This is a genomic window from Aromatoleum toluvorans (genome assembly GCF_012910905.1).
In the GTDB taxonomy this organism is placed as follows: Bacteria; Pseudomonadota; Gammaproteobacteria; order Burkholderiales; family Rhodocyclaceae; genus Aromatoleum; species Aromatoleum toluvorans.
Genome location: NZ_WTVN01000002.1, coordinates 56,424 through 287,109 on the forward strand (window position 1 = coordinate 56,424; position 230,686 = coordinate 287,109).

191 protein-coding genes, 2 tRNA genes and 4 pseudogenes (2 of these 197 only partly in view) are annotated in these 230,686 nt (G+C 66.9%); 95 read left to right on the forward strand and 102 right to left on the reverse strand.

Going from position 1 to position 230,686, the window contains the following annotated elements:
* A protein-coding gene (locus GPA22_RS01980) for a DEAD/DEAH box helicase (RefSeq protein WP_169254425.1) crosses the window boundary here: on the forward strand, window positions 1-2,339 show its 3' portion. The gene continues 796 nt to the left of window position 1, outside the view; 2,339 of the gene's 3,135 nt are visible here — the last part of the coding sequence; its start codon lies off the left edge, out of view; the stop codon is at window positions 2,337-2,339.
* A gap of 97 nt (window positions 2,340-2,436) precedes the next feature.
* On the opposite strand, the gene GPA22_RS01985 is transcribed toward GPA22_RS01980, so the two are convergent.
* The 3 genes from GPA22_RS01985 to GPA22_RS01995 form a co-directional block, all read right to left on the reverse strand.
* On the reverse strand, window positions 2,437-3,192 hold the full coding sequence (locus GPA22_RS01985; protein WP_169254426.1) for a hypothetical protein: 756 nt from the start codon (window positions 3,190-3,192) through the stop codon (window positions 2,437-2,439).
* A complete protein-coding gene (locus GPA22_RS01990; RefSeq protein WP_169254427.1) occupies window positions 3,189-3,896 on the reverse strand; it encodes a nucleotidyl transferase AbiEii/AbiGii toxin family protein in 708 nt (235 codons plus the stop codon). The genes GPA22_RS01985 and GPA22_RS01990 overlap by 4 nt, the downstream gene beginning before the upstream one ends.
* An 864-nt stretch (window positions 3,897-4,760) precedes the next feature.
* Window positions 4,761-9,926, reverse strand: coding sequence for a RecQ family ATP-dependent DNA helicase (locus GPA22_RS01995; protein WP_169254428.1), 5,166 nt, complete (start codon window positions 9,924-9,926; stop codon window positions 4,761-4,763).
* A gap of 303 nt (window positions 9,927-10,229) precedes the next feature.
* Between GPA22_RS01995 and GPA22_RS02000 the strand changes: the two genes are divergently transcribed.
* Entirely contained in the window at window positions 10,230-11,330 is a 1,101-nt protein-coding gene (locus GPA22_RS02000) for an NADH:flavin oxidoreductase/NADH oxidase (RefSeq protein ID WP_169254429.1), read from the forward strand.
* A 196-nt stretch (window positions 11,331-11,526) separates the two neighbouring features.
* Here the strand turns inward: GPA22_RS02000 and GPA22_RS02005 are convergent, their stop codons facing one another.
* The 4 genes from GPA22_RS02005 to GPA22_RS02020 all read right to left on the reverse strand — a co-directional run bounded on the left by GPA22_RS02005 (window position 11,527) and on the right by GPA22_RS02020 (window position 18,876).
* Window positions 11,527-12,891: a Fic family protein gene (locus GPA22_RS02005; RefSeq protein ID WP_169254430.1), complete on the reverse strand. Its 1,365-nt coding sequence runs from the start codon at window positions 12,889-12,891 to the stop codon at window positions 11,527-11,529.
* A 242-nt stretch (window positions 12,892-13,133) separates the two neighbouring features.
* Window positions 13,134-13,210 (reverse strand) — tRNA-Arg (locus GPA22_RS02010).
* Window positions 13,211-13,322: 112 nt separating this feature from the next.
* A complete protein-coding gene (locus GPA22_RS02015; protein WP_169254431.1) occupies window positions 13,323-17,744 on the reverse strand; it encodes a response regulator in 4,422 nt (1,473 codons plus the stop codon).
* Window positions 17,745-17,778: 34 nt separating this feature from the next.
* A complete protein-coding gene (locus GPA22_RS02020; protein WP_169254432.1) occupies window positions 17,779-18,876 on the reverse strand; it encodes a response regulator in 1,098 nt (365 codons plus the stop codon).
* 246 nt (window positions 18,877-19,122) lie between these two features.
* On the opposite strand from GPA22_RS02020, the gene GPA22_RS02025 reads away from it, so the two are divergent.
* A complete protein-coding gene (locus tag GPA22_RS02025; protein ID WP_169254433.1) occupies window positions 19,123-19,608 on the forward strand; it encodes an OmpA family protein in 486 nt (161 codons plus the stop codon).
* A gap of 28 nt (window positions 19,609-19,636) precedes the next feature.
* On the opposite strand, the gene GPA22_RS02030 is transcribed toward GPA22_RS02025, so the two are convergent.
* On the reverse strand, window positions 19,637-20,578 hold the full coding sequence (locus GPA22_RS02030) for a LysR family transcriptional regulator (RefSeq protein ID WP_169254434.1): 942 nt from the start codon (window positions 20,576-20,578) through the stop codon (window positions 19,637-19,639).
* A gap of 158 nt (window positions 20,579-20,736) precedes the next feature.
* Between GPA22_RS02030 and GPA22_RS02035 the strand changes: the two genes are divergently transcribed.
* The 9 genes from GPA22_RS02035 to GPA22_RS02075 all read left to right on the forward strand — a co-directional run bounded on the left by GPA22_RS02035 (window position 20,737) and on the right by GPA22_RS02075 (window position 30,493).
* Window positions 20,737-21,579: an HTD2 family dehydratase gene (locus GPA22_RS02035; RefSeq protein ID WP_169254435.1), complete on the forward strand. Its 843-nt coding sequence runs from the start codon at window positions 20,737-20,739 to the stop codon at window positions 21,577-21,579.
* A gap of 100 nt (window positions 21,580-21,679) precedes the next feature.
* On the forward strand, window positions 21,680-22,846 hold the full coding sequence (locus tag GPA22_RS02040; protein WP_211168882.1) for an acyl-CoA dehydrogenase family protein: 1,167 nt from the start codon (window positions 21,680-21,682) through the stop codon (window positions 22,844-22,846).
* A 17-nt stretch (window positions 22,847-22,863) separates the two neighbouring features.
* The gene (locus GPA22_RS02045; RefSeq protein ID WP_169254436.1) at window positions 22,864-24,225 is read left to right on the forward strand and encodes an MmgE/PrpD family protein; all 1,362 of its coding nucleotides are present in this window, start codon (window positions 22,864-22,866) and stop codon (window positions 24,223-24,225) included.
* A gap of 20 nt (window positions 24,226-24,245) precedes the next feature.
* Window positions 24,246-25,439 (forward strand): CaiB/BaiF CoA transferase family protein, encoded by a 1,194-nt coding sequence (locus GPA22_RS02050; protein ID WP_169254437.1) that lies wholly within the window; start codon window positions 24,246-24,248, stop codon window positions 25,437-25,439.
* A complete protein-coding gene (locus GPA22_RS02055) occupies window positions 25,439-26,299 on the forward strand; it encodes an HpcH/HpaI aldolase/citrate lyase family protein (RefSeq protein WP_169254438.1) in 861 nt (286 codons plus the stop codon). The genes GPA22_RS02050 and GPA22_RS02055 overlap by 1 nt, the downstream gene beginning before the upstream one ends.
* 57 nt (window positions 26,300-26,356) lie before the next feature.
* Window positions 26,357-27,379 carry a TRAP transporter substrate-binding protein gene (locus GPA22_RS02060; protein WP_169254439.1) on the forward strand — a complete coding sequence of 341 codons (1,023 nt, stop codon included), beginning with the start codon at window positions 26,357-26,359 and terminating at the stop codon, window positions 27,377-27,379.
* Between the two features lie 102 nt (window positions 27,380-27,481).
* Window positions 27,482-27,943, forward strand: coding sequence for a c-type cytochrome (locus tag GPA22_RS02065; protein WP_169254440.1), 462 nt, complete (start codon window positions 27,482-27,484; stop codon window positions 27,941-27,943).
* 89 nt (window positions 27,944-28,032) lie between these two features.
* Window positions 28,033-29,877, forward strand: coding sequence for a sensor histidine kinase (locus GPA22_RS02070; RefSeq protein ID WP_169254441.1), 1,845 nt, complete (start codon window positions 28,033-28,035; stop codon window positions 29,875-29,877).
* Window positions 29,861-30,493 carry a response regulator transcription factor gene (locus tag GPA22_RS02075; RefSeq protein WP_169254442.1) on the forward strand — a complete coding sequence of 211 codons (633 nt, stop codon included), beginning with the start codon at window positions 29,861-29,863 and terminating at the stop codon, window positions 30,491-30,493. Before GPA22_RS02070 ends, GPA22_RS02075 begins: the two co-directional genes overlap by 17 nt.
* On the opposite strand, the gene GPA22_RS02080 is transcribed toward GPA22_RS02075, so the two are convergent.
* From GPA22_RS02080 to GPA22_RS02100, 5 genes are all read right to left on the reverse strand, one after another.
* The gene (locus GPA22_RS02080; RefSeq protein ID WP_169254443.1) at window positions 30,494-33,577 is read right to left on the reverse strand and encodes a molybdopterin dinucleotide binding domain-containing protein; all 3,084 of its coding nucleotides are present in this window, start codon (window positions 33,575-33,577) and stop codon (window positions 30,494-30,496) included.
* A 22-nt stretch (window positions 33,578-33,599) separates the two neighbouring features.
* Window positions 33,600-34,697 carry an NrfD/PsrC family molybdoenzyme membrane anchor subunit gene (gene nrfD / locus GPA22_RS02085; RefSeq protein ID WP_169254444.1) on the reverse strand — a complete coding sequence of 366 codons (1,098 nt, stop codon included), beginning with the start codon at window positions 34,695-34,697 and terminating at the stop codon, window positions 33,600-33,602.
* Window positions 34,698-34,716: 19 nt separating this feature from the next.
* A complete protein-coding gene (gene dsrO / locus GPA22_RS02090) occupies window positions 34,717-35,457 on the reverse strand; it encodes a sulfate reduction electron transfer complex DsrMKJOP subunit DsrO (RefSeq protein WP_169254445.1) in 741 nt (246 codons plus the stop codon).
* Window positions 35,458-35,586: 129 nt separating this feature from the next.
* Window positions 35,587-37,569 (reverse strand): UvrD-helicase domain-containing protein, encoded by a 1,983-nt coding sequence (locus GPA22_RS02095; RefSeq protein ID WP_169254446.1) that lies wholly within the window; start codon window positions 37,567-37,569, stop codon window positions 35,587-35,589.
* Between the two features lie 150 nt (window positions 37,570-37,719).
* A complete protein-coding gene (locus tag GPA22_RS02100) occupies window positions 37,720-38,403 on the reverse strand; it encodes a DUF4197 domain-containing protein (protein ID WP_169254447.1) in 684 nt (227 codons plus the stop codon).
* Between the two features lie 144 nt (window positions 38,404-38,547).
* On the opposite strand from GPA22_RS02100, the gene dksA reads away from it, so the two are divergent.
* Window positions 38,548-38,979, forward strand: coding sequence for an RNA polymerase-binding protein DksA (gene dksA, locus GPA22_RS02105; RefSeq protein WP_169254448.1), 432 nt, complete (start codon window positions 38,548-38,550; stop codon window positions 38,977-38,979).
* 65 nt (window positions 38,980-39,044) lie between these two features.
* Here the strand turns inward: dksA and lipA are convergent, their stop codons facing one another.
* The 11 genes from lipA to GPA22_RS02160 form a co-directional block, all read right to left on the reverse strand.
* Window positions 39,045-39,992 carry a lipoyl synthase gene (gene lipA / locus GPA22_RS02110; RefSeq protein WP_169254449.1) on the reverse strand — a complete coding sequence of 316 codons (948 nt, stop codon included), beginning with the start codon at window positions 39,990-39,992 and terminating at the stop codon, window positions 39,045-39,047.
* A gap of 50 nt (window positions 39,993-40,042) precedes the next feature.
* The gene (gene lipB / locus GPA22_RS02115) at window positions 40,043-40,690 is read right to left on the reverse strand and encodes a lipoyl(octanoyl) transferase LipB (protein ID WP_169254450.1); all 648 of its coding nucleotides are present in this window, start codon (window positions 40,688-40,690) and stop codon (window positions 40,043-40,045) included.
* Window positions 40,690-40,962: a DUF493 family protein gene (locus GPA22_RS02120; protein ID WP_169254451.1), complete on the reverse strand. Its 273-nt coding sequence runs from the start codon at window positions 40,960-40,962 to the stop codon at window positions 40,690-40,692. Before GPA22_RS02120 ends, lipB begins: the two co-directional genes overlap by 1 nt.
* The gene (locus tag GPA22_RS02125; protein WP_169254452.1) at window positions 40,955-41,812 is read right to left on the reverse strand and encodes a D-amino acid aminotransferase; all 858 of its coding nucleotides are present in this window, start codon (window positions 41,810-41,812) and stop codon (window positions 40,955-40,957) included. Before GPA22_RS02125 ends, GPA22_RS02120 begins: the two co-directional genes overlap by 8 nt.
* A 19-nt stretch (window positions 41,813-41,831) precedes the next feature.
* Window positions 41,832-42,959 (reverse strand): D-alanyl-D-alanine carboxypeptidase family protein, encoded by a 1,128-nt coding sequence (locus GPA22_RS02130; protein ID WP_169254453.1) that lies wholly within the window; start codon window positions 42,957-42,959, stop codon window positions 41,832-41,834.
* 139 nt (window positions 42,960-43,098) lie between these two features.
* Entirely contained in the window at window positions 43,099-44,112 is a 1,014-nt protein-coding gene (locus GPA22_RS02135) for a septal ring lytic transglycosylase RlpA family protein (RefSeq protein ID WP_169254454.1), read from the reverse strand.
* 15 nt (window positions 44,113-44,127) lie between these two features.
* Window positions 44,128-45,270: a rod shape-determining protein RodA gene (gene rodA / locus GPA22_RS02140; protein ID WP_169254455.1), complete on the reverse strand. Its 1,143-nt coding sequence runs from the start codon at window positions 45,268-45,270 to the stop codon at window positions 44,128-44,130.
* Window positions 45,267-47,255 (reverse strand): penicillin-binding protein 2, encoded by a 1,989-nt coding sequence (mrdA, locus tag GPA22_RS02145; RefSeq protein ID WP_246264001.1) that lies wholly within the window; start codon window positions 47,253-47,255, stop codon window positions 45,267-45,269. The genes rodA and mrdA overlap by 4 nt, the downstream gene beginning before the upstream one ends.
* A 4-nt stretch (window positions 47,256-47,259) precedes the next feature.
* The gene (mreD, locus tag GPA22_RS02150; RefSeq protein ID WP_169254456.1) at window positions 47,260-47,781 is read right to left on the reverse strand and encodes a rod shape-determining protein MreD; all 522 of its coding nucleotides are present in this window, start codon (window positions 47,779-47,781) and stop codon (window positions 47,260-47,262) included.
* 4 nt (window positions 47,782-47,785) lie between these two features.
* Entirely contained in the window at window positions 47,786-48,685 is a 900-nt protein-coding gene (gene mreC / locus GPA22_RS02155) for a rod shape-determining protein MreC (RefSeq protein ID WP_169254457.1), read from the reverse strand.
* A 57-nt stretch (window positions 48,686-48,742) separates the two neighbouring features.
* Window positions 48,743-49,786: a rod shape-determining protein gene (locus tag GPA22_RS02160; RefSeq protein WP_076602349.1), complete on the reverse strand. Its 1,044-nt coding sequence runs from the start codon at window positions 49,784-49,786 to the stop codon at window positions 48,743-48,745.
* Window positions 49,787-49,899: 113 nt separating this feature from the next.
* Between GPA22_RS02160 and gatC the strand changes: the two genes are divergently transcribed.
* From gatC to GPA22_RS02195, 7 genes are all read left to right on the forward strand, one after another.
* On the forward strand, window positions 49,900-50,187 hold the full coding sequence (gene gatC, locus GPA22_RS02165) for an Asp-tRNA(Asn)/Glu-tRNA(Gln) amidotransferase subunit GatC (protein WP_169254458.1): 288 nt from the start codon (window positions 49,900-49,902) through the stop codon (window positions 50,185-50,187).
* A gap of 3 nt (window positions 50,188-50,190) precedes the next feature.
* On the forward strand, window positions 50,191-51,654 hold the full coding sequence (gene gatA, locus GPA22_RS02170; RefSeq protein WP_169254459.1) for an Asp-tRNA(Asn)/Glu-tRNA(Gln) amidotransferase subunit GatA: 1,464 nt from the start codon (window positions 50,191-50,193) through the stop codon (window positions 51,652-51,654).
* A 5-nt stretch (window positions 51,655-51,659) separates the two neighbouring features.
* The gene (locus tag GPA22_RS02175) at window positions 51,660-52,190 is read left to right on the forward strand and encodes a hypothetical protein (protein WP_169254460.1); all 531 of its coding nucleotides are present in this window, start codon (window positions 51,660-51,662) and stop codon (window positions 52,188-52,190) included.
* Between the two features lie 33 nt (window positions 52,191-52,223).
* Window positions 52,224-53,681, forward strand: a complete 1,458-nt coding sequence (gatB, locus tag GPA22_RS02180) for an Asp-tRNA(Asn)/Glu-tRNA(Gln) amidotransferase subunit GatB (protein ID WP_169254461.1) — start codon at window positions 52,224-52,226, stop codon at window positions 53,679-53,681.
* Between the two features lie 38 nt (window positions 53,682-53,719).
* Window positions 53,720-54,541, forward strand: coding sequence for a class II glutamine amidotransferase (locus tag GPA22_RS02185; protein WP_169254462.1), 822 nt, complete (start codon window positions 53,720-53,722; stop codon window positions 54,539-54,541).
* A 70-nt stretch (window positions 54,542-54,611) separates the two neighbouring features.
* Window positions 54,612-55,034: an HIT domain-containing protein gene (locus GPA22_RS02190; RefSeq protein WP_169254463.1), complete on the forward strand. Its 423-nt coding sequence runs from the start codon at window positions 54,612-54,614 to the stop codon at window positions 55,032-55,034.
* Between the two features lie 44 nt (window positions 55,035-55,078).
* Complete coding sequence (locus GPA22_RS02195; RefSeq protein ID WP_169254464.1) at window positions 55,079-56,716, forward strand: hypothetical protein; 1,638 nt, start codon at window positions 55,079-55,081, stop codon at window positions 56,714-56,716.
* Here GPA22_RS02195 and phoR read toward each other — a convergent pair.
* Both phoR and phoB read right to left on the reverse strand, forming a co-directional pair.
* Complete coding sequence (gene phoR / locus GPA22_RS02200) at window positions 56,658-57,977, reverse strand: phosphate regulon sensor histidine kinase PhoR (RefSeq protein ID WP_169254465.1); 1,320 nt, start codon at window positions 57,975-57,977, stop codon at window positions 56,658-56,660. The genes GPA22_RS02195 and phoR overlap by 59 nt on opposite strands.
* 58 nt (window positions 57,978-58,035) lie before the next feature.
* Window positions 58,036-58,740, reverse strand: coding sequence for a phosphate regulon transcriptional regulator PhoB (gene phoB, locus GPA22_RS02205; protein ID WP_169254466.1), 705 nt, complete (start codon window positions 58,738-58,740; stop codon window positions 58,036-58,038).
* 163 nt (window positions 58,741-58,903) lie between these two features.
* On the opposite strand from phoB, the gene GPA22_RS02210 reads away from it, so the two are divergent.
* The 4 genes from GPA22_RS02210 to GPA22_RS02225 all read left to right on the forward strand — a co-directional run bounded on the left by GPA22_RS02210 (window position 58,904) and on the right by GPA22_RS02225 (window position 61,619).
* Window positions 58,904-59,326: a gamma-butyrobetaine hydroxylase family protein gene (locus GPA22_RS02210; RefSeq protein ID WP_169254467.1), complete on the forward strand. Its 423-nt coding sequence runs from the start codon at window positions 58,904-58,906 to the stop codon at window positions 59,324-59,326.
* 2 nt (window positions 59,327-59,328) lie between these two features.
* The gene (ubiE, locus tag GPA22_RS02215) at window positions 59,329-60,066 is read left to right on the forward strand and encodes a bifunctional demethylmenaquinone methyltransferase/2-methoxy-6-polyprenyl-1,4-benzoquinol methylase UbiE (protein ID WP_169254468.1); all 738 of its coding nucleotides are present in this window, start codon (window positions 59,329-59,331) and stop codon (window positions 60,064-60,066) included.
* A 79-nt stretch (window positions 60,067-60,145) separates the two neighbouring features.
* Entirely contained in the window at window positions 60,146-60,994 is an 849-nt protein-coding gene (locus tag GPA22_RS02220) for a Tim44 domain-containing protein (protein ID WP_169254469.1), read from the forward strand.
* 22 nt (window positions 60,995-61,016) lie between these two features.
* Window positions 61,017-61,619, forward strand: coding sequence for a ubiquinone biosynthesis accessory factor UbiJ (locus GPA22_RS02225; protein ID WP_169254470.1), 603 nt, complete (start codon window positions 61,017-61,019; stop codon window positions 61,617-61,619).
* 291 nt (window positions 61,620-61,910) lie between these two features.
* Here GPA22_RS02225 and GPA22_RS02230 read toward each other — a convergent pair whose 3' ends face one another.
* The 13 genes from GPA22_RS02230 to mnmG form a co-directional block, all read right to left on the reverse strand.
* Entirely contained in the window at window positions 61,911-62,336 is a 426-nt protein-coding gene (locus GPA22_RS02230) for a F0F1 ATP synthase subunit epsilon (protein WP_121426829.1), read from the reverse strand.
* Window positions 62,337-62,391: 55 nt separating this feature from the next.
* The gene (gene atpD / locus GPA22_RS02235) at window positions 62,392-63,792 is read right to left on the reverse strand and encodes a F0F1 ATP synthase subunit beta (protein ID WP_169254471.1); all 1,401 of its coding nucleotides are present in this window, start codon (window positions 63,790-63,792) and stop codon (window positions 62,392-62,394) included.
* A gap of 26 nt (window positions 63,793-63,818) precedes the next feature.
* Entirely contained in the window at window positions 63,819-64,688 is an 870-nt protein-coding gene (gene atpG, locus GPA22_RS02240) for a F0F1 ATP synthase subunit gamma (protein WP_169254472.1), read from the reverse strand.
* 21 nt (window positions 64,689-64,709) lie between these two features.
* Window positions 64,710-66,248: a F0F1 ATP synthase subunit alpha gene (gene atpA / locus GPA22_RS02245; protein WP_169254473.1), complete on the reverse strand. Its 1,539-nt coding sequence runs from the start codon at window positions 66,246-66,248 to the stop codon at window positions 64,710-64,712.
* Between the two features lie 12 nt (window positions 66,249-66,260).
* The gene (locus GPA22_RS02250; RefSeq protein WP_169254474.1) at window positions 66,261-66,797 is read right to left on the reverse strand and encodes a F0F1 ATP synthase subunit delta; all 537 of its coding nucleotides are present in this window, start codon (window positions 66,795-66,797) and stop codon (window positions 66,261-66,263) included.
* 3 nt (window positions 66,798-66,800) lie between these two features.
* A complete protein-coding gene (locus tag GPA22_RS02255) occupies window positions 66,801-67,274 on the reverse strand; it encodes a F0F1 ATP synthase subunit B (RefSeq protein WP_169254475.1) in 474 nt (157 codons plus the stop codon).
* Window positions 67,275-67,332: 58 nt separating this feature from the next.
* On the reverse strand, window positions 67,333-67,578 hold the full coding sequence (gene atpE, locus GPA22_RS02260; RefSeq protein WP_002925444.1) for a F0F1 ATP synthase subunit C: 246 nt from the start codon (window positions 67,576-67,578) through the stop codon (window positions 67,333-67,335).
* A gap of 58 nt (window positions 67,579-67,636) precedes the next feature.
* On the reverse strand, window positions 67,637-68,467 hold the full coding sequence (gene atpB / locus GPA22_RS02265) for a F0F1 ATP synthase subunit A (protein WP_169254476.1): 831 nt from the start codon (window positions 68,465-68,467) through the stop codon (window positions 67,637-67,639).
* A gap of 2 nt (window positions 68,468-68,469) precedes the next feature.
* The gene (locus tag GPA22_RS02270; RefSeq protein WP_169254477.1) at window positions 68,470-68,811 is read right to left on the reverse strand and encodes an ATP synthase subunit I; all 342 of its coding nucleotides are present in this window, start codon (window positions 68,809-68,811) and stop codon (window positions 68,470-68,472) included.
* A gap of 199 nt (window positions 68,812-69,010) precedes the next feature.
* Window positions 69,011-69,871, reverse strand: a complete 861-nt coding sequence (locus GPA22_RS02275; protein ID WP_169254478.1) for a ParB/RepB/Spo0J family partition protein — start codon at window positions 69,869-69,871, stop codon at window positions 69,011-69,013.
* A 25-nt stretch (window positions 69,872-69,896) separates the two neighbouring features.
* Entirely contained in the window at window positions 69,897-70,667 is a 771-nt protein-coding gene (locus GPA22_RS02280; protein WP_169254479.1) for a ParA family protein, read from the reverse strand.
* Window positions 70,668-71,303: a 16S rRNA (guanine(527)-N(7))-methyltransferase RsmG gene (gene rsmG / locus GPA22_RS02285; RefSeq protein ID WP_169254480.1), complete on the reverse strand. Its 636-nt coding sequence runs from the start codon at window positions 71,301-71,303 to the stop codon at window positions 70,668-70,670.
* Entirely contained in the window at window positions 71,300-73,231 is a 1,932-nt protein-coding gene (mnmG, locus tag GPA22_RS02290) for a tRNA uridine-5-carboxymethylaminomethyl(34) synthesis enzyme MnmG (RefSeq protein ID WP_169254481.1), read from the reverse strand. The genes rsmG and mnmG overlap by 4 nt, the downstream gene beginning before the upstream one ends.
* Before the next feature lie 254 nt (window positions 73,232-73,485).
* Here mnmG and GPA22_RS02295 point away from each other — a divergent pair, with 254 nt between their 5' ends.
* Complete coding sequence (locus GPA22_RS02295; RefSeq protein WP_169254482.1) at window positions 73,486-73,854, forward strand: EthD family reductase; 369 nt, start codon at window positions 73,486-73,488, stop codon at window positions 73,852-73,854.
* Between the two features lie 12 nt (window positions 73,855-73,866).
* Here the strand turns inward: GPA22_RS02295 and GPA22_RS02300 are convergent, their stop codons facing one another.
* Window positions 73,867-74,085 (reverse strand): KTSC domain-containing protein, encoded by a 219-nt coding sequence (locus tag GPA22_RS02300; protein ID WP_169254483.1) that lies wholly within the window; start codon window positions 74,083-74,085, stop codon window positions 73,867-73,869.
* 145 nt (window positions 74,086-74,230) lie between these two features.
* Here GPA22_RS02300 and GPA22_RS02305 point away from each other — a divergent pair, with 145 nt between their 5' ends.
* Entirely contained in the window at window positions 74,231-74,572 is a 342-nt protein-coding gene (locus GPA22_RS02305) for a zinc ribbon domain-containing protein YjdM (RefSeq protein ID WP_169254484.1), read from the forward strand.
* Window positions 74,573-74,603: 31 nt separating this feature from the next.
* On the opposite strand, the gene GPA22_RS02310 is transcribed toward GPA22_RS02305, so the two are convergent.
* From GPA22_RS02310 to GPA22_RS02325, 4 genes are all read right to left on the reverse strand, one after another.
* Window positions 74,604-75,332 carry an amino acid ABC transporter ATP-binding protein gene (locus GPA22_RS02310; RefSeq protein ID WP_169254485.1) on the reverse strand — a complete coding sequence of 243 codons (729 nt, stop codon included), beginning with the start codon at window positions 75,330-75,332 and terminating at the stop codon, window positions 74,604-74,606.
* 19 nt (window positions 75,333-75,351) lie between these two features.
* Window positions 75,352-76,032, reverse strand: coding sequence for an amino acid ABC transporter permease (locus GPA22_RS02315; RefSeq protein ID WP_169254486.1), 681 nt, complete (start codon window positions 76,030-76,032; stop codon window positions 75,352-75,354).
* Between the two features lie 13 nt (window positions 76,033-76,045).
* A complete protein-coding gene (locus GPA22_RS02320; protein ID WP_169254487.1) occupies window positions 76,046-76,783 on the reverse strand; it encodes an amino acid ABC transporter permease in 738 nt (245 codons plus the stop codon).
* A gap of 88 nt (window positions 76,784-76,871) precedes the next feature.
* Window positions 76,872-77,768, reverse strand: coding sequence for a transporter substrate-binding domain-containing protein (locus tag GPA22_RS02325; RefSeq protein WP_169254488.1), 897 nt, complete (start codon window positions 77,766-77,768; stop codon window positions 76,872-76,874).
* Between the two features lie 476 nt (window positions 77,769-78,244).
* On the opposite strand from GPA22_RS02325, the gene GPA22_RS02330 reads away from it, so the two are divergent.
* Complete coding sequence (locus GPA22_RS02330) at window positions 78,245-81,625, forward strand: nSTAND1 domain-containing NTPase (RefSeq protein WP_169254489.1); 3,381 nt, start codon at window positions 78,245-78,247, stop codon at window positions 81,623-81,625.
* Between the two features lie 61 nt (window positions 81,626-81,686).
* Window positions 81,687-82,820 carry an aminotransferase class V-fold PLP-dependent enzyme gene (locus tag GPA22_RS02335; protein ID WP_169254490.1) on the forward strand — a complete coding sequence of 378 codons (1,134 nt, stop codon included), beginning with the start codon at window positions 81,687-81,689 and terminating at the stop codon, window positions 82,818-82,820.
* On the opposite strand, the gene GPA22_RS02340 is transcribed toward GPA22_RS02335, so the two are convergent.
* The 11 genes from GPA22_RS02340 to GPA22_RS02390 all read right to left on the reverse strand — a co-directional run bounded on the left by GPA22_RS02340 (window position 82,821) and on the right by GPA22_RS02390 (window position 93,873).
* Complete coding sequence (locus GPA22_RS02340; RefSeq protein ID WP_169254491.1) at window positions 82,821-84,071, reverse strand: cyclic di-GMP phosphodiesterase; 1,251 nt, start codon at window positions 84,069-84,071, stop codon at window positions 82,821-82,823. It lies immediately after the preceding gene.
* A gap of 129 nt (window positions 84,072-84,200) precedes the next feature.
* Entirely contained in the window at window positions 84,201-84,701 is a 501-nt protein-coding gene (gene tpx, locus GPA22_RS02345) for a thiol peroxidase (RefSeq protein ID WP_169254492.1), read from the reverse strand.
* 176 nt (window positions 84,702-84,877) lie between these two features.
* The gene (locus GPA22_RS02350) at window positions 84,878-85,882 is read right to left on the reverse strand and encodes a formate dehydrogenase subunit gamma (protein WP_169254493.1); all 1,005 of its coding nucleotides are present in this window, start codon (window positions 85,880-85,882) and stop codon (window positions 84,878-84,880) included.
* A gap of 10 nt (window positions 85,883-85,892) precedes the next feature.
* Window positions 85,893-86,117 (reverse strand): hypothetical protein, encoded by a 225-nt coding sequence (locus tag GPA22_RS02355; RefSeq protein WP_169254494.1) that lies wholly within the window; start codon window positions 86,115-86,117, stop codon window positions 85,893-85,895.
* Window positions 86,114-86,716 carry a formate dehydrogenase FDH3 subunit beta gene (gene fdh3B, locus GPA22_RS02360; protein ID WP_169254495.1) on the reverse strand — a complete coding sequence of 201 codons (603 nt, stop codon included), beginning with the start codon at window positions 86,714-86,716 and terminating at the stop codon, window positions 86,114-86,116. The genes GPA22_RS02355 and fdh3B overlap by 4 nt, the downstream gene beginning before the upstream one ends.
* 97 nt (window positions 86,717-86,813) lie before the next feature.
* Window positions 86,814-89,720, reverse strand: a complete 2,907-nt coding sequence (locus GPA22_RS02365) for a molybdopterin-dependent oxidoreductase (RefSeq protein WP_169254496.1) — start codon at window positions 89,718-89,720, stop codon at window positions 86,814-86,816.
* A gap of 14 nt (window positions 89,721-89,734) precedes the next feature.
* A complete protein-coding gene (locus tag GPA22_RS02370; RefSeq protein WP_169254497.1) occupies window positions 89,735-89,941 on the reverse strand; it encodes a hypothetical protein in 207 nt (68 codons plus the stop codon).
* A 37-nt stretch (window positions 89,942-89,978) separates the two neighbouring features.
* Window positions 89,979-90,641: a TorD/DmsD family molecular chaperone gene (locus GPA22_RS02375; RefSeq protein WP_169254498.1), complete on the reverse strand. Its 663-nt coding sequence runs from the start codon at window positions 90,639-90,641 to the stop codon at window positions 89,979-89,981.
* Window positions 90,638-92,752, reverse strand: a complete 2,115-nt coding sequence (locus tag GPA22_RS02380) for a 4Fe-4S binding protein (protein ID WP_169254499.1) — start codon at window positions 92,750-92,752, stop codon at window positions 90,638-90,640. Before GPA22_RS02380 ends, GPA22_RS02375 begins: the two co-directional genes overlap by 4 nt.
* Before the next feature lie 108 nt (window positions 92,753-92,860).
* Window positions 92,861-93,409: a DUF3306 domain-containing protein gene (locus tag GPA22_RS02385; RefSeq protein WP_169254500.1), complete on the reverse strand. Its 549-nt coding sequence runs from the start codon at window positions 93,407-93,409 to the stop codon at window positions 92,861-92,863.
* Window positions 93,406-93,873 (reverse strand): DUF3305 domain-containing protein, encoded by a 468-nt coding sequence (locus tag GPA22_RS02390; RefSeq protein ID WP_169254501.1) that lies wholly within the window; start codon window positions 93,871-93,873, stop codon window positions 93,406-93,408. The genes GPA22_RS02385 and GPA22_RS02390 overlap by 4 nt, the downstream gene beginning before the upstream one ends.
* Window positions 93,874-94,007: 134 nt before the next feature.
* Between GPA22_RS02390 and GPA22_RS02395 the strand changes: the two genes are divergently transcribed.
* Genes GPA22_RS02395 through GPA22_RS02405 form a run of 3 tightly spaced genes read left to right on the forward strand, consistent with a single transcriptional unit; the run spans window position 94,008 to window position 96,345 of the window.
* Window positions 94,008-94,844 (forward strand): formate dehydrogenase accessory sulfurtransferase FdhD, encoded by an 837-nt coding sequence (locus tag GPA22_RS02395; RefSeq protein WP_169254502.1) that lies wholly within the window; start codon window positions 94,008-94,010, stop codon window positions 94,842-94,844.
* The gene (gene mobA, locus GPA22_RS02400; protein ID WP_169254503.1) at window positions 94,841-95,425 is read left to right on the forward strand and encodes a molybdenum cofactor guanylyltransferase MobA; all 585 of its coding nucleotides are present in this window, start codon (window positions 94,841-94,843) and stop codon (window positions 95,423-95,425) included. Before GPA22_RS02395 ends, mobA begins: the two co-directional genes overlap by 4 nt.
* Window positions 95,422-96,345, forward strand: a complete 924-nt coding sequence (locus GPA22_RS02405; protein ID WP_169254504.1) for a helix-turn-helix transcriptional regulator — start codon at window positions 95,422-95,424, stop codon at window positions 96,343-96,345. The genes mobA and GPA22_RS02405 overlap by 4 nt, the downstream gene beginning before the upstream one ends.
* Window positions 96,346-96,381: 36 nt before the next feature.
* Here GPA22_RS02405 and GPA22_RS02410 read toward each other — a convergent pair whose 3' ends face one another.
* The 8 genes from GPA22_RS02410 to def form a co-directional block, all read right to left on the reverse strand.
* The gene (locus tag GPA22_RS02410; protein ID WP_169254505.1) at window positions 96,382-96,720 is read right to left on the reverse strand and encodes a BrnA antitoxin family protein; all 339 of its coding nucleotides are present in this window, start codon (window positions 96,718-96,720) and stop codon (window positions 96,382-96,384) included.
* Window positions 96,644-97,018 (reverse strand): BrnT family toxin, encoded by a 375-nt coding sequence (locus GPA22_RS02415; RefSeq protein ID WP_246264002.1) that lies wholly within the window; start codon window positions 97,016-97,018, stop codon window positions 96,644-96,646. Before GPA22_RS02415 ends, GPA22_RS02410 begins: the two co-directional genes overlap by 77 nt.
* A gap of 214 nt (window positions 97,019-97,232) precedes the next feature.
* Window positions 97,233-97,742, reverse strand: coding sequence for a molybdopterin-guanine dinucleotide biosynthesis protein B (gene mobB, locus GPA22_RS02420; RefSeq protein ID WP_169254506.1), 510 nt, complete (start codon window positions 97,740-97,742; stop codon window positions 97,233-97,235).
* 34 nt (window positions 97,743-97,776) lie between these two features.
* Complete coding sequence (locus tag GPA22_RS02425) at window positions 97,777-99,162, reverse strand: sigma-54-dependent transcriptional regulator (protein WP_169254507.1); 1,386 nt, start codon at window positions 99,160-99,162, stop codon at window positions 97,777-97,779.
* Window positions 99,163-99,264: 102 nt separating this feature from the next.
* Complete coding sequence (locus tag GPA22_RS02430; RefSeq protein WP_425483938.1) at window positions 99,265-101,367, reverse strand: sensor histidine kinase; 2,103 nt, start codon at window positions 101,365-101,367, stop codon at window positions 99,265-99,267.
* Window positions 101,368-101,376: 9 nt separating this feature from the next.
* Window positions 101,377-102,225: a zinc metalloprotease HtpX gene (htpX, locus tag GPA22_RS02435; RefSeq protein ID WP_169254508.1), complete on the reverse strand. Its 849-nt coding sequence runs from the start codon at window positions 102,223-102,225 to the stop codon at window positions 101,377-101,379.
* Window positions 102,226-102,323: 98 nt separating this feature from the next.
* Window positions 102,324-103,286, reverse strand: a complete 963-nt coding sequence (fmt, locus tag GPA22_RS02440) for a methionyl-tRNA formyltransferase (RefSeq protein WP_169254509.1) — start codon at window positions 103,284-103,286, stop codon at window positions 102,324-102,326.
* A complete protein-coding gene (def, locus tag GPA22_RS02445) occupies window positions 103,283-103,786 on the reverse strand; it encodes a peptide deformylase (RefSeq protein WP_169254510.1) in 504 nt (167 codons plus the stop codon). The genes fmt and def overlap by 4 nt, the downstream gene beginning before the upstream one ends.
* A 161-nt stretch (window positions 103,787-103,947) precedes the next feature.
* On the opposite strand from def, the gene GPA22_RS02450 reads away from it, so the two are divergent.
* The 4 genes from GPA22_RS02450 (at window position 103,948) to GPA22_RS02465 (ending at window position 109,339) form a co-directional block, all read left to right on the forward strand.
* Window positions 103,948-104,973: a LysM peptidoglycan-binding domain-containing protein gene (locus GPA22_RS02450; RefSeq protein ID WP_169254511.1), complete on the forward strand. Its 1,026-nt coding sequence runs from the start codon at window positions 103,948-103,950 to the stop codon at window positions 104,971-104,973.
* Window positions 104,974-104,984: 11 nt separating this feature from the next.
* Entirely contained in the window at window positions 104,985-106,154 is a 1,170-nt protein-coding gene (gene dprA / locus GPA22_RS02455; protein ID WP_169254512.1) for a DNA-processing protein DprA, read from the forward strand.
* Window positions 106,155-106,171: 17 nt separating this feature from the next.
* Window positions 106,172-106,639, forward strand: coding sequence for a Smg family protein (locus GPA22_RS02460; protein WP_169254513.1), 468 nt, complete (start codon window positions 106,172-106,174; stop codon window positions 106,637-106,639).
* Window positions 106,640-106,744: 105 nt separating this feature from the next.
* Window positions 106,745-109,339 carry a DNA topoisomerase III gene (locus GPA22_RS02465; RefSeq protein WP_169254514.1) on the forward strand — a complete coding sequence of 865 codons (2,595 nt, stop codon included), beginning with the start codon at window positions 106,745-106,747 and terminating at the stop codon, window positions 109,337-109,339.
* A gap of 37 nt (window positions 109,340-109,376) precedes the next feature.
* On the opposite strand, the gene GPA22_RS02470 is transcribed toward GPA22_RS02465, so the two are convergent.
* Both GPA22_RS02470 and GPA22_RS02475 read right to left on the reverse strand, forming a co-directional pair.
* Window positions 109,377-110,525, reverse strand: coding sequence for an FAD-dependent oxidoreductase (locus tag GPA22_RS02470; protein WP_169254515.1), 1,149 nt, complete (start codon window positions 110,523-110,525; stop codon window positions 109,377-109,379).
* Window positions 110,526-110,619: 94 nt separating this feature from the next.
* Complete coding sequence (locus tag GPA22_RS02475) at window positions 110,620-111,564, reverse strand: hydrogen peroxide-inducible genes activator (protein WP_169254516.1); 945 nt, start codon at window positions 111,562-111,564, stop codon at window positions 110,620-110,622.
* A gap of 230 nt (window positions 111,565-111,794) precedes the next feature.
* Between GPA22_RS02475 and GPA22_RS02480 the strand changes: the two genes are divergently transcribed.
* Both GPA22_RS02480 and GPA22_RS02485 read left to right on the forward strand, forming a co-directional pair.
* Complete coding sequence (locus GPA22_RS02480) at window positions 111,795-113,774, forward strand: TonB-dependent receptor plug domain-containing protein (protein ID WP_246264003.1); 1,980 nt, start codon at window positions 111,795-111,797, stop codon at window positions 113,772-113,774.
* A 141-nt stretch (window positions 113,775-113,915) separates the two neighbouring features.
* Complete coding sequence (locus tag GPA22_RS02485) at window positions 113,916-115,406, forward strand: DegQ family serine endoprotease (protein ID WP_169254518.1); 1,491 nt, start codon at window positions 113,916-113,918, stop codon at window positions 115,404-115,406.
* A 108-nt stretch (window positions 115,407-115,514) separates the two neighbouring features.
* Here the strand turns inward: GPA22_RS02485 and GPA22_RS02490 are convergent, their stop codons facing one another.
* Together GPA22_RS02490 and GPA22_RS02495 are read right to left on the reverse strand one after the other, a co-directional pair.
* On the reverse strand, window positions 115,515-116,735 hold the full coding sequence (locus GPA22_RS02490) for an MFS transporter (RefSeq protein WP_169254519.1): 1,221 nt from the start codon (window positions 116,733-116,735) through the stop codon (window positions 115,515-115,517).
* Window positions 116,736-116,789: 54 nt separating this feature from the next.
* Window positions 116,790-117,587, reverse strand: coding sequence for a thioesterase family protein (locus tag GPA22_RS02495; protein ID WP_169254520.1), 798 nt, complete (start codon window positions 117,585-117,587; stop codon window positions 116,790-116,792).
* A gap of 110 nt (window positions 117,588-117,697) precedes the next feature.
* Here GPA22_RS02495 and GPA22_RS02500 point away from each other — a divergent pair, with 110 nt between their 5' ends.
* Entirely contained in the window at window positions 117,698-118,618 is a 921-nt protein-coding gene (locus GPA22_RS02500) for a LysR family transcriptional regulator (protein WP_169254521.1), read from the forward strand.
* 28 nt (window positions 118,619-118,646) lie between these two features.
* Here the strand turns inward: GPA22_RS02500 and GPA22_RS02505 are convergent, their stop codons facing one another.
* The 6 genes from GPA22_RS02505 to GPA22_RS02530 all read right to left on the reverse strand — a co-directional run bounded on the left by GPA22_RS02505 (window position 118,647) and on the right by GPA22_RS02530 (window position 128,929).
* Entirely contained in the window at window positions 118,647-119,165 is a 519-nt protein-coding gene (locus GPA22_RS02505) for a thioredoxin domain-containing protein (protein ID WP_169254522.1), read from the reverse strand.
* A 165-nt stretch (window positions 119,166-119,330) separates the two neighbouring features.
* On the reverse strand, window positions 119,331-125,069 hold the full coding sequence (locus GPA22_RS02510; RefSeq protein WP_169254523.1) for an excinuclease ABC subunit UvrA: 5,739 nt from the start codon (window positions 125,067-125,069) through the stop codon (window positions 119,331-119,333).
* Between the two features lie 3 nt (window positions 125,070-125,072).
* A complete protein-coding gene (locus GPA22_RS02515; RefSeq protein WP_169254524.1) occupies window positions 125,073-125,471 on the reverse strand; it encodes a hypothetical protein in 399 nt (132 codons plus the stop codon).
* A 145-nt stretch (window positions 125,472-125,616) separates the two neighbouring features.
* The gene (gene efp, locus GPA22_RS02520; protein ID WP_169254525.1) at window positions 125,617-126,174 is read right to left on the reverse strand and encodes an elongation factor P; all 558 of its coding nucleotides are present in this window, start codon (window positions 126,172-126,174) and stop codon (window positions 125,617-125,619) included.
* 58 nt (window positions 126,175-126,232) lie between these two features.
* Window positions 126,233-127,396, reverse strand: coding sequence for an elongation factor P maturation arginine rhamnosyltransferase EarP (gene earP / locus GPA22_RS02525; RefSeq protein WP_169254526.1), 1,164 nt, complete (start codon window positions 127,394-127,396; stop codon window positions 126,233-126,235).
* 816 nt (window positions 127,397-128,212) lie between these two features.
* Window positions 128,213-128,929 (reverse strand): pseudouridine synthase, encoded by a 717-nt coding sequence (locus GPA22_RS02530; protein ID WP_211168884.1) that lies wholly within the window; start codon window positions 128,927-128,929, stop codon window positions 128,213-128,215.
* 87 nt (window positions 128,930-129,016) lie between these two features.
* Between GPA22_RS02530 and GPA22_RS02535 the strand changes: the two genes are divergently transcribed.
* A complete protein-coding gene (locus tag GPA22_RS02535; protein WP_169254527.1) occupies window positions 129,017-129,487 on the forward strand; it encodes an SRPBCC family protein in 471 nt (156 codons plus the stop codon).
* A gap of 94 nt (window positions 129,488-129,581) precedes the next feature.
* Window positions 129,582-130,565: a recombination-associated protein RdgC gene (locus GPA22_RS02540; RefSeq protein WP_169254528.1), complete on the forward strand. Its 984-nt coding sequence runs from the start codon at window positions 129,582-129,584 to the stop codon at window positions 130,563-130,565.
* Window position 130,566: 1 nt separating this feature from the next.
* Here GPA22_RS02540 and GPA22_RS02545 read toward each other — a convergent pair whose 3' ends face one another.
* From GPA22_RS02545 to GPA22_RS02555, 3 genes are all read right to left on the reverse strand, one after another.
* Entirely contained in the window at window positions 130,567-133,545 is a 2,979-nt protein-coding gene (locus GPA22_RS02545) for an EAL domain-containing protein (protein WP_343035932.1), read from the reverse strand.
* A 153-nt stretch (window positions 133,546-133,698) separates the two neighbouring features.
* Complete coding sequence (locus GPA22_RS02550) at window positions 133,699-134,922, reverse strand: CaiB/BaiF CoA transferase family protein (protein ID WP_169254529.1); 1,224 nt, start codon at window positions 134,920-134,922, stop codon at window positions 133,699-133,701.
* Window positions 134,923-134,930: 8 nt separating this feature from the next.
* The gene (locus GPA22_RS02555) at window positions 134,931-136,118 is read right to left on the reverse strand and encodes an acyl-CoA dehydrogenase (RefSeq protein WP_121426766.1); all 1,188 of its coding nucleotides are present in this window, start codon (window positions 136,116-136,118) and stop codon (window positions 134,931-134,933) included.
* Between the two features lie 254 nt (window positions 136,119-136,372).
* On the opposite strand from GPA22_RS02555, the gene GPA22_RS02560 reads away from it, so the two are divergent.
* On the forward strand, window positions 136,373-137,284 hold the full coding sequence (locus GPA22_RS02560) for a LysR family transcriptional regulator (protein WP_169254530.1): 912 nt from the start codon (window positions 136,373-136,375) through the stop codon (window positions 137,282-137,284).
* A gap of 12 nt (window positions 137,285-137,296) precedes the next feature.
* Here GPA22_RS02560 and GPA22_RS02565 read toward each other — a convergent pair whose 3' ends face one another.
* The 3 genes from GPA22_RS02565 to GPA22_RS02575 form a co-directional block, all read right to left on the reverse strand.
* Window positions 137,297-139,375, reverse strand: coding sequence for a diguanylate cyclase (locus GPA22_RS02565; protein ID WP_169254531.1), 2,079 nt, complete (start codon window positions 139,373-139,375; stop codon window positions 137,297-137,299).
* A 123-nt stretch (window positions 139,376-139,498) separates the two neighbouring features.
* A complete protein-coding gene (locus GPA22_RS02570) occupies window positions 139,499-139,909 on the reverse strand; it encodes a bacteriohemerythrin (RefSeq protein ID WP_169254532.1) in 411 nt (136 codons plus the stop codon).
* An 11-nt stretch (window positions 139,910-139,920) separates the two neighbouring features.
* On the reverse strand, window positions 139,921-141,078 hold the full coding sequence (locus GPA22_RS02575) for an HD-GYP domain-containing protein (RefSeq protein ID WP_169254533.1): 1,158 nt from the start codon (window positions 141,076-141,078) through the stop codon (window positions 139,921-139,923).
* Between the two features lie 263 nt (window positions 141,079-141,341).
* Here GPA22_RS02575 and ald point away from each other — a divergent pair, with 263 nt between their 5' ends.
* Complete coding sequence (gene ald / locus GPA22_RS02580; RefSeq protein WP_169254534.1) at window positions 141,342-142,430, forward strand: alanine dehydrogenase; 1,089 nt, start codon at window positions 141,342-141,344, stop codon at window positions 142,428-142,430.
* Between the two features lie 162 nt (window positions 142,431-142,592).
* Here the strand turns inward: ald and GPA22_RS02585 are convergent.
* Window positions 142,593-142,677, reverse strand: a tRNA-Leu gene (locus tag GPA22_RS02585).
* Window positions 142,678-142,920: 243 nt separating this feature from the next.
* Between GPA22_RS02585 and GPA22_RS02590 the strand changes: the two genes are divergently transcribed.
* Window positions 142,921-145,812: a bifunctional diguanylate cyclase/phosphodiesterase gene (locus tag GPA22_RS02590; RefSeq protein ID WP_169254535.1), complete on the forward strand. Its 2,892-nt coding sequence runs from the start codon at window positions 142,921-142,923 to the stop codon at window positions 145,810-145,812.
* Between the two features lie 114 nt (window positions 145,813-145,926).
* Window positions 145,927-146,334, forward strand: a complete 408-nt coding sequence (locus tag GPA22_RS02595; RefSeq protein ID WP_169254536.1) for a hypothetical protein — start codon at window positions 145,927-145,929, stop codon at window positions 146,332-146,334.
* Between the two features lie 129 nt (window positions 146,335-146,463).
* On the opposite strand, the gene GPA22_RS02600 is transcribed toward GPA22_RS02595, so the two are convergent.
* A complete protein-coding gene (locus GPA22_RS02600) occupies window positions 146,464-146,955 on the reverse strand; it encodes a flavodoxin family protein (RefSeq protein ID WP_169254537.1) in 492 nt (163 codons plus the stop codon).
* 379 nt (window positions 146,956-147,334) lie between these two features.
* Here GPA22_RS02600 and GPA22_RS02605 point away from each other — a divergent pair, with 379 nt between their 5' ends.
* The gene (locus GPA22_RS02605; RefSeq protein WP_169254538.1) at window positions 147,335-147,976 is read left to right on the forward strand and encodes a 2OG-Fe(II) oxygenase family protein; all 642 of its coding nucleotides are present in this window, start codon (window positions 147,335-147,337) and stop codon (window positions 147,974-147,976) included.
* 98 nt (window positions 147,977-148,074) lie between these two features.
* Here the strand turns inward: GPA22_RS02605 and GPA22_RS02610 are convergent, their stop codons facing one another.
* Window positions 148,075-148,623 (reverse strand): cysteine hydrolase family protein, encoded by a 549-nt coding sequence (locus tag GPA22_RS02610; protein ID WP_169254612.1) that lies wholly within the window; start codon window positions 148,621-148,623, stop codon window positions 148,075-148,077.
* Window positions 148,624-148,728: 105 nt separating this feature from the next.
* On the opposite strand from GPA22_RS02610, the gene GPA22_RS02615 reads away from it, so the two are divergent.
* The 8 genes from GPA22_RS02615 (at window position 148,729) to GPA22_RS02650 (ending at window position 154,989) form a co-directional block, all read left to right on the forward strand.
* The gene (locus GPA22_RS02615; RefSeq protein WP_169254539.1) at window positions 148,729-149,703 is read left to right on the forward strand and encodes a GlxA family transcriptional regulator; all 975 of its coding nucleotides are present in this window, start codon (window positions 148,729-148,731) and stop codon (window positions 149,701-149,703) included.
* A gap of 102 nt (window positions 149,704-149,805) precedes the next feature.
* Entirely contained in the window at window positions 149,806-150,171 is a 366-nt protein-coding gene (locus GPA22_RS02620) for a helix-turn-helix domain-containing protein (protein WP_169254540.1), read from the forward strand.
* Window positions 150,171-151,391 carry a type II toxin-antitoxin system HipA family toxin gene (locus GPA22_RS02625; protein ID WP_169254541.1) on the forward strand — a complete coding sequence of 407 codons (1,221 nt, stop codon included), beginning with the start codon at window positions 150,171-150,173 and terminating at the stop codon, window positions 151,389-151,391. The genes GPA22_RS02620 and GPA22_RS02625 overlap by 1 nt, the downstream gene beginning before the upstream one ends.
* Before the next feature lie 364 nt (window positions 151,392-151,755).
* The gene (locus GPA22_RS02630; RefSeq protein ID WP_169254542.1) at window positions 151,756-151,905 is read left to right on the forward strand and encodes a hypothetical protein; all 150 of its coding nucleotides are present in this window, start codon (window positions 151,756-151,758) and stop codon (window positions 151,903-151,905) included.
* Between the two features lie 139 nt (window positions 151,906-152,044).
* Window positions 152,045-152,767: a DNA (cytosine-5-)-methyltransferase gene (dcm, locus tag GPA22_RS02635; protein WP_343035935.1), complete on the forward strand. Its 723-nt coding sequence runs from the start codon at window positions 152,045-152,047 to the stop codon at window positions 152,765-152,767.
* Window positions 152,768-153,043: 276 nt separating this feature from the next.
* Entirely contained in the window at window positions 153,044-153,835 is a 792-nt protein-coding gene (locus GPA22_RS02640; RefSeq protein ID WP_169254543.1) for an HNH endonuclease, read from the forward strand.
* Window positions 153,836-153,838: 3 nt separating this feature from the next.
* On the forward strand, window positions 153,839-154,213 hold the full coding sequence (locus GPA22_RS02645; protein WP_169254544.1) for a hypothetical protein: 375 nt from the start codon (window positions 153,839-153,841) through the stop codon (window positions 154,211-154,213).
* A gap of 86 nt (window positions 154,214-154,299) precedes the next feature.
* Window positions 154,300-154,989, forward strand: coding sequence for a type II restriction endonuclease (locus GPA22_RS02650; protein ID WP_211168885.1), 690 nt, complete (start codon window positions 154,300-154,302; stop codon window positions 154,987-154,989).
* A gap of 427 nt (window positions 154,990-155,416) precedes the next feature.
* On the opposite strand, the gene GPA22_RS02655 is transcribed toward GPA22_RS02650, so the two are convergent.
* A complete protein-coding gene (locus GPA22_RS02655) occupies window positions 155,417-155,962 on the reverse strand; it encodes a Mov34/MPN/PAD-1 family protein (RefSeq protein ID WP_169254545.1) in 546 nt (181 codons plus the stop codon).
* Window positions 155,959-157,707: a ThiF family adenylyltransferase gene (locus GPA22_RS02660; protein WP_169254546.1), complete on the reverse strand. Its 1,749-nt coding sequence runs from the start codon at window positions 157,705-157,707 to the stop codon at window positions 155,959-155,961. The genes GPA22_RS02655 and GPA22_RS02660 overlap by 4 nt, the downstream gene beginning before the upstream one ends.
* 344 nt (window positions 157,708-158,051) lie before the next feature.
* On the opposite strand from GPA22_RS02660, the gene GPA22_RS02665 reads away from it, so the two are divergent.
* The 4 genes and pseudogenes from GPA22_RS02665 to GPA22_RS02685 all read left to right on the forward strand — a co-directional run bounded on the left by GPA22_RS02665 (window position 158,052) and on the right by GPA22_RS02685 (window position 160,792).
* Window positions 158,052-158,909: a WYL domain-containing protein gene (locus GPA22_RS02665; protein ID WP_246264012.1), complete on the forward strand. Its 858-nt coding sequence runs from the start codon at window positions 158,052-158,054 to the stop codon at window positions 158,907-158,909.
* 211 nt (window positions 158,910-159,120) lie between these two features.
* The gene (locus tag GPA22_RS02670; RefSeq protein WP_169254548.1) at window positions 159,121-159,543 is read left to right on the forward strand and encodes a hypothetical protein; all 423 of its coding nucleotides are present in this window, start codon (window positions 159,121-159,123) and stop codon (window positions 159,541-159,543) included.
* Window positions 159,544-160,296: 753 nt separating this feature from the next.
* Window positions 160,297-160,444: pseudogene (locus GPA22_RS02680) on the forward strand (transposase domain-containing protein); the annotation flags it as partial.
* 93 nt (window positions 160,445-160,537) lie between these two features.
* Window positions 160,538-160,792, forward strand: coding sequence for a type II toxin-antitoxin system prevent-host-death family antitoxin (locus GPA22_RS02685; RefSeq protein ID WP_169254549.1), 255 nt, complete (start codon window positions 160,538-160,540; stop codon window positions 160,790-160,792).
* A 183-nt stretch (window positions 160,793-160,975) separates the two neighbouring features.
* On the opposite strand, the gene GPA22_RS23010 is transcribed toward GPA22_RS02685, so the two are convergent.
* The 11 genes and pseudogenes from GPA22_RS23010 to GPA22_RS23065 form a co-directional block, all read right to left on the reverse strand.
* Complete coding sequence (locus tag GPA22_RS23010; protein WP_343035933.1) at window positions 160,976-162,385, reverse strand: helix-turn-helix domain-containing protein; 1,410 nt, start codon at window positions 162,383-162,385, stop codon at window positions 160,976-160,978.
* A gap of 108 nt (window positions 162,386-162,493) precedes the next feature.
* A pseudogene (locus tag GPA22_RS23060) lies at window positions 162,494-162,823 on the reverse strand (TniQ family protein); the annotation flags it as partial.
* The gene (locus GPA22_RS02695; RefSeq protein ID WP_169254551.1) at window positions 162,820-163,827 is read right to left on the reverse strand and encodes a TniB family NTP-binding protein; all 1,008 of its coding nucleotides are present in this window, start codon (window positions 163,825-163,827) and stop codon (window positions 162,820-162,822) included. The gene GPA22_RS02695 and the pseudogene GPA22_RS23060, both read right to left, overlap by 4 nt.
* Window positions 163,824-165,785 carry a Mu transposase C-terminal domain-containing protein gene (locus GPA22_RS02700; protein ID WP_169254552.1) on the reverse strand — a complete coding sequence of 654 codons (1,962 nt, stop codon included), beginning with the start codon at window positions 165,783-165,785 and terminating at the stop codon, window positions 163,824-163,826. Before GPA22_RS02700 ends, GPA22_RS02695 begins: the two co-directional genes overlap by 4 nt.
* On the reverse strand, window positions 165,766-166,326 hold the full coding sequence (locus tag GPA22_RS02705; RefSeq protein ID WP_169254553.1) for a TnsA endonuclease N-terminal domain-containing protein: 561 nt from the start codon (window positions 166,324-166,326) through the stop codon (window positions 165,766-165,768). The genes GPA22_RS02700 and GPA22_RS02705 overlap by 20 nt, the downstream gene beginning before the upstream one ends.
* Window positions 166,327-166,657: 331 nt before the next feature.
* Window positions 166,658-167,080 carry a helix-turn-helix domain-containing protein gene (locus GPA22_RS02710; protein ID WP_169254554.1) on the reverse strand — a complete coding sequence of 141 codons (423 nt, stop codon included), beginning with the start codon at window positions 167,078-167,080 and terminating at the stop codon, window positions 166,658-166,660.
* Window positions 167,081-167,207: 127 nt separating this feature from the next.
* Window positions 167,208-167,750, reverse strand: a complete 543-nt coding sequence (locus GPA22_RS02715; protein ID WP_169254555.1) for a metallophosphoesterase family protein — start codon at window positions 167,748-167,750, stop codon at window positions 167,208-167,210.
* Window positions 167,747-168,097 carry a metallophosphoesterase family protein gene (locus tag GPA22_RS02720; RefSeq protein ID WP_169254556.1) on the reverse strand — a complete coding sequence of 117 codons (351 nt, stop codon included), beginning with the start codon at window positions 168,095-168,097 and terminating at the stop codon, window positions 167,747-167,749. The genes GPA22_RS02715 and GPA22_RS02720 overlap by 4 nt, the downstream gene beginning before the upstream one ends.
* Before the next feature lie 109 nt (window positions 168,098-168,206).
* Window positions 168,207-171,425, reverse strand: a complete 3,219-nt coding sequence (locus GPA22_RS02725; RefSeq protein ID WP_169254557.1) for an Eco57I restriction-modification methylase domain-containing protein — start codon at window positions 171,423-171,425, stop codon at window positions 168,207-168,209.
* 106 nt (window positions 171,426-171,531) lie between these two features.
* Complete coding sequence (locus tag GPA22_RS02730; protein WP_211168886.1) at window positions 171,532-171,849, reverse strand: XRE family transcriptional regulator; 318 nt, start codon at window positions 171,847-171,849, stop codon at window positions 171,532-171,534.
* Between the two features lie 169 nt (window positions 171,850-172,018).
* Window positions 172,019-172,408 (reverse strand): annotated as a pseudogene (locus GPA22_RS23065) (HAD domain-containing protein); the annotation flags it as partial.
* A gap of 178 nt (window positions 172,409-172,586) precedes the next feature.
* On the opposite strand from GPA22_RS23065, the gene GPA22_RS02740 reads away from it, so the two are divergent.
* The 3 genes from GPA22_RS02740 to GPA22_RS02750 are packed head-to-tail and all read left to right on the forward strand — an operon-like array spanning window position 172,587 to window position 180,018.
* A complete protein-coding gene (locus tag GPA22_RS02740; protein WP_169254559.1) occupies window positions 172,587-173,888 on the forward strand; it encodes a restriction endonuclease-related protein in 1,302 nt (433 codons plus the stop codon).
* Window positions 173,885-177,382 carry a pPIWI_RE_Z domain-containing protein gene (locus tag GPA22_RS02745; protein ID WP_169254560.1) on the forward strand — a complete coding sequence of 1,166 codons (3,498 nt, stop codon included), beginning with the start codon at window positions 173,885-173,887 and terminating at the stop codon, window positions 177,380-177,382. Before GPA22_RS02740 ends, GPA22_RS02745 begins: the two co-directional genes overlap by 4 nt.
* Window positions 177,379-180,018 carry an RNaseH domain-containing protein gene (locus GPA22_RS02750; protein ID WP_169254561.1) on the forward strand — a complete coding sequence of 880 codons (2,640 nt, stop codon included), beginning with the start codon at window positions 177,379-177,381 and terminating at the stop codon, window positions 180,016-180,018. The genes GPA22_RS02745 and GPA22_RS02750 overlap by 4 nt, the downstream gene beginning before the upstream one ends.
* A gap of 459 nt (window positions 180,019-180,477) precedes the next feature.
* Here the strand turns inward: GPA22_RS02750 and GPA22_RS02755 are convergent, their stop codons facing one another.
* The 6 genes and pseudogenes from GPA22_RS02755 to dnaA form a co-directional block, all read right to left on the reverse strand.
* On the reverse strand, window positions 180,478-180,759 hold the full coding sequence (locus GPA22_RS02755) for a plasmid mobilization protein (RefSeq protein ID WP_169254562.1): 282 nt from the start codon (window positions 180,757-180,759) through the stop codon (window positions 180,478-180,480).
* A 1,382-nt stretch (window positions 180,760-182,141) separates the two neighbouring features.
* Window positions 182,142-182,921, reverse strand: a pseudogene (locus GPA22_RS23070) (UvrD-helicase domain-containing protein); the annotation flags it as partial.
* Complete coding sequence (locus tag GPA22_RS02765; RefSeq protein WP_169254564.1) at window positions 182,921-185,218, reverse strand: AAA family ATPase; 2,298 nt, start codon at window positions 185,216-185,218, stop codon at window positions 182,921-182,923. The gene GPA22_RS02765 and the pseudogene GPA22_RS23070, both read right to left, overlap by 1 nt.
* Before the next feature lie 439 nt (window positions 185,219-185,657).
* Window positions 185,658-188,165 (reverse strand): DNA topoisomerase (ATP-hydrolyzing) subunit B, encoded by a 2,508-nt coding sequence (gene gyrB / locus GPA22_RS02770; protein ID WP_169254565.1) that lies wholly within the window; start codon window positions 188,163-188,165, stop codon window positions 185,658-185,660.
* Between the two features lie 85 nt (window positions 188,166-188,250).
* On the reverse strand, window positions 188,251-189,357 hold the full coding sequence (gene dnaN, locus GPA22_RS02775; RefSeq protein ID WP_169254566.1) for a DNA polymerase III subunit beta: 1,107 nt from the start codon (window positions 189,355-189,357) through the stop codon (window positions 188,251-188,253).
* 83 nt (window positions 189,358-189,440) lie between these two features.
* On the reverse strand, window positions 189,441-190,883 hold the full coding sequence (gene dnaA / locus GPA22_RS02780) for a chromosomal replication initiator protein DnaA (RefSeq protein ID WP_169254617.1): 1,443 nt from the start codon (window positions 190,881-190,883) through the stop codon (window positions 189,441-189,443).
* A gap of 285 nt (window positions 190,884-191,168) precedes the next feature.
* On the opposite strand from dnaA, the gene rpmH reads away from it, so the two are divergent.
* The 35 genes from rpmH to GPA22_RS02955 all read left to right on the forward strand — a co-directional run bounded on the left by rpmH (window position 191,169) and on the right by GPA22_RS02955 (window position 229,034).
* Window positions 191,169-191,303 carry a 50S ribosomal protein L34 gene (rpmH, locus tag GPA22_RS02785; protein WP_002926183.1) on the forward strand — a complete coding sequence of 45 codons (135 nt, stop codon included), beginning with the start codon at window positions 191,169-191,171 and terminating at the stop codon, window positions 191,301-191,303.
* 1 nt (window position 191,304) lies between these two features.
* Window positions 191,305-191,664 (forward strand): ribonuclease P protein component, encoded by a 360-nt coding sequence (rnpA, locus tag GPA22_RS02790; protein ID WP_169254567.1) that lies wholly within the window; start codon window positions 191,305-191,307, stop codon window positions 191,662-191,664.
* Entirely contained in the window at window positions 191,664-191,873 is a 210-nt protein-coding gene (yidD, locus tag GPA22_RS02795; protein WP_169254568.1) for a membrane protein insertion efficiency factor YidD, read from the forward strand. The genes rnpA and yidD overlap by 1 nt, the downstream gene beginning before the upstream one ends.
* A 26-nt stretch (window positions 191,874-191,899) precedes the next feature.
* Window positions 191,900-193,561, forward strand: a complete 1,662-nt coding sequence (gene yidC, locus GPA22_RS02800; RefSeq protein WP_169254569.1) for a membrane protein insertase YidC — start codon at window positions 191,900-191,902, stop codon at window positions 193,559-193,561.
* Complete coding sequence (gene mnmE, locus GPA22_RS02805) at window positions 193,533-194,888, forward strand: tRNA uridine-5-carboxymethylaminomethyl(34) synthesis GTPase MnmE (protein ID WP_169254570.1); 1,356 nt, start codon at window positions 193,533-193,535, stop codon at window positions 194,886-194,888. The genes yidC and mnmE overlap by 29 nt, the downstream gene beginning before the upstream one ends.
* A gap of 395 nt (window positions 194,889-195,283) precedes the next feature.
* Complete coding sequence (gene speE, locus GPA22_RS02810) at window positions 195,284-196,180, forward strand: polyamine aminopropyltransferase (RefSeq protein WP_169254571.1); 897 nt, start codon at window positions 195,284-195,286, stop codon at window positions 196,178-196,180.
* Window positions 196,181-196,260: 80 nt separating this feature from the next.
* A complete protein-coding gene (gene rsmB / locus GPA22_RS02815) occupies window positions 196,261-197,538 on the forward strand; it encodes a 16S rRNA (cytosine(967)-C(5))-methyltransferase RsmB (RefSeq protein WP_246264005.1) in 1,278 nt (425 codons plus the stop codon).
* On the forward strand, window positions 197,498-198,094 hold the full coding sequence (locus GPA22_RS02820; protein ID WP_211168887.1) for a DUF4390 domain-containing protein: 597 nt from the start codon (window positions 197,498-197,500) through the stop codon (window positions 198,092-198,094). The genes rsmB and GPA22_RS02820 overlap by 41 nt, the downstream gene beginning before the upstream one ends.
* Window positions 198,091-200,205, forward strand: a complete 2,115-nt coding sequence (locus GPA22_RS02825; RefSeq protein ID WP_169254573.1) for a sensor histidine kinase — start codon at window positions 198,091-198,093, stop codon at window positions 200,203-200,205. The genes GPA22_RS02820 and GPA22_RS02825 overlap by 4 nt, the downstream gene beginning before the upstream one ends.
* A gap of 10 nt (window positions 200,206-200,215) precedes the next feature.
* Window positions 200,216-201,460 carry a sigma-54-dependent transcriptional regulator gene (locus tag GPA22_RS02830; RefSeq protein WP_169254574.1) on the forward strand — a complete coding sequence of 415 codons (1,245 nt, stop codon included), beginning with the start codon at window positions 200,216-200,218 and terminating at the stop codon, window positions 201,458-201,460.
* 104 nt (window positions 201,461-201,564) lie between these two features.
* Window positions 201,565-202,971: a Trk system potassium transporter TrkA gene (trkA, locus tag GPA22_RS02835; RefSeq protein WP_169254575.1), complete on the forward strand. Its 1,407-nt coding sequence runs from the start codon at window positions 201,565-201,567 to the stop codon at window positions 202,969-202,971.
* Window positions 202,968-204,431, forward strand: a complete 1,464-nt coding sequence (locus GPA22_RS02840) for a TrkH family potassium uptake protein (RefSeq protein ID WP_169254576.1) — start codon at window positions 202,968-202,970, stop codon at window positions 204,429-204,431. Before trkA ends, GPA22_RS02840 begins: the two co-directional genes overlap by 4 nt.
* A gap of 300 nt (window positions 204,432-204,731) precedes the next feature.
* Entirely contained in the window at window positions 204,732-205,985 is a 1,254-nt protein-coding gene (gene urtA, locus GPA22_RS02845) for an urea ABC transporter substrate-binding protein (RefSeq protein ID WP_169254577.1), read from the forward strand.
* 269 nt (window positions 205,986-206,254) lie between these two features.
* On the forward strand, window positions 206,255-207,868 hold the full coding sequence (gene urtB, locus GPA22_RS02850) for an urea ABC transporter permease subunit UrtB (RefSeq protein WP_169254578.1): 1,614 nt from the start codon (window positions 206,255-206,257) through the stop codon (window positions 207,866-207,868).
* A 315-nt stretch (window positions 207,869-208,183) separates the two neighbouring features.
* Entirely contained in the window at window positions 208,184-209,392 is a 1,209-nt protein-coding gene (urtC, locus tag GPA22_RS02855) for an urea ABC transporter permease subunit UrtC (protein WP_169254579.1), read from the forward strand.
* Window positions 209,389-210,240: an urea ABC transporter ATP-binding protein UrtD gene (gene urtD, locus GPA22_RS02860; protein WP_169254580.1), complete on the forward strand. Its 852-nt coding sequence runs from the start codon at window positions 209,389-209,391 to the stop codon at window positions 210,238-210,240. The genes urtC and urtD overlap by 4 nt, the downstream gene beginning before the upstream one ends.
* 381 nt (window positions 210,241-210,621) lie before the next feature.
* Complete coding sequence (gene urtE / locus GPA22_RS02865) at window positions 210,622-211,314, forward strand: urea ABC transporter ATP-binding subunit UrtE (RefSeq protein ID WP_169254581.1); 693 nt, start codon at window positions 210,622-210,624, stop codon at window positions 211,312-211,314.
* A 125-nt stretch (window positions 211,315-211,439) separates the two neighbouring features.
* Entirely contained in the window at window positions 211,440-212,303 is an 864-nt protein-coding gene (locus GPA22_RS02870; protein ID WP_169254582.1) for an urease accessory protein UreD, read from the forward strand.
* Window positions 212,304-212,340: 37 nt separating this feature from the next.
* Window positions 212,341-212,643 carry an urease subunit gamma gene (gene ureA, locus GPA22_RS02875; protein WP_169254583.1) on the forward strand — a complete coding sequence of 101 codons (303 nt, stop codon included), beginning with the start codon at window positions 212,341-212,343 and terminating at the stop codon, window positions 212,641-212,643.
* A gap of 184 nt (window positions 212,644-212,827) precedes the next feature.
* Window positions 212,828-213,133, forward strand: a complete 306-nt coding sequence (locus tag GPA22_RS02880) for an urease subunit beta (protein WP_169254584.1) — start codon at window positions 212,828-212,830, stop codon at window positions 213,131-213,133.
* Window positions 213,133-214,836, forward strand: a complete 1,704-nt coding sequence (ureC, locus tag GPA22_RS02885) for an urease subunit alpha (protein WP_169254585.1) — start codon at window positions 213,133-213,135, stop codon at window positions 214,834-214,836. Before GPA22_RS02880 ends, ureC begins: the two co-directional genes overlap by 1 nt.
* A gap of 45 nt (window positions 214,837-214,881) precedes the next feature.
* Window positions 214,882-215,373, forward strand: a complete 492-nt coding sequence (gene ureE, locus GPA22_RS02890; RefSeq protein ID WP_211168900.1) for an urease accessory protein UreE — start codon at window positions 214,882-214,884, stop codon at window positions 215,371-215,373.
* Complete coding sequence (locus tag GPA22_RS02895; RefSeq protein WP_169254587.1) at window positions 215,373-216,053, forward strand: urease accessory protein UreF; 681 nt, start codon at window positions 215,373-215,375, stop codon at window positions 216,051-216,053. The genes ureE and GPA22_RS02895 overlap by 1 nt, the downstream gene beginning before the upstream one ends.
* The gene (ureG, locus tag GPA22_RS02900) at window positions 216,050-216,688 is read left to right on the forward strand and encodes an urease accessory protein UreG (protein ID WP_169254588.1); all 639 of its coding nucleotides are present in this window, start codon (window positions 216,050-216,052) and stop codon (window positions 216,686-216,688) included. The genes GPA22_RS02895 and ureG overlap by 4 nt, the downstream gene beginning before the upstream one ends.
* Before the next feature lie 58 nt (window positions 216,689-216,746).
* Window positions 216,747-216,989: a hypothetical protein gene (locus GPA22_RS02905; protein WP_169254589.1), complete on the forward strand. Its 243-nt coding sequence runs from the start codon at window positions 216,747-216,749 to the stop codon at window positions 216,987-216,989.
* Between the two features lie 87 nt (window positions 216,990-217,076).
* Window positions 217,077-218,147 carry a uroporphyrinogen decarboxylase gene (gene hemE / locus GPA22_RS02910; RefSeq protein WP_169254590.1) on the forward strand — a complete coding sequence of 357 codons (1,071 nt, stop codon included), beginning with the start codon at window positions 217,077-217,079 and terminating at the stop codon, window positions 218,145-218,147.
* A gap of 503 nt (window positions 218,148-218,650) precedes the next feature.
* On the forward strand, window positions 218,651-220,822 hold the full coding sequence (locus GPA22_RS02915; protein ID WP_169254591.1) for a primosomal protein N': 2,172 nt from the start codon (window positions 218,651-218,653) through the stop codon (window positions 220,820-220,822).
* A 270-nt stretch (window positions 220,823-221,092) separates the two neighbouring features.
* On the forward strand, window positions 221,093-222,214 hold the full coding sequence (locus GPA22_RS02920) for a nickel-dependent hydrogenase large subunit (protein WP_169254592.1): 1,122 nt from the start codon (window positions 221,093-221,095) through the stop codon (window positions 222,212-222,214).
* Window positions 222,207-222,548, forward strand: a complete 342-nt coding sequence (gene hypA / locus GPA22_RS02925; RefSeq protein ID WP_169254593.1) for a hydrogenase maturation nickel metallochaperone HypA — start codon at window positions 222,207-222,209, stop codon at window positions 222,546-222,548. Before GPA22_RS02920 ends, hypA begins: the two co-directional genes overlap by 8 nt.
* A gap of 47 nt (window positions 222,549-222,595) precedes the next feature.
* Window positions 222,596-223,501: a hydrogenase nickel incorporation protein HypB gene (gene hypB / locus GPA22_RS02930; RefSeq protein ID WP_169254594.1), complete on the forward strand. Its 906-nt coding sequence runs from the start codon at window positions 222,596-222,598 to the stop codon at window positions 223,499-223,501.
* Window positions 223,498-224,637: a carbamoyltransferase HypF gene (locus tag GPA22_RS02935; protein ID WP_169254595.1), complete on the forward strand. Its 1,140-nt coding sequence runs from the start codon at window positions 223,498-223,500 to the stop codon at window positions 224,635-224,637. The genes hypB and GPA22_RS02935 overlap by 4 nt, the downstream gene beginning before the upstream one ends.
* A gap of 3 nt (window positions 224,638-224,640) precedes the next feature.
* Entirely contained in the window at window positions 224,641-224,898 is a 258-nt protein-coding gene (locus GPA22_RS02940) for a HypC/HybG/HupF family hydrogenase formation chaperone (RefSeq protein WP_169254596.1), read from the forward strand.
* Window positions 224,895-226,046 carry a hydrogenase formation protein HypD gene (gene hypD, locus GPA22_RS02945; RefSeq protein WP_169254597.1) on the forward strand — a complete coding sequence of 384 codons (1,152 nt, stop codon included), beginning with the start codon at window positions 224,895-224,897 and terminating at the stop codon, window positions 226,044-226,046. Before GPA22_RS02940 ends, hypD begins: the two co-directional genes overlap by 4 nt.
* Window positions 226,043-227,107 (forward strand): hydrogenase expression/formation protein HypE, encoded by a 1,065-nt coding sequence (gene hypE, locus GPA22_RS02950; protein WP_169254598.1) that lies wholly within the window; start codon window positions 226,043-226,045, stop codon window positions 227,105-227,107. Before hypD ends, hypE begins: the two co-directional genes overlap by 4 nt.
* Window positions 227,108-227,114: 7 nt before the next feature.
* Window positions 227,115-229,034 carry a hydrogenase maturation protein gene (locus tag GPA22_RS02955; protein ID WP_169254599.1) on the forward strand — a complete coding sequence of 640 codons (1,920 nt, stop codon included), beginning with the start codon at window positions 227,115-227,117 and terminating at the stop codon, window positions 229,032-229,034.
* A gap of 99 nt (window positions 229,035-229,133) precedes the next feature.
* On the opposite strand, the gene GPA22_RS02960 is transcribed toward GPA22_RS02955, so the two are convergent.
* Window positions 229,134-230,686 carry the 3' portion of a T6SS phospholipase effector Tle1-like catalytic domain-containing protein gene (locus tag GPA22_RS02960; protein WP_169254600.1) on the reverse strand. It continues 628 nt past the right edge of the window, so 1,553 of the gene's 2,181 nt are visible here — the last part of the coding sequence; its start codon lies off the right edge, out of view; the stop codon is at window positions 229,134-229,136.

Below are 230,686 nucleotides of genomic sequence, written 5' to 3' on the forward strand. Positions count from 1 at the left end.
TCGCCGCTGCCGAGGCGCATTTCGAGACGCTGTGGAACGATCCGGAATTCCAGCGCTTCGACCCGCAGGACGACACGCATCGCCTGGAACTGCGCCGCGCGCTGCAGCAGGCCAAGGGCACGAACACCGAACCCATTGCCACTCCCACGTGGTTCGATCTGCAGCCGAAGACCTATCAGCAGGCGATGCTCGACCGCCTTGCTGCCGAACGCCGTCACGGTCGAACGCGGAATCTGGTCGTCGCGGCGACCGGCACCGGCAAAACCGTCGTCGCAGCATTCGACTACAAGCGCCTGTGCGAGCAGCAGGGCGGCAAGCCGCGTCTGCTGTTTGTCGCCCATCGCGTCGAGCTCTTGCGGCAGGCCATCGAAACTTACCGGCAGGTGCTGCGCGCCCCGGCCTTCGGCGAGCTCCTGGCCGACGGCAACCAGCCCGACAGCAGCGAGCACCTCTTCGCGACCATCATGTCGGTCGCCGCCCGCGATCTGCTTGCAAGCCACGGCGTTGACTACTGGAACACCGTCGTCATCGACGAATGCCACCACCTGCCGGCGAGCCAGTTCGACGCCTTCGCGAGCACGATCCGCCCGCGCTTTCTGCTCGGTCTCACCGCGACGCCCGAGCGTGCCGACGGACGCTCCGTGCTGCAATACTTCGACGCACGCCCCGACGGCAGTCCTGCGATCGAACTGCGCCTGTGGGACGCGCTCGACCAGCAACTCCTCGCGCCCTTCGAGTATTACGCGAGCACCGACAGCACCGACCTCAGCCGCATCCGCTGGAATCAGCCCGGCGAACTCGCCCAGCTCGCAAACGTCATCAGCGGCAACGACGCACGCGCCCGTCTGGTGATCCACGCCATCGAGCAATACGTCGCCGACCACGCCGCCATGCGCGCGATCGCGTTCTGCGTCGATATCGCCCACGCGAATTTCATGGCCGAGCGGCTCACGGCGGCGGGCCTTCCGGCGCTCGCGATCACCAGCCAGACACCACGCGACGTCCGCGAACGCGCCCCGCAAGACCTCGCCGCCGGCACGCTGAAAGTGGTTTGCACCGTCGATCTCTACAACGAGGGCGTCGACATCCCGGAAGCCAACACGCTGCTGCTCCTGCGACCGACTCAAAGCCCAGTCGTGTTCCAGCAACAACTCGGGCGCGGCCTACGCCTCGCCGACGGCAAGGAGAGTTGCCTCGTCCTCGATTTCGTCGGGCGGCTGCAAGACGATTTCCGCTTCGACCTGCTGTATCGCTCGATTACCGGCCTCAACCGCCAGCAGCTCATTGAAGCCGTTGAACAGGGCTTCACGACGCTGCCCCCCGGCTGCCACATCCAGTTCGATCGCGTCGCGCGCGATGCCGTCCTGCGGGGCCTGCGCCAGATCAGCAACCAGAACTGGCGTCGCCTCACCGCGGAACTGCGCTATTACGCCACCACCCGCCGCGGCGCGCCCCTGACGCTCGCCGACTTCGTCCGCGACCAGTGCCTGGACCTCGAAGACCTCTACGACGGCAAGCCCGGCTGGACTGCGCTGCGCCGCGCCGCTGGCCTCGAACACTCCCCGCCCGACCCCGACGAAATCTACCTAGGCAAACACTTCGCGGCACTCCTGCATATCGACGATCCGGAGCACCTCCGGATCCTGCGCCGCGTCGCAGAAAACCCTGGCGACCTCGCCGGCCAGCTCACGCCCACCGCGCGCGGCCGTCTGCAAATGCTCGCCTACCAGCTTTTCAGCGACCGCAGCGCGCTGATGGACGTCCCCGCCTTCCTCGCCCGCATGGCCGACAACCCCGCCATGTGCCGTGAACTCGGGGAACTCGCCATGTGCCTCGACGAGCGCGCCGACCTCGACCCGGAGCCTCTCCCCGGCGCCCCCGCCGACTGGCCGCTCACGCTGCATGCCGCCTACCAAATCCGCGAAGTCCTGACCGCCGTCGGCTGGCTCACGCCGGAACGCCGCGCGCCCTTCCAGGCTGGTGTGTTGGCGTTGCCCGAACACAAGACCGAACTCCTGTTCGTGACCCTCGACAAGCGCGACGGCTTCAATGAACGCATCGCCTATCACGACTACGCAATCAGCCCCGAGCTCTTCCACTGGCAATCACAAAACTCCGCCGGGCCGGACACCCCCGCCGGGCGCCGCTATTGCGAATCGCCGGGCAATGGATGGAAGTTCCAGCTTTTCGTGCGGGACGCCCGTGGGCAGGCGTATCGAGCCTTGGGGCCGGTGACGCTGGAGCGCTGGGAGGGCGACCGGCCGCTGTCGATTACGTGGCGGCTGGAGCGGGCGTTGCCGGTGGGTTTGTTTAGGCGGTATAGCGTCTTGAGGACTTGAGGCAGTCCGCGGTGGTGCCGTCCGGTTCTCGGAGGAACCGATTGTTACCACCATCGCCCTTTCATTGCACTTCTTTCGACGGTCCAAGGAGGCATAGCTACGATCGAACAAGCACAGCGCACTGGTCAGCGGAGAAATTCAAGTTGTCGCTGATCGTGCCTGCGAACGAGCCTTCTAAAATCAGGTTTGGTGTATCGCTGCTTTCGTAACGCTTGAGCATCGAGCCAAGCAGCAAGTAACTACTGTCATCCTCTGGTGGCGTCCGAGGACATTTACAGTCTGACCAGAAACCATCCGTCGCCAGCACCCACGAGCTGCCCTCCGGTGCCATCAATTCAAGAATGTCCGGGTCCTCATGACGTCTTGCGTTTAATGTCCGGGTAACAATATTTGGATTGGGTATAACCAGTGAAGAGCCATTACGCTGACAGATGTCACCAAGCCTGTGCGTCTCCGTTAACCATATGATTTCTCCGCTCTGTGACTCGAAGCCAATTCGGCAGTCGCCGCATGTAAAAGCCAAACCGGTATTTGGAAACGCGTGAGGCAATAGCAGTGCAGCAAAGCATGCCCGTTCCTGAAAGAGCCCCTCAGAACGTAGCTTCCGCTGCGCGTTGCGCATCGCTGTTACCACTTGCTCTTGTGACGCCCAATCAGTGGGTAGCCCATTCAAGAGAGCGTTGATCCATAACTCATTAAAACGAACGCCATTCTTTCCCTTTGAGGACGCGTCGATAATTACCGCGAAGGTGTATGCCTTCCCGCCGAAAAGGCCGCATGCATCGCGATTTTCGCCCCGCTCAGCTCCACGCCGACTAGTCCACTGCCACTCGATTCGAGTTTCGATGTTCATGCCAAGTCACGGAAACCAATCACAAGCTTGATACGATCGACGAGCAACTCTTCGCGGCCACTATCGCTGTTCGCGGCCGCCTGTACGGCGTAATCGAAATCACGTGTTCGCAGCAATGCTGAGAACTGCTCACTTATGTAAACCCGCATCGCTTTTGGAGCCGCCAGTATTTCGGCCGGAAGCTCAGGTCGCCCATCCAGCAAATTCAAAATATCCTCGATGTCCCGACTTTCAAGTGGGTCGTCATTTCCGCGATTGCGATAGGCCTCTAGTTTTGTCGCAATAAAGTACTCCGGCCGCACCAACCGAATTGTCAGCTTTTCACTGAGGCGATATTCCTCTGCCTTCTGGAGAGCATCCCTATACCAGATATTCGAAAAACTGAGAATAGAGGCATCATCTGGCATGAAATCTACACGAAGACCATTCAGGTACATGGCGCAGATAGGGCCGTCTTCCTGCATGTCCTCTTTGAAACCCTTAGACCGAAGCTTATCGAGTAACTCGTGCCAACCCCGCGTGCTGATTACGTGAACGATTAAATCGACATCGTCGGTGTGCCGTACCAGCTCCCGCGTATAAGGATCGGTGAGGAGGAGGCCGGTTGTACAGCCGCCAACAAAGGCAACTTCCTTGCATAAGTCCGGCCCGATAGCCTCCGCGACACACGCAATCATCGCGACATGATCATCGTAAATTGACATTATTAATCCCGAAGGACATCCTCTAATTTCTTGATTGCCAGATTTCGCTCTCGCGGCAAACCGAGGCGAATTGAGTCCACTAGAGCCAGTAATATGTATAGGTTTCGGTCCTTTCGTACTGCCATCGTTACAGTCTTGAAGAGAGGCTCTACCGCCAAACCTGATGTGTTACCTCTAGGATCAGGCCAAACGGGAATTTGTTGTCCGGCAGACCTGAGCTCGCCACCAAACACGGGTGCCATTAGGCCGGTTGCGATCCCTCTTGTCATTTCTTGCATCTTAGCGGGAAACACATAGCGAATCCCATAAATGATAAAATCGCGTAAAGCCCTTGTATTTACTGTCGGAACGGCACCATCACGGGAAATCTTCGCGAGCCCTGACTGGTAACATCGATTAAGTGCGTTGCTAATTTCCGACTTGCTAATCCCTGTAAGCATGGACAGGGACCGGACACTATAGAGGTCAGAATCAGGTCCCTTTCCATACGATGGAAAACCGAGATCAAACTGCTCGTGCGATTCATCCTCGTCGCTCCAATCTCGCCAAGCTTCAAGTGGCGTAAGCTTGTTACCGAAGGGGGCGTCTCGCTCTTGTTGCTCCTGCTTCGAGAGTGAAACCAACTTCAGCAACAAATATACGTCTTGACTTTTCACAATCTGTCCTCAGCACATGTCCACAGTCCATGGACAATGGACACATACTCTTTCGACCTCTCCCTTCTGTCAAGCGCAATCGCGCTCATGGAATGCTGAATCTGTTGGCGGTTTGACCGTCCTTCCATATCTCTGGCTTGCGTCTTCCTTCGCAGACCTGATCCAGAGACGAAAATCACATTTCGACCATGGGCTGTCCCCATGCGGGTTATCTCCCCACGTACTCGATTTCAGGCAGCACCAGCTCCCAGGACTGACGCCGCAATTTTTCCTGCTCGCCCTCCCTCGCATGGCGCACAAGCACCGCGGCCACCCGCACGGTAGCGATCTCGCCCTGCGGCGGCTGAAACTTCGACGACATCCGTCCAACCATGACACCCGACGCGTCGGCAATCTCCCAGCCTGCAGCACCGTCGCTCCGGGGCCGCAAAGCAAGCGGATCGCCGACATCGAGCGCGGCAAGCGCTCGATGAATGGGTGCCGACGGCGCGAAGCGCCCCGGCCACGAAAGGACAATCTTCTCCAGGTCGGCACACCAGATCCAATGCGCAACGCCCGGCTCCGGCGGCAGCGCATTCGGCCGCGACCGCAACACCACCCCATCCAGATCGCGCACGAAGGGATGCTGCCCGCCGACCACCTCGCACACCGTCAGCGACTTCCGCGCCCGCGTCATCGCGACATAGAAGAGCCGCCGCTCGTCGTCCCCGCGCCCCTGCCAGCCGCTGCCGTCGAGGATCAGCACGTAGTCGAACTCCAGGCCCTTCGCGCGGTGAGCGGTCATCAGCACCAGCGGGGCGTTGGGGCGGGCGTCGGCGGCGGGTTTGCCGATCGCACCGAAGTCGTAGAGCGATTCGATGAGGTCGTCGAGGACGAGTTCGCGGCCGGGGGCGGTCGAGTCGACGTCATTGATGAACTGCGCGAGCGCGGCGCGCTGGGGGTGCTCGATGAAGCCGTCCGGCGCGATGTGGAAGCGGCAGCGGAACCAGCGAGACAGGACGCCGGAGCGGATCAGCACGCGCCGGCGTTGGACGCTGCGGCGCTGGCCGCGCAGCAAGGTCGCGAGGGCGTCGCCTTCGCGCGTCTGGTGCAGGCTGACACCGGCGCCGTCGCGCAGCAGCCGCACGGGGATCCCGCGCAGGCGGCACAGCGCGGCCATCGGTTCGAGGTCTTCCCAACGGCGGGCGATGATCGCAAAGCGGCCCCATTGACCGGCCTCGCCGTCCTGCGCGATCAGGCCATGCACACGCTGCAGTTCGTCGAGCCCGACTTGCACTTCTTGATACGGGTTGCGTGGCACTTCGAGGACCCGCACGCGGCCTTCCGTGAGCGGATCGAGCGCGGCGTGCTCGCCACCGTCGAGCTGCTCGCGCCGGGCGTGGTTCACGCGGATCGCCTGCCCGGCCTTCATGCGGTCGCGGGCGCGTTCGATGACACGGTTGGCGCAATGGATGATGTACTTGGTCGAGCGGTAGTTCTCGATCAGCGCGTAGCGGCGCGCGGCGTAGTCGGTTTCGAACTGGCGGATGTAGCGCACGCTCGCGCCGTCGAAGGCGTAGATGTTCTGGTCGTCGTCGCCGACCACCATCAGCGAGACGCGGTCTTCCTCAGTCTGCAGGGTACGGCCGGCAACCGCACTGATGAGCTCGTAGTGGTCGCCGTTGATGTCCTGGTATTCATCGACGAGCAGGAAGCGCAGGCCAGACAGCAGGCGGTCGCGCAGAATGGAGGGGCCGACGCCATCACCGGATCCTTCGCTTGCCCCCTGTTCGGCAGCGCGCAGGCGCCGGGTGGCTTGGCGAATGACTTCACCGAAGTCCACCGCCTCGCCGCGCTCGATAGCGACCGCGTAGCTGGTGCCGGTGATCCGCATCGCGAGCCCGTGCAGCGTTTGCACCGCGACGCCGGCCGCATCCGTCCCGACCAGCGCCCACAGGCGGCGGCGGATCTCGTTGGCGGCGGAGCGGTTGTAGGCGAGCACCATGATCGCTTCCGGCAGCACCATGCATTCGCGCAGCAGCCACGCGACGCGATGCACGATGACTCGGGTCTTGCCGGCTCCGGGACCGGCGAGCACGAGGTGGTTGCCTTCGAGGGGCGCGGCGACGATGGCCTGCTGCTCGGGGTTGGCGAGATCGGTGAGGATGCGGCGGTGCGCGGCCTCGGTGGTCGCCATCTCCAGCACGTCCTTGCGGCCGGCAAAGTAGCGCCGCACGAACTCGGCACGGTCGAGGCTGAAGTAATCGACGATGAAGGCCATCGCCGCCTGGATCTTGCGGACCGCGAGCTTGGCGTATTCGGCCATCACGTGCACCTGGACGATCTTGTCCTTGTAGTGCAGCGCGAGCTCGGCGTAGTCGGACTTCTTGAACTGGCGACGACGCGCCTCGGCGTTGAGTTCGATGCTCATCGCCGAGCGGAACACGGCCTTGCCGCGCGCGAGATGCAGCACCTCGTTGGCGTCGAGGTAGAGCAAGGCCGCAGACAGTGCGACGTCCCACTTTTCGACGCCGATATCGACGAGCGTGGTGTCGGCCTGCAGCGCTGCTTCGAGTTCGCCCTGCTTGCAGGTGACGAGCAGCGTGTTGCCCTGGCGGCGGCGCTGGAATTCCTGCAGCAGCGCGCGGGCGAGGCGCATGCGACGTTCGCGAATGGTCTCGATGTCCTTCCAGGGGCGCAGGAGTTTCAGGTAGCGGCTGTCCGCGGTCTGCGGGCGCAGCGCGAACAAGCCGCGCTGAGCAACACCATCGCCGAAGGGCTCGGCGAAGGATTTCAGCAGGCGAGTGAGCTTGTCCGGGTCGAAGTCGACCTGCGCGTCGCGCCGCAGCGTGTCGCACAGGCGCCGCACATTCAAGACCTGCCAGCCTTCCTGGTCGGCGTCGGGCGCCTCTTCGCGCAGGTTCTTGAGCAGGGCATCTTCGATGCGCGCGAGCTCATCGAGGCGCTGCGCGGTGTCGGGATCGCGGTAGAAGGTGACGCCGATCTCGGTGTCGTTCGACAGCAGCTTCCAACGATCGAGTTCGCGCAGCATGTGCTGCAGCGTGCGCGAGTCCTTGCCGGTGGCGAGCATCAGCTCGTCGGTCGATAGGCCTTCATCATCGTCAGCCTGAATCAGGATCGACAAGATACGGACGTAGGGCTCGATGTCGGCCTCCGACCCGAGCTTTTTGCGCAGGATCGCGCGCGCCTCTTCCTCGGTCGCGACGAGCAGGCTCCCTGGAAAGACGCGGGTGTGGTTCTCGTGGCGTTCGAGCAGGCGCGCTTCCTCGAGCCAGGCGACGGCGATGCGCACCTTGGTGTCGGCGTCGCTCGCATCGGGGTCGATGCGGTGTGCATCGGGGATTTCGAGCAGGATCTCGCCGCTCGTCACGACGACCTGGCCTTCGCTGCGGTCCTTGCGTTCGATCGCCCGCAGCGCCTTGAGGATCGCGCCGATGTCATGTTGCGTGAGGCGGGAGTTCTTCAGCAGGCGAAACTGAACGTCGAGGTCGGCGTCGTCATAAAGCAGGACACAACGCGCCGGTGCCTGATCGCGCCCGGCGCGGCCGGCCTCCTGTAAATAATTCTCCAGCGAACCTGGCGTATCGAGGTGAATCACGAGGCGCACGTCGGGCTTGTCGACCCCCATGCCGAAAGCGTTGGTCGCGGCGATCACGCGCAGAGTGCCGGCAAGGAAGGCTTCCTGCACCGCGCGCTTGTCGGCCGGCAACATGCCGCCGTGGAAGAAACCGCAGTCGAGGCCGGCATCCTTCAGGAATTGCGCGAGGTCCTCGACCCCCTTCTGCCGCGCGCAGAACACGATCGCGCCGCCCTCCTCGCGCAGCGTTTCCTGCAGCAGGCGCAGCACCGCGGCGTATTTGGCTTGCACCGAAACCGGGTACACCTCGTAGCTGAGGTTGTCGCGGCTCACGCCGCCTTCGAGCCGATCGAGCACCACGCCGAGGCGCTTCTCGAAGTGAGCGCAGATGTCGTCGACGACATCCGGCTTCGCCGTCGCGGTGAAGCCGAACACCGGCGAAGGCTTGTCCTTCTGGCGCGCCTTGATGAAGCGCGACACGTAGAGGTAGTCGGGGCGGAAGTCGTGCCCCCACTTCGACAGGCAGTGCGCCTCGTCGAACACCCAGGCGCCGATCTCGCGGTGCATCAGCGCGTTGGCGAAGGCCGTGCTGCGGAACTGCTCGGGCGCGACGAAGATCAGTCCGAGGTCGCCCAGGCGCAGCTTGTCGAGCATCACCCGCCGCTCCATCGGATTGAGCAGGCTGTTGAGGTAGCCCGCGCAAGTGATGCCGCGCGCTTCAAGGTTGTCGACCTGGTCCTTCATCAGCGACTGCAGCGGCGAGATCACGACCGTCAGACTGCCGTTACGGTAGTAGCGCGCGAGCGCCGGCAGCTGGAAGCACAGCGACTTGCCGCCACCGGTGGGCAGGATCGCGAGCGTCGGGCGGCCGGCGAAGCCGTTCTCGACGATCGCCTGCTGCAGCGAGCGGCCATCGGCCGTGGTCGGCGTGCTGCGGAAGCGCGTGATGCCGGGGAAGTAGCGTGGCAGCAGGGTTTCGAGGTCGTGCTGCTCGCGGCACCATGCGCAGGCGGGATCCGGGCAGGGCACGTCGCGCAGGGCGGCGATCGCTTCGCGCGCCTTGGGGAAACTCAGGCTCACCCAAGGCGGCAGCACCGAATTGCCGCCCGCCACACGCAGCCACGCCAGCGCGTACGCCAAGGGCTTGTGCCAGGCGGGATCGGGCAGGCAGTGCTCGATGACCCAGCGCTGCCCGGTGAGGCACACCTTGCCCGCGGTCGCGCGCTGCCACGCGGCAGCAGCTTCTACGAGCGAGGGTTTCAGGGCGCGACGCAGGGTCGCGAAGAAGTTCGCCACCCCCTTGCCGTTCTCCGGCGCGAGCAGGAAATGCAGGCACAGCGCTTCGTCCGGATGCTCCGCCACACGCTGCTGCAGCGCCTCGCTCTGGTCGACGAAGAGCTCGTAGGCGAGCTCCGCATCGCGCACCGGGTCGTTGCGCGTGGTCGTGCACAGCTTGTAGTCCTTCACCAGCCGGTGATACGGGTTTTGCGGGAAGGCGACGGGCGAAAGTTCGAGCGTGTCGATCAGCGGCAAACGGTGCAGCGCGAGTTCGGGATGCAGCGCCGCCAGCGCAGGCTGGTCGAAGGCGACGACGTTATGGCCGAGCACGAAGGCGGCACCTTCGGTCAGCGCATCCAACCGGGGAGCGAGCTTGGAATCCTTGCCGGAAAGCCTCAGCCGCTCATCGAGATCCGGGCGAAACACGCCCAACTCGCGCAGGACCATGCGGTCCTGGCGAGCGGTTTCGATGTCGAGACACAGGCACCGCGCGCGCGGCGCGGCGGGCGGAGCGGCCATGAGCAAATGGTTTGGCGGAAATCGATCGGAACAATTTTATCCGGATGTAAGCATATCGACGTCCGCATATGACATGACCGCTCGAAGCCCGGGCAAAAGGCAACGCGGTGGGGCACAGAACGAGCGGCGAACCGATCCCCTGGTCAAGGTCCATCGGGCATGGATTCGCGTCCCGTCCGGAGCGGGAGCGGAATCATGCAGTTCCAACATCACCGATTAATGATTTAGGATCCCGTCCAGCCCGCATCCGACACCGGCACGCGTCGACGTTGCATACGGTCCGCCCTTTCCGGAGATCACACCTTGTCCGCCCTGTTCAGCAGCTTCAAACTGAAAGATGTCACCCTGCGCAATCGCATCGCCATTCCTCCCATGTGCCAGTACAGCGCCGTCGACGGCGTCGGCAACGACTGGCACTGGGGCCATTACAGCAGCCTCGGGCGCGGCGGCGCCGGCCTCGTGATCGTCGAGGCGACCGCGGTGGCGCCGGAAGGCCGCATCACCCCGGCGTGCCTCGGTCTCTGGAACGGCGAACAGGCGCAAAGCCTCGCCCGCATCGCGGCCGCGATCAAGGCGGGCGGCGCCGTTCCCGGCATCCAGATCGGCCACGCGGGCCGCAAGGCGAGCGCGAACCGCCCGTGGGAAGGTGACGACCACATCCCCGATGGCGACGCCCGCGCATGGACGCCGCTGGCCCCCTCGGCCCTCGCATTCGGCGCCCACCTGCCGAAGGTGCCGCGCGCGATGAGCGTTGACGATATCGCCCGCGTCCAAAGCGATTTCGTCGCTGCGGCACGCCGCGCGCGGGATGCCGGCTTCGAATGGCTCGAACTGCACTTTGCCCACGGTTACCTGGCGCAAAGCTTCTTCTCCGTCCACGCCAACCAGCGGACCGATCGATACGGCGGCGACTTCGCCGGACGCAGCCGTTTCCTGCTCGAAACGCTGGACGCAGTCCGCAAGGTGTGGCCGGAACGCCTGCCCCTCACGGCCCGCTTCGGCGTCATCGAATACGACGGCCGCGACGAGGAGACGGTAGCGGAGTCGATCGAACTCACTCGCGCCTTCCGCCGCGGCGGCCTTGACCTGCTCAACGTCAGCGTCGGCTTCTCCACGCCGGACGCGCAGGTCCCGTGGGGCCCGGCCTTCCTCGCGCCGATTGCCGAACGCGTCCGCCGCGAGGCCGAACTGCCCGTCGCCGCGTCCTGGGGCATCGACGCGCCGGCCACGGCCAACCGGGTCGTTGCCGACCGGCAGATGGATCTCGTGATGATCGGCCGCGCGCATCTCGCCAATCCGCACTGGAGCTACCAGGCGGCCCTGCAGCTGAAGGAAGAGAAGCCGTCCTGGGTGCTGCCCGCGCCGTATGCGCACTGGCTGGCGAACTACCGCCCGAGCAACTGACTGATCGACACACAGTAAGTAAGAGGATTCGTCCGGCCCGAAGATATGAAAAAGCCCAGATTTCGTGAGGAAATCAGGGCTTTTCGGTATCTGGCGCGCCCGGGAAGACGGTCATGGGCACTGGATCGAGGTGGCGGAGTTGCCTGCCCACTTGCCTTACCAACCAAGCCATAAGTGTCGGCTCATACCCTGACACTCAGATCGGCTTGCCGCGTTCAATCCACGCCTGCACTTCCCGAATAGTCAATCGGTATCGCGCACAGTTGTGCACCGTCAGCATTTTGAGCTCCGCTCTCAGCGTCTCGCCGAACTGCTCCGCGTCCTCGGCAGCCAGGCCCACACCCGCCACGGCCTGCTCTAGAGTCTTGCCGTTTCTCACTAGCTGCTGCGCTGCTTCGCTCAGGTGTTCGCGGTGACGCACCCTGAAAGGATCGGGCGATCCCATCGCCTCCAGGATGACTTTGTATTTTCGGATCGATCGCCGGTACGTCCACGCGAAAAGCTCAACTGCCAACGTGGCATCAAGCAGTTCGTAGACGCCCATCATGGCTTTCGCGTAGTCGTGCGGATCGACATCGAGAAAGGCAAGCGGAGCGCAGTTATAGAGCATCAAGGGGATGTTGGCGGCAAGCCTGCTGGTGCGCTTGTTGCCATCCTCGAAGGGCTGCAGGTAGGCGAGGTTCACCCACAGGAAGAACGCCGCCTCCGCAGGATTCTTGACGAGCTGGGCCTTGCCCACGATCTGCGAGAGCATTTCCTCCAGCAGCTGCGGCACCTGCGTTGGGACATACGTGGTGCCCGAGATATTGACCACCTTGCTTCGGATGGACCCCAAACCGGCGGCGTCGGCCAGCAAGTCCTGCATCAGCAGCGCGTGCAGGTTGCGGATGACGATGTCGCTGAGACCATAGGTGGGCACCGCGTCGACAAGAAATTCGATGGCGCGCTTGTGATTGAGCAGCATGACGCCTTCCCAATCCGTCGGCGGATCGCCGCTCTTGAACAGCTCTTCCGTCGCCAGCAGACTGTACGTGTTGCCCTCCAGCCGCGACGACGACCAGGACAGATCGATCAAGAGCTGTTCAAGGACCTTCCTCGCATACGTCCCGGCGGGTTGCTGCCCCTGCATCCGGCCTTCCTGTGACAGGACTTCAGCCAGTTCAAGGGGCAGCAAGGCGGACTCATTGGGAACGTACTCATCCAGAAACCGGCGCTGATAGGTCACCGGCGTCCGTGCGCCAAGCGGGCGGTTGAGAACCTCCAGCAACGATCCCGCCTTGTCGGACCAGACCGGTGACACTGTCGCCGTCCCAAGGTCCGTGACTTGCAGCGTTTCCATTGCGTCGACTTCGGCCGGAGGCAGGAAATAACGGGTGGCCCGTGCTTTTCCGGTCCGGACTAGAGCTTGAGTTTGAACGAGTTTGTCCAGAAGCCGCCCGACGGTAGCGTAACTACCGCCAACGCGCGCATGGATTTCGGATGACGAAACCCCTTGAAGACCTTCGGCCGCAAGCACTTTGACCGCTTCCAGAATGGCGTCCGGCTGTAGTTTCTGTGACATTGAGGAGATCCTCTTGATCTCCTCAGAAGTGAGGAGATCATGAAAATCTACTCATCTTTCACCAGAAAAGGAACGAAATTGAGGAGATTTTCTTCTCCCACGTCGCTCGGATGCCGGACTTTTACCAGTCTGGGCCATGCCCTGGGTCAGAGCGGCTGCGAGTGCCCCGTGCCCAGAGTCGTCGGGCCGATCAAAATGAAAAAGGCGCTGATTTTCCAATGAAATCAGCGCCTTTCGATATCTGGCGCGCCCGAGACGATTCGAACGTCCGACCCCTGCCTTCGGAGGGCAGTACTCTATCCAGCTGAGCTACGGGCGCCATGCGCCACTGGCGTGGCGACAGAACGCGGGATTATACCTTAACTGCGGCGCATGACGACTTCTGCCTTCGGAGGGCAGGCGTCGTATCGATGCCGCGCCGACGTGCCGGCTCACCCGCCCGCCGGTGCCAGGGCCGCGAGGCTTTCCAGCGCCTTGTCGAAATCGTAGGCGGCGACGCTGGCGGCGATCTGTTTCAGGGCGGGCGCGAGCGGGGTGCCGGTGGCGCGTTCGGTGAGGGTGGCGACGGCTTCGGCGGCGTCGGGGTCGCTGTCTTCGAGCAGGGCTTTCAGGCGCGCGAGGTCCTGCTGCAGGTTCGCGGCGCCGATCGTCGCAGCGATCTCCTCGGGGGCCGGAGGTGCGGCTTCGGCCGGGCCGAGCCGTTGCAGGCCGTCGATGACGGGGGCGAGTTCGGCGAGCGTCCATTCGAGGAGCGGGGCGAGCTGCGCGGGGGGGAGTTTGTCGCGGCAGGCGTGTTCGAGGGCGTCGGCGGCGGTCTGGACGCCGTGGGCGCCGATGTTGCCGGCGTTGCCCTTGAGGGTGTGGGCGGCGCGCATGGGGGCGTCCGGATCGGGGCCGGCCTGGGCGGCGGCGAACTGTTCGGCGAAGCGGCCCTGGGTGTCGCGGAAGCGCGTGAGCATGCGCAGGTAGAGCTTGTGGTTGTCCATCGTGGTGGCGAGGCCGGCGGCGACATCGATGCCCGGCAGCGGGGGCAGGGCGGCAGCGGCGCCTTTGTCGGATGCGGGCGCCGACGCGCGGGCGAGGACGCGGGCGGGCCGCACCCACTTCGCCAGGGTGACGAACATTTCGCCGACGTCGAGCGGTTTGGCGATGTGGTCGTTCATGCCGGCGGCAATGGCCTTGTCGCGGTCGCCCGCCATGGTGTTGGCGGTCATCGCGAGGATCGGCAGGTGCGCCCACGCAGGGTTGCTGCGGATTTCGCGCGCGGCGGTGTAGCCGTCCATGATGGGCATCTGGCAGTCCATGAGCACGCCGTCGAAGCGGGCGTCGCGGGCGAGGAGGTCGAGCGCTTCGCGGCCGTTGCCGGCGATCGCGACGTCGATGCGGGCCTGTTGCAGCAGGTCGGCAGCGAGTTCCTGGTTCATTTCGTTGTCTTCGACGAGCAGGAGGCGGGCGCCGGCGAGGGCCGCCATCGCGGCGCTGGAGCCGTCGATGCTTTCGGGGACGCGGGTTTCGACCAGCCCGCGCTTGTCGAGGGCTTCGCCGATCGCTTCGAACATGCGCGAGGCGGTGACCGGCTTGGTCAGCGCGGACTTGACCGCGACGCCGCGCTGTTCGGCCGATCCGAGCGCTTCTTCGCGGCCGTAGGCGGTGACCATGATCACCGCGGGCAGCTTCGCGGGCGGATGCGCCTGCAGACGCCGCACGGCTTCGACGCCGTCGACGACGGGCATCTTCCAGTCCATCAGCACGAGGTCATAGGGCGCGCCGCGCGTGTCGGCGGCGGCGATCATGTCGAGCGCCTGGCTGCCGTCCCATGCGACATCGACCGCGAGCCCGAAGTGCCGCAGCATGGCGGAGAGGATTTCGCGCGCTGAGGCGTTGTCATCGACGACGAGGACGCTCACGCCCTGCAGTTCGTCGGCGCGGAACATGCGGCGGGCCACCGGCTCGGCCTGCAGGACGAAGCGCGCGGTGAAGTGGAAGGTGGAGCCGCGGCCGACGGTGCTTTCGACCCAGATGCGCCCCTTCATCATTTCGACGAGCTTCTTCGAGATGGCGAGCCCGAGGCCGGACCCGCCGTACTTGCGCGTCGTGGAGGCGTCGGCCTGGGTGAAGCTGCGGAACAGCGTGTTGCACTGCTCGGGACTCATGCCGATGCCGGTGTCGCGTACCCAGAAGTGCAGTTCGACGTGCTCGGAGGTCTGTTCGACGGTTTCGATGCCGACGACGATCTCGCCCGTTTCGGTGAACTTGACTGCATTATTGCCGAGATTCACCAACACCTGACCGAGGCGCAGCGGATCGCCGACGAGGGCCGTGGGGACGTCCGGGGCGGCGTTGAAGAGCAGTTCCAGCCCCTTGTCCTCGGTCTTGAGGCCAACGAGGTTGGCGAGGTGGTCCATGACGTCTTCGAGACGGAATTCGACCGTTTCCATCGACATCTTGCCGGCTTCGATCTTCGAGAAGTCGAGAATGTCGTTGATGATGCCGAGGAGGTTCTCGCCGGCGCGGTGCACCTTCTCGATGTAGTTGCGCTGCTTGCGGTCGAGCGGGCCCTGCAGCGCGAGGTGCGACATGCCGATGATGGCGTTCATCGGCGTGCGGATCTCGTGGCTCATGTTGGCGAGGAAGTCGCTCTTGGCGCGCGTGGCGTCCTCGGCGATCTCCTTCGCGTGCAGGATCTCGGCTTCGGCGCGCTTGCGGTCGGTGATGTCGAGCAGCCAGCCCATCACACCCTGTTCGCCCTCGTGCGCGAAGGGCATGAAGGTGACGAGGAAGTCGCGCAGCTCGCCGCCGGCCGCCACCAGGCGCATCTCGCGGTCGCGCAGGTAGCCTTCGCGGCGCAGGTCCGCCACCATGCGCGCGCGGTCCTCGGGCGTGGCGTAGATCTGCACCGCCGGATCGCCGGTATGGCTGCCGAACATGCGCGTGAATTCGGGGTTGGTGTAGCGGAAGACGCCGTCGGTGGTGAAGGCGGTGCCGACGGGGCTGTGGTCGAGGATGTACTGCAGCGCGGCGCGCTGGTCGGCGATGGCCTTTTCGGCGGCCTTGCGTTCGGTGATGTCGCGGAACACGACCACGGTGCCGACGAGCTTGCCGTCCTTGTGGACGGGCGTCGTCGCGTATTCGACCGGGACCGCGGTGCCGTCCTTGCGCCACAGCACTTCGCTGTCGACGGTGCGCTCCTGCCCGTCCATGCCGGTGCGGTACATCGAGCATTCCTCGCGCGGGAACGGGCGGCCGTCGGGGTAGCTGTGATGGATCAGGGCGTGCATCTGCTGGCCGACGAGTTCCGCCTCGGCAAAGCCGAGCATCGCCGGCGCGGCGGGGTTGGCGAAGATGATCACACCGTCCTGGTCGAGGCCGACGATGCCGTCCTTGACCGAGCCGAGGATCAGGCGGCTGCGCTCTTCGAGGATCGCGAGGTGGGCGGAGGTTTCGCGCAGGGATTCCTGCTGCGCCTCGAGTTCGACGGTCTGCTCCTCGAGCTGCCGCGCCTGCTGTTCCATGTTCTCGGCCTGGCGCTGGGTTTCCTCGAGCAGGGTCTGGGTGCGCGCATTGCGTTCGAGGATCTCCAGGCTCATCGCCAGGATCGGCATCACGCCGTCGAGCAGCCCCTCCTGCGCGGCGCCGAAGGCGTCGAAGGTGGCCAGCTCGACGACGGCGAGCAGGCGGTCGGTACGCATCACCGGCAGGACGGCGATCACGCGCGGAGCGGCATCGCCCAGGCCGGAGCCGATGTGGATGTAGTCCGCGGGCGGGTTGGCGAAGATGATCGGCTTGCGTTCCAGCGCGCACTGGCCGACCAGCCCCTGGCCGAGGGCGAACTGCGGCACCGGCTCCGCGGGCTCGCGCAGCGCGTAGCCGGCCAGCAGCACGAGCCGCTGCGCGGCTTCGTCGTGGCGGTAGAAGGCGGCGTGGCCGAGCTTGAGGACCGGCGCGAGGTTGGAGAGCAGTTTGTGCGCGAGCTCGGCGGTACTCGCGGACGTCTGCAGGTCCCCCGAAATAGCCGCGAGGTGCGCCTTGAGCCAGCGCTGCGTCTCGACCTTGCGCGCTTCGACGCGCAGCACCTCGATCGCGCGCGCGAGCTCGCCGAGCTCGTTGGGGTATTCGGTGTGCGGGACGGACTGCTCGAATCGCCCGGCGGAGATCTCCTCGACGACGGCGCGCAGGCGCTGCGTGGGGCGGCGGATCGACGTGCCGACGAGGGCGCCCAGCAGCAGCGCGAGGGCGCTGCCGCCGCCGATCAGGGCGTAGGTGGTGCGTTTGATCTCGACCAGGCGCCGGTCGGCGTGGCGCGCGGCCTCGAGCGCTTCCTCTTCCATGACGCGGGTGATGCTGACCAGCGTGTCGCCCGCCGTCTCGCCGGCGAGCTGGAAATCGGGGGCGGCGACCGCGCCCAGGGCGTCGATGAGCTCGCCCTTCTGCTGCAGCTCGACGATGCGCGCGATGCCGACCTTGTAGCGCGCGAAGCGTTCGTCGAAGCGCGCGAGCTGCGCGCGGTTGTCCTCGCGGTGGAACAGCTTCGAAGCGTCGTCCAGTTCCTGGCGCAGGCGGCTCTCGGATTCGGCGAGCAGCCGGTAGGCGCGGTCGCGCTCGGCGGGCGTCTGCGGCAGGATGGCCTGGCGCAGCGCGTGGCCCATCTGCGCGAACTGGATGCGCGCCTCCTTCACGTGCGAGACGCCGAGCAGCTCCTTTTCATACAGGTCGCGCAGTTCGGCGTTGACGACGTTCTGGTTGTAGATCGACTGCAGGCTGATGCCACCGACCACCAGCATCAGCCCGGCAAAGCCGAGCACGAGCTTGGCGGTGAGCGAGCGGCGCTCCAGCGTCGTGATCGAAAAGAACATCCTGGTGGCTCCTGTCGGGCGCGGCAGAAATCGTCTAGTCGGCAAAGCGCGCGGCGATGGCGCGGAATTCGTCCTGCAGATCGACAAAGGCGTCGACGACGTCGGGGTCGAAATGCGAGCCGCGGCCCTCGCGGATGATCACCGCCGCCTCCGCGTGCGACATGCCGTCCTTGTAGACGCGCCGGCTGATCAGCGCGTCATACACGTCGGCCAGCGCCATGAGGCGCGCGGAGATCGGGATCGCATCACCCGCGATGCCTTCCGGATAGCCGGAGCCGTCCCACTTTTCCTGGTGGTAGTAGGCGATTTCCTTCGCCAGGCGCAGGAAGTCGACATCCATGCCGAGCATCTTCTCGGCGTGCAGGATCGCGTCGCGGCCCAGCGTCGTGTGCGCCTTCATGGTCTCGAACTCGTCGGCGCTGAAGCGCCCCGGCTTGAGCAGGATGCGGTCGGGGATGCCGACCTTGCCGATGTCGTGGAGCGGCGCCGACTTGAACAGCATGTCGATCGTGGCGTCGGTGAGGAAGTGGCGAAAACGCGGGTGCGGCTGCAGGTGGATGGCCAGCGCCCGGACATAGAACTGGGTGCGGCGGATGTGGTTGCCGGTGTCGCTGTCGCGGGTCTCGGCGAGGGACGCCATCGCCAGGATCGCGACGTCCTGGATCGCCGCGAGCTCGCGCGTGCGCCGCGCGACTTCGGCTTCGAGGTAGGCGTTCTGGTCGCGCAGGAAGTCGGCGGCGGCCTTGACCTTGAGCTGGGTCGCGACGCGCGCGAGCATGACCGGCGGATTGACCGGCTTGGTGATGAAGTCGGCCGCCCCCAGCGCGAGCCCCTTCGTCTCGTCCTCGGTCGCGGTCATCGCGGTGAGGAAGATGATGGGGATGTCGCGCGTCGCGGCGTCGGCCTTGAGCGCCTCGCACACGTCGTAGCCCGACAGGCCGGGCATCATGATGTCGAGCAGGATGAGCTCGGGCGGCGCATCGCCGCGCACGATGCGCAAGGCCTTCTCGCCGTTGTTGGCGACCTTGACCCGGTAGCGGTCCTTGAGCAGGCCCGACATCAGCGACAGGTTGTCCGGCGTGTCGTCGACCACCAGGATCGTGGCCTTTTCGATGAGCGTCGGTGCATCCATGTGTGTTCCCCTCGCAACCGATGGACCGGAAGCGGCGGCGGCGACGCCGTTCCGGACGAAGCGCAGCCCCTCGGACTTCGCATATTCAACCGCCACGCCGCCGCGCAGGCAACTGGAATTCAACATTGCGCGCGCCGCGACACGCGTCACGGCGCCACAGCTGGCCTGCGACATGTTTCGATACACTTCGGCTAAACTGCCCGGCGACCCCGCACAGGCGGGATAACAATAATGGGAGCGTAGAACATGTTCGATCAGGAAGACGGCGAACTCAACGTCGTCATCGGGGTGCTCTTCGGTGTCATCGCGCTGGCGATCGCGCTGGTGATCGGTCTCGGCAGCTGGAAGCTGCATGCGGCCGCGGAGCCGGAACAGGCCGCGGTCGAGGCAGGCGAGTTCGCGGATGTCGCGGAAGTGGGCGAGGCGCTGGTGAAGTTCTATTTCGCCGCCGGCGACGCGACGCTGCCGGAGGATGCACCCGCCGACATCGCGACGATCGTCGTCGCGCTGGATGCGACCCCGGACAAGCAGGTGCTGCTGTCGGGCTTCCACGACAAGACCGGCGCCGCCGCGGCGAACGTGGAAGTGTCGAAGAACCGCGCACTGTCGGTGCGCGAGGCGCTGCTCGCGGCGGGCGTGCCGGCCGAGCGCGTGCTGCTGCGCCGTCCGGCGGTGACGCTGGGCGGCGGCGACGCGGCCGAGGCGCGGCGCGTCGAGGTGCGCGTGCAGTAAGCGCACGTCTTTTGCCGCCGCATACGGATCAGCCGGGGACGCCCCGGCTTTTTTGTTTGCGCGGCGCGCGGGCGCTGCCGGCGCCGTGGTGGGCGAGGATGGTGTCGATCAACGCCAGCGTATAGGCAGGCAGCGATTCGCCGCGACGCGTGAGGACGTAGCGTTCGCGCACCGCCCAGTCCTCGTCGAGCGGCTGGATGACGATCTTCATCGTCTGGCGGTGCCGCAGCGCCGCTGATTCGGGGACGATGCCGATCCCCACGCCCGCTTCGGCCATGCGGCACACCGATTCGAAGTTGCTCACCTGCACGCGGATATGCAGGCGGCGGCGCGCGTTCTGCATCAGCTGGTCGACGAAGTTCTGCAGCGTGCTGCTCTGGTGCAGGCCGATGTAGTCGTATTCCATGATGTCGGCGAAGCGCACGCGGCCGGCCGTTGCGAGCGGATGCCCGGGGGCGGTGACGAGGATCAGGCGGTCGGTGCTGAAGTGGTGCTTTTCCAGGCCGTCGACGTCGAGCGGGCCGGAAGTGATGCCGAGGTCGGTGGTGCCGTCGAGCACGCCGCGGATGATCTCGCTGGTCGCGCGTTCCTGCAGGTCGACGTCGACCTGGGGGTGGCTCGCGAGGTAGGTCGCCAGCACTTCGGGCATGAACTCGGTGACCGCGGTGGTGTTCGCGAACACGCGGATGCTGCCCTGCACGCCTTCGCCGAAGCGCTGCAGGTCGCTCTTGAGGTGCTCGATCTGGCCGAGGATCACGCGCGCGTGCTGCAGCACGCTCTGGCCCGCCGGGGTCAGCGCGACGCCGCGCGGGGCGCGATAGAGCAGGCGCACGCCGGCTTCGGCTTCGAGGTCCTTGATGCGCGCGCTCACCGCCGGCAGCGACAGGTGGCTGCGCTCGGCGCCTTTCGTGAGGCTCTTGCTTTCCGCGACGTGAATGAAGAGGCGCAGGTCGCGCAACTCGAAATGCATCCTTGAAAGTCTCCCGGCGGCCCGTTTTGCTGCACTGCGATTCGCCGGCGCCGAAGGCGGGCTACCGAATTCGCGAATTGTGCGGGGGCCGCGCGCTGCCCATTATCGCCTTCCAGCAGCCGCGCCCCAAGCGGCGACGAGAACGAGGAGACGACGGGATGAGCGAAGGGCAGGACCTTTCCACGTGGATCGGCCGCAGCGAGACGCGTGGCGACGTGATCGACACGCGCACCGCGCACGCGCTGGCGGCGACGCTCGACTACGCCGCGGACGAGGTGTTCGCCGCGGGTGAACTCCCGCCGCTGTGGCACTGGGTGTATTTCACGCCGAGCGCCCGGGCGCGCGAGATCGGTCCGGACGGACATCCGCGCCGCGGCGGCTTCCTGCCGCCGGTGGAGCTGCCCAACCGCATGTGGGCAGGCGGGCGCCTGCAGTTCCTGCAGCCGCTGCGCCTCGGCAAGCAGGTCGAGCGCGTGTCGCGCATCCTGCGCTGCGAGAGGAAGCGCGGACGCAGCGGGGACCTGGTGTTCGTCACCGTCGAGCACACGCTGTCGGGCGAGGACGGTGTCGCGCTGATCGAGGAACACGACATCGTCTATCGCCAGCCGGCACCCAAGGGCGGCCCCCTCGCGGGCGAGAACGTCGACGCGCAGGCGGAGTTCCGCCAGCGCATCCACCCCGATCCGGTGCTGCTGTTCCGCTACTCGGCGCTGACCTTCAACGGCCACCGCATCCACTACGACCACCCCTACGCGACCGGCGTCGAGGGCTATCCCGGCCTCGTGTTCCACGGCCCGCTCACCGCGACGCTGCTGCTCGACGCCTTCCGCGCCGCGCACCCGGACAAGCGCGTCACGCGCTTCGCTTTCCGCGCCGTCGGGCCGCTCTTCGACAACACCGACTTCGACGTCTGCGGACGGATCACCGGCCCCGGAACGGCGGCGTTGTGGACCGACTGCGACGGCCGCCTGACGATGAAGGCGGAAGTCAGCTTCGCCTGACCCGGCCCCACGCCCCACCCATTGACGACAGACGCGCCCGAACACGGGCGCCACGGGATCGCCTTGCCTGCGATTTCCGCGCAACAGACAGGAGACGACCATGACGATGCTCAACACCCCCGACGAACACCAGGAAATCCGCGACGCGATCCGCAGCCTGTGCAGCGAATTCTCCGACGAATACTTCCGCCGGATCGACGAGCAGCGCGGCTACCCGGAGGCCTTCGTCGACGCGCTGATCGGCGCCGGCTGGCTCTCCGCGATGATCCCGGAGGAATACGGCGGCTCGGGCCTGGGGCTCACCGCGGCCTCCGTGATCATGGAGGAGATCAACCGCTCGGGCGGCAACTCGGGCGCGGTGCATGGCCAGATGTACAACATGGGCACGTTGCTGCGAAACGGTAGCACGGCGCAGAAGGAGAAGTACCTGCCGGAGATCGCCGCCGGCAAGCTGCGCATCCAGTCGATGGCGGTGACCGAGCCGACGACCGGCACCGACACCACCAAGATCAAGACGACCGCGGTGAAGAAGGACGGCCGCTACGTCGTCAATGGCCAGAAGGTGTGGATCAGCCGCGTGCAGCACTCGGACCTGATGATCCTGCTGGCGCGCACGACGCCGCTCGCCGACGTGAAGAAGAAGTCCGAAGGCATGTCGATCTTCATCGTCGACCTGAAGGACGCGATCGGCAACGGCCTCACCGTCCGCCCGATCCCCAACCTCGTCAATCACGAGACCAACGAGCTCTTCTTCGACAACCTCGAAATCCCCGAGGAGAACCTGATCGGCGAGGAGGGCAAGGGTTTCAAGTACATCCTCGACGGGCTGAACGCCGAACGCACGCTGATCGCCGCCGAATGCATCGGCGACGGCTACTGGTTCATCGAGCGCGCGACCAAGTACGCCAACGAGCGCGTCGTCTTCGACCGCCCGATCGGCCAGAACCAGGGCGTGCAGTTCCCGATCGCCGACGCCTTCATCGAGATCGAGGCGGCGAACCTGATGCGCTTCAAGGCGTGCGAACTGTTCGACGCGCACCAGCCCTGCGGCGCGCAGGCCAACATGGCGAAGTACCTCGCCGCGAAGGCCTCGTGGGAAGCGGCCAACGTGTGCCTGCAGACGCACGGCGGCTTCGGCTTCGCGAACGAATACGACATCGAGCGCAAGTTCCGCGAGACGCGCCTGTACCAGGTCGCGCCGATCTCGACCAACCTGATCTTCTCGTTTGTGGCCGAGCACCTGCTCGGGCTGCCGCGCTCGTTCTGATCGCCGGGGTGAACACGATGAACCATCCAACGAATCCGGGCGCGGCGCTCGCCGAATTCGCCGCCGGGCTGCGCGTCGAGGACCTGCCGCCGACGGTCGTCGCGCGCACCGAGGAGCTCTTCCTCGACTGGGCCGCGTCCGCGCTCGCGGCGAAGGGCCTGCACCCGGTCCCGCAGTTCGAGGCGTTCGCGGCGGCGATGGGGCCGGCGGACGGCAAGGCAGAAATTCTCGTCAGCCGTGCACGGACGTCGGCGTATTTCGCCGCGTGGGTCAATGCCGCCTCGTCGCATCTGGTCGAGCAGGACGACCTGCACAACAGCTCGGTGCTGCACCCGGCGACCGTCGTGTTCCCGGCTGCGCTCGCGGCGGCGCAGGACGTCGGCGCCTCGGGCGCCGAGCTGATCGCGGCCGCCGTCGCGGGTTACGAGGCGGGCATCCGCATCGGCGAATTCCTCGGCCGCTCGCACTACCGCATCTTCCACACGACCGCCACCGTCGGCACGCTCGCCGCGGCGGTCGCGGTCGGGCGCGTGCTGAGGCTCTCGCCCGCGCAAATGGTGCACGCACTGGGCTCGGCCGGCACGCAGGCGGCGGGCTTATGGGAATTCCTGCGCGACGCGGCGGACTCGAAGCAATTGCACACCGCGCACGCGGCCGCGAGCGGGCTGGCCGCGGCCTACCTTGCACGCGACGGCGTGACCGGCGCACAGCGCATCCTCGACGGCGCGAAAGGCCTTGCGGCGGGCATGTCGTCGGATGCCGATCCGGCGCGTCTCACCGACCGGCTCGGCTCGCGCTGGGCGCTGCTCGAGACCTCGTTCAAGTTCCACGCCTCGTGCCGCCACACGCACCCGGCCGCGGATGCGCTGCTCGCCGTGCTGCAGCGCGAACGCCTGTCCCACAGCGACATCGCCTCGGTCGTCACGCGCGTGCATCAGGGCGCGATCGACGTGCTCGGCGCGGTCACGGTGCCGACGACCGTGCATCAGGCGAAGTTCTCGATGGGCACGGTGCTGGGCCTGATCGCCGTGCACGGCAAGGCCGGCCTCGAGGAATTCCGCGACCACGCGCTCACCGACCCGGCCGTCGCCGCCTTCCGCGACAAGGTGCGCATGACGCTCGACGCCGACGTCGACGCCGCTTATCCGCAGCGCTGGCTCGGCCGCGTCGAGGTCACGACGCGCACCGGCACGAGCTTCCACGGCGCGATCGACGAGCCGAAGGGCGACCCCGGCAACACGCTGACGCGCGCCGAACTCGAGGACAAGACGCGCCGCCTCGCGCGCTTCTCGGGCGCCGCGAGCGACGCCGAAATCGCCGCGCTGATCGCGCGCGTCTGGAACCTGCACACCGCCGCCAGCGTAGCGGCCCTCCTGTGACCTCTCCCGGAGTCCGACCCATGACCGCCAACCCCACCCCGCTGCCGCTCGACGGCGTCACCGTCGTCTCGCTCGAACATGCCATCGCGGCCCCCTTGGCGACGCGCCACCTCGCCGACCTCGGCGCGCGCGTGATCAAGATCGAACGCCCCGGCGTCGGCGATTTCGCGCGCGCCTACGACCATCGCGTCGACGGCATGGCCTCGCATTTCGTGTGGGTGAACCGCTCCAAGGAGAGCCTGACGCTGGACCTCAAGCGGCCCGAGGCGCAGGAGATCCTGCAGCAGCTCCTCCTTGAGGCCGACGTACTGGTGCAGAACCTCGCGCCCGGCGCCGCGGCGCGCCTCGGCCTGTCCTTCGAGGCGCTCGCGCCGAAGAACCCGAAGCTGATCGTCTGCGACATCTCCGGCTACGGCGAGGGCGGCCCCTACACCGAGAAGAAGGCCTACGACCTGCTGATCCAGAGCGAGTCGGGCTTCCTGTCGATCACCGGCACGCCCGACGAGCAGGTCAAGGCCGGCATCTCGATCGCCGACATCGCCGCCGGCATGTACGCCTACAGCAACATCCTCGGCGCGCTGATCGAGCGCGGTCGCACCGGTCGCGGCCGCCGCATCGAGATCGCGATGATCGACGCGATGGTCGAGTGGATGGGCTTCCCGATGTACTACGCGTACCACGACCAGGCGCCACCCCGGCGCAGCGGCGCCGCGCACGCGACGATCTACCCCTACGGCCCCTTCAAGGCCGGCGACGGCCGCACCGTGATGCTGGGCCTGCAGAACGAGCGCGAATGGGCGGTGTTCTGCGAGCGCGTGCTGCTGAATGCGCCGCTCGCGGCCGACGCGCGCTTCGCGAGCAATGCCGAGCGCACCGCGCACCGCACCGAGCTGCGCGCGCTGATCGAGGAGACTTTCGCGCGCCTCACCGCCAAGGAGGTGATCGCGCGGCTCGACGCCGCCGACATCGCCAATGCACACGTCAGCACGATGAACGACCTGTGGTCGCACCCGCAGCTCGCCGCGCGCGGGCGCTGGACGAGCGTCGATTCGCCCGCAGGCCCGCTGCCGGCGCTGCAGCCGCCCGGCATGGGCCCGGCGCGCCCGGCGCGCATGGACCCGGTGCCCGCGCTCGGCGCGCACACCGACGCGATCCTCGCCGAACTCGGCTACGGCGAAAAGGCCGCCGCACTGCGCGCGCAGGGGGTGTGTTGATGGAACGCACGATCGGCCCCGCGCAACTGCACCTCGGCCGCGCGCGCAGCTTCCTTTTCGTGCCGGCGAGCCGTCCCGAACGCATCGCGAAGGCGATCGCGACCGCCGCCGATGTCGTGATCGTCGACCTCGAGGACGCCGTCGCCCCCGCCGACAAGCCCGCCGCGCGCGCCGCGCTGCTCGCCTGGCTCGACGCCCACCCCGGCGAACGCGTCGTCGTGCGCATCAATGCTGCCGACACCGCCTGGCACGCCGACGACCTCGCCGCCTGCCGCCATCCCGGCATCGCCGGCGTGATGCTGCCCAAGGCCGACAGCGCCGCGCAGCTCGCCCACGCGCACGCGGCGAGCGGCAAGCCGGTGCTCGCGATCATCGAGACCGGCGCCGGGCTCGACGCGCTCGGCGCGATCGCGCAGGCGCCCGGCTGCGCGCGCCTCGTCTTCGGCAAGCTGGACCTCGCGGTCGAGCTCGACCTCGTGCCCGACGAGGCCGATCCCGAGGAGCTCGTGTTCCTGCCATACCGCGCGCTGCTGGTGCTCGCGAGCCGGCGCGCGGGGCTGCCGCCGCCGGTCGACGGCGTGTTCACGGCGATCGGCGACACCGACGGGCTCGCCCGCTACGCGCAGCGCGCGCGCCGCCACGGCTTCGGCGGCGTGCTGCTGATCCACCCCAAGCAGGTCGGCGCGGTCACCGCCGCGTTCACGCCGTCGGACGCCGACGTCGCGTGGGCGCGGGCCGTGCGTGCCGCGGCCGCGGCGGCGGGCGGCGGGGCGGCGGTCGTCGACGGCCGCATGATCGACGCCCCGGTGATCGCCCGCGCCGAACGCATCCTTGCCGCCGCCGCGCTCGCGGCGCCGTGACCGCCGTCGTCCCCACCCCGCAACACCCACCACAAGACCATGACCGGAGGAGATCCCATGAACATCCATTCCCGCTTCCGCCGCATCGCCCTCGGCGCCGCCCTCGCCGCGCTGCTGCCGCTCGCCACCCCGGCCGTCGCGGCCGACCCGATCATCATCAAGTTCAGCCACGTCGTCGCCGCCGACACGCCCAAGGGCAAGGGCGCCGACCACTTCAAGCAGCTCGTCGAGGAACGCACGCAAGGTCGCGTGAAAGTCGAGGTTTATCCCAACAGCACGCTGTACAAGGACAAGGAGGAGCTTGAGGCGCTGCAGCTCGGTTCGGTGCAGATGCTCGCGCCCTCGCTGTCGAAGTTCGGCCCGCTGGGCTTGAAGGAGTTCGAGGCCTTCGACCTGCCCTTCATCTTCCCCGACCGCAACGTGCTCGCGCGCGTCACCGAAGGCCCGGTGGGCGCGGGCCTCTTCAGGAAGCTCGAATCGCGCGGCATCGTCGGCCTCGGCTACTGGGACAACGGCTTCAAGTCGATGAGCGCGAACAAGCCGCTGCGCAAGACCGAGGACCTGAAGGGCCTGAAGATGCGCATCCAGTCGTCCAAGGTGCTCGAGGGGCAGATGCGCGCGGTCGGCGCGATCCCGCAGGTGATGGCCTTCTCGGAGGTGTACCAGGCGCTGCAGACGGGCGTCGTCGACGGCACCGAGAACACCATCTCCAACTACTACACGCAGAAGGCGCACGAGGTGCAGAAGCACCTCACGGTGTCCGACCACGGCTACATCGGCTACGCGGTCATCACCAACAAGAAATTCTGGGAGGGCCTGCCGCCCGACCTCCGCGCGACGCTGGAAAAGGCCATGCAGGAGACCACCCGCTACGTTAACGTCATCGCCAAGCAGGAAAACGACGACGCGCTGGCGAAGATCAGGGCGGCGGGCAAGACCGAGATCATCACGCTGAGCGCGGCCGAGCGCGACGCCTGGCGCAAGGCGATGCTGCCGGTGCACAAGGAGATGGCGAGCCGCGTCGGCGCCGAGACGATCGCGGCGATCGCGAAGGAAGCCGCGGCGCTGGGCTACAAGTAACGCCCGCCGCGGGCAATGACATGCATCCCGCCACCCGGCCCGCGGCCGGCGTGGCGGCTATACTCCCGGTTTTCCATAACAAGACCGAACAGAGGAACCCGCATGTCCGACCTGCGCGACCGCCCCCAACCCCATCCACGCGCCCGCCGCCTCGCCCTCGCGGCGGCCGCGCTGGCCGCCGTGACGCTCGCGGCCTGCAGCCGCCCCGCCGACACCGACGGGGAGGCACGCGCCAGCCGCATCCAGCCAGTCGCGAAGATCTCGCTCAAGGTGCAGAAGGTCGCCCCGGGCAGCCGTACCGGCGAGCAGGTCTACCAGGGCACCTGTGCCGGCTGCCACGGCGCGGGGGCGCTCGGTTCGCCCAAGACCGGCGACGCCGCCGCGTGGGGGCCGCGCATCGCGCAGGGTTTCGACACGCTGACCAAGCATGCGATCGAGGGCATCCGCCAGATGCCGCCGCGCGGCGGCGGCGCCGACCTCACCGATACCGAAGTGCGCCGCGCGGTCGCCTACCTCGCCAACAGCGGCGGCGCGAAGTTCGCGGAGCCGCCGGTCACGAAGTAAACGCCGCGCGGGCACGGGGCGCCGCCGGGCGGCTCGTCCCGCCATGACAGCCGCTTGACCCGCCACGGCGAACGCGGGATGCTTGCGCGATGCCTGCATCCCCCGGCGGACGGCGCCTCATCGGCGCCGTGCTGCTCCTCCTCGCCCTGCTCGCGCCGGTCCGCGCGGCCCCGGCCGACGCTGCCGGCGCCGTGCGCATCGGCGTGCTCGCCTTCCTCGGCGCGGAGGCCGCCTCCGGCGAATGGTCGCCGGTGCTGCGCCGCCTGCAGGCCGCGCTGCCGGGGCGCCCGGTCAGCCTCGTGCAGCTCGACCACGGCGGCCTGCACGACGCCGCGGCCGCGGGCGACATCGACTTCCTCATCACCAACCCCGGCCACTACGTCGAGCTCGAAGCCGAACTCGGCGCGAGCCGCATCCTCACGCTCGACCCCGGCCCGCCACGCGCACCCGAGCGCGCGATCGGCTCGACGGTGATCGTGAAGGCCGGCAACGGCGCCCTGCGCACGCTCGCCGACCTGCGCGGGCGGCGCATCGCGGTGGTGTCGACCGACGTGTTCGGCGGCTTCCAGACGATCTGGCGCGAACTCGCCGCACAGGGCATCGACCCGCAGCGCGATTTCGCCGAACTGAAGATCGTCGGCCTGCCGATGACCGGCGTCTTCGACGCCGTCGCGCGCGGCGAGGCGGACGCCGGCTTCGTGCGCGGCTGCCTGCTCGAAAGCCGCGACGCGTGGCGCACCGCCTTCACCGTGCTGGGCGCGCGCAACGAGCCGGACTACCCCTGCGCGACCTCGACGCGGCTCTACCCCGACTGGCCGCTCGCGACCCTGCGCCACACCCCGCCCGCGCTGGCGAAAGAGGTCGCGGTCGCGCTGCTGGCGATGTCGACCGCGCGCGACGGCATGGAATGGGCCGTGCCGGCGGACTACCAGTCGGTGCACGAGATGTTCCGCGAGCTGCAGACCGGCCCCTACGCCTACCTGCGCGAACCGACGCTGATGGCGCTGGCCGAGCGCTACTGGCGCTGGATCGCCGCATTCGCGCTGCTGCTGGCCGCCTGGATCCTGTACACGGTGCGCGTCGAACACCTCGTGCACGCGCGCACCGCCGAGCTGCGCGCGGCACTCGCAGCGCGCGAGGCCCTCGAGGCGCGCATCCGCGCCAACCAGGAGCAGGCCGACCATCTCGCCCGCCTGTCGGTGCTGGGCGAGCTGTCCGGCACGCTCGCGCACGAACTCAACCAGCCGCTGGCGACGATCGCGAACTACGCACAGAGCCTCATCCGCCGCAGCGACAACGGCCGCCTCACCGACGCCGCGGTGCGCGAAGCCTCCGGCGAAATCGCCGGACAGGCCGAACGCGCCGGGGGCATCCTCGGCCGCATCCGCGGCTTCGCCCGGAAGCGCGCGACGGTGCGCGAGCGCGTCGCCCCCGGCGCACTCGCCGCCGACGCGGTCGCATTGTTCCGCGGCATGCTCGCGAACGCGCCCGAAGTGGCCGTGGACGACACGCTGCCGGCCGACGCCGTCGTCGAGGTCGATCCGCTGCAGATCCAGCAGGTGCTGCTGAACCTGCTGAAGAACGGCTACGATGCGGCGCGCGGCCTGCCGCGCGAACGCCAGCGCCTGGCCGTGCGCATCGACGAGGGCAAGGGGGACAATGCCGGCCACGCCTGCATCGCCGTGCGCGACCACGGCAGCGGCCTCGACGCCGCGGCGCGCGAGCGCCTGTTCGAGCCCTTCTTCACGACCAAGCCGGACGGCCTCGGCCTCGGCCTGTCGATCTGCCGCACGATCGCCGAGGCCCATCTCGGCCGCCTGACCGTGGATGGCGCGGACGGCGGGCCGGGCTGCGAATTCGTCCTCAGCCTGCCGCTGGGCGCGCCCGCCAGCGCATCACCGGAGTCCCCTACCGACCATGCTGCCCACCGATAACGCCGTGATCCATGTCGTGGACGACGACGCGGCCTTCCGCCGCTCGCTCGTGTTCCTGCTCGAATCGGTCGGCTGGCGCGTCGCGAGCCACGCCTCGGCCGAGGATTTCCTCGCAACCCGGCAAGATTCGCCCGAGGTGCCCGCCTGTCTCGTGCTCGACATCCGCATGCCGACGATGAGCGGACTGGAGCTGCAGGAGCGCCTGCGCGCGGACGGGGCGCTGCCACCCATCGTCTTCATCACCGGCCACGGCGACGTGGAACTCGCGGTGCAGGCGATGAAGCACGGTGCCTGCGACTTCCTGCAGAAGCCATTCAGGGATCAGGCGCTGCTCGACGCGGTCGCCGCCGCCGTGCGGCGCGGCGCCGAGGACCGCTCGCGCCACGCGCAGCGCGACGAAGCGAAGGCACGCCTCGCGCGCCTGTCGCCGCGCGAACTGGAAGTCGCGCGCCTGGTCGCGCAGGGCCTGCCCAACAAGCTCGTCGCGCGCGAGCTCGACATCAGCGAGAAGACGGTGCATGTGCACCGCCAGCACGTGATGGACAAGGCCGAGGTCGGCAGCGCCGCGGAGCTCGCGCGCCTGATGCTGCGCGCCGACCCCGCGGCGCTCGACTGATCAGACCTTCACCAGTCGCGCCGGCAGCCCGTTGCGCACCGCGGTGCCGGCCACCGCATCGACCCACAGCGCTTCGCCGCCACGCGTCGGATCGACGAGGCCCAGATCGTTGAGACAGATCCCCGCCGCGAGATCCCGCCGCTGCGGCTGACGCGCGTCGCCGAGCCGGTGTGCACGCGCCCCCAGCTCGCGGTGACCGTAGCCGTGCTCGACCGCCAGCACCCCGCGCATCACGCCCTCATGCACGATCACGCGGCAGGTCGCTTGGCCGCCGGGCGTCTGCATGCGTGCGAGATCGCCGGTGGCAAGCCCGAGCCGTGCAGCATCCTCCGGATGCACGATCACCGGGTTGTCCGGATGCAGGGACGTGATGCGCGTCGCGATGCTGTAGGCGTTCTGCAGCGCGGACTTGTAGCTCACCGCGAGCAGCGGCCAGTCCGCTTCCTTGTGCAGCGCGCGCATCGGCGTGCCGTCGGCGAAGGCGGGCGGCTGCCAGCTCGCGCAGCCCGCGAAGCGCTTGCCGGTGAGGCTGTTTTTCGCCCCGCCGACGTTGTCGTTCCACAGCCACAGCGCGTTCTTGAAGCGGTTGGTCTGCCACTCGGGGTTCGCCTCGTCCTGCGCCTCCTTCGGCGGCTGGTAACGCCCGCCGCGCGTGTACAGGAAGGCCACCTTGCGCCATTCGTCTTCCTTCAGCGTCGCTTCGAGCAGCGGGCGCAGGCGCTCGACGCCCGACAGCGCGAGATCCTCGTCGCTCGCATCGCCGACCGGCGCCTTGCCGAGGAAGGCGATGTTCGCGCCGCCACGCAGGTACCAATGCTCGGGGCGCTCCAGCGGCAGGCGCCGGCCCTCCATGTCGGCGAGCCCTTCCGGGCCGAAGCCGGGCAGCTTCATCGCCTGCGCCAGCGCCATGAAGAAGGTCTCCATGCCGATCGCCTGGCCGTCGGGCGTCTTCGCGGCCTTCGGCTCGACCACCGGCCAGCGCGCGGTCGTCGCCTTCGTCGGCACGCCGCCCCACGGCGCGGTCCAGCCCCAGCTCTCGTACATCAGCGAATCCGGCACGATGTAGTCGGCGTAGGCATTGCTCTCGTTGATCAGCGGGTCGACCGACACGATCAGCGGGATCTTCTTCGGATCGGCGAGCTCCTTCTCGATCAGCGGGCGCACGCCAGGCAGGCCGTACACCGGGTTCGAGCTCCACAGCACCAGCGCCTTCAGCCCGTAGGGATAGCCGCGCAGCATCGCGGGGAACCATTCCGTGACCAGACCCGGCGCGTTCGGGAACCACGCGTCGCGCGCCGGATAGGGCTTGCCTTCGGCCTTGCGGCGCGCGAACTCGGCGGATTTCTCGTACGGCACGTTGCGCCCGAGCGGCGTGCCCTTGGGCTTCACCATGCCGGGGAAGGTCTCGAGGTCGTAGCGCGGCCCCGCGCCGGCGTCCTTGAAGCCGCCGCCGTTCACGACGAAGCCGCCCTTCCAGTTGAGGTTGCCGATCAGCGCGTTGAGCGTGACGACCGAATAGGCGTTGTAGAAGCCGTTGCCCGCCATCATGCCGCCGTGCGCGATCGCGCAGGCCTTGCGGCCGTGACGGCTGAATTCGTCCGCCAAGCCGCTGATGACGGCTTCCGGCACGCCGCAGATCGCGGAGCATTCCGCGACGCTCAGCTTCAGCGCCGATTCGCGCAGCAGCTCAAAGGATGTCTTCACCGCCAGCGCCTTGTCGCCGACCGTCACCGGGCCGGCGGCTTCCAGCGGTGCAGGGCCGGTCGCGAGCTCCACCGGCATCGGTTTGCCGTCGGCGCCGAGCACGAGGTAGGGGTCGGCCTCCTTGTACTTCTCCTCCTCGGCCACCGTCATGCCGATGTCGGAGCCGCGCAGGAAGCGCCCATCGCGCGGATGGCCCTTCTCGGTGATCACGAGCCAGCTCGCGTTGGTGAAGGACGGCTCGCCCGCGGCCTCCGCCGCCGCAAGGTTCGGGTATGCGAGATAGCCCGTATTCACGCGCCCGTTGTCGAACATCCAGCGCATCATGCCCATCACCAGCGCACCGTCGGTGCCGGGGCGGATCGGCACCCAGCGCCCGCGCTCGCCGGCCGCGCGGTTGTCGGCGTTGGTCAGCACCGGATCGACGACGACGTACTCCAGCCGCCCTTCGCTGCGGCCTTTCGCGAGCAGCGTGCCGGTGCGCTTGAAGGGGTTGCCCGCGTTGCCCGGCGCGGTGCCGATGAAGATCACGAACTCGGCGTTCGCCAGATCGGGCTTCGCGTGCGGCATCTTCTTCATGTCGCCGAACAGCGCCCCGGAACCGGAGCGGTAGGCGCCGCCGCAGTAGGAGCCGTGGCCGACGAAGTTCAGCGTGCCGTACGACTGGTTCCAGAAACGGCGTGCAAAGGGCTCGCGTCCGTCATTGACACTGGAGATCAACGCGACCTGGTTCACCTTCGGCCCAAGCTCGGGCGCCGCCGGGTCGATCGGCGTCGCGAGGTCGCGCAGCGCCCTGAACCCGTCCACATGCCCTTCGCCGAACAGGTCGCCACCCTCGACCAGCTCCTTGACCAGCTGCTCGAACGAGATCGGCTGCCACTCGCCGCCGTTGCGCGGCCCGACGCGCTTCAGCGGCGTCAGCACGCGGAAAGGCGAGTTCATCTGGTCCATCGCCGCGTTGCCCCGCCCACAGGCCGTTGAGCGTCCCGCCAGGCCCTTGTCCTGGAAGCGCGACAGCGCGACGAAGCTCTCCTTCACCGAGGCCTTCATCGGCAGATGCGGTTCGGTCGACAGCGGGCTGTACGGATTGCCGGCGACGCGCAGGACATTGCCGGTGGCCTTGTCCACACGCACGCGCACGCCGCACTGCGTCGTGCAGCCGAGACAGGCGGTGTAGCTCACCTGCTGGTTCGGGTTGAGGCGCAGCTCGCCGGTCGCGGGATCCACGCTGAACTCCGGTTCGGCCGAGCGGCCGTGGATGTTGTGTGCCTTCGGTTCATCCCCGACCAGGCCCGACACCATGCGGCCCAGGGTCTGGGAGAAGCCCGCGGCGAAGGCGGCGAGGCCCCCGGCGGCGATCAGTTCGCGACGTTCGATTTTCATGATCGGTTTCCCTTGATTCGATTCACGCGCCGACACGTTCGGCACGGCCGATGCGGTCGAGCGGCAGCAGCGTCGTCAGCACGACGAAGAGGAAGATCCACAGCCCGGCCGTGCCGACGATGCCCATCAGACCCTCGGGGCCGAGCGGGAGCTGGTAGCTGTAGTAGCCCGCGCCGGTCTTCGGCACCTCCTGCCCGCCGATGAAGATCGTCCAGCGCATCATCCACGCGGAATGCAGCGCCAGCAGCCCGATCAGCAGGCCGGAGCCGGGACGCCGCACGGCCAGCGCGAGCGTCACGACCGTCGCGACCACCGCCCACACCGCGCTCACCTTCCAGTTCGCCGACGGCGCGACTTCGGCCAGCGCCTGCGCATGCACCGGCGACATCCCGCTCATGCCCAGCACGAGCCACACCACCCCGACGAGCAGCGCCACCAGCTGCGTGAGCGCCAACGCGACCGCCATGCGGCGTGTCGCCGCCGGGTCGCCGCCCCCGGGCAGCGCGCGGTTGAACACCAGCGCGAGACCCAGCCCGCCCGCCAGCGCGGTGACGAAGAACTGCACCGGCAGCAGCGGCGTGTGCCACAGCGGACGGGCACGCACCAGCATCACCTCGACGCCCGTATACAAGGCGACCAGCGCCGCGCCGACGAAGGTCAGCAGCGCCGCGGCCATCAGCGCCTTGCGGCTCTCGTGCCCGCCGTAGGCGAGCACGCGCGCGAGGCCGGCGAGCTTGCCGCCCTCGTCCGCGTGGCGTGCCAGCGCGGGACGGAAGGCCAACCACGCGTACAGGATCAGCCCGGTCAGGTACACCGGAATGAAGAACGCCCCCCACGACATCCACGACGTCGGGGTGAAGTACGCGTAGAAATGCCAGAAGCGTCCCGGCTGGTGCAGGTCGGCGAGCAGCGCGACCGGCGCGGTCAGCCCGCACACCAGCGCCGCGAGCAGCGCCAGGCGCGAGATGCCTTCCCAGCCGGGGCGGCGGAACACCAGTCCCGGCAGCGACACGAGCCAGGCGCCATACGACAGGCCGATGAGGAAGAAGTACTGCACCGCCCACGGCAGCCACGCGATCTCGCGCGCGACATTGACGGTTTCGACGATATCCGGGGTCATGATCGATCTCCTGTTCGTGTCAGCCGTGTGCCTTGCGCGGCTGCCACAGCGTGCCCTGGCCTTCCACCTTGCCCTGGAAGCGCTCGTCGAGACCGATGTAGAACACGCGCGGCTCGGTGCCCTGCTCGGGTTTCAACACCTTCACCTCGGCCTTGGCGGCATCGAGGCGGCGGCGCAGCTCGCCCTGCGGGTCGTTCAGGTCGCCGAAGATGCGCGCCCCGCCCACACAGGTCTCGACACAGGCCGGCAGCAGGCCCGCATCCACGCGATGCGCGCAGAAGGTGCATTTGTCGGCCTTGTTGGTCGCGTGGTTGATGAAACGCGCGTCGTAAGGGCAGGCCTGCACGCAGTACGCACAGCCGACGCAGCGATCGCCGTCGACGGCGACGATGCCGTCCTCGCGCTTGAAGGTCGCGCCGACCGGGCACACCGGGATGCACGGCGGCTCCTCGCAGTGATTGCACAGGCGCGGCAGCATGTAGGTGCCCGCCGGCTGGTCGGCGTCCGTCAGCTTCACGCTGTAGGTCGACACGATGGTGCGGAAGCTGCCTTCCGGCACCGCGTTTTCCTGGATGCACGCGACCGTGCACGCCTGGCAGCCGATGCACTTCCTGACATCGACGAGCATCGCCCAATGGTGCTTGCCGTCGGCGGCGAGGGCCGGCGCCGGCAGTGCCGCCGCGGCAGCGGTGAGCACCGGGATGCCGCGCAGGAAGGCGCGGCGGGATGCCGACACTTCACGCGGTTCTTCGTCTTTCATGACAACGCTCCATGGTTTGGGGAGTCGCTGTCACTCTATGCCCGCAGCAATGCGGCCGGAATTGGCGGGATGAAGGACGCCGCTAGATGGTTTTACCTATTGCGATCCGATGCACAATGCATCGGACATTCACCGCCCTTCCAGCATCGCCATCAGGTTGGCGATGCGCGCGCGCCCTTCTTCCTTCGACACCGGCGCGTTGGTCTTGCGGTCGCTCATCTTGATGTCGCCCCCCATCTCGGCGATGAAGCGCGACGGCTCGCAGGTGCGCGTCTCCTTGCCCGCCTTGCGCCGCTCGCACCACGTGATGTTGAGGCTGCGCTGCGCACGCGTGATGCCGACGTACATCAGGCGCCGCTCCTCATCCACCTTGTCCTCGTCGATCGACGACTGGTGCGGCAGCAGGCCTTCCTCGACGCCGACGAGGAACACGTGCTTGAACTCCAGCCCCTTCGACGCATGCAGCGTCGCGAGCTGCACGCCGTCGAACTCGGCGTCGTCCTTGTCGAGCATCGAGATCAGCGCGATCGTCTGCGTCAGCTCGACGAGGTTCTTGCCGTCGGCCTCGCCCTTCCGGCCGAGCCAGTTCACGAAGTCGCGCACGTTGCTCCACTTCGACTCCGCCTCGCGCGTGTCGAGGTGCTCGAACAGCCAGGCCTCGTAGCGGATCGCCGCCAGCAGGTCCTCCAGCACGCGCGCGGCCGGCTCGCGGTGGGCGCGGTACTGGATGCGGTTCACGAAGTTGCCGAATTCCTGCAGCTGCTCGAGCTGGCGCGCGTTCAGCGCATGCGCCGCGCCTTCCTCGAACACCGCCGCGAACAGGCTCACATGGCGGCGGCCGGCGTAGTTGCCGAGCGCCTCGATCGTCGCCGCGCCGACCCCGCGCCGCGGCGTCGTGATCGCGCGGATGAAGGCGAGGTCGTCGTCCTCGTTCATCAGCAGGCGCAGCCACGACATCAGGTCGCGGATCTCGGCCTTGTCGAAGAAGGACTGCCCGCCCGACATCACGTAGGGGATCTTCTGGTTGCGCAACTGCTGCTCGATCACCCGCGCCTGATGGTTGCCGCGGTACAGCACCGCGTAGTCGGAGAACTTCGTGCGGTGCTCGAACTTGTGCGCGCTGATCTTCGACGCCACCCACTCCGCCTCGTGGTCCGCGTCGCGGCAGGCCGTCACCGCGATCTGCTCGCCGTCGCCGTGCTCGGACCACAGGCGCTTCTCGAAGAGTTTCTCGTTGTTCGCGATCACCGTGTTCGCCGCGGTCAGGATGCGCCGCGACGAGCGGTAGTTCTGCTCCAGCTTGATGACCTTGAGCTTGGGATAGTCCTGCTGCAGCAGCTTCAGGTTCTCGACGTCCGCGCCGCGCCACGCGTAGATCGCCTGGTCGTCGTCGCCCACCGCCGTGAACGCGCCGCGCACGCCCGCGAGCTGGCGCAGCAGGCGGTACTGCGCCTTGTTGGTGTCCTGGTACTCGTCGACCAGCAGGTAGCGCAGCTTGTTCTGCCAGCGCTCGCGCACGTCCGGGTTCTCCTCGAGAAGGCGCACCGGCAGCGAGATCAGGTCGTCGAAATCGACCCCCTGATAGGCGCGCAGCGTGCGCTCGTACTCCGCGTACAGCATTGCCGCGGCCGACGAGACCTCGTCGTCGGCGAGCTGCGCGGCCTGCTCGGGCGTCACCATCGCGTTCTTCCAGCCCGAGATCTGCCACTGCATCGCCTTCGCGCGCGCCTTGTCCGTATCGCGCGAGATGTCGGAGACGATCTGCACCGTGTCGGACGCATCGAGGATCGAGAACTGCGGCTTCAGCCCGCAGTGCGCCGCCTCCTGGCGGATCATCCGCACCCCCAGCGCGTGGAAGGTGCACACCGTCAGCCCGCCCGGCGCGCGCCCGCCCATCAGGCCCGCGACGCGCTCCTGCATCTCCTTCGCCGCCTTGTTGGTGAAGGTGATCGCCGCGATGTTCGACGGGTTCAGCCCGCACTCGTTGATCAGGTGCGCGATCTTGTGCGTGATCACCCGCGTCTTGCCGCTGCCCGCGCCCGCGAGCACCAGGCTCGGGCCGTCGAGATAGCGGATCGCTTCGCGCTGCGGGGCGTTGAGGAGAGCGGACATGGGCGTTACGAACGGAGGCTGCAGGGCACGGAAAAGGCGACGCCGCCCGCAGGCGGCGCGACACTGATTTTACCGCAAGGCCTTTTCCGGATCGGCGCGGTTACAACCCGGAGCGGGCCGGCCCGAACGCAGGGCTTGCGGCATCACCCCTTACTGCCCGAGCAGCCCGAACACCTTCTGCGCGAGCGAGCCCGCGGCCTGCACCGGGTTCTTGCGGATCGCCTTCTCTTCCTCGGCGATCATCACATAGAGGCCGTCGAGCGCCTTGCGCGTCACGTAGTTTTCGATCTGCGCGTCCTCGCTCTTCACCAGGCCGAAGCTCGCCGCCTGGCCCGCGAGCTTGTTGTACTGCCCGGCCAGCGCGAGGCGGTCGGTGTTCTGCTTGACGATCGGCAGGAACTTCTCCGCGAGGCGCGCCTGCGTCTTCGACCTGAAGTAGTTCGTCGCCGAATCGTCACCACCGGTCAGGATGTTGCGCGCATCCTGCACCGACATCTGCTTCACCGCATCGACGAGCAGCGTCTTCGCTTCCGGTACCGCGGCCTCGGCGGCGCGGTTCATCGTCGTCACGAGCTTGTCGAAGTCCTTGCCGCGCCCCGCCATGCGCATCACCGGCTCGACCTGCGCGAGCCCGTCGGGCAGCGGGATCTTCACCTTCTGGTTGCCGAGGAAACCGTCCTGTCTGCCCAGCAGTTCCACCGCGCGGCCGGCGCCCTGCGTCAGCGCCTCGCGCAGGCCGCCGGAGGCTTCGGCGTCGGTGACATTTCCCAGTCCGGCCGCCCACACCGGCGCACAGATGACAAGCAGGGCGAAAGCTCGCAGAATGGAACGCATGACGGTCTCCAGGGACGGGTGCATCGGGACGCCGTGAGGATACCCCCGCAACGGGTATCGCGTGCGTGCCGACGTTGCCCTTTTTTCATTTTTCTGACTTGCCCTGCCGTGCCGCGGCACACTGGGCGCCAACACGGAGAATTCATGATGACCGCAACAGCCGTGCGCTCACGCACACTCTCCGAAGCGGAAGTTCTGGCGATGTCGCCGGACGACTACATGAATCCGGCGCAGCTCGAATTCTTCCGCCAGCGGCTGCTCCACCTGCAAAAGGAACTCCGCGAAAACAGCGAGGAAACGCGCTCGCACCTGCGCGAAACGGTGGCGACCCCCGACGAGGCGGACCGGGCGACCCAGGAAGAGGAACAGGTGCTCGAGCAGCGCATCCGCGACCGCGAACTCAAGCTGCTGCACAAGGTGGAAGCGGCGCTGCGGCGCATCGAGGACGGCTCCTACGGCTACTGCGAGGTCAGCGGCGAGCCGATCGGCGTCGGCCGCCTGATCGCCCGCCCGACCGCGACGCTGAGCATCGAGGAACAGGAGCGCCACGAGCGCGAGGAGCGCCTGTACCGCTAAAAGGGCAAGGGCGCGACCGGGGCCTCGCCCCGGCCCCGCGTCCTACTGTCCTGCCGGCGAAGCGCTCAGACCACCCCGGCGCCGTGGGCCTGCTGGTCGGCCCAGTAGCTCGACCGCACCATCGGGCCGCAGGCGGCGTTCTTGAAGCCCATCTTCAGCGCTTCGGTCTCGAACATCTTGAAGGTGTCCGGGTGCACGTAGCGCAGCACCGGCAGGTGGCCGGTCGAGGGCTGCAGGTACTGGCCGATCGTCAGCATCTCGACGTCGTGCGCGCGCAGGTCGCGCATCACTTCGAGGATTTCCTCGTCGGTTTCGCCCAGGCCCACCATCAGGCCGGATTTCGTCGGCACCTGCGGGTGGCGCGCCTTGAATTCCTTCAGCAGCTTCAGCGAATACGCGTAGTCCGCACCGGGGCGGGCCTGCTTGTAGAGGCGCGGCACCGTCTCGAGGTTGTGGTTCATCACGTCGGGCGGCGCCTGGTCGAAGATCTCCAGCGCGATGTCCATGCGGCCGCGGAAGTCCGGCACCAGCACCTCGATCGCAGTCTTCGGCGACGCGGTGCGCGTCTCGCGGATGCACTCGACGAAGTGCTGGGCGCCGCCGTCGCGCAGGTCGTCGCGGTCCACGCTGGTGATCACGACGTAGTTGAGGCGCATCGCGGCAATGGTCTGCGCGAGATCCTTCGGCTCGTCGGCATTGAGCGGCTCGGGGCGGCCGTGGCCGACGTCGCAGAACGGGCAGCGGCGCGTGCAGATGTCGCCCATGATCATGAAGGTCGCCGTGCCCTTGCCGAAGCATTCGTGGATGTTCGGGCAGGAGGCTTCCTCGCACACCGTATGCAGCTTGTGGTCGCGCAGCGTCGCCTTGATCTCGTTGAAGCGCTCGGCTTCCTGGCCGGCGCCGAGCTTGATGCGGATCCATTCGGGCTTCTTCAGCCGCTCGGCGGGCACGATCTTGATCGGGATGCGCGCGGTCTTGTCGGCGCCACGCTGCTTGCGGTTCTCGGTACTCATGCGATTCTCTCGTCTCTTCGGGGTAGCGGGCGCTTGTGGCGCCTGCGGCATTATGGCCGGTCGGCGGCCGGCCGGGGTGCGAGCAGGCGCCCGAGGTGGGCAAGCAGGCGCTCCCCCACTGCGGCGACGCCGTCGGTCACGCCGAAATCCTTCATCCTGATCGTCTCCAGCCCCTCGTAGCCGCAGGGGTTGATCGCCGAGAACGGCGCGAGGTCCGCGTCGACGTTGAGCGCGAGGCCGTGATAGGTGCAGCCGTTCCTCACGCGCAGCCCCAGCGCGGCGATCTTCGCGCCGGCGATATACACGCCCGGTGCGCCGTCCTTGCGCTCGGCGGCGAGGCCGTAGTCGGCGAGGCAGTCGATCAGCGCCTGCTCCATCAGGCTCACCATCTCGCGCACCTTGATATGGCGGCGGTGCAGGTCGACGAGCAGATACACGACGATCTGGCCGGGGCCGTGGTAGGTGATCTGCCCGCCACGGTCGATCTTCACCAGCGGGATGCCGGTCTCGCGCAGCAGGTGCTCGGGCTTGCCCGCCTGGCCGAGCGTGAACACCGGCGGGTGTTCGAGCAGCCACAGCTCGTCGGCGGTCTCGTCGCTGCGGGCATCGGTGAAGGCGCGCATCGCCGCCCAGGTCGGCTCGTACTCGACGAGGCCGAGACGGCGCACGACCAGCGGCAGGGCCTCCGCCGCCGGCACTACAGCACCACCTTCACGAGCGGGTGCGCGGACAGGTCGCGGTACAGCGCGTCGAGCTGCGCCTTCGAGACGGCGCGGACGGTGCAGGTGAGCGACAGGTAGTTGCCCTTGCTCGACGGCCGCATCTCGACCGTCGCCGGATCGAAGTCCGGCGCGTGCGTGCGCACGACGGTGACGACCGCCTGCGCGAACTCGTCGACCCGCACGCCCATGATCTTGATCGGGAAGTCGCAGGGGAATTCGAGGAGGGTTTCCCGGCTCTGGTCAGTCACCACGCATCACCTTGCTCTTGAAATCCTGGTACCAGGCCAGCATCGTGCGCCCCACCGGCCCGGGCTTGCCGTCGCCGACCGGGCGCCCGTCGAGGCTGGTGATCGCGAGCACTTCCTTGGTCGACGAGGTCAGCCACACTTCGTCGGCCGTGCGCACCTCGTCCTCGAGGATCTCGCGCACCGCATGTTCGAGGCCGTGCCGGGCGGCGAGTTCCAGCACCACGTCGTAGGTGATGCCCGGCAGCATCAGGTGGCTCTTGGGCGGCGCGAGCAGCACGCCGTCCCTGACGATGAAGATGTTCGAGGCCGCGCCTTCGGTGAGGAAACCGTCGCGGAACAGCACCGTCTCGGCGCAGCCCTTGTCGACGGCGACCTGGCGCAGCAGGCAGTTCGCGAGCAGCGCGGTGGTCTTGAGGTCGCAGCGCGCCCAGCGGAAATCCGCCGCGCTCACCGCCGCGACGCCGCGCGCGAGCACTTCGGCCGGCGGCGTCACGAGCGCCTCGCTCATCAGGAACACCGTCGGCCGCGCCACCGCCGGAAAGGCGTGGTTGCGCCGCTCGTCGGGGCCGCGCGACACGTGCAGGTAGATCGACTGGTCGTCCCAGGCGTTGCGCGCGACGAGCTCGCGCACGATCGCCTCCCATTCCGCCGCCGGGTGCGGGTTCGGGATGCGCACCGCGTCCAGCGTGCGGCCGAGGCGCGCGATGTGCTCGGCGACGCGGAACGGGCGACGCGAATACGCCGGGATCACCTCGTAGGCGCCATCGCCGAAGAGGAAACCGCGATCCATCGGCGAGATGCGCGCCTCCGCCAGCGGCTGGTAGCTGCCATCGAGGTAACAGATGCTCATGGGCGCCTCAGCGGAAGCCTTACAGGCTCTTGATCCACATCACGATGGTGTCCCACAGGCGGCCGAAGAAGCCCGCGACCGGCACGTCCTGCAGCGCGACGACCGGGTATTCGCCGATCGGCTGGCCGTCGAGCGTGAGCTGCAGCGTGCCGACCTGCTGGCCCTTCTGCAGCGGCGCGACGACCGGCTGCTGGCTGGTGAGCTGGCTCTGGATCTTCTCGGCCTGGCCCTTGGGCAGGGAAATCACGAAATCGCTGAGGAAGCCGACCGGCAGTTCGTTCTGCTCGCCCTTCCACACGCGGAAGCGCGACAGCTCCTGATTCGCCGAATAGAGCTTGGCGGTGTCGAAGAACTGGAAGCCGTAGTTCAGCAGCTTGAGCGATTCCTGCGCGCGGATGGTGTCGGAATCCGTGCCCAGCACGACCGACACGAGGCGGCGCGGGCCGCGCAGGGCTGACGAGATCAGGCAGTAGCCGGCGTTCGCGGTGTGGCCGGTCTTGAGGCCGTCGACGGTCGGATCGAGCCACAGCAGGCGGTTGCGGTTCGGCTGCGTGATCTTGTTGTAGGTGTACTCCTTCTGCGAGTAGTAATGGTAATACTCGGGGAAGTCGCGCGAGATCGCCGACGCGAGCAGCGACAGGTCGCGCGCGGTGGTGTAGTGGTTGGGGTCGGGCAGGCCGGACGAGTTCATGAAGCTGGTGTTCTTCATGCCCAGGCGCTGCGCCTCGCGGTTCATCAGGTGCGCGAAGGATTCCTCGCTGCCGGCGATCAGCTCCGAGAGCGCGACGCAGGCGTCGTTGCCCGACTGGATGATCATGCCCTGCACGAGCTCACCGACCGTGACCGGCTTGTCGGGCTGGATGAACATGCGCGAGCCTTCCATGCGCCAGGCCTTCTCCGACACCGGCACGGTCTGTTCGAGCTTGATGCTGCCGCTCTTCAGCGCCGCGAAGGTCAGGTAGGCCGTCATCAGCTTGGTCAGCGACGCGGGCTCGATGCGCGCGTCGGCCTCGCGCGAGGCGAGCACCTGGCCGGTGGCCTGGTCCATCAGCAACCAGGAGCGGGCGGCGAGGGTGGGGGGCGGAACGTTCTGGGCGGAGACGGCGAAGGAGATGACGGCAAACAGCAGGGCGGCAAGGAAACGCATGAGCTTCAGCAGACGGATATAGGGCAGGAGTAAGAGGGAGAGAGCGGACGGCGCGAGGACCGGGGCAAAAGGTTAATTATAGTGGCTCGGCCGGCCCCCGACAGGAGACCGCTGCGGGCTGCAATTGGTTCAGATTGCATCAGCGCGTAACGACGAAGGGGCGGAACTTCAGCGCGCGCGCGATGCGTTCGGCCTCGCCCCTGGCCTCGTCGACCGAAGCGAAGGGCCCCAGACGCAGGCGGTAGCGCTTGCCGTCGGCGACCACTTCGAGGCGGTCGGCATGCTCGGCGAAGGTGTCGCGCACCATGCCGCGGAAACCGTCGGCACTCGCGGCGGACGAGAACGCGCCGAGCTGCAGGTAGATGCCGCGCGTGGCGTCCGTGAGCGTGGTCGGCTCGGCCATCGCGAGCTGCACGGGGGGCTCGACGGGCGAGGACTTCGGCGGCACGAGCGCCGCGGGCTTGCGGCCGGGCAGCGGCGGGATGGGCTTCTCGGTCGCGATCAGCTCGACGCCGTCGGGAATGATGGCCTCGACCTCGACCTCGGCGCTGCCGACGTTCACATAGCCGAGGCGATGCGCCGCGGCGTAGGAGAGATCCATGATGCGGCCCTTGTGGAAGGGCCCGCGGTCGTTGATGCGCACCACCACCGAGCGCCCGCTGGCGCGGTGCGTGACGCGCGCGTAGCTCGGGATCGGCAGCGTCGGGTGGGCGCCGGTCATCGCGTACATGTCGTAGGGCTCGCCGCTGGAGGTGGGCTGGCCGTGGAAGCGCTTGCCGTACCAGCTCGCGCGCCCGAGCTGGCGAAAAGGCATCAGCGCGGTGGCCGGCACGTAATCCTGGCCGAACACGTTATAGGGGCGATTGGCGAAACGGTGCAGGGGTTCCGCGCGCGGCTGGGCGTCGGGGATGTCGTCGAGGTTGGCGGGCGGGTTGTCGCCCGGGCCGTCGTCCTTGTAGTAGGCGCCGCCGCGCTTCTGCACGACCGCGCTCTTGCCGGGCGCCGGCGGGGGCGCGGGCTGGGCCTGCGTCGGGGCGGTGCCGGCCACCGGGGGCACGCTACCGCAGCCGGCGAGCGCCAGCACGGCCGCGACCAGGCCCGCGAAAAGCAGTCGGCGCGCGGCCGGGCCGGCTGGCAGGGGATGCGTCGGCATCTTCAGTCTCCGTAATCACGCCTGCGCGAGCACGCGGCTGCGCTGGATGCTCATCAGTATCCCGATGCCGAGACACAGCGTGACGAGCGCGGTTCCGCCATAGCTGATGAAGGGCAGCGGCACGCCCACGACCGGCAGGATACCGCTGACCATGCCCATATTCACGAACGCATAAGTGAAGAAGATCATCGTGATCGCGCCGCCGAGCAGGCGCGTGCCGAGCGTCGGCGCCATCGCCGCAATGTAGAAGCCGCGCAGCAGCAACAGCGTGTAGATCGCCAGCAGCGCGACGATGCCGATGAGGCCGAGCTCCTCGGCGAGCACCGAGAAGACGAAATCGGTGTGGCGTTCGGGCAGGAAGGCGAGATGCGTCTGCGTGCCGTCCATCCAGCCCTTGCCGAACACGCCGCCCGAGCCGATCGCGATCGTCGACTGGATGATGTGGAAGCCCTTGCCGAGCGGGTCCTGGGTCGGGTCGAGGAGGGTGCATACGCGGTGCTTCTGGTATTCGCGCAGGCCCGGCCAGTCGACGCCGGGCTGGCAGATCTGGTCGCCGAAGCCGACGATCGCGCCGATGCCGATCACGCCGACCGCGACGACCGGCACGATCAGCTTCCACGACAGGCCGGCGAAGTAGATCACATAGACGCCCGCGGCGGTCACGAGCAGGCTGGTGCCGAGATCGGGCTGTACCATGATCAGGCCGACCGGCACGACCAGCAGCAGGCCGGCGACGATGAATTCGCGCAGGCCGATCTGCCCCTCGCGCTGCTGGAAGTACCACGCGAGCATCAGCGGCATGGAAATCTTCATGATCTCGGACGGCTGGATGCGCGTCACGCCGATGTCCAGCCAGCGCGTCGCGCCCTTCGACGTCTCGCCGAAGAGATCGACCGCGACGAGCAGCAATACGCCGACGACGTACAGCGGCAACGCAAGGTTGAGCAGGCGCTGCGCCGGCAGCCGCGCCGCGGCCCACATCGCCGCCAGCGCGACGGCGGAATTGATCTGCAGCGACGCCACGCGCTCGGGCGAGGCGCTCACCATCACGAACATGGCGTAGGCAAGCAGCAGGCCGAGCAGCAGCAGCAGCGCCGGATCGATCGGCCGCAGGAAGGCGCGCAGCAGTTCGCGCGGGTGGAAACGCGTGTTGGTCATTCGGGACTGGCCTCCCCTGCGCGCGGCTCGGTGTCGCCCGGCCGCATGCCTGCGGCGCCCGCCGGCTCGGCCGCGTGCGCGTGGCCGGCGTGCTCGTCGCCCTCGTCGCCCGCATCGACGTCTTCGCCGGCCGGCTGGTCGCGGCGCTTGCCGAGCAGATGGTAATCGATCACCTGGCGCGCGATCGGCGCCGCCGACTGCGCGCCGAAACCGCCGTTCTCGACCAGCACCGCCAATGCGATCGTCGGCTTGTCGGCCGGCGCGTAGGCGATGAACCACGAGTGGTCGCGCAGGCGCTCGCTCACGCGCCCCTCGACGTAACGCTGGCCCCGCAGCGAGAACACCTGCGCCGTGCCGGTCTTGCCGCCGACCGAGTAGGGCGCGCCGGCGAAGGCGCGCGCGCCCGTGCCCACGCGGGTCACGTCCACCATCGCCTGACGCACCGCGGCCGCATGCTCGGGCTTGAACGGGATCGTGCGGATCGGCTCGGGCTCGACGGCGCGGCGCTCGCCGGTCACCGGATTGACCACGTTGCGCACGACGTGCGGCCGGAACAGCTTGCCGTCATTGACCAGCGCCGCGACCGCATTGGCCATCTGCAGCGGCGTGTAGGCGTTGTAGCCCTGGCCGATGCCGACCGAGATCGTCTCGCCGCCGAACCATTTCTGGTGCTCCCTGTTGCGGAAGCGCTTCCTCTTCCATTCGGGCGTCGGCAGCACGCCTTCGGCTTCGCCCGGCACATCGATGCCGGTACGCGCGCCGAAGCCGAACGGGCGCATGAAGTTCGCGATGCCGTCGATGCCGAGATCGTTGGCGAGCTGGTAGTAGTAGGTGTTGCACGAGACGACGATGGATTTCGGCAGATCGACCATGCCGTGCCCGCCGGGCTTGTCGTCCATGAAGCGGTGGCCGGCGAACATGAAGTAGCCCGGATCGGCAATCGCCTGGCTGATCGTGCGCTTGCCCGCGGTCAGGCCCGCCATCGCCATGAAGGGCTTGAAGGTCGAGCCGGGCGGGTAGGCACTGAAGATCGCGCGGTTCACCAGCGGGTGGTCGAGCGAATCGTTGAGCGCCTTCCAGTCCTCGGTCGAGATGCCGTCGACGAACAGGTTGGGGTCGAAGCCCGGCTTGGACACCAGCGCCAGCACGCCGCCGGTACTCGGTTCGATCGCGACGAGCGCGCCGCGGCGCTTGCCGAAGGCCGCCTCGGCGACTTTCTGCATCTCGACGTCGAGCGTCAGTTCGAGGTCGTTGCCCGCCAGGCCCGGCGTGCGCGCAAGCTGGCGCACTGCGCGTCCGCCCGCATTCACCTCGACCTGCTCGGCGCCGGTGACGCCGTGCAGCTCGGCCTCGTAGCTCTGCTCCAGCCCGCTCTTGCCGATATGCTCGGAGCCGCGGTAATTCGCCTCGTCGCCGGCCTCCTCGATGCGGTCGCGGTCGCGCTGGTTGATGCGGCCGATGTAGCCGACCACGTGCGACGCGAGTTCGCCCAGCGGGTAATCGCGGAACAGGCGCGCCTGCACCTCGACGCCGGGGAACTGGTAGCGCCGCGCGATCACCCGTGCGACTTCCTCCTCGGTCAGGCGGTTGCGCAGCGGCACGCTCTCGAAGTTCTTGCTCTCCTCGAGCAGCTTCCTGAAGCGGCGGCGGTCGCGCGCGTCGATCTCGACGATCTCGGCGAGCCCGTCGATGGTCGCGTCGAGGTCGCGCACGCGCGAGGGCGTGATCTCCAGCGTATAGGCTGCGTAGTTGCGCGCGAGCGGCACGCCGTTGCGGTCCACGATCGAACCGCGGCCGGGCACGATAGGCAGCAGCGCGATGCGGTTGTCCTCGGCGCGGGTGTGGTAGTACTCGTAGCGCAGCACCTGCAGGAACCAGAAGCGCGCGACCAGCAGACCGAAGCACACCGCGATGAAAAGGCCCGCGATCAGGACGCGGCGGCGAAAGCGCCCCAGTTCCTCGTCGGGGGTACGGAATTCCATCATGGGTTCAGATCGGCCGGTTGTCGTCCCGGTCCACCGGCTGGTATTGCGGCAGCAGCAGGAGATAGTTCAGCGGCACCCACAGCGCGGCGCTCGTGAAGCTGGACAGGAAGTACCACCAGCCGGGGAACTCGGCCCCGGCGACGACGCGCACGACGACCATGATCACCTGCGCCAGCAGCAGCAGCGGGAACATCTGCAGCGCCTGCTGCGTCGGCCCGAACCACAGCACGCGGCGCGACACCGTGGTCGCGAGGTAGCACAGCACGACGTAGGCCAGCGCATGCTGGCCCATCGCGGCGCCGTGGCCGATATCCACCAGCAGGCCGAACAGGAAGCCCGCGCCCATGCCGACGCGCAGCGGTTCGCGGATCGACCAGAAGGCCAGCACCAGCGCGACCCAGTCGGGCACGCCGGGCGTCAGTCCCGTCGGGATGTAGCTCAGCGCGAGCGCGATCAGCAGGCTCAGGTAGGCGAACCAGGTCTTCGCGGGCAGCAGGATGCGGCTGGAGCGGTGGGTCGGTTGCATCGCTTCAGCCCTTGCGACCCTTGCGCGGCGCGGCGGGTTCGGGTTCCGGCGCCGGGCGCGGCGGCGGCGCTTCGGCGCGGCTCAGCAGCAGCACCTGCGTCGTGCGCTCGACGCCGGCGACCGGCTCGCACACGATCACCGCGAAAGTCTGGGCATCGCGGTCGACGCTGACGACGTCGGCAACCGGCAGGCCGGCGAGGAAAAGGCCGTCGAGGCCCGAGGTCACGAGGCGGTCGCCGACGCGCACATCCGCCCCCGAGGGCGTGAAACGCAGCTCGAGCCGCCCCTGGCCGGCACCGGCGAGCACCCCGCGCAGGCCGTTGCGCGCCACCTGCACCGGTACCGCCTGTTCCTTGTCGGTGAGCAGCGTCACCTCGGCCTGCACCGGATAGACGCGCGTGACCTGGCCGATCATGCCCTGCTCGTTGACGACCGCCATGCCGGCCTGGACGCCCTGCTGGCTGCCGCGGTTGAGGATCACCTTGCGGTCGAACGGGTCGGGCGCGTCGTAGAGGATCTCGGCGGCGACGCTCTTCACCGCGACCGCAGCGCCCATGTCGAGCAGCCCGCGCAGGCGGCGGTTCTCCTCTTCGAGTTGCTCGAAGCGCAGCAGGCGCTGCGCCGCCTCCAGTTCGCGCCCGCGCAGCGCGGCGTTGTCCTTCTTCACGTCCACGAGCGTCCCGAAATATACCGCCGCATTGCGCACGAAGTCGGCCGGTGCGGCGGCCGCCATCTGTAGCGGCCAGGTCGCCACCGACAAGGCCTGGCGCATCACTTCGAGATAGCGGAACTTCAGGTCGGTGATCAGCATCGCCAGGCACACCGACACGAGCACCAGCAGCCGCACGAGCGGCGTGGGTCCCTGCTTGAAGATGGGTGGCGACGGATGACCGGCGAGGGACATCGTGAGGCTTATGCGGCGGAGTGCGGCAGGCGCAGGCGCCCGCCGCAACGGCGCGATTTACTCGGACGCGAAGATGGAGCCGAGCTTGTCCATCTTCTCCAGCGCCATGCCGCAGCCGCGCGCGACGCAGGTCAGCGGCTCCTCGGCGACGATCACGGGCAGGCCGGTCTCTTCCATCAGCAGGCGGTCGAGGTCGCGCAGCAGCGCGCCGCCGCCGGTCAGCACCATGCCGCGGTCGGCGATGTCGGCGCCCAGTTCGGGCGGGGTCTGTTCGAGCGCGATCTTCACCGCGGAGACGATCTGGTTGAGCGGTTCGGTCAGCGCCTCGAGGATCTCGTTCGACGAGATCGTGAAGCTGCGCGGGATGCCTTCGGCGAGGTTGCGCCCCTTCACTTCCATCTCGCGCACTTCCGAGCCGGGGAAGGCCGAGCCGATTTCCTTCTTGATGTTCTCGGCGGTGGTGTCGCCGATCAGCATGCCGTAGTTGCGGCGGATGTAGTTGACGATCGAATCGTCGAACTTGTCGCCGCCGACGCGCACCGAACCGGCATACACCATGCCGCCCAGCGAGATCACGCCGACCTCGGTGGTACCGCCGCCGATATCGACGACCATCGAGCCGGTCGCGTCCGACACCGGCAGGCCGGCGCCGATCGCCGCCGCCATCGGCTCTTCGATCAGGTACACCTGCGAGGCGCCCGCAGCGAGCGCCGCGTCACGGATCGCACGGCGCTCGACCTGGGTCGAACCGCAGGGCACGCAGATGATGATGCGCGGGCTCGGCGAGAACATGCGCGAGTCGTGCACCTTCTTGATGAACTGCTTGATCATCTGCTCGGTCACGACGAAGTCGGCGATCACGCCGTCCTTCATCGGGCGGATCGCGGTGATGTTGCCCGGCGTCTTGCCCAGCATCTGCTTCGCCGCATGGCCGACCGCCTGGATCGTGCGCTTGGCGTTGGGCCCGCCCTCGGTGCGGATCGCGACGACGGACGGCTCGTCGAGCACGATACCCTTGCCGCGCACGTAGATCAGCGTGTTCGCGGTGCCAAGGTCGATGGCCAGATCGTTGGAAAAATAAGAGCGCAGGAAACCAAACATGCGGAAGATCCCGAAACCGGTGAGGGAAGGTGGGGCAGATGCCCGGCCGGACTGGCGGCAAACGAGTATGATAACCTACAAATCTTTGTGATTTAAGCGGGTTTTGTTTCCTCATGTCGCTTACCACTGAACAGGTCCTGCGCATCGCGGGACTCGCGCGGCTCGAACTCGCCGAGGGCGAAATCGAGGCCACGCGCGCCAAGCTGAACGGAATTTTCGGCCTGATCGAACAGATGCAGGCGGTCGACACCCGCGGCGTCGAGCCGATGAGCCATCCCCAGGACGTCGCGCAGCGCCTGCGCGAGGACGCCGCCACCGAAGCGAACCGCCGCGAGGCCTTCCAGCGCGTCGCGCCGCAGACCGAAGCGGGCCTCTACCTCGTCCCGAAGGTCATCGAATAAGCCATGATCCACGCCAGCCTCACCGAACTGCGCGCCGCACTCGACGCGAAGCAGATCTCCAGCGTCGAGCTCGCGACGCTCTTCCTCGACCGCATCGCCGCGCACAACCCGACGCTCAACGCCTTCATCACCGTCGACCGCGACGGCGCGCTCGAGGCCGCCCGCGCCGCCGACGCGCGCATCGCCGCCGGCCAGGCCGGTCCGCTCACCGGCATCCCGCTCGCGCACAAGGACGTGTTCTGCACCGAAGGCCTGCTCACGACCTGCGGCTCGAAGATGCTGTCGAACTTCGTCAGCCCCTACGACGCCCACGCGGTCGCGCTGCTGAAGGCCGCCGGCGCCGTCACGCTGGGCAAGACCAACATGGACGAGTTCGCTATGGGCTCGTCGAACGAGAACTCGCACTACGGCCCGGTGAAGAACCCCTGGGATACGACGCGCATCCCGGGCGGCTCCTCGGGCGGCTCGGCCGCCGCGGTCGCCGCGCGCCTCGCGCCGATCGCCACCGGCACCGACACCGGCGGCTCGGTGCGCCAGCCCGCGTGCCATACCGGCATCACCGGCATCAAGCCGACCTACGGCGTCGTCAGCCGCTACGGCATGATCGCGTACGCGAGCTCGCTCGACCAGGGCGGCGCCTTCGGCGCATCCGCGGCCGACTGCGCGGCACTCCTCACCGCGATGGCGGGCTTTGACGAACGCGACTCGACCAGCCTCGACCGCCCCGCCGAAGACTACACGCGCGAGCTCGCCGCCCCCGCGAACGACCGGCCGCTCGCCGGCCTGCGCATCGGCCTGCCGCGCGAATTCTTCGCCGAAGGCATGGCCGACGACGTGCGCGCCGCGGTCGACGCTGCTCTCGACGAATACCGCAGGCTCGGCGCGACCACCGTCGAGGTGAGCCTGCCCAACGCCAAACTGGCGATTCCCGCCTACTACGTCATCGCGCCCGCCGAAGCCTCCAGCAACCTGTCGCGCTTCGACGGCGTGCGCTACGGCCACCGCGCCGCCGAGTACCGCGACCTCGCCGAGATGTACGCGAAGAGCCGCGCCGAAGGCTTCGGTGCGGAAGTGAAGCGCCGCATCCTGGTCGGCACCTACGTGCTGTCGCACGGCTACTACGACGCCTACTACCTGCAGGCGCAGAAGTTGCGTCGGCTCATCGCGCAGGACTTCCGGGCCGCGTTCGGGGAATGCGACGTGATCGCCGGCCCGACCAGCCCGACCACCGCGTGGGCGATCGGCGAGAAGACCGACGACCCGGTGCAGATGTACCTCTCGGACATCTACACGATCGCCGTGAACCTTGCCGGCCTGCCCGGCCTGTCGCACCCCTGCGGCTTCGGCGCCGGCAAGCTGCCGGTCGGCCTGCAGCTCATCGGCGACTACTTCGGCGAAGCGCGCCTGCTCGCCACTGCGCACCAGTATCAGCAGGCCACCGACTGGCACCTGCGCCGCCCGGGCTGATCGCCATGCGCCGCCTCCCTTCCGCCCTCCGCGCCGCGGCGCTCGCCGCCGCCGTGCTGCTCGGCGCGTGCGCGACGCCGCCGCCCGAGCGCAAGCCGGAACCACCTGCCGCGGCCACGCCGTCCCCGGCGCAAGCCGCCGCCGAGGCGGAGCCGAAGCGTGCGCTGCAGCGCGGCCGGCTCAAGCCGATGCCGGTGCGTCCGCTCTCGATCAAGACCGACTGCCACTTCAAGGACGAGGTCGGCTACGGCGGCAGCGCCGTGCTCGACATCAGCTATTCGGAGGTGCGCGCCTTCGCCGCCCACCTCGACGTGCCCAAGCGCGGCAGCTGCCAGTTCGATCTCGCCGACTTCAAGCAGGTGCTCAAGGAACCGCACGTCGAACTGCAGGCGCGCGACGGCTGCACCGTGCGGTTTTGGGAGCAGGGCGAGCAGGTCACCGTCGCATTCTCCGAATGCGCGAAACGCTGCACGCGCGGCACGTTCGAATATGTGTGGCCGATCCTGGTGGATCGGTCGAGCGGCCAGTGCAACTGACCGCGTGAAGAAACAACAGATACGAAGACGAACATGAGCAGATCGGATTGGGAAGTCGTCATCGGGCTGGAAGTGCATGCCCAGCTCAACACCGCGTCGAAGATTTTCTCCGGCGCCAGCACCGCCTTCGGCGCCGAGCCGAACGTGCAGGCCTGCGCCGTCGACATCGCGCTGCCGGGCGTGCTGCCGGTGCTCAACCGCGGCGCGGTCGAGCGCGCGATCCGCTTCGGCCTGGCGATCGGCGCCAACGTCGCGCCCCGCAGCGTGTTCGCGCGCAAGAACTACTTCTACCCGGATCTCCCCAAGGGCTACCAGATCAGCCAGTTCGAGCTGCCGGTGGTGCAGGGCGGCACGATCACGATCCACGTCGGCGAAGGGGACAAGGCCTACGAGAAGACCGTGCACCTCACCCGTGCGCACCTCGAGGAGGACGCCGGCAAGTCCCTGCACGAGGACTTCCACGGCATGAGCGGCATCGACCTCAACCGCGCCGGCACGCCGCTCCTGGAGATCGTGTCCGAGCCCGACATGCGCTCCTCGGCCGAGGCCGTCGCCTACGCCCGCACGCTGCACGCGCTGGTGCGCTGGATCGACATCTGCGACGGCAACATGCAGGAAGGCTCCTTCCGCTGCGACGCCAACGTCTCCGTGCGCCGCCCCGGCGGGCCGCTCGGCACGCGCCGCGAGATCAAGAACCTCAACTCCTTCCGCTTCCTGCAGCAGGCGATCGACTACGAGGTGCAGTGGCAGATCGACACCATCGAGGACGGCGGCAAGGTGCAGCAGGCGACGGTCCTGTTCGACCCCGACACCGGCGAGACGCGCATGATGCGCTCGAAGGAAGACGCGCACGACTACCGCTACTTCCCCGATCCCGACCTGCTGCCGCTGGTGATCTCACCCGAGTGGCAGGCGCGTGTTGCGTCCGGCATGCCCGAACTGCCGGGCGCGATGAAGGCGCGCTTCATGGAACAGTGGGGCCTCTCCGCGTACGACGCGACGACGCTCACCGCGTCGAAGGAAGTCGCCACCTTCTACCAGGCCACGGTGGACGCCGCCGGCGTCGCGCTCGCGAAGCCCTGCGCCAACTGGGTCATGGGCGACCTTGCGGCGCGGCTGAACAAGGCCGAACTCGACATCTCCGCGTCGCCGGTCTCGCCCGCGCAACTCGCGGGCCTCGTCGCACGCATCAGTGACGGCACGATCTCGAACAACATCGGCAAGAAGGTGTTCGAAGCCCTGTGGAACGGCGGAGGGGCGACGGCGGATGCGATCATCGAGGCCCAGGGCCTGCGCCAGACCAACGACGCCGGCGCGATCGAGGCGATGATCGACGAGGTCCTCGCGGCGAACCAGAAGTCGGTCGAGGAGTTCCGCGCCGGCAAGGAGAAGGCCTTCAACGCGCTCGTCGGCCAGGTCATGAAGGCGAGCAAGGGCAAGGCCAACCCGGCGCAGGTCAACGAACTGCTGAAACGCAAGCTGGAAGGCTGAAACCACCCTTTCACCGCAACACGCTCGGGGGACGCGCGATGTGCCAGCTCCTCGGAATGAACTGCAACGTGCCGACGGACATCTGCTTCTCGTTCGCCGGCTTCCAGGCGCGCGGCGGCGGCACCGACGTGCACGCCGACGGCTGGGGCATCGCCTTCTTCGAGGGGCGCGGCGTGCGCGTCTTCCTCGACCCCCAGCCCAGCGCCTCGTCGCCGGTCGCCGAGCTGGTGCGCAACTACCCGATCCGCTCGCTCAACGTCATCGCGCACATCCGCAAGGCCACCCAGGGCCAGGTCACGCTCGACAATACCCACCCCTTCCAGCGCGAGCTGTGGGGGAGCTACTGGATCTTCGCGCACAACGGCAACCTGCTCGACTACGCGCCGCGCTTCGACGGCCGCTTCCTGCCGGTCGGCAACACCGACTCGGAAACCGCATTCTGCGACATCCTGCAGCACCTCGCCGCCGAGTTCCCCGACGGTCCGCCGCCGGCCGAAGCCCTGTACGCGGCGCTGCGGCGCCTCGCGATCCGCATCGGCGCGCATGGTCCGTTCAACTTCCTGCTGTCGAACGGCGACTACCTCTTCGCGCACTGCTCGACGCGGCTCACCTACCTGATCCGCCAGGCCCCGTTCGCGACCGCGCACCTCGCCGACCAGGACCTCAGCGTCGATTTCAGCCGGCTCACGACCCCCGCCGACCGCGTCGCGGTGATCGCGACCGCGCCGCTGACCGACAACGAGGTGTGGCAGACGATCCCGGCCGGCACACTGCTCGCCTTCCGGCACGGTGCGATCGAGGCCCTGGGCGACACCGTGACGATCGCGGGCAATCCGTCCGCCGGCGCGGGCAGCGTGTAAATTTCGCTTCGCAGCGCCATGCCGACCAGCTAAAGTGGTCTTTCCGACGTCCTTGCCGAAGGGGAAGCCCGTGACCGATTGCCCACTGTGCCTGGCGGCCGACGAGACCCTCGTGTGGCGCGACGGCAGCTGCCGCGTCATCCTCGTCAGCGACGCCGATTACCCCGGCTTCTGCCGCGTCGTGTGGGGCCACCACGCCGCCGAGATGACCGACCTCACCCCGGGCGAGCAGCGCCACCTCCTCAACGTCGTGCTCGCGACCGAGGCCGCGCTGCGACAGCTGATGCGCCCCGACAAGATCAACCTCGCGAGCCTGGGCAACATGGTTCCGCACCTGCACTGGCATGTGATCCCGCGCTTCGCCGACGACACGCATTTTCCCCAGTCGGTGTGGAGCGCGCCCCAGCGCACCGGCGCACGCCGCGCCGCGCCGTCGGTCGAGGCGCTGGCCGCGACGCTCGTCGCCATGCTGACCGAACAGACCGCCGGCTGAGCCCGCGCCTCCGCCGCACCAACCCGAACGCACACGGAGAATCCATGGGTTATCACGACCCCGGCGAGTGCCTGGATCTGCTCGGCAAGCTGCGGCCGCTGAACGTCGACGAGAACCATCGACTGCTGTCGGACATGGTGCCGGCACTGCTGCAGGCCGGCCTCGCGCCCGAACCGCACCTCGAGATCCTCGAAGCCGCGCGCCCGCATGTCGCGCTTGCCCAGACGGAGATGTCCCGCCGCTACGCCGCGCATCCGCTGCCGCCCGACAGCGCCGAGAACGAAACGCTGCACGGCGTCGTCGCCCTGTGGGACGCCCTGGCCCAGTCCTATGCGCACATCGCGCGCACGAGCGGCGCCGAGCTCCTCCCGGCCGATCAGCGCGCGCTCCTCGCGCAGCGGCGCGTCCACTACGCCGGGATGGTCCCCCTCGAATACTTCCGCGCGCACCGCGCCCTCCCCGACGGCACCTGGACCGACCTGCACGACAGCTATTGCGCCGCCGAGGCGCTGGGCGTCGGCGCGATCCGCGTCCCGGATCCGCTCAACGACATCTGGAAGGCGCAAAGCCCCACGGAGGCCTTTGTTGCCGTGCTGCTCGTCGACCTGTCCAACCCGTACGGACGCAGCGAACGCGAGCTCGGATGGGTGTGCCGCTGGGCGCAGCGCTTCGCGCCCTATTGCGAGCTGCCCGGCGGGCCGGACGGCGAAGCGCCGCAACCCGCCGCCTACGGCCTCGATCTCAGCGCCGACCACGGCCTGCGGCCGCTCGGCGTGCTGCAGCCGTCGGGTTCGCTGCGCCGCTTCGACAGCAGCAAACTCGCCGGGCAGATCCAGTCGGTGTTCAAGCAGTTCAAGCAGGGCGTCACCCCATCCTCGCTCGGGCTCGGCGCGGACTGCGCGGTCGACGCCTGCTCCAGGCTGCTGCTCTCGCTCTACCGCCCCTGGGGCCTTGCGTCCGCCGGGCGGCGATTCCCGCGGCGCGGCGCCCACGGACGCGCCGAACTCGCGTCCGGCTGGTCCGCGATCGCATTCCACGTCGGGGGCAAGCCTTTCGAACAACCGCCGATCTATGCGACCCAGCGCAGCCTGCGCAACGACATCGCGCTGATGACCCTCGGCGAACGCGTCGCAGAGGCGGAAAGCACGCCCTGGTCGGAAGACGGACGCCGGCGTGCGGCAGCAAGACTCGGCTTTGCGTGCGAACACTGGCAGATTGCCGACCAGTCCGTCAGCGGCTTCCGCCTGTTCCAGAGCCCGCACACCCAGCGGCTCGTCCACCACCAGCTCGTGGGCGTGCGCCCGCCGGACGGCGAGCATTTCCTGCTCGCCCAGCTGAGCTGGCTCATGTACCGCGCCGACGGCGTCATGGAAGCCGGCGTCCAGGTCCTCGCGGGTTTGCCGAAAGTCGTCGCGGTGCGCTCCTCCGGCCTGAACAACCCGCGCGAACCCTTCGTCGAGGGCTTCCTGCTGCCCGCCACCCCGGCCCTGAAGGCCGACGCGTCGGTGATCCTCCCCGCGCAATGGTTCCAGCCGCAGCGGGTGATCGAGGTTGTCGACGACGGCCGGCGCTTCCAGTTGCGGCTCACGAAGCCGGTCCTGCGCGGCACCGACTTCGTGCAGGTCAGCTACGAGCCGCTGGATTCGCCTGACCCAGCCGCGCAGCCGGAAAGCGCGCGCTGAAACGGCTCCCCTTGCCGAGTTCGCTGGCGATGCGCAACTCGGCCTGGTGGCGCGACAGGATATGCTTGACGATCGCCAGGCCGAGGCCCGTGCCGCCGGTCTCGCGCGAACGGCCCCGGTCGACGCGGTAGAAACGCTCGGTCAGGCGCGGGATGTCCTCGGCCGCGATCCCGATGCCATCGTCCTCGACTGCGAATTCCCCGCCGCCCTCGCTGCAGGTCCAGCTCAGGCGGATGTGCCCGCCGGCCGGCGTGTAACGGACCGCATTGCTGGCGAGGTTGGCAAACGCCGAGCGCAGCTCCTTCGCGTTGCCGAGCAGCCGCGCGCACCCGGGGCGCGCGTCGATGCCGGCGTCGATCTCGTGCCGGCCGTTCGACAGCAGGCGCGTGTCCTCGGCGATGCTGTGCACGAGGTCGGCGACATCCACGCACTCCTCGACCGGCGCCGGCGCCCCGGTCTCGAGCGCCGACAGTGTCAGCAGATCCTCGATCAGCGTCTGCATGCGCAGCGACTGGTCCAGCGCGAGCTGCAGGAAGTTCGTCACGTCCTCGGGCGAAAAGTCGTCCCGGCCCTCGATCAGCGTTTCCAGAAAGCCCGTCACGACGGTCAGCGGCGTGCGCAGCTCGTGCGACACGTTGGCGATGAAATCGCGCCGCATCGTCTCGAGCTTCTCCAGCTGGCTGACGTCGCGCGACACCACCATCTTCTGGTCGTCGCCGAAGGGCACCACCTGCAGCAGCAGCGTGAGCCCAGCCCGGCGGGTCGAATGCAGCACCAGCGGTTCCGTGAAATCGCCCGCCTGCAGGAAGTGCACGAACTCCGGCTCGCGCACGAGCGTGGTCACGAGCGCGCCATGGTCGCGCCGGCTGTCGATGCCGAAATGCTGCTCCGCCTTGCGATTCAGCCACTCGATGCGGTTGCTCGCGGCGAGGTACAGCACGCCGTCGGGCATCGCCTGGCTCGCCTCGTGGAACCGGTCGAGCGCGCTCGTCAGGCGCTCGCGCAGATCGACGGACGTGCGCGAGCGCCGGTCCAGGTCGTAGTAGATATGCGCCCATATGCCGACCCCCGGGGGCAGCGACGAACCGACCGGTGCATAGGTCCATTCGACGAGCCGGTGCAGGTTCAGCAGCTGATAGACCAGCATCGCGACGATGCCGACGAACACCGTCCCCAGCGCCGCCACCTTGCCGCCCAGCGCACCGACGACCAGCGCCAGCAGCGCCACCAGGCCCAGCATGCGCACCGCCTGCCACCACACGTATCGCGTAACTTGTCTGATGGAGAAACTCCCGCTCGAAACCGACACTGCAGCGATCTTACACACCTGCCACGGCAGGCAGGGCCGACAGGCGGTAGCCGCTGCCCCGCACCGTCTGGATCAGGCCGTCCTGCCCGACCGGCTCCAGCGCCGCACGCAGACGGCGCACGTGCACATCCACCGTGCGCTCCTCGACGAACACGTGGTCGCCCCACACCTGGTCGAGCAGTTGCGCGCGCGAATGCACGCGCTCGGGATGGGTCATCAGGAAGTGCAGCAGGCGGAACTCGGTCGGCCCCAGCACCACCGGCCGCTCCCCCGCATTGACCCGGTGCGTCGCCGGATCGAGGCTCAGGCCCCCCAGCTGCACCGGATCCTCCGTCGCCTGCGGCGCACGGCGGCGCAGCACCGCCTTGATGCGCGCGACCAGCTCGCGCGGGCTGAAGGGCTTCGTGATGTAGTCGTCCGCCCCCATCTCCAGCCCCGCGACCTTGTCCTGCTCCTCGCCGCGCGCCGTCAGCATGATGATCGGAATGCCGCGCGTGCGCTCGTCCGCCCGCAGGCGGCGCGCCAGCTCGATCCCCGACATCCCCGGCAGCATCCAGTCGAGCAGCACCAGATCCGGCAGGGCATCGCGCACGATACGTTGCGCCGTCTCGGCATCACCGGCGCGCACCACGTGGTGGCCCGCCCGTCCGAGGTTTGCGGCAATCAGCTCCTGGATCGCCGGTTCGTCTTCCACCAGCAGGATGTTCGCGGCCATCTATGCACACTCCATGTCATTGCAGGCAGTGTATTGCAGGAAATTGACGATTTTGTGACAGGTCACGTTCCCGCAACAAGCGCCCCGACTGCGCCCGCAGGGCACGGGCGGGCCGCGATTCGGGTATGATTGATACCCCCTCCATCCACAAGCAGGGGCAAGCATGGCCGGCCTCGACGACGACACCCCCATCCCCACCGCACTCACGCTGCACCGCAAATCGCGCATGCTGGAAATCGCGTTCGGCGAGGGCAATGAATACTCGCTGCCCTTCGAGTACCTGCGTGTGTATTCCCCGTCCGCGGAAGTCCGCGGCCACGGCGTCGGCCAGGAGACCCTGCAGGTCGGCAAGCGCGACGTCGAGCTCCTCGACATCGAACCGGTCGGCCACTACGCCGTGAAGCTCGTGTTCTCCGACGGCCACGACAGCGGCCTGTATTCGTGGGACTACCTCCACATGCTCGCCACCCAGCACGACACGCTGTGGCAGCAGTACCTCGACCGCCTCAGCGAGGCCGGCGCGAGCCGCGACCCCGCCGACAACCCACCGCCCGCGCCCAGGCACGGCTGCGGCCACAAACACTGAACATGAACGACAAGACCACCCACTTCGGCTTCGAGACCGTCGCCGAAGGCGAGAAGCAGCAGCGCGTCGCCGAGGTCTTCTCCTCGGTCGCGACCAAGTACGACATCATGAACGACCTGATGTCCTTCGGCCTGCACCGGCTGTGGAAGGCATTCACGATCCAGATCTCCGGCGTCGGCCGCGGCGATCGCGTGCTCGACGTCGCCGGCGGCACCGCCGACCTGTCGCTCGCCTTCGCCAAGCGCGTCGGGCGCGAAGGCCAGGTCTGGCTCACCGACATCAACCACGCCATGCTCTCGGTCGGCCGGGATCGCGTGCTCGATCGCGGCTACGCGCTGCCGGTGGCGCAGTGCAATGCCGAGAAGCTGCCCTTCCCGGACAACTGGTTCGACTGCGTGACGGTCGCCTTCGGGCTGCGCAACATGACGCACAAGGACGCCGCGCTGGCCGAGATGCGCCGCGTGCTGCGTCCCGGCGGCCGCCTGCTGGTGCTCGAATTCTCCAAAGTGTGGGCGCCCCTCTCACCCGCCTACGACCTGTACTCGTTCAAGATCCTGCCCTGGATGGGGGCGAAGGTCGCCGGCGACCCCGACAGCTACCGCTACCTGGCCGAATCGATCCGCATGCATCCGCCCCAGGAAGAACTCAAGGCGATGATGGAACAAGTCGGTTTCAAGCGGGTCGATTACTTCAACCTCAGCGCCGGCATCGTCGCGCTGCACCGCGGCTACAAGGTCTGATCCGGACGCCGCCCGCGCAGCGCCCGAGATGCCCGCCATCGCCGCCCGGAATGCAACGCGCCACGGAGTGAAACGCGCCATGAAGAACTTCATCCTGTGCCTCATCGCCGTCGTCTTCACCCTCGGCCTCGGCGTCGGTGACGTCGAAGCCAAGCGCTTCGGTGGCGGCAGCAGCCTCGGCATGCAGCGACAGGTCACCCCGCCGCAGGCACCACGCCCGTCGGCAGCGCCGGCACCGCAAGCCCCGCAAGGTGCCGCGACGACACCGCCGCGCCGCTCGTGGATGGGCCCGCTCGCCGGCCTCGCGGCCGGTCTCGGCGTGGCCGCGCTGTTCTCGCACCTCGGGCTGGGCGAGGAGCTCGGCTCCCTGCTCATGATCGGCCTGTTGGTGTTTGCCGCCGTCGCCCTCTTCCGCCTGCTGTCGCGGCGCAGCACCGGCACGTCCGGCGCGGGCGGGATGCAGTACGCCGGCGCAACCCCGACCCGGGCCGCCGATGCCTCCCCTCCGGCCACCGCATTCGGCGGCGGCTCGGCGGCCGCGGCAACACCTGCGATTCCCCCGGATTTCGACGCCGACGCCTTCGCCCGCCAGGCCAAGGTCAATTTCATTCGCCTGCAGGCCGCCCACGATGCCGGCAACCTCGACGACATCCGGGAATTCACGAGCCCCGAGATGTACGCCGAAATCCGCCTGCAGATGGCCGACCGCGGCATGAGCGCGCAACGTACCGACGTCGTCGAACTCAGCGCCCAGGTGCTCGAGGTCGCCGAGGAAGCGCAGCGCTACATCGTCAGCGTGCGTTTCACCGGCCTGCTGCGCGAGGAACCCAACGCAGCACCGGCCCCCTTCGACGAGATCTGGCACCTCACCAAACCGCGCAGCGGCGGCACCGGCTGGGTCGTCGCCGGCATCCAGCAAGTCGCCTGATCCGCGCCTGTCCCCGCTTTCCATGTCCGTCCTGAATTTCGGCACCCGCGGCGCGCTCGCCGCCATCAACCACCTGCTCGCCCGCGCCGACTGGGCACGCGAACGCCTCGCTCCGCACGCCGGACGCCGCGCCCGCCTGCGGGCCGAACCGGCCGAGCTGCTGTTCGCGATCGATGCCGACGGCTACCTGATCGACGCCGAAGCGGGCGTGGAACCCGCGGTCACGCTGTCCATGCCGCTCTCGGCCCTGCCCGCCCTCGTCGGCGGCGACGCCAACAAGGCAATGAACGCCGTGCGCATCGAGGGCAACGCCGAACTCGCCGATACCCTGGGTTTCGTTTTCCGCAACCTGCGCTGGGATGCCGAGGAAGACCTGTCGCGCGTGTTCGGCGACATCGTCGCGCACCGCATGGTCGAGGGCGCCGGAACGCTGCGGCGCATGCATGAACGCGCATGGGCCGGGCTCACCGGCAACCTCGCCGAATACCTCGCGGAGGAACAGCAGACCCTCGTCACCCGCGGCGCGCTCGCGTCCCTCGGCGACGAACTGCGCAGCTTGCGCGACGATCTCGCGCGCCTCGACAAGCGCGTCGGCCGGCTGCCGACGGCCGCACGACGCGGCTGAACCTGCACCCACGACCACGCGTCCTGTCCCGGGCCCCGGGACGAACGGCGAGTTTTTGAACGTACGGCGGGCGGATCATTCGCCCGCTGCGCCATCAACGCCGAACGAGGTCCGTCCCGACCGGCGGCGTTCCCGCCCTTCGGCCAACCTGTGCCGACTGAGCACCACTGAACGGCGCGGCGCGCGCGCGGAGCGCCGCCGATAGCCTTTCCCGCCCCGTAAATAGAAAGGGCAGCCCGATACGGACTGCCCTTCGTGCTTCGTGCGCGCCGCAGCGGCGGCGCCCGCCGATCAGTGACCGCGTTTGCGCAGCTTCTGGATCGCGGCGATCTGGGCGATCGCTTCCGCCAATTCTGCCTGGGCCTTCGCGTAATCCAGTTCCGACGACCTGTTCTGCAGCGCCTCTTCCGCCATACGCTTGGCTTCGAGGGCCTTGGCCTCGTCGAGATCCTTGCCCCGGATCGCGGTGTCGGCCAGAACGGTGACCAGCCCCGGCTGAACTTCCAGGATGCCGCCGGCGACGAACACCAACTCCTCATCCGCCTGATCCCGCACCTTCACACGCACCGCGCCCGGCTTGATCCGGGTCATCAGCGGCATGTGGCCGGGCAGGATCCCGAGTTCGCCCGCTTCGCCGGGAAGCGCAACGAACTCAGCCAGACCGGAAAAGATCTGCTCTTCCGCGCTGACGATGTCTACGTGGACCATCATTGCCATGTTGACTCCTCTTCAAGGCCGCGCGGCAGCGGACTGCCGCACGGCGCGCGCCAGATTACTGGAGCTTCTTGGCCTTCTCGATGGCCTCTTCGATGCCGCCGACCATGTAGAACGCCTGCTCCGGCAGGTGATCGCACTCGCCATTGACGATCATCTTGAAGCCCTTGATCGTCTCCTTCAGCGGCACGTACTTGCCCGGCGAGCCGGTGAACACTTCCGCAACGTGGAAGGGCTGCGACAGGAAGCGCTGGATCTTGCGCGCACGGGCCACCGCGAGCTTGTCGTCCGGCGACAGTTCGTCCATGCCCAGAATCGCGATGATGTCGCGCAGTTCCTTGTAGCGCTGCAGCGTCTGCTGGACCTGACGGGCCACGCCGTAGTGCTCCTCACCGACGACCAGCGGGTCGAGCTGGCGCGAGGTCGAGTCGAGCGGGTCGACGGCGGGGTAGATACCCAGCGCGGCGATGTCACGCGACAGCACGACGGTCGAGTCGAGGTGGAGGAAGGTGGTTGCCGGCGACGGGTCGGTCAAGTCGTCCGCAGGGACGTACACGGCCTGGATCGAGGTGATCGAGCCGACCTTGGTCGAGGTGATGCGCTCCTGCAGGCGGCCCATTTCTTCCGCCAGCGTCGGCTGGTAGCCCACCGCGGACGGCATCCGGCCCAGCAGCGCGGACACTTCGGTACCGGCCAGCGTGTAGCGGTAGATGTTGTCCACGAAGAACAGGATGTCGCGGCCTTCGTCGCGGAAGCGCTCGGCCATCGTCAGGCCGGTCAGCGCGACGCGCAGCCGGTTGCCCGGGGGTTCGTTCATCTGACCGAACACCATCGCGACCTTGTCGAGAACGTTGGAGTCCTTCATCTCGTGGTAGAAGTCGTTGCCCTCACGGGTACGCTCACCCACGCCAGCGAACACCGAGAGACCCGAGTGCTGCTTCGCGATGTTGTTGATCAGCTCCATCATGTTCACGGTCTTGCCCACGCCGGCGCCGCCGAACAGGCCGACCTTGCCGCCCTTCGCGAACGGGCAGACCAGGTCGATAACCTTGATGCCGGTTTCGAGCAGGTCGACCGACGGCGACAGGTCGTCGAATTTCGGGGCTTTCGCGTGGATCGCGCGCAGCTCGTCGGCCTCGATCGGGCCGGCTTCGTCGATCGGGCGACCCAGCACGTCCATGATGCGGCCCAGCGTGCCGTGGCCGACCGGCACCGAGATCGGCTTGCCGGTGTTGGACACGCTCATGCCGCGGCGCAGGCCGTCGGACGAACCGAGCGCAATGGTACGCACCACGCCGTCGCCGAGCTGCTGCTGCACCTCGAAGGTCAGCCCTTCTTCGGCGAACGAACCCGTGGCGCTGTCGAGCTTGAGCGCGTCATACACCTTCGGCATGGCTTCGCGGGGGAACTGGATATCCACCACGGCGCCGATGCACTGAACGATAGTTCCTTGACTCATCGTCGTTTCCTTAATTCAATATTCCGTTACACCGCGGCGGCGCCGCCGACGATCTCCGACAGCTCCTTCGTGATCGCTGCCTGGCGGGTCTTGTTGTAGACCAGCTGCAGTTCGCCAATCACGTTCTTGGCATTGTCGGAGGCGGCCTTCATTGCCACCATTCGCGCACTCTGTTCGGAAGCCATGTTCTCGGCGACAGCCTGGTACACCAGCGCCTCGACGTAACGCACGAGCATTTCGTCGATGACCACCTGCGGGTCCGGCTCGTAGAGGTAATCCCACGAGCTTTCGGGGGTGCCCAGCTGCTCGCCGGACAGCGGGAGCAGCTGCTCCAGCACCGGCTCCTGCTTCATCGTGTTGATGAAGCGCGTGTAGGCAATGTAGACCGCGTCGAGCTCGCCGTTCTGGAACGCGTCGAGCATGACCTTGACCGGGCCGATCATCTTTTCCAGGTGCGGCGTGTCGCCCATCTGCACGACGTGCGACACGACGTTCGCGCCCATACGCTGCATGAAGCCGAGCCCCTTGTTGCCGATGCAGCAGGCACGGATGTCGGAGACGCCGCTGGCGCTCCAATCCTTCATCGCGTTCAGCGCGACACGCTGGATGTTGGTGTTGAGACCGCCACACAGACCCTTGTCGGTAGTGACGAGGATCAGGCCCACCCGCTTGACCTGGTCCTTGTGGACCAGGAACGGGTGTTTGTAGTCGGTCACATTGGCCTGGGACAGGTTCGCGGCGAGTCGGCGGATCTTCTCGGCATAGGGACGGGCAGCACGCATCCGGTCCTGCGCCTTGCGCATTTTGGATGCGGCCACCATTTCCATGGCCTTGGTGATCTTGCGCGTGTTTTGCACGCTCTTGATCTTGGTACGGATTTCCTTACCGCTAGCCATTTTCCGTCTCCGTCCGCGGGCTTAGGCCCAGCTCTTCTTGAACTCTTCGATCGCGGCGACGAGCTGCTTCTCGCCGTCGGCGTCGAGTTCCTTGGCGGACATGATCTTGGAGATCAGCGCGGCGTTCTTCGTCTTGACGAACTGCAGCAGGCCGTTCTCGAAGGCGAGCACGCGGCCGACCTCGACGTCGTCGAAGTAGCCGTTGTTCACCGCGAACAGCGTGATGGCCATTTCCGCGATCGACATCGGCGCGTACTGGACCTGCTTCATCAGCTCGGTCACGCGGCGGCCGCGCTCGAGCTGCTTGCGGGTCGCATCGTCGAGATCCGAAGCGAACTGCGCGAAGGCCGCGAGTTCGCGGTACTGCGCGAGGTCGGTACGGATACCGCCGGAGAGCTTCTTGACGACCTTGGTCTGCGCGGCGCCACCGACGCGCGACACCGAGATACCGGCGTTGATCGCGGGACGGACACCGGCATTGAAGAGGTCGGTATCAAGGAAGATCTGGCCGTCGGTAATCGAGATCACGTTGGTCGGAACGAACGCGGAGACGTCGCCGGCCTGGGTTTCGATCACGGGGAGCGCGGTCAGCGAGCCGGTCTTGCCCTTGACTTCGCCGTTCGTGAACTTCTCGACGTAGTCGGCGGAGACGCGCGAAGCGCGCTCGAGCAGACGCGAGTGCAGGTAGAACACGTCGCCGGGGTAGGCTTCGCGGCCCGGCGGGCGGCGCAGCAGCAGCGAGATCTGACGGTAGGCCCAGGCCTGCTTGGTCAGGTCGTCGTAAATGATCAGGGCGTCCTGGCCGCGGTCGCGGAAGTACTCGCCCATCGTGCAGCCCGAGTAGGGCGCGATGAACTGCATCGCGGCGGACTCGGAAGCGGTCGCGGCGACGACGATGGTGTATTCCATCGCGCCGTGCTCTTCCAGCTTGCGCACCACGTTGGCGATCGTCGAGGCCTTCTGGCCGACCGCAACGTAGACGCAGAACATGTCCTGGCCTTTCTGGTTGATGATCGCGTCGACGGCGACGGCGGTCTTGCCGGTCTGGCGGTCGCCGATGATCAGCTCGCGCTGGCCACGGCCGATCGGCACCATGGAGTCGACCGACTTCAGACCGGTCTGCACCGGCTGCGACACCGACTGACGCCAGATCACGCCCGGCGCGACCTTTTCGATCTTGTCGGTGAGCTTGGCGTTGATCGGGCCCTTGCCGTCGATCGGCTGACCGAGGGCGTTGACCACGCGGCCCACGAGCTCGGGGCCGACCGGCACTTCGAGAATGCGGCCGGTCGCCTTGACCGAGTCGCCTTCGGTGATGTGCTCGTATTCACCGAGAACCACCGCACCGACCGAGTCACGCTCGAGGTTCAGCGCGAGGCCGAAGGTGTTGCCAGGGAATTCCAGCATTTCGCCCTGCATGACGTCTGCCAGGCCGTGGACGCGGGTGATGCCGTCGGTAACCGACACCACCGTACCCTCGTTGCGCGACGTGGCTGCGAGCTGCAGGTTCTGGATCCGGCTCTTAATCAGATCACTGATTTCAGAGGGGTTGAGTTGCATCTGGGTATGCTCCTAGTTCTTTAGCGCAGCGGCCATGTTCGCGAGTTTGCCGCGGACCGAGGCGTCGATCACTTCGTCGCCGATGGCGATACGGACCCCGCCGATGAGTTCGGGGTCGAGGCTCACGCTGATGTTCAGCTTGGTCTTGAAACGGGTTTCAAGATCGGACTTCAGCGTGGCCAGCGTCGCATCGTCGAGCGGGAAGGCGGAGGCGATGTCGGCCTCCTTGACACCTTCATGTTCGTTCTTGAGATCGACGAACAGGTCACGGATCTCCGGAAGCACCTGCAGGCGCTCGTTGTCCACGAGGACGCGAACGAAATTCTGCAGCTCGGGGGTCAGGCCCTGACCCGCAACGTCGAGGAACAGCTGGTACAGCTGCTGTGCCGACAGTTTCGGATCACTGATGCAGGCCCGCATCGAGCTGTCCGCGGCAATCGCGGCCAGCCGATCGAGAGCTTCCGACCAAGGCCCCAGCGCACCTGCCCCGCGGGCCAGCTCGAAGGCGGCATCCGCATAGGGGCGCGCGATGGTGACGTTCTCGGCCATGACTTATTGCAGTTCCTGTTTCAGGTTGGCGAGCAGGTCGGCGTGCACCTGGGCGTTGATCTCGCGGCGCAGGATGCGCTCGGCACCGGCGACGGCGAGGTTGGCGACCTGGTCACGCAGGGCTTCCTTGGCGCGCTGTGCAGCAGCGCCGGCTTCGCCTTGCGCGGCTTCACGCGCCTGGGCAATGATGCGCGCGGCTTCGGCGCGGGCTTCGTCGAGAACGGTGGCTGCCTGCTTTTCGGCGACAGCGCGCATGTCACCCGCGGATTCGCGGGCCTTGCGCATTTCCTCGACGACCTTCTTCTCGGCGTGAGAGAGGTCCGCCTTTGCCTTGTCCGCAGCCGCGAGCCCGTCCGCGATCTTCTTCGCGCGCTCGTCGAGTGCCTTCACGATGGGGGGCCACACGAACTTCATCGTGACCCACGCCAGAATGAAGAACACAACGAGCTGGGCTATCAGGGTTGCGTTCAAATTCACTGTTCTTGCTCCTCAGTTGTGTTCAATGAGGCCGATGGTGGCCAAATGAGCGAACCGATCAGAGCTGGAACGGGTTGGCGAAGGCGAACATCATCGCGATACCGACGCCGATCAGGAACGCCGCATCGATCAGACCAGCCAGCAGGAACATCTTGGTTTGCAGCGCGTTCATCAGCTCGGGCTGACGGGCCGAGGCTTCGAGGTACTTCGAACCCATGATGCCGATACCGATACAAGCACCGATAGCACCCAGACCGATGATCAGACCGGCAGCCAGCGCAACAAAACCCAGAACGTTTTCCATGACGACTCCTTAGTTAGAGATTGAAGTTAAAAAGAAACCAGTTACTACTGCGAAACGGTTAGTGGCTTTCGTGAGCCTGGCCGATGTACACCAGCGTCAGCATCATGAAGATGAAGGCCTGCAGGGCGACGATCAGGATGTGGAACACAGCCCAGATCGAGCCGGCGATGATGTGGCCGACGAAGCCGAAGACGGTGGCGGTGCCGCCGAGCAGCGCGATCAGCATGAAGATCAGTTCGCCGGCGTACATGTTGCCGAACAGTCGCATGCCGTGCGAAATGGTCTTGGCGAGGAACTCGATCATCTGCATCAGGAAGTTGATCGGGTACAGCAGCGGATGGCTGCCGAAGGGCGCGGTGAAGAGCTCGTGCACCCAGCCCGACATGCCCTTGATCTTGACGTTGTAGTAGAGGCAGAGCAGCAGCACGCCGATCGACATGCCGAGGGTGCCGTTCAGGTCGGCGGTCGGGACGACGCGCAGGTAGGCGTGCTCGTTGCCGGAGACGGTGGCCCAGATGCGCGGCAGCAGATCGACCGGCAGGAAGTCCATCGAGTTCATGACGAAGATCCACAGGAACACGGTGAGGGCGACCGGCGCGACGAACTTGCGCGACTCGGCGCTATGCACGATGCCCTTGGCCTGGTCGGCGACCATCTCGACGAGGATCTCGACGGCGGCCTGGAAGCGCCCCGGCACGCCCGCGGTGGCCTTGTTGGCGGCGCGGATCAGGAAGAACAGCGTGATGACGCCCAGCGCGATCGAGAAGAACAGGGTGTCGAGGTTGAGGATGCTCCAGTCGATGACGGCCTTCTGGGCGTGCCCCGTGGAGTTGAAGTGGGTGAGGTGGTGGACGATGTACTCGCCTGCGGTGGGTGCTTCGGTAGCCATATTCAGGTCTTCACCAAAAATGCAAACAAATTCGCCTTCAGTGCCAGGATCAGGCCGATGAAGAGACCGCCCCAATGGACGTCTTCATATTTCAGCCCGACCAGCACCAACAATCCCACTATCGACGCGACCTTGAGGAACTCGCCGACGAAAAAAGCTGTCACATGGCCTGACCCGCCGCGCTTGGCGACGAGGTGCAGCCGCAGCGCGAACAGGGCGCTGGGGAGCACGCAGGAGAGACCTCCGAGCACTGCGGAGATCGCCCCGGCCGGGCCGAAAAAAACGGCCGCAATGGCCGTTGCCACGATCGTTGCGCCCAACTGCAGTAAAACCATCTTCAGCATGGATCTGCCGCCGCGCCGCGCCTGTCAGGCGCCGACCGCCGTAAAAATTCCGCGAATACTAGGGGTTAACCGTAACAAAGTCAAATATGTATGGCGGTGCAACATGGTGTGCGCGCCAAGTCATGCATCTTATACAAGATACGCAGAACTGCGTAGTGCATTTCACTCCGGCGGACGGGCCGCGGGCGTTTCGCCGGGGTCAGTCGAGGGGGCCGCGCAGGCGCGCGAGGAGGCCGTCGAGCTGGTCGAGGCTGCCGAAGTGCAGGGTGATTTCCCCCGCGCCCTTGCGGTTGGCCTTGATGCGGACCGTCGCGCCCATGACGTCGGCGATTTCTTCCTCGAGGCGCTGGAGGTCGCGGTCGGGGGCCTGCGCGGCCTTTTTCGGGCGGGGATTGACGGTCTGCTGGACGAGGCGCTCGGTGTCGCGCACCGACAGTCCGCGCGCGGCGACCTGGTTGGCGAGCTGGATCTGGTTGGCGCCGTCGAGCGGCAGGATGGCGCGCGCATGGCCCATGTCGATGTCGCCGGCCATCAGCAGCTCCTGCACCGGGCGCGCGAGATTGAGGAGGCGCAGGAGGTTGGAGGCGGCCGGGCGCGAGCGGCCGACCGCATCGGCGGCCTGCTGGTGGGTCATGCCGAATTCGTCGATGAGGCGCTGGATGCCGCTCGCTTCCTCGAGGGGGTTGAGGTCTTCGCGCTGGATGTTCTCGATCAGCGACATCGCGAGCGCGGCTTCGTCGGGGATCTCGCGCACGAGGCAGGGCACTTCGCCGAGTTCGGCGATCTGCGCGGCGCGCCAGCGGCGCTCGCCGGCGATGATCTCGTAGCCGCTGCCGTCGACGGGACGGACGAGGATGGGCTGCATGATGCCCTGGGCCTTGATCGAGGCGGCGAGTTCCTCGAGCGAGCCGGGGTCCATGCGCGTGCGCGGCTGGTACTTGCCGGGGCGCAGCGTGGACACCGCGAGGGTCTGCAGTTCGCCGGCGGCTTCGTCGTCGTGGTTCGCCGCGAGCAGGGCGTCGAGGCCGCGGCCGAGGCCTTTGAGTTTGGGTCGGGACATGGGCTTTGCCTGAATTCGGGTCGGGTTACAGCGTCTTCACGCGTTCGATCATTTCCTGCGCGAAGGCCATGTAGGCTTGCGCACCCTTGGCGGCGCGGTCGAAGACGACGCCGGGCATGCCGTGGCTGGGCGCCTCGGCCAGCCGCACGTTGCGCGGCACGATGGCGTCGAACACCTTGTCGCCGAAGTGGCTCTCGAGCTGCGCGGAGACTTGCTGCTGCAGCGTCATGCGCGGATCGAACATGACGCGCAGGAGGCCGATGATCTTGAGCTCGCGGTTGAGGTTGGCGTGCACCTTCTTGATGGTGTTCACGAGGTCGGACAGGCCTTCGAGCGCGTAGTACTCGCACTGCATCGGGATGATGACGCCGTGGGCGGCACACAGGCCGTTCAGCGTGAGCATCGACAGCGAGGGCGGACAGTCGACGAGGACGAAGTCGTAGTCGGCGTCGAACTGCCGGAAGGCGTCGCGCAGGCGGTTTTCGCGCCGTTCGAGATCGACGAGTTCGACTTCGGCGCCGGCGAGGTCGCGGTTCGCCGGGAGCACGTCGTAGCCGCCACTGGGCGAGGTCGCACGCGCCTCGTCGAGCGTCGCGAGGCCGACGAGGACGTGATACACGGAATGCTGCAGCGCGCGCTTGTCGATGCCGCTGCCCATCGTCGCGTTGCCCTGCGGGTCGAGGTCGACGAGCAGCGTGCGCTGACCGGCGAGTTGCAGCGCGGCGGCGAGATTGACGCAGGTGGTGGTCTTGCCGACTCCGCCTTTCTGGTTGGCGACGCAGAAGATTCGGGCCATTCAGCTCTTTTCCACGATGATCAGGTGTCGTTCGGCGCCCAGTCCGGGCACCGTCAGCGGCACGGCCTCGACGACGCGGAAGTTGGCCGGCAGGCGTGCGATTTCGTCATCAGGATACACGCCCTTCATGGCAAGGAAACGACCGCCGGGGCGCAGCAGGTGCTGCGTGAGGCCGACGAAATCGGCGAGTTCGGAGAAGGCGCGCGAGATGACGGCGTCGAAGGGCCGGTCGGGGCGGACGTTTTCGACCCGCTCGTTGAGCACGGTGAGGGTCGCGAGCCCGAGCTCGATTTTCGCCTGCTGCTGGAAGCTCGCCTTCTTGTTGACGGTCTCGATCGAGCTGATCGCGAGCACCGGTTCGCGCCCCTGCGTCGCGATCGCGAGCGGGATGCACGGCAGGCCGCCGCCCGAGCCGACGTCGGCGAGGCGTTCGATGTCCCCGAGGTGCGGCAGCACGGCGAGCGAATCGAGCAGGTGGTGCGTGAGCATCTGGCCGGCGTCGCGAATCGAGGTCAGGTTGTAGACCTTGTTCCACTTCGCGAGCAGCGCGGCGAAGGCGAGGAGCTTCCCCTGCGCGTCGGCGGGCAGTTCGAGCCCCAGTTCGGCGAGGCCGCGTTCGAGCGTCACGGCACTCATGCGGACTTTGCCTGCGCGCCGTCGTGGTCGGCCGCGCCGCGGGCGCGCGCGGCGAGTTCGCGGCGCTTGAGCCACACGAGGAGCAGCGAGATCGCGGCCGGCGTGACGCCCTGGATGCGGCCGGCCTGGCCGATGGTCTCGGGCTTGTGCAGGTTGAGCTTCTGCTGCACTTCCTTGGAGAGGCCGCGCACCTCGGCGTAGTCGAGGTCGGCGGGCAGACGCGTGGATTCGGCCTGCAGCTGCTTCGCGACTTCGTCCTGCTGGCGATCGATGTAGCCCTGGTACTTCGCGGCGATCTCGAGCTGCTCGATGACCTGCGGGTCGGTTTCGGGATCCTCCGGCGCACCCGGCAGCGTCATGAGGTCTTCGTAGCGCGTGTTCGGGCGGCGCAGCAGTTCGAAGAAACGGTACTCGCGCTCGAGCGCCTTGCCGACGACGCGCTCGGCGTCCGCGGCGGGGACACGGTCGGGCACCGCCCAAGTGGCTTTCAGGCGTGCGGTTTCGCGCTCGATCGCTTCACGTTTGCGGCAGAAGGCCTCCCAACGGATGTCATCGACGAGACCCAGTTCGCGCCCCTTCTCGGTGAGGCGCAGGTCGGCGTTGTCTTCGCGCAGGCTCAAACGGTATTCGGCGCGCGACGTGAACATGCGGTAGGGCTCGGCGACGCCGCGCGTGATGAGGTCGTCGACGAGCACGCCGAGGTAGGCCTCGTCGCGGCGCGGGCACCAGGCTTCGCGCCCCTGCACCTGCAGCGCGGCGTTGGCGCCGGCGAGCAGGCCCTGCGCCGCGGCTTCCTCGTAGCCGGTGGTGCCGTTGATCTGGCCGGCGAAGAAGAGGCCGTGGAAAGTCTTGGTCTCCAGGCTGCTCTTGAGGTTGCGCGGGTCGAAGTAGTCGTATTCGATCGCGTAGCCGGGGCGCAGGATATGGGCGTTCTCGAGGCCGCGGATCGAGCGCACGACGGCGAGCTGGACGTCGAAGGGGAGCGACGTGGAGATGCCGTTGGGGTAGATCTCGTGCGTCGTGAGCCCTTCGGGCTCGAGGAAGATGTTGTGGCTGTCCTTGTCGGCGAAGCGGTGGATCTTGTCCTCGATCGACGGACAGTAGCGCGGGCCGACGCCTTCGATGACGCCGGAGTACATCGGCGAGCGGTCGAGGTTGGCGCGGATGATGTCGTGGGTGCGCGCGTTGGTGTGCGTGATCCAGCACGGCAGCTGCGCCGGGTGCTGCGCGGCGGAGCCGAGGAAGCTGAACACCGGCACGGGGTCGTCGCCGGGCTGTTCCTGCATCACGGAGAAGTCGATCGTGCGCGCGTCGAGGCGCGGCGGGGTGCCGGTCTTGAGGCGTCCCTGCGGCAGCTGGAGCTCCTTGAGGCGCTGGCCGAGCGAGATCGCCGGCGGGTCGCCGGCACGGCCCGCGGAGTAGTGCTCGAGGCCGACGTGGATCAGACCGTTGAGGAAGGTGCCGGCGGTGAGGACGACGGCGGGGGCTTCGAAGACGAGGCCGATCTGCGTGACGACGCCGGTGACGCGGTCGCCGGCGACGGTGATGTCGTCCACCGCCTGCTGGAACAGCCACAGGTTGGGCTGGTTTTCGAGGCGGCGGCGGATCGCGGCCTTGTACAGCACGCGATCGGCCTGGGCGCGGGTGGCGCGCACCGCGGGGCCTTTCGACGCGTTGAGGATGCGGAACTGGATGCCGCCTTCGTCGGTGGCGGCGGCCATCGCACCGCCCAGCGCGTCGACTTCCTTGACCAGGTGGCCCTTGCCGATGCCGCCGATCGACGGGTTGCAGCTCATCTGGCCGAGGGTCTCGATGTTGTGCGTGAGGAGCAGCGTTTTCGCGCCCATGCGCGCGGACGCGAGCGCGGCCTCGGTGCCGGCATGGCCGCCACCGACAACGATGACATCGAAACGGGAGGGATAGAGCATGGCGCACCCCGGCGCAGGTGAAGCGGGAAGGCCGGGGATTTTACGCTGTTGCAGTGCGAAAGCCTAGGTTTGCCGCCCCTGTTTCACGGAAAATCGGTTGCCAAACAGTTACTTGCCTGTATTTAGGGCCGCCGGACGGGGAGCGGTGTGCCCGGGCGGGGACGACTATACTGACGAAGGCATGGCCAGCAGCGGCATCGGACACGTCAACGGGCGCGGCGGCCAACATCCCGAGCACATGAAGGGAGTTACAAATGATCAAAGTGAGCGTGCTGTACCCCTATGCCGACGCCTTCCGCTTCGACTTCGACTATTACTGCACCGAGCACATGCCGATGGTGAAGGAGAGGCTCGGCGACGCATGCCAGGGGATTGCCGTCGATCGCGGCATCGCGGGCGATGCGCCAGGGTCGTCGCCGAGCTTCGTCGCGATGGCGCACCTGTACTTCCACACCATCGACGCCTTCCACGCCGCGTTCGGCCCGCACACGGCGGAGATCATGGACGACATACCGAATTACACGGATATCGCACCGATCATCCAGATCAGCGAGGTGCTGATCAACGCGCGGCGCAGCGAGACCGGGCCGTTCCACCTGCACCTGTCCGAGAGCACCAACTGATCGGTCGGGGCATCATTTCACGCGCCGTGACGTAAATTCGTCCTCGATGTTGTCGCGGTAGTAGCTCGCCGGCGCACTGCTGGCGAGGAAGCGGCGTGCGATCTCGTCGCCGACGCCGCTGTGCTGCACGATGCTGCCGTTGTCGAATTCGACTTCGAGGATGCGGCTGCCGCGGTCGTAGCCGGCGGAGCGGATGCCGCCGCGGCGGATGGGTTTGCGTTCGATGTTCATCGGCACTCCTTGCACGGGCCCTGCGGTCCGTTCATTCGACTGCAAGAGCGCCCGGGAGTAAAGCCTGCCGCCGGCGGCGATTGCCAACCACCACCGCGTTATGGATACTCCGGGGCTTTTCGCAGCCGAAATCAGCGAGTACACCATGTCGAACATCCCGCCCTGCCCCCAATGCACCCTCGAGAACACCTACCCCGACGGTGCGAACTACGTGTGCGCCGACTGTGGCTACGAATGGCCGATGGCCGAAGCCGCGCCCGCTGACGACGAGGGCGAGGCGGTCGTCAAGGATGCCAACGGCAATGTGCTGCAGAACGGCGACTCGGTGGTGCTGATCAAGGACCTGAAGGTGAAGGGCTCGTCGATCACGCTGAAGGTCGGCACCAAGGTGAAGAGCATCCGCCTCGTCGGTGGCGACCACGAGGTCGACTGCAAGATGGACGCCGGCAACTTCATGCTGAAGGCCTGCTACCTGAAGAAGGTGTGAACACCGGGGGCGGCGCCTCGCCCCCGATGCCTTAGTGGTTGAGGATCTTCGCGAGGAAGGTCTGCGCGCGCTCGGAACGCGGCTGGCCGAAGAACTCTTCCTTCGCGGCGTCCTCGACGATCGCGCCGCGGTCCATGAAGATCACGCGGTTCGCGACCTTGCGCGCGAAGCCCATCTCGTGCGTGACGCACATCATCGTCATGCCCTCCTGGGCGAGCTGCACCATGACGTCGAGGACCTCGTTGATCATCTCGGGGTCGAGCGCCGAGGTCGGCTCGTCGAACAGCATGCAGATCGGGTCCATCGCGAGCGCGCGCGCGATCGCGACGCGCTGCTGCTGACCGCCCGACAGCTGGCCCGGGAACTTCGCCGCGTGCGCCTTGAGGCCGACGCGGTCGAGCAGCTTGAGGCCGCGTTCGACGGCCTCGTCCCGGCTGCGGCCGAGCACCTTGACCTGGGCGATCGCGAGGTTGTCGGTGATCGTCATGTGGGGGAAGAGCTCGAAGTGCTGGAACACCATGCCGACGCGCGAGCGCAGTTTGGGCAGGTTGGTCTTCGGGTCCTCGACCGCGATGCCGTCGACGACGACGCTGCCCTTCTGGAAGGGCTCGAGGGCGTTCACGCACTTGATCAGTGTCGACTTGCCCGAGCCCGACGGCCCGCACACGACGACGACCTCGCCCTTGTCGACCCGGGTCGTGCAGTCGGTGAGCACTTGGAAGCTGCCGTACCACTTCGAAACGTTCTGGATCTCGATCATCGTTGTGGACTCCCGATGCTTAACGGATGATGGCGATACGGGTTTGCAGTCGCTTCACCAGACGCGACAGCAGGAAGCAGATGATGAAATAGACGACCGCGACGGTCGTGTACATCTCGACCGGGCGCAGGTCGCGCTGGGTGATCTTGTCGGCGGCGCCGAAGAAGTCGGTCGCGCCGATCGCGTACACCAGCGAGATGTCCTGGAACAGGATGATGGTCTGCGTGAGCAGCACCGGCAGCATGTTGCGGAAGGCCTGCGGCAGCACGACGTGGCGCATCGTCTGGCCGTAGGTGAAGCCGAGCGCGTAGCCGGCGGCGATCTGCCCCTTGGGGATCGACTGGATGCCCGAGCGCATGATCTCGGAGTAGTACGCGGCCTCGAAGATGGTGAAGGTGAAGTAGGCGGAATTGGCGGCGCCGATCGGCGTCGGCTTGCCGGTGATCATCTGCAGCACGAGCGGGAGGATGAGGTAGAACGCGAGGATCACCTGCACCAGCGGCACGCTGCGGAAGACGTTCACATAGCCGATGGCAAACCAGCGCAGCGGCGTGATCGAACCCAGGCGCATCAGCGCGAGCAGCGTGCCGATGAGGATGCCACCGACCATCGCGGTGACGGTCACCTGCAGCGTGTAGCGCAGGCCTTCGGCAAGGAAGGCCCAGTTCGCGGCGATGACGGAAAAGTCGAAGTCGCTCATGGTGCCGCCCTCCTCACTTGTCGCCCTTGGTGCCGACGATCAGGCCCGGCACGCGTGTGCGCGCCTCGATGAAGGCGAGCAGCCGGTTCATGACGAAGGCCAGCACGAAGTAGCACGAGGTCACGACGATGGTGATCTCCAGCACCTGCGAGGTCTTCTCGATGATCTGCTTGTACTGGAAATACAGCTCGAGGATGCCCACCGCGTAGGTGACGGCGGAGTTCTTGAAGATGTTCATCGCCTCCGACGTGAGCGCCGGCAGCACGATGCGATAGGCCATCGGCAGGCGCACGTAGCGGTAGGTCTGCCACTCGGTGAAGCCGAGCGCGAGGCCGGCGTTGCGCTGGCCGCGCGACAGCGAGTTGATGCCCGCCTTGACCTGTTCGGCGATGCGCGCCGCGGTGTAGAGGCCCAGGCCGACGACCGCGGTGACGATGTAGGGCAGGTCCTGCTTCATCCAGATGCCGAGCTTTTCCGGCACCAGCTCGGGCACGACGAAGAACCACATGAAGAGCTGGACGATCAGCGGGACGTTGCGGAAGACATCGACATAGGCGTCGCCGAGGCCGACGAGCCAGCGCCGGGGCGTCGTGCGCATGACGCCGAGGACCGAGCCGAGGAGCAGCGCGACCGCCAGCGAGGCGAGCGACACCGCGGTGGTCCAGCCGAGGCCGGACAGGATCCAGTCGTAATACTTGAGACCGTCGTCGGTCTCCTGGAAGAAGAACATCCAGTCCCAATGGTAGTTCATGCGAACTCCCCTCCCTGGGCGGCGCGCCGGGCCGGTCTGTCGGATGTCGGGTCGCGGCGGCCCGGCTCAGGCCGCCGCGCGGGGCGCCTTACTCGACGCCCTTGTCGGTCGGATGCTGGAACGCCGCCTTGACTGCCGCGCTCATCGGGAAGTTGAGGTTCACGTTGCGCGGCGGAATCGGATTCATGAACCACTTGGTGTAGAGCTTCTCGGCCTCGCCGGACTTCATCAGGCCGGTGAGGGTCTTGTCGACCAGCGCCTTGAACGGCGCGTCGTCCTTGCGCATCATCACCGCGTAGGGCTCGTCGCGCAGCGAGGGGCCGACGATGTCGAAGCCGGCCGGGTTCTTGGAGCTGGCGATCAGACCCGCGAGCAGGATGTCGTCCATCACGAAGGCGGCGGCGCGGCCGCTCTCGACCATCAGGAAGGAGTCGGCGTGGTCCTTGCCGTAGATGTTCCTGACGTCGATCGTCTTGCCCTTCTCGTTCATCTTGATGAGCTGGTCGGACGTGGTGCCGGTGGTCGTGACGACGGGCTTGCCGTCGAGGTCGCCGATGTCCTTGACGCCGGAATCCTTGCGCACGGCCAGGCGCACGCTGGTGACGAAGTAGGCCACCGAGAAGCCGACCTGCTGCTGGCGCGCCACGCTGTTGGTGGTCGAGCCGCATTCGAGGTCGATCGTGCCGTTCTGCATCAGCGGAATGCGGTTCTGCGACGTCACCGGCTGATAATTGACCTGCAGGCTGGGCAGCTTCAGTTCCGCCTTGATCGCGTCGACGACCTTCGCGCACAGGTCCATCGCGTAACCGATCGGCTTCTGGTTGGCGTCGAGGTAGGAGAAGGGCACCGAGGATTCGCGATGACCGACCGTGATCGCGCCGGAATCCTTGATCTTCTGCAGCGTGCCGGTGAGCTGGGCGTGCGCGGGCGCAGCGAGGCCGGCGACGGCGAAACACAGGGCGAGGGCGGTGAGGGACTTGCGCATGAACGGACTCCCATTGCGTTGGTTCTGAAATGCGTTCGGCACGGCGGTCCGGCGAAGCGGGCACGTGCGGCGAACAGCATGCTCCCGCGCCAATCGTAAGGCATTGTGCGGCAAACGGGTGATGCGGGTTGACCCCGAGTGCGCGCACGGGCCTCTGGCCAAAGGGACGACCGGCCTCGTGCAGCGGCTGCCCAGTCTATGTTATTAGCATTTTTTCGGATTCAGGAGGGTGGGGCACATGTCGGGGAACGCAGCGTCGAACTCCTTCGGTCGGGCGTGCGATTTCAACTATAGTTCAGCATCGGCGGCGTGCCGGATGACATAGCGGTGCGCCCTGCGACGGATCGGCATGGAGGACTGCGGTGGCGGATGCCCCCTTTCGGCGTGATCTGGAACCGGCTGCGGCGCAGCCGGGCGGTGCCGTGTCAACCGCGACCATGCCAATGCCGTGCCCTGTCGGCCGCGGGGGAACGCCGATGAGCGACGCCGCGGACGCCGTGTCCTGCCCCTACGTCGGCCTGCGCCCCTACACCGAGGCCGAGTGCGGCCTGTTCTTCGGCCGCGAGCGCGACCAGCACGTCGTCGCGTCGCACCTGGCTTCCGCCCCGCTGACGGTGTTGTACGGCGCGAGCGGCGTCGGCAAGAGCTCGCTGCTGCTAGCGGGCGTCGTGCCGGCGCTGAAGGCGCAGCCGCGCACGGCGGTCGCGGTGTTCCGCGAGTGGCCGCGCGCGGATTTCCTCGCGGCGCTGAAGCGGGAATTGATCGCGGCGTTCCCGGCCGACGCGACGCCCGACGTCGATGCCACGGCGCCGCTCGAAGAGATCGTCGCGGCACTCGCGCAGGCGGTGGGTGGCGCGGTGCTGCTGGTGCTCGACCAGTTCGAGGAGTATTTCCCCTACCACCCGGATACCGCGGCCGGCGATGCCTTCGAGCGCGAATTCGCGGATGCGGTCAATGCCGGCCTCGACTTCGGCGTGCTGGTGTCGCTGCGCGAGGACAGCCTCGCGCACCTCGACCGCCTGCGCGGACGCATCCCCGACCTGCTGGCGAACACGCTCCGCCTCGAGCACCTCGATGCGCCCGGTGCGGAGGCGGCGATCCGCAGCCCGCTCGCGGTCTTCAACGGCATGGGTCCGCAGGACGTGCCGGTGACGATCGAGGACGGGCTCGTCGAGCGCGTGATCGCCGACGTCGGCTCGGGCGACGGCAGCGGCGCAAACGGCATCCCGGCGGCAATCCTGCAGCTGGTGCTGACGCACATCTGGGACGAGGAGATGCGCGCCGGCTCGCACGTGCTGCGGCTGGCGAGCTTCACGGCGCTAGGCGACGCGCGCGAAGTCGCGCACCGGCATCTCGCCGGGGTCATGGCGCGTCTGGGCGTGGATGAACAGCGGCTGTGCACGCAATTCTTCGACCGCATGGTGACGCCTGCGGGCGCGAAGATCGCGTGCCGCGTCGCGGACCTGCGCGACCGGACCGAGGCAGCGGACGAAGACATCGAGGCGGTGCTGCAGCACCTCGCCGACGCGCGCGTGCTGAACCGCCTCGCGCCGTCGCCGGGCGACGACCGCGGCGCGCAGTACGAGATCTGCCACGACGTGCTCGCACCGGCGATCCTGGCGTGGCGGCACGGCTACCTCGAACGCGAACGGGAAACGGAGAACGCGCGCGAGCTCGCGACGGCACGCGCGCAGGCCGGCGAGGAGGCCGCGATCGCGCGGCGCATGCGGCGGCTCGCGGTCTGGCTGGGGGTCCTTGCCTTTCTCGCGGCGCTCGCGGCGATCGCCGCGCTGATCGCGCAGCAGGTGGCCGAGACGCAGCGACGGCAGAAAGCCGAGCTGGCGCTGTCGGTGCAGCTGGTCGCGACCGCGCTGCGCTATCTCGACAGCGACCCGGAGATCAGCGTCCATGCCGCCCTCGAGGCGCTGCGGCGCACCGCGGACGCCCCCCCGTCCGTGCGCGGGCAGGCCGAGGATGTGGCGCGGCGTACGCTCGACGCGACGCGGCTGCGCCTGACGCTGCGCGGGCACGCGGAGCGCGTGCAGGCGGTGGCCTTCAGTCCCGACGGCCTACGCATGGCGTCCGCCGGGCAGGACGGCAGCGTGCGCCTGTGGGATGCCGCGAACGGGGCCGGGATCGCGGTGCTGCGCGGCCACGAGGACGAGGCGCGCGACCTCGCGTTCAGCCCCGACGGCAGGACGCTCGCGTCGGTCGGCTACGACGGCAGGGCGATCCTGTGGGATGTCGCGCGCGCCGAACGGCTGCGCGAGCTACCGCGCCAGGCCGAACGCCTGCAGGGCGTCGCGTTCAGCCCGGACGGGGAGATCGTCGCAACGGTCGGCCAGAACCCGGTCGTGCGCCTGTGGGATGCCGACACGGGCCGCCTGCTCGCGAACCTGACCGGTCACCGGGCCGAGGTGCGCGCAGTGGCCTTCAGCCCCGACGGCCGGCGCCTCGCGACCGCCGGCGGGGAGCCCTCGGTGCGCCTCTGGAACCTGCTCAGCGGGCGCCCCGAGCACGTGCTCGACGGCCACACGGACACGGTCTTCGCGGTGGCCTTCAGCCCGGACGGGCACTGGCTGGCGAGTGCAGGCCAGGACCGCAGCGTGCGCCTGTGGGACGTCGCGAGCGGCGCGCCGGTGCGCGAACTGCCCGAGCAGCCCGACACGGTTCATGCGCTCGCGTTCAGCCCGGACGGCCTGAGCCTCGCGACCGGCGGCTTCGACGGCACGGCGCGTCTGTGGGACGTCGCCGGCTGCACCCGGCCACAGGGCGAGTGCCAGCCGCTGACGACGCCCGCCGGCCACGGCGACGCCGTCCACGGCCTCGCCTTCGATCCGGCAGGCCCCAGGCTCGCGACCGCCGGGGGGGACGGCAGCGTGAAGCTGTGGGACGTCGCCTTCGGCCACGGCGGCGCGATCGACGATATCGCCTTCAGCCCCGACGGCAACCGGCTCGCGACGGCCTCGCGCGACACCGCCGCGAAAATCTGGGACCTCGGCGGCGGCAAGGTGCTGCAGCAGCTGACGGGACTCGCGAACGCGGTGTTCCGCATCGCCTGGAGCCCGGACGGCAAGCACCTCGCGACCGCGAGCGTCGATGGCACGGCCGCGCTGTGGGATGCCACCGGCGCCTTGGCGCCGCGCCTGCTGCGCGGACATGCGGGACGCGTGCAGAGCGTCGCCTTCAGCGCCGACGGGCGCCTCGTCGTCACGGCCGGGCGCGACGGCATGGTCGGCATCTGGGACGCGGCGAGCGGGGCGCGGCGCCTGTGGCTGCGCACCGGCACCGCGCCGTTGAACCGCGCGCTCTTCAGCCGCGACGGGCAGCATGTGCTCACGGCCGGCGCCGATGGCGGCCTCGCGGCGTGGAACGCCGCGAACGGCAAGTTGCAGCGCCGCCTGCAGGAACGCGGCGAGGAGATCGACGACATCGCACTGAGCCCGGACGGCGCCCTGCTCGCGGCGGCCGGTGCGGACCGGCGCGCACGCCTGTGGGATCTTGCCAGCGGCAAGCCCCTGCGCGAATTCACCGGCCACGCCGGTGCGATCGGCGCGCTCGCCTTCAGCCCCGACGGCCGCCTGCTCGCGACCGCCAGCCGCGACCGCAGCGCGCGCGTGTGGGACGTCGCGAGCGGCGCGGAGCGCTTCACGCTGCCGCTGCAGGACGCCGCGGTGAATGCGGTCGCGTTCGCCCCCGACGGAAGCACGCTCGCGACCGGCGGCGGCGACAAGCGGGTGCATTTCCTTCCGCTCGATCCGGCACAGCTCGCGGCGGCGCTGCGCGAACGCGTCACGCGCGGCTTCACCGCCGAGGAATGCGAGAAGTACCTGCACCAGCGCCCCTGTCCGCCCTGAGTCGCCTCGCGTGCTAAGCTGGACGGCCATGTTGGATTCATTTCTGCGGAGCCCGAAGAAGATGCCCAGCCTGTTGCCCCAACCCGATCCCGAAGGTCTGCTCGAATACTCCGTCGTCTATACCGACCGCGCGCTCAACCACATGTCGCAGCGCTTCCAGGGCGTCATGCGCGACATCTCGCGCGTGCTGAAGAAGGTCTATGCCGCACACACGGCGATCGTCGTGCCTGGCAGCGGCACCTTCGGCATGGAGGCGGTCGCGCGCCAGTTCGCGACCGGGAAGAAGTGCCTGGTGATCCGCAACGGCTGGTTCAGCTACCGCTGGACGCAGATCTTCGACATGGGCGGCATCCCCTCGCAATGCACGGTGCTGAAGGCACGCCCGGTCGCGCCCGGCCCGCAGGCAGCCTTCGCGCCGGCGCCGATCGCCGAGGTCGTCGCGGCGATCCGCGAGCACCGGCCCGACCTCGTGTTCGCGCCGCACGTCGAGACGGCCTCCGGCATGCTCCTGCCCGACGGCTACCTGCGCACGGTCGCCGACGCCGTGCACGAGGTCGGCGGCCTGTTCGTGCTCGACTGCATCGCCTCCGGCACGATCTGGGTGGATATGGCGGCAAGTGGCGTCGACATCCTCATCAGCGCGCCGCAGAAGGGCTGGAGCGCACCGCCGTGCTGCGCGCTGGTGATGCTCGGCGAGCGCGCGCGCGAGCGCCTGGAGACCACCGGCAGCACCAGCTTCGCGTGCGACCTGAAGAAGTGGCTGCACATCATGGAAGCCTACGAGAAGGGCGGCCACGCCTATCACGCGACCATGCCGACCGATGCGCTGACCGCGCTGCGCGACGTGATGCTGGAGACCGAGGCCTACGGCTTCGACAAGGTGCAGGCGGAACAGCAGGAACTGGGCCGGCGCGTGCGCGAAGTGCTCGCCGCGCGCGGCTTCCGGAGCGTCGCCGCCGCGGGCTTCGAGGCGCCGGGCGTGGTCGTGTGCTACACGGACGATGCGGAGATCCAGTCGGGGCGGAAGTTCATCGCGCAGGGCCTGCAGACCGCCGCCGGCGTGCCGCTGCAGTGTGACGAGCCGGCGGATTTCCGCACTTTCCGCATCGGACTCTTCGGCCTCGACAAGCTGCACGCGGTCGAGCGCAGCGTGAAGTCGCTGGAAAAGGCGCTCGACGCGATCGCGCCCGCGTGATCAGCCGGGCGCGCGCTGCGCGAAGTACGCGAGGTTCATGCGCGGATTGAGGTAATCGACGACTTCGCGCGGCAGCGCGCGCGGCTTGAGCACGGCGTCGATCATGACCTCGCGGGCGTCGGCCAGGCTCAGCACCAGCGCGTCGCGCCGCGGCACGCCCGGCTCATATACCAGCACGGTCGGCCGCAGCGTGTTGCCCGGCGTGACGGCGACGACGATCGCGATCGAGCCGGTCGACAGGCGCACGAAGGAGCCGGGCGGATAGATGCCGAGCTCCTTGATGAACGCGGACAGCATGAAGGGATCGAAGTGCGCGGCCTCGCGCGCATACATCTGCGACAGCGCTTCCGCCGGCGTCAGCGCGTCGCTGAGGTGGTGCGGATTGCACAGGTTGTCGTAGCGGTTCGCGATCGCGACCATGCGCGCCAGCCGGTTGATGTCCGAGCCCTTGCGCCCGGCGGGGAAACCGCTGCCGTCCATGGCTTCGTGGTGTTCGCGGATGATCGCGCACACCGGGGGCGGGACGTGCCGGCCGACGATCTGCAGCCCGTACTCGCAATGCATGCGGTAGAGGGATTCCTCGGGGCGGCTGCGCTCCTTCGTGCGCAGCACGATGGGATTGATGCGCTTCGCGCCGATGTCGTGCAGCAGCGCGCCCATGCCGGCGGCCTCGAACACCTCGCGTTTCAGGCCCAGCCCCTTCGCGAGGATCATCGTCAGGATCATCACGTTGAGCGAGTGCTGGTGCGTGGCGTCGTCGCGCTTGCGCGACGCGATGAGCATCACGGTGGCGCCGGCATCCTCGAGGAAGGTGGACGCGAGTTCGCCCACCATCGCCCCGGCCTGCGCGGTCGCGTCGGCCGGATAGTGCAGCAGGTCGGCGAGCAGGTCGCGCGTCGAATCCACGCAGCTGGCGTAGGCCTTTTCGCAGCTCCGGATGAGCTCGCGCTGCTCGCTCATGCGTGCGGCGCGCGAACGCTTGGTCTCGATGTGCACCCGCTCCTTGCATTCGGGCGCGGGCGACGCGGCGGACGGGGTCTCGCCGCCCGGCGGCAAGGGCTCGGCGGCCGAGCGGGTCGGGTCGTAGGCGATCCTGCGCAGCCCCAGCTCGCGCAGCGTGGCGAGCTGCTTCTCGCTGCTGATGCGGAAGGAATTGACCAGGAAGGGATGGTCCAGCCAGGGCATGTCGAGCGACACGAACATGCCCACCCGGAGCTGTTCGAGGCCGACTTTCGGCAGTAGATCCGGCATCTGCTTGCTTCGGGCGACGGACGGGAAAGCGGCTGATTCCGCCAGCCGGAAGCGGGAGCGGGCAGCCGGCTCGCGGCTACTCGCTCCCGTATGATAAACCCATTTTGCCTAAACGGTTTTGCCCGCTGCCTACTTCAGCGCCGCGAGCGCCGCCGCGTAGTCGGGTTCATCCTTGATCTCGCCGACGAGCTGCGAATGCAGCACCCGGTTGTCGGCGTCCAGCACGACGACGGCACGCGCGGTGACGCCGGCGAGCGGGCCGGAGGCGATCTCGACGCCGTAGTCCTTCATGAAGGTGCGCCCGCGCATCGTCGACAGCGTGACGACGTTCTCCAGCCCTTCGGCGACGCAGAAGCGCTTCGCGGCAAACGGCAGGTCGGCGGAGATGACCAGCACGACGGTGTTGGCGAGCTTGGACGCCTCGGCGTTGAACTTGCGCGTCGAGGTCGCGCAGGTCGGGGTGTCGAGGCTGGGGACGATGTTGAGGACCTTGCGCTTGCCGGCATGGTCGGCGAGCGTCACGTCCTTCAGGTCCGCGCCGACCAGCGACAGCGGCGGGACGGTATCGCCCTTCTGCGGGAACTTGCCTGCGACTTCGATCGGGTTGCCACCCAGGGTCACGGTGCTCATGCGTGCGTACTCCTGCGTTGAGATGTCGGGGGCCGGCGGGCGGGCGCCGGCCTTCTCCGGTCAGTCTAGTCGGGAACGCCGCGAAGGAAAACCGCGCGGCGGGAGGGGTTGCGCGGGCGGCACCGCCGGAGAGCTTGCGCGGGCGGCACCGCGCCAGGCCTCCCGCGCGCCGCGGCTCAGGGGTGGCCGGAGCGGCCGGCCTTGACCTCGTCGTACCAGACTTCGTGGTGCTCCTTCGCCCAGGCCTCGTCCACGTAGCCGGTCTTCATCGACTGGTAGGCGCCTTCGACGCCGATCGTGCCCATGTAGATATGGCCCAGCGACAGGGCGATCAGCAGGATCGCGCCGACGCCGTGGATGATGTTGGCGAGCTGCATGTCGGCGCGCGTCTGGCCGAAGTTGGGGAAGTCCATGACGAGGCCGGAACCGGCGACGATCAGGCCGAGGAAGGTCACGCCGATCCAGAACCAGGTCTTCTCGCCGAAGTTGAAGCGCCCCGAGGGCACGTGCTCGCCGCTGGCGATGCCGCCGGCCTTGCGGATCCATACGCTGTCGATCGCCTGCCACACGTTGTCGCGCAGGAAGGCGACGATCATCAGCAGCGTGAACACGCCGAACAGCGGGCCGATGTAGTTGTGCACGGCCTTGCCCGCCGTCAGCAGCCCGCCCAGCACCGCGGTGCCGAACACCGGCGCGATGAAGTGCTTGCCGAACAGGATGCATACGCCGGTGATGCCCAGCACCACGAAGGTGACCGCGGTGCCCCAATGCACGACGCGCTCGAAGGTGCTGAAGCGCTGCATCCGGCGCCCGGTCGGCGCGCCGTGCAGCTTGACGGCACCCTTCACGGCGTAGAACAGCCCGATCGCGGTCGGCACGACCAGCAGCAGGATGCCGCCGTAGAACGTGATCGGGCCGTTGCGCCACTGCCGCCACACCTGGCCTTCGGTCTGGATCAGCACGCCGGTCTCGGGACCGCGCACGGTCGTGAAGTGGGCCTCGCCCGAGCGCACCTCGCGCCATACCGGGGCGTTGTTGAGCGGCTGCGTCTGCTGGCGTTCGACCTGCGCGGCGGCCGGGTCGGCTTGCGCCATCGCCGCCCCGCTGCCCAGCAGGAACAGCCACGACACAAGCGCCAGCAGCAGCGCGAAGCCGCTGCGTTGCCTGGGGACTGTGCTCATCGCCGGCTCCTCACTCGACCCGCTTGTATTCGTTCTGGCCGTGGACGCGGTTGCGCAGCGCCTGCTCCCACGCCCCCTTGTCGCCCTTGTAGACGCCGCCCTCCCACGGGCGGGTGTCGTTCTTGCCGGCATACTTGCCGTGCTCGTAGCGGGCGACCTGCGATTTCTCGCCGCAGCCGGCCAGCAGCACCGCCGCGCACGCGGCGGCGATCACGTAAGGAATGCGCGTCTTCATTTTTTCGCCTCCTCCTTGCCGTAAGCGGTCATCCAGCCCCAGGCCTCGACGCCCTTGCCGCGGCGCAGCACGCGGTCGCGGAAGATCTCCGAGAGCTCGGCCGCGTCGCCCGCGAGCAGCGCCTTGGTCGAGCACATCTCGGCGCACAGCGGCAGCTTGCCTTCGGCGATGCGGTTGCGGCCGTACTTCTCGAACTCCGCCTGCGAGCCGTTCTCCTCCGGGCCGCCGGCGCAGAAGGTGCATTTGTCCATCTTGCCGCGCGCGCCGAAGGCCGCCGGACCGTTGGGGAACTGCGGCGCGCCGAACGGGCAGGCGTAGAAGCAGTAGCCGCAGCCGATGCAGCCGTCCTTGTCGTGCAGGACGATGCCTTCCTCGGTCTGGTAGATGACGTTGGTCGGGCACACCGCGACGCACGGCGCATCCGAGCAGTGCATGCAGGCGACCGACATCGAACGCTCGCCCGGCACCCCGTCGTTGATCGTGACGACGCGCCGGCGGTTCACGCCCCACGGCACTTCGTGCTCGTTCTTGCAGGCGGTGACACAGCCGTTGCATTCGATGCAGCGCTCGGCGTCACACAGGAATTTCATGCGTGCCATTTATATTTTCCTCCTAGACCTTCCGCCGGGCCGTCCCAAGGAAGGTCGCAGCCCCCTCGGGGGGCAGCGAACAAAGTGAGCGTGGGGGTCGTCATCTCTATGCCTTGCTGACACGGCACAGGGTGGTCTTGGTTTCCTGCATCATCGTCACGGAGTCGTAGCCGTAGGTCGTCGCGGTGTTGACCGCCTCGCCGCGCACGATCGGCGCCGCCCCTTCGGGGTAGAACTCGAGCATGTCCTTGCCTTGCCACCAGCCGGAGAAGTGGAAGGGCAGGAACACCGTGCCCGGCGCGACGCGCTGCGTGACCTGGGCGCGCACCTTGAGCTTCGCCTTGGTCGGCGATTCGACCCAGATGTAGTCGCCGTTGCGGAAGCCCGCGTCGTTGGCGTCCTTGGGGTTCACCTCGGCGAACATCTCCTGTTGCAGCTCGGCCAGCCACGGGTTGGAGCGCGTCTCCTCGCCGCCGCCCTCGTACTCCACGAGGCGCCCCGAGGTCATGATCAGCGGGTATTCCCTGGAGATGTCCTTGACCTTCTCCTGCAGCGACTTGTACAGCGTCGGCAGGCGCCAGAACTTCATCTTGTCGTCGTGCGTCGGGTACTTCGCGACGAGGTCCGGGCGCGGCGAGTAGATCGGCTCGCGGTGCAGCGGGATCGGGTCGGGGAAGTTCCACACCAGCGCGCGCGCCCGGGCGTTGCCGAAGGGGTGTACGCCGTGGTTCTTCATCGTGACGCGGATGATCCCGCCCGAGAGGTCGGTCTTCCAGTTCTTGCCTTCGGCGGCGGCCTTCTCGGCATCGGTGAGCTCGTCCCACCAGCCGAGCTTCTTCAAGAGCACGTCGTCGAACTCGGGGTAGCCCATCTGCAGCTCGGAACCCTTCGACGCGGAGCCGTCCCCGGCGAGCAGCGACACGCCGTCCTTCTCGACGCCGAAGTTGGCGCGGAAGTTGCCGCCGCCGTCCATCACGTGCTTCGAGGTGTCGTACAGGTTGGGCGTGCCGGGGTGCTTGAGCTCGGGCGTGCCGTAGCACGGCCACGGCAGGCCGAAATACTCGCCGTCGCACGGGCCGCCGTTGGCCTTCAGCGTCTTCACGTCGAAGGTGGCCATGTTCTGCATGTGCAGCTTGAGACGCTCGGGCGACTGGCCGCTGTAGCCGATCGTGAAGGTGCCGCGGTTGATCTCGCGCAGGATGTCCTCGGGTTCGGGCTCATCCCAGCCCTGCTTGTCCTTCACCAGCTTGATGTTCTTCACGAGCTCGTCGGCGTAGCCGAACTTCTTCGCGAAGGCGTACATGATGGTCTGGTCGGGCTTGGACTCGAACAGCGGCTCGATCACCTTCTCGCGCCACTGCAGCGAGCGGTTCGACGCCGTGGCCGAGCCGGAGGTCTCGAACTGCGTGCACGCGGGCAGCAGATACACGCCGTCCTTCCGCACCATCGCCGCCATCGCGGCGGTCGCCGACGGGTAGGGGTCGATCACGACGAGGGTGTCGAGTTTCTTCATCGCCTCGACCATCTCGGCGCCGCGCGTCTGCGAGTTCGGCGCATGCCCCCAATACACGACCGCGCGCAGGTTGCCGCCGGGCTGGTCGATGAGTTCCGGGTTCTCGAGCACGCCGTCGATCCAGCGCGACACGGTGATGCCCGACTTGGTCATCAGCTCTTCGGACTTGTAGCGCGCCTTCACCCACTCGTAATCGACGCCCCACACCTTGCACCAGTGCTTCCACGAGCCGGGTGCCAGGCCGTAGTAGCCGGGCAGGGAGTCGGGGTTGGGGCCGACGTCGGTCGCGCCCTGCACGTTGTCGTGGCCGCGGAAGATGTTCGTGCCGCCGCCCGAGACGCCGACGTTGCCGAGCGCGAGCTGCAGGATGCACATCGCGCGCACGTTGGCGTTGCCGACGGTGTGCTGGGTCTGGCCCATGCACCACACGACCGTCGACGGCTTGTTCTTCGCCAGCGTCTCGGCGACCCGCTTCACCTGCTCCTCGGGCACGCCGGTGACTTCCTGCACGCGGTCCGGCGTCCACTTCATGAACTCCTCGTGCGCCTTGTCCATGCCGAACACGCGCTGGCGGATGTATTCCTTGTCTTCCCAGCCGTTCTGGAAGATGTGATACAGCAGGCCCCAGATGAAGGCGATGTCGGTGCCCGAGCGGATGCGCACGTAGTAGTCCGCCTTCGCCGCGGTGCGCGTGAAGCGCGGGTCGACGACGACCATCTTCGAGCCGTTCTCCTTCGCATGCAGGATGTGCAGCAGCGACACCGGGTGCGCCTCGGCCGCGTTGGAGCCGATGAACAGCATCGCCTTCGCGTTCTGCATGTCGTTGTAGGAGTTCGTCATCGCGCCGTAGCCCCAGGTGTTGGCGACGCCGGCGACGGTGGTCGAGTGGCAGATGCGCGCCTGGTGGTCCATGTTGTTCGTGCCGAAGAAGGACACGAACTTGCGCAGCAGGTAGGACTGCTCGTTGCTGTGCTTCGACGAGCCGATCCAGTACACGGCGTCGGGGCCGGATTCCTCGCGGATCTTCAGCAGGCGGTCGCCGACTTCCTGGATCGCCTGGTCCCAGGTGATCTTCTGGTACTTGCCGTCGACGAGCTTCATCGGGTACTTCAGGCGATGCTCACCGTGGCCGTGCTCGCGGATCGATGCACCCTTGGCGCAGTGCGCGCCGAGGTTGATCGGCGAGTCGAACACCGGCTCCTGGCGCAGCCACACGCCGTTCTTGACGACCGCGTCGATCGCGCAGCCGACCGAACAGTGCGTGCACACGGTGCGGCGCACGGCCTCCTCGCCGCCGGCCGCGGCCGCCGCAGGGGCGGCCGCATCGGCGCTGCCGATCAGGTTGTAGGGCAGCTGCGCGGCGAGCGCGCCGACGCCGACGCCGAGGCCCGAACGCTTCAGGAAGGTGCGCCGGTCCATGGTCTGGCCGAAATGCCGCGCGGCCGAGCTGCGCAGCTGACGGGCCGCGCCCGTCGCCTGGGTGGATTTCCTCGTAAGCATCGCGTGTCCCCCGCCTAGATGCGCGCCGTGCGGTAGTAGTTGCGGGCGTGCTCGCTGACGCCGCGCCCGGTCCCGGGTTCACCCGCCACCGTGGCGAGCGGTGCGGCCACGGTGGCCGGCTTGCCCGCGACGGTCGCGACGGCCGCTGCCGCAGCGGCGCCGCCGGCACCGAGCGTCAGCAGGAAATGACGGCGCTGCAGGCCGGATTTCTTGTCTTCCATGCTCTTTCCCCCAATGCCGGGTCGTCTCGTCCGGTCCTCAGTGGCCGGCGACGCCCTGCTCCATTGCGAAAGCTTCGCTCTCGATGTCGAAAAAGGCCCGCATCAGCGCTCCGGTGCGGGCATAGAACCGTGCCTGCGGCGCCGCGGCGAGCGCGTCGGCGAGGCGCGCGTACCAGGGCTGCAGGTGACGGACGAAAAAGCGGCGCTGCCGTGCGAGGCCGGCCTCGTCGGGGCCGGTCAGCGCCAGGTGGCGCATCACCTCGGCGAGCGCGGCGATATGGTCTTCGGTCTCGGCGACGCCGGCGCGGCGCGCGAGGCCCAGCTCGGCGAGGTCGTCGCGCAGTTCGGCGAGCGGCTCCTCCATCAGGAAGCCGGCCAGGTACCACGAGCCGTACAGCATCACGTCGGGCCGGCCGATGCCGTAGAAGAGCGCGTCGTATTCGTCGCGCACCGCGGGCGCGTCGGCCTGTTCGGCGCAGTCGCCGAGCTCGGCCCAGGCGCGGGCGAAGGGCGCGTCGCCGTCGCCCATCACGCGTGCCGACGCGGCGAGCGCCGCCAGCAGCGGCGCGTCCGGCGCGGCGAAGAACAGGCGCGCGAGCAGCGCATAGTGATGGGCGCGGGCGCGGTCCTCGTCGCCCAGGACCGGCGCGTCGCCGGCCGGCGCGAGGTGCGCTTCGATGATCGCGGCGGGTGCGTTCATTCGGTCATGTCCCAGGCTTTGGTGCCGTTCTCGTTTTCCATCAGGTCGATCACGCGGCAGTCGGCGCACATGTGCAGGCGCCGGCGCTGCGCCTCGCTGGCGAACATCGCGTGCCCGGCAAGGCGGCTCACCATCGCGTCGATGATCGGCTTCGCGCCCATCGCCGCGCCGCAGCGCACGCAGTGGAAGATCTCCGCCTCCTTGAGCGGCACGCTGCGGCGCGCCGACTCGTCGAGCAGCAGCCGCGGCGTGAGCGTGATCGCGTTCTCGGGGCAGGAATTCGCGCACAGGCCGCACTGCACGCAGGCCTTCTCGAGGAAGCCGAGGCGCATCGCGTCCGTCGCGGCATTGAGTGCGCCGGTCGGGCAGGCGCCGACGCAGGACATGCACAGCGTGCAGGCGTCGCTGACCGCGACCGCACCGAAGGGCGCGCCGGCCTTCAGCGCGATTTCCGTGACCGGCGCGGGGGCCGATTCGTGCAGGTGGCGCAGCGCGAGATCGAGCGTGTCGCGCTTGCGCGGCACGGGGCGGAAGCTCGCCGCGCGGCCCACGCCCTGCGCCGGAGTCCAGTCCCACAGGGCGGCTTCCAGCCCGCTCCAGTCTTCCGCGTCGACGATGCGCAGGTGCTCGCCGGCGTAGCCGAGGCCCGTCAGGATCGCCTGCGCATGCGCGGCCTGCGCACGCAGGGGCGCCGCGTCGTGCGTGCCGGCGGCGAGCACCGCGACCTGGCTGGCGCCGAGCGCGACGCTGGCGAGCATCAGGTCGAGGCCGACCGCGTCGGCGCTCCAGGTCTCGAGCGGGATCACGCGCGCGGGCAGGCCCTCGCCGCGGCGCGCGAGGCGTTCGATCAGCGCGCGCCCGGCTTCGGCGGAATGGAACAGCAGGCAGGGCGCCTCGCCGCCCGCGTCGCGGTAGCGCGTCAGCACGGTCTTCACGCGCAGGCCGAGGTCCTCGACGCGCGGATACTGCGCCGCCAGCGCGCCGGTCGGGCACACCGTCGAACAGGAGCCGCAGCCCTGGCACAGATAGGGGTCGACGCGCACGACGTCGCCCGCCGACGCGATCGCTTCGGCCGAACAGGACTCGATGCAGTTCGTGCAGCCGGTCTTGCGCGAACGGCTGTGCGCGCACAGTTTCGGCTCGAACGCGACGTAGCGCGGCTTCTCGAATTCGCCGACGAGCTCGCCCAGCGCCTGCGCGGCGAGCGCCTGGTCGAGCGGATCGCGCCCCGGCGCGGCGTAGCCCTGCGGCGGCTCGACGCGCTTCAGCAGCGGCTCGGGCGACAGATCCAGCACGAGGTCGAAGCGGCCTTCGCGCTGCCCGTCGGCGCGTGCGAAGTCGATCGCGCCGACCGCACCGCAGGCCGCCACGCAGGCGCGGTGCGCGCGGCAACGCGCGGTGTCGACCTGGTAGTCCCAGCCGATCGCCCCTTCCGGGCAGGCGCGGATGCAGGCGTTGCAGCGCACGCACAGGTCGAGGTCGATCGGGTTCTGCTGCGTCCACGCGACCTCGAAGGCGCCGAGATGGCCGCTGAGCGTCACGCCCGCACCGGACCACACCGGATAGCGCCGCTCGGTCGGCAATTCGGCATCGCGGCTCGTGCCGGTGAGCAGCACCGACACGTCGAAGCGCGTCGCCAGCCGCTCGGCCCAGCCCAGCGCCGCGCCGGCTTCGCCGACGATCAGCAGATGGTTGCCAGCGACGAGCGTGACGCCCGCGACCGGCTCGGGTTCGGGCAGCGTCGCCGCCGCGAGCAGCGCCGCCATCTTGGGCGTCGCACCGCGGCCTTCGGCGGACCAGCCGGCGTTTTCGCGCAGATTGAAGAAGTCGATGCGCGCGGCCGCCCGCTCGGCAGCGACTTCGGCGAACAGGGTGGCCTCCTGCGTACAGCCGACCAGCACGTCGCCGCAGGCGAGCGCGGACTCGACCTCGCCGATCTCGCGCCGGCAGAGTTCGTGATGGACTTTCAGCGGCGCCTGGATGCCCGCCGCGAGGGCTTGTTCATCGACCGTGAAACTGCGGTTGCAGTCGCACAGCCTGATCTGTCTCTGCACTTTTCGGGTTCTGCCTGCCTGATGGTAGTGACGCAGGCAAAGCAGACGACATACCATCGATGCAGGAGGAGAACGGAGCCAGAATCCCCGATTTACCGTCGCCCGGCACGAAAACCGGATTCAGGCGCGACTAAATGTCCCGCAGTCCCCAAAATGTCGCATTCCTCATGCAGCGTCCGGCGCAGGCGCGGGTGGCGCATCGGGTTCGCCGGCGGGCCCGGTTTGCGCGGCAGGCGGTGCGGCATCACCGGACGGGGGCGCCGCGGCGGCAGTGTCCGCCTGCTCGTCCGGCCCCTTCGCCGGCGCGTCCGCAGCGGCTTCCTCGTCCTTGAGGAAAGTCTCGAACTGGCGCAGGCGCTGCATCACATCCGCGGGGATCGGATCGGAGACGGAATAGTCGTCGATGTAGATGTCGAGCTTGTCCATCTGCTCGAAGTGGAAGTGCGGATCGCTGAAGAGCTTGCGCAGTGCGGTGCGGCGCAGCGCTTCGCTGACCTCCTTCTGCATGAAGGCGCTGAAGTCGGCAGCGAAGTCCAGGCTGTCGACGGGCGGCAGCGCAGCCTCCGCGTCGGTGGCAGGCGCTGCGGCTGCCGTCGCGGGCGCGGCGGGCACCTCCTCTGCAGCAGGCGCGGGCGGAGCCGACGGCGGGGCGCTCGGGGCTGCCTCGCCCTGCCGCTTCAGGCGCGACCAGCGGGAGAGGAAACGGTCGCTCATGGGTTTCCCCGGTCCTGCGCGAACGGGTCGTTGCGGCGCACCTTCTTGCGCGGCTCCGGCTTGTAATGCAGGTTCACGAACTCGCCGACCCAGTCGGCGATCTCGCGCGGCATCGCCACGCCATCGACCTGCTCGCCCGAGTCGAGCAGGCGCGCCGCCTCGCCGTAGCTCACGGTGACGACGAGCGGCTTGGCGACGCCATCCTCGCGCCGCCACATCACGAACACCTTGGGCACCGGCGAACTCAGGTTGAGGAAGTAGTTGTCGGCCTCGTCGCGAAAGAGCTCGAGCGCAAAGCCGCCGACGAGGTACTGGTCGCGATCGCTCTCGGCGACGAGCTGGCGCGTCGCGGCGGGGTTGTCGCCGAAGGCCGGCACGACGCCGACCGCCTCCCACGCCTCGTCCGCCCAGCGATTCTGCAGACGGCGGCGCTCCATGATGACGGCGAGGGGAAAGCGATCCATGCGACGAACTCCGGGTGACTCGATCCCTCATAGGATAGGCGAAGCCGCGCCGCCGGGCGACCGGCGCGCCGCGGCCCTTGGCGAACATGCGGCCCGCCACACTAGAATACGGTCCAAACCTTCCTGCGACCTCCATGCCCCCAGCCCCCGACACGCCGCGCCGCCCGCTGCTGAGCCACGCGAGCCACCCCCTGACGGTGACCATCCCGGCCATCAACGAACTCGGCGAAGCCGTGCCGACGCCGATCGCCGGCGAGTTCCCGCTGACGATCTACGTCGACCGCCGCGAGATCGTCACACTGATGACGCTGGGCGCCGCACCCGAGGCGCTGACGATCGGCTGGCTGCGCAACCAGCGTCTCGTCGCGAGCCTCGACGACATCGAATCGGTGCAGGTCGACTGGGAGGTCAACGCCGTCGCGGTGACCACGCGCAACGGCCTCATCGACGCCGAGGAACGCCTCGGCAGCCGCACCGTCACGACCGGCTGCGGCCAGGGCACGGTGTTCGGCGGGCTGATGGACGAGATCGACGCGATCCGCCTGCCGGCCGAGCGCCGCCTGTCGCAGGCGACGCTGTACGCGCTGATGGACGCGGTGCGCGTGCACGAATCGATCTACAAGCAGGCCGGCGCCGTGCATGGCTGCGCGCTCGCGGTGCCGGGCGCGGGGGGCTGCGACATCCTGATGTTCGTCGAGGACGTCGGCCGCCACAACGCCGTCGACGCGATCGCCGGCCAGATGTGGCTCGACGGCCTCGACGGCGGCGACAAGATCTTCTACACGACCGGCCGACTCACCTCCGAGATGGTCATCAAGACCGCGCAGATGGGCATCCCCTTCCTCGTCTCGCGCTCCGGCCTCACGCAGATGGGCTGGGAGATCGCGCGCAAGATAGGCCTCACGATGATCGGGCGCGCGCAGGGCAAGCACTACCTCCTATTCACCGGCGAGGAACGGTTCACGCGATGAGCACGACAGAGAAAATCACCGGCGTGATCCTCGCCGGCGGGCAGGGGCGCCGCATGGGCAGCGTCGACAAGGGCCTGGTCGCGCTGCGCGGGCGGCCGATGGCCGCATGGGTGATCGAACGCTTCGGCCCGCAGGTCGACGAGCTCATCATCAACGCCAACCAGAACGCCGAACGCTACGCCGCCTTCGGCCATCCCGTGTTCCCTGACGACATCGGCGGCTTCGCCGGCCCGCTCGCGGGCCTGCACGCGGCGCTGTCACGCGCCCGGCATCCGCTCGTCGCGACCGCACCCTGCGACTCGCCCTTCCTGCCGGCGGATCTCGTCGAACGCCTGCATCGCGGCCTCGTCGCGGCGGGCGCCGAGCTCGCCGTCGCGCGCACCTTCGACCAGCCGCACCCGGTGTTCTGCCTGTGCCGACGCGACGTGCTCCCGCACCTCGACGAATTCCTCGCCGGCGGCGGGCGCAAGATCGACTTCTGGTACGCGACGCTGAAGATCGTCGAAGTGCGCTTCGACGACGAGGAAGCCGCGTTCCGCAACATCAACACGCGCGACGAGCTCAACGACGTCGAGAAATGAGCGCCCCCGAGCCGCCGGTCGTCGCCCCCCTTACGCCGGAGAGCCCCTGCCTCACCGCGAAGCAGGCGGCGGCCTACCTGCACCTCAACGAGAAGAAGCTGTACGAGCTCGCCAACAGCGGCGAAGTCCCGGCCGCACGCGTCGGCGGCAAGTGGCTCTTTCCGCGCCGGCTGCTCGACGAATGGCTGCTCGAACAGGCGCACGGCGGCGTGCTCACTGACCGCCTGCTGATCGCCGGCGGCGACGACGCGCTGCTCGCGGCGGCCGTGCGGCTACTCGCCACCGAACTGGGCGCCGAAGCCTTCGTCGCCTACAGCCCGACCGCGACCCTGACCGGCCTCGAACAGCTCGCCCGCCGCCGCGTCGACCTCAGCATGGTGCATTGGGGCGGCGCCGAACACAGCCTCGCCCAGCACGCGACGCTGCTGCGCGCCCATCCCGGCCACGCCCGCTGGACGCTGGTGCGCCTCGGCCTGCGCGAGCAAGGCGTGCTGCTGCGCCCCGGGCTGGGCATCGACCAGCTCGAAACCCTGGTCGCCTTCGACGTGCGCTGGGCGATGCGCGGCGCGGGATCGGGCGCCGGCCACTTCCTCGCCTCGGCGCTGCGCGCGCGCGGACTGCATGCCGACGACTGCAGCGCCGTCGCGACCGCCGCCGGCGAACGCGAGGCCGCGGCCCTGCTCCTGCACGACGGCGCCGACTGCACGCCCGGCACGCGCGCGACCGCCACCGAGTTCGGCCTCGACTTCCTGCCGCTCGGCTGGGAAGCGCTGGATCTCGCGCTGCCGAAGGAAATCTACTTCCGCCACCTCTTCCAGCGCCTGCTCGCGCGGCTGGGCGGCGCGGAACTCGGCGAACTCGCGCGGCAGCTCGGCGGCTACGAGCTCACGGCGCTGGGACAGGTATCAGCACTGGATTGAGCACAGCGCCGCCCGAAGGCAACGGACATCGACCGGTCACGTCGGCGTGTGCGTTTTAAGCCAGTCGCGCAGCGCCGCGTTCATGCGCGTCTGCCAACCCGGCCCGCTGGCGCGGAAGGCCGCGAGGATGTCGCGGTCGAGACGGATGGTCGTCGACTCCTTGTCGCTGCCCGCCGGCCGACCGCGCCGTCTGCGATAGGCCGCGATGCCCGCCTGCATCTCTTCGCGCGTCAACGGCCTTTCGTCCTCGTTCTCACCGTCCCACGCGTAGGGCGCGGCGGCGCGAAGCTTCGCCGCATCAGTCTTGCTCTCGCCCCGCGCGCGCCCGGCCCGCATCCGGGCAATCGTCGTCGAAGTCGTTTTCGAGCCAGTCATGATAGGCGCTCCTTTCCTCTTCACTTGCCGGGCGGAAACTGACGATCCGCAGGGCATTGCCGCGCTCGACATGCACCACCGTCAGGACTGCCAGGACATCGAATACATAGGCGAACGACTGAGTCCTGCACTCTCCGCTGCGCACACTCTCCACGTCCAGACGATAGGGGCTCTCCAGCACCAGAACCGCATCGAGGAAATCGAGGCCGTGCTTGTCCAGGTTGCCTTCCCGCTTGACCTCGTCCCAGACGATGCGCGCGCTCATATTTATTGTGGTAACGATAATTGCCTGGGTCAAGAATTTTCGTTACTACGCAAATTTGCTCGCCCGCAGGTTGGTCAAGGCATGATGATAACTCCATTGTCATTATATTTCAGCGTTTGCATGACACTGAAATCAACTGACCAGCGGCGCTGGCTACGCCGGGAAACGTCGGCTGCATTGATCTCCAGGCCCACAAGCACCGAGGGCGCCCCGCAGGCGCCCTCGTCGTCACTACGCTCCAAGCGTTCTATGGCGGTACCGCCGCCATCCTGAACGCGTAATCGACGACGAAATCCGCGACCGCCTGCGGGTCGTTGATGTCCAGCTGCGGCAGCGCGGTATCGAGTTTGACGTCGGTCGCGACGGCGACGACGTGCGGGTCGTTCAGATAGAACGGTGCCTCGCGCACCACGGTGCGGCGCACCTCGATCTTGGGAATCGGCGCGCGCTTGAAACCCTCCACTAGCACGAGGTCGCAGGGCGAGAGCTTCTGCAGCAGCTCGTCCAGCGGCATCTCGGGATCGCCACGCAGCTCGTGCATCAGCGACCAGCGCCGCCCCGAGCTGATCAGCACCTCGCGGCAGCCCGCCTCGCGGTGACGCCACGAATCCTTGCCTTCGTGGTCGATGTCGAAGCTGTGATGCGCGTGCTTGATCAGCGACACCTCGAGGCCGCGCCCGGCGAGCACCGCGACGACCTTCTCGATCAGCGAAGTCTTGCCGCTGCCGGACCAGCCGGCGAATCCGATCACTTTCAATGCTCTGTCCTGTCTCACGGGCGTCGGTGCGCGCTCACGCGACCGACTCGCCCCACTCCGCGCACTTGCGCTCCAGCGTCTTGCGCGACACCCCCAGGCGCCGCGCTGCTTCCGACTTGTTGCCGCCGCAGGCGTCGAGCATCCTGAGGATGTGGCGCTTCTCGACCTCGTCGAGCGGCAGATCGACCCCGCTGAAAGTGTCGCTGCGCGCCGCGAGCGCCTCGACCGGGAAACCGTCGAGGATCAGGGAGCGCTCGACGAAATTGCGCAGCTCGCGCACGTTGCCCGGCCAGCCATAGGCCGTGAGGCGGGCGAGCAGCGTCTGCGTGATCGCCAGCGGCGCGACACCCAGCTGCGCGGTCAGCAGGTTCATGAAATGGCGCATCAGGTCGGGGATGTCCTCGGCGCGCTCGCGCAACGGCGGGATCTCGATGTCGACGACGGCGAGGCGGAAGTACAGGTCCTGGCGGAAGCGCCCGGCCGCGACCTCGGCCGCGAGATCGCGGTTCGACGCGGCGATGATGCGCACGTCCACCGGCACTTCGCGCTCGGACCCGACCGGCCGCAGCCTGCGCTCCTCGAGCACGCGCAGCAGCCGCGTCTGCAGCGGAAGCGGCAGCTCGCTGATCTCGTCGAGGAACAGCGTGCCGCCGTGCGCGTAGTAGAACAGGCCGTTGCGGCTCTCGGTCGCGCCGGTGAAGGCGCCCTTCACGTGGCCGAACAGCTCGCTCTCGATCAGCTCCGCAGCGATCGCAGGACAATTCACCGGCACGAAGGGGCGCTGCGCCCGCGGGCTCATGCGATGCAGCGCGCGCGCGGCGACTTCCTTGCCGGTGCCCGATTCGCCCAGCAGCAGCACGGTGCTGGCGGTCTGCGCGACGCGCCGCAGCACCGCGCGCAGGTTCTCCATCGCCGCCGAGTGCCCGACCAGGCCGTCGACTTCCACCGACAGGCCCGCCAGCTCGCGGCGCAGGATGAAGTTCTCGCGCGCGAGGTGGGCGCGCTGGAAGCAGTTCTTGATCGCGTTGAGGATCTGGTCGACGCGGAAAGGCTTGAGGATGAAGTCCGACGCGCCGCCGCGCAGCGCGTTGATCGCGGTGTCGAGGTCGGCGAAGGCGGTGATCAGGATCACGTCGCCCGCGAAGCCCGCTTCGCGCAGCTCGTGCAGCCAGTCGAGGCCGGATTTGCCCGGCAGCGCGATGTCGAGGATCAGCAGGTCGAAGTGCACGCGCGCCATCAGGCGCATCGCATGTTCCGCATCCGGCGCCGTCTCGACCAGCCCGCAGCGCGGCTTCAGCGCGCGCTCGAGAAAGCTGCGCATTCCCTCCTCGTCATCGACGATCAGGATGGAATGCGCCTGCCAGTTGAATTCCGGAGTGCCGGCAGGGCTCGGCGCTCCGCCGTCGCGCTCGTGCAGCATCGTCGTCCTTGTCGTGGGCGTGGCTCGGGGCGCGCGCTCACTCGGCGCGCAGTTACATTTTGATGATAACCGAGTCCGCAGGGGCACCGCCCCTAGTATGACTCACCAGCGCCGCAAAAATCCCGGGGCGCTCGGGGATTCGTCGTAACGCGCGTCGCGCCTCAGCCACAGCGCGAACTCGGTGCCTTCGCCGGGCCGGCTGTCCACCGCGATGCGGCCGCCGTAGCGTTCGACGATCGTGTAGCTGATCGACAGGCCCAGGCCGGTGCCGCTACCCTTCTTGGTCGTGAAGAAGGGGTCGAAGATGTGCGACAGGTCCTCCGGCGCGATGCCGTGGCCACTGTCGCGCACCCGGATCACCGCGCCGACCGGCTCGCCTTCCTCGTGCCAGTCCGCCGTCGCCAGGCCCAGGCGCCCGCCGTCCGGCATGGCCTGCACGGCGTTCACGATCAGGTTGATCAGCACCTGCTGCAGCTCGCCGCGGTTGATCTCGATGCGCGCCGTCGCCCGGTAATCGGTCGCGACCTCGATCGCGCGGCGGTCGAAGTTGTGTTGTGTCAGGAACAGGCAGTCGGCGACGACCTCGTTCACCTCCACCGCCTCCGCATAGCCGGCGAACTCGCCGGGGCGCGCGAACTGCAGCAGCTTGGTGACGATCTGGCGGATGCGGTCGGCCTGCTGATGGATCAGGCGGATCTCCTCGCGCACCGGCTCGGCGGCCGGTCCCAGCAGGTCGCGCAGCACGTCGAGGTTGCCCTGGATCACCGCGACCGGATTGTTGATCTCGTGCGCGACGCCCGCAGTCAGCTCGCCGATCGCCGCGAGCTTCTCGCTCATCACCAGCTGCTGCTGCGCGCGCCGCAAGGTCTCGTTCGCCTCGCGCAGCTCCACGGTGCGCTCGGCGACCTTGCGATCGAGCTCCTCCGCCCAGCGCTCCAGTTCCTCGCGCTTGGCCGACAGCGTGTCGAGCAGGTGGTCGAACTCGCCCGCGAGCCGCCCCAGCTCGTCGCGGCTCTCCACCGCGCCGACGCGCGCATCGGCCTCGCCCTGCGCGGCGCGCTGGATCACCGCGTTCATGCGCTCGATCGGCCGGAACACGCTGCGCGCCCAGCGCAGGCTGAGCACCGCGCCGGCCGCGCTGATCACGATGAACAGCACGAACAGCGCCCCCATCGCCATGCGGCCGGCGTTGCGGAAAGGCGCTTCGAGGAAGCCCACGTACAGCATGCCGATGCGCTCGCCACGGCCGTTCGCGATCGGCTCGTAACCCGACACGTAGTCGTCATTGACGACGAAGGCCGTGCCGAGCCAGGTCTCGCCGTGCCCGAGCACGCGCTCGCGCACCGCCTGCGACACGCGTGTCCCGAGCGCCCGCGTGTCGCCGAACAGGCGCACGTTGGTCGCGATGCGGGTGTCGTCGAGAAACAACGTGGCCGTCCCGCGGCTGCCGAGCGGCAGCGAGCCGTCGCGATAGACGATGGCGTTGATGCGGTCGACCATCTCGAGATTGCCATTGAGCAGCACGCCGCCTTCGAGCACGCCCACGAGGTTGCGCCTGTCGTCATACACCGGTGCGGCGGCGTGGATCACCAGTCCCCGGTCCTCTGCCGTGCGCGCATCGGGTGCGGCAGCGCGCGTTTCCACCAGCGGCAGCCAGGCGCGCTCGCGCAGGGCCGGAGACAGATATTGGAGCGCCTCGACGGGGAATCGTTCGACCGTCGTCAGCGCCGCACCGCGCAGCGCGGACGCGACGACCGGCCAGTCGAGACGCGGCACCGGCGCGCCCGCCAGCGCCTGCGACGCCGCCACCGGGCGGCCTTCGCGATCGAGCAGCAACAGGAAATCCAGCCGCCCGCCGGGCGCCAGCTCCGCGAGCAGCGCCGACATCGCGGACGACGGCGCGCCGAGCTGCCGGACCAGGCGGTACGACTCGGCGAGCGTCTGCACTTCGCTGCCGACGCCGATACGCACGCGGTCGAAATACTCGTGCGCGGTGACGAGATCGGAGCCGATCTTGAAGTTCAGCAGACGTTCGTAGCCCTCGCTGCCCCAGGTCCACACCAAGCCCAGCAGCACCGGCACGCCGACGAGCAGCGGGGCGAGGACGAGCGCCAGCAGCTTGGCCCGCACCGAGCGCCGCAGCGCCTCGGTCCAGTGCAGGCGCCGCGACGCTCCGGGATGCGCGGCACGGCCCGACGCCGGCAAAGGGCGCGCCTAGCGGGCGACCAGCATCTCGCGCAGGCGGGCGACACGCTCCTGCGTCGACGGGTGGGTCGAGAACAGCCCGCGCAGGCCTTCGCCCGACAGCGGGTTCATGATCATCATCTGCGCCGTCTCCGGATGCGCCTCGGCAGTGTGCATCGGGATGCCGCGCGCGTAGGCGTCGATCTTCGTGAGCGCGCTCGCGAGCGCCTCGGGGTCGCCCGAGATCTCCGCGCCGCCGCGGTCCGCGCCGAATTCGCGCGTGCGCGAGATCGCCATCTGGATGACCATCGCCGCCAGCGGCGCAAGGATCATCACGAGAATCGACAGCACCGGGTTCGGCCGCTCGTCGTCGCGGCTGCCGCCGAAGAACATGCCGAACTGCGCCAGCATCGAGATCGCGCCCGCCACCGTCGCCGAGATCGTCGAGATCAGGATGTCGCGGTGCTGCACGTGCGCCAGCTCGTGCGCCATCACGCCGCGCAGCTCGCGCTCGGACAGCATGCGGATGATGCCGGTGGTCGCCGCGACCGCCGCGTGCTCCGGGTTGCGGCCGGTCGCGAACGCGTTCGGCTGCTCCTCGTCGATGATGTACACCCTGGGCATCGGCAGCCCGGCGCGCTGCGCGAGTCCCTGCACCATGTTGTACAGATAGGGCGAGCTGGTCGCATCGACTTCGCGCGCGTTGTACATGCGCAGCACCATCTTGTCGGAGAACCAGTAGGCCCACACGTTCATCGCGCCGCCGAACACCAGCGCCAGCAGCATGCCCTGCTTGCCGCCGAGCATGCCCCCTACGGCACCGAACAGGGCGACGATGCCTGCCATCAGGATCGAGGTCTTGAGCCAGTTGCCGAACATGTGCGTTATTCCTTCCTCAGTGAATGGGCTTGTAGCACCCCAGATGGGGCCGAACGCGCCTGAATCAACCGGCAGGCCGCGCCGGGGGTCGAAATGGCTCAGGCCGCGACGGCGTCGAAGCGTTCGCCTGCACTGACCGGGAAGCCGCGCAGAAATTCCCCGACCGGCATGCGCCGGCTGCCGGGTTTCTGCAGTTCGACGAGGCGCAGCGCGCCTTCGCCGCACGCGACGACGACCCCGGCGTCGTCCGCCGACAGCACCGTGCCCGGTGCGCCCGTTCCCGCGGCAGGCTCCGCGCGCCACACCTTCACCGGCACGTCGCGCAGCGTCCCGACCGCGCCCGGGAAAGGATTGAAGGCGCGCACCGCGCGCGCGATCTCCAGCGCCGGCCGGCGCCAGTCGATCGCGGCCTCGGCCTTGCCGATCTTCGCCGCGTAGGTCACGCCGGCCTCCGGCTGCACCTCGGCCTGCAAGCCGCCCTGCGGCAGCGCGCGCAGCGCCGCGACGACCATCTCCGCACCCAGCGCGGCGAGGCGGTCGTGCAGCGTCGCGGTCGTGTCCTCGGGCGCGATCGCCAGCGCACGCTTCATCAGCATCGCACCAGTGTCGAGGCCCTCGTCCATCTGCATGATCGTGATGCCGGTCTCCGCATCGCCCGCCTCGATCGCGCGATGGATCGGCGCGGCGCCGCGCCAGCGCGGCAGCAGCGACGCGTGGATGTTGATGCAGCCCAGGCGCGGCAGCTCGAGCACCGCGCGCGGCAGCAGCAGGCCGTAGGCCGCGACGACGAGGATGTCCGGCGCACACGCGGCGAGCGCGGCGCGCTGCGCGTCGGTGCGCAGCTTCTCCGGCTGGTCGACGGCGATGCCGTGCGCCAGCGCCACCTGCTTCACCGCACTCGCGCTGAGCTTCATGCCGCGCCCGGCGGGACGGTCCGGCTGGGTCAGCACCAGCGGCACCTCGAAGCCCGCGGCGAGGATCGCCTCCAGCGCCGCGGCGGCGAACTCCGGCGTGCCCGCGAAGGCGACGCGCAGCGGGCTACTCCCGGGCGCGGCGCTCACGCGGTGATCCGCGCTTTCTTCGCGAGGCGCGTCTTGATGCGGTTGAGCTTGAGCGGCGACAGGTATTCGACGAAGACCTTGCCTTCGAGGTGATCGAGCTCATGCTGTATGCATACCGCCAGCAGGCCGTCGGTCTCCAGCTCGAAGGGCTTGCCGTCGGCGTCGAGCGCCTTCACGCGCACGCGCTCGGCGCGGCACACCTTCTCGTAGATGCCGGGCACCGACAGGCAGCCTTCCTCGCCGATATGCTCGCCGGACTTCTCGAGGATTTCGGCGTTGATGAAGACGCGCAGGTCGGAGCGGTCCTCGCTGACGTCGATCACCACCACGCGCTGGTGCACATCGACCTGGGTCGCCGCCAGCCCGATGCCGGGCGCCTCGTACATCGTCTCGGCCATGTCCTTGACGAGCTGGCGGATCGACTCGTCCACCTGCGCGACCGGAGCGGCGCGTTTATGCAAACGGGGGTCGGGATAACGGAGGATCGGTAGTAGCGCCATAAATGCTTGCCGGGTTAAGTCATTACGTGCAGAATTTCAAGTGCTTTGGCATGCTGTCGGGGTCGCCCCGGCATTCGAATCGAGTCTGCGGATTGGATCCTCGACCGGCGGAAGGCGTTCCGGTAGCGAGAAGTCCGGTTCGTCCCAATCGGAAGCGAGCGATGACCCGCATTATATTCCCTCTCCTCTTCAGCGTTGCGACCCTTCTCGGCACGCCCGCCCTCGCAGCCCCGGCCGCCATCGCCGACGATGCGCCCGACAGCCACACCGTCGTGCGCGGCGACACGCTGTGGGGCATTTCCGGGAAGTTCCTCAAGGAACCCTGGCGCTGGCCCGAAGTCTGGCGCCTCAACCGCGACCAGATCCGCAACCCGCACCTGATCTATCCCGGCCAGATCATCGTGCTCGACCGCAGCGGCCCCTATCTCTCGATCGGCCGCCGCGTCGGCGACCAGAAGCTGCAGCCGCAGGTCTATAACGAAGACCTCAAGGACGCCGTCACCAGCATCCCGATGCAGGACATCGAGCCCTTCCTGACGAAGCCGCTGGTCCTCGACGAAGCGCGCCTGGCCGACGCCGGCACCGTGGTCGCGACCGAGACCAGCCGCGTCTTCATGGGCCCCGGCGACACGATCTTCGCCAAGAACATCCGGGACGACCAGAAGGTGTGGCAGGTCCTGCGCCCGGCCAAGCCGCTGGTCGATCCGGTGACCCGGGAAGTGCTCGGCTACGAGGCCGCCTATCTCGGCGCCGCGCGCGTCACCGAGAACGGCACCCCCGCCACGCTCGAGATCCTCAGCGCCGTCGAGGAGATCGGCACCGGCGACCGCCTCCTCGCCAGCGACCGGCCCGAAGTCTTCTCGTTCGTTCCGCATCCGCCGGCAGCCGACGTCGCCGGGCGCCTGATCGGCATCTACCGTGGCGTCTCGGAAACCGGCCGCAACCATGTCGTCACGCTCAACGTCGGCGCACGCGAAGGCGTCGATCGCGGCACCGTGCTGGCGCTGCACCGCAACCGCGGTTCGGTCGTCTACAAGGATGACGACGGCAACAAGGAAGCCTACGCGCTGCCGGAAAAGCGCTACGGCCTCGCCTTCGTGTTCCGCGTCTTCGACCGCGTGTCCTACGCGCTGGTGATGGAAACCGACGGCCAGGTGACGGTCGGCGACAGCGTGCACAAGCCCTGACGGGCACGCGCGTGGAGGACGATCTCGCCGCCTGGCTGCGGCTGACCCTCCTCCCCGGCATCGGCCCCGAGCGGCAGCGCAGCCTGCTCGCGGCCTTCGGCCTGCCCGCGCGGATCTTCGCCGCCGGGCGCAGCGCGATCACGGCGGTCGTCGGCGCCGAAACCGCCGACCTGCTGCTCGCCGCCCCCGAGCAGGCGCGCATCGACGCGGCCCTCGCATGGGCGGGCGAGCCCGGCAACCACATCCTCACGCTCGCTGACGCCGCCTACCCGCGCGGCCTGCTCGAAATCCCCGATCCGCCGGTCCTGCTGTACGTGAAAGGCGATCCGGCGCTGCTGGCGTCGCCCGCGCTCGCGATCGTCGGCGCGCGCTCCGCGACGCCGGGCGGTGTCGCCAATGCCCGGGCCTTTGCCGAAAGCCTTGCCGCGGCCGGGCTCACGATCGTCAGCGGGCTCGCGCTGGGCATCGACGCGGCCGCGCACCAGGGCGCCCTCGCGCAGGAAAACGGCCGGACGGTGGCGGTCATCGGCACCGGCGCCGACCGCGTCTATCCCGCGCGCCATCAGTCGCTCGCCCGCGAGATCGTGCGGCAGGGCGCCATCGTCAGCGAGCTGCCGCTCGGCACGCCCGCGCTGCCGCACAACTTCCCGCGCCGCAACCGCCTCATCGCCGGCCTTTCGCGTGGCGTGCTGGTCGTCGAGGCGGCCGTCGGCAGCGGCTCGCTGATCACGGCACGGCTCGCGACCGACTGCGGCCGCGAAGTGTTCGCGATCCCCGGCTCCATCCATTCGCCGCTCGCGCGCGGCTGCCACCGCCTGATCCGCGACGGCGCCAAGCTGGTCGAGACCGCGGCCGACGTGCTCGACGAACTCGCGTGGGGCCGGCCGGCCGCAGCCCCCGCCGCCGTGCCGCCCCGCGCCCGCGGCACGGCGCGGGGACGCAGCCACGCGGCGGGCGCCGCGTCGCAGGCGCTGTTCACCGCACCCGAACCCGAACCCGAAACGGACCTGCCGCCGCAGCACGCCACCGTGCTCGCCGCACTGGGTCACGACCCGCTGGACATCGACAGCCTGGCGGCACGCAGCGGCTTGACGCTCGATGCGCTCTACGCCATTCTGCTGACACTGGAACTCGACGGGCGAGTCAGCCGACTCCCCGGCGGACGCTTCCAGCGCCATTGACCTGCCGGTGTGCCGCCATGTTCGACATCCTTGTATACCTCTTCGAGAACTACGTTCACGCCGCCGCCTGCCCCGAAATCGACCAGCTCGCCCGCAAGCTCTCGGCGGCCGGTTTCGAGGAGGATGAGATCACCGAAGCCCTCGACTGGCTCTCGGGCCTGCGCAGCATCTCCGACGCCTCGCCGCTCGCGACGACGCCCGCAGCGGGTGCCTTCCGCGTGTATGCGGCCGAGGAGGAAGCGCGGCTGAACACCGAATGCCGCGGCTTTCTCGCCTTCCTCGAAGGCGCCGGCGCCCTCGATGCCGCGACGCGCGAGATCATCATCGAACGCACCCTCGCGCTGAGCGGATTGAGCGTCAGCCTCACGCGGCTCAAGGTGATCGTGCTGATGGTGCTGTGGCAGCGCGAACTGCCGCTCGACAGCCTGATCATCGACGAACTGCTCGGCGAAGAGGGCGAAGACGCCGGGCAATTGCCGAACTAGGCGCACCCGCTGCGCTTGCGCCCTTGACGGCGGGCTGCTTATCATGCGCCGCTCGATCACCCCATACATGAAAGCCTCCAGGGCTTTCCAAGGCGGCCCAGCGGCATGAGCAAGCAACTGATCATCGCGGAGAAACCTTCGGTCGCGCAGGACATCGCCCGCGCGCTGGGCGGCTTCACGAAGGAAAAGGACTACTTCGAGTCCGACGACTATGTGCTGTCGTCGGCGGTCGGCCACCTGCTCGAGCTGGTGGTGCCCGACGAGTACGAAGTCAAGCGCGGCAAATGGACCTTCGCCCACCTGCCGGTGATCCCGCCGCAGTTCGCGCTGAAGCCCATCGAGAAGACCGACGACCGCCTGAAACTCTTGACGCGGCTGATCAAGCGCAAGGACGTCACCGGCCTCATCAACGCCTGCGACGCGGGGCGCGAGGGCGAGCTGATCTTCAACTTCATCGCGCAGCACGCGAAGACCGACAAGCCGGTGCGCCGCCTGTGGCTGCAGTCGATGACGGCGGCGGCGATCCGCGAGGGCTTCGCCCATCTGCGCGCCGCGCAGGACGTCGAGGGCCTGCGCCAGGCCGCCGTGTGCCGCGCCGAGAGCGACTGGCTGATCGGCATCAACGGCACGCGCGCGATGACCGCGTTCAACTCCAAGACCGGCGGCTTCCACCTGACCACCGTCGGGCGCGTGCAGACGCCGACGCTGGCGATCGTGGTCGAGCGCGAGCAGAAGATCCGCCAGTTCAAGCCGCGCGACTACTGGGAGCTGGAAGCCTCCTTCGGCTGCCAGGCCGGCAGCTACGCCGGGCGCTGGTTCGACGAGAAGTTCAAGAAACCCGAAGGCGACGAGCACGCGACCGCCTTCCGCCTGTGGGACAAGGCCCGGGCCGAAGCGATCAAGGCCAAGTGCGACGGCAAGCCGGGCCAGGTCAGCGAGGAATCCAAGCCGTCGACGCAGCTCTCGCCGCTGCTCTTCGACCTCACCAGCCTGCAGCGCGAAGCCAACGGCCGCTTCGGCTTCTCCGCGCGGGTGACGCTGCAGATCGCGCAGGCGCTGTACGAGAAGCACAAGGTGCTGACCTACCCGCGTACCGACGCACGCGCACTGCCCGAGGACTACGTCGGCGCCGTGAAGGACGTGATGCGGGCGCTGCCGGACGCCTACGCGCCGTTCGCGGACGAGATCGCGAAGCAGGGCTGGGTGAAGCCCAACAAGCGCATCTTCAACAACGCGAAGATCTCCGACCACTTCGCGATCATCCCGACCGGCACGCTGCCGAAGAGCCTGTCGGAAGCCGAGCACAAGATCTACGACCTGGTGACGAAGCGCTTCCTGTCGGTGTTCTACCCGGCGGCCGAATACCGCGTGACGACCCGCATCACGCGTGTGGAAGGTGAAGCCTTCAAGACCGAGGGCAAGGTGCTCGTGAATGCGGGCTGGCTCGCGGTGTACGGCAAGGAAGGCGTCAAGGACGACGACGAGGACAAGAGCGGCGGCGCGCAGCTGTGCGCGGTGCAGCCGAACGAGACGGTGTCGACCGACGACATCCTCGTGAAGAGCCTCGTCACCAAGCCGCCTGCGCGCTACAACGAAGCGACGCTGCTCTCCGCAATGGAAGGCGCGGGCAAGATGGTGGACGACGAGGAACTGCGCGCCGCGATGGGCGAGCGCGGCCTCGGCACGCCGGCGACGCGCGCGCAGATCATCGAGGGCCTGATCGCCGAGCAGTACATCCACCGCGAAGGGCGCGAGCTGATCCCGAGTGCGAAGGCGTTCTCGCTGATCACGCTGCTGAAGGGCCTCGACGTCTCCGCGCTGACCTCGCCGGAACTCACCGGTGAGTGGGAGCACAAGCTCGCACAGATGGAGCGCGGCCAGCTGTCGCGCCCCGAATTCATGCGCGAGATCGCCGAGATGGCGCGCGAAGTCGTCGAGCGCGCCAAGCGCTACGAGTCCGACACCGTGCCGGGCGACTTCGCGACGCTGAAGGCGCCGTGCCCGAAGTGCGGCGGCGTGGTGAAGGAGAACTACAAGAAGTTCGCCTGCCAGGCCTGCGACTGGAGCGCGTGGAAGATCGTCGCCGGGCGCCAGTTCGAGATCGACGAGATCGAGACGCTGCTGTCGACCGGGCGCATCGGCCCGCTGATGGGCTTCCGCAGCAAGATGGGGCGGCTCTTCAACGCCGAGATCCGCCTCAACGACGACAAGCAGCCCGAGTTCGACTTCGGCCAGCCGAAGGACGACGGCGAGGGCGCGGAGGCGGTCGACTTCTCCGGCCAGGAGGCGCTCGGCGCGTGCCCGAAATGCGCGTCGCGCGTGTTCGAGCACGGCATGGCCTACGTGTGCGAGAAGTCGGTGGGGCCGGAGAAATCCTGCGATTTCCGCTCCGGCAAGGTGATCCTGCAGCAGCCGGTCGAGCGCGAGCAGATGACGAAGCTGCTCGCGGATGGGCGCACGGACCTGCTCAAGGGTTTCGTGTCGACGCGCACCAAGCGCAAGTTCTCCGCCTTCCTCGTGCGCGGCGCGGACGGCAAGGTCGGCTTCGAGTTCGAACCCAAGGCGCCGAAGGCCGGGGCCAAGGGCAAGGCGGGCGACGGCGCAGCCAAGGAAGGCGCGGCAGCGGCCGAGGCGACGGACAAGGCCGCCGCGAAGCCGGCCGCCCGCAAGGCCGGCCCACGGACACGCAAGGAAGCCTGAGCGCGGCGCCGCCCGGGCGGCGTTGCGAATCGCGCGTTCAGCGCACGACGCGGCCCAGCAGGCGGCTCGCTTCGCCGGCGGGCTCGCCGACCAGCGCAAAACCGCGCAGGGCGCCGGAACGGTCGTGGAACAGCGCGCGCACGCCGCGCGCGGTCGCCGATTCGTGCCATTCGCCGGCGACCGGCGGCGGCTCGCAGAGCGCAACCGGACAGCATGCGAGGTTGAGGTGCTGCACGCGCGGCGTCCAGCGCATGCGCGTGGCGCGCCCGCCGAGCACGTCGGCGAGGACGTGGGCGCCGTTTTCGATGTCTTCCCCGAGCGCGAACAGCCGCCCGCCCAGCTCGGCACACGCACCCAGCGCGAAAATCCCCTCGACCGAGGTGCGCAGCCCGTGGTCGACCACGATGCCGGTCGCGACATCGAGTCCGGCCGCTCGCGCCAGCTGCACGCGCGGACGGGTGCCCAGCGCGGCGACGACGACATCGACCGGCAAGGCATGGCCGCCCAGGGTCGTGAGCTCGAGGTCGTGCAGGCCGTGGTCGATGCGCTGCACCCCGTCCTCCAGGCGCACCCGCACACCGGCCGCGGCGAGCGCCTCGGCGACGCGCTGCCCGCACAGCGCGGGGCAGGCGCGGCCGAGCAGGCGGTTGCCCGGCTCCAGCAGGACGACCTCGCAACCGCCGCGCTTGAAGCTTTCGGCCAGTTCACAGCCGGAGATGCCGCCGCCGATCACCGCGACGCGGCGGCGTCCGGACAGCTGGGTGCGCAGGTAGGCGTACTCGGCGAGGCTGCCGACGGTGAGTATGGCGGCGGCGCCGCTGCCGCGCACATTGGCCGGACGGATCGCCTCGGCGCCGGTGGCGATGACGAGCTGCGACCAGGGCTGCTCGGCCTGGGCGGGGTTGTCGGTGCGCAGGATGCGACGCTGCGGATCGAGCACGAGCGCGCGGCGGCGCGGCGTGATCGTCGCCTCGAACCGGTAGGCCATCTGTTCGGCCGTGGCGATCACCAGTTCGCCCGCATCGCGTCCGTGCGCGAGCCCGTCCGGCAGCTGGCTCTTGGAGTAGGCCGCGGCGGCGTCCGCGTCGATCATGCAGATCTCGCGGTGGCGGTCGAGCTGGCGCACCGCGCGCAGCAGCGCGTAGCCGGCGAGGCCGGTGCCGACGATCAGGAGCGGAGCAGCCACGGCGATTCCCCGGTAAAGCCTGCCTTCAAACTATAGCCCGCCGTGCGGCGGGGTGCGGCAATCGGTCACGCCGGCGGCGGCCGGCGCGCGCGGCTCAGGTCTCCACGGCCTCCAGCGGCGCGACACGGCCGATCGGGCGCACGCCGGGCAGGTCGCTTTCGAGGATGGCCGTGCGCAGGACGTCGATCGCGCCGCTGCGCGGATAGGTGACGCGCCACGCGAGCGCGACGCGACGCGAGGGTTCGGGCTCGGAGAAGGGCCGCACGGCGACGAGCGCGTTCTGCGCCGGCAGGTCGTCGGCGGCGGTGCTGGGCAGCACCGTGACGCCGAGGCCGGTCGCGACCATGTGGCGGATCGTTTCCAGCGAGCTGCCTTCCAGCGTGCGCTGCAGGCCGCTGACGCTGCGGCAGTGCGGGCAGACTTCGAGCACCTGGTCGCGGAAGCAGTTGCCGGCGCCGAGCAGCAGCAGCTGGTCGTCGGCGAGCTTGTCGGGATCGATGTGCTCGGCTTCGGTCCAGGGGTGGCTCACCGGCATCAGCACGCGGAAGGGTTCGTCATAGACGGGCTGGGCGACGACGCCGGCCTCCTCGAACGGCAGCGACAACACGATGACGTCCAGTTCGCCGCGCTTGAGCGCCTCGAGCAGCCGCGTCGTGTAGTTTTCGTGGATGATCAGCGGCATGCGCGGTGCGAGCTTGTGCACGCGCGGGATGAGCCGCGGCAGCAGGTAGGGCGCGATCGTGTAGATGACGCCCAGGCGCAGCGGCCCCGACAGAGGATCCTTGCCGGCGGCGGCGATCTCCTGGATCTGCGCCGCTTCCATCAGCACCTTCTCGGCCTGCGCGACGATGCGCTGGCCGGTGGAGGTGATCTTGACCTCGGTCGCGCTGCGCTCGAAGAGCTGCACGCCGAGCTCGTCCTCGACCTTCTTGACCGCGACCGACAGCGTCGGCTGGCTGACGTGGCACTTCTCCGCGGCGCGGCCGAAGTGGCGCTCGTGGGCGAGGGCGATGAGGTAGCGGAGATCGGTCAGGGTCATGGCGGCACGGTCGGCAATGGCATGCGCGGTAGATGTTACTCCGCGTGGGCACTGCGAGGGTACCTCGGGGACCCCGAAAGCGCCGCACGCCCTTATACTCTCATCGCTGCAATGCTCAGTACCCGCGCGGCATCAAACAAGAACCAACTATGACTTTCCGCCTATCACTTTGCGCCGTGGCCGCGGCTTCGATTGCTGCGTGCCCTTCCTTCTCGGCGGCCCAGTCCGGCATGGAGCCGGAGTTTGCTCCGGAGCCGCAGGCTTCGGAGGCGAGCTATTTCGATTCGCTGCCGGTCGTGCTCACCGTCTCGCGCATGCCGCGGCCGCAGAACGAAGTGCCCGCGGCGCTGACGGTGCTCGATCGCGAGACGATCCGCGCGACCGGCTACCGCAGCCTGGACCGCCTGCTGCGCCTGGTGCCGGGCATGATGGTGGCAAAGGAGCGCGGCAGCGAGCAGTGGGTGAGCTACCACGGGCCGAATCGTGATTCCCCGCAGGAACTGCAGATCCTCGTCGACGGGCGCTCGGTGAGCGCGGCCTATTTCGGCAGCTTCGGACGCAATTCCTTCCCGCTGGCGATCGAGGACATCGAGCGCATCGAGGTCGTGCGCGGTACCGATGCGGCTTCGTATGGCACGAACGCGTACATGGGCGTGGTGAACATCATCACGCGCCACACCGCCGAGGAGCGCGGCGCGACGGTCTCGGTCGCGGGCGGCACGGGCGAATATTCGGAAGTCAGCGGCCGCGTCGTCGCGCGCTCCGGACCGCTGGGCCTGCGCATCACGGCGCAGCACTTGCGCGACGAGGGTGTGCACGACCTGAACGACAGCCGTGACCGCCACCGCGTGAGCCTGCGCAGCGACCTGCAGATGGGCGAGCACGACGAACTGACCCTGCTCGCCGGGCTGACCGACATCGAGCGGGGTACGGGTTACCCGGACACGCCGTTCAACTCGCATCCCGAGCGCGACATGGACACGCGCGAGCACTTCGGTCACCTGCGCTGGCGCCATGCCGTCAGCCCGGACGAGGAGTTCCTGCTGTCGGGCTATTACGCCTACGAACGCACGCGCAACGAGTGGGCGATCGACAACGGCCGCTTGAGCTTTCCCGGCGGCCCGTTCTCGATCCCGGTGAACGACAGCTTCACGACGCGGCGGCAGAACCTCGAATTCCAGCACAACCTCACGCCGCGAGATGGCCTGCGGCTGAGCTGGGGGGCCGAGTGGCGGCGCGACCGGGTCCATGCGCCCTTCATCTTCTTCGGCCGTTCCGATCCGACAGAAGAAAGCCGTCGCCTGTTCGCAAACGTCGAATGGCGGGCGGCGCCACAGTGGCAGTGGAACTTCGGCGCCATGGCCGAGCGCTTCCAGAACGACCGCACCCGCCTCTCTCCGCGCGTGTTCCTCAACTGGCTGCCGAACGAGACAGAGACCTGGCGCGCCGGCTACGCGCGCGCGTGGCGCAATCCCGGGGTCTTCGGGCGCCACAGCGACGTGCGCATTATCCACCCTGTCCTCGGGCTGCTCCAGCACCGCTTCGTTCCCAATGAAGGGATTGATCCGTCGCGACTCGACGCGTTCGAACTTGGTTATGCACGCCGCTTTGCGGCACTGCAGGGCAGCCTCGACGTGCGCGTGTTCCACGAACGCATTCGCGACCAGATTCAGCGCGAACAGGCATCGAACTCACTACCTGCACTCGTCCCGAAAACGATCTTGCCGCCGTCACAATGGACAAATGCCCAGGGCACGGTTCGCCTCGAAGGCGTCGAGACGCAGTTCGACTTCAGGCCGTGGCAGGACGGCAAGCTGCTGCTGCGCCACACGCTGATGCGTGCACGCGCGGGCGACGACGGCACCGAGGAGAGCACTCCGCCGTATTCCGCCAGCGTCACCTGGCTGCAGCGCATGGGGGCGTGGCAGAGCGCGCTGACGCTGCTGCATGTCGGCCCGGTGCGCGCGGGCACCGGCTTCTCGCCGGATTTCCGCTACACGGTGCCGGACTACACGACGCTGGACGCGAGCATCGCGCGCGAGTTCCACCTCGAGGGCGGACAGAGCGTCGAAGTGCGGCTCACCGGCCTGAACCTGTTCGGACGCCATCAGGAGCTGGCGAACTTCCCGGTGCAGCAGGCGTCCGGTAGCGACGAGCCGGTCAATCGCCTCGACCCGCAGGTGATGTTGCAGGTGTCGGCGCGCTTCTGACACGGTGCGCCCGTCGTGCACGCGCCGGACTTGTCGCCGGCGCGCCCCACCCCAATCTGTCGTGCATGGCGCGGTCGGGAACGCCCGCGGCCTGTCTGCGTCTACGTGACGATTGACGATCATTCAGGGGAAAAACACAACATGCGCAAGACCATTCTCGTGACTGCCCTGGCGATGGGCGTCGGCGCCGCCTTCGGCGACGGCTTCGGGGTGCCCGCGGCACTCGCCGCGAATCCGGTGACGGCGGCGCAGGCGGCCCAATCGAACCGCTTCGGCCTGCCGGATTTCGGCGATCTCGTCGAACAGGTCGGTCCCGCCGTGGTGAACATCGCCGTCACCCAGAAGGAGAAGGCGCGCCCGAGCGGCGGCGAGGAGATCCCGGGCCTGTCGCCCGACGACCCCTTCTACGACTTCCTGCGCCGCTTCGGCGTGCCGCTGCCGGGCCAGCCCGGCCAGCCGGGACACGGCAACCGCGGCCCGCGCGCGCAGCGCGGCGTCGGCTCGGGCTTCATCATCAGCAGCGACGGCTACGTGCTGACGAACGCGCACGTCGTCGGCGAGGGCGAGACCGAGGTGACGGTGAAGCTGATCGACAAGCGCGACTTCAAGGCCAAGGTGGTCGGCACCGACAAGCGCACCGACATCGCGCTGCTGAAGATCGACGCCACCGGGCTGCCGACCGTGCGCATGGGCGACGCCGATCGCTCGCGCGTCGGCGAATGGGTGGTCGCCGTGGGCTCGCCGTTCGGCTTCGACAACACCGTCACCGCCGGCATCATCTCGGCCAAGGCACGCCGCCTGCCGGACGAGAACTACGTGCCCTTCATCCAGACCGACGTCGCGATCAACCCCGGCAACTCGGGCGGGCCGCTGTTCAACCTCTCGGGCGAGGTGATCGGCATCAACTCGCAGATCTACTCGCGCTCGGGCGGCTTCATGGGCATCTCGTTCGCGATCCCGATCGACGTGGCGCTGAAGGTCAAGGACCAGATCGTCAAGTACGGCCGCGTGCAGCGCGGCAAGCTGGGCGTGACGATCCAGGGCCTGGACAGGGAACTGGCGCAGTCCTTCGGCCTGTCCGAACCGCGCGGCGCGCTGATCTCGAACGTGGAGCCCGACAGCGCGGGCGACAAGGCCGGGCTCAAGGCGGGCGATGTGGTGCTCGGCGTCGATGGCACGAGCGTCGGCGATTCCGCCGACCTGCCGCGCATCATCGGCGACAAGCGGCCCGGCACGACCGTGAAGCTGGAGATCTGGCGCGACGGCAAGAGCCGCACCGTCAGCGCGACGCTCGGCGAGATGGGTTCCGAGACGCTGGCCGAGACGCCGGGCGGCGGGGGCGACAAGCCGCGCGGCGAGGATGCCGGCGGCAAGCTCGGCCTGGCGGGCCGGGCGCTGACGAACGAGGAGGCGGCGCAGCTCGGCGTGCGCGGCGGCCTGCTGGTCGAGCGCGTCAACGGCCCCGCGGCGCAGGCGGGGCTGCAGCAGGGCGACGTCGTGCTGGCCGTCAACAACCAGCCGGTGACGACGGTGCAGGCCTTCCGCCAGATGATGGAAAAGGCCGGCAACCGCTTCGCGCTGCTGATCCAGCGCGGCGGCGCGCGCATCTTCGTGCCGATCCGGATCGGCTGAACGCGTACCGCATCGAGGAGCGATGCGCGCCGCGCCGGGCTTATCCGGTGCGGCGAACGCCAGAATGGCCGCCCATCGAGGCGGCCATTTTCGTGTCGACGAGTGCGATCAGGCGGGCTGCGCGGCCGGGCGCAGTATCGGCGCCTCGCGGATCGGCAGGTTAACGATGGCCGCCATCGTCGCGAGCGCCATGTCCGCGTACCACATCCACGAGAAGTCGCCGAAGCGCGTGATCGCGATGCCGCCCAGCCAGGCGCCGAGGAAGCCGCCGACCTGGTGCGACAGCAGCGTGAGGCCGAACAGCGTGCCGAGGTAGCGGATGCCGAACAGCTTGCCGACGATCGCCGCGGTGGGCGGCACGGTCGCGAGCCAGGTGAAGCCGAGGCCGGCGGCGAAGAGGTAGAAGGTCAGCGCGGTTTTCGGCGCCATCAGGTAGAGCGCGACGAGCAGCGCGCGCGAGCCGTACATCGCCGCGAGCACGTACTTGCTGCGGTAGCGCGACACCGAGGCGCCGGCGTACAGGCTGCCGACGATGTTGGACAGGCCGATGATCGCCAGCGACCAGCTGGCGACCGTCGGCGGCAGGCCGCACAGGTCGACTTCGCCCGGCAGGTGCGTGACGAGGAAGGCGATGTGGAAGCCGCAGGTGAAGAAGCCCGCGTGCAGCAGCAGGTAGCTGCGGTCGCCCATCGCCTGGCGCACGGTACGCCACAGGCCGGCGTCCTCGTGCGCGCCGTGGTGATGCGTCGCGTGCTTCGGATCGACCAGCACGCGCACGAGCGGCAGCGCCGCCAGCGTCATCAGCGCGAGCGACCACATCGCGCCCATCCAGCCGACGGACTGGATCAGCTTCTGCAGCACCGGCGCGAACACGAACTGGCCGAAGGAGCCGCCGGCGTTGATGACGCCCGACGCGGTGCCGCGCGCCTCCAGCGGCAGGCGCTGCGCGGCGGCGCCGATCAGCACCGAGAAGCTGCCCGCGCCGGCCCCCATCGCCGAGAGCAGGCCCAGCGACACGACCAGCCCGAAGCCCGAGCCCATGAAGGGCGTGAGCGCACTGCCGAGCGCAAGAATCACGAGGCCCCACACCAGCACCTTGGCCGCGCCGTAGCGGTCGGCGAAGGCGCCGGCGACGGGCTGGATCGCGCCCCACATGAACTGGCCGACGGCGAGCGCGAAGCTGATCGTCGCGATGCCGAGCCCGGTGGAGGTGTTGAGCGGCGACACGAAGAGGCCCAGCGACTGGCGCGCGCCCATCGTGACCATGAGGATGCCGGCGGCCGAGAGGGTGACGATCAGCGCGGCGCGGCTGTTGAGGGATCGCAGCATTTCTTGTTCTCTGTCTTTGTTGTTTTGGTCGGTCGGGGCTGGGGGGACGCGTGACTACTTCTTGCGCACGAACAGCGTGTGCAGGCTGCGGCCGAGCGCGCCGTCGGAATCGAACACCGCGGTCGTCACGGTGCCGATGCCGCCCGGATCGATGATGGTGCGCGCCGCCATGCCGAACCATTCGCCCTGCGGATGGCGGTGCATGTTGAGCGTGAGGTCGACCGGCACGAAGGTCCAGTGACGGATGTCGAGCTCGGCGCTGATGCCGTTGGCCGAGTCGAGGATCAGCAGCAGCGCCTCGATGCCGTCGGTGGGCCGGCCGGCGACGAGCGGAATGCGCGGGCGCGCAAACACCGTGGCCGGACCCGGTTCGACGAAGCTGCCGTCCGCGAAGCGCCATTCGAGCGCATCCGCGTAGGGGAAGTAATCGACGCCGTGGAAGAAGACCTGCGCCTGCGCCTCGGGCAGCGGCGGCACCGTGAAGGGGTCGGCGACGGCGACGGCGCTCTCGGGCAGGCGCTCGACACGCCACGCATGGGCGAGCAGCACGGGCTTGCCGCGCACGAGCATCTCGCCCTGCAGCAGCTCGATGCGCCGGCCCGGGCGCAGCACGCGCACCTTCAGCTCGCACGGCTCGACCGGCACCGGCCCGAGGATCTCGAAGGTGATGCGCGCGATGTCCAGCCCGAACTCGGACGGAAAGCGGCGCAGCGCCTGCGCGAGCAGCGCAATCGGCGGGCCGCCGTGCTGGCTTTCAACCGACCAGGGGCCGATCGTCGCCTCGGTGGGCTGGTAGGCCTCGTCGCCGAGGGGCACGAAGAAGGCTTCGGGAAGCGCGATGGAGGTGTGCATGATCGATACCGTAGCGTATGTGAGCCGCAATTTAACCGACTAATCCGGAAACAAAAAGCCGATAATGGTTGCCCGTACGTCAACAATATATTGACAACCGAGATTGACACATGAGCTGGCTGGCTAGCTGGGATGCGTTCGTGAAGGTCGTCGAGAGCGGCAGCATGGCCGCCGCCGCGCGACGCCTCGATTGCACGCGCGCGCAGGTCAGCAAGCAGATCGCCGAACTCGAGCGGCGCTTCGGCGTGCGCCTGTTCGACCGCTCGACGCGCAGGCTCTTCCTCACCCCGTCGGGCGAGGTGTTCCACCAGCACGCGCTGCGCGCGCTCGAGTCGGTCGAACTGACCGAAGTCGCCGTGCGCAACCTCGGCGACGTGCCGAGCGGGCTGCTGCGCATCAGCGCGAGCGTGGTCTTCGGCCGCATGTGGATCGCGCCGCTGCTGCCGCGGCTCACCGAGCGCCACCCCGAACTCGACTGCGAGCTGATCCTGACGAACGCCCTCGTCGACTTCGCCGAGGACCGCATCGACCTCGCGCTGCGCTTCTGCAAGAGCCCGCCCGAGGACGTCGTCGCGAAGCGCATCTTCACGATGGAAATCGTCATCTGCGCGGCCCCGGACTACCTCGCCCGCCACGGCACCCCCAAGGCGCCGCGCGAGCTCGCGGATCACCAGTGCTTCAGCTTCCTGGTATCCGACAACCGCGTGTGGCGTCTGGCCGACCGGCATGGCGAGGAATGCGCGATCCCGGTGCGCAGCCGCATCCACTTCAACGACGCCGGCAGCATCCTCGACGCCGCGCTCGCCGGCCACGGTCTGGCGATCCTGCCGACCTACCTGTGCTGCCGCGAACTCGCGGACGGACGCCTGCAGCGGGTGCTGCACGACTACCGCCCGCTGATCGATTTCGGGCGCGACCTCTATGCCTGCTACATGCCGAGCCGGGCGCGCCTGCCGAAGGTGAAGGTATTGCTCGACGAACTGGACGCGCTACTGGCGCCGCTGCCGCCGTGGGGACAGCTGGACGGGTGAACCGGCCGCGTTCAGGGCGTGCGCGCGCTCACTGCGACCGAGCGGCGTGCGCCAAGCCTTGCAAAACCCGCACCGCAAGCAGGCCGCCGCGCGTCGCGACGACCCGGCCTTCGCGGTCGATCGCGTAGGCAAGCGCGCTGTCGAGCAGGAGGCGCTGCGAAGCGGTGTCCAACTGGTCGTCGGCGGCTGCCAGGTGCAGCGAGATGCCGCGCTCGGCGAGCAGGCGCCGGGCGTCGGCATGCTGCGCCGCCGGCACGAGCGTGCGCACGGCCACCCCGTCCGGCGCGGCGATCGCGGTAAAGCGCTCCAGCTCGGCAAGCGACTTGCGGCAGGCCAGGCAGCCGGGCGTCCACAGCACCACCACCGCGGGCTGGCCGTCCGCGGCGCGCACGGCACTGCGGGCGGCGCCGAGTTCGGCGAGATCGGACGCGGCGAAGGCCGTGCCGGCGAGGGCTGCCACGAGCACGAAGGCGCGGCGAGCGTGCCGCGAGAGCCTTACGGCACGCGTATCGCCGCGCGGGAAGCCGCCGGATCCTGCACCAGCCATCGTCACCCCTTGATCTTGCGTGACCGCAAGAATCGTCCGCGGCGCGCGCGCGTTCATTGACGCGGGTCAATCGGCGAGGATCCGCAGGCGCTTACCAGGCGGGAGTCCTCATGGCCGAACGGGAGCGAGACGCGTGGGGACATCGCACAGCAGGATCCCGTCCGCTCATGAGGCCTTCCGCGCCTTCTTCGCGCTTCCCTTGCCGCGCAGCGCCGCGGCGGGGACACCTTCCTCCTTAACGGCACGGCTCGCGAGAAATTCCCGGAGGATGGTCGCGGTGTGCGAGTCATGCGCCGCGCACACGTCCGCGACCGGCCCCTGCGCGACGATGCGCCCGCCGCCGTCACCGCCTTCCGGGCCGAGGTCGAGCAGCCAGTCGGCCTCCGCCATCACGTCGAGGTCGTGCTCGATCGCGAGCACGGTGTGGCCGGCGTCCGCGAGGCGATGCAGCACGCGGATCAGCTTGTCGACGTCGGCCATGTGCAGGCCCACGGTCGGCTCGTCGAGCACGTACAGCGTGTGCTTTTCGGGCGGCAGCGGACGGCCGCCGGTTTTCGCGCTCTCGCCGGCGCGGCCGCGCACTTTCGCAAGCTCGGTGACAAGCTTGATGCGCTGCGCCTCGCCGCCGGACAGCGTCGGGCTGGGCTGGCCGAGCGTGAGGTAGCCGAGGCCGACGTCCTGCAGCAGCGCGAGCGGATGCGCGATCGAAGGATGCGCGGCGAAGAAGTCGACCGCCTCGTCGACCGGCATCGCGAGCACTTCGGCGACCGTCCTGTCGCGCCAGCGCACGGTGAGCGTCTCGGGATTGAAACGCGCGCCGCCGCAGGCATCGCAAGGCAGCTTCACGTCGGGCAGGAAGCTCATCTCGACGGTCGTCTGCCCCTGGCCTTCGCACACCGGGCAGCGTCCGGCGCCGGTGTTGAAGGAGAAGCGCGATGCGTTCCAGCCGCGCGTCTTCGCTTCGAAAGTCTCGGCGAAGAGCTTGCGGATCGCGTCCCAGAAGCCGACGTAGGTCGCGGGACAGGAACGCGGCGTCTTGCCGATCGGGGTCTGGTCGACTTCGAGCACGCGGCCGACCGCCTGCCAGCCGTCGATGCGTTCGCAGCCGACCGGCTCGGCCGCGCTGGTCTGCGCTTCGCCGCGGCGGCGGGCGCGCTGCGCGTCGGGGTCGCCGAGCAGCGCGTGCAGGCTCGCGTGGATTACGTCGCGCGCGAGCGTGGATTTCCCCGAGCCGGACACGCCGGTGACGACCGTGAGCCGCCCGAGCGGCAGGCGTGCGTCGACCGAGCGCAGGTTGTGCAGCGTGGCGTTCTTCACGACGAGGAAAGGGTGGTCGTCGACGATCGCCAGTGGCGGGCGCATCGGGTGCTGCAGCGGCGCGCGGAAGCAGGCGCCGGTCGCCGATTGCGGCGCCGCCATCAGGTCGGGCAAGGTGCCTTCGGCGACCACTTCGCCGCCGCGCACGCCGGCGCCGGGGCCGAGATCGATGACATGGTCGGCGCGGCGGATGGTGTCCTCGTCGTGCTCGACGACCAGCAGCGTGTTGCCGCGGTCGCGCAGCGCTTCGAGGGTGTCGAGCAGCATGCGGTTGTCGCGCGGGTGCAGGCCAATCGTCGGTTCGTCGAGGATGTAGCACACGCCGCGCAGGTTGGAGCCGAGCTGGGCGGCGAGGCGGATGCGCTGCGCTTCGCCGCCGGAGAGCGTCGGTGCGCCGCGATCGAGCGCGAGGTAGGCGAGACCGACCTGCTGCAGGAAATCGAGGCGGCCGCGGATCTCGCTGACGAGGTCGCGCGCGATGTCGGTCTCGCGGCCTTCGAGTTTCAGGCTGTCGAAGAAGCCGGCGACTTTCGCGACTGGCTGCGCCGACAGTTCATGGATGCCGAGATCGCGGAAACGCACCGCGCGCGCGACCGGATTCAGGCGCGCGCCGTCGCAGCTCGGACAGACTTCTTCGGTGACCTGTTCGGTTTCGGCGAGATCCAGCTCGTTCGCGTCCTCGACGCGGCCTATCGTGCGCTGGCCGGTGCCGTAGCAGCTCTCGCACCAGCCGTGCTTGGCGTTGTACGAGAACAAACGCGGATCGGGTTCCGGGAAGCTGTCGCCGCAGGACGGGCAGGCGCGCAGCGTCGAGAAGGTGTGCGGCTGCGCGCCGACCTTGCCGAGCTCCAGCACCTTGATGACGCCCTTGCCGTGTTCGAGCGCTTCGGCGAGCTGCATACGCAGCACCGCCTCGTGCTCGGGCCCGACGACGACCATGCCGACCGGCAGCTCGATCGTGTGTTCGACGTAGCGGTCCAGCCGCGGCCATTTGGCGGTCGGGAGGTAGTCGCCGTCGACGCGCAGTTGCGCAAAACCCTTGCCCTTGGCCCACTTCGCGAGCGCCGTGTACAGGCCCTTGCGGTTCGTGACCAGCGGGGCCAGCAACTCGACCGACGCGCCACGATAGTCGCGCAGGATCTGCGCCGCGATCGCGTCGAAACTCTGCGGCGACACCGGCACGTCGCACTTCGGGCAGTACTGCGTGCCGAGCTTCACGTACAGCAGGCGCAGGAAGGGCTGGATCTCGGTCAGCGTGCCGACCGTGCTCTTCCTGCCGCCCCGACTGACGCGCTGCTCGATCGCGACCGTCGGCGGAATGCCGAACAGCGCATCGACGTCGGGGCGGGCCGCCGGCTGCACGAACTGGCGCGCGTAGGCGTTGAGCGATTCGAGGTAGCGGCGCTGGCCTTCGCCGAAGACGATGTCGAACGCGAGCGTGGATTTGCCCGAGCCGGAGAGGCCGGTGATGACGGTGAAGCGGTCGCGCGGGATCGTCAGGCTGACGTTCTTCAGGTTGTGCTCGCGCGCGTGGCGGATCTCGATCGCCGGCGCGGCGACGGGGCGGTAGCGCGCGACGGGTTCGGCGACCGCGGTCGTCGGCTTGCCGAGGGATTCCGCGTAGGCGCGCAGCGCGACGCCGGTGTGCGACGCCGCGCAGGCCATCACGGTCGGTGGCGTGCCGGCGACGACCAGCTCGCCGCCGTCCTCGCCGCCTTCGGGCCCGAGGTCGATGAGCCAGTCGGCGGCGAGCAGCACGTCGAGGTTGTGCTCGATGACGACCAGCGCGTGGCCGGCGTCGAGGAGTTTTTCGAAGGCGCGCAGCAGGGTTGCGACGTCCTCGAAGTGCAGGCCGGTCGTGGGTTCGTCGAAGAGGAAGAGCAGGCGGCCGGTGTTGGCCTTGGCTTTCGACTTCTTGCCGGAGAGTTTCGCCGCTTCGGCGAGGTGGCCGGCGAGCTTGAGGCGCTGTGCTTCGCCGCCGGACAGCGTCGGCACCGGCTGGCCGAGCTTCAGGTATTCGAGGCCGACGTCGGCGAGCGGGGCGAGCGCGGCCTGCACCGCAGGCTGGTCGGCGAAGAAGGCGAGGGCTTCCGACACGGTCATGTCGAGCACGTCCGACACCGACCTGTCGCGCCACGTCAGTTCCAGCACTTCGGGCCGGTAGCGCTTGCCGTCGCAGTCCGGGCAGCGCAGATACACGTCGGACAGGAACTGCATCTCGACGTGTTCGAAGCCGGAGCCGGTGCAGGTCGGGCAGCGGCCGGTGCCGGAGTTGAAGCTGAAGGTGCCGGGGGTGTAGCCGCGGGTCTTGGCTTCGGGCAGGGCCGCGAACAGGCTGCGGATCGCGTCCCAGGCACCGACGTAGCTGACCGGGTTGGAGCGTGCGCTCTTGCCGATCGCGGACTGGTCGACCATCACGACGCCGGAAATCTGCTCCAGCCCTTCGAGGCGCGCGAAGGCGCCGGGGGCTTCGGTGCCGTGGCCGAAGTGTTTGGCGAGCGCGGGGTAGAGCACGTCCTGGATCAGCGTCGATTTGCCCGAGCCGGAGACGCCGGACACGCACACCAGCTTGCCGAGCGGAATCTCGATGTCGAGCTCGCGCAGGTTGTGTTCGCGCGCACCGACGAGGCGCAGCACGGGGTCATCCTTGTCGACCGGGCGCGGCTTGCGGCCGGCGTCGACGCGTTTTTTGCCGGCGAGGTAGGCGCCGGTGAGCGAGGCCGGGTCGGCAGCGAGATCGGCGGGTGGGGCGTAGGCGACGATCTCGCCGCCGCGTTCGCCGGGGCCGGGGCCGATGTCGAGCAGGCGGTCGGCGGCGGACATCAGCTGCGGGTCATGTTCGACGACGACGAGGGTGTTGCCGGCGTCGCGCAGCCGCGTCATCACCGCGAGGATGCGGTCGATATCGCGCGGGTGCAGGCCGATCGAGGGTTCGTCGAGGACGAACAGGGTGTTCACGAGCGAGGTGCCGAGCGCGGTCGTGAGGTTGATGCGCTGGACTTCGCCGCCGGACAGCGTGCGCGACTGGCGGTCGAGCGTGAGGTAGGCGAGGCCGACGTTGGCGAGGTAGTCGAGGCGGCTCTTGATCTCGCCGAGCAGGAGTTCGGTGGCTTCGTCGAGGCCGGACGGGAGTTCGATGCGGGCGATGAAGTCGCGCACGCGGCTGACCGGTTGGGCCATCAGTTCGTGGATGGCCAATCCAGGTTTTTCGGCGGCGTGATCGGGGCTGCGATGCGCCGCCGCCGCGGGGGCTTCCGGTGCTCGTTGGACGCGTGGCGGACGCCTCGCCCCGAAAGCCCCCGCGTCGGCGGCTCGGGTCTCGGGATTCTCGTCGGCTTGCGCCGTCTCGTTGTTTGTTTTTTCGCCCAGGCGCCAGAGCAAGGCTTCGGGCTTGAGTCTCGCGCCCTTGCACGCCGGACATTCCGTGTAGCTGCGGTAGCGCGACAGCAGCACGCGGATGTGCATCTTGTAGGCCTTGCTCTCCAGCCAGTCGAAGAAGTGGCGCACGCCGTACCACTTGCGCGGCCACGAAGCTTCCCAGCTCTTCCACTCGGGATCGCCTTCGAGCAGCCACGCGCGGTGCTGCGGCGGCAGGTCGCGCACCGGCACGTCCATCGCGACACCGTACTTCTTCGCCATCTTCGCGAGGTCGTCCTGGCATTCGCGGTAGCTCGCGGTCTGCCAGGGTTTCACGGCACCTTCGGCGAGCGTCTTGGATTCGTCGGGAATCACCAGCGAAAAATCGACGCCGATCACGCGGCCGAAGCCGCGGCAGGTGTCGCAGGCGCCGATCGGCGAGTTGAACGAGAAGAGGCCCGGCGTGGGGTCGGAGTAATGGATGTCGCAGTCAGCGCAGTGCAGGTCGCGCGAGAAGCGCCAGACGGTCTCATCGCCTTCCCCCTGCGCGCGCACCGCGAGGCGGCCGTGGCCGTGGGTCATCGCCGTCTCGATCGCTTCGCTGACGCGGCTGCGTTCGGCGTTCGAAAAGCGGAAGCGGTCCTGCACGACGTGCAGCAGGTCGCCGCTCTCGGTCGATTCGCGCGCATGGATGCGCGTGTAACCCTGCTGGTTGAGCAGCTGCGTGACTTCGTCTTCGGTGAAGTTCTTCGGCACCGGCACCGCGAACGTCAGCACGAGGCGCGGATCGTCCGTCGCGCAGCGTTCGGCGAGCGCCGCGTGGATGCTGTCAGGATCGTCGCGGCGCACTTCCTGGCCGCAGCCGCGGCAATAGAGTTTGGACGCGCGGGCGTACAGCAGCTTGAAGTGGTCGGTCAGCTCGGTCATCGTGCCGACCGTGGAGCGCGAGGTGCGCACCGGGTTGGTCTGGTCGATCGCGATCGCCGGCGGCACGCCTTCGATGCGGTCGACCTGGGGCTTGTCCATGCGGTCGAGGAACTGCCGCGCGTAGGGCGAGAAGGTCTCGACGTAGCGGCGCTGGCCTTCGGCGTACAGCGTGTCGAAGACCAGCGAGGATTTGCCGGAGCCGGAGACGCCGGTGACGACCGTCAGCTCGTTCAGCGCGATGTCGAGCGAGAGGTTCTTGAGGTTGTTCTGGCGCGCGCCGAAGATGCGGATGCGGTCGGACATCGTTTACCTGGTTTCCTTTTCGATCGCCTCTTTGCCCTTCTCCGCGGCTTCCTTGAGTTTTTCGCCGGTGCCGCGCGCAGCGTCGAGGGCCTTCTGCGCCGCGATGCCGGTCGCTTCCTTCGCCTCGGCGGCCTTTTCCTTGACCACCTGTCCCGCTTCGGCCGCGGCCTCCCTGCCCTTCTCGACGCCTTCCTTCGCCTTCTCGGTCACCGCCTCGGCCGCGGCGGAAGCCGCCTCGCCGGCCTTCTGCGCGGCCTCGCCCGCCTTTTCGGCGGATTCCTTCGCCGCCTGAACGGCTTCGCCGGCGGCAGTGCCGGCCTTATCGGCCGGCTTGTCGCGGCCACAGGCGGCGAGGCCGGCGGACAGGCTTGCGATCAGGATGACGAGCAGGGTCTTCTTCATGTTGGGCTCCCGGGGACAGGTGCTCTCAAGATATCGCCGGCAGCGGAAAGTTCAAGGCGAACATGCCGGCGCAATGCGGGATGCCGAAATGACGAAGGGCCCGCACTGGGCGGGCCCTTCCGGTCGCAACGCGGGAACGCGCGGATTACTTCACGCGGTTCTTGTACTCGTCGGTGCGGGTGTCGATCTCGATCTTGTCACCGATTTCGACGAAAGCCGGCACCGGCAGTTCGAAGCCGGTTGCGAGCTTGGCGGGCTTCATCACCTTGCCCGAGGTATCGCCCTTCACGGCGGGTTCAGTGTAGACCACCTCACGCACGACCGAGTTCGGCAGTTCGACCGAGATCGCCTTGCCGTTGTAGAACACGACTTCGCAGGCGAGGCCGTCTTCGAGGTACTTCAGCGCGTCGGTCATGTTCTCGGCTTCGACTTCGTACTGCTCGTAGTCGGCGTCCATGAACACGTACATCGGGTCGGCGAAGTAGGAGAAGGTCACTTCCTTGCGGTCGAGCTGGACGACTTCGAACTTGTCGTCGGCCTTGTACACCGACTCCGACGGCGCGCCGGTGAGCAGGTTCTTGAGCTTCATCTTCACGACCGCGGCGTTGCGGCCGGACTTGTTGTATTCGGCTTTCTGGACGACCAGCGCGTCGGTGCCGACCATGATGACGTTGCCGGAGCGGAGTTCCTGTGCGGTTTTCATGCTGTTTCCTGGTGTAGATCGGGCGCGGACAGGTTGACCGCACAATTTTAAAAACCCGCTATTTTACCGCGGGCGCCGAAAATTGCACCAGGGTCGACGCAAGATCCTGAAAACGCGCGAGTTCATCCGACCAGCGGCACACGTGCGGGGCGAGCCGGGCCAGCGCGGCTTCGAAGGCGGGCCAGGCCGCCGCGGCATCGCCCGCGCCGTTCCACGCCAGCCAGAACGCGCGCAGCGCCGCGGCCGCCTCGCCGTCCAGTCCGGCGACGAAACGCGCGACGAAGGCCTCGAGCTTGTCGTGATGCACGGCCTCGTCCTGCTCGTAGATGTGCCACACGAAAGGCCGTGCGGCCCACTGCGCGCGCACGAAGGAGTCCTCGCCGCGCACGAAGTTGAGGTCGCAGGCCCACAGCAGGCGGTCGTAGTCGGCGCTGGCGAGGAAAGGCAGGATCACGGTCGTGAGCCGGCCGGCGGCGAGCATGTCGCCGGGGCGCCCGTCGCCGCGGCCGAAGAAGCGCAGCACGTCGCCCAGCACGCGGCCTTCGGGCACCAGCAGCACGGTCGGCTGCGGCGCCTCGGCCCAGCGCTGCAGCAGCGCGGGCAGGCCCGGCTGCTCGTACGCGAACAGCGACACGAGCCGCGCGCCCTCGGGCACTGCCGGGAGACCCAGCCCGGCGAGCCACTCGCGTTGCGCCGCGGCATCCGCCTGGAAGCGCTCGCGCGCGGCGATCAGCCCCCGCTCGCGCAGCAGCCCGCCGGTACGCGCGGTGAAGCCGGGAAAGCAGAAGCGCTTCGCCAGCGGCAGGCGCGGATGCGGCGACGCCAGCCCGTGGCAGCCCTCGACCCAGTCCTCGGCCGACAGGTACTCGAGGTTGATCCACTGCGGCCGCGGCGCGCACGCCGCCATCGCCTCGACGTAGCACTCGGGCGGCTCGCACGCGAAGGCCTCGACGACCGCCCGCGCCGGCCGCACGCGGGGAAAGGGCTCGCACCAGCGCCGCACGTCGACGCCCTCCGCGCGCAGCCCGTCCCGGGCGTCCCGCGCGGCCGGACACAGGCGCGCGAAGGTCGCCCAGTCGTCCACCCACAGCCTGACCGCGCAGCCGTGGTCGTGCGCCAGCGCCTTGGCCAGCCGCCAGCAGACGCCGATATCCCCGAAGTTATCCACAACCCGGCAGAAGATGTCCCAGTCGAAGGCAGGTGCGGCGTCGGAAAGGCTCATGGCAGTGGACAAGTGCGGGGGAAACGCGGGAATGCTTTGTGGGAAAAGGCCTGTATTGCGACGAAGCGAAAAACCGGACACATTCGGCACACAGGTGAACGGGGTACTTGTCTACGGACTTTTACCATGCCGGATGACCTGCGGGCACTGGCGAAGGCAGACTTATCCACAGAAAAGGCGACACTATATATATCTTTATCTTTTAATTTAAAACCAAATACAAAAAGCAAAACCTTCGGCGCCGCAGGCGGCTACAAGGGCAAGGAATCGCACGATTTCGGGTCGGGCGGCAAAGCGCAGCGCCTCCCGCCGAAGGGCGTTGGAGGACGACTCGCATCCGGTCGTGCAGTTGCCGAACGAGGCCTTCGACTGATCCGCCCGACGAAATCGCGACATCCTGGAACGCCGAAGCCGCAGGTTGGCATGCAACGCCGGCGGACCCGCGAGGGGACTCCGGTGGATAAATCCGTGGAGGAGCAGAGGGAGACTTTGTGGGAAAGGACCGGAAAATCCCCGACCGCCAAATCGGGTCACATTCGGCGCACAGGTGAACCGGGCACTTGTCTACGGGGTTCTACCGCGCCGAAACCCGCGTGAACAGAGGGGCTCGCAGGCTTATCCACAGAAAACGGCCGCCTATCTTCTTCTTTATCTTTTAAATTAAAAGAAAAACAGAAGAACAAAGCGTCAACCCGCGGGGCAACGGGAAGGACGCTCCCCTGTGAAGAAGGGAGCGGGTTTCAGGAGGGATGCACGGTTCGGAACAAGGCCGCGGACGCAGCCCGTGCAGGGGATGGCCCGGTGCGGGCCGGTGTTTCAGTCTTCTTCGGAATAGGCGGCGAGGCGGGCGAGATCGGCGTCGTCGAGCCAGCACCATTCGCCCGCAGCGAGCTCTGCGGGCAGGGCCAGCCCGCCGACGACACTGCGATGCAGGGCCTCGACGCGGTTGCCGGCCGCGGCCAGCATGCGCTTCACCTGGTGGTACTTGCCTTCGGTGATCGTGAGCCGTAGACTCCGCTCCCCCGTTTTCGCGCAGGCCGCCGCCGCGATCGGCGCGGGCTCGTCGATGAGTTCGACGCCGGCGAGCAGTGCCGCGATCAGCGCATCGTCGACCGGGTGCTTCGTCGTGACTTCGTACACCTTGGGCGTGCGCTTCTTGCCCGAGCTCCAGCGGTGGATGAACTGGCCGTCGTCCGACAGCAGCAGCAGGCCGGTGGTGTCCTGGTCGAGGCGGCCGACGCACTGCGCGTCGCGGTTCGCCAGCATGTCGGGCAGCAGCGCGAACACCGAGGGGTGGAACTGGGGCTGGCGCGAGCACTCGTACCCGGCGGGTTTGTGCAGCATCAGGTAGGCTTTTTCGCGATAGGTCCAGGCTTCGCCGTCGACGCTGAATTCGAGGTCCGCAGGCACGAAGTCTTCGGCGGGATTGTCGAGGATCCGGCCTGCGACAGCGACCAGGCCGGCACGGATCAGGGCGCGGCATTCCTTGCGGCTGCCGAACCCCTGGGAATGGAGTATTCGTTCGATCTGCATGGGGCGGATGCTAACCGAAACACGCGGGAGGCTATCGGGCGAGTACCATAGTCGCCCTGAGCATTGCCCCGCCCACGGAGCCCGCTGTTGAATTTCGAACATCTGCTGGTCGTCAATGACCCGGACAATCCCCTCATCGCGCCGCTGTCGCGCGAGGAGCTGTGGTTCGGCCTGCTGTGCCGGGCCGAGGATTCGCGCCCTTTCCTGCCCGGGCTGGAGGCGTGCACAATCCTGTCGCGCAGCGACACCGAGCTGGTGCGCGAGCTCAGGTTCGGCAGCGCGGTGATCCGCGACCGCGTGACGCTGCAGCCGATGGAATGGGTGCGTTTCGACACCGAGCGCACCGCGACGCACGCCGGCGGCAGCCTCACGATCGGCATCGAGGAACCGGCGCCCGAGACGATGGTGCTGCGCTTCCACTACCGCACGACGCTCACCGAGCAGAGCACCGGCGACGACGTCGCCTATGTCGAATACGTCAAGTCGGCCTACCACCAGTCCGACGTGGACACGCTGCGCGTGATCCGCATGATCGCCGAGTCGGGCCGCATCCAGTAGCCCGCACGCCGGCACCGCCTGCGGGACTTTCCCCCGCAGCGGCCCGGATTTCCCGCGCATTTCCCCGATAACCCGCAACACGGAAGAATTCCCCATGTGGTTCAAGAACCTGCAGATCTATCGCCTTCCCGTCGGCTGGACGATGACGGCCGCAACCCTCGAGGACCAGCTCGCGAAGAAGCGCTTCCAGCCCTGCGGCAGCCAGGACCAGGAGACCCGCGGCTGGCTGTCGCCGACCGGGGACGAATTTCTCGTGCACCAGGTCGGCGGCCAGTGGCTGATCGCGCTGGGCGTGGAGAACCGTCTGCTGCCCTCGTCGGTGGTCAAGCAGGAGGCCGAGGAACGCGCCGAGGCGCTGGCCGAGCAGCAGGGCTACAAGCCCGGGCGCAAGCAGATGAAGGATCTGCGCGAGCAGGTTTTGCAGGAATTGCTGCCGCGCGCGTTTACGCGGCGTAGGAAGGCCTTTGCGTGGATCGACCCGGTCGGGGGGTGGCTGGGCATCGATGCGCCCAGCCAGGCCCGTGCAGAGGACGTCCTGGAGGTATTGCGCCAGACCCTGGACACCCTGCCGCTCGCGCTGCTGCGCACCGAGCTGTCGCCGACCAGCGCGATGGCCGACTGGCTCGCGGGCGGCGAGGCGCCCGCCGGCTTCACGATCGACCAGGACTGCGAGCTGCGTTCGGTAAGCGAGGACAAGGCCGCGGTGCGCTACGTGCGCCATCCGCTCGAAGGCGACGAGGTACGCGGCCACCTGACTGCCGGCAAGCTGCCGACGCGCCTCGCGCTGACCTTCGACGACCGCGTGAGCTTCGTGCTGACCGAGAAGCTCGAGGTCAAGCGCCTCGACTTCCTCGACGTGGTCAAGGAGAACCTCGACCAGCAGGGCGCGGAGGACGCGCGCGCGCTGTTCGATGCCGGTTTCGCGTTGATGACCGGCGAACTGCAGCGCCTGCTGCCGGCGCTGATCGAGGCGCTGGGCGGCGAGCTGAAAGGCGGCGATGCGACCGCTTTCGGCGCCGTCCCGGCACCGGCGCGCGAGCCGGCGGCCGCGGCCGTGGCGGGCGATCCGCCGTTCTGAGTCAGCGCGCCAGCAGCTTCTCGAATTCCGCCGCCGGCAGCGGCCGGCTGAACAGGTAGCCCTGATAGCTGTCGCAGCCCTGCTCGGCGAGGAAGGCGAGCTGGGCCGGGGTCTCGACCCCTTCGGCGGTCACGGCGAGGTTGAGCTTGCGTGCGAGCGCGATGATGCCGGCGACGATCTCCCGGTCGTTGCGGTCCTGCGGGATGTTGCGCACGAAGCTCTGGTCGATCTTGAGCACTTCGATCGGCAGGTTCTTCAGGTAGGACAGCGACGAATAGCCGGTGCCGAAGTCGTCGATCGCGAGCCGCAGGCCCATGCGGCGCAGCAGGCCGAGCTGTTCGACGGCCTGGGGCTCGTGGCCCATGATCATGCTTTCGGTGAGCTCGAGTTCCAGCGACTGCGGCGGCAGGCCGGTGGCCTCGAGGATCGCGCCGATGCGTTCGGGCAGGTCGGCCTGCCACAGCTGGCGCGCCGACAGGTTCACCGACACGTGCAGGGGCGGCAGGCCCGCGTCGGCCCACTGCCGCGCCTGGCGGCACGCGGTGCGCAGCGCCCATTCGCCGATCTGCACGATCAGCCCGCTTTCCTCGGCGAAGGCGATGAAGCGCCCGGGCGGGACCAGGCCTTCCTCGGGGTCGTTCCAGCGCAGCAGCGCTTCGCAACCGGCGATGCGGCCGCTGGCGATGTCGATCTGCGGCTGGTAGTGCAGGGCGAATCCGCCGTGGTCCAGCGCCTCGCGCAGCCGCCGCGCCAGGTTCAGGTGGCGTTGCGCCGCCTGGCCCATCGCCTCGGTGAAGAAGCGGTAGATGTTGCGCCCCTGCACCTTGGCCTGGTTCAGCGCGGTGTCGGCCTGCTGGATCAGCGGGGCGGCGGCCCGCGCGTCCTGCGGGTACACGCTGATGCCGATGCTCGCGCCGAGGTACACGGTCTGGCCGTCGGCGAGGTGCAGGGGCTCGCGCAGCTGGTCGATCAGCGTCTGCGCCGTGTGGGCGGCCTCGTCCGGCTTGGCGAGGTTTTCCAGCACGACCAGGAACTCGTCGCCGCCCCAGCGTGCGAGCGTGTCCTCTTCGCGCAGGCAGCGCTTCAGGCGCTGCGACGCGGCGAGCAGGGCTTCGTCGCCGGCGCGGTGGCCGAGGCTGTCGTTGATCGTCTTGAAGCGGTCGAGGTCGATGAACAGCACCCCGATGCAGCTGCGCTGACGCGCGGCGAGCTCGATCGCGTGCTCCAGCCGCGACTGCGCAAGCAGGCGGTTGGGCAGGTCGGTGAGCGGATCGTAATGCGCCAGGTGCTCGAGCTGCGCCTCGGACTGCTTGATGCGGCTGATGTCCGTCATCACGCCGACGTAGTGCGTCGGCCGGCGATCGTCGTCGTACACGGTGCTGATGCTGAGCCACTGCGGGTACAGCTCGCCGTTGCGGCGGCGGTTCCAGAGCTCGCCCTGCCAGTAGCCGGTGCGCATGACCTGGCCCCACATGCGGTGGTAGAAGGCGTTGTTCTGCAGGCCGGATTTCAGCAGGCGCGGCGCGCGGCCGAGTGCCTCCTCGCGCGGGAAGCCGGTCATTTCGCACCACGCGCGATTGACGCTGACGATGCGCCGTTCGAGGTCGGTGATCATCACGCCGTCGCGCGTGCTCTCGATCACCGCGGCGGCCTGGCGCAGCGCATCGGTGGCACGCACGTTCTGCACCGCTAGCGCCGTGATCGCGGTGAATTCGTCGATGATCGCTTCCAGTGCGCCATCCGGCGCGCGCGGCGTGGCGAAATACACGGCGAAGGTGCCGAGCACTTTCCCGTCGGCGTCGCGGAAGGGGTAGGACCAGCAGGCGCGGATGCCCGCGCGCGCGGCGATGTCGCGGAACGGCGCCCAGTTGGGGTCGCACATCACGTCGGTGGCGATCACCGCGTCGCCGCGGATGGCCGCGGTGCCGCAGGAACCCATGCCTTCCATCGGCTGCAGCTGCTCGACCGCCTCGCGATAGTAGTCCGGCAGGCTGGGGGCGGCGCCGTGGGTCAGGCGGCCGGTGCCTTCGTCGAGCAGCAGGATCGAGGCGCGCATCGCCGGTTCGAGCTGTTCGAGGCGCTGCACGACCTGTTCCAGGATCAGCGGCAGGGCGTCGCCGGCAACCAGGCGGTCGAGCACCGAGCTGCGCGCGGCCTCGAGGAGTTCCGCGCGTTTGTGCGCGGTGATGTCCGTCCAGGTGCCGACCACTTCGATGGGGCTGCCGTCGTCCCGGCGCACGACACGCAGCTGGTCGTGCAGCCAGAGCAGGCGGCCGTCGTCGGCAAGGAAGCGGTATTCGTGCTCCAGCCGGCCGTCGCGCAGCAGCCGGGCCTGCGCGTCCAGCACGGCCTTGCGGTCGCCGGGGTGCAGGTGAGCGAGCCACCAGCCCGGCGCGAGCACCTCGTCGAGGGGGCTGCCGATGATGGACTCGACGTTGCCGCTGACCCACTGCGGCAACAGGCTGCCATCGTGCATGCGCAGCGTGTACAGCACGACCGGGCTTGCCGACAGCAGGTAGGCGAGATGTTCGCTGGTGGTGCGCAGTGCGGCGCGCTCGCGCCGCAATTCGTGAAAGCGCGTGAAGGCGGCGTGCAGCGCGTCGGGCAGGTGCGCAAGGTAGTCGCCGTGCTTGACCAGGTAGCCGTCCGCGCCGGCCTTGAGCGCCGCAATCGCCGCGACCTGGTCGCCCGCGCCGGTGAGCAGCACCACCGCCAGCGGCAGCTGCTGGCGGCGCACCTCGGCAAGCAGTTCGAGGCCCGAGCCGTCGGGCAGGGCGAGATCCGACAGCAGCAGCTCGTAGGGCGGCGGCACGTCGGCCAGCCGTGCGCGCGCCGCCGTGGCGCTGGGGACGACGTCCAGCACGATGTCCGGCGCGGCGCCGGCGAGCACGCGTTGCGCGAGGTCGGCGTCGGCGTGCGTGTCTTCGACGTAGAGGACGCGCAGGCTGCCTGCCGGTTCGGAAGTGGGTTCAGGAAACACCAGTATTGCTCGATCCGTTCGGTCGCTTCGATGCCGCGCGCAAAGTCGACCGGATTGATGAAGTAATCATTGGTGCCGTGTCGGATGGCCCGCCGGCAGGCTGTCTGTGCGGGATTGTACCGTCGGGAAGGAGGCGCGCGGCAGAGTGCCGCGTCAGATGACTCCGGTATCGCGCAGGCGGGCGATGTCCGCGCCCGACAGGCCGAGCAGCGCGGACAGCACGGCGTCGGTATGCTCGCCCAGGAGCGGCGGTGCGCTGCGGTATTCGACCGGCGTCGCCGACAGGCGCATCGGGTTCGCGACCTGGGGTACGCTGCCGAGGGCCGGGTGCTGCAGCTCGACGCGCAGGCCGCGGGCCTGCACCTGCGGGTCGGCGAAGACGTCGGCGAGCGTGTTGATCGGCCCGCAGGGCACGCCGGCGGCTTCGAGCCGCGCGATCCAGTCCGCGGTCGTGCGCCGGATCGTCAGCTTGTTGAGCAGCGGGATCAGCGTCGCGCGATGCTCCACGCGCGCCTGGTTGCTCGCGAAGCGTGGGTCGGCGGCGAGCGCGGGGTCGCCCGCGGCCTCGCAGAAGCGCGCGAACTGGCCGTCGTTGCCGATCGCGAGGATCATGTAGCCGTCGTCGGTGGGGAAGTCCTGGTAGGGGACGATGTTGGGATGCGCGTTGCCGAGCCGCCCGGGGGCGACGCCGGTGGTGAGGTAGTTCATCGCCTGGTTGGCGAGGCAGGCGACCTGCACGTCGAGCAGCGCGAGGTCGATGTGCTGCCCTTCGCCGCTCTTCTCGCGCCACGCCAGCGCCGCCTGCACGGCGTTGGCGGCGTACAGGCCGGTGAGGATGTCGGTGAGCGCGACGCCGACCTTCATCGGCCCGCCGCCGGGCTCACCGTCGGGGCGGCCGGTGAGGCTCATCAGCCCGCCCATGCCCTGGATCAGGAAGTCGTAGCCGGCGCGCGCGGCGTAGGGGCCGTCCTGGCCGAAGCCGGTGATCGAGCAATACACGAGGCGCGGATTGACGGCTTTCAGCGACGCGTAGTCGAGGCCGTAGCGCGCCAGCCCGCCGACCTTGAAGTTCTCCAGCACGACGTCGCAGTGCGTCGCGAGCTCGCGCAGCAGGCGCTGGCCTTCCGCCTGCGTCATGTCGACGGCGATCGAGCGCTTGTTGCGGTTGGCGCCGAGGAAATAGGCCGCGACCGGCGGGTGCTGCCCGGTCGCGTCCTGGAGGAAGGGGGGACCCCAGTGACGGGTGTCGTCGCCTTCGCCCGGGCGCTCGACCTTGATGACGTCGGCGCCGAGGTCGGCGAGGATCTGGCCGGCCCACGGGCCGGCCAGAATGCGCGACAGGTCGAGGACGCGGATGTGCGACAGCGCCCCCGACATGGCGATGCTCAGTTCGCGAACGCGGCGATGCCGGTGATCGCGCGGCCGAGGATCAGCGCGTGGATGTCGTGCGTGCCTTCGTAGGTGTTCACCACTTCGAGGTTCACCAGATGACGCGCGATGCAGAACTCGTCCGAGATGCCGTTGCCGCCGAGCATGTCACGGGCGACGCGGGCGATGTCGAGCGACTTGCCGCAGGAGTTGCGCTTCATGATCGAGGTGAGCTCGACCGGCGCGTTGCCCTCGTCCTTGAGGCGGCCCAGGCGCAGGCAGCCCTGCAGGCCCAGCGTGATCTCGGTGAGCATGTCGGCGAGCTTCTTCTGGATCAGCTGGTTGGCGGCGAGCGGGCGGCCGAACTGCTTGCGGTCCATCGTGTACTGGCGCGCGGTCTCGTAGCAGGCTTCGGCGGCGCCGAGTGCGCCCCAGGCGATGCCGTAACGCGCCGAGTTCAGGCAGGTGAAGGGTCCCTTCAGGCCGCGCACGGTCGGGAACGCGTTCTCTTCCGGCACGAACACTTCGTCCATGACGATCTCGCCGGTGATCGACGCACGCAGGCCGACCTTGCCGTGGATCGCCGGAGCGGACAGGCCCTTCCAGCCTTTCTCGAGGATGAAGCCGCGGATGTCGCCGGCGTCGTCCTTCGCCCACACGACGAACACGTCGGCGATCGGGCTGTTGGTGATCCACATCTTGGCGCCCGACAGGCTGTAGCCGCCGTCCACCTTCTTGGCGCGCGTGACCATGCTGCCGGGGTCGGAGCCGTGGTTCGGCTCGGTCAGGCCGAAGCAGCCGATCCATTCGCCGGTCGCGAGCTTGGGCAGGTACTTCTGCTTCTGCGCTTCGGTGCCGAATTCGTTGATCGGCACCATCACGAGCGAGGACTGCACGCTCATCATCGAGCGGTAGCCGGAATCGACGCGCTCGACTTCACGCGCGATCAGGCCGTAGGCGACGTAGTTCATGCCGGCGCCGCCGTACTGCTCGGGGATGGTCGGCCCGAGCAGGCCCAGTTCGCCCATCTCGCGGAAGATCGCCGGGTCGGTCTTCTCGTGGCGGAAGGCTTCCTGCACGCGCGGCAGCAGACGCTCCTGGCAGTAGGCGCGGGCGCTGTCGCGCACCAGGCGCTCAGTCTCGGTGAGCTGGCTGTCGAGATACAGGGGGTCGGCCCAGTCGAAAGTGACGCGGTTGCTTGCCATGTGAAATCTCCTCAATGCGGCGTTTGGTCGTGGGCCGGGACCACCCGGCTCTGGTCGGTGACTGAACTCTAGTTCAGCGCAGTACCATGCGACAAACGAAAAATTCGTGGTAGCTTGTGCGTAAAACGCACTTGGTAACAGCGCAGATACCGTAGGGCAGGATGAAATCCGGCCATCGTCCCTTTCAATCGTCGCTGCGGCCGGATTCCATCCCGCCTTACGTATGCGGATTGCGCACTTTTCGGGAGATTTCGATGCGCCGCAAGATCCCCAGCACTGCCTCGCTGCTCGCGTTCGAGCGTGCCGCGCGGCACGAGAGCTTCACGCGCGCGGCCGAGGAGCTGGCGCTGACGCAAAGCGCGGTGTGCCGCCAGATCGCGTCGCTGGAAGACTTCCTCGGGCTGCGCCTGTTCCGCCGCACCAAGCGCGGCGTGACGCTGACCGAGGCGGGCCTGTCCTACAGCCGCCAGATCGGTGCGCGCCTCGACGCGATGGAGCGCGACACCCTGTCGCTGATGGCCCACCACGGCCGCGGCGCGACGATCGAGCTGGCGGTGATGCCGACCTTCGCGACGCGCTGGCTGCTGCCGCGCCTGGGCGAATTCCTGTCGCAGCACCCCGACGTCACCGTGAACATGAACAACCGCACGCGGCCCTTCCTGTTCGCCGACACCGAGTTCGACGCCGCGCTGTATTTCGGCGACGCCGGCTGGCCCGGCACCGAGGCGCATTTCCTGATGCGCGAGAATCCGACGCCGGTGTGCAGCCCGCGCCGGCTCGCGGGCCGCGCCAGGCTCACGCCGGCCGAGATCGCCGCGCTGCCGCTGCTGCAGCAGTCGACGCGGCCCTACGGCTGGCGCGAGTGGTTCGGTTCGCTCGGAATTCAGGTCGCGCACGACATGACCGGCACGCGCTACGAGCTGTTCTCGATGCTCGCGCAGGCGGCGATGCAGGACATGGGGGTGGCGCTGATCCCGCCTTTCCTGATCCGTGAGGAGCTCGACAGCGGTCGCCTCGTGATCCCCTGCGATCACGTCTACCTCAGCGCCCGGGCCTACTACCTCATCATTCCCGAACGCAAGGCCGAATCGGCGTCGCTGCTGGCCTTCCGCGAATGGCTGGTGGACGCCGCCGCGCAGTACCGGGCCGTCGCGGGCCTGGGCTGAGCGGGGGCGCGCTCAGGGGCAGTCGTCGCAGCACACGTTGTCGCGGCCGGCCTGCTTGGCGCGGTACATCAGGTCGTCGGCGCGTTTCAGCAGGGTGTCGGCGTCGTCCTCGGGGCGCAGCGTGACGACGCCGACGCTCGCGGTGACGACCCCGGCGGGTGGCGTCGGGTGCTCGCGCAAGGCCTGCTGCACGCGCTCGCCGAGCACCCTGGCGTCTGCCGCCGAGGTGTGCGGGCACAGCACCATGAACTCTTCCCCGCCCCAGCGCGCCAGCGTGTCCGTGCGGCGGATCGTGTCGCGCACGACGACCGCGCTGCGCGCCAGCACCTGGTCGCCGACGCCGTGGCCCCAGGTGTCGTTGACGTTCTTGAAGTGGTCGAGGTCGTACATCAGCAGCGACAGCGCGTGGCCGTGACGCCGCGCGCGGTCGATTTCCATCTCCAGCATGCGCTGCAGGTAGCCGCGGTTGTAGCAGCCGGTCAGCACGTCCGTGGTCGCCAGGCGCAGCAGTTCCTGCTCGTTGCGCTTGCGCTCGGTGACGTCGCGATTGACGCCGATGAGGCGCGCCGGCTTGTGGCTGTTGCCGGGCACCAGGACGGCGTTGGCGTCGATGTGGTGGATCTCGGTGCCGTGGCGCAGGATGCGGAAGGTGGTGACGAAGTCGCTGCCGGTGCGCAGGGTTTCGTCGAGCAGCGTGGTGACGTGCGGGATGTCCTCGGGCAGGATCAGGGCCGTGATGTCGTCGATGCGGCCGTGGAACTCGTTCGGCGCGAGACCGAAGAGGTCGTGCATCGTGCTGTCCCAGACGACCTTGCCGGTGTCCGGCTCGTATTCCCAGATGCCGATGTGCGCCGCGCGCGTCGCCAGCGTCAGCCGCTGCGTGAGGTGGCGCACTTCGAGTTCGGCCTCGCGGCGCGTCGTGATATCGACCATCAGGCCGCGCAGCAGCTTCGGCAGGCCGTCTTCCGCGACCACCGTGACGATGTCCTCCAGCCACACGATGCGGCCGTCCGCGGCGATGAAGCGGTATTCGAAGCGATGCGGTTCGAGCCGGCCGGTGCACGCCGCGCAATACTGCGACGCCCATTCGCGATCCTCGGGGTGCAGGTGCCCGACCCAGAAGCCCGGCTTCTCCCAGTCCTGCACCGGGTAGCCGAGCAGGGTCTCGGCCTTGCGGCTGACGAAGGTGAAGACGAAGGTGTTCGCGTCCGCCTCCCACACGATGCCGTCGGTGGTGTTCACGAGGTCGAGGAAGCGCTGGTGGTGTGCCCGTGCGTCGAGTTCGCTCGCGCGATGGGCCGCGGTTTCCTTCTCCAGCCTCGCAGTCCGCTCCTGCACGCGCTCCTCGAGGGTTGCCGTGAGCGTCTTGAGGCTGGCCCACTGCAGGCGATACTGGCGCAGGTAGATCGTCAGCATCAGCGCGACGAATGCCCACACGGCCGCGTGCGTGACGAGGAGCTGGCGGCGCGACCCCTCGGCGCGCGCGACGAAATCCGCCGCCGGGATCGACACGCTGATGCCGCCACGCACGTCGCCGACGCGGTAGTTCTGCTTCTGGTGGCACTTGAGGCATTCCTCGCGCACGAACAGCGGCGCCATGTAGCGGATCAGCGGGCCGCCCCCCTCGTCCAGGATCTCGCTGCGCTCCTTCTCGCCGGCCTGCTCGAAGGCCTGCAGCGCCTGCGTCTCCCACGGGTCGGCGATATTGTTGGGGTTGATCGGGCGCAGGCTCGTGATGTGGATGCGGATGCCGCTTTCCTGCTCGATCATGCCGGCCATCTGGCGCGTCATGTAGGCAGGATTGACGGTGGTGAGGGGGATGCCCGAGGTCGTCACCGGATCGCGCTCGGGCAGTTCCAGGTACGGGTTCGGCGGGGTCGTTTCGCTCTGGCGCATGAGCACGCCGCCGGCGCGCGAGTTCCACAGGCGCATTGCCTCGATCATGCGGAAGATGTCGCGGCCCTGCTGGCGCGCCGTCGCATAGGCGGCGTTGTCGCCATGGTGCAGCATCAGCGCCAGCGACAGCGCGACAAGCACCGTCCATGCCCCGAGCGGAAGCACCCAGTAGTAGCGATCGGGGAGGCGGAGCATGGCGATAGGAGCTGCGCGATGGTCACCGGTCCATTCTAGTCCCCGTGCAATCGGATTGTCATGATGGCGCGCATTTCACGGCGCGGCGCCAGTGCCCGTTTTGGGCGCTGCCCGGAACCCGCGTCAGCGGCTGCCCGTGAGCCAGGGCACGTATTCCTTGTCGGTGCCGCAGATGTGATGAATGAGCCATTCGCCATACAGGAACGGCATCATCTCCTGCAGCGCCGTGGCGTCGCCGCTTTCGAACACACGCTCGAACCCCTGCAGCTGCCGCAGGATCGCGTTGTGCTCGACCTGGTGCTCGGCGATCCGCTCGTCCGGGTAGCCGGCCTGCGCGAGACGCCCTTCTTCGTAGGCGAAATGCGTCGTCACGTAATGCGCGAGATGGTCGAACACGCTGCGCGCACCGCCCGACGGGCCCTCGCCGCACAGCTGGTCGGCCAGCTCGTTGATGATCGCGATCAGTTCCGCGTGCTGCCGGTCGATTTCGGCGTCATCGACCGAATACTCGACCTTCCACTCGAAGCGGTTCATCGGTGTCGTCCTCAATGGCGGTGCCACAGGCCGCGCAGCACCACGACGGCGCCGCGGTGGCTGGAAAACGGCACCATGCCTTCGATGCGGCAATCTTCCCGTGCGGTATCGTGCTGCATCGGCGTAAGCATCGGCATGCCGTCGGCCCGGACGAAGGAAAATACCAGCGGGCACGCGGTATTCGCCGTGCGCTTCTTCACGACGGCGATTTCCCCGTTCGCGAGCCGCACCGTCGCACCGGGCGGGAACACGCCGATCTCCTTGATCATCATGCCGATCAGGCGGTTGTCGGTGGCCGAGCCCTGTTCCAGCATCAGCTTGCGCATCGCCTCGGTGGACACCATCGCCTTGCGGTAGGGCCGGTCGCGCACCATCGCGCTGTAGATGTCGGCGATCGCCAGCACGCGCGTCGGCAGGCTGATCGCGTCGCCCGAACTGCCGTCGGGGTAGCCGCTGCCGTCGAGCCGTTCATGGTGATGACGCACCGGATCGAGCCAGGTCGCCTCGCGCACGCCCAGCGACATCAGGATGGATTCGCTGTCGACCGGATGGCGCCTGATGCGCTCCTTCTGCAACGGCGTCAGCGGCGCGAGCTGCTGGTCGAGCACGTCCTGGATGTCGAGCAGGCCGATGTCGTGCGTGAGGCCCGCCTTGATCAGCGGCAGGCGCGCCTCGTCCGGCACGCCCAGCTTCTTGCCGATCAGCTCGCACAGCATCGCCGCCTGCAGGTGGTGGATCACCGCGTACGAGCTGTCGTAGTCGAGGTGCAGGTTGGCGAGCGCGGAGTCGGTGTCGTGCGTGCACGCCTCCTGGATCGTCAGCGCGATGCCTTCGATGCGCGGCACGAACTCGTCGCCCAGGCTGGCGCTCTTGTACAGGTCGAAGGTGCGCTTCAAGCGCAGCTTGAGCAGGTCGAACATCTCGAACGAGCTGTGCTCCTCGCTCACTGCGGCCAGCGGCAGCGGCGGGTGCGCCGGCTGCGCGTGCGGGACCTCGTTGCTGATGAAACAGCCGTTCGCGATCAGCACGTCGCGCTGCTTCGCGGTGTTGATGACGAAGCCGGCCTGCAGCAACAGCATCCCGGAGCCGTCATACACCGCGTAGGGAAGAGGCTCGCCGAGGCGGATATCGGTGGGCGAAACGCGTTCGAAACCTTGCCGGAGTGTCATCTTTGTCGCTGACAGCTGGTGGTCGGATTGTTCGTGCAGCCGGAACAGGCTAACAGGCAATCGTATGCAAGGAAATCCGCAGATCACCGTGCCGCCGCGTTCAGGACGCGCGCATTTAGCACTTTCGTAATACTGCCACACTTACCCGGATCGGGCAGGGACATTCGTGCTGTGATGCAGCATGGACAGGCGGGCGCCTGCGCGCTCATCATGGACGCCGCACCCCGCAGGCGGGATGCCTGCCTTCCAGCGGACCCACGATCATGCACATCGGAATCCCGAAGGAAATCAAGACGCACGAATACCGGGTCGGCGCGACGCCGCACAGCGTGCGCGAACTCGTCGCCCGCGGCCATCGGGTGGTGGTGGAGAAAGGCGCGGGGGCCGCCATCGGCCTGCCCGACGAGCACTATCGCGCCGAGGGCGCCGAACTCGCCGACACCGCGGAAGAAGTCTTTTCCCGCGCCGAACTGATCGTCAAGGTCAAGGAACCGCAGCCGCAGGAATGCGCGCTGCTGCGTCCCGGCCAGGTGCTGTTCACCTATCTCCATCTCGCCGCGGACCCGCAGCAGACGCGCCTGCTGCTCGCCTCCGGGGCCACCGCGATCGCGTACGAGACGGTCACCAGCCCGTCGGGCGGCCTGCCGCTGCTCGCGCCGATGAGCGAGGTCGCCGGCCGCATGGCGATCCAGGCCGGCGCGAGCTGCCTCGAGAAGCCGCGTGGCGGATCGGGCGTGCTGCTCGGCGGCGTGCCCGGCGTCGCGCCCGCCCGCGTCGCGATCCTCGGCGGCGGCGTGGTCGGCTACAACGCCGCGCGCATGGCCGTCGGCCTGGGTGCCGACGTCACCGTCGCGGATCCCTCGCTCGACCGCCTGCGCCGGCTGGATGAACTCTTCGCCGGCCGCATCCGCACGCGCCATGCCACCGGCGGGGCGATCGAATCGCTGGTGCTGAAGGCCGACCTCACGATCGGCGCGGCGCTCGTCCCCGGCGCGCGCGCGCCCCGGCTGGTGCTGCGCGAGTGGCTGGCGCGCATGCAGCCCGGTTCGGTGCTGGTGGATGTGTCGATCGACCAGGGCGGCTGCTTCGAGAGCAGCCATCCGACGACGCACGCCGATCCGACCTACGTCGTCGACGGCGTCGTGCATTACTGCGTGACCAACATGCCCGGCGCGGTCGCGCGCACATCGACCTTCGCCCTCAACAGCGCGACCCTGCCCTTCGTCCTCGCGCTCGCCGACAAGGGCTGGCAACGCGCGACGGAGACGGACCCGCATCTTGCCGCCGGCGTGAACATCCATGAAGGGCGCATCGTGTGCGCCGCCGTCGCGGAGGCGTTCGCGGTGGCCTAGCGGCACGGGATGAGGGCATCGCCGCGGCGAAGAAGGCGGGTGCCCCCAGTCATGCCCCCGAGAGGCGCCGGATTCGTCGGACGGCCGTGGACATGAAAAAGGCCAGAACCCTTGCGCTGCTTAGGTTTTCTGGCCTCTATCGGACTGCCTGGAACTGCTGAATGGTGCCTTGGGCGAGACTCGAACTCGCACGTCTTTCGACACTACCCCCTCAAGATAGCGTGTCTACCAATTTCACCACCAAGGCTTCGTCGCCTTCCCGCGCCGGCGCGGGGCCGTCGGTGAAGAACACGAAAGGGCGCGGATTATAGCCCGGACTGCGGGGGGTGCGTCAATCCTCGCGAAATCATGACGAAGGCTGCGACGTTTCGCGGACAGGCCGGCGGGGCGGGAACGCCCGCAGCGGCGCCCGCGCACGCTCGCGGCTGATGCCGGGCTGGTAAGATGTGCATATTTCCACGGCATCATCAGTGGTATTACCCGACGGTACATGACCGTGACCAGCCCGAGGCCAGACGCTCCCCTTCCTCCCGGCGACAACCGCCTGCCGGGTCTGCCGCAGCTGCTCGGGCTCGCGCTCGCGATCGGCCTGCTGCATGCGGTGGCGAAGCACGATTACGTGCTGTTCCATACCGTCATCGAGATGCTCCGCGTCATCGTCCTGGGCGCGGTGTTCGTCCTCGCCTGGCATACGCGCCGCTGGAGCGCGAGCAACTTCCTGCGCATCATCGGCATTTCGTCGCTGACCGTCGCGGCGCTGGAACTGCTGCATGCGCTGACCTACAAGGGGCTGGGGATATTTCCCGGACAGAACGCGAACCTGCCCACCCAGCTGTGGATTGCGTTCCGCTACGTCGAGAGCGCTTCCTTCCTGTTTGCCGCGCTCACGCTCCGCATCCGGATGCGTCCGGGCATCCTCGCGGGTGCCTATGCGAGCGTCGGCACGCTGCTCGCCGGTGCCGTCTTCGCCGGCTATTTCCCCGATTGCTTCGTCGAGAACCAGGGGCTCACGCCGTTCAAGGTCGTCAGCGAGTACGTCATCGTCGGCATCTTCGTCGCGGCCGCGGCCGTGCTGTACCGCGAGCGCGCCCGTTTCGACGATGTCGTCGTCCGGTTGCTGATGTTGTCGCTGCTCTTCGGCGCGCTCAGCGAGCTCGCCTTCACCCGCTACGTGAGCGTCTTCGGCGCGGCCAACGAGATCGGGCACTATCTTCTTGGCATATCGACGTGGTTCCTCTACCGTGCCGTGCTGGTCACCGGCCTGATCAAGCCTTTCAACCTGCTGTTCCGCGAACTGCGCCAGCACCAGCGCAACCTCGAATCCGAGGTCGCCGAGCGCACGGCCCGGCTGCGCGCGAGCCAGGCGCTGAACACCGCGTTCATCGAGAATTCGCCGTCGATCACCCTGCTGAAGGATCTCGAGGGGCGATACACCCTGGTCAACCGGGCGTTCGAGCGCTTCTTCGGGCAATCGCGCGACGCGGTGCTCGGCAAGACGGTGTTCGACCTGCTGTCCGAGGACGCGGCGCGCGCGCTCGATCACAACGACCGGCAGGTGCGCGCGAGCGGCGCGCCGCTGGTGATGGTCGAGCCGATCCGCGGCGTCGCGGCCGAGCGCAGCTTCGAGACCGTCCGCTTTCCGGTGTTCGACGATGAGGGCAAGGTCGCCGGCACCGGCGCGATCTTCACCGACATCACCGAACTGCGCCTCGCCGAGGCGCGCTACGGCCTGATGATCCGCACCTCGATGGACGCGCTCGTCGTGATCGCGTCGGATGGCCGCTTCCTGGAGGTGAATGACGCGACCTGCGAGCTGAGCGGCTACCCGCGCGAGCGGCTGCTGGCGATGCGCATTCTCGACGTCGAGGCGGAATTCGACGAGACGCGGCTGCAGGCCTTCATGCAGGACATCGCCGCGGCGGGGTCGGCGCGCTTCGACAGCCGCTGGCGGCGCGCCGACGGAAGCCTCCGCGACATCGAGGTCAGCGTCAATTACGTGAACCACACGATGCAGCCGTGCTGTTTCTGCTTCGTGCGCGACATCACCGAACGCAAGGCGTCGATGGCGCGCATCGAGCATCTGGCGCACTACGACCAGCTCACCGGCTTGCCGAACAAGCTGCTGTTCGAGCAGCACGTGCGCAGCGCGCTGCAACGCGCCGCGCTGCACGGGCGTGCGTGCGCGCTCGTCTATCTCGACCTCGACAACTTCAAGGTGATCAACGACACGCTCGGCCACGTCGTCGGCGATGCGCTGTTGCGCCAGATCGGCGCGCGCGTGCGCCAGCTGGCGGCGGACGAGCGTGGCTGCTGCCGTTTCGGCGGCGACGAGTTCCTGATCCTTGTCGAGGGGGGCGACGACGATGCCGTACCTGCGGCGCTGGCGCGGCAGTTGCTGGTCGAGTTCGCCCGCCCGGTGGCCGTCGAGGCGCACGAGCTGGTCAGCACCGTCTCGATCGGCATTTCGGTGTTCCCGCGCGACGGGCGCGATTTCGACACGCTGTTCAAGAACGCCGATACCGCGACCTACGTCGCCAAGGCGGCCGGACGCAACACCTACCGCTTCTTCGACGCCAGCATGCAGGCCGACGCGCTGGAGCGCATGCGCCTGCTGGGCAAGCTGCACAACGCCATCGAGCGCAAGGAGCTGCGGCTGCACTACCAGCCGCAGCTCGACCTGCGCAGCGGAGCCGTCATCGGCGCCGAAGCCCTCATCCGCTGGCAACAGCCGGAACTGGGCCTCGTGTCGCCGGCGCGCTTCATTCCGCTCGCCGAAGACAGCGGCCTCATCGTGCCCATCGGTGCCTGGGTGCTGCGCGAAGCCTGCCGTCAGGCCGCCGCCTGGCAGGAGGCGGGGCTGCCGCCCATCGTGGTCGCGGTGAACCTGTCGGTCGTGCAGTTCCGCCACGGCGACCTCGTCCGCACGGTCGCGGACGCCCTCGCCGAAAGCGGACTCGATCCGGCGCTCCTCGAACTCGAACTGACCGAATCCATCCTGATCGGCGACGTCGACGCCGTGTCGCAGGCCGTGACGCGGCTCAAGGCGCTCGGACTGCGGCTGTCGATCGACGATTTCGGCACCGGCTACTCCAACCTCGCCTACCTGAAGCGCTTCGCCTTCGACAAGCTGAAGATCGACCAGTCCTTCGTCCGCGACATGGACTCGAACGCCGACAGCTGCGCGCTGGTGCGCGCCATCGTGCAGATGGCACACGGTCTCGGGCTCGGCACGATCGCCGAAGGCGTCGAGCGCGGAGAGCTGGTCGAGCAGCTCCGCCGCCTGAACTGCGACGAAGCCCAGGGCTATCATTTCGGCCGCCCCATGCCGCCGGAAGAATTCGCCGACTACCTCGCCCGCGCGCGCTCGCGCGCGGCCGCCTGAGCCGTCCGGCTTCCCGCCGCCGCTCCCTCCGGCAAAGCGCGCGCGAGCGTGTCGGAGTTCCTCGGGTCATGCCAGGAGAATTACTAGAATACAAGCGGCAACCGGGAGACTCAGTTGAAACGCTTGATTCGAGCGATCGTCGTGCTTTTCGCGGCGACCTCGCTTGCCGCCGCCGCGGCGAGCGACATCGACACCGTGTGGGCGTGCCGCTACAACGGCTCGATGTCGATCTTTTGCAGCCTGATCGCCGCGCCGGCGCCGACGACGGTGGCGGACCCATCACCGGCACCCTCCTCCGCGACCGACATCTTTCCGACCCGCGGACCGCTTCCGCCGCTCGTGGGCACCATCGCCGCGGAGCCGGGACTTCTCCTCGGCCAGCTCGTACGCATCCCGCTGCACAGTCCGCCGGAATATCTCGACGATGCCGCGCTGCTCGCCGACGCGGTGATGTGCGGCGGCCGATTGAACTGCCTCGTCAACTTCGACGATGGACTGACGCCGCCACCTGTCGTCCCGTAGCGGCGCCGCTTGCGTGGAAAGCACGGCCCCGCATCGCCGCTTATCGTCACGGGCGTCGCCAGCGCACCGGTTCTGCTGAAAACGCGGACCTCGCGCGTCGGCTGCGGCCCTGCGGTCGCCCGAGGGGGGTCAGAAGATCCCCAGCGCCAGGCCGGCCGCGATCCCGGCGCCCAGTTCCTTGCAGTGGTCGAGTTCCGCCGCTTCGATGTGTTTTTCCCGCAGGATCTCCTCCGGCGTCTGAGCATGGGTGCAGACGATCAAGGCCGGGGCGACCGGCTTCAGCCGCCAACCGGTCGCGATGCGGTCGATCTGCCGCACCGCGTTGCTGCCGTCGCTGCCCGCGCACACGAGCGTCGCGTAGGGCCGGCCGTTGATGCGGTCCAGCGCCGCATAGTAGGTGCGATCGAAGAAGTCCTTCATCTGGCCCGAAATGGCCGCGAGGTTCTCCGGCGTCGCGAAGATGTAGCCGTCCGCCGCCACCACGTCGTCGGCGCCGGCCTCGCTCGCATGCAGCAGCCGCACCGCGACGGCCCCGTCCGCGGCGGCACCGGCGGCGGCCGCGCGCGCCATCTGCAGCGTGCCGCCGGTCATGGAGTGATAGACGATCAGCAAGGTCTTCATGCGGGGATCCTGCCGGACAACGCCGGATATGTCCGGAACAGCTTAGCAGCCGTTCGCATGCGGCGCCGAGTCGTGGCTCGGGAAGATTCGGGCACGGTTCCGGTTTCGCCGGCTGGGGCCGGGCAGGGGTGCGGTCTGTCGCACGCCCTATGCGCGGCGCCAGCCCCGAGGCTCGCGCGGATCTATATTGAAATGCGGTGGGAGTTCTACCGCATGATCGAATGATGCGCGGTTCGGGGCGTGCGGGCTCGTGCGCCGGTCGCTGTCGGCATGCGCGGCAGGCTCGCTTCGCCCATCCACGGTCACGGCGTCGCAGGCAACGCCGCTCCGAAAACGTGTCCCCGCATGCTTGCGATTGGCTTCGAAGGGAAGTCGCGTCATGGTGCAAGAGATCAACCGCTGGGGCGCCTCGGATGTCTTTCCGATGTTTGCCACGCTGGTGTGGAAGGTGCAGCTGAAAGCGGAGCTGCACGAACCGATGGGCGTGAAGCTGCTGGCGGTGCTGGACGAGCTACGGCGCGACGCGGCGCCGCTCGCACCCGGCCAGGGCTGGCAGTCCGTGCAGACGCTGCACCGCCGCGCGGAATTCGCGGAGCTTGTCGCGTGCATCGACAGCGTGGCGAAGAGCGTGCTGCGATTCCTGCGTACCGGCTACGACGCCGTCGAGATCACCGGCTGCTGGGCCAACATCCTCGCCCCGGGCGCCGCGCACGCGATGCACATGCACCCGAACAACTTCCTGAGCGGCGTCTATTACCTGCGCACATCGCCCGGCGCCGACACGATCAACTTCCACGACCCGCGCCCCCAGACCGCCCTCATCCGGCCGCCGGTCGTCGAACTCACCGCCGAGAATACCGACCAGGTCGTCGTGAGCGTCACGAACGGCACGCTGTTGATGTTCCCGTCCTACCTGCAGCACTCCGTCGACGCCAACGGCAGCGAACACGAGCGGGTGAGCCTCAGCTTCAACCTCATGTTCTCCGCCTTCGCCGAGAACGTGAGCAGGCCGCAGTGGTAACGCGATCGGACGGAGCAGCGACCGGACCGATGAAACAGGTCACCGAGGCCTTCCCGGCGACCCCGGACCTGTTCCTGAAGCCGTCACTTCGCCGGACTTCAGCCGGCCAGATACTCCTCGGTCGACTTGAGGGTGGCGTAGGCAAACGCCAGGGCGGCCATCATGGCTGCATGCACCTGTACTGCCGGCACCTTCACGCCACCGAACTCCAGGTCGAGGGTCGCGCAGGCGTCGTGGATCACGCTGACGGAATAGCCCAGATCCGCCGCCGCGCGTACAGCCGCATCGACACACATGTGGCTCATCGCGCCGACGACGACCACCTCCTGCACGTCCCGCTCGTCGAGCAGGCGCTCGAGCTCCGTTTCGCGGAATGAATTGACGTGGTTCTTCACGATGACGGGCTCGCCTTCCAGAGGCGCAACCTCGGCCTGGATTTCCGCCCCGCTCGAGCCGGGAACGAAGACCGGCTTCTCCCCCCGGGCGAACTCGTGGCGGACATGAATGACGGGAATCCCGCGGGCGCGGGCATCGGCGATCACTTTCGCGGCATTGGCGACGGCCGCCTCGATACCGGTCAGGGGCAGCTTGCCCGACGGCGAATATTCGTTTTGCAGGTCGATGACGACCACAGCGCGCTTGCTCATGATGGCTCCGTTGAAAGTACTGCGAGAAAGGGTATGGATATCTTTGTCCATGAGCGGCATGCTGGTAAGTGGCGCTAACGACATCTTCGAAGGTGATATCGACACATGCCGGCTGAGCACATCATCGAGATCGGCATCCTGCTTTACCCCGGTGCGCAAATGGCGGCGGCGCTCGGCCTCACCGACCTGTTCGTTTCCGCGCAGCGAATCGCCGGCGATCGGAGAACACCCCGCATGCCGGTACTGCGTGTCAGCCACTGGCAACGGCAGGCCGGCGATGGCGCGCCGGTGCGCGTCCAGGATTCCCATCCCGATGCCTGCAGTACGTTGAAGGTGTTGATCCTGCCACCCAGTCTGGAAGAGCCCGTCTCGACCGCGTCGGCGGCACCGTACATCGACTGGTTGCGGGCGCAGCACCGCGACGGAGTCACGCTGGCGTCCGTGTGCGCCGGCGCCTTCCTGCTCGGCGAAACCGGCCTGCTCGCCGGGCGCACCATCACCACTCACTGGCACTATGAGGAGCGTTTCCGGGCCCGCTTTCCGGACGTCCATCTGGACATCGACCAGCTCATCATCGATGCCGACGACATCATCACCGCCGGCGGCGTCATGGCGTGGACGGACCTGGGACTGCGGCTGGTGGATCGCTATCTGGGCGCCGCGCTCATGATCGACACCGCAAAGATGCTCCTGGTCGATCCGCCGGGACGCCAGCAACGCTATTACAGCGCCTTCGCGCCACGGCTGGCACACGGCGACTCCGCCGTGCTCGCCGTGCAACACTGGCTTCACGAGACAGGCGCCAGGGACGTGACCCTCGCCGAGCTCGCACAGCGCGCCGGCATGGAGGAACGCACCTTTCTGCGACGCTTCCAGAAGGCTACCGGCATGACGAGCACGGAGTACTGTCAGCGCCTGCGCGTGGGCCGCGCGCGCGAGATGCTGCAGGCCAGCCGCCTGCCGATCGAGCGGGTCGCCTGGGAGGTCGGCTACGGGGACCCCGGGGCTTTTCGCAAGGTTTTCACGCGGATCGTGGGCCTCAGCCCCGGCGAGTATCGTCGGCGCTTCAGTGCCGGATGATGGGAGTGCCTTGAGAACCAACGCTCTCCCATTTGCCGGGTTGATAAAGCCACGACGTAACATATACTTTGATAAATCGGCCGCTCAGATAAAGTGTATGTGATGTCGAAATCCTCCCTCGCCCTCGACTCCCTGCCTCCCGAAGTGACGGCCTCGCTGCAGACGCTGGGCGAGCAGCTTGCGCTGGCACGCCTGCGCCGCAAGGAATCCCAGAAGCAATGGGCGGGACGCCTGGGGGTGTCGGTCCCGACGCTGATCCGCCTCGAACAAGGCGATCCCACCGTCAGGATGGGTGTCTATGCCACTGCGCTCTGGCTGCTCGGGCTATCCGGCGGTCTTGCCGAGCTCGCCGAGCCGGGCAAGGACCTGCGGGCGCTGGAGTCCGACGTCCGTCAGGCGAGCCGCCTGCGTGCGACCCGGACGCGAAGCGCGCGCGCGGTACTCGCGGGCAAGAAGGAAGGGATCTGATGAGCCCGGCCGCACCGCTGCCCGATACGCTCCATCTTTGGTATCTGGGCAATCCGGAAGTCCCCGTCCTGGTCGGGGAACTCAATCTGGTCATGGGTCGCCGCGCCGTCTCCCTGCGCTACGCCGCGTCCTGGCTCAGGCACGGCTTTGCGCTCAGCGAGGACCTTCCCCTCCGCGACATCGAGCACTTCCCGAAGGAAAAGGACACCGCTGCCGGCGCCGTCGACGATGCCCGGCCGGACCGCTGGGGCGAGCGCGTGATCCGCCTCGTGGACCGCCCACCGCGGCTGTCCCTCCTGGAGTTCCTGTACTACGCCGGCGACGACCGCTTCGGCGCGCTGGGTGTGTCGAGTTCCCAATCCGCCTATCTCCCCCGTCAAATCGGCCCCTTGCCGAAACTCGCCGACGTCGATGCCGTGCACGAGGTCGTCCGTCGCGTGCTGGCCAGGGAGCCGATCGACGAAGCTCAAAGGAAACTGATCGCCCCCGGCGTCACGATGGGCGGCGCCCGCCCGAAGGCCTTGCTTCAGCTGGAAGGCGCGGAGTGGGTGCTCAAGTTCGCCGAGGATGACCGGCCGGAAGAGCCCCTGATCGAGCATGCGGCGATGACGCTGGCCGCGAAAGCCGGGATCACCGTCGCCGAGACAAGGCCCGTCCGGTTCAGGAACGGCGCCGCCGTCGCGATCCGTCGTTTCGACCGCGAGTCGGGATGCCGTGTGCACGCCCTGTCCGCGAACGTCGCCCTGAAGGCGGCAGGCGTCGAAGCGTCCTACCCCAACCTCGCCCTTCTGCTCCGGCGGCGCGGCGTGGCCGAGTCCAACCGTGCCCAGATGCACGAGCTATTCCGGCGCCTGGTGTTCAACATCCTCATCGACAACACCGACGACCACGAGAAGAACCACGTATTGCTGGTCCGGGCGAACCAGCAATACGTCCTGGCGCCGGCGTTCGACGTCCTGCCCATCGGCCATTCGCTGGGCTACCAGGCGATGGCGGTCGGAACGCAGGGCGCGCAATCGTCGATCGAGAACGCGCTGAGCGCGGCTGCGCATTACTGGCTGACGCCACAGGGGGCATTGGCGGAAGCCTGCAGGGTGGCGCGGGTCGTCGACGACTGGCGCGCGCATTTTGTCGCGCAGGGGGTTTCGGAGGCGGTTATTGAGGAACTGGCCGAGCATATCGACCGGCCATTCCTGCTGGAGCAGCGGCGAGCGTTGTAGGTTGCGCCTGCTGATCAGTCTGAATGGTCGGAGAGGTACTGCTGACCGACCAGCTGCGATCTGGTCAAATGCGGTCGCTAAGCGCGCTTCGGGCCTAAACGGGGGCTTTCATTTCGGTGGAACTATCGAGCACCAATCCTGTACTCCGGAAAATCGGGTTTGGCCCCTTTTCACGCTTACCCGATCACAACCGACTCGCGTGATCTGGTGCTCGCTCTCATAGCCACGTCCCACATCGACGTACCTCTCTTGATTTGCATGCTGTAAATATATACAAATCAAGGGGTTGAAGAATAGGCTTGCTGGGCATCAAAAGAGGGCGTGGTGTCCGCTACTGTTCCCAACGGCTAACAAGGTAGCGAACATGGTGACGGAACTGCGGACCGGACCAGACATGGATATCGATGCTGTATTTCAGTACCTGGCTGTTGCCCGCCAGCATCACACTCAAGCCGAGATCGCGAAGTTCCTGGACGTCGACGTAAAAAACCATCCGCCGCTGGGAAGCTCGTGAAACCCAACCCAAGCCGTACGCCGCCCACGCTTTACGGCAGCTTTTCCTGCCCTTCGGCGCTCCAAAGGCGGACAGCTCAGGCTTCCGATTCATCGATCTATTCGCTGGCATCGGTGGCATCCGTGCCGCCTTTGAAGGTATTGGAGGTCGGTGCGTATTCACAAGCGAGTGGGATAGCTATGCGCAGAAGACCTACGCTGAGAACTTTCATGACGGCCACCTCATCGCGGGCGATATCACGAAGATTGAGGCCGAGTGTGTACCCGACCACGACGTACTGCTCGCCGGCTTCCCCTGTCAGCCATTTTCGATTGCAGGTGTGAGCAAGAAGAATGCACTTGGCCGCGCGCACGGTTTCCACGACGAAACGCAGGGCACTCTGTTCTTTGATGTCTGCCGCATCATCGAGAAGAAGCGCCCGCGCGCCTTTCTGCTAGAGAACGTGAAGAACCTGACCTCGCACGACAAGGGGCGTACCTTCGACGTGATTCGCCGCTCCCTGCAGGACCTCGGCTATCACATCCACTACCGCATAATTGACGGTGCCCACTTCACTCCACAGCACCGCGAGCGGATCATCATCGTCGGATTTCGCGAGTATGTCCCTTTCGACTTCGATGCGGTCCCCCTCCCACCCAAGGGACGAACCGTTATCAGTCACATACTGCATAAGACCGACGGCACCGAACCGTGGATCGAGGCGGACGGCAACAACTATTTCGACCATGGCAACGGGCGCGTGCCTGCAAAGTACACCCTGACGGACAAGCTCTGGAAGTATCTGCAGAACTATGCAGCGAAGCACAAGGCGGCTGGCAACGGCTTCGGATTCGGCCTTGTCTATCCGAACAGCATCGCCTGAACCCTTTCGGCACGCTATTACAAGGACGGCTCCGAGATTCTCGTATGGCATGGAGAAGGCTCGAACCCGCGGCGCCTGACCCGCGTGCGCGCGCGCGGAAGGGCTTTCTCCGATAACGCTCAGGATTCCGGTGTCGGATAGTCAGGCATGCCGGCTGCTGTCGGATGCCACAGTCGTACCCCAATGACGGCGTGGTCGGCTAAACTCATAGGTTCTTATGTACCCGTACGCGAGGGCGCACCGGTGCAGATGCCTGTTACGCTACCGAAGGACATCATGAGTAGTGGCCGTTGGACCAAGGAGCAACTCAAGCTCGCTTTTCATCTGTATTGCCAGATCCCATTCGGCAAACTGCATTACCGAACTCCCGAAATTGCCCAATTGGCCGAACTGATCGAGCGTACGCCGTCCGCTGTCGCAATGAAGCTCGTCAATTTCGCGAGCCTCGATCCCGCGATCACTGGCAGCGGCCGCAAGGGCCTCGGCAATGCGTCGAGCGCGGATCGCGAGGTTTGGGACGAGTTTCATGCCGATTGGGAGGGGCTGGCGTTGGAATGCTCGCGCCTACGAGAGGCAATTCGCCCCGGTCAGGGCACAGTAAGCGTGAGTGCCGACAGCGATATCGCATCCGGCGGAATGGCGGATTTCACCGGCGAAACCAGACAAGTCATGACGGAGCGGCGCATCAAGCAAGACTTTTTCCGCAGAGCCGTCCTGAGCAGTTACCGCGGCCGATGTTGTATGTCGAATCTTTCCGAGCCGCGATTGTTGGTCGCAAGCCACATCGTTCCGTGGAGCAAGGACAGGGCGAACCGTTTGAACCCGAGTAACGGTTTGTGTCTCTCTGCGATACACGATAAGGCTTTCGATCTAGGCCTGCTTACACTGTCGGATGACTTGCGGATCATGGTGTCGGATGAACTTAAGCGGCGCGACGAGGCGTTCCTCAATCAAGTCATCATCCCCCTCGATGGACGCCTGATCGAGATGCCCGAACGCTTCACTCCGGATCTGACGTTCGTGCGTCGTCACCGGTCTGATGTTTTCGTCGATAGCCAACGGAGATGAACCATGGATGCATCCGATTTTTCGGTATTCGAGTATTTGTACCGGGACAGCGGGAACTACAAGGCTTGGGGCGAGCTTCTTCTCAGGGGCAACCTTACCGATCGCGAAATTGAGCAGATGCGTGAAAAATTTTCTGCCGGGGAATACTTCATCGCTGAGCAGCTTGGTGTTCCTTCCGTTGCCGAGCAGTTATGGGGAACGGATGGCTCTCCGAACGAATCCGATCACACGTGGCACGAATTTAGTGCCGTTCGTAACGCCACCGATCAGGACGTGAATACCATGCCAGTGTGGGGGGGCGCGAAACTGTTGTTAGAGAGGATCGTAAGTGTCAAGCGTTGGGACGAAACTCTGTCTTGTAACTGGCCTCACGGTTAGCCGGCTGACTTTGGGTGACTGCTGCGGAGGGCCTTGACTTAATAACGGCTGAATAGGAGATTGAAACCACAAATTGGCTCGATACCTTGATTCACAGGTTCGGTGGCCACGAATTCCCGGCGACCGCGGCATTTTCTGCGTTTGCTCGCGACACGCTTCCTCAGGAGATTGACCCGATCAAGGACCCTGATGACACATTGATGGCCTGGATGGAACATGAGGAGTTCCTGTTCCGGACATACGAACGCCACATTGTTCAACAGCGCCTGCGTCAAGGATTCGGCGATGATGGCGATGACGTCGACGCGTTCATCAGCTATTCGCTAAGTGTCCAGAACCGTCGGAAATCGCGAGTCGGGCATGCATTCGAAGGACATCTGGAGGCCCTTTTTGCCACGAATAGTCTGAAGTTCGAACGTTCAAAGGGAAAAGGAAGGGTCACGGAAAACAATTCCAGACCAGACTTCCTGTTCCCGAGCTTTAGTTGCTACCACGACCCTGAATTCCCCGCTGATCACCTGATTGTGCTTGGGGCCAAGACAACCTGCAAGGATCGGTGGCGGCAAGTACTTGCAGAAGCCCACCGCATCAAACGCAAACATCTGATCACCCTAGAACCCGCAATAAGCGTGCCGCAAACAGATGAAATGAAGGCAGCACATTTGCAACTTGTCTTACCGCGTGTACTGCACTCGTCTTTTACTACGACACAAGCTGAAAATCTCCTAGATGTCACCGGCTTCATTGATGAGGTAAAGAATGCCTCATTTGTTTAAAGGCCTTGCGGGCTTCTCGAGGCGAAAAGGGGCCAAGCTCGATTTTTGGAGGACAGGGATTGGTCGCTCTCGGCAGCTCCTTCGAAATGAAAGCTGCCGCTCACTCGCTGCAGGCTGGCCGACAGCATTGGCCGAGTTCCAGTCAATCGACGCGCCCGACTTCAAATGAAAAAAGCTCCTTCCGGAGCTTTTTTCATTTACTGCGTTGCCCGACGTCAAATCTCTGTAGGTTCCCACAATACGTGAAAACGAGCCCTGACGGTGGCGCGCGCCTTTTCGTGATCTGTGAGAATCCTGCATCCAACCGTCTCACAAAACATGAAAGAAACCTACAACCACTGAGAAATCAGGGTCTAGAGTCTCACGGAATGAGGGCCGGTCTCACGCGCGCGTTGTCGCTCTGCTTTGTCGCGGTGAGTGTTGGGTGTCAGTACACGTCCGTTTCCGCAGCGGTCGCCGTCGGCTCGAAGCCCTGTTCCATGAGGTGGGACGTGGAGTGGAATGTTCTGACGTTTCGCTCCCCGCTGGCAGTGATCAATCCCAGAACTCGTTCTCCTTTGTACTGATGACATACCCATTCCCTTTGCTGCGGAGATCCACCACCGATCAACATCAAAGGACATCGGACGCGCGCCTGCGGATGCCGGGCGATCGACCGGAGGGTGCGCTGGTCGAGCCAACTCATCCGAGGCGAAGCGTCCGGATGTGTGTGCCAGTCCCCCAAGTATGCGAACAAGCCTGACGATCGGTCAAAAATGATGTCTAGCTGACGACATTGCCATGCATGATCAGGCTTGAAGCGATGACGCCGATGCATCGCGGAGGGGCCAGGGCCCACCGCGACAAACACGACTGGCTCGCCATTTTCTGCGAAATACCCGACCAACACCCCACCTGTTTCCAAAGGATAAGCGCGATCTGCTTCGGTGATCATTTCCTGGAACGCGGTATCGCTGATCCAGAGCGGGTTCATCCGGGATTACATGCGGGGCAGGTTGGATTGACCAACAGTGGGTAGGGCGTCCACTCCGGGACGATAGAAGCATCGCCGCGGGTGAAGTCTCCGACAGCAACGTCCCAAGCAAAGTCTGAGTAGCCGCCGGGTTGGCCGGAACAGAGCGTAGCCACGGCAAGACGTGAGGCGAGCAGTGCGACCTCGTCACTATCGATTCCTGCACCGATAAACGTGGGTTGCGAGCAGCCGCCCGGTTGGATCTCGTCCGAACCGGTGTCGGCAGGAAGGCGCATGGAGTTGTCGGCCAAATTGCGTTGAAAGCAGTGCCAGCAGCCCGCCGTTTTCCCTGGGAGAATCCTTCCCACCACCCCCCCTGCGGCGCCGTGGGTTGTAGTCAACCATAGGTACGGCTTGCGAAGTTCTTGCGCGAGATCAGCTAGGAAATGACTGACGCGGTGGGTTGCCGCAGCGTCGATGATCAGATCCACCTTCTCGCCGACCGAGCGAATGAGGTCGTAGTCGGAGAAGAAGATGTCGTTCGGCTGGGAAGGTACGCCTATCCTTGCGTAGTACGAGGTGACGTTCGTATAGGGATACTCGTTCCGTAGGTGCTCGTCCAGTGCTGAAACCTTGGCAAACCCGGCGTGCTGCCAGCCGAGCGCCCAGCGAATCGTGTTGCCGACCTGGAGTTCGTCACAATCGACGAGGTATAGCTGCTGTATTCCTGCACGGGCCAGTTGTAGCGCCAGCGGCGAACCCAGACTGCCCAAGCCGACCACCAACGCAGACTTGGTTCGGAGCGGTCGAAGGGCTGGAGCACGTCGCATCCAGGCTTCTTCACCTCCCCAGTTCGCAGGAATGAACTGTTGTTGCACGAGCGCTGGGCGCGTGCCCTTTGCTTCCCGGTGAACCCTCACTGCGAGGAAAACCCAGTCGTCAGAACTGCGCCGCCACGCCGTTTCGTCCGGATAGACGAAGCCAGCGACAAGGACTTGGCCGCGCCTTGCTGTTTCTAGTGCCTTCTTGAACTCCGGGACGTTGGTCGTCATGAGATCGAGAAAGTACTTCTCGAACCTCAGCCCATCGCTTGGACGAGGGCGGTCCGGTAGACGCATCCAGAAACCGGTAAGCGCCTCAGAAAACGCCGGAACCGTGGTGGAGAATTCGACCAACGGTCTGCGTTTAAGGTCGGTGACCGTCTGCACTACTCCGTTGATGAAGGGGGTATCGGCCAACTGCTTTGGTACGGGGCGAACTTTTAGCGCAAGCCGCCCCGAAGCATGCTCCGGCGGTGGAGCCTGGTCGGGCACGATGATCGTACAGTTTGGCGGATACGGCAGGAACGAAGAGAAGGGTTCTCCGACGTGATCCTCGTTCTCGGCAACAAAGGCCGAAGAGAGTTCTGCGGCGTTGATGGCTTGCAGACGAGGTAGTTGGTCTCGAAGGAGCACAGCGAGCGTGTCCTCGCCAGGTTGCCAATCCTCCCCACCCCTGGCCAGCAAGCACAAGTTCTTGCCCAGCGGATGATGGTGGCGACTGAGCCCTGGGCCATCAAGAACCACCTGAGGCGGGAAATACGGAAACGTGTCCGGGTACTCGGCCACGAGATTCAGCGTGTCCCCTTCGTTCGGGACCTGAACTCGGATGATGAGTCGGCCCGCTTGCCGAGCGGCCTCGTCCACACTCCACGGATAGCCCAAAGCACTGAGAGCCGTTTTCTCAGCCTCAAGTGCTTCGGGATAGCGACCCCACCAGGTCTCCATATCAGCCGACCGGCCGATGGCCCGGGGGCTTAGGCGCGCCGTGCCCGGGGTTCGGGCGATTGCTGGGCGGCCCGGGCGGGACGTCCGGGTGTTCCGGCCTCTGGGGATGATCGGGTTTATTGCCTTGATTCATTGGACGATTCCTCGTGAAAGAGCCCGGCCATAAAGGAAGTCGCCGGACGTGTTGAAGAAGGCGGTCGCGGTCGACTGCCAACGGCGCAAGACCACACTATATACATGGGTAAGTAAAATACAACTACTTTTTATCACATCATATAAAGTGTGGCATCACACTTTCTACAACTGTTCGGTACAATGAGGAACCTTCAGAAGACATCGGCGTGATGGGTCCCCAGCGAGACATTCAGCGTGAGCGGCTGTTCTACATAGAGTTCTTGGCGCTCTTCGTCGGCCAGGTCAGTCGAAAGGACCTGGTCTCCCGCTTCGGCATCAGCGAGCCAGCTGCTACTAAGGATCTTTCCCTGTACGCGGAGCTGGTACCAGGGATGCTGCGCTATGACCTGCGGCAGAAGTGCTATGTCCTCGGCGAAGGAGAACCCTATTTCGAGCACGACCCGGAGCAAGCGCTCTATTCCCTGGCGGGAGAGCGGGCGATCGCAATGGATACGGAGCACGCAAGGCGACTGCCTAGCTGGGTGAATTCCAGCATCAAGCGAGATGTCCCGTTGTCGGTTGTAGCGGCGATCACGCGATGCATCTACCAGCGGCGAAAGATGGCTGTTCGGTATGGATCGCTTTCGACGGGGGCCCGGGAACGTGTGCTGTCGCCCGTCGCCCTAGTTAATGATGGTTTGCGTTGGCACATCCGGTGCTTCGCGCATGAGCACGATGAGTTTCGGGACTACAACCTGGCGCGTTTCAGTACTGTCAGCGTGAGTGACCCGTCAGACGTAAGCCTTAACGAAGATAGGGAATGGAATACGGAGGTTCGGCTAAGACTAGTGCCGCATCCGAAGGCTAAGCATCCCGAGACGATCTCGTTGGATTACGGAATCACTGACGGCGCCAAGTATGTGACGTTGCGAGCGTGCTTGGTTGGGTACTTTCTCAGGCATTGGCACATCGATTTCTCTGATGAGGCGACCGGCGATCCGAAAGCTCAGCAGCTTTTCCTGGATAACAAGAGGGATCTGCGGGAGGCTGGAGTACCAAATTGGGCGTTTGAACAGGAGTTGAGCTGACCAACTGCAAGTAGGCCTGATTCGGACCTGAGGGGCGGGCACGTTGTAAGGGTGAAGCCGGTCCTCTTGTAGCGCGTCGGTCAGCGTCGACTTAGGCTTGTACCGTGGGTTGCGTGAGGTAGTGGCGATGAAAGGGGCAAAAGCCCGACTGACTGAAACGGGCTTTAGGGCCGACTTGGACGACGGTCAGTGCGTTGAGCGAACCGACCTAATGGAAGTGGCAGGTGTTCTTCACGCGGCCGGTGTAACGGCAGACACCACAGTCTGCGGCGACTGGCGCGAGGGCGAGCACGTCCTGCTTTCCGGGCAGAAGATCGCCCTCAAGGTCGAATTGCGCCGTCTAGCGCGTGAGCACCAGCGCGAGGTTGATCGCCGTCGCTTGGCTGAGCACGTGGCGATTGCCGCGTTGCTGCAAGACCCTCGTCAAAGGATGTTGCTGCTCGACGCGGCGCATAGCCGGGTCGAGCGCTGGGAGCGTGAGCGACTCTGCAGCCGCTACTACATTGAAGCGTGGCGAGAACTTCTCGCGAGTGGGCTCGGTGTACTGTGCGCACGTCTTGGGGAAGATTCTGAGCAAGCAAGGGCGCTTCGGCAAAACAGCCCCTTTATTCCACTTCCGGATCTCGGAAATTGACGGGCCGGCGGCTGCCTGCTGCAGGTCTAGAGTTCGATTGGGCGACTCGCCAGCACCTCGTCGACGATCTCGGACGGAACGCTGAGCATGGCCAAGCAATCTGATGGTCTGATGATCACGAAAATTGAGGGTCTCCTGAGCCCAGTTGGCAGGTATCACCTCCTTGGGGCTCCGCCCCAAACCCCGCACTCGCCGTGAGGCAGCCGGGCCAGGCTTGTAACGCCTGGCCCAGCGCCGATAGCGTGGTTTGCCTCCAAGGCGTCAAGGGTAACGCTTCGCCGCAGGCCGTCGGCCTGCGCCCTTGACCCCTCTCCAGCAAATCTATGCCAACGCGCTTGTACGGTGCATATTTTCGGAACCGACACAAGAATTTCGCCACCCAAATCGAGGGAAACGTGTTCATTTTCGGCGAGGGCGGGCTTGCAGTCGTCCGCAAGTACTTGATTCCTAGAAAACCTCATTTTTCGAGACCGAATTTTGGTCTCGGTCAGCAATGGAAGTCCAAAAGTCCATCACGAAGCTCGATTACCTCATGTAATCAGCAGATTGGTTTCGCTGCCATCATCTTTCGTGACCAGAATCCCGACCAGAAGCATCATTTCCGGTGACCACACTCAGAACGCTCTCCAACTTGCGACCGCGCCGAGAGTCGAGATCGAACGCGCGCGGGTGGTCGCAGCGGACGACGCCTGTCCTCCGCGTGCCATGCCGCTCGCATCCCGCGGTCGGATCGAGCGACGCCAGGTAGATATCGCCGCGATCATGAGCCTCATCCAGTCCGCGCGCTTGAACGGCCACGAGCCCTTCGCATATCTGAAGGACCCTCGCTCGCCTACCCAGCCAGTCTCACAGCCGCATGGCCGAGCTGCTGCCCCATCGCTGGCAGCCGTCGAACTGCTGAACAGCCGCGTCAAGACGGGTTGGCCGGAGGCTTACGTAATTCGAACCATATGTAGCAACATACTTACTCTCATGTTCTGACAGAGGTGATGCCGTGACCATCACGACCCTATCAAGTCGGGAATTCAACCAGGATGTAAGCCGCGCCAAGAGGGCCGCTGAGCAGGGTCCCGTGTTCATCACGGACCGCGGCAAGCCAGCGCACGTTCTGCTGACGTTCGAGGAGTACCAACGGCTCACCAAGCAGCGGCGCAATATCGCCGACGCACTAGCCATGCCAGGCGTTGAAGACATCGAGTTCGAGCCGCCGCGCGTACGCATCGAAATCCGGTCGGCGGACCTTTCATGATGTGCGTGCTCGACAACTAACCGTGTCCGAGCGCCGGAAGGTACGCGCCGGCAAAGTTGACCAGAACTGGGCTGCTGCCGGTTTCACGAACATCTTGTTAAGATGGGAAGATGAAACCAGCAGCAGCCCACTCGCTCTACTGTTGTCCGAGGGGGCTTAATCACCACCACAGTAGCTTGAGTGCTAGGAAGGCAATCTCTCCGCGTCTCTCCACAGTGCTTCAACGACAGCCTGTAACGCAGTGTCTCGCCGGTAGAGGTATTGGCGGCTGCCGTCGATAGCAGGGCCGCAAACAGCGAAGATTCCCAGCTTCTCTAGGATCTGGATTACCCGTCTCGGACTTAGGTTCAGTTCTAATGCGATCTGGGAACCCAAGACGTAGCTCTCGCGAAAGCCGTCCAACTCAGACTTCCTGATCAAGCGCTGATCGGTGTCTGGGTCAACCGTGAAGGGGAGTATCCCACGAGCCAGCAGATGATAGGCAGTCTCCTGCTTTAGCCCGAGCCTGCGAGCAGCCTCGGGAACGGTCAAGGCTTCTTCGCGGAGCGTTTCAAGTTGTCGATCTCTCCAATCCGTAAGCTCTTCGCGATCGAAAACCCATGCTCCCATCCCCGCACGATCGGCGATAGCCGCGATGGGCAGCATTTCCCCCTCGATGACGCTCAGGATGAGATTGGGGAAAAGGGATTCTCGGTGCAGGACGAAGCGTAGGGCATCGTTAAGGCTGAGGCCAAGGCGGTCCGTGTTCTCGTGCCAATCGGGAAGGTTGGAACCCAGTACCAGCAGGTTCTCAAGAAACGAGCGGGAAAGGATCCAACTGGAAGATCTGTGTGCTTTCGGTGCAATGGCGGGTCCTAGCAGGCGATGCTCAATCAGCTGGGAGACCCTGCGCCTCTGTAGGCCAAGGAGCTGGGCCGCGGATCGAAGATCCACCGTTTCGCGCAGCGAATCGGCGATCTGGGATAGCTCCCGGCGATCGATGCAAAGCATCTTGCGTCCCCCTGGTGTCGCCATGACATGCCCCGCGATGCGACCGGCCTTGTGCAGCAGTGCGAGCTTTCTCGGGCTGGTGGCGAGGACATGAGCCGCCTCCTTAGCGGGAATCCAGATGTGTTTCTGACGGAGATCCTTTGATAGAAGCTTGTTTCGATTCGTCAGCGGCCGGGGCCAGTTCTCCGCGATATACGCCTCGAAGGCGTAAATGATGGCGCTAAATTCCGGTTGGGAGAACTGCTCAAACATGAATGAATAGAAACTACCAAACTGTCCGATGAACTGATTGCCGCGGCGGACGTTCTCCTGCCGTCGCGCTCGCAAATTTCGAAGCAGGCGGTGGAAACCGTCGGGCCAGTCGAGCAAGGTTTCGGCAGCATAGTGGGCGATGGGACGCACTGCCTGCATCGTGGCGAAGCGAGGGATTTTGAGCAGGATCCGCCGTCCAGGAGCAGGATCCGCGTAGGCCCCGAGAAAGACGGCCAGTCGATGCAGTTGTGCCAGCTGAAGAAACTGCAAATGCTCCGGCCCACCGTCGCAGCCGGTAAGACGGTCACGGAGTAACGTCGCGAAGATGGTCTCGATTTCGCCTGCGGCCACTGCCGGTGCCTCTTGCAGGCGTGCCCCACAGACACACCGAAGGAGCGCGCTTCGATTCCAATCCAGGGAGTGGCCGCACTGATGGCAAACGTCTACGAGCGCACAACGGTGCTCGGGACAAACGGTCAGCAGAGCAAGCTCCCATTCCTGGCGCCAATATCCTGCGAGCTTCAGACAGACGGGGCAGTACCGGCTGCCCCGCCGGTTCCATACCTTGTAGGTGTCGTACCCGGCGGGCTCCAGTTCCTGAAAGAGTCTCATGCCATGCAATGACTTGAGGTCCCAACCCAGGCGTTGTCTGATGCAGACATCGAGTGAGTCGTGGTTATCAAAGGCTGCACGGATCCCTTGAAGACCATTGCCCTCGGCGACTCGAAGGAGGAAGCCGTATAGGCCTTCCGTTTCGTGGGGCGCGGGGTGATAAATAAGGCGAGTCACCGGATCCCCCCGTCGTCAGATTGCCGGTTTGATCGGCCTTCCGGGTCACGGCCCAGGCTCGCCAGTAGATCCGCAAAAGGTTCTCCAGGACGAGTCAGCGGCCGCAGATCTGACGATGCAGAAAAGGGATTGAGGCCGGGCGATGCGTCCCGCCAAACCTCCTCTTCGAATGCCTCGGCCAAGTGGTGCTGATCGATGTGGGCGCAGCCGTGGTACCTCGCCGCATCGACCGCACCGTCAGTGATCTTGCAGACGTAGTCGATGAGCCCGAAGCTGGCGCAGTGGAACCGCTGAGCCATCTCGGGCGTACTGATTGGGATCGAGGGCAACGGCAAGGCGCTCTCAATCGCCGACAGCAGTCCGCGGAACCGCAGGATCTCATCTACTGTGGTGAATCGGAAGGGGCCAAGATCGAAACGAGCAGAGAAACGCCGAGCAAGTTGCGGATTCAGGCGGAGGACTCGAGCGGAATCTGGCATTCCCATCAGCACAACGGGAATGCCAGCGTTGTTGATAAGGTTCTTCAGCCAGTCCGTCACCCGGGCCGCTTCGGTTCTTTTGCCGTGATCGAAAAAGTGTTGAAACTCATCGATAATCAACAGCTCGACGCCGCATATGCGGAGCAGGCGGTAGATGCGTTCCGTTTTCTGGGCTGCCGTACCTTTGTGGCTTATCGGGTCCCCCATCGCGATCAGGATCGCTTCGGCGAGGTTCTTTACTGTCGGCGGTGCTGGAGTGTCGACATTCAGCACCGGGATCTTCAGGATCTCCCCGTTGTCCTGCACTGGGTAACGTCGTTCGTACTCCTTCCGGACAGTGGTCTTGCCTGATCCGGTGAGACCGGTAATCAAGAGACCACCGGCCTGACCGGAGTTCTTTGATTTCAGGTGTAGGCGCTCAACTCTCAGAAGGGCTTCCTGGAAGGCTGGGTGCTCGATCACCGTTTGACGGATGGAGAAGCCCTGAAGTCGGGAGGAAACTGTCACGCGCTTCGGGCGGGTCATGCGGACTCCCCTCCGTCGTGATCGCGCCGTACCGACTTGAACTGGGGAACGGGCCCTCCGGCAGACGGGGGCAACGGCGTCGCAGGTGTTGTTTTTGGCCGCCTTGAACCGATCGACTTAGGCTTGTGCGCCGATGCGCTATCGACACCCTTCATCACCGCCTTACGTTTGCGCGTAGCCATCTTTCGGCTATGTGCGGCCGTGTGGATGAGATCCTGAAGTTCGTGCTTCTTGGCAAGAAGGGCTGCCAGAGCCTCCGGCTTTTCATTCTCCTTGCGAAGTTTGGCGCGGATTAGTTCATGCTGAATCAGGCGAAGACCCGCGGCGTATCCCTGGTCGATGGCTTGCACCTCGAAATAGGCCTTGTGGTCCGGGTCGAAGACGTGGATGTACCCGACGTCGTCCTCGTGATACTTGACCGTAACGCGAAGGTCCTCACCGTGGCGACGGCGCAGGAGCTGAAGATCGGCATTGTTGTACCGCAGGCCATTCACCTCGACGCCATAGTGGAACACGCGTCGTTCGGTGCAGTGCGCCAGAATCACCCGGACCTGAGCTGGTTCGGCCGGATATTCAAGGATCCGCTCTCGCTCACCCATTTCCCACTTCTTGGCCGGTGGCATGCCGATGCCGCGGTGAGGTGTTTGGTTGTAGATCTCGACGATCCACTTGGTGACGACGTGAAGTAGGGTGTCGAAGCTGATGCAGGCCAGGTTTTCGGAGTCGTATTCGCACCGCTCGGTCACATTGGAGAAAACGGTACCCGGGAGGCGATGGATCAGGTCGTGATTGATGGTTTTCAGTACTCGCTCCACTGCCCCTTTGTACTCTGGGGTCATGGCCGGGCAGAACTGCAGTTGCACACCGAAATCCTCACAGGCCATGGCCAACGCGCTTGCATGCAGTTCCATGCCGTTGTCGCACACGAGAACCTCGAAGAATCCTCGTGCCGGCCACCGAGTCGTGATATCGGGGTAGAGCTTCAGCAGATCCTCTTTGGGAAGAATGGCTTGAGCAAGGCAGCTCAGTACCGAGTAGGCTGATGGGGTGTGAAAGCCGATGTAGAAGCCGACGATCATTCGGCTGTACTTGTCGATTGCGAGGGTGAGCCAAGGCTTTCCCAGCGGTAGCTTTGCCTTGGTGCAGAAGACCAGGACGTTGAGGGGGGTATGGTCGATCTCCACCCGTTCGAGCAGCCTCTCCGCCTTTTGGGTGCCGAGAACCATGCGGTAGTGGCGGTCAGCTACCGCCTTGCCATGCCGTCCGGCCGTCAGCTCATAGTCTTCAAGGCACGCCATGTATCGATAGAGCGTTGCTCGTGACGGAGCCGTGACTTGGTTTTCCGGAGGCCGTGCGCGGTTGATTTGTGTAACTTGGTGGACGACTTTGTCGCAAACGGCTTTTCGGGGATGTCGCTGCTTATGGAGCAGTATGGTGTCGATCGCCATCGTGACGATCTCTTGTATCTCCGGCGACCACCTACGCCTTCTACCCAGCCGATCCCTATGGTCGACCAGGTCGGTGACGCTGGAGCCGACGGAGTACCGGTAATTCCACCGATAGATGGACACTGGACTCGGCGGTGTTCGGTCGCCGATCTCGGCCGCGACTTCCCTGATGAGAGGCGTGAGGGCCTTGGCGGTGAATACCAGGGGGCCCTTGGCTCGAAGCCGCTGAAGATACATTTGGCGGCGCAGAGCGCGTGCCTGCAAGGGCTCCGGGTAGCTGGAAAGGTCGCGGCTGATCAGTACCGGCGGCGCGCAGTCAGGGGAGTTTTCGAGGTCGACAACGAGTTCCCCTATCGCGCACTGACGGATAACGTCGGCCTCACGCACGTTCCAGAGCTCACCGTCTTCAGCCTCGAGTTGGATTGAACCATCCGTCAGACGGCGAACCACGAGCCAGGCACGCTGCTGGCGAAGGAAGCGCAAGCCGCGCCTAAAAGAAAAGCGTCGCATCGTCGTACTCCTTTGCAAGTTGAATGAGAGAGTCGGGTGTGATCGCGCGGGTCAGGTCGCTGTGGTATCGGCCTGAAGCCAGGAGGCGATAGACGCTGACGTCGTCACCCAGGACTGCCGAGGCGCCCCTGAAGGTCCGAGCGGGGAGGATCGACAACCGAGTCACGAGGTCGTCGAGTGCGGCGGCGTCCAATCGACCTGCGTGGTACGCGAGCCGTTTCAGGTTCTCTAGAAGCGGCTCCGCGCGGATGTGCTCTTCGGTGAGGATCTGGAAGGCGCGCCCGATCCGGTCGTAGTGCCCCGCAATCGCCTTGAATCGCTGAGTGACGTCCGGCTTCGCGAGCTTTGCGGCCGGTTTGATCTCGACGTGGCGGATCGTTCCGTCGCAAAGCTGGAGTTCGAAATCCGGAATGTAGAAAAACGAGCCGTCCTCGGTAGAAAACTGCACCCGCTCGGGCTGTTCCCGGAACTCAAGGACGCCTGGCGAAAACTCGAACAGGTAAATCGCGTCGCGTTCGAGTAGTGATTCCCACGCAACCATGCGGCCCGTCTTTCTTGAGGGGAAGTATCCCCGTACGCGCCGGCCCGAGCGCGTAACGACTCTACGTACAGCCATGACGGTTCTCCCGGCTGCCAGAATCGTGGACAAGAGATAGCCCGACGATCCTTAGCAGCGCCAAGATTCGCTTCAGGTACCACCGATTTCAGGCGTAAAGATGCCCGTTTCCGGGTCTTTCACCGAAAGCCAGTAGCTCGAAAAAGTGAAGGGCGGCTTGACGCGAGGGAGAGGAGCGAACGATACTTTGAGTGCGAATCGAAGGTAGCGTCAGCTGCTTTCCGGAACGGGGCAGGCCGCAAGGTTTGTCCCGTTTTTACATTTGAGCGCCCTCCTTGTGTTTTCGATGGCCGCGGCCACACACGGGATGAGAAGGGGGCGCGAGTTGTCCGCCCAATGCGATGACGTCGCGCATCAGCTTGATTTGCACCGGTTGCAGGGTTTCAAAGACTTCCCAGAGCTCGTGCATCATCTTGAACAACTCAACTGACGCAGTGTTGGGGACTACGTACTTGCGCTGTGATTCTCGGACGGCTGCCTGCAGTGCGGCCTGTTCTCCTGCGTCAAGGTCGAATACCTGAATGAGTTTCGCCACGAACTCAATGGTCGGTGGCCCTTTCGTGCCGACCTCGAGAGCCGATAGATAGCTCTGCTCATACCCCATCTGCACGGCGAGGTCTGCTTGCCGCATGCTGTGATGCATACGCAATTCGCGCAGATAGATGGAGAACGGGCTCACGACGGTGATTGTGGGTGTCGATGACAGCAGAGAATTTAGCGGATATTCGACGGTATATCAACATAATTGGTTGATTCGTAAAGTAATTTAATAAAATCACTTCTGACGTTGGAAATGACCGGGTATCTCATAGGTGGGAGTGTGCTCCGCGTCGACTGCGCAGCAAATCATCGAGTCGTTGGTCCTCCAGTCTCTCGTTTCCCACGTCCGGCCCCCAGTCCAACGGGTCGTTTTCCAACATCGGCGGCGCGTCATGAGAAATCTCGACAATCAGGTTTTGTCGGAAATCGGTGCCCCCTTCGCCCGGATACCCCTTCGGATTCGCAATAATCCGTGTCGCACCGATGCGGTAGTCGCAAGCGGTATGCGAATGCCCATGCACCCAAAGGGCGGGCTGATGCTCCTCGATCAATGCTTCAAGATTGCTGGCATACGCGGCGCTCACCAGATCGGCGCGAAAGCGCGGCGGGATCGACTGGATTGACGGGGCGTGGTGTGTGACGACCACCGTAGGTCCGTCGTGCGGCTTCGCCAATTCGTTTTCGAGCCATTCGCAGGCGCGCAGGTGAAAGCGCAGTGTGTCTGCGGGCGATAGCATGACTTTCGTGGGGCCGTCCTTCACGGCGATGATCTTGCGGTAGTCCGTCATCTCCTGTTCAGCCGTATTCATCGCCTCGGCTCACCGAACAGCTTGAAATCGGTCCACAGCGTCGTTCCGAGAAAACGCACTCCGTCGTTGACCGTCGAGCTCTTCTCAAGGAAGAACGAGCCCACGCGCTCGCCTTCGGCGCTCTTGCCGTGCAACTCGCGCAGCGTAGCCGGGAGACTCTGGCCGTAGAACTCGTGATTGTCCGCCACATAGAGCATCCAGCGGTCACGCCAGCCGCGAAACCGCTTCCACCCCTTCGTACCGACGTGGATGTCCCCCGCCAGGATCAGCACATCAAGATTGCAATCGGCGGGCTCCCATGGTTCGCCGCATTCAAGGTGCACTTCACTCGCGATGTATAGCTTCATGCGCGGTTGTTCAGGGGCTCCTTAAGTCAAACAGGAAAGGCGGTTCTGCTCCCATCTATTCAACCGTTCGGGAACATAGGTTGATTTGTCGCGGAGGTGGTTTCTATGGTCAAGACGATGCTCTTTGCATCCAAGCGCTAAGGATCGCTTCACCATCCCGTTCAATTTTGCTAACTAATGTCGCTCGGCGAGCGCTTACGTGCTCTCGATGCGCGCGCTCTACCAAGACCGCTAAGGCGGCATGGGAAGCCTCCGCAGCATCGAACTTGGGCAAGTTCATGTGCTTAAAGATGTTGCCCACTTGGATCGAGACGTTGTGGCTCTCTACCCATTCCCGAACCGCCGGGGTGTTGAGCAGGCCACATAGAAAATAGGCGGGCCCCTTCTCGTCGAACGCGGCGAAGTAAACCTTGTGGTCGGGCACATACGGCCGGCGGCCGATCGTCGGCACGTCAGCGTGGCCGGCCACGGCGGCGTAGAAGCGGCTGGACATTTCGGGCCATACAACCTTCCATGGCTGGAAGGTGTAATCGCCCACATTATAGATTGCGTAGTAGGGTGCGCCTTTCATTTGGCGGCGGTAGGTGGAGCGGTCGCTCAAGAGCGCCTTGTAGCGCGCAAACCACGCCCGCGTTTTGGCGAGCGCTGCGCTATTCATCGCCGTTTGAGCGGACTTGTAGTCGTCGTAGCCGATGCCGCGGTTGGGGACAAAGGCGTATAGGCTTTCGTCCGCGCGCTTCGGATCAGACAAACGCAGGTAACACGCCTCGAAATCGCCAGCGCCCTTGATCAAGGGATAGAGCAAATCGGCTTCCACCCACGCGGTTTTTGCGGCCCCGATTTTCTTCTTGCCAGCATCCGGCTGGCTGAGAATCTGAACTGAGTCGCTGTTGACGTTGACGATTGGCACAAAGTAGACCCCATTGAGGTCGGTGGTAATACCCTTGCGTCCAGCCACCCAGGCGCACGTACCGGCGAGCGTTTGCAGGGATTGATAGCGCCCCTCGGCGAGCACGGCCCACGGGGAGCCGAGTTCGTTCACCGGTGCCGCCTCGTGGACCGTGACAGTGGTCCTGGCCCGTACCTCCGGCAACGTGAGACCCACCGGAATCGTCCTCGATTCGCCGGGCACACTTTTCCACAAACGGTAGGGAATCGGATAGACTCCAGGGGTCTTTGCCTTGTCGAACACGGCGACGACGGTATGGTTCGTCGCGTCCGCGAATGGTTTGAGGGCCTTCATGTCATCGACACTGACGGGTCGTAGGTGCAGCGTTTTCGGGTCGCTCGGCACCAGCTGAAAGTTGCGGAATCCTGCAGACGACGGGTTCTTGAAGATCTCCCCGCGAATCACAAACGCCAACCGACCGGTGGATTTGAGCCACTTGTCCGCCGTCGTGTAGGTAATCATCGCTGAAATGTCCAGCTCGTTGCCTCCGTGCCGCTTGTTCTTTGAGAAGATGCCATAGTGTTCGCAGGTGGGTTTAACCCGCTCCCGGTAGGTATCCGGCAGCTTGGACCAGCGCACCCAAGGCGGATTTCCCACGATGCAGTCGAATCGATCAGCGGTCGCCGACCAGAAGAAGTTGCGCACGATTCGGAACCAGATGCCGTTCCATTTCTCGCGATGGAGGTTGAGAATTTGGGTATAAGTGTGGCTCAGGGGTGCGCGCCATTCCGTTGCCTCTGATGAGGTAAGCAATCCGGCAGCAAGGAGCCGCTCTTCGGTCTGCGTGTACTCCAAATTCTCTTCGACATCCTCGCCCATCTGCGCGAAGACCTGATCCAACCGCTTCCGATTGAATACCAGGGATGATGGCAACTCGATCTCCAACCCCGCAAACTGGCTGCCGATGCGGTAGTGGAACACAGGTTGTCCCTTGGCCGGGTCCGGCGCGGGCGAGTAGATCGCATCGGCGAGCAGTACCGGAATCTCCAAAGCATGACCGGGGGCAGCCTTGAGGAGGTCCGCGATCTCCATCAGGAAATTGACCCGCGCGGTCTGTACCGCCAGCGGGTTCAGGTCGAAGCCCCAGACTGATGTGCAGACATGCTCAAGAATACGGGCGGCATCCCAGTTGGCCTTGGCCGCCTCCTCGCGAATCAATCGGATCAGCACGACTAGGAAAGCGCCGGAACCGCAGGTCGGATCTAGCACCCGTTTCGTAAGCCAGGCGCCACGCCGGGCCTTTTCGACGGTGAAGTCCACCAACCAGTCTGGCGTGTAGAACTCACCCAAGCTCTGTCGCAGCTTGCCGGGCACCAAGTCTTGATAGAGGTCGCGCAATACGTCGCGGGTGTGCGTCAGGCGATCAGTGCGGTAGAGCGACAAAGCCGCTAGGATACCCCGCAATGCTGCGACCAGTTCGGCCTGGTGAGCACCCTCGCGGGCAACGTCAAGATACCAACTGAAGATCGCCTCCTCGACAAATCCATGGATGCCGGCTTGCTGGAAAATGCCTGCCCGCTCGATGTCCGTCGATAGCATATCCAGCAATGCACTAGGGGCCAACACCGTTGCCATTGCTTGTGCCGGCTGCCGGAGGGTCGTGAGGCCGTGGGCCGACACGATTTCCGCGGCGAGAAGCTTGATGAGGAGCGAGTTGTAGGAGTGGATGACGAACAGCCGGCCCGACATGGCTTCGTGTTCCGCTCCTCGCCAAACGAATCCGATCTCGCGGTTGACGGCTTCAGCTTGTAGTACGGACATGTCGGCTACTTGACCGTAAAGCGTGCGCCACTCCTCGAACAGCATCTTGATCTTGGAATTGCCAGGCCGGGCCAGTTCGTCGGCCAAGGCGTCGGACATGGCTTGCATGAGCGCACGACCATGGGACGAACCATGGCCGAAGTCGGCCATCAGATGGTCTACTGTGATTGCACGGCGTGTATCGGCCTGAATCGCCTGGGCGACCAAGCGCACCGCATACTCGGAGAAGGGAATGAGGTGCTGCGTGTGAATCACCCCGTCGCGCACCTGCGCGAAACAGACATGATCGCCGTCGATCGCAATGCCGATGTAGTCGTCCGGGGCGATGCCTGATTTTTCTGACTCGCGCAGCACATAGTCCAGGAGCTGCTTCTCGGTCGCCTTCCTGAAGGCAGCGCTGGTCTTCTTTCCCTTGAAGAGCCCAGGCGCCTTAAACTCAATAATGACGTTGTTGTAGCTACTATCCTTGTCCGCCCGCTCGGCGTCGAAATGAACGCCGAGCGCCGTTTCAAGCGCGGATACCCAGGCGATGCGAACTTCCTCTTCGCCCTGCCAGGGCCGGCTGCGCTTGGCCGCGATATGTAGGTATGCGGTCTCTAGTGCTGCGGTATTAGACATTCTGAAAATCCTGTTGCGCGTTCGTCCGAAATTTAGGGGGCGAGCGTATGCACAACCTGCCGATTTCGTTGGTTTCCTCGCCCGACGCTCTCCGACTCCGACGAGCTCAGTGCGACTGTTTGGTTGGGCCGTCTTCCTTGAAACGGTCCAACTCCCGTGCCGGGTTGCCCCCGAAACGCCCGTTTTTTCCCGCCCCCCGAGGCTTCTTGGATGCGATGTCGATGCGTGATAGCACGACCCGGTAGTCGATTCCCTGATCCGCCATCTCGCCTAGCAACGCCGCGATCACCGCGAGATGCGAGGGCACCTCACCCCGCTTGGCATAGTTGGAGAGCGAGATCCGGTTCATGCGGACCAGTTCGGCGAAGGCCTTGATCGTCAGCCCCGCCTTGCCGACATGTCGCTGAAATTCAACATAGGTCATGGAACACATCATAACATTATGATTCGACGACATTAATAAATTAATAGAAAAAATAAAAAAATGTTTGATAGTCATGAATTAGTGTCTAACGGTGATCGCAGTCATTAAATAATGACTGCGCTAGGTGTATGATCGCCAGCAGTTCGAGTTGAGATGTACAAATATACAGCTAGATGGTCGGCCGCACCATGAAATGAGGCGAGTCGAGTTTTAACCGGGGCCGTCGATTCCGAGTTTTCCAAGCGCAACGGGATCGGACCGAAGGGCGCGGCTGCGTTGGAATCGGTGTACTAGGTTGGTTTGCCGCCGGCCCGCCGGAGTAGATGCAGCCGCGACGAAAGTTGCTCACGGGCTCCGCTCCGTGGTCCGCTAGTCCAAGCTCATCGTCCACCAGTACAAGATGTGCTCGGCAATCTTCACGCCAACGCTCGTCATCATCGTCGATTGCGATCCATGACCTGAGTCTGTGACGAGCAGCGTACTGCAGTACCTGCTCGCAGTGGCTCCTCGCGATCCACGCCTGCTGGTCCATTCGGCTGTGCCAGGTCGCGCCCACAACGCGCGCCGCGACATCGTGTGGTCAACGCGGAATCCCGCTTTGAATCGCCCTGTCCGCGCCAGGCCGATCTGTCAGGGGAGCGATCAATGACTTTAGCAAGTGTTGAAAGTTGCTTTTACATTTTACAAATTAGCGCGACATTGTAAAATGTAAAAGCAAATGTAACGCCGGGGGTACGATGTTCGCAGTGAGGCTGCAACAGCTAGTCGGTGGTGCGATCCGAGGATGGAAGATCCGGGCTGCGGCGTTCCTAGGGATCACGCGACCCACCCTCGACCGGTATCTGCGATACGAAGCGGAAGGTCGCTTATCGGCCATTCCTGAGGCCATTCTCGCCAAGGTCGGCATCCATGCCGACGGGGAGGCTGCGACGGCGCCCCCGCGGCACGAAGCCGGCGGATCGCCTTACGACATGGTCAATCTCCTTGCGGCCGGTCTTTGCCGACTTCAAGAGCACGTTGATCAACACGGGCATATTCAGGCGCCGTACCCCGAGGCGCTTCTCCGGGGCTTCAATCTTGCGGCCGCCCTGAACATCGAGCGGGGCACGTCCTATCCGGTCGATCTGGCGTCGCTCGTCCGTAATGCCATGAGCCCGATCTTTGAGTGGTGTCCGGAATATGGCGATGGTCAAGAGAGCGAGAGCTTCTTCGCCTCCCTCTTGATAGAGGCAGGAGCAGTGACCCCCGACTGCATCTCCATGGCGGGACTCGCTGAAGCCGACGCGGAGGAGATGTTCTACCAGCGGCTGATCGCGGCGTGCTCTGAGATCGACGAGGCCCACGGTCAGGCGTTCTACAGCGAATGGCGCCGTGCTGTCATTGAAAATCCGGTTGCGGAGTCTCATGCGGTCTTTCTCGTTCGGTACGAGACCTTGCGGGCGTGGACCTCGATGACCAGGCAACTCGTGGATTTTTTCTATGAGCGCATCCCGGAGATCCATGCCGAGGATGGAAAGATTGCGTTGTGTCCGCTTAGTGGTACCCGCCTTAGAAAAAACAGGAATCGGTGGGCGACAGAAATGCGCGACCCTGCGGCGGAGAAGATGCTTCGGGAGAGGGGCCCGAGGTACATCGATCACACGCCCGCGACCCTCGAACTGAAGCGACCCGTGAGGGTATTCTGGGCGCTGCCGGGGTGGCATGAACTACGGCTTCACGAGGCCGTAATGGAACGCGGTTGGAAGTCGCTCCTTTGGCCCGAGTTCGACAAGTATGATCTCTTGGTGTCGCGGCCGGGGAAAACGCGATTCGCCATTGATGTGAAGGACCACCTTTCGCCACTTTCGCTGGCGAGATCCTTGGGGAATGTCGAGCGGCGCCGAAGACAAAAGCGCGTTCTTGTGATTCCAGATTATCTCCGTGAACGACTTCCGCTCTACAAGACGGTCTTCCGTCGTGCCAGGCGTTCGGCGTTGATGGAGCCGGAAGTCATCATGACGGTCTCCGAGTTCCTTGATGTGCTCGAGGGGCAAGAATGAGAGATCTCGCGGAGTTTACCAGTCGATACGGAGATCTCGTGCTTACGGGCGCATCGGGCTTGAACCGGTTCGATCTGCGCGATGTGGCACTTGTGGACCTGTGCCTTCATTTTTCGCATCTGCATGCGCCGTCTGAGCCCGTTCACCTTCTTCCCTCCCTGCTCCAGGGGCACTTGACGACGTGGCTGCCCGAACAGGCGGCTCGGCGCCTCTTCACGCTGCGGCAGTACGCGGGAAACTTCTGTAGCCGGTTGGCTTGGAGGAAGGCGCTTACCGCGCACGCTGAGGTGAGCAATCGTGCGGCGTATCGTGTGGTCGACGGTTTCACACGGCGAAGGGACGCGGTTTCACCTTCGGTCATTGCATTCCTGGATAGCATTCTCGACGCGCGCGCCGAATATTCGGCGCGGGAATTGCGGCTCGCCGACGCGGGCCATGCGAAGGTCACGCTGACGAAGAACGCAGACGTTAGAACCGTCAGGATTCCCGATATCCCACTCACGCCGCCGCGTCGTGTTGAGCTGCCGAGGAGAAGCGTAAACCCGCCAGTATCCGTCAAGTGGACGACGCTCTTGGACGTTGCGCGACGGGTCGATGAACGGGAGTCCGCCCCCGGCTTCCCAGGCTGGATGCCCAAGCTGAATCTCTTCAAGCGCCTTGAAAAGGTGCGAGTCGAGAGTTTGGGGGGCGGCTTCTTCAGGGACGGCGCGATCACGCTGGACGGCACAAGCCATCTTGTTGGCATGTTGTCGAGCGGCAAGAGCACGCTGCTGCATGCGCTGTTGTTCGCCTTGATCAGCCCGGGCTACGAGAAGCGTGTGTTGATCCTGTCGCCGGACACCGCGTCCGCGTCACAGTTGGTCGCTCGCCTGCATGCTCATGGATTTTCCGAGGCAACGGTGATCAGCTCGCCAAGGAACAGAGACGAGCATCTCAGCATGGCGCACTGGAACGCCCGCGGCTACCCATCTGATTCGACCCTCGAGGCAACCGCGGCACTGACCAGCAGCCTTGGTGTCGCTTGTCCGCTGGAAGGTTTCCAGCCTCTTCCTCAGTTGGCAAACGATCCGGCGGCTCCGGGTGTGCTTAAGCTTTCTGAGAAACCGTGCCACCGGCTAAAGCAGGGTGGGCGCAGCGGTCACGAAGGCGACCGAACATGTCCGCTGATCACCTCATGTCCCGTGCACGATCAACAGAGCCGTCTAGGAACGGCGAACGTCATAGCGATGACCGCCCCGGCATTGCTGCATATGACCGTGGACAAGGCCTTCGTGGCCGAGGAGATGTCGTTTCCGGAGTTGTTCCAGTTTCTCGCTGACGTGGTCTTGATCGATGAAGCCGACAGCGTGCAGACGCATTTTGACGAGGAGTGTACGCAGGAGAAGGATCTGCTCTCGACCAACGAGTCGGCATTCATGATCTCAAGCGTTCGGGCGGTCGTGAAGGCCATTGGTGATCGGACAGGAAGTCAGTACCAGTCGTCCGCTAACGTGAGGTGGATTCGTGAGCTGAACCGGCTGCAGGACAGTATCTCGGCGATCTATCACTTGCTGTTGAGGCATGGCGATGCACTGCGCTGGATCACCGAAAGGAAGACATTTACAACCGCGAGCATCTTTGCCGATCTCTTGCCAAAGAATCCATTTCCCTTGGAGGAAGACGAGGTTCGACCGGAAGAGCGAGCCGGCAAGCTGGAGCAGATCGCGATCATGGCCGGGATGCTTTACGGAAAGTCGGCCACGGGAGACGAAGAGGATCAGGAAGCCGTCGGTACTGACTCCGCCAATCTCAACGATGAAATGCGTGAAGCCTACCGTTTCTTGAAGCCGATACAGGCCGATGTAATCGACGCGGTCGTCGATCAGCAGGAGGGCGAGACGATTGACCGGATTGCGGAGGCGATCGACACGGGGGTCCTCCGGATGTTCTCGTGGCGGTCCGCTCAGCCCACGATGCGCAGGCGTGGCCGCTCGCCCGACGATCGATTCGGGAGGCCGGAAGTGCCAACCGACGCGCGGAACCGAGCTCTAGCAGTCTTGCTGGCGATGCTGACGAACGTGTGTCTTTCGAGTTTCGCGTACCTGGTTCGTAACCAAGCCGCGGTTGAGGATGAATTCGGCTTGTTGAAGGAGGATGCGTTTCGAGAGGCCAGGAGAATCCTGCGCCACTATGGCAATCTCATTCCTCGGCCCATGTTCGGGAGCGTCTTTGGGCTCATGTTCCATCAAGCGGGCGATTCGGCGCAAGGTGGAACGCTCAAGCTGGTCAACCACCTTGGCGTAGGTCGATACCTGTTGACGAATCTCCACGGTCTGCTGGCATACGAAGGTCAAGCCGGGCCGCATGTCCTCCTGATGTCCGGGACAAGTTGGGCGGGCGGAAACTCGCCCACCGCTTCGCCCACATTCGATGTCCAGTGGCCTGTGACCGCCATCCTCAGGCAGCCGGACGAGGAACTGGAGGCGTTGTCGCACAGCCGATACGAGTTCGTTTCCCTTGGACATGAGCCCATCAGCATTTCGGGCGCTGCGCCGGATACCCGGAGGGCGCGGTTGCGCCAAGTGGCTAACCTGCTGGGCAGGCCGGCTCCCACCGGGACGATTCTGCAAAACAAATGGCAGGACTTGGAAGAGCTTTGGGCAGGGCAGGGACTACGATCAGCTGACCGTCGGCGTGCCCTGCTTGTCACAAACAACTACCCGGATGCGAAGCTTGTAGCGAACGAACTCGCAAGGGCCTGCGGACAGTCGCATTCGGTGTACTGCCTGGTGAGTGACCAACTTGCGCGGACTGGCGAGTTCGAACGGGAGGCCGCACGGTCCGGGGACGAATTCCATCGGGGGGTGAACCTTCTGCCGCGATCGAGGGTAGAGGACTTCGGACGATCACCCGAAGGGTCGGTCCTGGTCGCTCCGCTCGGACCGATCTCAAGAGGACACAACATCGTTACTCCCTCGGGGCAGGCGGCGTTGAGCACAATCTACTTCCTCCATCGTCCGCACCCACGGCCGGATGACCATTCCACGGTCGTCGGCATGCTAAACCGCGCGGCGATGGACCTGCAGTTGAAGCGGGATCGGCCGGCTAAGGAACCCGTATCCTTGTCGGACCTTGCCAGATGGTTCATCTCCCGCGGCCATCGCGCATTGAACGACGGGTTCGCGCTGCGCGTGTCCTACCAGGTAATGTCGCCGGAGGCACGGGCGCAATTCGCTTGGGACCTCATCACCTCTCTCTGGCAGACGATCGGGCGAGGAATACGGGGTGGCGTCCCCGTCTACGTTGGATTCATCGATCAGAAGTTCGCGCCGGGTCGGTACCAAGACCCGCCGAAGGCCGATACGGACAGTTCCAGCTGTCTCAAACAATGCCAGGAAACCCTGCGGTTGGCGATCGAGGACAGCGCCGATCGCGTCATTGCCGAACGGCTTTACAGCCCCTTTCTTGAAGCACTCGACCAACTATTTTGCGAACAAGTGAGAGGAAAAGTATGACGGCTGCGATCCACCCTTACCTCTACGAGATTGATGCAGGGATCCTTCTGGACCGACGGATCGTTCGCTATTCACTGCCGTTGGGGATCTATGGAGCGATCAAGGAGGCGCAGGGTGTCGAAGTTGACCGCAATGCAAATATTGCCGGTCTATCGGCTGTGCTGGGCTGGGCGGCTCCAAGTGTCGATCTGGTTGGCATTGAAGCGGAGTCGTACGGCGAGCCGACTTCGATCACACTGATCGCCATCGACCCGGCCAGTTCCGTCGACGAGATTAGGCGGGAGATCGAGGTGGCCGTGGCCATATGGCTCGGTATCGTTCTACCAGACAAGTCCTCCGCAATTATCGCGATGCTTCAGGACGGGCGGAGCTTGAGAGGTAAGCCATGCAAAGAAGTGACGATCGATCCGCGTGTCACGTGGAATGGCGCGTGCCCTGTTCCCAAGGACCCCGCTCTATTCAACCTTATCACGCTTGCGGCAGCGCGGGCGCTTGAAGGGAAGGCGGTAAACGAAGGAACCTGCAACGAGGGCGTCCTTGTGTCGTCCGGCCCCCAACGCAGCCTCTACTCCGGCAAGACGTTGCTTCGATATGAGCCCTCCCGCGTCGAGCGGAAATCGGGGCCAGGATGGTGGACCGAGCTGTTTAGCGTTGCGGCGGTGTCCACGCCCGAGAGCGACAAGTTACGCGTTTCCGTGAACGTGGGAATTCGGAACTTCGGTTCCGTTCACGCTGCACGCCTGAGCTGGACGCGCGCAAGAAGTATGGACGTGTTCCTTCCGGTGGATCCCGCCTTGAACACAGGCGCCGGCCGCATGCGATGCGTGGACCTTGCCACCACGCGACAGGATTGGCGGAATGCGTCCGAAGGCAAGAATGGAAACGACAGCGCCGACAGGCGAGTGCTGAAGGCGATACTTGGCATGTCTGGCATCCCGTTCGACGAGGCGGAGTTGGGCATGAGCAGCATTATTGGTGATCGCGTTGGTCTCTATCCGAGATTCGGGACTGTCCATGGAGATCAATGGGCGCCAGGTGGGACGGGCTTACCAAGTCCCGAGAGGGCGGCGTACCTGGACAATCTGGATCGCCATCTTGGAGCGGCGGGATTTCATCGAGTTGACATGGAGCGCGTCACCCGGAAAGGGCCTCGCACAAGGGCCGTGGTGGGAATTGGCGGGACGCCAGCCGAGCTCCGTGCTGCATTGGGACGCTCGGCACATTCTCTGGATAAGAGCGGTGAAAGTCACTTGGTCCTGCTCAAGGCCAGAGAGAGCGGAACAGACCTGGTCTCGCAGGCGGTTTGCAAGACGATAGGCAATCCCGACGAGGTGATTGGAAACCGGTGGCACTATTCCGAAGGGCCATCGTTGGTCATCGACACCATCCCAGCTGGATCTCTCGCGGAGATGGTCGATGACATTGATCGGACTCGACTCGCGGGGCTAGCCAAGGAAAAGCGGTGGAAAGTCGAGAAGTATTTGCTCGATGCGCGCGACAAGCAGGCACGTCAAGCGATGAGGGAATATCTTGATTCCCAGCAGCCAGTACCTGTCGGGCCTTGGATGGCCTTGCTTGAGATGAACAAGGCGTTGAGGGAGCGATCGGCTCGCGATCCTTACCTGCTCACGTACCAAGTGATCTCCGAAAGACAGGGTGTTGCACAGGTGCGGCTTTTCGATCCGGATGACGATCGCGCTGATGTGGGCACGGATCAAGAAGACGCCGAGGAGGACCCGGACCAACTCGCCTATCAAAATGCGTTCCTCGACCTCCTTCGCGCCTACGGCGTTTGTCCTGTGGAGCGACAGGATGTCCGCCTTGCGGCGTGGTGGATGATCGACGTACATGGACGCCAGGAGTATCAGGCGGGGGAGCGAGGAGGGCTTGCCACACCGGTATACGTGGAGTGTCACGGCGGGACGATCTCGGTGTGTCTACTCGGCCCCGACGAGTCGGTGCATCGTTGCTCGTATCCCGAGGCGATCCGGCGGATCTCCATGAGAGAGGTGCTCAATCTGAGAACCGCAAAGAAGATGGAGCGAACAGCAAGAGTCGGGCAGTTCTTCGCCCAAGCGACGCCACGGGATCGATACCCCACCGTCTTGTTTGTCGAGGCGACGAATATCCGGCAGTCTGTCCCGGGCCTGCAAAACAGTTTGAACTTTCAGTTCGACGCCTTGCGACTCGGCGCTGTTGGCGGTGCGGCGCCGATCAGAGAGATTTCGCCGGAGGACAACATCGCGATCGTGCGGATCACCGACGAGGCGGCCAAGGCGCCGTGCTACTGGGTAGAAGGAAACGTTCAGGGCACTACGGCTGGTGTTTTCAAGGAACCGACCTCGGAGCGAACGTACTGGGTGAGCCGAGGGTTGCCAACCCCCCTTCAGCGAAGCCTGGCAACGGTGAGTGCAAACAAGAAGTCGCGACACGAGTCAGGGGCGGGGCAACTCAAACACCGACGTTTCCCGTCCTTGAGCGAGGTATCGGTAATGGTCAAAGGGAAAAACGACGACGCACTGGGCTTAGTGCTGCTGACACGGCAAATGATGCAATGCCACATTGCGACTGACGAGAGGACCATACTTCCCTTCCCGTTGCATGAAGCCGGCTTACTTGCCGGAGCGGTCCGATAACGGTAGCGATTGGGGCGAGCAGATCACACTCGGAACTTCATGGGGGGATGAGAACGAGGATTATCTGTAAGGCGGCTGGGCAACTCGCCCCAGCAGGCGGCTGGTCAGGAATGGATCAGCGGTAGGGGGCCGATGGCTGCCAGCGATGTGGCGACAACTCGCCGATGCGGCTGGTCGGCGTCGCCGGCGCTCCCGATCTTCCGCCTCTCGGCCCTATGTGTATCTAACATAAGGCCGACGATACGTCATCGCTCCGCTCATACGCACATGTCCGGCGGTCGGTGCGGATGTTCCACTTGTATTTGAATCGTGGGAACCGATTGCATGCTTAGAACGGCCAATACCTTAGGGGTGCCGTTCTTGCCCCGACTCACCCAACTCATACCGTGGGGATAGTCCAGACGCTGTCGGGAGATTGGCGCATGCTGCTGGCGTCCCACATGTTGTCCGTGATGCCTATCAGCGCGCTGCCCGTTTGGCTTCCATCGCTTTGATCCGCAGATTCGAGGCATCGACAAAAGCCAGAGCGTCGTCCATGGCGGTGCAGGCCCGGACGGTTGTCTTCATCATCTGCTCAATCATCCTCTCCAGCATCTTCTCATCGTCGTTCGGACTGAACGACGCCGCCGCCCGGCGCAGGAACTCGCCCATCGACAGATTGGCATCCCGGGCCATTTTGGCAATCATCGCCTTCTCCTGGGCGGTCACAAGGACCGCGATTGGTTCGGTAGCATTAGCCATTGATTACTCCCTGATGTACATGATCAGCACATTTCCGGTGTAGGGCGTGTGAAGACAAAATCAAGTCCTTTGTAGCTACCGAAACTGTCTGGAGAATCGGGGGCAGGCCACTACTGCCGTTGACGCCGAGTAGCTCACTACATGAGCTTGGCGACGTGCGTGGCCGACGCTCAAGCCTATTCAGGGATCGGTTGAACCTCCGCAGGTAAGAACCACTTGTTCTTCTGGGCGTAGGCAAGCGCCTGGCCTGCATCGCGCGCCCAGAGCACAAGGGCCAAGCTCTCCTTCGCCCGACTGCACGTCACGTAGAGAAGACGGAGCGTGCGGTCAATCGACGTTTCCTTGTGCGTCTCCACGTTTTTGACGTCTGAGTCTCCCAGGGGAGATCCGAACAGCCTGTCGTAGGCGAACAAGAAACCCCCCGCATCCTCGTCGTCCATCACCACCATCACATGCTCAAACTCAGACCCCTTGACCACTTGGTGGGTCGCGAGGTGGGAATTGCCGCTCAGGTAGGTCTTGAACCTCCGAATCTGGCTCCAAGGCGAGGCGAAAAGCGTATGCCAGCCCCGAGCCAGTCGGTTCTCCACGCCCTCTTTCTGTCGTGACTCTGGCGCATCTGGAGGCGGCCGGGTGTCGTTAAAGGCTGCGAGCAGCCTCTTGTCTGGCTCGAACAGACTGCTCTGAACTATGGGTGCCAATACCTCTCGCACCGTTGCCGAAGGGTTCGAGCAAGCTGCAGCGAAGTCTTCGACTGCACGCTGATAGGCCTTCAGCTGCTGAGCACGAGCCTCGCCGTCAGCAGGAAGGTTCAGAAGCCGGTCGTAGCGATGAAGGACCTCAGTGACAGCGAAGTCCGATGAAACTTGACCACCGTTGACGCAATCGGCGAGGTCGATCATCTCGCGCAATAGAACTTGCACCGCCGCCGGACCGGAAGTGTCACCGGTCGCATCAGGTCGGACCGAGTCGGGGTCGAGCAGAGCGAGAGCCTCAAACACCTGAAGGAAATCTCCGCGCCGGGCCACCAGAGCATGCTCCAGGGCAAGAATCTTGTGCCCGGGATTGCCCGGTCGCCACTCGGCAGCGCCAGTTGCGGCCTCCATCGCCGACTCGCAGAGAGCCTCCCGTCGCAGCTTCTCTTCGGGCGTAGCCGCAGTGCCGCCGATGAACACTCGCACGAGCCCGGACGACTTCTCTTCGCGAGGATGCTGGCGAACGGCCTTCTTGGACTGCGTTCGCCCCTCCAAATCGGAATCCCAAATCTCGTTGATGAGGTCAACTATGCGGCGCTGACTTCTGTGGTTCATCTCCAGTTTTGGGGTCGCCCACTCCGGCGGAATAATGCTCGGAAGGTCTGCATGCCCATCCATATAGATGCGCTGGCGGTGGTCGCCGAGCAAGCCCAGCATCAACCGAGACGGGGCCTCAGCCACGACTTCCAACAGGGCGTCGAGAACGCTCTTCATCGTGTCCTGAGACTCGTCGATCAGGATGACCGGATGCTGGTCGCGAAGGATGCGGCGCAGCGTGGGCTTTTGCTTGAGTAGCCACGCGGCCACGCTCAGGACTTCTGCATGGCTTAGGGCACCGTCACCGTATCGTTTCCGGTCTGGGCTGTAGGTGAATCGTTGGGTCGCGGACAGAGCCACAGCCTTGGCCTCAAATTCCGCAATCGTCTTCTTGTCCTTGTCGGTTGGCCCTTTCTTCCGACCAGTTGCCGCTTCGCGTGCCTTCTCTAGCGCGAGAGCGTTCAGCGCCAGAAGCGCATCGCGGATGTCGTCGTCGAAGCCTGCGATCAAGTCCCAGCAAAACGAGTGGATGGTCGCGACCTGAGTGAGGTCGTTATTCCCAAGCCGGCCGGTGACCACCAACGCGGCGTTCTTCGTGTACGTGATGACACGAATCGTCTGAGCTCGCGCCCTCAGCTCTCGCGCGAATCGCAGGTCAAGGTCACCCGCCGCAGGCTTGGATTCTATCTGCGCACTTCCCGGCCCGATGCCGGTGAGCTTGCGAAGCACTGCCACCAACGTCCGCGTCTTGCCGGAGCCGGCTCCGGCAAAGAGAAAGAAGCTCCTCGGCGGCGTGCTGGTGACGTACGCGACGATTTCGTCGACGACGCCAGCGTCGCGCTCATTCGGATCATCCTTCGAGCCGACCATCAGACTGGCCCCGTCTTCGACGGCGCCAACTCCTTGTCGAGCCACGCCAGCGCATCGGCGATGTAGGCTGGGCAAGCAAACTTGTCGCCCATGCTGATACGCTCAAACATGGTTGTAGCAAACTCGGCCTTGGCGAACTTTTCACGCAGCATGGCATGAAGCTCTTTGCAGAGCGCCGCAGGGTCTGGCTCCGCAAGAACGGTATCAACGACGACACGCAAGGGACCAATCACCTTCGGCAGGGCTACCTCGCCGGCGGCAGGTTTCTTGCCCGTCTCTTGCCCGATGGCTTTGAACCAGTCAAGGTTCGTCAGTATCAAGGAGTCCTCAAACGAGCTTGGCCAAGGGCCGTTCTTTGGGACGGGAACCTGCCATGCAAATCTGACCCGCCCGCCGTTTCCGTTGCTCCAGGTCTGGTCTGCCTCGGCCGGCTCTGCCAACAGGTGCAGTTCCTTCTTCTTGGGGTGCCAGCCATTGAGCGTGTCATTCCCGCACTCGAGCCCTTTCGGGTCAACGATTGCTGCCGCCTTCCGTACGGTCTTCCCGTTTGCGTCCTTCGTCACCTCCACCGGGTCCACGTCGGTGATGACGACCGTGGGAATTCCCAGCCTCTCAACGAGCGGGCGCAGCCGGTGCGCGTGACGCCCGCCGAGGTCGAGGAAGGAGATGTAGCGCTTGTCGAGCTTCTGGAAATCGCGCTCGATGAACAGGGGAACGAGCATCCTCTCTGCAGCCCCTTCTACGAAGATTGCAGCATCGGCGAACAGTAGGTCCGTGTGCTGCACTCGGAAGTACCGCTCCGCAAAGGTCCGAGTCTCCTTGTCGGTTCCAAAGGCCGTGGCGAGGTCGATAACGTCAGAGCATGGCATCGCGCCTGCTGGTGACGGAATCCGCCGTACGTAGCGCAGCCGATCGAAATTCTCGGCGTGAGCCAAGTGACTCGCATGAGTACTGATGACCAGTTGACTGCTCAGGTGCGCATGCTCTGGGGCGGTCGGGCTGATGAGCTCGGACGCACGTTGCGGAAAGATACGCTGTACCTGAACATGCAGATGGGCCTCGGGCTCCTCCACCAGCACGAGATGCACAGCAGCGGGACTACCTTCGGAGGGCTTTAGCCGGGAGTCTCTGAACGAGACCAACTGGTAGCTCAGCGATTGCAGGTTCTGGTAGCCCAGCCCGATTGAATACTCGGGAAGGTAAATATCCGCCTGCGCGTCATCGAGGCGGTACTGCACGGCTGTACTGTGGTCGAGCAAATCGCCAGTCTGTATGCGAGTTCTGAAGTGGATCTCTTGGGGATCATGCAGGGTTGGATACCCGAGCTTCTTCACGTGCTCAATGGAAGGTGTCAACGCGACTTTGATGCGAGCGTCAAGGTCTTCCTGGGCTTGGGCGATGGCTGCGATCAGTTCGGGCTGATGGCCATGGCCAGTCGTCGCTATGTTCAGGTGCTGACGGGCGTATTTCAGAAGCTGGTTGGAAAACAGGCCAACACGATGCGTACCTGAGCTGGATCGTGACTCTGCTTCCTCGGTCCCGAATCCGCGTTGCGCGGCAACGAAGTCGACGCGCAATAGCTTGGAGAGCTTTGTCCGGTCGACGGCTGCCGCTTTTGGCGACAAGCCCTGCGGCGCACCCGCGGGTGGATTCGCGAGCGGTCCCAATGCCGGGTCCAGCCTGTAGACAAGAATGCAACCAAGGTCGGCAGGATGACGAAGCCAGTAGTCGATGAGGTCTACAGGCCAGGCGTGAGCCTGCTTCTTGAAGTCTTTGACCGGATGACGAGCCTCACGGTATCGCCAGGCCAGTCGTTGAAGGTCCTCTACCGAGGAAGCGGGCTCAAGGCGGAGGCGAACCCCTACGGCGCCGCCGTCCCAGTTGAGCGAGGTGATGAAAGGCGCAACAAGGTTGTAGGACCCAGGCTGCGCATCGAACCACAGGTCCAATGTGGGCATGGAACCCAGGAGCGTTGCCAGCTGCTCCTTCCACTTCTCGACGTCACCCGCGGCCGATGCAGGGTCCTCTGTCAATTTTTCCCACTCAGAACCGAGTGCTCTCAGCGCGGGCCATTGGTCAAGGCTGATGTCGAAAGCACCGAAGACCTGGCTCGCGGCCAGGAAGTTGCGGATCGCTATGAGGATGGATGTCTTGCCACTGTTGTTGGCACCGACCAAGACTGTCGCTTTCTTGTCGATCTGGACCCGGGTCTGCGCCAGTCGGCGAAACCGGCTGAGCTCGATGCACGAGAGGCTGACTATGGGTGCTAGATGGGGCTTTGCCCACGGCTCGCTCATCTACGTTCCTTGGAAAACTTGGGGCCATTCGAAATCTGGCACTCGCGTTGCACAGCGACCCGCGCGTCCAGGTACCGGTTGGCTGTTCACCAAAATCAGTAGTCGTCGCCCGTACCGTCAATAACATGCACTTGATCATTCATTCAACGGGGGGGACCAAAGGGTCGCATGGGTCGATGGCAGTCATGCTAGCACATAGGCATGAATGACTGCTAAGGCCAAGGAGAGTCGGGTTACCCAGGGGGAATGCTGGGTGCGGATGTCCTACGTGGCCGCGGGGCGTCGCCTTGAACGGGCTATTGGACGTCCGTGTTCGAGGCCGCCAAGATCTGAAGATGCGAGTGGTTCCTCAACAAAAAAGCCCCGCCGATTGCTCGGCGAGGCTACGCTGTTTTCATTTTGGTGAGATTGTTTTCACTTATTCTGAGAACCTACAATCTCAAACGTCGATATTCCTTGCATACAACGCATTCCCTTCAATGAACGCCCGTCTCGGCTCCACGTTGTCGCCCATCAGCGTCGTGAAGATCTCGTCCGCGGCGATCGCGTCGTCGATCTGCACTTTCAGCAGGCGGCGCACGGCGGGGTCCATCGTGGTTTCCCACAGCTGCTCGGGGTTCATTTCGCCCAGGCCCTTGTAGCGCTGCTTGGAGAGACCGCGTTCGACTTCGTTCAGCAGCCAGCGGATGGCGTCGGCGAAGCGGGTGACGGGCTGGCTCTTTTCGCCGCGGCGGATCTCGGCGCCTTCGCCGATCAGGTCGGCGATGGCGGCGGCGGCGGTGCGGATGCTGCGGTAGTCGCCGGAGACGACGAATTCCTCGTCGAGCCAGCCGAGCTTGCGGTTGCCGTGCAGCATGCGCTCGATGGCGATGCGCCAGGATTCGGATTCCTCGTGGTACTCGGGGCGGATCTGCACTTCGTCCGGCAGGTGCGGGCGGATGAGGGCGGCCGCGGCGGCGGTGGAAGCTTCGTCGGCGAGGCTGACTTCGATGTCATGCGCGAGCATCGCGTGCAGCACGGCGCCGTCGATGTAGCCGGACAGGCGGTTGATGACGGCTTCGGCGAGCAGGTAGCTGCGCGCAAGGCCGCCGAGCGTTTCGTCGGCGATCGCAGCGGCACCGGTGCGGGGCAGCAGGGCGGCGCCGTCGAGCGCGAGCTTGAGGAGGTGCTGGTTGAGCGCCGCCTCGTCCTTGATGTACATCTCGTTCTTGCCGTGCTTGATCTTGTACAGCGGCGGCTGCGCGATGTAGATGTGGCCGCGTTCGACCAGCTCGGGCATCTGGCGGTAGAAGAAGGTCAGCAGCAGCGTGCGGATGTGGGCGCCGTCGACGTCCGCGTCGGTCATGATGATGATGCGGTGGTAGCGCAGCTTCTCGGGCTTGTAGTCTTCCTTGCCGATGCCGGTTCCCAGCGCGGTGATCATCGTCGCGATTTCCTGGCTCTGCAGCAGCTTGTCGAAGCGCGCCTTCTCGACGTTGAGGATCTTGCCCTTGAGCGGCAGGATCGCCTGGAACTTGCGGTCGCGGCCCTGCTTGGCGGAGCCGCCGGCGGAGTCACCCTCGACGAGGTAGATCTCGCACAGTGCGGGGTCCTTCTCCTGGCAGTCGGCGAGCTTGCCGGGCAGGCCGACGCCGTCCAGGAGGCCCTTGCGGCGCGTCATCTCGCGCGCCTTGCGCGCGGCGTCGCGGGCGCGCGCGGCTTCGACGATCTTCGCGCAGATCGTGCGCGCGTCGATCGGGTTTTCCTGCAGGAAGTCGGTGAGCTTGCCGGCGACGACTTCCTCGACCGCGGGGCGCGCTTCCGACGACACCAGCTTCATCTTGGTCTGGCTCGCGAACTTGGGGTCGGGCATCTTCACCGAGAGCACGCAGGCGAGGCCTTCGCGCATGTCGTCGCCGGTGATGTCGACCTTGGCCTTCTTGGCGATCTCGTTTTCTTCGATGTACTTGTTGATGACGCGCGTCATCGCCGCACGCAGGCCGGTGAGGTGGGTGCCGCCGTCGGCCTGCGGGATGTTGTTGGTGTAGCACAGCACCTGTTCGGCGTAGCTGTCGTTCCACTGCATCGCGACCTCGACGCCGAGTTCGGCTTCGTGGCCGTGGCCGGCCGACACCTTGGTCGCGCCTTCGGCATAGAACACGGTGGGGTGCAGCACCGACTTCGTGCGGTTGATGTAATCGACGAAGCCGCGCACGCCGCCGGCGAAGGCGAAGTCCTCTTCCTTGCCGGTGCGCTGGTCGATGAGGCGGATCTTGACGCCGTTGTTGAGGAAGGAGAGCTCCCGCAGGCGCTTGGCGAGGATCTCGTAGTGGTACTCGATGTTGCCGAAGATCTCCTCGTCGGCGAGGTAATGCACCTTGGTGCCGCGCCGCGTGGTTTCGCCGACGATCTTCAGCGGGCTGGTCTCGACGCCGTCGACGACTTCGATCACGCGGTCCTGCGGCACGCCGCGGTGGAATTCCATGAAGTGCTTCTTGCCGTCGCGCGCGACGGTGAGGTGCAGCCACTTCGACAGCGCGTTGACACAGGACACGCCGACGCCGTGCAGGCCGCCCGACACCTTGTAGCTGTTCTGGTTGAACTTGCCGCCCGCGTGCAGCACGCACATGACGATCTCGGCGGCCGAGCGCTTGGGCTCGTGCTTGTCGTCCATCTTCACGCCGACCGGGATGCCGCGGCCGTTGTCCGACACCGAGATCGAGTTGTCGGCGTGGATGGTGATGACGATGTCGTCGCAGTGGCCGGCCAGCGCCTCGTCGATGGAGTTGTCCACGACCTCGAACACCATGTGGTGCAGGCCGGTGCCGTCGGAGGTGTCGCCGATGTACATGCCGGGGCGCTTCCTCACGGCTTCCAGGCCTTCGAGCTGCTGGATGCTGGATTCGTCGTAGTCGCCGGAGGGGGCGGGAACGGGGGCGGACTGGGGCAGGTTTTGCGGATCGGACATCGTCAATCTCTGGGTTTCATCAAAGAACGCGCCCCGGGAGGGCCCGGGGCGAAAGCACTACGTGCCGGCGTCGGGCCGGCGCGCGTCAGATGCGCATCGGCATCACAACATACTTGAAGCGGTCGTTGCCGGGCAGGGTCACCAGCGCGCTGGAGTTGCCGTCGTTGAAGCGCCACTCGACCTGGTCCTCGTGGATGTTGGTGAGCACGTCGAGGAGATAGGTGACGTTGAAGCCGATGTCGAGCGGGTCGCCGTGGTAGTCGACTTCGAGTTCTTCCTGCGCTTCTTCCTGTTCGGCGTTGGTGCTGGCGATCTTGAGCAGGCCGTCGCCGAGCACGAGGCGCACGCCGCGGAACTTGTCGTTGGTCAGGATCGCGACGCGCGACAGGGTCGCGAGCAGCGGCGCGCGCTCGAAGGTCAGCATCTTCGGGTGGTTCTGCGGGATCACGCGCTCGTAGTCGGGGAACTTGCCGTCGATGAGCTTGGAGACGAGCTCGATCGGGCCGAAGCGGAACACCACCTGGTTGCCGGCGAGGATCACTTCCAGCGGGTCCTCGCTGTCGGCGAGCTGGCGCGCGAGCTCCATGACGGTCTTGCGCGGCAGGATCACTTCGCTGCGCGGCAGATCGCCCTCGACGGGGTTCGACGCGAAGGCGAGGCGGTGGCCGTCGGTCGCGACCATGCGCAGCTCGCCGCCGGCGACGATCAGCAGCAGGCCGTTGAGGTAGTAGCGGATGTCCTGCTGCGCCATCGAATAGGCGACCTGGGCGAGCTGGCGCTTGAAGCTCTTCTGGCTCACGGTGAAGCGCGTTGCGTCGCCGTCGGGCAGGTTCATGCGCGGGTAGTCGGCGGCGGGCAGGGTCTGCAGCGCGAAGCGGCTGCGGCCGGCCTTGACGGTGAGGCGCTTGTCGTCGAGCGTGAGCACCACTTCGCCCTCGTTCGGCAGCGCGCGCAGGATGTCCTGCAGCTTCTTCGCCGCGACGGTGATGTTGGCGTCCTCGCCGCCGATGTGGCCGCCGGTGGTCGTGCGGATCTGGATCTCGATGTCGGTGGCGAGCAGCGTGAGCTGGTCACCGCGTTTCTCGATCAGCACGTTCGACAGGATCGGGAGCGTGTGGCGCTTTTCGACGATGCCGGCAACCGACTGCAGCGGGGCGAGGAGCGCATCGCGGGTGGTGGTGAGCAGAAGCATGGCGTCTTGTAATTCCGGTTGAAGTTATTCCGTGGTTCCGGGCAAGGGGGGATGACTGCAGGGGAGTTGCATCGGGCGGGCGCTCATCCGCGCAGCACCTGCGTGAGCACGTGCACGTCGTGGTTGAGCTGCTGGTCGGAGAGGCGCAGGTCGGCGATCGTGCGGCAGGCGTGCAGCACCGTCGTGTGGTCGCGCCCGCCGAAGGCTTCGCCGATCGCCGGCAGCGACATCGGCGTGAGGTCCTTCGCGAGCCACATCGCGACCTGGCGCGGGCGCGCGATCACGCGCGTGCGCTTCTTCGAGTGCATGTCGGCGACCTTGATCTTGTAGTAGTCGGCGACCGTCTTCTGGATGTGCTCGATCGTGAGCTGGCGGTTGTGCGCGTTGAGGAGGTCCTTGAGCGCGTCCTTGGCGACTTCGAGCGAGATGCCGCGGCCGTGGAAGCGCGCGAAGGCGACGACCTTGTTCAATGCGCCTTCGAGCTCGCGCACGTTCGAGCGCAGGTTCTTGGCGATCAGGAAGGCGACGTCGTCGGTGAGCTCGACGCGCAGCGCCTCGGCCTTCTTCTGCAGGATCGCGACGCGCATCTCGAGCTCGGGCGGCTCGATCTGCACCGTGAGGCCCCAGTCGAAGCGCGAGATCAGGCGGTCTTCGAGGCCCTGGATGTCCTTCGGGTAGGTGTCGCAGGTGATGACGATCTGCTTGCGCGCCTCGGTGAGCGCGTTGAAGGCGTGGAAGAACTCTTCCTGCGTGCGGTTCTTGTTGTTGAAGAACTGGATGTCGTCGATCAGCAGCAGGTCGAGCGAGCGGTAGTAGCGCTTGAAGGCGTCGAAGCTCTTCTGCTGGTAGGCGCGCACGACGTCGGCGTAGTAGTCCTCGACGTGCACGTAGCGGATCACCGCGCGCGGGTTGCGGCGGTAGACGGCGTTGCCGATCGCGTGCACGAGGTGGGTCTTGCCGAGGCCGACGCCGCCGTACACGAACAGCGGGTTGTAGGACGTGCCGGGATTCTGTGCGACCTGCATCGCGGCGGCGCGGGCGAGGTCGTTGGCGCGGCCGGTGACCAGCGTGTCGAAGGTGAAATCGGGGTTGAGGCGCGTCTTCTCGTAGGCGAGATCGGCGGAGTTCGAGGCCGGGGCGATGTCCGGTTCCGGGCGCGTGATGATGGCGGGCGCGGCCGGAGCGGTGTTCGCCGCGGTACTTTCGGAGCCTTCCGCGGCGACCGGCGCCGCGGGGGCAGCCGCGACGGGCGTGCGCGCGACCGCGCGCGTGTTGCCCGCTTCGGACATCACGAGTTCGAGCGCCATCGGCCCGCCGTGGAATTCCTCGCCCAGCTCGGCGATGCGCTTGAGGTAGCGTTCGCGCACCCACTGCATGACGAAGCGGTTGGGGGCGAGCACCCGCAGCGACGGTTCGTCGCCCGCGCCGGCCTCCGCGCGCAGCGTCTTGATCCACGTGTTGAACTGCTGGGGCGGCAGTTCGCTTTCAAGGCGCGACAGGCAGAAGGACCAGAAATCTCGATTCACGGACTCGAAGGCTAGGGCTTGGGGCACGATTTCCTGAATGCCTCGCCCGGCCCCGCGGATGCGGCAAACTGGACGGTGGCATGAGCTTGTTTCGGGGCGCGCCCGGCCGCCGGCGCAGCGCTGCCGGGCGTGATCGGCGGCGCGTGCGAAGCGGTCGGAAGCGGAAACGCCAGATTTTACCCCCCCGCGCCAGAGTTATCCACAGCCCCGGCCAAAAATTGTGCTTGACAAACAGGGTATTATCCCATTAAATCCGCGGTTTGACCCTTTCACTGGCCAACCGAAATGAAACGCACCTATCAGCCTTCCGTCGTCCGTCGCAAGCGCACCCACGGTTTCCTGGTCCGCATGAAGACCCGCGGCGGTCGCGCCGTCATCCGCGCTCGCCGCGCCAAGGGCCGTCATCGCCTCGCCGTCTGAGGTGATCAGCCCGCCGGGCGTTGATCAGAGATTTCTCAGCGCCTACAGATTACGAAAAACGGATGAGTATTCATCCGTTTTTGCTTTTCGGCGGGCGCTCAAGGGACGGTTCTTCGTCGTTCATTATCGTCCCAACGAACTCGGCACGGCGCGCCTCGGCGTCGTCGTGGCGAAGAAGCTGGCGAAACGCGCCAACGTGCGCAACCTGGTGAAACGCATCGTGCGCGAACAGTTTCGCAAAACTCGTGCGGTTCTTCCCCATCACGACCTGGTCGTGCGCCTCAACGCGCCCGTCCGGGATGCCACGCGCGCGATGATCAACGACGACATCGCGCAGCTCTTCGCGCGGCTGCGACCGTGATGAAGTCCCTGCTCCTCGGCCTGCTGCGCGTCTATCGTTACGCGATCAGCCCGATGCTGGGGCGCAACTGCCGTTTTCATCCCAGTTGTTCGGAATATGCGGCCGAGGCCGTCCAGCGCCATGGCGCCCTCAAGGGCGGGTGGTTGGCGGTCAAGCGGGTGGGCCGTTGCCACCCATTCCATCCGGGCGGGTATGATCCCGTTCCCTGACTCTTCCCAGAACGTACAAGAATCCGATGGACCAGCGTCGACTGATACTTTTCCTCATCTTCTCCTTCGCCGTGATCATGCTGTGGGAGGGCTGGCAGAAGCATAACCGTCCCGCCCCCGCGCCGACCGCGGCGGTGACCGGGCAGCAGGCGCCGGGTTCGTCCGCCGCGCCCGGCGCGGTGCCGACGCCGAGCGCCAACATCGGCGGCGTGCCCGCGCTGCCCGAGGCCCGCGCGGCCGCATCGAACGCGCCGCGCATCACGGTGCGCACCGACGTCATGGTCGCGGAAGTCTCGGCCGAGGGTGGCAGCATCGTGCGGCTGGAACTCACGCAGCACAAGTCCAAGGCGGACGTGTCGCGCAACTTCGTGCTGTTCGACGACGGCGCCGAGCATCTGTACGCGGCGCAGTCGGGCCTGATCGGCGACGGCCTGCCGAACCACAAGACGGTGTATGCGCTGCCCGCCGGCGAGCAGGTGCTCAAGGACGGCCAGGACAGCGTCACGCTGCGGCTGGAGGCGCCGGTGCAGAACGGCGTGAAGGTCACCAAGCTGATGACCTTCCACCGCGGCAGCTACCTGGTCGATGTCGCGTACGAGATCGACAACGGCGGCGCCGCACCGCTGAACGCGCACGCTTACTTTCAGATGACGCGCGACGGCAAGCCCGCCGAGACGGTCGAGGGCTTCGGCGTCAACGTGTTCACCGGCCCGGCCTTCTACAGCGAGGCCGAGAAGTTCCAGAAGGTGAAGTTCGAGGACATCGACAACGGCAAGGCCAAGTTCGTGAAGAAGGCGAGCGACGGCTGGGTGGCACTGGTGCAGCACTACTTCGTCAGCGCCTGGCTGCCGCAGGAAGGCGTGGAGCGCGAGTTCTTCGCCCGCAAGGTGGGTGACGGCCTGTATTCGTCGGGCCTGATCCTGCCGGTCGCGGCGGTGGCGCCGGGCGCGAAGGGCATGGTGTCGTCGCGCCTGTACGCGGGGCCGCAGGAGCTGAACAAGCTCGAAGGCATCGCCAAGGGCCTCGAGCTGGTGGTCGACTACGGCTGGCTGACGGTGATCGCGGCGCCGCTGTTCTGGGTGCTGTCGTGGTTCCACAAGATCCTCGGCAACTGGGGCTGGGCGATCATCCTCGTGACCGTGCTGATCAAGGCGGCGTTCTTCCCGCTGTCGGCCGCGAGCTACAAGTCGATGGCCAAGATGCGCGTGCTGGGGCCGCGCATGCAGCGCCTGAAGGAGCTGTACGGCAACGACAAGGCCAAGCTGCAGCAGGAGATGATGGAGATGTACAAGCGGGAGAAGATCAACCCGCTGGGCGGCTGCCTGCCGATCCTCGTGCAGATCCCGGTCTTCATCTCGCTGTACTGGGTGCTGCTGGGCAGCGTCGAGATGCGCCACGCGCCGTGGCTGGGCTGGATCCAGGATCTGTCGGCGAAGGACCCGTACTTCATCCTGCCGATCATCATGGGCGTGTCGATGCTGATCCAGACCAAGCTCAACCCGACGCCGCCGGATCCGATCCAGGCGAAGGTGATGCTCGCGATGCCGATCGTGTTCACTTTCATGTTCCTGTGGTTCCCGTCCGGCCTGGTGCTGTACTGGGTGGTGAACAACGTGCTGTCGATCGCGCAGCAGTGGCAGATTACGAGGATGATCGAAGGTGGAAAGTCCGGCGCGAAGCCTGCCTGATACCATCGCCGCCGTCGCGACCGCACCCGGTCGCGGCGGCATCGGCGTGATCCGCGTGTCCGGTGTGGCGCTGGCGTCGATGGCGCAGGCGCTCACCGGCAAGACCCCCGAACCCCGCACTGCGGGGTTCGTGCGTTTTCTGGATGCCGAGGGGCGCACCCTCGACGAGGGCCTGCTGCTGTATTTCCCGGCGCCGCATTCCTTCACCGGTGAGGACGTGCTGGAACTGCAGGGACACGGCGGGCCGGTCGTGATGCAGATGCTGCTGGCGCGCTGTGTCGAACTGGGCGCGCGGCTCGCGGAGCCGGGCGAGTTCTCGCGCCGCGCCTTCCTCAACGGCAAGATGGACCTCGCGCAGGCCGAGGCGGTCGCCGACCTGATCGAGGCGTCCACCGTCGCCGCGGCGCGTTCGGCGGTGCGCTCGCTGTCAGGGGCGTTTTCCGACGAGATGCACCGCATCACCGACGCGCTGATCGACCTGCGCATGCTGGTCGAGGCGACGCTGGATTTCCCCGAGGAGGAGGTCGAGTTCCTCGAGAAGGCGCGTGCGCTGGAGCGGCTCGAAGACATTCGCGCGCGGCTCGTCGATGTGCTGGAGCGGGCGCGCCAGGGGGCGCTGCTGCGCACCGGGATGAACGTGGTGCTGGTCGGTCGGCCGAACGTCGGCAAGTCGAGCCTGTTGAACTGCCTGGCCGGCGAGGAGCGCGCGATCGTGACCGAGATCGCGGGCACGACGCGCGACGCGCTGCGCGAGACGATCGCGATCGAAGGCATCCCCGTGCATGTGATCGACACGGCGGGGCTGCGCGAAACGACCGATCCGGTCGAGCGCATCGGCGTCGAGCGGACCTGGCGCGAGATCCAGCGTGCCGACGTGATCCTGCGCATGGTGGACGCGCGGGCGGGATCGAGCGCGCCCGACGAGGCGATCGACGCGGCGCTGCCGGCCGGGGTCGAGCGCATCACCGTGCACAACAAGATCGATCTGTGCGGAATGGCGGCGCAACGCAGCGAGGTCGAGGGCAGGGTGTCCGTGTATCTGTCGGCCCAGCGTGGCGACGGGGTCGATCTGCTGCGCGCGGAGCTGCTGCGGGTCGCGGGCTGGCACGCGCACGGCGAGGACGTCGTGCTCGCGCGCGAGCGCCACCTCCAGGCGCTGCGCGCGGCGCTGGGCCACGTCGAGGCGGCGGGCGCGCAGAGCGCGGCGCTGGAGCTTTTCGCCGAGGAGTTGCGCCAGGCGCAGGAACGGCTCGGCGAAATCACCGGCGAGTTCACCGCCGACGACCTGCTCGGGGTGATCTTCTCGCGCTTCTGCATCGGCAAGTGATGCGCTGCCGGCGCGGATATTCCGCGGCGATGCAATTCGCATGATGCGCACTCGGCGGAGCGATTGTTCCACGTGGAACAGGACAGCCGGGCTCGCGCCGCTGATCGGCCGTCGGTTATGACGGCTTCCTCGGGTCGGGTATCGGGAGCTTTTTGATCGCTGCGCTTGTCGTATTTCCCGGGCATGGAGCTTCTGCGGTGTCCGTAAGCGCGAAGCGCCGTAGTGTCGCCACCGCTTTCGTCAGGTCGCGCCGCGCGCCGAAGTCTCGCTGGGCGTTCATGCGGCAGATGTGCGGGGGTTCCATCTATTCCAATCGGAACGTGCTGCATGACCCGCCGGTCGGGCTTCGCGGACCATGATTGTTTCACGTGAAACGTGCAGGATGAGGGCAGGTGATGAGTGAGCAGTTCGGCGCGGGTGGTGTCGCATTCGGTCCGGATACCCTGGTCGAACAGCTCGACCCCCGCTATGGGTTCTATTGCCGTGATGCGCGCCTTCTCGAAGCGGGGGCGTCGCCATACCAGCGTTACGAAGTGTGGGAGACGCCGACCTTCGGCAAGCTCTATCGCCTCGACGGTAGCCTGATGAGTGCCGAGCGCGACGAGTTCCTGTACCACGAGAATCTCGTGCATGTGCCCGCGCTGAGTCACGCCGCACCGCGCCGCGCGCTGGTCGTGGGGGGCGGTGACGGCGGCTCGGCGCGCGAGTTGCTGAAGCATCCGAGCATCGAGCGGGTCGTGGTCGTCGAACTCGACGAGCAGGTTGTGCGCGTGGCGCGCCGTCATCTGGGGGCGATCCACCAGGGCGCGTTCGACGATCCGCGCGTCGAGCTGCGCATCGGCGACGGCCTCGACTACGTGCGGCAGGCGGTGGTTGCGGGCGAGGGCTTCGATGTGATCGTGCTCGATCTCACGGAACCGAACGAGGGACCGGCGCGCGCCCTGTACGACCCGCCCTTTCTTGCCGACTGCCGCACGCTGCTGCGCGGGGCAGGGGCGTTGACGCTGCACCTCGGCTCGCCGTGGCTGCAGGCCGAGCAGGTGCGCGCGCTGGTGCACCGCCTGCGGACGGTGTTCGCGATCGTCCGCCCGCTGTTCCTGTTCATTCCGCTTTACGGCAGCCTGTGGGGGCTCGCATGCGCATCCGATCGTCTCGATCCACGGGCGCAGTCGCCGACGAGCATCGACGCGGAGCTCGCGCGCCGGGGGATCACCGGCCTGCGGTATTACAATGGCGAGGTCCACGCGGCGCAGTTTGCGCAGCCGAATTTTCTGCGCGAGCTGCTCGCATGAGCCTCAGCGCGAGCGAGTCCAACGTTTTGAAGAATCAAAAACCGAACCGATCTTCGCGGCCCGAGCGACGAGTCGAGGCCTTGCTGGCCGACAGCCTCGCGTTCAGCCTCACCTGTGCCGCGACCCTGGTGGAATCCGTTCTGGCAGGCGGCAATCTGACCGACGCGTTCGAAGCGACGCTGGCGCGTCATCCGGAGTGGTCCGATGCGACGCGCGGCGCCGTGCGCGACCTGGCCTGGGGCACCTTGCGCGATTACGGGCGCGGTGACGCGGTGCTGCGCCAGCTGCTGCACAAACCCTTGCCCGAAGCGATCCACGCCTTGCTGCTGGTCGCGCTGCATCGCCTCGAAAGCCGTCCCGAGCAGGCGCACACGGTCGTGAATCAGGCCGTCGACGCGGCCGAATTCGTGATGGCGCCGCTCAAGGGCGTGGTCAACGGGGTGCTGCGCAATCGGCTGCGCAACCAGGCGGCACTGGACGCCGAGCTGCGTGCCGATCAGGCGGCGTATTACCGCCATCCGGCGTGGTGGGTCGAGCGGCTGCGCGCATCCTTCCCGGATGCCTGGGAGGCGGCGCTCGCCGCCGGCAACGCGCGCCCGCCGATGGCGCTGCGCGTGAATCGCCTGCGCGGCAGCGTCGAGGCGTACGCCGCGGAGCTCGCCGCGGCGGGGCAGGGTTTCCGTCGCCTCGCGAACGATGCCCTGGTGCTCGACAAGCCCCTGGCCGTGGCAGCGTTGCCGGGGTTTGCCGCGGGGCGTGCGTCGGTGCAGGATGCGGGCGCGCAGTGGGCGGCGCGCTGGCTGGATCTCGCGCCGGGGCAACGGGTGCTCGATGCCTGTGCCGCACCCGGCGGGAAGTCGGCGCACATTCTCGAGACGGCGCCCGTCGCGCTGGTGGCGCTGGAACTCGATGCCGTGCGCAGCCGGCGCATCGCAGACAATTTCGCGCGCCTGGGTCTCGCGGCCGAGGTGCGCACGGTCGATTGCCGCGACGTCGCGACCTGGTGGGATGGCAAGCCGTTCGACCGCATCCTCGCCGACGTGCCGTGTTCGGCCTCGGGAGTGGCGCGGCGCCATCCCGATATCAAGTGGTTGCGCCGCCCCGACGATATCGCGCGCTTCGCCGCGCAGCAGGCCGGGATTCTCGACGCGCTGTGGCCGACCCTCGCGCCGGGGGGCAAGCTGCTGTACGTGACGTGCTCGGTGTTCGACGAGGAGAACGCGCAGCAGATCGAGCGCTTCTGCCAACGCCACGCGGACGCGCAGCGGCTGCCGCTCGACGGTCTGCCGGCGCGCCAGCTCCTTCCCGCTGCCGATCATGACGGGTTCTACTATGCGCTGCTGGCCAAGCGGTCCTGAGCGCCTGCGGCGCGCGCTCGCCGCCTTCGCGCTGTGCCTGTTGCTGCCGCTGGCGGCGCTGGCCGAGGGGCGCATCGAGCATGCCGAAATCGTGCCGGGCGAGGAGGGCTATGTCGTCAATGCCGATATCGATCTCGAACTCAATCCGCGCCTCGTCGATGCGGTCAATCGCGGCGTATCGCTGTATTTCAACGCCCAGTTCGTCATCGAACGCGATCGCTGGTACTGGCTCGACGAGCAGGTCGCGGAGCGCACGCTGAATTTCCGCCTGACCTACAACGCGATCACGCGTAGCTACCGCCTGTCGGTCGGCAGCTTCCACCAGAGCTTCGACTCGCTGGATGCGGCCGTGCGGACGATGCAGCGCATCCGCAACTGGGTGATCGTCCCGGCGGGCGAGCTCAAGCTGGGCACCACGTACCGCGCCGCGCTGCGCTTCCAGCTCGATACCAGCCTGTTGCCCAAGCCTTTCCAGGTGACGACGATCGGCAGTCGCGACTGGACGCTCGCCACCGACTGGCAGCGCTGGTCCTTCCTCGCAGGCGGGCCCCAATGAAGCGCGCGCTCCTCGTCATCGTCGCGGCCATTGCCGGCATTTCGCTGTTCCTGCTGGCGTCCGCCACCGCGAATACCGAGCTCTTCGCGGCGAGCTATCCCTATCTCCTCGCGATCAACGGCGTGATCGTCGTCACGCTGCTCGGTCTCGTGGCCTTCCAGCTGCGCCGCCTGTGGCGGGAGTATCGCGTCCGGCAGTTCGGGTCGCGCCTGCAGTACCGGATGATGCTGATGTTCGCGCTGATGGCGCTGGTGCCCGGTGTCGTCATTTATGCCGTGTCGCTGCAGTTCGTGGTGCGCAGCATCGAGTCCTGGTTCGATGTGCGCGTCGATTCCGCGCTCGAAGGCGGTATCGCGCTGGGCCAGAACGCGCTCGACTACCTCACGAGCCAGGTCAGCGACAAGGCGCGCGACATGGCGCTGGACCTCGAGGACACCGCGCCGGTGCTGCCGAGCCAGCTCAACCGCTTGCGCGAACAGGCGGGCGTGGCGACGGCGACCGTGATCGGCGCGAGCGGGCAGGTCGTGGCGACGGTCTCGGACGGCCTCGGCGGCCTCGTCCCGGAGTTGCCGACCGCCGCGCAGCTGCGCGAAGCGCGCCAGACGCAGCGCTTCCACGTCGTCGACAGCCGTGCGGGCGAAGGCCTGACGATACGCGTCGTGGTGCCGATCCCGTCGCGCACCCTGAGCATGGACACCCACTTCCTGCAGCTCACGCAGCCGCTGCCGGAAACCTTCGTGCGCAACGCCGAGGCGGTGCAGGAGGCCTACCGCGAGTACCAGCAGCTCACCCTCGGGCGCGCGGGGTTGAACCGCATCTACACGCTGACGCTGACCCTCACGCTGCTGGTGGCGCTGCTCGCGGCGGTGGCGGTGGCCTTCGTGCTGTCGCGGCGCCTCGCGGCACCGCTGCTGATCCTCGCCGAAGGCACGCAGGCGGTCGCGCAGGGCGACTTCAGTCCGCGCCAGGCCTTGCCCGCGCGCGACGAGCTGGGGGTGCTGACGCAGTCCTTCAACCGCATGACGCGCCAGCTCGTCGAGGCGCGCGACCTCGCCGATCGCAACCGCGCGGCGGTCGAGGCCTCGCGCGCCTACCTCGAGAGCGTGCTGGCGAACCTGTCCACGGGGGTGCTGGCGTTTGCCGCCGACGGCAAGCTGCGCGCCGCCAACGCCGGCGCGATGGCGATCCTGCACGACGAACTGGAAGGCTACGAGGAGCTGACCCTCGCGGAGTGGCCCCGGCATCACGGCTTCCGCGATGCGCTGGTGAAGGGCTTCGCCGACCACGCCTCCGACTGGCACGAGGAGCTGGAGCTGCTGTCGCAGCAGGGCGCGACGCAGACCCTGCTGATCCACGGCGCCCGCCTGCCCAAGGCGTCGGGCGGCGGCCTCGTCGTGGTGTTCGACGACATCTCGCGCCTGATCGCCGCGCAGCGCACGGCGGCGTGGGCGGAGGTCGCGCGCCGGCTCGCGCACGAGATCAAGAATCCGCTCACCCCGATCCAGCTGTCGGCCGAGCGGCTCGCCTACAAGCTCGCCGACCGCCTCGACGACGAGGGGCGCGCGGTGCTCGAGCGGGCGACCCGCACGATCGTGAACCAGGTCGAGGCGATGAAAAACATGGTGAACGATTTCCGGCATTATGCGAAGCTGCCGAGTCCGGTGATCGGCCGCCTGGACCTCAATGCGCTGGTCAGCGAGGTGCTGAACCTGTACGAGAGCTCGCCGGTGATGATCCACGCGGAGCTGGAGCGCAACCTGCCGGCGGTCGCGGGCGACGCGAGCCAGATCCGGCAGGTGATCCACAACCTGTTGCAGAATGCCGAGGATGCGCTCGCCGGCCGGGAGGACGGCGTCGTGACGCTGACCTCCCGCCTCGACGGCGACCGCGTCGCGCTGCAGGTGCGCGACAATGGCCCGGGTTTCCCGGCGCAGGTGCTGACGCATGCGTTCGAGCCGTATTTCACGACCAAGAGCCGCGGTACGGGCCTGGGCCTGGCGATGGTCAAGAAGATCATCGACGAACACGGGGGCGAGGTTCGCCTCCTGAATGGGGACGCCGGCGGCGCCGAAGCGCGCATCCGCCTGCGTCTCGCCACTGCGGAAATGTGATTAGTGACAGATGGCAAACATACTTATCGTTGACGACGAAGTCGGGATCCGGGAACTGCTGTCCGAGATCCTGGGCGACGAGGGCCATGACGTCGTGCTGGCCGAGAACGCCGCCGCGGCGCGTGCCGTGCGCAATGCGCGGCGCCCGGATCTCGTGCTGCTGGACATCTGGATGCCCGACACCGACGGCATCACGCTGCTGAAGGAGTGGTCGGCCAACGGCCAGCTCAACATGCCGGTCGTGATGATGTCCGGCCACGGCACGATCGACACCGCGGTCGAGGCGACGCGCATCGGCGCGATCGACTACCTCGAGAAGCCGATCGGCCTGCAGAAGCTGCTGTCGGCGGTGAAGCGCGGCCTGCAGCGCCCGGCCGCGCCCGGTGCGCCGGCGCCGCTGACGCTCGCGGCGTTCACGCGTTCGGCGCCGCTGCGCGAGCTGCAGCGCCTGGTGCAGCAGGTGGTCGTGAATTCGCGCGTGCTGCTGCTGCGCGTGGGGCCGGGCAGCATCGCGGAGCTCGCCGCGCGCAGCGTGCAACCCAAGGTGACGTCGTGGCTGGACCTCGCGGCCGTGTCGGCGCCGCTGGACGTGAACCAGCTGCAGGCCTGCCAGGGCGGGGTCGCGTTCGTCGCCGAGCTGTCGCGCCTGTCGCGCACGCAGCAGAAGAATCTCGCGTTCGCGCTGGAGCGCCTGGAGCGCTACGATCTGCGCCTCGTCGTCGCGACCGATCACACGCTCGAATCGCTGGTGCGCGAGGGCTGGGAGGAGGCGCTGGTGATGCGCCTCTTCGAGGTGAGCCTGGCGCCGCCTTCGCTCGCGGACCTGCGCGACGACATCCCCGAGATCGCCGCGCAGCTGCTGCTGCACCTGGTCGAGGCGGGCGAGGTGCCGCGCCGCACGTTCTCGACCGCGGCCTTGAACGCGCTGCGCGCGCAGCCCTGGCCGGGCGGCTACGCGGAGCTGCGGGCGGCGGTGAAGTCGCTCGCGCTGGGCACGCTGGACGAGGAGATCGCGCTGACCGACGTGCGCAAGCTCCTGATCCCGGCCTCCGAGGGCGCGATCGCGGTGTCGCTCGACCAGCCGCTGCGCGAGGCGCGCGAGGCCTTCGAGCGCCTGTACTTCGAGCACCACCTGCGCCTCGAAGGCAGCAACATGACGCGCCTGGCGGAGAAGAGCGGCCTCGAGCGCACGCACCTGTACCGCAAGCTGAAGCAGTTGGGCCTGCACGGCAGCCGGCGCGGCGAGGACGCGTGAGGCGGCGGGGTCCGGGCGGCTGAGGCGGGCGCGCAACAGTCGCGGCGCGGGCAGCGGCGGCTCGCGTAAAATCTGGCTTCCTTCAAGCTCGGGACGTCAATCCGGTGAAAATCATCATCCTCGGGGCGGGCCAGGTCGGCGCGTCGGTGGCGGAGAACCTCGTCTCCGAAGCCAACGACATCACGCTGATCGACACCAGCGCGGAGCAGCTGGACGTGCTGCGCGACCGCCTCGAACTGCGCACGGTGATCGGCAATGCCGCCTCGCCGTCGGTGCTGCGCGACGCCGGGGCGGATGACGCGGACCTGCTGATCGCGGTGACGCAGTCCGACCAGACCAACCTGTGCGCCTGTCGCGTCGCGAAGACCCTGTTCAACCTGCCCACGCGCATCGCGCGCCTGCGCTCGACCGATTTCGCCGATCACCCGGAGCTGCTCGACGGCAACAACTTCGCGGTCGATTTCTCGATCTGTCCGGAGCAGATCGTCACCGACTACATCAAGCGCCTGATCGCTTTCCCCGAGGCGCTGCAGGTGATGGAGTTCGCCGGCGGCGTGCTGAGCCTGATCTGCGTGCGCGCCTTCGAGGGCGGGCCGCTGGTCGGCCACCCGCTGAAGGCGCTGCGCTACCACATGCCCAACGTCGAGGTGCGCATCGCGGCGATCTACCGCGGCGACGGCGAGGCGATCATCCCCGAGGGCGACACGATGATCCTGCCCGGCGACGAGGTCTTCTGCCTCGCCTCGACGGTGCATATCCGCCAGGTGATGCGCGAGATCCGGCGCGAGGACCGGCCGATCCGCCGCATCATCATCGCCGGCGGCGGCAATATCGGCCTGCGGCTGGCGCGCGGCATCGAGGACGACTGCAACGTCAAGGTGATCGAGTTCGACCGCCACCGCGCGCAGCTCCTCGCGACCCAGCTGCATCGCGCGCTGGTGCTGCGCGGCGACGCGACCGACGAGAAGCTGCTCGACAACGAGGGCATCGACGAGGTCGACATGTTCCTCGCGCTGACCAACGACGATGAGGACAACATCATGTCCGCGTCGCTCGCCAAGCGCATGGGCGCCCACCGCACGCTGGCGCTGATCAACCGCAAGAGCTATGTAGACCTGGTGCAGGGCGGGCCGATCGACATCGCGATCTCGCCGGCGCAGACCTCGATCGGCTCGCTCCTCGCGCACGTGCGCCAGGGCGACGTCGTCGCGGTGCACAGCCTGCGCCGCGGCGCGGCGGAGGCGCTGGAGATCATCGTGCACGGCGACCGCAAGGAGTCCAAGGTCGTGGGCCGCGCGATCGATGACATCGCCCTGCCCAAGGGCGCGACCATCGGCGCGATCGTGCGCGACGAGAAGCGCCCGGACGGCAAGGTCGCCCGCCGCCTGGTCGTGATGCCGCACCACGACACGGTGGTCGAGAGCGGCGACCACGTGATCGTGTTCTGCACGCACAAGAAGCTCGTGCGCCAGGTGGAGAAGCTGTTCCAGGTGGGCTTCGGCTTCCTATGAGGCGCACCGACGCCCACCCGGTGCTCAACGCGCTGGGCCTGATCGTGATGCTGTTCGCGGTGCTGATGCTCTTCCCGCTCGCGGTGTCGTGGTTCGTCGGCGATGGCGCGACGATCGCGTTCGACCAGGCGGTGCTCGTCACCTTCGCGGCCGGGGCGCTGCTGTGGCTGGCGACGCGCGGGCGCACGCGCGACCTGCACACGCGCGACGGCTTCCTGCTGGTGGCGCTGACGTGGATCGTGATGCCCATCTTCGGCGCGTTGCCGCTGCTCGACTTCATCCCCGACCTGTCGGTGACCGATGCGTACTTCGAGGCCGTGTCGGGCCTCACCGCGACCGGCGGCACGGTGCTGGTGGGGCTGGACAAGCTGCCGGTGTCGCTCAACCTGTGGCGCACCTTCATGCACTGGATCGGCGGCATGGGCGTCATCGTGCTGGTGGTCGCGATCCTGCCGCTGCTGGGCATCGGCGGACGGCAGCTGATGAAGGTCGAGGTGCCCACGCCGATGAAGGAGCAGAGCCTCACGCCGCGCATCGCCGAGACCGCGAAGGGGCTGTGGATGACCTACTGCCTGCTCACGGTGGCGTGCGCGTTGAGCCTGTGGCTCGCGGGCCTGGACGGCTGGGAGGCGATCATCCACACCTTCAGCGTCATCGGCCTGGGCGGCTTTTCGAGCAAGGACACGTCGCTCGGGTACTTCGACAACGCCTCGGTGGATGTCGTCGTGATCGTGTTCGCGCTGCTCTCGGGCCTCAACTTCGCGACCCACTACCTCGCGCTGGCGCGCCGCAGCCTCAAGCCCTACCTCGCCGACCCGGAACTGCCGTTCTACTTCGCGACGCTGGCGCTGAGCATCGTCGTGCTGACCGTGTACCTCATGCAGTTCGGCGTGCATGCGGACTTCCTCAGCACCTTGCGCTACGTCGCCTTCCACGTCGTGTCGATCTCGACCTCGCTCGGGCTGGCGACCTACGACTACACGCTGTGGCCGATGTTCGCGCAGCTCTGGGTGCTGTTCCTCGGCAGCTTCATCGCCTGCTCGGGTTCGGCCGGCGGCGGCATCAAGATGATGCGCGCGATGATCCTGTACAAGCAGGTGTTCCGCGAGATCGTGCGCTCGCTGCACCCGCAGGCCGTGCATCCGGTGCGCATCCGCCGCCAGCCCGTGTCGGACGACATCCTGCACGCGGTGCTGGGCTTCAGCTTCATGTACATGGTGACGATCGTGTCGCTGACGCTGCTGCTGTCGGCGACCGGGCTGGATCTCATCACCGCGTTCTCGGGTGTCGTCGCCTGCCTCAACAACACCGGCCCCGGCCTCGGCGCGCTGGGGCCGGCGTCGAACTACCAGGGGCTGACGGACTTCCAGACCTGGGTGCTCTCCTTCACGATGATCCTCGGCCGCCTGGAGATCTTCACGCTGCTGGTGGTGATGACGCCGGTGTTCTGGCGGCGCTGACGCGGATCGCGGAAGCGAGCCTCGCCGTAATGAGCGGCATGGCGCGCATCGTCGGCGTCGGCGCGGGCCGAGGCGCTTAAGACCGTCGGCGCGCCTCGCGATGGGCACCGCTTTGGTGCTCACGCGTTGTGCAAGGCGTCAGGATGGGGCGGATGCCGCAGCGCGTGCGCCCGGCGCTTTCCGCTGATCGTGTCCAAGCGATTGAATCGCATAGCAAACAGACGCCTGGCATAGCCCTTGCCATGGAGTTAGTGACAACGCACGAGGCGTTGCACCACTTTCCATCAGGGAGATCTGTCGATGAATCGTCGCAACTTCGTCCAGGCACTGGCGCTTTCCGCTTCCATCGCTGCGATCGGCCTGCCCGTCGGGGCCCATGCCGCCGACACCATCAAGGTCGGCATCCTGCATTCGCTGTCGGGCACGATGGCGATCTCCGAGACCGCGCTGAAGAACGTCGCGCTGATGACGATCGAGGAGATCAACGCCACGGGCGGCGTGATGGGCAGGAAGCTCGAGCCGGTGGTCGTGGACCCGGCGTCGAACTGGCCGCTGTTCGCCGAGAAGGCGCGCCAGCTCGTGGCGCAGGACAAGGTCGCGGCGGTGTTCGGCTGCTGGACCTCGGTCTCGCGCAAGTCGGTGAACCCGGTGTTCAAGGAGCTCAACGGCCTGCTGTTCTACCCGGTGCAGTACGAGGGCGAGGAACTGGAGAAGAACGTCTTCTACACCGGCGCGGCACCCAACCAGCAGGCGATCCCCGCGGTGGAATACCTGATGAGCGCCGAAGGCGGCGGCGCCAGGCGTTTCGTGCTGCTCGGCACCGACTACGTCTATCCGCGCACGACCAACAAGATCCTGCGCGCCTTCCTCAAGAGCAAGGGCGTGAGCGAGGCCGACATCATGGAGGACTACACCCCCTTCGGCCATTCGGACTACCAGACGATCATCGCGAAGATCAAGAAGTTCGCGTCCGAGGGCAAGAAGACCGCAGTGATCTCGACGATCAACGGCGACTCCAACGTGCCCTTCTACAAGGAGCTGGGCAACGCCGGCCTGAAGGCGACCGACGTGCCGGTGGTGGCGTTCTCGGTCGGCGAGGAGGAGCTGCGCGGCGTCGATACCAAGCCGCTGGTGGGGCATCTGGCGGCATGGAACTACTTCATGTCGGTGAAGAACCCGGACAACGACGCCTTCGCGAAGAAATACAAGGACTGGGCGAAGAAGAACGGCGTGCCCAACGCGGACAGCGTGGTCACCAACGATCCGATGGAAGCGACCTACGTCGGCATCCACCTGTGGAAGCAGGCGGTCGAGAAGGCCAAGTCGACCGACACCGACAAGGTCATCGCGGCGATCGGCGGGCAGAGCTTCAAGGCGCCGTCGGGCTTCACGCTGACGATGGACAAGACCAACCATCACCTGCACAAGCCGGTGTTCATCGGCGAAGTGCGCGCCGACGGCCAGTTCGACGTGGTGTGGAAGACCAGGGAGCCGCTCCGCGCCCAGCCGTGGAGCCCGTTCATCGCCGGCAACGAGGGCAAGCAGAAGCTCTGAGCGTTCGAATGACGGATAAAGGGCGAGGGGAGCAGGAGACAAGCCGGGCCATCGGCTGGCGTGGCCCGGGGGCGGAGCATTCCGTCCGGTTGTGAGCCAGTCACCCCCGTTTCACGTTCGGGCCGGCTGCGGCCGGCCCAATTTTTTTCCACACGCCTGACCCGGCAACTAAAAACCGTTCGACGCGAACGGTGGTATTTGATTGCCGACTTGATAACTCGAATTCCGGTGCCCGGCCACGGGTGAGGCGCCGGGCGGAAGACCCTGCGATGCTACGACGATTCACGGGACGACTGATGTGCGCCGTGGCGCTGGGACTGGCGATGCTCGCCGGGCCGGCGCATGCGGCGCTCGACGAGGCGGCGCTGGCCGGGCTGGCCGGCGATTTCCAGCATCGCATCGAGACGATCGAGGCGCTGGGGGTCGTGGGTGGCGAGGACGCGCGCCGCGTGCTGGACGCGCTGGAGGCGGGCGACCTCGGCGTCGTGGCCGGCCGGGTCGTGATCGTGCAGGGCGAGGCGGTCGCCGCCGCCGCGAGCGGCGAAACCCTCGAGGTCGCTGCGGGCGCGGTCGACACCATCACCGTGAATAACCGCGTGCGCCGTGCGCTCGGCACCGCGCGGGCGGCGCTGGCGTTGTCTTCGCCCGAACGCGGCGAGCGCCTTGCCGCCGCGCGCACGCTCGCCGACGATGCCAGCCCCGCGCTGCCGCCGGCGTTCGAGCGCGCGCTGGCGGCGGAAACGGACGGCGAGATCCGTGGCGTGCTCGCCCGTGCGGCGGCGCGCGTGAATCTCGCGTCACCGGATGCCGCGAAGCGACTGCAGGCGGTCCAGGCGTTGGGCGAGTCGTCGGACCCGGCAGTGAAGAATCTGCTCGCTGCGCTGGGCGAGAAGAAGGGCGACGAATGGGTCGAGCCGAGTAGCGAGGTGCGTGCGGCGGCCGACATGGCGATCCACGCGATCGACCGCCGCATCGCCATCGCGGAAGGCATCGGCACGCTGTTTTCGGGCCTGTCGCTGGGCTCCATCCTGCTCCTCGCGGCGCTGGGGCTGGCGATCACCTACGGCGTGATGGGGATCATCAACATGGCGCACGGCGAGCTGCTGATGGTCGGCGCCTACGCGACTTTCGTCGTGCAAGGGGTGTTCCGCACCTACCTGCCGGCCTATGTGGACGGGTACGTCGTCGCGGCGATCCCCGTCGCCTTCCTCGCCGCGGCGCTGGTCGGTGTGGCGATGGAGCGCCTCGTGCTGCGCCATCTGTATGGCCGTCCGCTGGAGAGCCTGCTCGCGACCTGGGGCCTGTCGCTGGTGCTGATCCAGGCGGCGCGCGTCGTGTTCGGGCCGCAGAACGTCGAGCTTGCGAACCCGGCGTGGATGTCCGGCGGCATCGCGCTCGCGGCGGGCGTCGTGCTGCCGTGGAACCGCATCGTGATCGTCGGCTTCGCGGTGTTCGTGCTGGTGCTGATCTGGCTGATGATGCAGAAGACGCGGCTGGGCATGTTCGTGCGCGCCGTGACGCAGAACCGCGCGATGGCGGGCTGCGTCGGCGTGCCCACCGCGCGGGTCGACACGCTCGCGTTCGCGATCGGCTCGGGCGTCGCGGGCCTCGGCGGACTGGCGCTGTCGCAGATCGCCAACGTCGGCCCGGCGATGGGCACGGGCTACATCGTCGATGCCTTCATGGTCGTCGTGCTGGGCGGCGTCGGCCAGCTCGCCGGCGCGGTGTGGGCGGCGCTGGGGCTGGGCATCGTCGCGAAGTTCCTCGAGGGCTGGGCCGGCGCGGTGATCGCGAAGATCCTCGTGCTGGTGTTCATCATCGTGTTCATCCAGAAGCGGCCGCAGGGGATTTTTGCGTTGAAGGGCAGGTTTGCGGATTCGTAGGGCGGATGAGCGAAGCGTTATCCGCCGGATGAGATTTGAACCGCCGCAAGGGTGGTGATAGGTGGTGCGTGCGGCGGAAGGCGCTTCGCTTTTCCGCCCTATGAACGCGACAACGGAAGGGAGTCGGTCGGGGGTGTTTGCGGAGGGGCGAGGACTGTCTGAGCGCAGGCGCGGAAGCGCGCCGCTGCGCGCTCATTTGAGTCACCTCCGCCGCGCAGCGAAGCTGCAGCCGGCGGAGCAAATTCCCCCGATCGACGAAAGCGTAGGCACGAACCACCAATGCGCAATGAAACGAAGACAACAGGAGCGGCGCCCATGCGCACCCCATTGACGCTACGAATCCTGCGCAGCACCCCGCGCGCGGGTTGGATCGCGCTGGCGATCTTCGCCGCCGTTGCGTGGATCTGTGTGCCGGTCGCGCACGCGGTGCTGCCCGAGGGGCACGCCCTGCACCTGTCGGCCTACATCGTGAGCCTGCTCGGCAAGATCCTGTGCTACATGGTCGTCGCCGTCGCGATGGACCTGATCTGGGGCTACGCCGGCATCCTGTCGCTCGGCCACGGCCTTTTCTTCGCCCTCGGCGGCTACGCCTTCGGCATGTACCTGATGCGCCAGATCGGGCGCGACGGCAGCTACGGCGCCGACCTGCCGGACTTCATGGTCTTCCTCGACTGGAAGGAGCTGCCGTGGTACTGGGCCGGCTCGGACTCCTTCCTGTGGTCGCTGTTCCTCGTCGTCGCGGCGCCGGGGCTGGTGGCCTTCGTGTTCGGCTGGTTCGCGTTCCGCTCGCGCATCAAGGGCGTGTATTTCTCCATCATCACGCAGGCGCTCACCTATGCCGCGATGCTGCTCTTCTTCCGCAACGAGACGGGCTTCGGCGGCAACAACGGCTTTACCGACTTCAAGCGCATCCTCGGCTACGCGATCACCTCGCCCGGGATGCGCGCGACGCTCTTCGCGCTGTCGGCGGCGCTGCTCGTCGCGACGCTGGTGATCGGGCGCTACCTCGTCGCCTCGCGCTTCGGCCGCGTGCTGGCGGCGATCCGCGATGCCGAGAGCCGCGTCATGTTCATCGGCTACAACCCGCTGCACTACAAGCTCTTCGTGTGGACGCTGTCGGCCGTGCTGTGCGGGCTCGCGGGCGCGCTCTACGTGCCGCAGGTGGGCATCATCAACCCCTCGGAGATGAGCCCGGCGACCTCGATCGAGATCGCGGTGTGGGTCGCCGTCGGCGGGCGCGGCACGCTGGTTGGCGCGGTGCTCGGCGCAGGCATCGTGAACCTCGCGAAGAGCTGGTTCACGGTGTCCTTCCCCGAGTACTGGCCTTTCTTCCTCGGTTTCCTGTTCATCGCGGTGACGCTGTACCTGCCCGATGGCGTGGTGGGCCTGTGGCGCAGGCTGGGCGCGCGCCGGGCGGTCGTACCGGCCGCGGTCGAGGGCGTGAAGCCGGCCACCGGGCCGTGCGGCGAGCCCGCTCCGGCGCAGTCCGAATTCGAACCGATCGCCAAGGGAGCCCAGGCATGAGCGGCGTCATGGAGTGGGAACGAAACGCCGTCGCCGACGAGCAGCGCGGCAACTTCAGCGGCAACGCGTCGGGCGCTCATGTGGTGCGCGAGGGCGAACTGGACCTGTCGCACAACGTGATCCTCTACCTCGATGACATCACGGTGAGCTTCGACGGTTTCCGCGCGTTGAACGGGCTGAGCCTCGCGATCGACGCGGGCGAGCTGCGCTGCATCATCGGTCCCAACGGCGCCGGCAAGACGACGATGATGGACGTGATCACCGGCAAGACGCGGCCGGACTCGGGCAAGGCCTTCTTCGGCCAGACGATCGATCTCACGCGCCTGACCGAGCCGCAGATCGCGCACGCCGGCATCGGCCGCAAGTTCCAGAAGCCGACGGTGTTCGAGCAGCACAGCGCGTTCGAGAACCTGGAGCTGGCAATGAAGGCGGACAAGCGCGTGCGCCGTACGCTGTTCGCGCAGCTCTTCGACGACGACCGCGACCGTATCGCCGAGGTGCTGGTGCAGATCGGCCTCGCGCACGAGGCGGACCGTCCAGCGGGCCTGCTGTCGCACGGCCAGAAGCAGTGGCTGGAGATCGGCATGCTGTTGATGCAGGAGCCGAAGCTGTTGCTGCTGGACGAGCCGGTCGCCGGCATGACCGACGACGAGACGGCGCGCACGGCGGAATTATTTGTGAGCCTCGCAGGCAAGCATTCGCTGGTAGTAGTCGAGCACGACATGGCCTTCGTCGAGGCCCTGGGCGGCAAGGTGACGGTGCTGTGCGAGGGATCGGTACTGGCGGAGGGCGAGCTGGCGGAGGTGCAGGATGATCCGCGGGTGATCGAGGTGTATCTGGGCAGATGAGCGAGAACCAGGCGGCCGTCGATCACGAACGAGGCAAGCCGGATGTGGCGGGTGTTTGCGGAAGGGCGAGGACTGTCTGAGCGCAAGCGCGGAAGCGCGCTGCTGCGCGAGTTCCGCAGCCCTGGAGCAAATACCCGCCGCAGCCGGCGATTACTCCCGCGAATTTGGAATACGTCTTGATGTCTTTGGTCTTCAAGAGCTCTCGGGCGAGGCGTGCGTGCTGCTAAGCGCCGGCCACAGGGGGAATTCCCTCCGCGGCTGCGGAACTCGCGGGACGGCGCGCTTCCGCGCCTCCGCTCAGACAGTCCTCGCCGCTCCGGGAACACCCCCTATGTCCGGCTTAGGCCGGGGTTTCACGGAAATCTTCAAAGGCAGGATCAAATGTTGAAAGTCGACAACCTCAACCAGTACTACGGTGGCAGCCACATCCTGCGCGGGCTCTCGTTCGAAGTCCCGCTCGGCAAGGTCACGACCCTGCTGGGGCGCAACGGCGTCGGCAAGACGACGCTGCTGAAGACATTGATGGGGCTCGTGCCCGCGGCGAGCGGCAGCGTCCATTTCGGCGATGCCGACATCACCCGAGCCCCCTCCCATGCCCGCGTGAAAGCCGGTATAGGCTACGTCCCGCAGGGCAGGGAGATCTTCCCGCGCCTCACTGTCGAGGAAAACCTGCTGATGGGCCTCGCCACCCGTCCGCGCGGAGCCGACCTGCCCGCCCGCATCTTCGACATGTTCCCGGTGCTGCGGCAGATGCTCGCGCGGCGCGGCGGCGATCTCTCCGGTGGTCAGCAACAGCAACTTGCCATCGGCCGCGCGCTCGCCTTCGGCCCGAAACTGCTGATCCTCGACGAACCCACCGAGGGCATCCAGCCCTCCATCATCAAGGATATCGAACGTGCGATCCGCAGCCTCGCCGAGACCGGCGAGATGGCGATCCTGCTCGTCGAGCAGTATTACGACTTCGCACGTGCGCTCGCCGACCGGTATCTCGTCATGGAGCGCGGCGAGATCGTCATGCGTGGGCACGGCGCGAGCATGGACGCCGACGGCGTGCGCGCGGCGCTGGCGGTCTGAGCCTGCGACGGACGGAGACAGGATGCGTGATGATGGTGCATGATTAATGTTTATCAGTCATCGATGCTCCGAAGAAACGCCATCGTAGCGCAGCCGCTGGCGCTGCCCTTTGCTGATTTCCAGTCATGAACGCCGTCATCGACAGACTGCACGCGCTCGTACCGTCGTCCGCGTCCGGCTGGGAAGCGATGCTGCAGCTCGGCTTCGAGCGGCGCGGGGCGCGTAGCGTGCTCGCGCGACGCATCCACCGCGGTCCGCTGCGCCTGCAGAAGGCCCTGTATCCGGAAGGCGAAGCCGTCTGCCACGGCATCGTGCTGCATCCGCCCGCCGGTATCGTCGGGGGCGATGCGCTCGAGATCGACGTGTCCGTCGGCGCGGACGCCCATGCGCTGCTGACGACGCCCGGGGCGGGTAAGTGGTATCGCAGTGCCGGCGCATCCGCGCGGCTCGTGCAGCGGATCGCGGTGGGCGAGGGCGGCGTGTGCGAATGGCTGCCGCAGGAGAGCATCGTCTTCGATGGCGCGCTCGGGCGCCTCGAGACCGCGGTCGAACTCGCGCGCGACGCCTGCTTCGTCGGCAGCGAGCTGCTGTGCTTCGGCCGCACCGGCGCGGGCGAACGCTTCGCGCATGGCGAATTGCGCTTGTCGACGCGCATCCGGCGCGAGGGCCGGCCGCTGTGGCTGGAGCGCGGCTGCATCGGCGGCGGCAGCGCCTTGCTCGATGCGCCGGTGGGGCTGGCGGGGCAGCCGGTCGTCGGCAGCCTGCTCGTCGCGTCGCCGCGCTGCGACACGGGGCTGCGCGACGCATGCCGCGAGATCGTGCCGGCGGTCGGGCAGGGCGGGGTGACGCTGTTGCCGGGGCTGCTGGTGGCGCGCTGGCTGGGGCCCGCATGCGAGCCGGGGCGCGAGTGGTTCCTGCGGCTGCTGTCCGTGATCCGGCCGGCGGTTGCCGGCCTGCCGATGCGCGTGCCGCGGATATGGAATACCTGAGGGAATACCTGAAACAACCCGAACGAGGACAAGAGGCATGGAACTGACTCCCCGCGAGAAGGACAAGCTGCTGCTCTTCACCGCCGGCCTGCTCGCCGAGCGGCGCCGCGCGCGCGGCCTGAAGCTCAACTATCCCGAGGCGGTCGCGCTGATCTCGTGCGCGCTCCTCGAAGGCGCGCGCGACGGGCGCACGGTGGCGGAGCTGATGAGCGAGGGCACGACGATCCTGACGCGCGACGACGTGATGGCTGGGGTCGCGGAGATGATCCCCGAGATCCAGATCGAGGCGACCTTCCCGGATGGGACGAAGCTCGTGACCGTGCATAACCCCATCGTGTGAGGCGTGTTTCCTTGTGCCTGCCCGCGCCCGTCCCGACGGGAATTTGCTCCGCAGGCTGCGGAACTCGCGCAGCAGCGCGCTTCCGCGCTTGCGCTCAGACAGTCCTCGCCTGCTGCGCAAACACCCGGCGTGCCGGTCGCTACGCCTTGCCTGACCGAACCGGCAGGCCTTCTGGAGAAGAAAGATGATTCCCGGTGAATATCTCGTCGCCGACGGCGACATCGAACTCAACGCCGGCCGCGCGACGCTGACGCTCGCCGTGACCAACACCGGCGACCGGCCGATCCAGGTCGGCTCGCATTACCACTTCGCGGAAACCAACGCCGCGCTCGCCTTCGACCGCGCCGCGGCGCGCGGCTTCCGGCTCGACATCGCGGCCGGCACGGCGGTGCGCTTCGAGCCGGGACAGTCGCGCACGGTGCAGCTGGTCGCGCTCGCCGGGGAGCGCAGGGTGTATGGCTTCAACGGCGACGTGATGGGGAGCTTGTAATGAGCGTGAAGATCTCGCGCCGCGCGTATGCGGAGATGTTCGGGCCGACGGTCGGCGACCGCGTGCGGCTCGCCGACACCGAGCTGTGGATCGAGGTCGAGCGCGACTTCACGATCTACGGCGAGGAGGTGAAGTTCGGCGGCGGCAAGGTGATCCGCGACGGCATGGGGCAGGGGCAGAAGCTCGCCGCCGAGGTCGCCGACACAGTGATCACCAACGCGCTGATCGTCGACCACTGGGGCATCGTCAAGGCCGACGTCGCGGTGAAGGACGGACGCATCGCGGGCCTCGGCAAGGCGGGCAACCCGGACATCCAGCCGGGCGTGACGATCGCGATCGGCGCGGGCACCGAGATCATCGCCGGCGAGGGTATGATCCTGACCGCCGGCGGCATCGACACCCACATCCACTGGATCTGCCCGCAGCAGATCGACGAGGCGCTGACGAGCGGCGTCACGACGATGCTGGGCGGGGGCACCGGGCCGGCGACCGGCACGTATGCGACGACCTGCACGCCGGGGCCGTGGCATCTGCACCGCATGCTGCAGGCCGCCGACGCCTTCCCGATGAACATGGGCTTCTTCGGCAAGGGCAACGCGAGCCTGCCCGGGCCGCTGCGCGAGCAGGTCGCGGCCGGCGCGATCGGGCTCAAACTGCACGAGGACTGGGGCTCGACGCCGGCGGCGATCGACAACTGCCTGACGGTCGCCGACGAGATGGACGTGCAGGTCGCGATCCATTCCGACACCTTGAACGAGTCGGGCTTCGTCGAGACCACGCTCGCCGCCTTCAAGGGCCGCACGATCCACACCTTCCACACCGAAGGCGCGGGCGGCGGGCACGCGCCGGACATCATCCGCGCGGTCGGGCAGGCGAACGTGCTGCCGTCGTCGACCAACCCGACGCGGCCGTACACGGTGAACACCATCGACGAGCATCTCGACATGCTGATGGTGTGCCACCACCTCGACCCGGCGATCGCCGAGGACGTCGCCTTCGCCGAGTCGCGCATCCGTCGCGAGACCATCGCCGCCGAGGACATCCTGCACGACACCGGCGCGTTCTCGATGATGTCGTCGGACTCGCAGGCGATGGGCCGCGTCGGCGAGGTCGTGATCCGCACCTGGCAGACCGCGCACAAGATGAAGGTGCAGCGCGGCCCGCTGCCCGAGGACAGCGCGCACAACGACAACTTCCGCGTGAAGCGCTACATCGCCAAATACACGATCAACCCGGCGATCACGCACGGCATCTCGCATGTCGTCGGCTCGATCGCGGTCGGCAAGCTCGCGGACCTGGTGCTGTGGAAACCCGCCTTCTTCGGCGTGAAGCCGTCGCTGATCCTGAAAGGCGGCATGATCGCCGCCGCCGCGATGGGCGACGCCAACGCGTCGATCCCGACGCCGCAGCCGGTGCATTACCGCCCCATGTTCGGCGCCTTCGGCGGCGGGCGCAAGACCTCGGTGACCTTCGTGTCGCAGGCGGCGCTCGCCAATCCCGCCGTTGCCGCGCTGGGACTCGCGAAGCCGCTCGAAGCCGTGCAAGGCTGCCGCAGCGTGACCAAGGCCGACATGATCCACAACGGCGCGACGCCGGCGATCGACGTCGATCCCGAGACCTATGTGGTGCGCGCCGACGGCGAACTGCTCGCCTGCGAGCCCGCCGACGTGCTGCCGCTGGCGCAGCGCTATTTCCTGTTCTGAGAGGTGTTCGCGATGGCCGAAGTCGATTCCGCGCCGGGAAAGCCGATGCTGCTGCTCGAAGCGCTCTATGACGGCTCCGCGGCTGCAACGGAGACCTTGCTGCTCGATTTCTCCTACCGGACCAAGAGCCGCCTGCGCGCCAAGCTCGCGTCGGGCGAGGAGGTCGGCATGTTCCTGCCGCGCGGCACGATCCTGCGCGGCGGGCAGAGGCTCTTGGGCAGCGACGGGCGCATCGTCGAGATCGTCGCGGCGCCCGAGGACTTGCTCGAAGCGCGCTGCAGCGACGCGCTGGCGCTCGCGCGCGCGGCCTACCACCTCGGCAACCGCCACGTCGCGGTCGAAATCGGTTCGGACGCCGCGGGCGGGTGGCTGCGCATCCAGGCCGATCACGTGCTCGCAGGCATGCTCGCCGGCCTCGGCGCGACGGTCACCGCGCTGCGCGCGCCCTTCGAGCCGGAAGCGGGGGCCTATGCGCACGGGCATCAGCATCCGGGCGACGGCGGCGGCGCGCGCATCCACATGATGGGCGGGCGCTGATGCTGCCGCTCATGCGCCTGCTGCAACTCGCCAGTCCCGCGCTGCCGGTGGGCGCCTACACCTACTCGCAGGGCCTGGAATGGGCCGTCGAGTCGGGGACGGTGCGCGACGAGGCGGGCACGGCGCGCTGGATCGGCGATCTCCTCGAATGGAACCTCGCGCGCTTCGAGGCGCCGCTGCTGGCCTGGCTGATGGACGCGTGGGCCGGCGGCGACGACGCCAGTGTCGCGGCGCTGAACGCCGATTTCCTCGCCAGCCGCGAGACCGACGAGTTGCGCGCCGAGACCGTGCAGATGGGCTACTCGCTCGTGCGTCTGCTCGCCGATCTCGACGCCTTTTCGGCCTTGCCCGGCTGGCGAACGCGCCTGCTGGCGGTCGACGAGCCGGCATTTCCGGCGGCGTGGAGTGCGGCGGCCGCAGCCTGGGCCATTCCTGCCGACATGGCCGTGCCGGCCTACCTGTGGGCCTGGCTCGAAAATCAGGTGATGGCGGCGGTGAAGGCGGTGCCGCTCGGGCAATCGGCCGGACAGCGCCTGCTGGCGACGCTCGGCGCGCGCATCCCGGCGCTCGCGGCGCAGGCGGCGGTCTTGCCGGCGGACCAATGGAGCAACTTCACCCCCGGCCTCGCACTCGCCAGCAGCCGGCACGAAACCCAATACACGAGGCTTTTCAGATCATGACCCCCCACTCCTCCCAGCCGCTGCGCGTGGGCATCGGCGGCCCGGTCGGCTCGGGCAAGACCGCGCTCACGCTCGCGCTGTGCCGCGCGCTGCGCGAACGCTACGACATCGCCGTCGTCACCAACGACATCTACACCGCCGAGGACGCGCAGTTCCTCGTGCGCAACGAGGCGCTGGCCCCCGAGCGCATCATCGGCGTCGAGACCGGCGGCTGCCCGCACACCGCGATCCGCGAGGATGCGTCGATCAACCTCGAAGCGGTCGACCGCCTGATCCGGCGCTTTCCCGGCGTCGAGATCGTGTTCGTCGAGTCCGGCGGCGACAACCTCGCGGCGACCTTCTCGCCCGAGCTCTCGGACCTCACGCTGTACGTGATCGACGTCTCCGCCGGCGACAAGATCCCGAGGAAGGGCGGCCCCGGCATCACGCGCAGCGACCTGCTCGTGATCAACAAGATCGACCTCGCGCCGCTGGTCGGCGCAAGCCTCGACGTGATGGAGCGTGACGCGAAGAAAATGCGCGGCGAGCGCCCCTTCGTTTTCAGCAACCTGAAAACCGGCCAGGGCCTCGCCGAGATCATCGATTTCATCGAGCGCCAGGGCCTGCTGCGCGCGCCGCAGATCCCTCGTGCGTAATCCGTTCCGCACGTTCCGGATCCTCTCGCCCGACACCACTCACTCCAAGGATATCGCCATGAAACCGCAGCATACCGCCTCCGTCCTGATCCTCATGCTCGCCGCCGGCCCCGCCCTCGCGCACGGCGATCACGGCCTCGTGCCGGGCCTCGCGCACATGTTCTCGTCGGGCCTCGAGCACCTGCCTGCGGCGCTCGTCACGCTTGTCAGCGCCTTCTCTGCGGTCCGCGCCACCGGCGCGCTGCGTTGGGCGCTGGGCGGGCTCGCGGTGGCGGCCGGGGCGCTGACCCTCGCGATGTGACCTAGGCCACAGCGGACTCGGCATGACGGGGGAAAAGACGGATAATCGCGGTTTGCGCCCGCACCGGGCAGATCTGAGGATGTAATCGTGAGCCGTCTGCAGAACGACACCTTCCTGCGCGCCCTGCTGCGCCAGCCGACCGAATACACGCCGCTGTGGCTGATGCGCCAGGCCGGCCGCTACCTGCCCGAGTACTGCGAGACGCGCAAGCGCGCCGGCAGCTTCCTCAACCTGTGCAAGAGCCCGACGCTGGCCTGCGAGGTCACGCTGCAGCCGCTCGCGCGCTACAACCTCGACGCCGCGATCCTGTTCTCCGACATCCTCACCGTGCCGGACGCGATGGGCCTCGGTCTGTACTTCGCCGAAGGCGAGGGCCCGCGCTTCGAGCGCCCGCTACGCGACGAGTGGGAGATCCGCAACCTCGCGATCCCCGATCCGCACGCCGAGCTGCAGTACGTGATGGACGCGGTCGCCGAGATCCGCCGCGCGCTCAACGGCAGCGTGCCGCTGATCGGCTTCTCCGGCAGCCCGTGGACGCTCGCCTGCTACATGGTCGAAGGCGGCTCCTCCGACGACTACCGCAAGGTCAAGGCGATGGCCTATTCCCGCCCCGACCTGCTGCACCACATCCTCTCCGTGACGGCCGACTCCGTCGTCGCCTACCTCAACGCGCAGATCCAGTCGGGCGCGCAGGCCGTGATGGTGTTCGACTCCTGGGGCGGCGTGCTGTCGGAAGCGGCCTACCACGAGTTCTCGCTGCCCTACCTGAAGCGCGTCGTAGACGGGCTGATCAAGGAGAATGAAGGCGAGCGCGTGCCGAACATCGTGTTCACGAAGGGCGGCGGCCTGTGGATCGAAAGCATCGCCGGCATCGGCTGCGACGCGGTGGGCCTCGACTGGACGATGGACATCGGCCGCGCGCGCGCCCTCGTCGGCGACAAGGTGGCGCTGCAGGGCAACCTCGACCCGAACGTGCTGTTCGCGCCGCCCGAGGCCGTCGCGCGCGAAGCGAAGCGCGTGCTCGATTCCTTCGGCAACCACCCCGGCCACGTCTTCAACCTCGGCCACGGCATCTCGCAGTTCACGCCGCCCGAGTCGGTGTCCGTGCTGGTCGACACCGTGCACGAGCACAGCCGCAAGATCCGCGCCGGCGCCTGAACGCCCGGCAGCGGCACCCGAACCCCGGCCGGGACGCGCACACTGCGCACCCCGCCGGGGTTCCCTTTTTTCGGTCGGGCAGAGCGCGTGCCTAGGGGGCATTTGACCGCACCCTTGCGGTGCGGCGTCAGCCGCCGACGGCATCCGGCCCGGCCTTGTCAAGCGGAAAAAGATGCGTTGACCGCTTGACTTATGCACATCCGGCCGGTCCCGATGCCGCATGCTGACTGGAATTGGGGTTTATTCACCAAAATTTATAACTAATTGAAATTTAAATAATAAAAATTTGCCTACTGTTAAGGCAAAGTGACAGAAAGGCATGCGCGGCGCCGGGTTTACCGCGTTTCACCCATGCTATCAACAAAGTTATCCACAGGATTTGTGGACAAGCGCCGGAAGGGTTTCACGGCAAAGATTTACTTCCTGTTTCCCAGCAACGAATTTAACAATCATCCGTAAACATCTGATTTGTTGATGTAAAACACGTAGAGCACGAGATCCGAATGCCTATCGTCCGCGTCGCGCTGCCCGTTCCGTTGCCGCAACTCTTTGATTATTCGTCGCAAGACGCATGCGAAGAGGATGTGGGGCGTTGCGTGCGCGTACCCTTCGGGCGGGGCGAGAAGAGCGGCGTGATCGTCGCGCTGGTCGCCGAATCGGAGCTCGATCCGGCGCGCCTCAAGACGGTGCGTCACATCCAGCGCGAGGTCGCGCCGCTGCCGGCGGACTGGCTGGAGCTCGTCGGCTTCGTCGCGCGCTATTACCACGCGCCGCTCGGCGAGGTGATCGCGCTGGCGCTGCCGCCGGGGCTGCGGCGCGCCGATGCCGTGAGCGACCGCGAGAGCGATCCGCTGCTGGACCTGAGCGACGCGGGCCATGCCGCGCTGGCGGAAACGCGCCGTCCGAGCCGGGCGCTGGCGCTGCTCGGCGAGCTGCGCGCGGCCGGCGTGATCCGTCGCAGCGCCGCGCGCGAGCTGCCCGCGGGGGCGGCGCTCGGCGACGCGTTGAAGCGCGGCTGGGTCGTCGCGGTGCGCGGCACCGACCCCTCGCAGCCGGCGGCGAACCGCCCCGAACTCACCGACGAGCAGCGCGCCGCGGTCGACGCGGTCGCGGCGGCACCGGACGGCTTCACGCCCTGGCTGCTGCAGGGCGTCACCGGCAGCGGCAAGACGGAAGTCTACCTGCGCCTTGCCGAACGGACGCTCGCCGCCGGCCGGCAGGTGCTGATGCTGGTGCCCGAGATCGCGCTCACGCCGCAGCTCGAATCGCGCGTCGCCAACCGTTTTCCCGCCGCCTGCGTCGTGAGCCTGCACTCCGCGCTCGCAGAAGGGGCGCGCTCGCGCGGCTTCGTGCAGGCGCTCGAGGGGCGCGCGGACATCGTGCTCGGCACGCGCCTGTCGGTGTTCGCGCCGTTGCCGCGCCTGGGGCTGATCCTCGTCGACGAGGAACACGACGCCTCGTACAAGCAGCAGGAAGGGGTGCGCTACTCGGCGCGCGATGTCGCCGTGTGGCGCGCGCACCAGCGCAAGGTGCCGGTCGTGCTCGGTTCGGCGACGCCCTCGCTGGAGAGCTGGCAGCACGCGCGGCAGGCGCGCTACCGCAGCCTGCGCCTCGACGCGCGCGCGCTCGCGAGCACGCTGCCGGCGGTGCGCCGCATCGACACGCGCCGCCTGAAGCTCGACGAGGGCCTCAGCCCGCAGCTCAAGGGCGCGATCGGCGAGCGCCTCGCGCGCGGCGAGCAGAGCCTCGTGTTCCTCAACCGCCGCGGCTACGCGCCGGTGCTGTCCTGCCCCGCCTGCGGCTGGGTGAGCCACTGCCCGCACTGTTCGGCCAACCTCGTCGTGCATCTCGCCGACCGGCGCCTGCGCTGCCACCACTGCGGCTGCGACACCGAGGTGCCGCACCATTGCCCGGTGTGCAACAACCAGGACATCCAGCCCTTCGGCCGCGGCACGCAGCGCATCGAGGCGCGCCTCGCCGAACTCTTCCCCGCGGCGCGCGTGCTGCGCGTCGATCGCGACTCGGCGCGCACGCGCAGCCAGTGGGAAAACCTGCTCGCGCAGATCGCCGGCGGCGAGGCCGACATCCTCGTCGGCACGCAGATGATGGCGAAGGGCCACGATTTCCCGCAGCTCACGCTCGTCGGCGTGATCGGCGCCGACGCCTCGCTGCACGCGGCGGATTTCCGCGCCCCCGAGCGCCTGTTCCAGCAGCTGATGCAGGTCGGCGGCCGGGCGGGGCGTGCGCACCTGCCGGGCGAGGTGCTGGTGCAGACCGAGTACCCCGACCACCCGCTGTACCGCTGCCTCGTGAAGCACGACTTCGACGCCTTCGCCGCCTCCGCGCTCGACGAACGCCGCGCTGCGGGCTTCCCGCCCTTCACCTATCAGGCGATGCTGCGCGCCGACGCGCCGATGCTGAAGGACGCGATGGACTTCCTCGCTCACGCGCGCCGCCTCGCGCAGGAGATGGCGCCGGCCGGCCTGCGCGTGTTCGACGCGGTGCCGATGCGCCTGACGCGCCTCGCGCGGCGCGAACGCGCGCAGTTGCTGGTCGAAACCGACGAGCGCGGCCCGCTGCAGGCTTTCCTCGTGTACTGGATCGAGGTGCTGCGCGCCCAGCGCACGCCGCGCGAGCTGCGCTGGCAGCTCGACGTGGATCCGCTCGACGTCTGAGCGCGAGCGCGCCGCAGACGGGCCGGCGCGCCTGACGCGGTGCGTTCGACTCGCCGGGCAGCCGCGCGCGCATCCCATCGGACTTTCGCGCGCCCGCGACTGCGCATATCATCGCCGGGTCGTCGCCTGTCCGCCGGAGCCGCCCGGCGGCGCTGCGACCGTCGGCCCGTGTCGGGCCTGTGCGCAAGGAGACTGCATGGTTCAGGGCTGTCGGCGACGTTTCACCGGATCCCGCGCCGCCGGGCGCAATCGCCCTCGCGGAGCGCGGCCGTGAACCCGGACGCGGTGCTGCGCCTGGTGGCACGGCGCGAAGGCCGGCGCATCACGGGCGTGTCCGTGCACAACCCGCGGCCGCAGGTGGCGCAGGGGCTGGTCGGGCTCGGCGTCGACGAGGCGCTGAAGCTCGTCGCGACCTTTCCCACCCTGTGCCCGCGCGCGCAGACGATCGCCGCGACAGCGGCCTGCGTGGCGGCCGGCGCCGCGAACCTGCAGCGTGCCGAAGCCTGGGCCGAGGAACGTGCGCTCGCGGCCGAGACCGCGCAGGACCACCTGTGGCGCCTGATGCTCGACTGGCCGCGGCTCTTCGGCCACGCGCCGCGCACCGACCGCTTCGCCAAGCTGCACCACCGCCTCGCGCAGATCGGCGATGCGCGCGAGGCTTATGAACTCGGCGGCGACCTGCTCGACCTCGTCGCCGTGGAACTCCTCACCGGCTTCTTCCGCACGACCCGCGAACCGAGCGGCCTGCGCGAATTCGTCGAGCGTGCGCGGCGCGGCGGCACGATCGGCGCAGCCCTGGCCGACCTCATCGAGATGGGTTCGTCGACGCCCGAAGGCGAGGCCGTGCCCCTGTTGCCGACGCTCGCCGCCGGCGCGTGGGCCAACGAGCTGGGCGGCATCCCGTCCCCGGCGTTCTGCGCGGCGCCGACGCTGTTCGGCCGCGCGCATGAAACGGGCGTGCTCGCGCGTCACGCCGGTTCGATGATGGTGCGCAATCTGCTGACGCACCGCCACCGCATCGCCGCGCGCCTGTTCGCCCGTGTCGTCGATCTCTCCGACAGCGCGAGCCGCCTGCGTCACCCGCTGGCGGGCGACATGCCGGTGCTGGTCGATGCGGCGCCGCTCGGCGCCGGCGCGGGCCTCGCCTGCGTCGAGACGCCGCGCGGCCTGCTGATGCACGCGGTGCGGCTGGACGGCGAGCGCATCGCCGACTACGCGATCGTCTCGCCGACCGAATGGAATTTCCACGCGCAGGGGCCGTTCGTGCGCGAAGGCTGCGACTGGGAGGCACCGTCGCACGCAGCGGTGATGCTGCGCCTGCAGGTCCTCGCGCTGTCGCTCGATCCGTGCATGGCGTACGAAATCGCGATCGAGGACGTCGCGGGTGCATGAGCTGTCGCTCGCCGAGAGCATCCGCGCCATCGTCGAGGAGACGGCGCAGGCGCAGGGCTGCTCGCGCGTGCGGACCGTGGTGCTGGAGATCGGTGAGTTGTCGTCGGTCGAGGTCGAGGCGCTGCGTTTCTGTCTCGACACGGTGTTGCGCGACACGTCGGCGGCCGGCGCGGCGATCGAGATCGAGGCGGTGCCCGGCGTCGGCTGGTGTCCCGCGTGCGAGCGCAGCGTGCCGCTCGCGCAGCGCTACGACCCGTGCCCGCACTGCGGCGGCTACCAGCTGCGGCCGACCGGCGGACTGGAGATGCGGGTCAGGGAAATCGAAATCGAATGAAGGCATGATGCGGCCCCCGGTGGTCGTAGAGGGAGCAGGGCAGGGCGATGTGTACGGTGTGCGGCTGTGGCAGCGGTGAAGTGAAGATCGGCGGGGCTGGGTTCGCGAAGGCCGTGCGTCCGAAGGATGGTCCGACGCGGGGCTGGAAGCCGGTGGCGGCCATGCCGACTGCGGGGCACGCGCCCGCCGCCGTTGCGGACCGCGTCCACGCCGGGCACCACCCCCTGCATTTCGGCGACGGCCCCGCGCATGCGCACGCGCCCGGCCTCACGCAGCCGCAGATGGTGAAGATCGAGCGCGACATCCTCGCCAGGAACGACGCCTGCGCGGAACAGAACCGCCGGCAGCTCGCCGCGCGGGGCATCTTCGCGCTGAACCTCGTCTCCAGCCCCGGCTCGGGCAAGACGACGCTGCTGGTGCGCACCCTCACCGAGCTCGCGGGCCGCGTGCCCGCCGCCGTCATCGAAGGCGACCAGCAGACCGAGTTCGACGCCGAGCGCATCCGCGCGACCGGCGTGCCGGCGCTGCAGATCAACACCGGCAAGGGCTGCCACCTCGACGCGGACATGGTCGGCCGCGCGCTCGCGCGGATGGAACTCGCCGACGACAGCCTGCTGCTGATCGAGAACGTCGGCAACCTCGTCTGCCCGGCGGCGTTCGATCTCGGCGAGGCGCACAAGGTCGCGATCCTGTCGGTGACCGAGGGCGAGGACAAGCCGCTGAAATACCCCGACCTGTTCGCCGCCGCCGACCTGCTGCTGCTCAACAAGGTCGACCTGCTGCCGTACCTCACCTTCGACGTCGAGCGTGCGATCGCCTACGCGCGCCGCGTGAATCCGCGGATCGAAGTGATCCGCACCTCGTCGACGAGCGGCGAGGGCATCGCCGAATGGCTCGCGTGGCTCGAACGCGGCCTGGCGAAGGCGCGCGCGGACGGCCTGAGTCGGACATGAGTTCGACCCTGCCCGCGCAGGGGGCGCTGCCGCCCCTGATTCCCCTCGCCCTGCACGGCCCGGCGGTGCTCGCGTTCGGCGCCTGGTTCAAGAACGCGCTGTGCCTCGCGCAGGACGGCGCGGCGTGCATGAGCGCCACCGTCGGCGACCTCGATACGCCCGAGGCCTGTCGCGACATGGATGCCTGGGCCGGGATGCTGCTGAAGCAGGGCCGGCCCGCAGCGATTGCGCACGACCTGCACCCGGACTTCCATTCCAGCCGCAGCGCCTGCGCACTGGCCGCGCGCCTCGGCGTGCCGGCGATCGCCGTGCAGCACCACCATGCGCATGTCGCGGCGGTGCTGGCGGAAAATGGCTACCCCGGCCCGGCACTGGGCCTCGCGCTCGACGGCGTCGGTCTCGGCACCGACGGCACGGCCTGGGGCGGGGAGCTGCTGCGCGTCGACGGCGCGCAGTTCCAGCGTCTCGGCCATCTCGCACCGCTGCCGCTCGCCGGCGGCGACCGCGCCGCGCGCGAACCGTGGCGCATGGCCGCCGCGGTGCTGCATCGTGCCGGCCGCGCCGACGAGATCGCGACGCGCTTCGCCGCGCAGCCCGCGGCGGCGATGCTCGCGCAGCTCCTTGATCGTGCGTCGCTGTGCCCGCCGACTTCCAGCCTCGGCCGCGTGTTCGATGCCGCGGCGGGACTCCTCGGCCTGTGCCCGGTGATGCGCGTCGAGGCCGAGGCCGCGATCGCGCTCGAACGCGCGGCGTCCGGATACCTTGAACGCGTCGGCGACGTGCCGGCGGAGCCCGATGGCTGGTCGATCGACGGGGCGGGGCGGCTCGACCTGTCGCCGATCCTCGTCGCCCTCGCGGATGAATCCGACGCCGGCCGCGGTGCGGCGCGCTTTCACGTCACGCTCGCCGCCGCGCTCGCCGAGTGGGTCGTGGCCGCCGCCGCACACACCGGCCTGTCGACGGTCGCGCTCTCCGGCGGCTGCCTGCACAACCGCATCCTGTCGCAACGCCTCGGCGCCGCGCTTCGCCGCCAGGGTCTCGCAGTGCTCGAGGCGCGCACGCTGTCGCCCGGCGACGCCGGCCTCGCGCTCGGGCAGGCGTGGGTTGCGATCTACCAGCTGAATCACGGACGTTGAACCATGTGCCTCGCCATTCCCGCCCGCATCGTCGAACTGCTGCCCGGTGACGCCTGCCGCGTCGATCTCGGCGGCGTGCGCAAGGAAATCTCGCTCGCACTGGTCGACGGCGCCGAAGTCGGCGACTACGTGATCGTGCATGTCGGCTTTGCGCTGGCGAAGCTCGACCAGGACGAGGCCGAGCAGACGCTCGCGCTCTTCGCCGAAGCCGGACTTTCCGGCGCCGCGCTCACCGACTCGGGCGAAGAAGGCGCCGCGTGAAGTACGTCGACGAGTTCCGCGACGGGGCGCTCGCGGCGAAACTCGCGGCCGCGATCGCCCGCGAGGCCGACACCGGCCGCGGCTACGCCTTCATGGAATTCTGCGGCGGCCACACGCACGCGATCTCGCGCTACGGCATCACCGATCTCTTGCCCGCCAATGTGCGCATGATCCACGGCCCCGGCTGCCCGGTGTGCGTGCTGCCGATCGGTCGCATCGACATGGCGATCCGCCTCGCGCTCGCGCGCCCGGACGTGACGCTCTGCAGCTACGGCGACTGTCTGCGCGTGCCCGCGTCCGACGGCCTCTCGCTGTTGAAGGCCAAGGCGCGCGGCGCCAACGTGCGCATGGTGTATTCCGCCGCCGACGCGCTCGCCCTCGCGCAGAAGCTCCCGGAACGCGAAGTCGTGTTCTTCGCGATCGGCTTCGAGACCACGACCCCGCCCACCGCGCTGGTGCTGCGCCAGGCGCAGGCGCTGGGGCTCGCGAACTTCAGCGTGCTGTGCAACCACGTGCTGACGCCGTCCGCGATCCTGACGATCCTCGAATCGCCCGAAGTGCGCGAACTCGGCACCGTGCCGCTCGACGGTTTCATCGGCCCCGCGCACGTGTCGACGATCATCGGCAGCCGCCCCTACGCCTTCTTCGCCGAGGAATACCGCAAGCCCGTCGTGATCGCCGGCTTCGAGCCGCTCGACGTGATGCAGGCGATCCGCATGCTGATCCGGCAGGTGAACGAAGGCCGCGCCGAAGTCGAGAACGAATTCACGCGCGCGGTCACCGAGGAGGGCAACCTCAAGGCGCAGGCGCTTGTCTCCGAAGTCTTCGAGCTGCGCCGCCGCTTCGAATGGCGCGGCCTGCGCGAAGTGCCGTACTCGGCGTTGAAGATCCGCGCCCCCTTCGCCAAGTGGGACGCCGAAGCCAAGTTCGGCCTCGAATTCGTCTCCGTCCCCGACCACCGCGCCTGCGAATGCGGCGCGATCCTGCGCGGCGTGAAGACACCGACCGACTGCAAACTGTTCGGCACCGTGTGCACGCCCGAGAACCCGATGGGCTCGTGCATGGTGTCGTCCGAAGGCGCCTGCGCGGCGCACTACAACTACGGGCGCTTCCGGGACATCCCGGTCGTCGCCGGGACCGCCCCATGAGCTTTGCCGGAACCATCAGGAAGGGCTACGTCCGCCCGCTGGACCTCAAGCACGGCCGTGTCGACCTCGGCCACGGCGCCGGCGGCCGCGCAATGGCGCAGCTGATCGCCGAACTCTTCGCCGCCGCCTTCGCCAACGAACACCTCGACCGCGGCGACGACGCCGCCGTGCTGCCCGCCCCCGCGCCGGGCGAGCGCCTCGTCGTCGCGACCGACGCCCACGTCGTCAGCCCCCTGTTCTTCCCCGGCGGCGACATCGGCTGCCTGTCCGTGCATGGCACGGTGAACGACCTCGCCGTGATGGGCGCGCGCCCGCTGTACCTCGCCGCAAGCTTCATCCTCGAGGAAGGCTTCTCGCTCGCCGAGCTCGCGCGCATCGTCTCTTCGATGGCGCACGCGTCGCGCGATGCCGGCGTGCCGGTCGTCACCGGCGACACCAAGGTCGTCGAGCAGGGCAAGGGCGACGGCGTCTTCATCACGACCACCGGCATCGGCGCGCTCCCCGCCGGGCGCGACATCGGCGGCGCCAACGCGCGCCCCGGCGACGCGATCCTCGTCTCCGGCACCCTCGGCGATCACGGCATGGCGATCATGGCGCAACGCGAATCGCTCGCCTTCGACGCCGAAATCACCTCCGACACCGCCGCGCTGCACGGCCTCGTCGCCGCGATGCTCGAAGCGGTGCCCACGATCCGCGTGCTGCGCGACCCGACGCGCGGCGGCCTCGCGACCACCCTCAACGAGATCGCGAGCCAGTCGGGCGTCGGCATGGAGCTCGACGAAGCCGCGATTCCGGTCCTGCCCCAGGTCGCAGCCGCGTGTGAGCTGCTGGGCCTGGACCCGCTCTACGTCGCCAACGAAGGCAAGCTGATCGCGATCTGCCCGGCGGAGGATGCCGAGCGCCTCCTCGCCGCGATGCGCGCCCACCCGCTGGGAGAACGCGCGGCGCGCATCGGCACGGTCACCGCCGACGCCAACGGCTTCGTGCAGATCCGCACCACGTTCGGCGGAAGGCGCATGGTGGATTGGCTGTCGGGCGAACAACTGCCGCGCATCTGCTGAGAGAGACATGCGCATCCTCCTCCTCACCCACAGCTTCAACAGCCTCACGCAACGCCTCTTCGCGGAGTTGAAAGCCGACGGCCACGAACTCTCGGTCGAATTCGACATCGCCGACCGCGTCGCCGAGGAAGCCGTCGCGCTGTTCCGCCCCGAGCTGATCCTCGCGCCCTTCCTCAAGCGCGCCGTGCCCGCGTCGATCTGGTCGCGCCACCTGACGCTGATCGTGCATCCCGGCATCGTCGGCGACCGTGGCCCCTCGGCGCTCGACTGGGCGATCATGAACGGCGAGACGGAGTGGGGCGTCACCGTGCTGCAGGCCGAAGCGGAGATGGACGCCGGCCCCGTGTGGGCGAGCGTCACCTTCCCGATGCGCGACGCGACGAAGGCGAGCCTCTACCGCAACGAAGTCACCGCTGCCGCGCTGCAGGCGGTCAGAACCGCGCTCGAACGTGTTCAGGACTGGCGAGCCGGAGAATGGGCGCCAACGCCCCTCGCCCAAATATTGGAAAAAGCCAAACAATCTGGCACGACAGAAAACGTCCAAGACAACGAAACACCATCCATTCCTGCACACGGCAGCCCCCTCCGGGCGCTGTTTCGTGCTGAGGCGTCCGCCACGCGTCCAACGAAGCGCGAGACAGCGCCCGGAGGGGGCGGTTTAGTGCCCGACCAAGCACAAGTCGGCATCGAACGCCCGCTGATGAAACAGCGCGACCGAGCCATCGACTGGCCCAACGACACCACCAACACGATCCTGAAAAAACTCCGCGCCGCCGACGGCTTCCCCGGCGTCGCCGACGCGCTGTTCGGCACGCCCTGCCACCTCTTCGACGCCCACCCCGCAACGCCCGACGAACTCCGCCCCGCAGAACCCGGCGAAGTCATCGCCCGCCGCGACGGCGCCCTCCTGCGCGCAACGCCCGACGGCGCCGTCTGGATCGGCCACGTCAAACGCCCCGACCACGACCACCCCTTCAAGCTCCCCGCCACCGTCGCCTTCGCCTTGGAGGCCGCCGCACTGCCGGAACTCGCGATCCCCTTGATGCGCGCCGCCGCCGACCCCCGCTGGAGCGAACTCCGCTACCGCGAAAGCCCCGACGGCGCCATCGGCTTCCTCGCCTTCGACTTCTACAACGGCGCGATGGCCACCGACCAATGCCGCCGCCTCGCCGGCGCGATTCGATTCGCCGCGAGCCGCCCGACCCGCGTCCTCGTCCTCGAAGGCGGACGCGACTTCTGGTCCAACGGCATCCACCTCAACCGCATCGAGGCCGCCGCCTCCCCCGCGGACGAATCCTGGGCCAACATCAACGCGATGAACGACGCCTGCCTTGCGCTGCTCACCCTCACCGACCGCCTCACCGTCGCCGCGCTGCGCGGCAACGCCGGGGCAGGGGGCTGCTTCCTCGCGCTCGCGGCGGATTACGTGTGGGCGCGCGACGGCATCGTGCTGAATCCGCACTACAAGAACATGGGCAACCTGTTCGGCTCCGAATACTGGAGCTACCTGCTGCCGCGCCGCGTCGGCCCCGAGGCGGGGCGCCGCATCATGGCCAACCGCCTGCCGCTCCGCGCACGCGCCGCACGCGCCGCGGGCCTCATCGACGCCACCTTCAGCCCAGATTTGCCGAGCTTCGAAAGCGAAGTCGCCCGCCACGCCGCAGCCCTCACCGCCGACCCCGCGTTCCTCGACCGCATCGCCGCGAAGACCGCCCGCCGCGCCGCCGACGAAGCCGAAAAGCCGCTCGCCGCGTACCGCGACGAAGAACTCGCCGCGATGCGCCGCAACTTCTACGGCTTCGACCCCAGCTACCACGTTGCGCGCTACCACTTCGTGATGAAGAGCCCGCACTCCTGGACCCCGCGCCACCTCGCGCGCCATCGCGAGATCGGCTGGCAGATGTCGGTGGCGGCCGATGTTGCGTGAATTGTCCATCTGCTTGCGGCACCGGCTTCTCCCGGCAGATGCAGCAGGCCATCATGAATCTTGTGCAGAGGAGCCCTTCGTGGTTTGTACCGAATGGACTCAGGCCAGGACGGACGTTTCCCGCCTTGCGGTGGCACGGGATGCGGTGATGTCCCGCCGCAGATCGTCACTCCACACAAGTTCGACCAGGTTCGGTGCCCGAGTGTGCCGATAAGAGGCACTCTCACCGCCCCGCGACAGTTGCAGGAGTTCGTTCTCGTGGATGCTCTGGCGGTAGATGAAACCCTCGTGCGGATAGTAGCCGCGGCGAATGATGTAACCGCCTCCCTCCCGACGTGTCGCGGTCTGCGTCGCGATGACGGGGCTGCGCATGCTGTCCGCGTCCTCATCGCTCATGATCGGATAGGGGGTGTCGTGTTCCGCGGCGCGTATGAGTAGTTCTTCGTCGGCCGTCAGGGGAACACCGGCATCCCGTTTCGCCTGAGCATCCTTCACTTGTGTCGCGAGCGCATGCACTTTGCGGTCGAATCCTCGCAGCTCTTCGGGAGAGCGGCGCATGACATCCGCTGTCTTGACGCGCTTGTCGTACTCGGTAACTTCCCCGGCCAGATAGAAACCGGCGAAGGAGTCGTGCACGTAGTCGTCGAAGAAGCGTTCGACGTCGGGCGGAAGCGGCTCGCAGCGCTCGAAGATCCCCAATGCCCAGCGTTCCCAGGCGTCGAGGGGAAGGTGCGACTGGGCATGGTCGAAATGCCACTTGTTGATCCGTGCGAGATCGTCCGGGGCGAAGGGGCGTTGCGGGGAGTCGTGTGACCCCGCCGGCGAGCGGCCAGTCCGCCGTTCGCGCAGGGCTTCGAGGTCGCCGGCGAGCATCTGGTTGGCCTCGCGCAGATCCTGGCGTTCTTGTGGGGTTGCCGCATGGAAGCTGGTGGTGTTCTCCAGCCCGCGAAGCCGGGCCGCGCGCCAGCGGTAGTAAAGCTTCATATGCGTCGCCAGGAGGGCACCCTCCTTCCCGAGCGCGCCCGTATAGGCGTTCCAGGCCGAAGCGAGGGCGGCATCGACCTCGAAATCGATCTTGTCGCGTGCCTCCAACTCGCTGAATGGGTTCAGTGGCACGCCCGCTGCGCGCGCGGCTGTGTACATGTGCAGTAGCGGAACCTGCGATAGCAATGCGCCTTGCCCGCCTCGCCCCTTGCCCTGCTCACCCGGCGCGTAGCCTCCACCGACATCCGAATGAACGCCGGGGTAAAACACCTCCTTGAACTTGTCGCCCTTCGAACTTTGCAGGCGCGTCACGGGGAAATTCATGCGCAGCTCGTGGGTGGCGATGAAGTGGCGTCCCGCTTGCACGCACGCTGGCAAGGGATCCAGGATGCGATTCGCCCACGACCAATGCCCGTCGAACACTGCCCCCGGAAGAGGGAGCGTGCGCGCGATGGAAGCCGAACCGCCGACACTCGCGACCGTGTCGAAAACACCGAGGAAATCGATGCGGGTGTCGATCCCGACGAGTCGCTGGCCCTCGAGCAAGTCGTCCAGAAAGTGACAGAAGGCAACCGCCTCGGCCGCTCCGCGTGAAAAGCCGAAGACCGAGATCCGCAGGGACGGAATGGTCGGCTTCCGGATTGCCGCAAGGGCTGTCTTCAGCTTTG

Bases quoted from the DNA above. Each gene is read 5' to 3' on its own strand.
- GPA22_RS01985 (WP_169254426.1), bottom strand. From the start codon at position 3,192: ATGAACATCGAAACTCGAATCGAGTGGCAGTGGACTAGTCGGCGTGGA.
- GPA22_RS01990 (WP_169254427.1), bottom strand. From the start codon at position 3,896: ATGTCAATTTACGATGATCATGTCGCGATGATTGCGTGTGTCGCGGAG.
- GPA22_RS01995 (WP_169254428.1), bottom strand. From the start codon at position 9,926: ATGGCCGCTCCGCCCGCCGCGCCGCGCGCGCGGTGCCTGTGTCTCGAC.
- GPA22_RS02005 (WP_169254430.1), bottom strand. From the start codon at position 12,891: ATGTCACAGAAACTACAGCCGGACGCCATTCTGGAAGCGGTCAAAGTG.
- GPA22_RS02015 (WP_169254431.1), bottom strand. From the start codon at position 17,744: ATGTTCTTTTCGATCACGACGCTGGAGCGCCGCTCGCTCACCGCCAAG.
- GPA22_RS02020 (WP_169254432.1), bottom strand. From the start codon at position 18,876: ATGGATGCACCGACGCTCATCGAAAAGGCCACGATCCTGGTGGTCGAC.
- GPA22_RS02025 (WP_169254433.1), top strand. From the start codon at position 19,123: ATGTTCGATCAGGAAGACGGCGAACTCAACGTCGTCATCGGGGTGCTC.
- GPA22_RS02030 (WP_169254434.1), bottom strand. From the start codon at position 20,578: ATGCATTTCGAGTTGCGCGACCTGCGCCTCTTCATTCACGTCGCGGAA.
- GPA22_RS02035 (WP_169254435.1), top strand. From the start codon at position 20,737: ATGAGCGAAGGGCAGGACCTTTCCACGTGGATCGGCCGCAGCGAGACG.
- GPA22_RS02040 (WP_211168882.1), top strand. From the start codon at position 21,680: ATGACGATGCTCAACACCCCCGACGAACACCAGGAAATCCGCGACGCG.
- GPA22_RS02045 (WP_169254436.1), top strand. From the start codon at position 22,864: ATGAACCATCCAACGAATCCGGGCGCGGCGCTCGCCGAATTCGCCGCC.
- GPA22_RS02050 (WP_169254437.1), top strand. From the start codon at position 24,246: ATGACCGCCAACCCCACCCCGCTGCCGCTCGACGGCGTCACCGTCGTC.
- GPA22_RS02055 (WP_169254438.1), top strand. From the start codon at position 25,439: ATGGAACGCACGATCGGCCCCGCGCAACTGCACCTCGGCCGCGCGCGC.
- GPA22_RS02060 (WP_169254439.1), top strand. From the start codon at position 26,357: ATGAACATCCATTCCCGCTTCCGCCGCATCGCCCTCGGCGCCGCCCTC.
- GPA22_RS02065 (WP_169254440.1), top strand. From the start codon at position 27,482: ATGTCCGACCTGCGCGACCGCCCCCAACCCCATCCACGCGCCCGCCGC.
- GPA22_RS02070 (WP_169254441.1), top strand. From the start codon at position 28,033: ATGCCTGCATCCCCCGGCGGACGGCGCCTCATCGGCGCCGTGCTGCTC.
- GPA22_RS02075 (WP_169254442.1), top strand. From the start codon at position 29,861: ATGCTGCCCACCGATAACGCCGTGATCCATGTCGTGGACGACGACGCG.
- GPA22_RS02080 (WP_169254443.1), bottom strand. From the start codon at position 33,577: ATGAAAATCGAACGTCGCGAACTGATCGCCGCCGGGGGCCTCGCCGCC.
- nrfD (WP_169254444.1), bottom strand. From the start codon at position 34,697: ATGACCCCGGATATCGTCGAAACCGTCAATGTCGCGCGCGAGATCGCG.
- dsrO (WP_169254445.1), bottom strand. From the start codon at position 35,457: ATGAAAGACGAAGAACCGCGTGAAGTGTCGGCATCCCGCCGCGCCTTC.
- GPA22_RS02095 (WP_169254446.1), bottom strand. From the start codon at position 37,569: ATGTCCGCTCTCCTCAACGCCCCGCAGCGCGAAGCGATCCGCTATCTC.
- GPA22_RS02100 (WP_169254447.1), bottom strand. From the start codon at position 38,403: ATGCGTTCCATTCTGCGAGCTTTCGCCCTGCTTGTCATCTGTGCGCCG.
- dksA (WP_169254448.1), top strand. From the start codon at position 38,548: ATGATGACCGCAACAGCCGTGCGCTCACGCACACTCTCCGAAGCGGAA.
- lipA (WP_169254449.1), bottom strand. From the start codon at position 39,992: ATGAGTACCGAGAACCGCAAGCAGCGTGGCGCCGACAAGACCGCGCGC.
- GPA22_RS02125 (WP_169254452.1), bottom strand. From the start codon at position 41,812: ATGAGCATCTGTTACCTCGATGGCAGCTACCAGCCGCTGGCGGAGGCG.
- GPA22_RS02130 (WP_169254453.1), bottom strand. From the start codon at position 42,959: ATGCGTTTCCTTGCCGCCCTGCTGTTTGCCGTCATCTCCTTCGCCGTC.
- GPA22_RS02135 (WP_169254454.1), bottom strand. From the start codon at position 44,112: ATGCCGACGCATCCCCTGCCAGCCGGCCCGGCCGCGCGCCGACTGCTT.
- rodA (WP_169254455.1), bottom strand. From the start codon at position 45,270: ATGACCAACACGCGTTTCCACCCGCGCGAACTGCTGCGCGCCTTCCTG.
- mrdA (WP_246264001.1), bottom strand. From the start codon at position 47,255: ATGATGGAATTCCGTACCCCCGACGAGGAACTGGGGCGCTTTCGCCGC.
- mreD (WP_169254456.1), bottom strand. From the start codon at position 47,781: ATGCAACCGACCCACCGCTCCAGCCGCATCCTGCTGCCCGCGAAGACC.
- mreC (WP_169254457.1), bottom strand. From the start codon at position 48,685: ATGTCCCTCGCCGGTCATCCGTCGCCACCCATCTTCAAGCAGGGACCC.
- GPA22_RS02160 (WP_076602349.1), bottom strand. From the start codon at position 49,786: ATGTTTGGTTTCCTGCGCTCTTATTTTTCCAACGATCTGGCCATCGAC.
- gatC (WP_169254458.1), top strand. From the start codon at position 49,900: ATGTCGCTTACCACTGAACAGGTCCTGCGCATCGCGGGACTCGCGCGG.
- gatA (WP_169254459.1), top strand. From the start codon at position 50,191: ATGATCCACGCCAGCCTCACCGAACTGCGCGCCGCACTCGACGCGAAG.
- GPA22_RS02175 (WP_169254460.1), top strand. From the start codon at position 51,660: ATGCGCCGCCTCCCTTCCGCCCTCCGCGCCGCGGCGCTCGCCGCCGCC.
- gatB (WP_169254461.1), top strand. From the start codon at position 52,224: ATGAGCAGATCGGATTGGGAAGTCGTCATCGGGCTGGAAGTGCATGCC.
- GPA22_RS02185 (WP_169254462.1), top strand. From the start codon at position 53,720: ATGTGCCAGCTCCTCGGAATGAACTGCAACGTGCCGACGGACATCTGC.
- GPA22_RS02195 (WP_169254464.1), top strand. From the start codon at position 55,079: ATGGGTTATCACGACCCCGGCGAGTGCCTGGATCTGCTCGGCAAGCTG.
- phoB (WP_169254466.1), bottom strand. From the start codon at position 58,740: ATGGCCGCGAACATCCTGCTGGTGGAAGACGAACCGGCGATCCAGGAG.
- GPA22_RS02210 (WP_169254467.1), top strand. From the start codon at position 58,904: ATGGCCGGCCTCGACGACGACACCCCCATCCCCACCGCACTCACGCTG.
- ubiE (WP_169254468.1), top strand. From the start codon at position 59,329: ATGAACGACAAGACCACCCACTTCGGCTTCGAGACCGTCGCCGAAGGC.
- GPA22_RS02220 (WP_169254469.1), top strand. From the start codon at position 60,146: ATGAAGAACTTCATCCTGTGCCTCATCGCCGTCGTCTTCACCCTCGGC.
- GPA22_RS02225 (WP_169254470.1), top strand. From the start codon at position 61,017: ATGTCCGTCCTGAATTTCGGCACCCGCGGCGCGCTCGCCGCCATCAAC.
- GPA22_RS02230 (WP_121426829.1), bottom strand. From the start codon at position 62,336: ATGGCAATGATGGTCCACGTAGACATCGTCAGCGCGGAAGAGCAGATC.
- atpD (WP_169254471.1), bottom strand. From the start codon at position 63,792: ATGAGTCAAGGAACTATCGTTCAGTGCATCGGCGCCGTGGTGGATATC.
- atpG (WP_169254472.1), bottom strand. From the start codon at position 64,688: ATGGCTAGCGGTAAGGAAATCCGTACCAAGATCAAGAGCGTGCAAAAC.
- atpA (WP_169254473.1), bottom strand. From the start codon at position 66,248: ATGCAACTCAACCCCTCTGAAATCAGTGATCTGATTAAGAGCCGGATC.
- GPA22_RS02250 (WP_169254474.1), bottom strand. From the start codon at position 66,797: ATGGCCGAGAACGTCACCATCGCGCGCCCCTATGCGGATGCCGCCTTC.
- atpE (WP_002925444.1), bottom strand. From the start codon at position 67,578: ATGGAAAACGTTCTGGGTTTTGTTGCGCTGGCTGCCGGTCTGATCATC.
- atpB (WP_169254476.1), bottom strand. From the start codon at position 68,467: ATGGCTACCGAAGCACCCACCGCAGGCGAGTACATCGTCCACCACCTC.
- GPA22_RS02270 (WP_169254477.1), bottom strand. From the start codon at position 68,811: ATGCTGAAGATGGTTTTACTGCAGTTGGGCGCAACGATCGTGGCAACG.
- GPA22_RS02275 (WP_169254478.1), bottom strand. From the start codon at position 69,871: ATGTCCCGACCCAAACTCAAAGGCCTCGGCCGCGGCCTCGACGCCCTG.
- GPA22_RS02280 (WP_169254479.1), bottom strand. From the start codon at position 70,667: ATGGCCCGAATCTTCTGCGTCGCCAACCAGAAAGGCGGAGTCGGCAAG.
- rsmG (WP_169254480.1), bottom strand. From the start codon at position 71,303: ATGAGTGCCGTGACGCTCGAACGCGGCCTCGCCGAACTGGGGCTCGAA.
- mnmG (WP_169254481.1), bottom strand. From the start codon at position 73,231: ATGCTCTATCCCTCCCGTTTCGATGTCATCGTTGTCGGTGGCGGCCAT.
- GPA22_RS02295 (WP_169254482.1), top strand. From the start codon at position 73,486: ATGATCAAAGTGAGCGTGCTGTACCCCTATGCCGACGCCTTCCGCTTC.
- GPA22_RS02300 (WP_169254483.1), bottom strand. From the start codon at position 74,085: ATGAACATCGAACGCAAACCCATCCGCCGCGGCGGCATCCGCTCCGCC.
- GPA22_RS02305 (WP_169254484.1), top strand. From the start codon at position 74,231: ATGTCGAACATCCCGCCCTGCCCCCAATGCACCCTCGAGAACACCTAC.
- GPA22_RS02310 (WP_169254485.1), bottom strand. From the start codon at position 75,332: ATGATCGAGATCCAGAACGTTTCGAAGTGGTACGGCAGCTTCCAAGTG.
- GPA22_RS02315 (WP_169254486.1), bottom strand. From the start codon at position 76,032: ATGAGCGACTTCGACTTTTCCGTCATCGCCGCGAACTGGGCCTTCCTT.
- GPA22_RS02320 (WP_169254487.1), bottom strand. From the start codon at position 76,783: ATGAACTACCATTGGGACTGGATGTTCTTCTTCCAGGAGACCGACGAC.
- GPA22_RS02325 (WP_169254488.1), bottom strand. From the start codon at position 77,768: ATGCGCAAGTCCCTCACCGCCCTCGCCCTGTGTTTCGCCGTCGCCGGC.
- GPA22_RS02330 (WP_169254489.1), top strand. From the start codon at position 78,245: ATGAGCGACGCCGCGGACGCCGTGTCCTGCCCCTACGTCGGCCTGCGC.
- GPA22_RS02335 (WP_169254490.1), top strand. From the start codon at position 81,687: ATGCCCAGCCTGTTGCCCCAACCCGATCCCGAAGGTCTGCTCGAATAC.
- GPA22_RS02340 (WP_169254491.1), bottom strand. From the start codon at position 84,071: ATGCCGGATCTACTGCCGAAAGTCGGCCTCGAACAGCTCCGGGTGGGC.
- tpx (WP_169254492.1), bottom strand. From the start codon at position 84,701: ATGAGCACCGTGACCCTGGGTGGCAACCCGATCGAAGTCGCAGGCAAG.
- GPA22_RS02350 (WP_169254493.1), bottom strand. From the start codon at position 85,882: ATGAGCACAGTCCCCAGGCAACGCAGCGGCTTCGCGCTGCTGCTGGCG.
- GPA22_RS02355 (WP_169254494.1), bottom strand. From the start codon at position 86,117: ATGAAGACGCGCATTCCTTACGTGATCGCCGCCGCGTGCGCGGCGGTG.
- fdh3B (WP_169254495.1), bottom strand. From the start codon at position 86,716: ATGGCACGCATGAAATTCCTGTGTGACGCCGAGCGCTGCATCGAATGC.
- GPA22_RS02365 (WP_169254496.1), bottom strand. From the start codon at position 89,720: ATGCTTACGAGGAAATCCACCCAGGCGACGGGCGCGGCCCGTCAGCTG.
- GPA22_RS02370 (WP_169254497.1), bottom strand. From the start codon at position 89,941: ATGGAAGACAAGAAATCCGGCCTGCAGCGCCGTCATTTCCTGCTGACG.
- GPA22_RS02375 (WP_169254498.1), bottom strand. From the start codon at position 90,641: ATGAACGCACCCGCCGCGATCATCGAAGCGCACCTCGCGCCGGCCGGC.
- GPA22_RS02380 (WP_169254499.1), bottom strand. From the start codon at position 92,752: ATGGTATGTCGTCTGCTTTGCCTGCGTCACTACCATCAGGCAGGCAGA.
- GPA22_RS02385 (WP_169254500.1), bottom strand. From the start codon at position 93,409: ATGAGCGACCGTTTCCTCTCCCGCTGGTCGCGCCTGAAGCGGCAGGGC.
- GPA22_RS02390 (WP_169254501.1), bottom strand. From the start codon at position 93,873: ATGGATCGCTTTCCCCTCGCCGTCATCATGGAGCGCCGCCGTCTGCAG.
- GPA22_RS02395 (WP_169254502.1), top strand. From the start codon at position 94,008: ATGCCCCCAGCCCCCGACACGCCGCGCCGCCCGCTGCTGAGCCACGCG.
- mobA (WP_169254503.1), top strand. From the start codon at position 94,841: ATGAGCACGACAGAGAAAATCACCGGCGTGATCCTCGCCGGCGGGCAG.
- GPA22_RS02405 (WP_169254504.1), top strand. From the start codon at position 95,422: ATGAGCGCCCCCGAGCCGCCGGTCGTCGCCCCCCTTACGCCGGAGAGC.
- GPA22_RS02410 (WP_169254505.1), bottom strand. From the start codon at position 96,720: ATGACTGGCTCGAAAACGACTTCGACGACGATTGCCCGGATGCGGGCC.
- GPA22_RS02425 (WP_169254507.1), bottom strand. From the start codon at position 99,162: ATGCTGCACGAGCGCGACGGCGGAGCGCCGAGCCCTGCCGGCACTCCG.
- htpX (WP_169254508.1), bottom strand. From the start codon at position 102,225: ATGTTCGGCAACTGGCTCAAGACCTCGATCCTGATGGCAGGCATCGTC.
- def (WP_169254510.1), bottom strand. From the start codon at position 103,786: ATGGCGCTACTACCGATCCTCCGTTATCCCGACCCCCGTTTGCATAAA.
- GPA22_RS02450 (WP_169254511.1), top strand. From the start codon at position 103,948: ATGACCCGCATTATATTCCCTCTCCTCTTCAGCGTTGCGACCCTTCTC.
- GPA22_RS02460 (WP_169254513.1), top strand. From the start codon at position 106,172: ATGTTCGACATCCTTGTATACCTCTTCGAGAACTACGTTCACGCCGCC.
- GPA22_RS02465 (WP_169254514.1), top strand. From the start codon at position 106,745: ATGAGCAAGCAACTGATCATCGCGGAGAAACCTTCGGTCGCGCAGGAC.
- GPA22_RS02475 (WP_169254516.1), bottom strand. From the start codon at position 111,564: ATGACCCTGACCGATCTCCGCTACCTCATCGCCCTCGCCCACGAGCGC.
- GPA22_RS02480 (WP_246264003.1), top strand. From the start codon at position 111,795: ATGGAGCCGGAGTTTGCTCCGGAGCCGCAGGCTTCGGAGGCGAGCTAT.
- GPA22_RS02485 (WP_169254518.1), top strand. From the start codon at position 113,916: ATGCGCAAGACCATTCTCGTGACTGCCCTGGCGATGGGCGTCGGCGCC.
- GPA22_RS02490 (WP_169254519.1), bottom strand. From the start codon at position 116,735: ATGCTGCGATCCCTCAACAGCCGCGCCGCGCTGATCGTCACCCTCTCG.
- GPA22_RS02495 (WP_169254520.1), bottom strand. From the start codon at position 117,587: ATGCACACCTCCATCGCGCTTCCCGAAGCCTTCTTCGTGCCCCTCGGC.
- GPA22_RS02500 (WP_169254521.1), top strand. From the start codon at position 117,698: ATGAGCTGGCTGGCTAGCTGGGATGCGTTCGTGAAGGTCGTCGAGAGC.
- GPA22_RS02505 (WP_169254522.1), bottom strand. From the start codon at position 119,165: ATGGCTGGTGCAGGATCCGGCGGCTTCCCGCGCGGCGATACGCGTGCC.
- GPA22_RS02510 (WP_169254523.1), bottom strand. From the start codon at position 125,069: ATGTCCGACCGCATCCGCATCTTCGGCGCGCGCCAGAACAACCTCAAG.
- GPA22_RS02515 (WP_169254524.1), bottom strand. From the start codon at position 125,471: ATGAAGAAGACCCTGCTCGTCATCCTGATCGCAAGCCTGTCCGCCGGC.
- efp (WP_169254525.1), bottom strand. From the start codon at position 126,174: ATGAAAACCGCACAGGAACTCCGCTCCGGCAACGTCATCATGGTCGGC.
- earP (WP_169254526.1), bottom strand. From the start codon at position 127,396: ATGAGCCTTTCCGACGCCGCACCTGCCTTCGACTGGGACATCTTCTGC.
- GPA22_RS02530 (WP_211168884.1), bottom strand. From the start codon at position 128,929: ATGCAGATCGAACGAATACTCCATTCCCAGGGGTTCGGCAGCCGCAAG.
- GPA22_RS02540 (WP_169254528.1), top strand. From the start codon at position 129,582: ATGTGGTTCAAGAACCTGCAGATCTATCGCCTTCCCGTCGGCTGGACG.
- GPA22_RS02550 (WP_169254529.1), bottom strand. From the start codon at position 134,922: ATGTCGGGGGCGCTGTCGCACATCCGCGTCCTCGACCTGTCGCGCATT.
- GPA22_RS02555 (WP_121426766.1), bottom strand. From the start codon at position 136,118: ATGGCAAGCAACCGCGTCACTTTCGACTGGGCCGACCCCCTGTATCTC.
- GPA22_RS02560 (WP_169254530.1), top strand. From the start codon at position 136,373: ATGCGCCGCAAGATCCCCAGCACTGCCTCGCTGCTCGCGTTCGAGCGT.
- GPA22_RS02565 (WP_169254531.1), bottom strand. From the start codon at position 139,375: ATGCTCCGCCTCCCCGATCGCTACTACTGGGTGCTTCCGCTCGGGGCA.
- GPA22_RS02570 (WP_169254532.1), bottom strand. From the start codon at position 139,909: ATGAACCGCTTCGAGTGGAAGGTCGAGTATTCGGTCGATGACGCCGAA.
- GPA22_RS02575 (WP_169254533.1), bottom strand. From the start codon at position 141,078: ATGACACTCCGGCAAGGTTTCGAACGCGTTTCGCCCACCGATATCCGC.
- ald (WP_169254534.1), top strand. From the start codon at position 141,342: ATGCACATCGGAATCCCGAAGGAAATCAAGACGCACGAATACCGGGTC.
- GPA22_RS02590 (WP_169254535.1), top strand. From the start codon at position 142,921: ATGACCGTGACCAGCCCGAGGCCAGACGCTCCCCTTCCTCCCGGCGAC.
- GPA22_RS02600 (WP_169254537.1), bottom strand. From the start codon at position 146,955: ATGAAGACCTTGCTGATCGTCTATCACTCCATGACCGGCGGCACGCTG.
- GPA22_RS02605 (WP_169254538.1), top strand. From the start codon at position 147,335: ATGGTGCAAGAGATCAACCGCTGGGGCGCCTCGGATGTCTTTCCGATG.
- GPA22_RS02610 (WP_169254612.1), bottom strand. From the start codon at position 148,623: ATGAGCAAGCGCGCTGTGGTCGTCATCGACCTGCAAAACGAATATTCG.
- GPA22_RS02615 (WP_169254539.1), top strand. From the start codon at position 148,729: ATGCCGGCTGAGCACATCATCGAGATCGGCATCCTGCTTTACCCCGGT.
- GPA22_RS02620 (WP_169254540.1), top strand. From the start codon at position 149,806: ATGTCGAAATCCTCCCTCGCCCTCGACTCCCTGCCTCCCGAAGTGACG.
- GPA22_RS02625 (WP_169254541.1), top strand. From the start codon at position 150,171: ATGAGCCCGGCCGCACCGCTGCCCGATACGCTCCATCTTTGGTATCTG.
- GPA22_RS02630 (WP_169254542.1), top strand. From the start codon at position 151,756: ATGGTGACGGAACTGCGGACCGGACCAGACATGGATATCGATGCTGTA.
- GPA22_RS02640 (WP_169254543.1), top strand. From the start codon at position 153,044: ATGAGTAGTGGCCGTTGGACCAAGGAGCAACTCAAGCTCGCTTTTCAT.
- GPA22_RS02645 (WP_169254544.1), top strand. From the start codon at position 153,839: ATGGATGCATCCGATTTTTCGGTATTCGAGTATTTGTACCGGGACAGC.
- GPA22_RS02655 (WP_169254545.1), bottom strand. From the start codon at position 155,962: ATGAACCCGCTCTGGATCAGCGATACCGCGTTCCAGGAAATGATCACC.
- GPA22_RS02660 (WP_169254546.1), bottom strand. From the start codon at position 157,707: ATGGAGACCTGGTGGGGTCGCTATCCCGAAGCACTTGAGGCTGAGAAA.
- GPA22_RS02665 (WP_246264012.1), top strand. From the start codon at position 158,052: ATGGGTCCCCAGCGAGACATTCAGCGTGAGCGGCTGTTCTACATAGAG.
- GPA22_RS02670 (WP_169254548.1), top strand. From the start codon at position 159,121: ATGGAAGTGGCAGGTGTTCTTCACGCGGCCGGTGTAACGGCAGACACC.
- GPA22_RS02695 (WP_169254551.1), bottom strand. From the start codon at position 163,827: ATGACCCGCCCGAAGCGCGTGACAGTTTCCTCCCGACTTCAGGGCTTC.
- GPA22_RS02700 (WP_169254552.1), bottom strand. From the start codon at position 165,785: ATGCGACGCTTTTCTTTTAGGCGCGGCTTGCGCTTCCTTCGCCAGCAG.
- GPA22_RS02705 (WP_169254553.1), bottom strand. From the start codon at position 166,326: ATGGTTGCGTGGGAATCACTACTCGAACGCGACGCGATTTACCTGTTC.
- GPA22_RS02715 (WP_169254555.1), bottom strand. From the start codon at position 167,750: ATGAATACGGCTGAACAGGAGATGACGGACTACCGCAAGATCATCGCC.
- GPA22_RS02720 (WP_169254556.1), bottom strand. From the start codon at position 168,097: ATGAAGCTATACATCGCGAGTGAAGTGCACCTTGAATGCGGCGAACCA.
- GPA22_RS02725 (WP_169254557.1), bottom strand. From the start codon at position 171,425: ATGTCTAATACCGCAGCACTAGAGACCGCATACCTACATATCGCGGCC.
- GPA22_RS02730 (WP_211168886.1), bottom strand. From the start codon at position 171,849: ATGACCTATGTTGAATTTCAGCGACATGTCGGCAAGGCGGGGCTGACG.
- GPA22_RS02740 (WP_169254559.1), top strand. From the start codon at position 172,587: ATGTTCGCAGTGAGGCTGCAACAGCTAGTCGGTGGTGCGATCCGAGGA.
- GPA22_RS02745 (WP_169254560.1), top strand. From the start codon at position 173,885: ATGAGAGATCTCGCGGAGTTTACCAGTCGATACGGAGATCTCGTGCTT.
- GPA22_RS02750 (WP_169254561.1), top strand. From the start codon at position 177,379: ATGACGGCTGCGATCCACCCTTACCTCTACGAGATTGATGCAGGGATC.
- GPA22_RS02755 (WP_169254562.1), bottom strand. From the start codon at position 180,759: ATGGCTAATGCTACCGAACCAATCGCGGTCCTTGTGACCGCCCAGGAG.
- GPA22_RS02765 (WP_169254564.1), bottom strand. From the start codon at position 185,218: ATGAGCGAGCCGTGGGCAAAGCCCCATCTAGCACCCATAGTCAGCCTC.
- gyrB (WP_169254565.1), bottom strand. From the start codon at position 188,165: ATGTCCGATCCGCAAAACCTGCCCCAGTCCGCCCCCGTTCCCGCCCCC.
- dnaN (WP_169254566.1), bottom strand. From the start codon at position 189,357: ATGCTTCTGCTCACCACCACCCGCGATGCGCTCCTCGCCCCGCTGCAG.
- rpmH (WP_002926183.1), top strand. From the start codon at position 191,169: ATGAAACGCACCTATCAGCCTTCCGTCGTCCGTCGCAAGCGCACCCAC.
- yidD (WP_169254568.1), top strand. From the start codon at position 191,664: ATGAAGTCCCTGCTCCTCGGCCTGCTGCGCGTCTATCGTTACGCGATC.
- yidC (WP_169254569.1), top strand. From the start codon at position 191,900: ATGGACCAGCGTCGACTGATACTTTTCCTCATCTTCTCCTTCGCCGTG.
- speE (WP_169254571.1), top strand. From the start codon at position 195,284: ATGAGTGAGCAGTTCGGCGCGGGTGGTGTCGCATTCGGTCCGGATACC.
- GPA22_RS02820 (WP_211168887.1), top strand. From the start codon at position 197,498: ATGACGGGTTCTACTATGCGCTGCTGGCCAAGCGGTCCTGAGCGCCTG.
- GPA22_RS02825 (WP_169254573.1), top strand. From the start codon at position 198,091: ATGAAGCGCGCGCTCCTCGTCATCGTCGCGGCCATTGCCGGCATTTCG.
- GPA22_RS02830 (WP_169254574.1), top strand. From the start codon at position 200,216: ATGGCAAACATACTTATCGTTGACGACGAAGTCGGGATCCGGGAACTG.
- GPA22_RS02840 (WP_169254576.1), top strand. From the start codon at position 202,968: ATGAGGCGCACCGACGCCCACCCGGTGCTCAACGCGCTGGGCCTGATC.
- urtA (WP_169254577.1), top strand. From the start codon at position 204,732: ATGAATCGTCGCAACTTCGTCCAGGCACTGGCGCTTTCCGCTTCCATC.
- urtB (WP_169254578.1), top strand. From the start codon at position 206,255: ATGCTACGACGATTCACGGGACGACTGATGTGCGCCGTGGCGCTGGGA.
- urtC (WP_169254579.1), top strand. From the start codon at position 208,184: ATGCGCACCCCATTGACGCTACGAATCCTGCGCAGCACCCCGCGCGCG.
- urtD (WP_169254580.1), top strand. From the start codon at position 209,389: ATGAGCGGCGTCATGGAGTGGGAACGAAACGCCGTCGCCGACGAGCAG.
- urtE (WP_169254581.1), top strand. From the start codon at position 210,622: ATGTTGAAAGTCGACAACCTCAACCAGTACTACGGTGGCAGCCACATC.
- GPA22_RS02870 (WP_169254582.1), top strand. From the start codon at position 211,440: ATGAACGCCGTCATCGACAGACTGCACGCGCTCGTACCGTCGTCCGCG.
- ureA (WP_169254583.1), top strand. From the start codon at position 212,341: ATGGAACTGACTCCCCGCGAGAAGGACAAGCTGCTGCTCTTCACCGCC.
- GPA22_RS02880 (WP_169254584.1), top strand. From the start codon at position 212,828: ATGATTCCCGGTGAATATCTCGTCGCCGACGGCGACATCGAACTCAAC.
- ureC (WP_169254585.1), top strand. From the start codon at position 213,133: ATGAGCGTGAAGATCTCGCGCCGCGCGTATGCGGAGATGTTCGGGCCG.
- ureE (WP_211168900.1), top strand. From the start codon at position 214,882: ATGCTGCTGCTCGAAGCGCTCTATGACGGCTCCGCGGCTGCAACGGAG.
- GPA22_RS02895 (WP_169254587.1), top strand. From the start codon at position 215,373: ATGCTGCCGCTCATGCGCCTGCTGCAACTCGCCAGTCCCGCGCTGCCG.
- ureG (WP_169254588.1), top strand. From the start codon at position 216,050: ATGACCCCCCACTCCTCCCAGCCGCTGCGCGTGGGCATCGGCGGCCCG.
- GPA22_RS02905 (WP_169254589.1), top strand. From the start codon at position 216,747: ATGAAACCGCAGCATACCGCCTCCGTCCTGATCCTCATGCTCGCCGCC.
- GPA22_RS02915 (WP_169254591.1), top strand. From the start codon at position 218,651: ATGCCTATCGTCCGCGTCGCGCTGCCCGTTCCGTTGCCGCAACTCTTT.
- hypB (WP_169254594.1), top strand. From the start codon at position 222,596: ATGTGTACGGTGTGCGGCTGTGGCAGCGGTGAAGTGAAGATCGGCGGG.
- GPA22_RS02935 (WP_169254595.1), top strand. From the start codon at position 223,498: ATGAGTTCGACCCTGCCCGCGCAGGGGGCGCTGCCGCCCCTGATTCCC.
- GPA22_RS02940 (WP_169254596.1), top strand. From the start codon at position 224,641: ATGTGCCTCGCCATTCCCGCCCGCATCGTCGAACTGCTGCCCGGTGAC.
- hypE (WP_169254598.1), top strand. From the start codon at position 226,043: ATGAGCTTTGCCGGAACCATCAGGAAGGGCTACGTCCGCCCGCTGGAC.
- GPA22_RS02955 (WP_169254599.1), top strand. From the start codon at position 227,115: ATGCGCATCCTCCTCCTCACCCACAGCTTCAACAGCCTCACGCAACGC.